At 63.7% G+C, this 226,981-nt stretch carries 216 protein-coding genes, 6 pseudogenes and 1 riboswitch (1 of these 223 cut by a window edge); of the genes and pseudogenes, 118 read left to right on the top strand and 104 right to left on the bottom strand.

The features are described 5' to 3' along the window. Positions 1–362: 362 nt before the first annotated feature. Together N5A92_RS18380 and N5A92_RS18385 are read left to right on the top strand one after the other, a co-directional pair. Entirely contained in the window at positions 363–1,520 is a 1,158-nt protein-coding gene (locus tag N5A92_RS18380) for a CaiB/BaiF CoA transferase family protein (RefSeq protein ID WP_260905288.1), read from the top strand. After that, entirely contained in the window at positions 1,517–2,662 is a 1,146-nt protein-coding gene (locus N5A92_RS18385; protein ID WP_260905295.1) for an extracellular solute-binding protein, read from the top strand. Before N5A92_RS18380 ends, N5A92_RS18385 begins: the two co-directional genes overlap by 4 nt. Before the next feature lie 41 nt (positions 2,663–2,703). On the opposite strand, the gene N5A92_RS18390 is transcribed toward N5A92_RS18385, so the two are convergent. Both N5A92_RS18390 and N5A92_RS18395 read right to left on the bottom strand, forming a co-directional pair. Beyond that, entirely contained in the window at positions 2,704–3,546 is an 843-nt protein-coding gene (locus N5A92_RS18390; protein ID WP_260905298.1) for an amidohydrolase family protein, read from the bottom strand. A 53-nt stretch (positions 3,547–3,599) separates the two neighbouring features. Next, on the bottom strand, positions 3,600–4,385 hold the full coding sequence (locus tag N5A92_RS18395) for an IclR family transcriptional regulator (RefSeq protein ID WP_260905301.1): 786 nt from the start codon (positions 4,383–4,385) through the stop codon (positions 3,600–3,602). A gap of 181 nt (positions 4,386–4,566) precedes the next feature. On the opposite strand from N5A92_RS18395, the gene N5A92_RS18400 reads away from it, so the two are divergent. The 10 genes from N5A92_RS18400 to N5A92_RS18445 all read left to right on the top strand — a co-directional run bounded on the left by N5A92_RS18400 (position 4,567) and on the right by N5A92_RS18445 (position 14,016). Further along, positions 4,567–5,886, top strand: a complete 1,320-nt coding sequence (locus tag N5A92_RS18400) for an ABC transporter substrate-binding protein (RefSeq protein ID WP_260905304.1) — start codon at positions 4,567–4,569, stop codon at positions 5,884–5,886. A gap of 69 nt (positions 5,887–5,955) precedes the next feature. Continuing rightward, positions 5,956–6,918, top strand: coding sequence for a carbohydrate ABC transporter permease (locus N5A92_RS18405; protein WP_260905306.1), 963 nt, complete (start codon positions 5,956–5,958; stop codon positions 6,916–6,918). 2 nt (positions 6,919–6,920) lie between these two features. After that, positions 6,921–7,787: a carbohydrate ABC transporter permease gene (locus tag N5A92_RS18410; protein WP_260905308.1), complete on the top strand. Its 867-nt coding sequence runs from the start codon at positions 6,921–6,923 to the stop codon at positions 7,785–7,787. A 3-nt stretch (positions 7,788–7,790) separates the two neighbouring features. Next, positions 7,791–8,888 carry an ABC transporter ATP-binding protein gene (locus tag N5A92_RS18415; protein WP_260905311.1) on the top strand — a complete coding sequence of 366 codons (1,098 nt, stop codon included), beginning with the start codon at positions 7,791–7,793 and terminating at the stop codon, positions 8,886–8,888. 1 nt (position 8,889) lies between these two features. After that, positions 8,890–10,011, top strand: coding sequence for a mandelate racemase/muconate lactonizing enzyme family protein (locus N5A92_RS18420; RefSeq protein ID WP_260905313.1), 1,122 nt, complete (start codon positions 8,890–8,892; stop codon positions 10,009–10,011). A gap of 1 nt (position 10,012) precedes the next feature. Next, a complete protein-coding gene (locus N5A92_RS18425) occupies positions 10,013–10,342 on the top strand; it encodes an L-rhamnose mutarotase (protein ID WP_260905316.1) in 330 nt (109 codons plus the stop codon). Next, the gene (locus N5A92_RS18430) at positions 10,335–11,405 is read left to right on the top strand and encodes a Gfo/Idh/MocA family protein (protein WP_425248607.1); all 1,071 of its coding nucleotides are present in this window, start codon (positions 10,335–10,337) and stop codon (positions 11,403–11,405) included. Before N5A92_RS18425 ends, N5A92_RS18430 begins: the two co-directional genes overlap by 8 nt. Positions 11,406–11,408: 3 nt before the next feature. Then, a complete protein-coding gene (locus tag N5A92_RS18435) occupies positions 11,409–11,873 on the top strand; it encodes a MaoC/PaaZ C-terminal domain-containing protein (RefSeq protein ID WP_260905318.1) in 465 nt (154 codons plus the stop codon). Between the two features lie 99 nt (positions 11,874–11,972). After that, entirely contained in the window at positions 11,973–12,707 is a 735-nt protein-coding gene (locus tag N5A92_RS18440) for an SDR family oxidoreductase (RefSeq protein WP_260905320.1), read from the top strand. A 22-nt stretch (positions 12,708–12,729) separates the two neighbouring features. Beyond that, entirely contained in the window at positions 12,730–14,016 is a 1,287-nt protein-coding gene (locus tag N5A92_RS18445) for an L-fuconate dehydratase (protein WP_260905322.1), read from the top strand. A gap of 13 nt (positions 14,017–14,029) precedes the next feature. Here the strand turns inward: N5A92_RS18445 and N5A92_RS18450 are convergent, their stop codons facing one another. The 7 genes from N5A92_RS18450 to N5A92_RS18480 form a co-directional block, all read right to left on the bottom strand. After that, the gene (locus tag N5A92_RS18450) at positions 14,030–14,491 is read right to left on the bottom strand and encodes a DoxX family protein (protein WP_260905325.1); all 462 of its coding nucleotides are present in this window, start codon (positions 14,489–14,491) and stop codon (positions 14,030–14,032) included. A gap of 196 nt (positions 14,492–14,687) precedes the next feature. Then, positions 14,688–14,894, bottom strand: coding sequence for a hypothetical protein (locus tag N5A92_RS18455; protein ID WP_260905328.1), 207 nt, complete (start codon positions 14,892–14,894; stop codon positions 14,688–14,690). Positions 14,895–14,940: 46 nt separating this feature from the next. Continuing rightward, a complete protein-coding gene (locus N5A92_RS18460; protein WP_260905330.1) occupies positions 14,941–15,405 on the bottom strand; it encodes a YbhB/YbcL family Raf kinase inhibitor-like protein in 465 nt (154 codons plus the stop codon). 28 nt (positions 15,406–15,433) lie between these two features. Continuing rightward, positions 15,434–16,108: a phosphoribosyltransferase gene (locus N5A92_RS18465; protein ID WP_260905332.1), complete on the bottom strand. Its 675-nt coding sequence runs from the start codon at positions 16,106–16,108 to the stop codon at positions 15,434–15,436. Between the two features lie 11 nt (positions 16,109–16,119). After that, on the bottom strand, positions 16,120–16,776 hold the full coding sequence (locus N5A92_RS18470) for a dienelactone hydrolase family protein (RefSeq protein WP_260905333.1): 657 nt from the start codon (positions 16,774–16,776) through the stop codon (positions 16,120–16,122). A 2-nt stretch (positions 16,777–16,778) separates the two neighbouring features. Further along, positions 16,779–18,122: an erythromycin esterase family protein gene (locus N5A92_RS18475; protein ID WP_260905335.1), complete on the bottom strand. Its 1,344-nt coding sequence runs from the start codon at positions 18,120–18,122 to the stop codon at positions 16,779–16,781. Positions 18,123–18,142: 20 nt separating this feature from the next. Then, complete coding sequence (locus N5A92_RS18480) at positions 18,143–18,580, bottom strand: DUF2267 domain-containing protein (RefSeq protein ID WP_260905336.1); 438 nt, start codon at positions 18,578–18,580, stop codon at positions 18,143–18,145. A 185-nt stretch (positions 18,581–18,765) separates the two neighbouring features. On the opposite strand from N5A92_RS18480, the gene N5A92_RS18485 reads away from it, so the two are divergent. Both N5A92_RS18485 and N5A92_RS18490 read left to right on the top strand, forming a co-directional pair. Further along, positions 18,766–19,440: a TetR/AcrR family transcriptional regulator gene (locus N5A92_RS18485; protein WP_260905337.1), complete on the top strand. Its 675-nt coding sequence runs from the start codon at positions 18,766–18,768 to the stop codon at positions 19,438–19,440. A gap of 98 nt (positions 19,441–19,538) precedes the next feature. Then, positions 19,539–20,033, top strand: a complete 495-nt coding sequence (locus N5A92_RS18490) for a P-loop nucleotide/nucleoside kinase family protein (protein ID WP_260905338.1) — start codon at positions 19,539–19,541, stop codon at positions 20,031–20,033. 71 nt (positions 20,034–20,104) lie between these two features. Here N5A92_RS18490 and N5A92_RS18495 read toward each other — a convergent pair whose 3' ends face one another. The 6 genes from N5A92_RS18495 to N5A92_RS18520 all read right to left on the bottom strand — a co-directional run bounded on the left by N5A92_RS18495 (position 20,105) and on the right by N5A92_RS18520 (position 25,656). After that, positions 20,105–20,788 carry a TetR family transcriptional regulator gene (locus N5A92_RS18495; protein WP_260905339.1) on the bottom strand — a complete coding sequence of 228 codons (684 nt, stop codon included), beginning with the start codon at positions 20,786–20,788 and terminating at the stop codon, positions 20,105–20,107. Then, positions 20,739–22,262, bottom strand: a complete 1,524-nt coding sequence (locus tag N5A92_RS18500; protein ID WP_260905340.1) for a tripartite tricarboxylate transporter permease — start codon at positions 22,260–22,262, stop codon at positions 20,739–20,741. The genes N5A92_RS18495 and N5A92_RS18500 overlap by 50 nt, the downstream gene beginning before the upstream one ends. A 17-nt stretch (positions 22,263–22,279) precedes the next feature. After that, positions 22,280–22,813, bottom strand: coding sequence for a tripartite tricarboxylate transporter TctB family protein (locus N5A92_RS18505; protein ID WP_260905341.1), 534 nt, complete (start codon positions 22,811–22,813; stop codon positions 22,280–22,282). A 171-nt stretch (positions 22,814–22,984) separates the two neighbouring features. Then, positions 22,985–24,013: a Bug family tripartite tricarboxylate transporter substrate binding protein gene (locus N5A92_RS18510; RefSeq protein WP_260905342.1), complete on the bottom strand. Its 1,029-nt coding sequence runs from the start codon at positions 24,011–24,013 to the stop codon at positions 22,985–22,987. Positions 24,014–24,127: 114 nt separating this feature from the next. Beyond that, positions 24,128–24,979, bottom strand: coding sequence for a sugar phosphate isomerase/epimerase family protein (locus N5A92_RS18515; RefSeq protein WP_260905343.1), 852 nt, complete (start codon positions 24,977–24,979; stop codon positions 24,128–24,130). A gap of 38 nt (positions 24,980–25,017) precedes the next feature. Further along, positions 25,018–25,656 (bottom strand): chloramphenicol phosphotransferase CPT family protein, encoded by a 639-nt coding sequence (locus N5A92_RS18520; RefSeq protein ID WP_260905345.1) that lies wholly within the window; start codon positions 25,654–25,656, stop codon positions 25,018–25,020. Between the two features lie 247 nt (positions 25,657–25,903). On the opposite strand from N5A92_RS18520, the gene N5A92_RS18525 reads away from it, so the two are divergent. The 7 genes from N5A92_RS18525 to N5A92_RS18555 all read left to right on the top strand — a co-directional run bounded on the left by N5A92_RS18525 (position 25,904) and on the right by N5A92_RS18555 (position 34,581). Beyond that, on the top strand, positions 25,904–27,055 hold the full coding sequence (locus N5A92_RS18525) for a Gfo/Idh/MocA family protein (RefSeq protein WP_260905347.1): 1,152 nt from the start codon (positions 25,904–25,906) through the stop codon (positions 27,053–27,055). 5 nt (positions 27,056–27,060) lie between these two features. Further along, entirely contained in the window at positions 27,061–28,233 is a 1,173-nt protein-coding gene (locus N5A92_RS18530) for a dihydrodipicolinate synthase family protein (RefSeq protein WP_260905349.1), read from the top strand. Further along, positions 28,233–29,654 (top strand): enolase C-terminal domain-like protein, encoded by a 1,422-nt coding sequence (locus N5A92_RS18535; protein WP_260905351.1) that lies wholly within the window; start codon positions 28,233–28,235, stop codon positions 29,652–29,654. Before N5A92_RS18530 ends, N5A92_RS18535 begins: the two co-directional genes overlap by 1 nt. Before the next feature lie 90 nt (positions 29,655–29,744). Further along, positions 29,745–30,572, top strand: coding sequence for a sugar phosphate isomerase/epimerase family protein (locus tag N5A92_RS18540; protein ID WP_260905353.1), 828 nt, complete (start codon positions 29,745–29,747; stop codon positions 30,570–30,572). Positions 30,573–30,704: 132 nt separating this feature from the next. Beyond that, on the top strand, positions 30,705–33,326 hold the full coding sequence (locus N5A92_RS18545) for an outer membrane protein assembly factor BamB family protein (RefSeq protein ID WP_260905355.1): 2,622 nt from the start codon (positions 30,705–30,707) through the stop codon (positions 33,324–33,326). Positions 33,327–33,412: 86 nt separating this feature from the next. Further along, entirely contained in the window at positions 33,413–33,724 is a 312-nt protein-coding gene (locus N5A92_RS18550; protein WP_260905357.1) for a hypothetical protein, read from the top strand. A gap of 257 nt (positions 33,725–33,981) precedes the next feature. Next, on the top strand, positions 33,982–34,581 hold the full coding sequence (locus N5A92_RS18555; protein ID WP_260905358.1) for a CAP domain-containing protein: 600 nt from the start codon (positions 33,982–33,984) through the stop codon (positions 34,579–34,581). Here the strand turns inward: N5A92_RS18555 and rhaI are convergent. Both rhaI and N5A92_RS18565 read right to left on the bottom strand, forming a co-directional pair. Then, positions 34,518–35,810, bottom strand: a complete 1,293-nt coding sequence (gene rhaI, locus N5A92_RS18560) for an L-rhamnose catabolism isomerase (RefSeq protein ID WP_260905360.1) — start codon at positions 35,808–35,810, stop codon at positions 34,518–34,520. The genes N5A92_RS18555 and rhaI overlap by 64 nt on opposite strands. Before the next feature lie 50 nt (positions 35,811–35,860). After that, complete coding sequence (locus N5A92_RS18565) at positions 35,861–37,963, bottom strand: bifunctional rhamnulose-1-phosphate aldolase/short-chain dehydrogenase (RefSeq protein ID WP_260905362.1); 2,103 nt, start codon at positions 37,961–37,963, stop codon at positions 35,861–35,863. A gap of 189 nt (positions 37,964–38,152) precedes the next feature. Here N5A92_RS18565 and N5A92_RS18570 point away from each other — a divergent pair, with 189 nt between their 5' ends. From N5A92_RS18570 to N5A92_RS18595, 6 genes are all read left to right on the top strand, one after another. Beyond that, positions 38,153–38,962, top strand: a complete 810-nt coding sequence (locus N5A92_RS18570; protein ID WP_260905364.1) for a DeoR/GlpR family DNA-binding transcription regulator — start codon at positions 38,153–38,155, stop codon at positions 38,960–38,962. A 42-nt stretch (positions 38,963–39,004) separates the two neighbouring features. Continuing rightward, positions 39,005–40,009, top strand: a complete 1,005-nt coding sequence (gene rhaS / locus N5A92_RS18575) for a rhamnose ABC transporter substrate-binding protein (protein WP_260905366.1) — start codon at positions 39,005–39,007, stop codon at positions 40,007–40,009. A 181-nt stretch (positions 40,010–40,190) separates the two neighbouring features. Continuing rightward, positions 40,191–41,747: a sugar ABC transporter ATP-binding protein gene (locus N5A92_RS18580; RefSeq protein ID WP_260905368.1), complete on the top strand. Its 1,557-nt coding sequence runs from the start codon at positions 40,191–40,193 to the stop codon at positions 41,745–41,747. A gap of 191 nt (positions 41,748–41,938) precedes the next feature. Further along, the gene (locus tag N5A92_RS18585; RefSeq protein ID WP_260905369.1) at positions 41,939–42,919 is read left to right on the top strand and encodes an ABC transporter permease; all 981 of its coding nucleotides are present in this window, start codon (positions 41,939–41,941) and stop codon (positions 42,917–42,919) included. After that, positions 42,916–43,911 carry an ABC transporter permease gene (locus tag N5A92_RS18590; RefSeq protein ID WP_260905371.1) on the top strand — a complete coding sequence of 332 codons (996 nt, stop codon included), beginning with the start codon at positions 42,916–42,918 and terminating at the stop codon, positions 43,909–43,911. Before N5A92_RS18585 ends, N5A92_RS18590 begins: the two co-directional genes overlap by 4 nt. Further along, on the top strand, positions 43,908–45,290 hold the full coding sequence (locus N5A92_RS18595; RefSeq protein WP_260905373.1) for an FGGY-family carbohydrate kinase: 1,383 nt from the start codon (positions 43,908–43,910) through the stop codon (positions 45,288–45,290). The genes N5A92_RS18590 and N5A92_RS18595 overlap by 4 nt, the downstream gene beginning before the upstream one ends. A 41-nt stretch (positions 45,291–45,331) precedes the next feature. On the opposite strand, the gene N5A92_RS18600 is transcribed toward N5A92_RS18595, so the two are convergent. Then, positions 45,332–46,459: an AI-2E family transporter gene (locus tag N5A92_RS18600; RefSeq protein WP_260905375.1), complete on the bottom strand. Its 1,128-nt coding sequence runs from the start codon at positions 46,457–46,459 to the stop codon at positions 45,332–45,334. 350 nt (positions 46,460–46,809) lie between these two features. On the opposite strand from N5A92_RS18600, the gene N5A92_RS18605 reads away from it, so the two are divergent. From N5A92_RS18605 to N5A92_RS18615, 3 genes are all read left to right on the top strand, one after another. Beyond that, positions 46,810–47,784, top strand: coding sequence for a C4-dicarboxylate TRAP transporter substrate-binding protein (locus N5A92_RS18605; protein ID WP_260905378.1), 975 nt, complete (start codon positions 46,810–46,812; stop codon positions 47,782–47,784). 304 nt (positions 47,785–48,088) lie between these two features. Continuing rightward, positions 48,089–48,583, top strand: coding sequence for a TRAP transporter small permease (locus N5A92_RS18610; RefSeq protein ID WP_260905644.1), 495 nt, complete (start codon positions 48,089–48,091; stop codon positions 48,581–48,583). Then, entirely contained in the window at positions 48,583–49,863 is a 1,281-nt protein-coding gene (locus N5A92_RS18615) for a TRAP transporter large permease (protein ID WP_260905379.1), read from the top strand. The genes N5A92_RS18610 and N5A92_RS18615 overlap by 1 nt, the downstream gene beginning before the upstream one ends. Positions 49,864–49,871: 8 nt before the next feature. Here the strand turns inward: N5A92_RS18615 and N5A92_RS18620 are convergent, their stop codons facing one another. Then, positions 49,872–50,594, bottom strand: a complete 723-nt coding sequence (locus N5A92_RS18620) for a GntR family transcriptional regulator (protein WP_260905380.1) — start codon at positions 50,592–50,594, stop codon at positions 49,872–49,874. Between the two features lie 164 nt (positions 50,595–50,758). On the opposite strand from N5A92_RS18620, the gene araD reads away from it, so the two are divergent. Both araD and N5A92_RS18630 read left to right on the top strand, forming a co-directional pair. Beyond that, positions 50,759–52,501 carry an L-arabinonate dehydratase gene (gene araD, locus N5A92_RS18625; protein WP_260905381.1) on the top strand — a complete coding sequence of 581 codons (1,743 nt, stop codon included), beginning with the start codon at positions 50,759–50,761 and terminating at the stop codon, positions 52,499–52,501. 14 nt (positions 52,502–52,515) lie between these two features. Beyond that, a complete protein-coding gene (locus N5A92_RS18630; protein ID WP_260905382.1) occupies positions 52,516–53,241 on the top strand; it encodes a ribonuclease activity regulator RraA in 726 nt (241 codons plus the stop codon). Between the two features lie 33 nt (positions 53,242–53,274). On the opposite strand, the gene N5A92_RS18635 is transcribed toward N5A92_RS18630, so the two are convergent. Further along, positions 53,275–53,667, bottom strand: coding sequence for a VOC family protein (locus N5A92_RS18635; protein ID WP_260905383.1), 393 nt, complete (start codon positions 53,665–53,667; stop codon positions 53,275–53,277). 160 nt (positions 53,668–53,827) lie between these two features. Between N5A92_RS18635 and N5A92_RS18640 the strand changes: the two genes are divergently transcribed. Then, positions 53,828–54,112, top strand: a complete 285-nt coding sequence (locus N5A92_RS18640) for an acylphosphatase (protein ID WP_260905384.1) — start codon at positions 53,828–53,830, stop codon at positions 54,110–54,112. A gap of 39 nt (positions 54,113–54,151) precedes the next feature. Here the strand turns inward: N5A92_RS18640 and N5A92_RS18645 are convergent, their stop codons facing one another. The 3 genes from N5A92_RS18645 to N5A92_RS18655 form a co-directional block, all read right to left on the bottom strand. After that, complete coding sequence (locus N5A92_RS18645) at positions 54,152–55,669, bottom strand: tripartite tricarboxylate transporter permease (RefSeq protein WP_260905385.1); 1,518 nt, start codon at positions 55,667–55,669, stop codon at positions 54,152–54,154. Between the two features lies 1 nt (position 55,670). Then, positions 55,671–56,102 (bottom strand): tripartite tricarboxylate transporter TctB family protein, encoded by a 432-nt coding sequence (locus tag N5A92_RS18650; RefSeq protein WP_260905386.1) that lies wholly within the window; start codon positions 56,100–56,102, stop codon positions 55,671–55,673. A gap of 74 nt (positions 56,103–56,176) precedes the next feature. Beyond that, the gene (locus N5A92_RS18655) at positions 56,177–57,160 is read right to left on the bottom strand and encodes a Bug family tripartite tricarboxylate transporter substrate binding protein (RefSeq protein ID WP_260905387.1); all 984 of its coding nucleotides are present in this window, start codon (positions 57,158–57,160) and stop codon (positions 56,177–56,179) included. A gap of 106 nt (positions 57,161–57,266) precedes the next feature. Between N5A92_RS18655 and N5A92_RS18660 the strand changes: the two genes are divergently transcribed. The 6 genes from N5A92_RS18660 to N5A92_RS18685 all read left to right on the top strand — a co-directional run bounded on the left by N5A92_RS18660 (position 57,267) and on the right by N5A92_RS18685 (position 64,360). Then, positions 57,267–57,953 carry a response regulator transcription factor gene (locus N5A92_RS18660; protein WP_260905388.1) on the top strand — a complete coding sequence of 229 codons (687 nt, stop codon included), beginning with the start codon at positions 57,267–57,269 and terminating at the stop codon, positions 57,951–57,953. Continuing rightward, positions 57,950–59,323 carry a sensor histidine kinase gene (locus N5A92_RS18665; RefSeq protein ID WP_260905389.1) on the top strand — a complete coding sequence of 458 codons (1,374 nt, stop codon included), beginning with the start codon at positions 57,950–57,952 and terminating at the stop codon, positions 59,321–59,323. The genes N5A92_RS18660 and N5A92_RS18665 overlap by 4 nt, the downstream gene beginning before the upstream one ends. Continuing rightward, the gene (locus N5A92_RS18670; protein WP_260905390.1) at positions 59,320–60,402 is read left to right on the top strand and encodes an ABC transporter substrate-binding protein; all 1,083 of its coding nucleotides are present in this window, start codon (positions 59,320–59,322) and stop codon (positions 60,400–60,402) included. Before N5A92_RS18665 ends, N5A92_RS18670 begins: the two co-directional genes overlap by 4 nt. Before the next feature lie 153 nt (positions 60,403–60,555). Next, on the top strand, positions 60,556–61,017 hold the full coding sequence (locus N5A92_RS18675; RefSeq protein ID WP_260905391.1) for a GNAT family N-acetyltransferase: 462 nt from the start codon (positions 60,556–60,558) through the stop codon (positions 61,015–61,017). Positions 61,018–61,147: 130 nt separating this feature from the next. Next, positions 61,148–62,158 (top strand): TAXI family TRAP transporter solute-binding subunit, encoded by a 1,011-nt coding sequence (locus N5A92_RS18680; protein ID WP_260905392.1) that lies wholly within the window; start codon positions 61,148–61,150, stop codon positions 62,156–62,158. Positions 62,159–62,275: 117 nt separating this feature from the next. Further along, positions 62,276–64,360, top strand: a complete 2,085-nt coding sequence (locus N5A92_RS18685) for a TRAP transporter permease (protein WP_260905393.1) — start codon at positions 62,276–62,278, stop codon at positions 64,358–64,360. A 31-nt stretch (positions 64,361–64,391) separates the two neighbouring features. Here the strand turns inward: N5A92_RS18685 and N5A92_RS18690 are convergent, their stop codons facing one another. The 3 genes from N5A92_RS18690 to N5A92_RS18700 all read right to left on the bottom strand — a co-directional run bounded on the left by N5A92_RS18690 (position 64,392) and on the right by N5A92_RS18700 (position 69,792). After that, positions 64,392–67,580 (bottom strand): efflux RND transporter permease subunit, encoded by a 3,189-nt coding sequence (locus N5A92_RS18690; RefSeq protein ID WP_260905394.1) that lies wholly within the window; start codon positions 67,578–67,580, stop codon positions 64,392–64,394. A gap of 131 nt (positions 67,581–67,711) precedes the next feature. Then, a complete protein-coding gene (locus tag N5A92_RS18695) occupies positions 67,712–68,932 on the bottom strand; it encodes an efflux RND transporter periplasmic adaptor subunit (RefSeq protein WP_260905395.1) in 1,221 nt (406 codons plus the stop codon). A 50-nt stretch (positions 68,933–68,982) separates the two neighbouring features. Beyond that, positions 68,983–69,792 (bottom strand): alpha/beta hydrolase, encoded by an 810-nt coding sequence (locus N5A92_RS18700; protein ID WP_425248612.1) that lies wholly within the window; start codon positions 69,790–69,792, stop codon positions 68,983–68,985. 243 nt (positions 69,793–70,035) lie between these two features. Here N5A92_RS18700 and N5A92_RS18705 point away from each other — a divergent pair, with 243 nt between their 5' ends. Next, positions 70,036–71,025 carry a LysR family transcriptional regulator gene (locus N5A92_RS18705; protein ID WP_260905397.1) on the top strand — a complete coding sequence of 330 codons (990 nt, stop codon included), beginning with the start codon at positions 70,036–70,038 and terminating at the stop codon, positions 71,023–71,025. An 83-nt stretch (positions 71,026–71,108) separates the two neighbouring features. On the opposite strand, the gene N5A92_RS18710 is transcribed toward N5A92_RS18705, so the two are convergent. Beyond that, positions 71,109–71,825 carry an aspartate/glutamate racemase family protein gene (locus N5A92_RS18710; RefSeq protein ID WP_260905398.1) on the bottom strand — a complete coding sequence of 239 codons (717 nt, stop codon included), beginning with the start codon at positions 71,823–71,825 and terminating at the stop codon, positions 71,109–71,111. A 110-nt stretch (positions 71,826–71,935) separates the two neighbouring features. Here N5A92_RS18710 and N5A92_RS18715 point away from each other — a divergent pair, with 110 nt between their 5' ends. From N5A92_RS18715 to N5A92_RS18740, 6 genes are all read left to right on the top strand, one after another. Then, positions 71,936–73,639 (top strand): thiamine pyrophosphate-binding protein, encoded by a 1,704-nt coding sequence (locus N5A92_RS18715; protein WP_260905399.1) that lies wholly within the window; start codon positions 71,936–71,938, stop codon positions 73,637–73,639. Then, on the top strand, positions 73,639–74,901 hold the full coding sequence (locus tag N5A92_RS18720) for an NAD(P)/FAD-dependent oxidoreductase (protein ID WP_260905400.1): 1,263 nt from the start codon (positions 73,639–73,641) through the stop codon (positions 74,899–74,901). The genes N5A92_RS18715 and N5A92_RS18720 overlap by 1 nt, the downstream gene beginning before the upstream one ends. A gap of 61 nt (positions 74,902–74,962) precedes the next feature. Then, the gene (locus N5A92_RS18725; protein ID WP_260905401.1) at positions 74,963–75,937 is read left to right on the top strand and encodes a TRAP transporter substrate-binding protein; all 975 of its coding nucleotides are present in this window, start codon (positions 74,963–74,965) and stop codon (positions 75,935–75,937) included. A 56-nt stretch (positions 75,938–75,993) separates the two neighbouring features. After that, a complete protein-coding gene (locus N5A92_RS18730; protein WP_260905402.1) occupies positions 75,994–76,527 on the top strand; it encodes a TRAP transporter small permease in 534 nt (177 codons plus the stop codon). Positions 76,528–76,529: 2 nt separating this feature from the next. After that, the gene (locus tag N5A92_RS18735; protein WP_260905403.1) at positions 76,530–77,843 is read left to right on the top strand and encodes a TRAP transporter large permease; all 1,314 of its coding nucleotides are present in this window, start codon (positions 76,530–76,532) and stop codon (positions 77,841–77,843) included. Between the two features lie 10 nt (positions 77,844–77,853). Next, on the top strand, positions 77,854–78,810 hold the full coding sequence (locus tag N5A92_RS18740) for a hypothetical protein (RefSeq protein ID WP_260905404.1): 957 nt from the start codon (positions 77,854–77,856) through the stop codon (positions 78,808–78,810). Positions 78,811–78,842: 32 nt separating this feature from the next. Here the strand turns inward: N5A92_RS18740 and N5A92_RS18745 are convergent, their stop codons facing one another. Further along, complete coding sequence (locus tag N5A92_RS18745; RefSeq protein WP_260905405.1) at positions 78,843–79,049, bottom strand: hypothetical protein; 207 nt, start codon at positions 79,047–79,049, stop codon at positions 78,843–78,845. Between the two features lie 258 nt (positions 79,050–79,307). Between N5A92_RS18745 and N5A92_RS18750 the strand changes: the two genes are divergently transcribed. Both N5A92_RS18750 and N5A92_RS18755 read left to right on the top strand, forming a co-directional pair. Beyond that, positions 79,308–80,360, top strand: coding sequence for a type III polyketide synthase (locus tag N5A92_RS18750; RefSeq protein WP_260905406.1), 1,053 nt, complete (start codon positions 79,308–79,310; stop codon positions 80,358–80,360). Continuing rightward, positions 80,357–80,893 carry an isoprenylcysteine carboxyl methyltransferase family protein gene (locus N5A92_RS18755; protein ID WP_260905407.1) on the top strand — a complete coding sequence of 179 codons (537 nt, stop codon included), beginning with the start codon at positions 80,357–80,359 and terminating at the stop codon, positions 80,891–80,893. The genes N5A92_RS18750 and N5A92_RS18755 overlap by 4 nt, the downstream gene beginning before the upstream one ends. Before the next feature lie 80 nt (positions 80,894–80,973). On the opposite strand, the gene N5A92_RS18760 is transcribed toward N5A92_RS18755, so the two are convergent. The 4 genes and pseudogenes from N5A92_RS18760 to N5A92_RS18775 form a co-directional block, all read right to left on the bottom strand. Then, positions 80,974–82,329, bottom strand: a complete 1,356-nt coding sequence (locus N5A92_RS18760) for an aspartate aminotransferase family protein (protein ID WP_260905409.1) — start codon at positions 82,327–82,329, stop codon at positions 80,974–80,976. Positions 82,330–82,502: 173 nt separating this feature from the next. After that, positions 82,503–82,676 (bottom strand): annotated as a pseudogene (locus N5A92_RS18765) (SDR family NAD(P)-dependent oxidoreductase); the annotation flags it as partial. Further along, complete coding sequence (locus tag N5A92_RS18770; protein WP_425248608.1) at positions 82,651–82,806, bottom strand: hypothetical protein; 156 nt, start codon at positions 82,804–82,806, stop codon at positions 82,651–82,653. The pseudogene N5A92_RS18765 and the gene N5A92_RS18770, both read right to left, overlap by 26 nt. A 146-nt stretch (positions 82,807–82,952) precedes the next feature. Beyond that, positions 82,953–83,804, bottom strand: coding sequence for a sugar phosphate isomerase/epimerase family protein (locus tag N5A92_RS18775; protein WP_260905410.1), 852 nt, complete (start codon positions 83,802–83,804; stop codon positions 82,953–82,955). Positions 83,805–84,126: 322 nt separating this feature from the next. Here N5A92_RS18775 and N5A92_RS18780 point away from each other — a divergent pair, with 322 nt between their 5' ends. Genes N5A92_RS18780 through N5A92_RS18795 form a run of 4 tightly spaced genes read left to right on the top strand, consistent with a single transcriptional unit; the run spans position 84,127 to position 87,906 of the window. Then, on the top strand, positions 84,127–85,014 hold the full coding sequence (locus N5A92_RS18780) for a sugar phosphate isomerase/epimerase family protein (RefSeq protein ID WP_260905412.1): 888 nt from the start codon (positions 84,127–84,129) through the stop codon (positions 85,012–85,014). Between the two features lie 32 nt (positions 85,015–85,046). Next, positions 85,047–86,219 (top strand): mandelate racemase/muconate lactonizing enzyme family protein, encoded by a 1,173-nt coding sequence (locus N5A92_RS18785; protein WP_260905414.1) that lies wholly within the window; start codon positions 85,047–85,049, stop codon positions 86,217–86,219. Next, complete coding sequence (locus tag N5A92_RS18790; protein WP_260905416.1) at positions 86,216–86,920, top strand: FadR/GntR family transcriptional regulator; 705 nt, start codon at positions 86,216–86,218, stop codon at positions 86,918–86,920. Before N5A92_RS18785 ends, N5A92_RS18790 begins: the two co-directional genes overlap by 4 nt. An 11-nt stretch (positions 86,921–86,931) precedes the next feature. Then, the gene (locus N5A92_RS18795) at positions 86,932–87,906 is read left to right on the top strand and encodes a hydroxyacid dehydrogenase (protein ID WP_260905418.1); all 975 of its coding nucleotides are present in this window, start codon (positions 86,932–86,934) and stop codon (positions 87,904–87,906) included. Positions 87,907–87,987: 81 nt separating this feature from the next. On the opposite strand, the gene N5A92_RS18800 is transcribed toward N5A92_RS18795, so the two are convergent. From N5A92_RS18800 to N5A92_RS18830, 7 genes are all read right to left on the bottom strand, one after another. Further along, positions 87,988–89,067, bottom strand: a complete 1,080-nt coding sequence (locus tag N5A92_RS18800) for an ABC transporter ATP-binding protein (protein ID WP_260905420.1) — start codon at positions 89,065–89,067, stop codon at positions 87,988–87,990. Further along, complete coding sequence (locus N5A92_RS18805; RefSeq protein WP_260905421.1) at positions 89,067–90,176, bottom strand: ABC transporter ATP-binding protein; 1,110 nt, start codon at positions 90,174–90,176, stop codon at positions 89,067–89,069. The genes N5A92_RS18800 and N5A92_RS18805 overlap by 1 nt, the downstream gene beginning before the upstream one ends. After that, positions 90,173–90,394, bottom strand: coding sequence for a hypothetical protein (locus N5A92_RS18810; RefSeq protein WP_260905422.1), 222 nt, complete (start codon positions 90,392–90,394; stop codon positions 90,173–90,175). Before N5A92_RS18810 ends, N5A92_RS18805 begins: the two co-directional genes overlap by 4 nt. Beyond that, positions 90,391–91,347 (bottom strand): carbohydrate ABC transporter permease, encoded by a 957-nt coding sequence (locus N5A92_RS18815; protein WP_260905424.1) that lies wholly within the window; start codon positions 91,345–91,347, stop codon positions 90,391–90,393. The genes N5A92_RS18810 and N5A92_RS18815 overlap by 4 nt, the downstream gene beginning before the upstream one ends. A gap of 1 nt (position 91,348) precedes the next feature. Beyond that, the gene (locus N5A92_RS18820) at positions 91,349–92,281 is read right to left on the bottom strand and encodes a carbohydrate ABC transporter permease (protein ID WP_260905426.1); all 933 of its coding nucleotides are present in this window, start codon (positions 92,279–92,281) and stop codon (positions 91,349–91,351) included. 56 nt (positions 92,282–92,337) lie between these two features. Continuing rightward, a complete protein-coding gene (locus N5A92_RS18825) occupies positions 92,338–93,648 on the bottom strand; it encodes an ABC transporter substrate-binding protein (protein WP_260905428.1) in 1,311 nt (436 codons plus the stop codon). A 333-nt stretch (positions 93,649–93,981) separates the two neighbouring features. After that, a complete protein-coding gene (locus N5A92_RS18830) occupies positions 93,982–94,629 on the bottom strand; it encodes a TetR/AcrR family transcriptional regulator (RefSeq protein ID WP_260905429.1) in 648 nt (215 codons plus the stop codon). A 134-nt stretch (positions 94,630–94,763) separates the two neighbouring features. Between N5A92_RS18830 and N5A92_RS18835 the strand changes: the two genes are divergently transcribed. The 7 genes from N5A92_RS18835 (at position 94,764) to N5A92_RS18865 (ending at position 100,229) form a co-directional block, all read left to right on the top strand. Continuing rightward, entirely contained in the window at positions 94,764–95,960 is a 1,197-nt protein-coding gene (locus N5A92_RS18835; protein ID WP_260905431.1) for a Tm-1-like ATP-binding domain-containing protein, read from the top strand. Between the two features lie 8 nt (positions 95,961–95,968). Further along, on the top strand, positions 95,969–96,823 hold the full coding sequence (locus tag N5A92_RS18840) for a phosphoenolpyruvate hydrolase family protein (RefSeq protein ID WP_260905433.1): 855 nt from the start codon (positions 95,969–95,971) through the stop codon (positions 96,821–96,823). Position 96,824: 1 nt separating this feature from the next. Beyond that, positions 96,825–97,241 (top strand): cupin domain-containing protein, encoded by a 417-nt coding sequence (locus N5A92_RS18845; RefSeq protein WP_260905435.1) that lies wholly within the window; start codon positions 96,825–96,827, stop codon positions 97,239–97,241. A gap of 27 nt (positions 97,242–97,268) precedes the next feature. Further along, entirely contained in the window at positions 97,269–97,673 is a 405-nt protein-coding gene (locus tag N5A92_RS18850; RefSeq protein WP_260905436.1) for a GFA family protein, read from the top strand. Between the two features lie 177 nt (positions 97,674–97,850). Then, positions 97,851–98,363: a cell wall hydrolase gene (locus N5A92_RS18855; RefSeq protein ID WP_260905437.1), complete on the top strand. Its 513-nt coding sequence runs from the start codon at positions 97,851–97,853 to the stop codon at positions 98,361–98,363. A 180-nt stretch (positions 98,364–98,543) separates the two neighbouring features. Further along, positions 98,544–99,794 carry a PQQ-dependent sugar dehydrogenase gene (locus N5A92_RS18860; RefSeq protein ID WP_425248609.1) on the top strand — a complete coding sequence of 417 codons (1,251 nt, stop codon included), beginning with the start codon at positions 98,544–98,546 and terminating at the stop codon, positions 99,792–99,794. 102 nt (positions 99,795–99,896) lie between these two features. Further along, a complete protein-coding gene (locus N5A92_RS18865; RefSeq protein WP_260905439.1) occupies positions 99,897–100,229 on the top strand; it encodes a c-type cytochrome in 333 nt (110 codons plus the stop codon). A gap of 4 nt (positions 100,230–100,233) precedes the next feature. Here the strand turns inward: N5A92_RS18865 and N5A92_RS18870 are convergent, their stop codons facing one another. Continuing rightward, entirely contained in the window at positions 100,234–101,418 is a 1,185-nt protein-coding gene (locus tag N5A92_RS18870) for a M24 family metallopeptidase (RefSeq protein ID WP_260905441.1), read from the bottom strand. Positions 101,419–101,626: 208 nt separating this feature from the next. Between N5A92_RS18870 and N5A92_RS18875 the strand changes: the two genes are divergently transcribed. Then, positions 101,627–103,177 (top strand): phospholipase D-like domain-containing protein, encoded by a 1,551-nt coding sequence (locus N5A92_RS18875; RefSeq protein ID WP_260905442.1) that lies wholly within the window; start codon positions 101,627–101,629, stop codon positions 103,175–103,177. Here the strand turns inward: N5A92_RS18875 and N5A92_RS18880 are convergent. Beyond that, positions 103,093–104,052 (bottom strand): lysylphosphatidylglycerol synthase domain-containing protein, encoded by a 960-nt coding sequence (locus N5A92_RS18880; protein WP_260905443.1) that lies wholly within the window; start codon positions 104,050–104,052, stop codon positions 103,093–103,095. The two genes, N5A92_RS18875 and N5A92_RS18880, sit on opposite strands and share 85 nt — an antisense overlap. A 141-nt stretch (positions 104,053–104,193) precedes the next feature. Here N5A92_RS18880 and N5A92_RS18885 point away from each other — a divergent pair, with 141 nt between their 5' ends. Further along, complete coding sequence (locus tag N5A92_RS18885) at positions 104,194–104,916, top strand: endonuclease/exonuclease/phosphatase family protein (protein ID WP_260905444.1); 723 nt, start codon at positions 104,194–104,196, stop codon at positions 104,914–104,916. Positions 104,917–104,937: 21 nt separating this feature from the next. On the opposite strand, the gene N5A92_RS18890 is transcribed toward N5A92_RS18885, so the two are convergent. The 12 genes and pseudogenes from N5A92_RS18890 to N5A92_RS18940 form a co-directional block, all read right to left on the bottom strand. Next, positions 104,938–105,357 carry a hypothetical protein gene (locus tag N5A92_RS18890; protein WP_260905445.1) on the bottom strand — a complete coding sequence of 140 codons (420 nt, stop codon included), beginning with the start codon at positions 105,355–105,357 and terminating at the stop codon, positions 104,938–104,940. Between the two features lie 185 nt (positions 105,358–105,542). Next, a complete protein-coding gene (locus tag N5A92_RS18895; protein WP_260905446.1) occupies positions 105,543–106,319 on the bottom strand; it encodes a slipin family protein in 777 nt (258 codons plus the stop codon). Continuing rightward, positions 106,316–107,746 carry an NfeD family protein gene (locus N5A92_RS18900; protein WP_260905648.1) on the bottom strand — a complete coding sequence of 477 codons (1,431 nt, stop codon included), beginning with the start codon at positions 107,744–107,746 and terminating at the stop codon, positions 106,316–106,318. The genes N5A92_RS18895 and N5A92_RS18900 overlap by 4 nt, the downstream gene beginning before the upstream one ends. 117 nt (positions 107,747–107,863) lie before the next feature. After that, a pseudogene (locus N5A92_RS27505) lies at positions 107,864–108,277 on the bottom strand (YhjD/YihY/BrkB family envelope integrity protein); the annotation flags it as partial. 140 nt (positions 108,278–108,417) lie between these two features. Further along, positions 108,418–108,519: pseudogene (locus N5A92_RS18905) on the bottom strand (IS110 family transposase); the annotation flags it as partial. A gap of 46 nt (positions 108,520–108,565) precedes the next feature. Further along, positions 108,566–109,567, bottom strand: coding sequence for an ABC transporter ATP-binding protein (locus N5A92_RS18910; protein WP_260905447.1), 1,002 nt, complete (start codon positions 109,565–109,567; stop codon positions 108,566–108,568). Positions 109,568–109,575: 8 nt separating this feature from the next. Next, a complete protein-coding gene (locus tag N5A92_RS18915; protein WP_260905448.1) occupies positions 109,576–110,643 on the bottom strand; it encodes a Gfo/Idh/MocA family protein in 1,068 nt (355 codons plus the stop codon). Beyond that, the gene (locus N5A92_RS18920) at positions 110,640–111,479 is read right to left on the bottom strand and encodes a carbohydrate ABC transporter permease (protein WP_260905449.1); all 840 of its coding nucleotides are present in this window, start codon (positions 111,477–111,479) and stop codon (positions 110,640–110,642) included. Before N5A92_RS18920 ends, N5A92_RS18915 begins: the two co-directional genes overlap by 4 nt. A gap of 7 nt (positions 111,480–111,486) precedes the next feature. Beyond that, positions 111,487–112,416 carry a carbohydrate ABC transporter permease gene (locus N5A92_RS18925; protein WP_260905450.1) on the bottom strand — a complete coding sequence of 310 codons (930 nt, stop codon included), beginning with the start codon at positions 112,414–112,416 and terminating at the stop codon, positions 111,487–111,489. Positions 112,417–112,675: 259 nt separating this feature from the next. Further along, a complete protein-coding gene (locus N5A92_RS18930) occupies positions 112,676–113,941 on the bottom strand; it encodes an ABC transporter substrate-binding protein (RefSeq protein WP_260905452.1) in 1,266 nt (421 codons plus the stop codon). 637 nt (positions 113,942–114,578) lie between these two features. After that, a pseudogene (locus N5A92_RS27300) lies at positions 114,579–114,769 on the bottom strand (tyrosine-type recombinase/integrase); the annotation flags it as partial. A gap of 208 nt (positions 114,770–114,977) precedes the next feature. Then, a complete protein-coding gene (locus tag N5A92_RS18940; protein ID WP_260905454.1) occupies positions 114,978–115,649 on the bottom strand; it encodes a GntR family transcriptional regulator in 672 nt (223 codons plus the stop codon). A gap of 116 nt (positions 115,650–115,765) precedes the next feature. On the opposite strand from N5A92_RS18940, the gene N5A92_RS18945 reads away from it, so the two are divergent. The 4 genes from N5A92_RS18945 to N5A92_RS18960 are packed head-to-tail and all read left to right on the top strand — an operon-like array spanning position 115,766 to position 119,567. Next, positions 115,766–116,758, top strand: coding sequence for a sialic acid TRAP transporter substrate-binding protein SiaP (locus N5A92_RS18945; protein WP_260905456.1), 993 nt, complete (start codon positions 115,766–115,768; stop codon positions 116,756–116,758). Positions 116,759–116,782: 24 nt separating this feature from the next. Beyond that, a complete protein-coding gene (locus N5A92_RS18950; protein WP_260905458.1) occupies positions 116,783–117,271 on the top strand; it encodes a TRAP transporter small permease in 489 nt (162 codons plus the stop codon). After that, a complete protein-coding gene (locus N5A92_RS18955) occupies positions 117,268–118,560 on the top strand; it encodes a TRAP transporter large permease (RefSeq protein WP_260905460.1) in 1,293 nt (430 codons plus the stop codon). The genes N5A92_RS18950 and N5A92_RS18955 overlap by 4 nt, the downstream gene beginning before the upstream one ends. A 47-nt stretch (positions 118,561–118,607) precedes the next feature. Then, positions 118,608–119,567 carry a dihydrodipicolinate synthase family protein gene (locus N5A92_RS18960; protein ID WP_260905462.1) on the top strand — a complete coding sequence of 320 codons (960 nt, stop codon included), beginning with the start codon at positions 118,608–118,610 and terminating at the stop codon, positions 119,565–119,567. Here the strand turns inward: N5A92_RS18960 and N5A92_RS18965 are convergent. The 4 genes from N5A92_RS18965 to N5A92_RS18980 form a co-directional block, all read right to left on the bottom strand. Beyond that, a complete protein-coding gene (locus tag N5A92_RS18965; RefSeq protein WP_260905464.1) occupies positions 119,557–120,879 on the bottom strand; it encodes a TRAP transporter large permease in 1,323 nt (440 codons plus the stop codon). The two genes, N5A92_RS18960 and N5A92_RS18965, sit on opposite strands and share 11 nt — an antisense overlap. Further along, positions 120,876–121,430, bottom strand: a complete 555-nt coding sequence (locus N5A92_RS18970; RefSeq protein ID WP_260905466.1) for a TRAP transporter small permease — start codon at positions 121,428–121,430, stop codon at positions 120,876–120,878. The genes N5A92_RS18965 and N5A92_RS18970 overlap by 4 nt, the downstream gene beginning before the upstream one ends. Before the next feature lie 7 nt (positions 121,431–121,437). Continuing rightward, positions 121,438–122,496, bottom strand: coding sequence for a TRAP transporter substrate-binding protein (locus N5A92_RS18975; RefSeq protein WP_260905468.1), 1,059 nt, complete (start codon positions 122,494–122,496; stop codon positions 121,438–121,440). A 103-nt stretch (positions 122,497–122,599) separates the two neighbouring features. Continuing rightward, complete coding sequence (locus tag N5A92_RS18980; RefSeq protein ID WP_260905469.1) at positions 122,600–123,382, bottom strand: crotonase/enoyl-CoA hydratase family protein; 783 nt, start codon at positions 123,380–123,382, stop codon at positions 122,600–122,602. 172 nt (positions 123,383–123,554) lie between these two features. On the opposite strand from N5A92_RS18980, the gene N5A92_RS18985 reads away from it, so the two are divergent. Further along, positions 123,555–125,408 carry a feruloyl-CoA synthase gene (locus N5A92_RS18985; protein ID WP_260905470.1) on the top strand — a complete coding sequence of 618 codons (1,854 nt, stop codon included), beginning with the start codon at positions 123,555–123,557 and terminating at the stop codon, positions 125,406–125,408. 84 nt (positions 125,409–125,492) lie between these two features. Further along, entirely contained in the window at positions 125,493–125,735 is a 243-nt protein-coding gene (locus N5A92_RS18990) for a WGR domain-containing protein (RefSeq protein WP_260905471.1), read from the top strand. A gap of 4 nt (positions 125,736–125,739) precedes the next feature. Here the strand turns inward: N5A92_RS18990 and N5A92_RS18995 are convergent, their stop codons facing one another. The 3 genes from N5A92_RS18995 to N5A92_RS19005 all read right to left on the bottom strand — a co-directional run bounded on the left by N5A92_RS18995 (position 125,740) and on the right by N5A92_RS19005 (position 130,806). Beyond that, positions 125,740–128,136, bottom strand: coding sequence for an aldehyde dehydrogenase family protein (locus tag N5A92_RS18995; protein ID WP_260905472.1), 2,397 nt, complete (start codon positions 128,134–128,136; stop codon positions 125,740–125,742). Between the two features lie 11 nt (positions 128,137–128,147). Beyond that, a complete protein-coding gene (gene deoC, locus N5A92_RS19000; protein ID WP_260905473.1) occupies positions 128,148–129,161 on the bottom strand; it encodes a deoxyribose-phosphate aldolase in 1,014 nt (337 codons plus the stop codon). 130 nt (positions 129,162–129,291) lie between these two features. Continuing rightward, positions 129,292–130,806, bottom strand: coding sequence for an FGGY-family carbohydrate kinase (locus N5A92_RS19005; RefSeq protein ID WP_260905474.1), 1,515 nt, complete (start codon positions 130,804–130,806; stop codon positions 129,292–129,294). 226 nt (positions 130,807–131,032) lie between these two features. Here N5A92_RS19005 and N5A92_RS19010 point away from each other — a divergent pair, with 226 nt between their 5' ends. After that, positions 131,033–131,497, top strand: coding sequence for a MarR family winged helix-turn-helix transcriptional regulator (locus N5A92_RS19010; protein ID WP_260905475.1), 465 nt, complete (start codon positions 131,033–131,035; stop codon positions 131,495–131,497). A 29-nt stretch (positions 131,498–131,526) separates the two neighbouring features. On the opposite strand, the gene N5A92_RS19015 is transcribed toward N5A92_RS19010, so the two are convergent. The 6 genes from N5A92_RS19015 to N5A92_RS19040 form a co-directional block, all read right to left on the bottom strand. After that, complete coding sequence (locus tag N5A92_RS19015) at positions 131,527–132,603, bottom strand: ABC transporter ATP-binding protein (protein ID WP_260905476.1); 1,077 nt, start codon at positions 132,601–132,603, stop codon at positions 131,527–131,529. Further along, entirely contained in the window at positions 132,600–133,412 is an 813-nt protein-coding gene (locus tag N5A92_RS19020; RefSeq protein WP_260905477.1) for a carbohydrate ABC transporter permease, read from the bottom strand. Before N5A92_RS19020 ends, N5A92_RS19015 begins: the two co-directional genes overlap by 4 nt. Positions 133,413–133,424: 12 nt before the next feature. After that, on the bottom strand, positions 133,425–134,327 hold the full coding sequence (locus N5A92_RS19025; protein WP_260905478.1) for a carbohydrate ABC transporter permease: 903 nt from the start codon (positions 134,325–134,327) through the stop codon (positions 133,425–133,427). Positions 134,328–134,399: 72 nt separating this feature from the next. Then, complete coding sequence (locus N5A92_RS19030) at positions 134,400–135,611, bottom strand: ABC transporter substrate-binding protein (protein WP_260905479.1); 1,212 nt, start codon at positions 135,609–135,611, stop codon at positions 134,400–134,402. Positions 135,612–135,680: 69 nt separating this feature from the next. After that, positions 135,681–136,580, bottom strand: a complete 900-nt coding sequence (locus tag N5A92_RS19035; RefSeq protein WP_260905480.1) for a sugar phosphate isomerase/epimerase family protein — start codon at positions 136,578–136,580, stop codon at positions 135,681–135,683. A 14-nt stretch (positions 136,581–136,594) separates the two neighbouring features. Further along, positions 136,595–137,626 (bottom strand): Gfo/Idh/MocA family protein, encoded by a 1,032-nt coding sequence (locus N5A92_RS19040; RefSeq protein ID WP_260905481.1) that lies wholly within the window; start codon positions 137,624–137,626, stop codon positions 136,595–136,597. A gap of 215 nt (positions 137,627–137,841) precedes the next feature. Between N5A92_RS19040 and N5A92_RS19045 the strand changes: the two genes are divergently transcribed. The 7 genes from N5A92_RS19045 to N5A92_RS19075 all read left to right on the top strand — a co-directional run bounded on the left by N5A92_RS19045 (position 137,842) and on the right by N5A92_RS19075 (position 145,695). Then, positions 137,842–138,870: a LacI family DNA-binding transcriptional regulator gene (locus tag N5A92_RS19045; RefSeq protein ID WP_260905482.1), complete on the top strand. Its 1,029-nt coding sequence runs from the start codon at positions 137,842–137,844 to the stop codon at positions 138,868–138,870. 175 nt (positions 138,871–139,045) lie between these two features. After that, positions 139,046–140,338: an ABC transporter substrate-binding protein gene (locus tag N5A92_RS19050; RefSeq protein ID WP_260905483.1), complete on the top strand. Its 1,293-nt coding sequence runs from the start codon at positions 139,046–139,048 to the stop codon at positions 140,336–140,338. Positions 140,339–140,663: 325 nt separating this feature from the next. Next, the gene (locus N5A92_RS19055) at positions 140,664–141,512 is read left to right on the top strand and encodes a carbohydrate ABC transporter permease (RefSeq protein ID WP_260905650.1); all 849 of its coding nucleotides are present in this window, start codon (positions 140,664–140,666) and stop codon (positions 141,510–141,512) included. A 109-nt stretch (positions 141,513–141,621) separates the two neighbouring features. Further along, positions 141,622–142,395: a carbohydrate ABC transporter permease gene (locus N5A92_RS19060; protein ID WP_260905651.1), complete on the top strand. Its 774-nt coding sequence runs from the start codon at positions 141,622–141,624 to the stop codon at positions 142,393–142,395. 87 nt (positions 142,396–142,482) lie between these two features. Next, a complete protein-coding gene (locus N5A92_RS19065; RefSeq protein ID WP_260905484.1) occupies positions 142,483–143,499 on the top strand; it encodes a Gfo/Idh/MocA family protein in 1,017 nt (338 codons plus the stop codon). Positions 143,500–143,502: 3 nt separating this feature from the next. Continuing rightward, complete coding sequence (locus N5A92_RS19070) at positions 143,503–144,594, top strand: Gfo/Idh/MocA family protein (protein WP_260905485.1); 1,092 nt, start codon at positions 143,503–143,505, stop codon at positions 144,592–144,594. A gap of 18 nt (positions 144,595–144,612) precedes the next feature. Further along, the gene (locus tag N5A92_RS19075; protein ID WP_260905486.1) at positions 144,613–145,695 is read left to right on the top strand and encodes an ABC transporter ATP-binding protein; all 1,083 of its coding nucleotides are present in this window, start codon (positions 144,613–144,615) and stop codon (positions 145,693–145,695) included. 65 nt (positions 145,696–145,760) lie between these two features. Here the strand turns inward: N5A92_RS19075 and N5A92_RS19080 are convergent, their stop codons facing one another. After that, positions 145,761–147,293 (bottom strand): UxaA family hydrolase, encoded by a 1,533-nt coding sequence (locus N5A92_RS19080; RefSeq protein ID WP_260905487.1) that lies wholly within the window; start codon positions 147,291–147,293, stop codon positions 145,761–145,763. A 255-nt stretch (positions 147,294–147,548) separates the two neighbouring features. Between N5A92_RS19080 and N5A92_RS19085 the strand changes: the two genes are divergently transcribed. Beyond that, positions 147,549–148,250: a GntR family transcriptional regulator gene (locus N5A92_RS19085; protein WP_260905488.1), complete on the top strand. Its 702-nt coding sequence runs from the start codon at positions 147,549–147,551 to the stop codon at positions 148,248–148,250. Between the two features lie 172 nt (positions 148,251–148,422). On the opposite strand, the gene N5A92_RS19090 is transcribed toward N5A92_RS19085, so the two are convergent. Then, positions 148,423–149,436: a 1-aminocyclopropane-1-carboxylate deaminase gene (locus tag N5A92_RS19090; RefSeq protein WP_260905489.1), complete on the bottom strand. Its 1,014-nt coding sequence runs from the start codon at positions 149,434–149,436 to the stop codon at positions 148,423–148,425. 144 nt (positions 149,437–149,580) lie between these two features. Between N5A92_RS19090 and N5A92_RS19095 the strand changes: the two genes are divergently transcribed. After that, positions 149,581–150,060, top strand: a complete 480-nt coding sequence (locus N5A92_RS19095; RefSeq protein ID WP_260905490.1) for an Lrp/AsnC family transcriptional regulator — start codon at positions 149,581–149,583, stop codon at positions 150,058–150,060. Between the two features lie 14 nt (positions 150,061–150,074). On the opposite strand, the gene N5A92_RS19100 is transcribed toward N5A92_RS19095, so the two are convergent. From N5A92_RS19100 to N5A92_RS19130, 7 genes are all read right to left on the bottom strand, one after another. Then, a complete protein-coding gene (locus N5A92_RS19100) occupies positions 150,075–151,205 on the bottom strand; it encodes a M20/M25/M40 family metallo-hydrolase (protein WP_260905491.1) in 1,131 nt (376 codons plus the stop codon). Between the two features lie 82 nt (positions 151,206–151,287). Continuing rightward, positions 151,288–152,451 carry a M20 aminoacylase family protein gene (locus tag N5A92_RS19105; protein WP_260905492.1) on the bottom strand — a complete coding sequence of 388 codons (1,164 nt, stop codon included), beginning with the start codon at positions 152,449–152,451 and terminating at the stop codon, positions 151,288–151,290. 39 nt (positions 152,452–152,490) lie between these two features. Further along, positions 152,491–154,152, bottom strand: a complete 1,662-nt coding sequence (locus N5A92_RS19110) for an ABC transporter ATP-binding protein (protein WP_260905493.1) — start codon at positions 154,150–154,152, stop codon at positions 152,491–152,493. A gap of 2 nt (positions 154,153–154,154) precedes the next feature. Then, the gene (locus N5A92_RS19115; RefSeq protein ID WP_260905653.1) at positions 154,155–154,988 is read right to left on the bottom strand and encodes an ABC transporter permease; all 834 of its coding nucleotides are present in this window, start codon (positions 154,986–154,988) and stop codon (positions 154,155–154,157) included. Positions 154,989–155,038: 50 nt separating this feature from the next. Then, positions 155,039–155,980, bottom strand: coding sequence for an ABC transporter permease (locus N5A92_RS19120; RefSeq protein ID WP_260905494.1), 942 nt, complete (start codon positions 155,978–155,980; stop codon positions 155,039–155,041). 158 nt (positions 155,981–156,138) lie between these two features. Then, positions 156,139–157,767: an ABC transporter substrate-binding protein gene (locus N5A92_RS19125; protein WP_425248610.1), complete on the bottom strand. Its 1,629-nt coding sequence runs from the start codon at positions 157,765–157,767 to the stop codon at positions 156,139–156,141. Between the two features lie 85 nt (positions 157,768–157,852). Continuing rightward, positions 157,853–159,382 (bottom strand): M81 family metallopeptidase, encoded by a 1,530-nt coding sequence (locus N5A92_RS19130; protein WP_260905496.1) that lies wholly within the window; start codon positions 159,380–159,382, stop codon positions 157,853–157,855. A 207-nt stretch (positions 159,383–159,589) separates the two neighbouring features. Here N5A92_RS19130 and N5A92_RS19135 point away from each other — a divergent pair, with 207 nt between their 5' ends. Together N5A92_RS19135 and N5A92_RS19140 are read left to right on the top strand one after the other, a co-directional pair. Next, complete coding sequence (locus N5A92_RS19135) at positions 159,590–160,399, top strand: IclR family transcriptional regulator (RefSeq protein ID WP_260905497.1); 810 nt, start codon at positions 159,590–159,592, stop codon at positions 160,397–160,399. 184 nt (positions 160,400–160,583) lie between these two features. Then, complete coding sequence (locus N5A92_RS19140; protein ID WP_260905498.1) at positions 160,584–160,817, top strand: hypothetical protein; 234 nt, start codon at positions 160,584–160,586, stop codon at positions 160,815–160,817. A 115-nt stretch (positions 160,818–160,932) separates the two neighbouring features. Here N5A92_RS19140 and N5A92_RS19145 read toward each other — a convergent pair whose 3' ends face one another. Beyond that, positions 160,933–161,151: a hypothetical protein gene (locus N5A92_RS19145; protein ID WP_260905499.1), complete on the bottom strand. Its 219-nt coding sequence runs from the start codon at positions 161,149–161,151 to the stop codon at positions 160,933–160,935. A 167-nt stretch (positions 161,152–161,318) separates the two neighbouring features. After that, on the bottom strand, positions 161,319–162,095 hold the full coding sequence (locus N5A92_RS19150; protein WP_260905500.1) for an IclR family transcriptional regulator: 777 nt from the start codon (positions 162,093–162,095) through the stop codon (positions 161,319–161,321). A gap of 175 nt (positions 162,096–162,270) precedes the next feature. On the opposite strand from N5A92_RS19150, the gene N5A92_RS19155 reads away from it, so the two are divergent. The 7 genes from N5A92_RS19155 to N5A92_RS19185 are packed head-to-tail and all read left to right on the top strand — an operon-like array spanning position 162,271 to position 170,622. After that, positions 162,271–163,785, top strand: a complete 1,515-nt coding sequence (locus tag N5A92_RS19155) for an ABC transporter substrate-binding protein (protein WP_260905501.1) — start codon at positions 162,271–162,273, stop codon at positions 163,783–163,785. Between the two features lie 57 nt (positions 163,786–163,842). Further along, a complete protein-coding gene (locus N5A92_RS19160; RefSeq protein ID WP_260905502.1) occupies positions 163,843–164,760 on the top strand; it encodes an ABC transporter permease in 918 nt (305 codons plus the stop codon). Position 164,761: 1 nt separating this feature from the next. Then, positions 164,762–165,661: an ABC transporter permease gene (locus N5A92_RS19165; protein WP_260905504.1), complete on the top strand. Its 900-nt coding sequence runs from the start codon at positions 164,762–164,764 to the stop codon at positions 165,659–165,661. A gap of 9 nt (positions 165,662–165,670) precedes the next feature. After that, complete coding sequence (locus N5A92_RS19170) at positions 165,671–166,660, top strand: ABC transporter ATP-binding protein (protein WP_260905506.1); 990 nt, start codon at positions 165,671–165,673, stop codon at positions 166,658–166,660. Further along, on the top strand, positions 166,657–167,643 hold the full coding sequence (locus tag N5A92_RS19175; protein ID WP_260905508.1) for an ABC transporter ATP-binding protein: 987 nt from the start codon (positions 166,657–166,659) through the stop codon (positions 167,641–167,643). Before N5A92_RS19170 ends, N5A92_RS19175 begins: the two co-directional genes overlap by 4 nt. A 26-nt stretch (positions 167,644–167,669) precedes the next feature. Continuing rightward, complete coding sequence (locus N5A92_RS19180; protein ID WP_260905510.1) at positions 167,670–169,241, top strand: gamma-glutamyltransferase; 1,572 nt, start codon at positions 167,670–167,672, stop codon at positions 169,239–169,241. A 1-nt stretch (position 169,242) separates the two neighbouring features. Further along, a complete protein-coding gene (locus N5A92_RS19185) occupies positions 169,243–170,622 on the top strand; it encodes a M20 family metallopeptidase (RefSeq protein ID WP_260905512.1) in 1,380 nt (459 codons plus the stop codon). A gap of 82 nt (positions 170,623–170,704) precedes the next feature. On the opposite strand, the gene N5A92_RS19190 is transcribed toward N5A92_RS19185, so the two are convergent. Continuing rightward, positions 170,705–171,445 (bottom strand): SDR family oxidoreductase, encoded by a 741-nt coding sequence (locus N5A92_RS19190; protein WP_260905514.1) that lies wholly within the window; start codon positions 171,443–171,445, stop codon positions 170,705–170,707. A 99-nt stretch (positions 171,446–171,544) separates the two neighbouring features. Between N5A92_RS19190 and N5A92_RS19195 the strand changes: the two genes are divergently transcribed. Beyond that, positions 171,545–172,189 carry a TetR/AcrR family transcriptional regulator gene (locus tag N5A92_RS19195; RefSeq protein WP_260905516.1) on the top strand — a complete coding sequence of 215 codons (645 nt, stop codon included), beginning with the start codon at positions 171,545–171,547 and terminating at the stop codon, positions 172,187–172,189. A gap of 175 nt (positions 172,190–172,364) precedes the next feature. On the opposite strand, the gene rpiB is transcribed toward N5A92_RS19195, so the two are convergent. From rpiB to N5A92_RS19225, 6 genes are all read right to left on the bottom strand, one after another. After that, positions 172,365–172,811 (bottom strand): ribose 5-phosphate isomerase B, encoded by a 447-nt coding sequence (rpiB, locus tag N5A92_RS19200; protein WP_260905518.1) that lies wholly within the window; start codon positions 172,809–172,811, stop codon positions 172,365–172,367. A 27-nt stretch (positions 172,812–172,838) separates the two neighbouring features. After that, on the bottom strand, positions 172,839–174,113 hold the full coding sequence (locus tag N5A92_RS19205; RefSeq protein WP_260905520.1) for a TRAP transporter large permease: 1,275 nt from the start codon (positions 174,111–174,113) through the stop codon (positions 172,839–172,841). A 9-nt stretch (positions 174,114–174,122) separates the two neighbouring features. Continuing rightward, positions 174,123–174,587, bottom strand: a complete 465-nt coding sequence (locus N5A92_RS19210; RefSeq protein WP_260905521.1) for a TRAP transporter small permease — start codon at positions 174,585–174,587, stop codon at positions 174,123–174,125. 60 nt (positions 174,588–174,647) lie between these two features. After that, positions 174,648–175,646 carry a TRAP transporter substrate-binding protein gene (locus N5A92_RS19215; protein WP_260905523.1) on the bottom strand — a complete coding sequence of 333 codons (999 nt, stop codon included), beginning with the start codon at positions 175,644–175,646 and terminating at the stop codon, positions 174,648–174,650. Between the two features lie 20 nt (positions 175,647–175,666). Next, complete coding sequence (locus N5A92_RS19220) at positions 175,667–176,413, bottom strand: FadR/GntR family transcriptional regulator (protein WP_260905525.1); 747 nt, start codon at positions 176,411–176,413, stop codon at positions 175,667–175,669. Positions 176,414–176,629: 216 nt separating this feature from the next. Beyond that, positions 176,630–176,842 (bottom strand): putative metallopeptidase, encoded by a 213-nt coding sequence (locus tag N5A92_RS19225; protein ID WP_260905527.1) that lies wholly within the window; start codon positions 176,840–176,842, stop codon positions 176,630–176,632. A 94-nt stretch (positions 176,843–176,936) separates the two neighbouring features. Here N5A92_RS19225 and N5A92_RS19230 point away from each other — a divergent pair, with 94 nt between their 5' ends. Both N5A92_RS19230 and N5A92_RS19235 read left to right on the top strand, forming a co-directional pair. Then, positions 176,937–177,590 carry a BA14K family protein gene (locus N5A92_RS19230; RefSeq protein WP_260905528.1) on the top strand — a complete coding sequence of 218 codons (654 nt, stop codon included), beginning with the start codon at positions 176,937–176,939 and terminating at the stop codon, positions 177,588–177,590. Between the two features lie 27 nt (positions 177,591–177,617). After that, a complete protein-coding gene (locus N5A92_RS19235; protein ID WP_260905530.1) occupies positions 177,618–178,808 on the top strand; it encodes a M20 family metallopeptidase in 1,191 nt (396 codons plus the stop codon). 120 nt (positions 178,809–178,928) lie between these two features. Here N5A92_RS19235 and N5A92_RS19240 read toward each other — a convergent pair whose 3' ends face one another. Both N5A92_RS19240 and N5A92_RS19245 read right to left on the bottom strand, forming a co-directional pair. Further along, entirely contained in the window at positions 178,929–179,171 is a 243-nt protein-coding gene (locus tag N5A92_RS19240) for a hypothetical protein (protein ID WP_260905532.1), read from the bottom strand. Between the two features lie 104 nt (positions 179,172–179,275). After that, positions 179,276–179,569 carry a hypothetical protein gene (locus N5A92_RS19245; protein ID WP_260905655.1) on the bottom strand — a complete coding sequence of 98 codons (294 nt, stop codon included), beginning with the start codon at positions 179,567–179,569 and terminating at the stop codon, positions 179,276–179,278. A 333-nt stretch (positions 179,570–179,902) separates the two neighbouring features. On the opposite strand from N5A92_RS19245, the gene N5A92_RS19250 reads away from it, so the two are divergent. Further along, positions 179,903–180,946 carry a zinc-dependent alcohol dehydrogenase family protein gene (locus tag N5A92_RS19250; protein ID WP_260905534.1) on the top strand — a complete coding sequence of 348 codons (1,044 nt, stop codon included), beginning with the start codon at positions 179,903–179,905 and terminating at the stop codon, positions 180,944–180,946. 319 nt (positions 180,947–181,265) lie between these two features. Continuing rightward, the gene (locus N5A92_RS19255; RefSeq protein ID WP_260905536.1) at positions 181,266–181,532 is read left to right on the top strand and encodes a DUF2277 domain-containing protein; all 267 of its coding nucleotides are present in this window, start codon (positions 181,266–181,268) and stop codon (positions 181,530–181,532) included. Positions 181,533–181,561: 29 nt separating this feature from the next. Here the strand turns inward: N5A92_RS19255 and N5A92_RS19260 are convergent, their stop codons facing one another. Continuing rightward, positions 181,562–181,795 carry a hypothetical protein gene (locus N5A92_RS19260; protein WP_260905538.1) on the bottom strand — a complete coding sequence of 78 codons (234 nt, stop codon included), beginning with the start codon at positions 181,793–181,795 and terminating at the stop codon, positions 181,562–181,564. A 6-nt stretch (positions 181,796–181,801) separates the two neighbouring features. Here N5A92_RS19260 and N5A92_RS19265 point away from each other — a divergent pair, with 6 nt between their 5' ends. Further along, positions 181,802–182,944: a GGDEF domain-containing protein gene (locus tag N5A92_RS19265; RefSeq protein ID WP_260905540.1), complete on the top strand. Its 1,143-nt coding sequence runs from the start codon at positions 181,802–181,804 to the stop codon at positions 182,942–182,944. Positions 182,945–183,157: 213 nt separating this feature from the next. Here the strand turns inward: N5A92_RS19265 and N5A92_RS27510 are convergent. From N5A92_RS27510 to N5A92_RS19285, 5 genes and pseudogenes are all read right to left on the bottom strand, one after another. Next, a pseudogene (locus N5A92_RS27510) lies at positions 183,158–183,322 on the bottom strand (DUF982 domain-containing protein); the annotation flags it as partial. 462 nt (positions 183,323–183,784) lie between these two features. Next, positions 183,785–186,559 carry a formate dehydrogenase subunit alpha gene (fdhF, locus tag N5A92_RS19270; RefSeq protein WP_260905542.1) on the bottom strand — a complete coding sequence of 925 codons (2,775 nt, stop codon included), beginning with the start codon at positions 186,557–186,559 and terminating at the stop codon, positions 183,785–183,787. 1 nt (position 186,560) lies between these two features. Next, complete coding sequence (locus tag N5A92_RS19275) at positions 186,561–188,234, bottom strand: NAD(P)H-dependent oxidoreductase subunit E (RefSeq protein WP_260905544.1); 1,674 nt, start codon at positions 188,232–188,234, stop codon at positions 186,561–186,563. A 180-nt stretch (positions 188,235–188,414) separates the two neighbouring features. After that, positions 188,415–188,648, bottom strand: coding sequence for a sulfurtransferase TusA family protein (locus N5A92_RS19280; RefSeq protein ID WP_260905657.1), 234 nt, complete (start codon positions 188,646–188,648; stop codon positions 188,415–188,417). Positions 188,649–188,710: 62 nt separating this feature from the next. After that, positions 188,711–189,967, bottom strand: a complete 1,257-nt coding sequence (locus tag N5A92_RS19285) for a molybdopterin molybdotransferase MoeA (RefSeq protein WP_260905545.1) — start codon at positions 189,965–189,967, stop codon at positions 188,711–188,713. A 143-nt stretch (positions 189,968–190,110) separates the two neighbouring features. Between N5A92_RS19285 and fdhD the strand changes: the two genes are divergently transcribed. Next, positions 190,111–190,998, top strand: coding sequence for a formate dehydrogenase accessory sulfurtransferase FdhD (fdhD, locus tag N5A92_RS19290; RefSeq protein ID WP_260905546.1), 888 nt, complete (start codon positions 190,111–190,113; stop codon positions 190,996–190,998). After that, positions 190,988–191,614, top strand: coding sequence for a molybdenum cofactor guanylyltransferase MobA (gene mobA, locus N5A92_RS19295; RefSeq protein WP_260905548.1), 627 nt, complete (start codon positions 190,988–190,990; stop codon positions 191,612–191,614). The genes fdhD and mobA overlap by 11 nt, the downstream gene beginning before the upstream one ends. Positions 191,615–191,617: 3 nt before the next feature. Here mobA and N5A92_RS19300 read toward each other — a convergent pair whose 3' ends face one another. The 5 genes from N5A92_RS19300 to N5A92_RS19320 are packed head-to-tail and all read right to left on the bottom strand — an operon-like array spanning position 191,618 to position 197,037. Continuing rightward, on the bottom strand, positions 191,618–193,567 hold the full coding sequence (locus N5A92_RS19300) for a molybdopterin biosynthesis protein (RefSeq protein WP_260905659.1): 1,950 nt from the start codon (positions 193,565–193,567) through the stop codon (positions 191,618–191,620). 19 nt (positions 193,568–193,586) lie between these two features. Beyond that, complete coding sequence (locus N5A92_RS19305) at positions 193,587–194,714, bottom strand: molybdopterin-binding protein (protein ID WP_260905550.1); 1,128 nt, start codon at positions 194,712–194,714, stop codon at positions 193,587–193,589. A gap of 52 nt (positions 194,715–194,766) precedes the next feature. Further along, positions 194,767–195,603, bottom strand: coding sequence for an ABC transporter substrate-binding protein (locus N5A92_RS19310; RefSeq protein WP_260905552.1), 837 nt, complete (start codon positions 195,601–195,603; stop codon positions 194,767–194,769). A 16-nt stretch (positions 195,604–195,619) separates the two neighbouring features. Continuing rightward, positions 195,620–196,342 (bottom strand): energy-coupling factor ABC transporter ATP-binding protein, encoded by a 723-nt coding sequence (locus N5A92_RS19315; RefSeq protein WP_260905661.1) that lies wholly within the window; start codon positions 196,340–196,342, stop codon positions 195,620–195,622. Between the two features lie 2 nt (positions 196,343–196,344). Next, positions 196,345–197,037, bottom strand: coding sequence for an ABC transporter permease (locus N5A92_RS19320; RefSeq protein WP_260905554.1), 693 nt, complete (start codon positions 197,035–197,037; stop codon positions 196,345–196,347). 87 nt (positions 197,038–197,124) lie between these two features. On the opposite strand from N5A92_RS19320, the gene N5A92_RS19325 reads away from it, so the two are divergent. Beyond that, positions 197,125–198,006 (top strand): helix-turn-helix transcriptional regulator, encoded by an 882-nt coding sequence (locus tag N5A92_RS19325; protein ID WP_260905556.1) that lies wholly within the window; start codon positions 197,125–197,127, stop codon positions 198,004–198,006. Between the two features lie 19 nt (positions 198,007–198,025). Here N5A92_RS19325 and N5A92_RS19330 read toward each other — a convergent pair whose 3' ends face one another. Beyond that, on the bottom strand, positions 198,026–198,232 hold the full coding sequence (locus tag N5A92_RS19330; protein ID WP_260905558.1) for a DUF6494 family protein: 207 nt from the start codon (positions 198,230–198,232) through the stop codon (positions 198,026–198,028). 131 nt (positions 198,233–198,363) lie between these two features. On the opposite strand from N5A92_RS19330, the gene N5A92_RS19335 reads away from it, so the two are divergent. Next, positions 198,364–199,644 carry a c-type cytochrome gene (locus N5A92_RS19335; protein WP_260905560.1) on the top strand — a complete coding sequence of 427 codons (1,281 nt, stop codon included), beginning with the start codon at positions 198,364–198,366 and terminating at the stop codon, positions 199,642–199,644. 4 nt (positions 199,645–199,648) lie between these two features. Here N5A92_RS19335 and N5A92_RS19340 read toward each other — a convergent pair whose 3' ends face one another. Then, the gene (locus tag N5A92_RS19340; protein ID WP_425248611.1) at positions 199,649–201,637 is read right to left on the bottom strand and encodes a 4Fe-4S dicluster domain-containing protein; all 1,989 of its coding nucleotides are present in this window, start codon (positions 201,635–201,637) and stop codon (positions 199,649–199,651) included. A gap of 114 nt (positions 201,638–201,751) precedes the next feature. On the opposite strand from N5A92_RS19340, the gene N5A92_RS19345 reads away from it, so the two are divergent. The 10 genes from N5A92_RS19345 (at position 201,752) to N5A92_RS19390 (ending at position 211,158) form a co-directional block, all read left to right on the top strand. Then, on the top strand, positions 201,752–202,531 hold the full coding sequence (locus tag N5A92_RS19345; RefSeq protein ID WP_260905563.1) for a biotin/lipoate--protein ligase family protein: 780 nt from the start codon (positions 201,752–201,754) through the stop codon (positions 202,529–202,531). Then, positions 202,522–203,064, top strand: coding sequence for a DUF6505 family protein (locus N5A92_RS19350; RefSeq protein WP_260905564.1), 543 nt, complete (start codon positions 202,522–202,524; stop codon positions 203,062–203,064). The genes N5A92_RS19345 and N5A92_RS19350 overlap by 10 nt, the downstream gene beginning before the upstream one ends. Continuing rightward, positions 203,061–204,077, top strand: a complete 1,017-nt coding sequence (locus N5A92_RS19355) for a DUF6352 family protein (protein WP_260905565.1) — start codon at positions 203,061–203,063, stop codon at positions 204,075–204,077. Before N5A92_RS19350 ends, N5A92_RS19355 begins: the two co-directional genes overlap by 4 nt. Before the next feature lie 13 nt (positions 204,078–204,090). Beyond that, the gene (locus N5A92_RS19360; RefSeq protein ID WP_260905566.1) at positions 204,091–204,582 is read left to right on the top strand and encodes a DUF3305 domain-containing protein; all 492 of its coding nucleotides are present in this window, start codon (positions 204,091–204,093) and stop codon (positions 204,580–204,582) included. Continuing rightward, positions 204,579–205,253 (top strand): DUF3306 domain-containing protein, encoded by a 675-nt coding sequence (locus N5A92_RS19365; protein WP_260905567.1) that lies wholly within the window; start codon positions 204,579–204,581, stop codon positions 205,251–205,253. The genes N5A92_RS19360 and N5A92_RS19365 overlap by 4 nt, the downstream gene beginning before the upstream one ends. Positions 205,254–205,498: 245 nt before the next feature. Further along, on the top strand, positions 205,499–206,293 hold the full coding sequence (locus N5A92_RS19370) for a molecular chaperone TorD family protein (RefSeq protein ID WP_260905568.1): 795 nt from the start codon (positions 205,499–205,501) through the stop codon (positions 206,291–206,293). Positions 206,294–206,345: 52 nt separating this feature from the next. After that, positions 206,346–206,564 carry a twin-arginine translocation signal domain-containing protein gene (locus tag N5A92_RS19375; protein WP_260905569.1) on the top strand — a complete coding sequence of 73 codons (219 nt, stop codon included), beginning with the start codon at positions 206,346–206,348 and terminating at the stop codon, positions 206,562–206,564. Between the two features lie 7 nt (positions 206,565–206,571). Next, positions 206,572–209,484 carry a formate dehydrogenase subunit alpha gene (locus N5A92_RS19380; RefSeq protein ID WP_260905571.1) on the top strand — a complete coding sequence of 971 codons (2,913 nt, stop codon included), beginning with the start codon at positions 206,572–206,574 and terminating at the stop codon, positions 209,482–209,484. Positions 209,485–209,497: 13 nt separating this feature from the next. Beyond that, a complete protein-coding gene (gene fdh3B, locus N5A92_RS19385) occupies positions 209,498–210,094 on the top strand; it encodes a formate dehydrogenase FDH3 subunit beta (RefSeq protein WP_260905572.1) in 597 nt (198 codons plus the stop codon). A 41-nt stretch (positions 210,095–210,135) separates the two neighbouring features. Beyond that, positions 210,136–211,158: a formate dehydrogenase subunit gamma gene (locus N5A92_RS19390; RefSeq protein ID WP_260905573.1), complete on the top strand. Its 1,023-nt coding sequence runs from the start codon at positions 210,136–210,138 to the stop codon at positions 211,156–211,158. Between the two features lie 329 nt (positions 211,159–211,487). Here N5A92_RS19390 and N5A92_RS19395 read toward each other — a convergent pair whose 3' ends face one another. The 5 genes from N5A92_RS19395 to panB form a co-directional block, all read right to left on the bottom strand. Next, on the bottom strand, positions 211,488–211,703 hold the full coding sequence (locus tag N5A92_RS19395) for a hypothetical protein (protein WP_260905574.1): 216 nt from the start codon (positions 211,701–211,703) through the stop codon (positions 211,488–211,490). 58 nt (positions 211,704–211,761) lie between these two features. Beyond that, the gene (locus tag N5A92_RS19400; RefSeq protein WP_260905575.1) at positions 211,762–212,439 is read right to left on the bottom strand and encodes a hypothetical protein; all 678 of its coding nucleotides are present in this window, start codon (positions 212,437–212,439) and stop codon (positions 211,762–211,764) included. A 157-nt stretch (positions 212,440–212,596) separates the two neighbouring features. Further along, the gene (locus N5A92_RS19405; protein WP_260905576.1) at positions 212,597–213,595 is read right to left on the bottom strand and encodes a YeiH family protein; all 999 of its coding nucleotides are present in this window, start codon (positions 213,593–213,595) and stop codon (positions 212,597–212,599) included. Next, positions 213,586–214,548 carry a pantoate--beta-alanine ligase gene (gene panC, locus N5A92_RS19410; protein WP_260905577.1) on the bottom strand — a complete coding sequence of 321 codons (963 nt, stop codon included), beginning with the start codon at positions 214,546–214,548 and terminating at the stop codon, positions 213,586–213,588. Before panC ends, N5A92_RS19405 begins: the two co-directional genes overlap by 10 nt. After that, positions 214,545–215,390: a 3-methyl-2-oxobutanoate hydroxymethyltransferase gene (gene panB / locus N5A92_RS19415; protein WP_260905578.1), complete on the bottom strand. Its 846-nt coding sequence runs from the start codon at positions 215,388–215,390 to the stop codon at positions 214,545–214,547. The genes panC and panB overlap by 4 nt, the downstream gene beginning before the upstream one ends. A gap of 205 nt (positions 215,391–215,595) precedes the next feature. On the opposite strand from panB, the gene N5A92_RS19420 reads away from it, so the two are divergent. From N5A92_RS19420 to N5A92_RS19475, 12 genes and pseudogenes are all read left to right on the top strand, one after another. Further along, positions 215,596–216,534 (top strand): NUDIX hydrolase, encoded by a 939-nt coding sequence (locus N5A92_RS19420; protein WP_260905663.1) that lies wholly within the window; start codon positions 215,596–215,598, stop codon positions 216,532–216,534. Positions 216,535–216,599: 65 nt separating this feature from the next. Next, positions 216,600–217,574 carry a quinolinate synthase NadA gene (gene nadA / locus N5A92_RS19425; RefSeq protein ID WP_260905579.1) on the top strand — a complete coding sequence of 325 codons (975 nt, stop codon included), beginning with the start codon at positions 216,600–216,602 and terminating at the stop codon, positions 217,572–217,574. Further along, a pseudogene (locus N5A92_RS19430) lies at positions 217,571–219,126 on the top strand (L-aspartate oxidase). Before nadA ends, N5A92_RS19430 begins: the two are co-directional and overlap by 4 nt. Before the next feature lie 3 nt (positions 219,127–219,129). Then, positions 219,130–219,987: a carboxylating nicotinate-nucleotide diphosphorylase gene (gene nadC, locus N5A92_RS19435; RefSeq protein ID WP_260905581.1), complete on the top strand. Its 858-nt coding sequence runs from the start codon at positions 219,130–219,132 to the stop codon at positions 219,985–219,987. 96 nt (positions 219,988–220,083) lie between these two features. Next, positions 220,084–220,201, top strand: a riboswitch (TPP riboswitch). Between the two features lie 109 nt (positions 220,202–220,310). Further along, positions 220,311–222,158, top strand: coding sequence for a phosphomethylpyrimidine synthase ThiC (gene thiC / locus N5A92_RS19440; RefSeq protein ID WP_260905583.1), 1,848 nt, complete (start codon positions 220,311–220,313; stop codon positions 222,156–222,158). 3 nt (positions 222,159–222,161) lie between these two features. Next, positions 222,162–223,163 (top strand): glycine oxidase ThiO, encoded by a 1,002-nt coding sequence (gene thiO, locus N5A92_RS19445; protein ID WP_260905585.1) that lies wholly within the window; start codon positions 222,162–222,164, stop codon positions 223,161–223,163. After that, a complete protein-coding gene (gene thiS, locus N5A92_RS19450; RefSeq protein WP_260905586.1) occupies positions 223,132–223,329 on the top strand; it encodes a sulfur carrier protein ThiS in 198 nt (65 codons plus the stop codon). The genes thiO and thiS overlap by 32 nt, the downstream gene beginning before the upstream one ends. Positions 223,330–223,333: 4 nt before the next feature. Continuing rightward, positions 223,334–224,107, top strand: coding sequence for a thiazole synthase (locus N5A92_RS19455; protein ID WP_260905588.1), 774 nt, complete (start codon positions 223,334–223,336; stop codon positions 224,105–224,107). Further along, positions 224,104–224,709: a thiamine phosphate synthase gene (locus tag N5A92_RS19460; protein WP_260905589.1), complete on the top strand. Its 606-nt coding sequence runs from the start codon at positions 224,104–224,106 to the stop codon at positions 224,707–224,709. Before N5A92_RS19455 ends, N5A92_RS19460 begins: the two co-directional genes overlap by 4 nt. Continuing rightward, positions 224,700–225,452 carry a hydroxymethylpyrimidine/phosphomethylpyrimidine kinase gene (locus tag N5A92_RS19465; RefSeq protein WP_260905590.1) on the top strand — a complete coding sequence of 251 codons (753 nt, stop codon included), beginning with the start codon at positions 224,700–224,702 and terminating at the stop codon, positions 225,450–225,452. The genes N5A92_RS19460 and N5A92_RS19465 overlap by 10 nt, the downstream gene beginning before the upstream one ends. 238 nt (positions 225,453–225,690) lie before the next feature. Then, positions 225,691–226,458, top strand: coding sequence for an amino acid ABC transporter substrate-binding protein (locus N5A92_RS19470; protein WP_260905591.1), 768 nt, complete (start codon positions 225,691–225,693; stop codon positions 226,456–226,458). A gap of 74 nt (positions 226,459–226,532) precedes the next feature. Continuing rightward, positions 226,533–226,981, top strand: the 5' portion of a protein-coding gene (locus N5A92_RS19475) for an amino acid ABC transporter permease (protein ID WP_260905592.1). 232 nt of this gene lie beyond the right edge of the window; only the first 449 of its 681 coding nucleotides appear in the window; the start codon lies at positions 226,533–226,535; its stop codon lies beyond the right edge, outside the window.

Consider the following 226,981-nt stretch of genomic DNA (forward strand, 5'->3'; position numbering starts at 1 on the left):
GTAACGGCCCCAATCGGGTGCAGCCGGGAAGGGCGGGGGGCCGGGTGACCGGCCGACCGTCGGGACAGACTCCGGCGGGGCGCGTTGGACGCGCCTTAAAAATAAATAGAGTGGCTCGGACAACGCGCCCCGCTTCCCACCCTGAGCCCCAAGCTTGTCGTGGGGTCGGAGGGTCAACGGCCAGACGGTGAAAACCGGGCGTGGCGACGAGGACGCGCGTCCCTGTCGAAGAGGAGGGCCTTGCAACTGATCTCATATCTGAATACTTTCTTCACAAGAGAAAACAACCCTCGTGGAGGAGACATGCCGAAGACAAAGACAGGCGCGCCGGAGAACGGTGCCTTGGCCGGGGAGCTTACCCGATGAGCGAAGCCGCACTGCCGCTGGAGGGGCTCGTCGTCGTCGACATGAGCCAGTTCCTTTCCGGCCCCTACTGCTCGCTGCGCCTGATGGATCTCGGCGCCCGCGTCATCAAGATCGAGCGGCCGGACGGCGGCGACCTGTCGCGCCGGCTCTACCTGAGCGACACTGAGATTGGCGGCGATTCCACCATCTTCCACGCTATCAACCGTGGCAAAGAGAGCTTTGCCGTCGATCTGAAGAAGCCGGAGGACGTGGCCGCCCTGCGCAAGCTCCTCGCCACGGCTGACGTCATGATCCAGAACTTCCGCCCCGGCGTGATCGAGCGGCTCGGCCTCGACTATGCCTCGGTGAGCGCGCTCAACCCGCGCATCGTCTACGCCTCCATCAGCGGCTATGGCGAGGAAGGCCCGTGGGTCGACAGGCCCGGCCAGGACTTGCTTGCACAGTCGCGCTCGGGCGCCATGTGGCTGAGCGGCGACGACGGCCAGGGGCCGGTGCCCTTTGGCCTGGCGGTCGCCGATATGCTTGCGGGTGCGGCCGCCGCGCAGGGCATCCTCGCCTTCCTGGTACGCCGCGGCGTCAGCGGCAAGGGCGGGCACGTGCAGACGAGCCTGCTCGAGGCGCTGGTCGACTTCCAGTTCGAGGTGCTGACCACCTTCCTGAACGACGGGCGGCGGATGCCCAAACGCTCCGCCGTGCGCAGCGCCCACGCCTATCTCGCCGCGCCCTATGGCGTCTACCCGGCGAGCAACGGTTTCCTCACCATCGCCATGACACCCATCCCCAAGCTCGCCGACCTGATGGAGATCTCGGCACTTGCGCCCTATCGCGACAAGCCGGAAAGCTGGTTTTCCGAGCGCGACGCCATCAAGGCCATCATCGCCGAGCGGACGGCCGAAAAGACGGTCGAAGAATGGCTGGCGATCCTCGAGCCGGCCGACATCTGGTGCGCCAAGGTGCTCGACTGGAACGACCTCCTCGACCACGACGGCTTCAAGCACCTCGACATGCTGCAGACCGTCACCCGCGAGGATGACGTGTCCATCCTGACGACCCGCTCGCCCATCCGCGTCGACGGCCAGAGGCCGAAAGTGGCGCGCGCCGCCCCGCGCGTCGGCGAGCACAGCGAGACGATCCGCCGGGAGTTCGGCCTATGAGCACGACAAGGCTCAAAGGCATGACGTGGAGCCATCCGCGCGGCTACGACCCCATGGTCGCCTGCTCCCGCCTGTGGCAGGAGAAGACCGGCGTGGAAGTCACCTGGGACAAGCGCTCGCTACAGGACTTCGAATCCTATCCCGTCGAGGAACTCGCCCGCCGCTATGACCTGATCGTCATCGACCATCCACATGTCGGCCAGATCACCGCCGAAGGCTGCCTCGCCCCGCTCGATGTGCCAGGCCGCGAGGCCGAGCGCGCCGCACTTTCCGGGGGCAGTGTCGGCCTCTCCTACCCGAGCTACCAATGGCAGGGCCGGCAATGGGCCTTCCCCATCGACGCCGCCGCACAAGTGCAGGCCATCCGGCCCGACCTTCTGGATCGCGCGCCGACAGCCTGGACGGAGGTGCTCGAGCTGGCGCGGGAAGGCCGCGTGCTCGTCCCCCTGCGGCCGCCGCATTCGCTCATGTGCTTCTTCACCCTCGCCGCCAATCTCGGTACACCCTGCGCCAGCGAAAGGGCCGAAGCCCTCATCGCGCCGGAGGCGGGAGAGATCGTATTCGCCGTTCTCCGCGAGATCGCCGATGCGGCCGGCGGCGATGCCCTCGGCATGGACCCGATTGCGGTCTCCGAAGCCATGGCCGCCGAGGGCTCGCGGATCGCCTGCGCACCGCTGATCTACGGCTACGTGAACTACGCGATGGAAGGCTTCCGCCCTTTTCGCCTTGCCTTCGCCGACATCCCGGCACTCGGCACCGACGGCCCCAGGGGCTCCGCCCTCGGCGGCACGGGCATCGCCGTCTCCGCCTTCTCAAGCGCGAAGGAAGCAGCCATCGACTTCGCCTACTTGATCGCCGGCGGCGAGACCCAGCGCGGCCCCTACGCGGCGGCAGGCGGCCAGCCCGGCCACGCTGCCGCCTGGGAGGACGAGACCGTCAATGCCGCCACCGCCAACTTCTACCGCGCCACGCGAGCGACCTTGGAAGGCGCCTGGCTCCGCCCACGCCACGACGGCTACATGGCCTTCCAGGAAAAGGCATCCGCGCGGCTCAACGAAGGGCTTGTGCGGCGCGAGGATGGTGCGGCGGTCGTTGCCGATCTGAACCGGATGTTTGCGGAGGGAACAAAAAATCGCTCGTGAGGAACGAAGCCACCAATACTACCGGTAGGCCGCGGGGATTGTTACCGACCCAACCCCCAAATCCGCCGCGCATTCCCGGAGTACAGCTTCGCCCGCTCCGTTTCGCTCGCCCCAGCAAACAGCACCTGCGTGGCCCCCACCCAAGTGGAAAGCCCGCCGCCCAGCGTGCAGACCGGCCAGTCGCTGCCCCAGACCACACGGTCCCAGCCGAAGCAGTTCACCGTGTGCTCGACCCACGGACGCAGCGTCTCGACGGTCCAGCTTTCAGGGTCGGCATATGCGACAACGCCGGAGATCTTCGCCGCAACGTTCGGCCGCTTGGCGATCTCGGCCATATGGGTGCGCCAGGGCTCGGTGGCGTCCCCCTTGATGTCCGGCACGCCGCAATGGTCGAGGATGAACTGCACGTCCGGCGCCAGATCGGTCAACGCCATGGCCTTCGGCAATTGCCGAGGCAATACGCAGAGGTCGAAGGTGAAGCGCGTGCCGGAGAGCCGGGCGATGTTCCCGCGGAAGAGCTCGCTCTCCGACAATTCGTCGGGCATGACATGCAGGACGCGGCGGAAGCCCTTGACCAGCGGGTTGGCCTGCTGGCGCTCCAGATAGGCGGCAAAGCCTTCCGACTCCGGCCGGCAGGCGGCGATGGCACCGATGATGAGACTGTCCGGCTGTTCGGCAAGGTCGCCGACATGAGCGGTCTCCGCCTCGATCTGGTCCTCCGCGACGTCGACCTCCATATGCAGCGTCGCCTCGATGCCGACACGGCGCGCCTCGCGTGCGTAGTCGTCGTAGGAGAAATTCCGGTTGAGCGGCGGCACGCCGTCGAGCCATGGGTAGCCGAGTGCGGTCTGGTCGATGACGTGCAGATGAGTGTCGACGATCATGCGTAGCCTCCTCCTCCTTCAGGCGATGGAAATCGCCTATCCCAACAGAAACATCATGCCGCCGGCGCCATATCCGCGCCGGCCAGCCGCGAGAGCTTTTCCGTCGTCTTCAGAACGAGCTGCATCGTGCCCGTGATGTCCGGCGCATCCCTGGTGTTGACCAGCGCGATATAGGGCACAGTCAGCGCGGCGATGGCCTGCCCATCGGGGCCAAGCACGGGTGCCGAGAGGTTGAAGACGCCGGCGGTCTGGGCGCTCGGCATCATCTCGTAGCCGCGGTCGCGGATCTGGTCGAGCCGCTCGAAGAACTCCGGCGCCAGTTCCGGCTTCTCGTTGCTCTTCAGGTTCTCGGCAATCATCATCTGCCGCTCCTCTTCGCTGCGGAAGGCGAGCAGGATGTGGCCGGAGCCGGTGTCGAACAGGCCGATATGCGAGCCGACGCGGATCGAGATACCCCAGTAGCCGGGCGCCTCCTGCTGGGCGATGACGACGGCCGCGCCGCGGTCGAAGACGACGAGCTGGTTGGCTTGGCGCGAGCTTTCAGCAAGCTCGCGCATCAGCGGCGTAGCGTAGGAGACGAGCCGGCGCACCGGTGCGTGAAGCTGCGCCAGGCCGAACAGCTTCAAGGTCAGCGCGAAGCGGTCGCCGTCGATGCGGGTGACATAGCCGCGCCGCACCAGCCGGTCGAGCATGCGGTAGAATTCGTTGGGGCTGCGGTCGAGACGCTTGGCGATCTCGGCCTGGGTCAGCCCTCCGTCGACGCCGGCGAGCAGCTCCAGGATATCGAGGCCCTTGTCCAAGGCCGGCGCGCGGTAGCGTTCGTTGTCCTCGTCCTTCACGGCCCTCTCCGGTGAAACCCGCTTTTCATATACGCAACCTGCCGGGCTGCGCAACGCAGTTCACGCTTGACGGCGACCATAGCAGGTGTTTGTATATGAATTAAGCTCTCACTGATGAGAGTGACGCATGATCCCGCCCCGGCAGGCGCCGAGGGCGAACTGCTTTCTGGGGAGGATACTCATGAACAGACTGCTTTTCGGTGCTTCCGCCGGCGTGCTCGCCATGGCGCTCGGCGCCGCCCCCGCCCTGGCGCAGGAACTGCCTGGCAGTTTCGAGGGCGTAACGATCGACGCCAAGCTTATCGGCGGCCAGCAGTACGAGGCGCTTTACGCGCGGATTGCCGAGTGGGAAGAGGCGACCGGCGCCAAGGTCAACGTCATCTCGAAGAAGAACCACTTTGAGCTCGACAAGGAGATCAAGTCTGACATCGCCACCGGCTCGATCAGCTGGTGCGTCGGCTCCAACCACTCCTCCTTCGCCCCGCAATATCCCGGCATCTACACCGACCTCGCGGCTCTCCTGCCGCAGGAGGAGATCGAGGCCTTCGTGCCGGCCAACATCAAGGCCTCCACGCTCGACGGCAGGCTGGTCATGCTGCCGCGCGCCCAGTTCGACGTCTCCGCGCTCTATTACCTGAAGAGCCTCTACGAGGATGAGGAGAACAAGGCGAAGTTCAAGGATGAGTACGGCTACGAGCTGACCCCGCCGGATACCTGGCAGGAGGTCGCCGACCAGGCCAGGTTCTTTGCCAATCCACCGGACTTCTACGGCACGCAGTATGCGGGCAAGGAAGAGGCCATCAACGGCCGTTTCTACGAGATGCTGGTGGCCGAGGGCGGCGAGTATCTGGATGCCGAGGGCCGCCCCGCCTTCAACTCCGAGGCCGGCGTGCGGGCGCTCGACTGGTTCGTGGATCTTTATCAGGCGAAGGCCGTGCCGGCCGGCACCACCAACTATTTGTGGGACGACCTCGGCCAGGGCTTCGCCTCCGGCACCATCGCCATCAATCTCGACTGGCCGGGCTGGGCGGGTTTCTTCAATGACCCGGAATCCTCCAAGGTCGCCGGCAATGTCGGCGTGAAGGTGCAGCCCAAGGGCTCCTCGGGCAAGCGCACGGGCTGGTCCGGCCATCACGGCTTTTCGGTGACAGAAAGCTGCGCCGACAAGGAGGCCGCCGCCTCGCTGGTCTGGTTCCTCACCAATGAGGACAGCCAGAAGCTTGAGGCCTCAGCCGGCCCGCTGCCGACAAGAACGGCCGTCTGGGACTGGGTTGTCGCCGAAGCCGAAGGTGATGCCTACCGCCAGGAGGTGCTGACGGCCTTCCAGCAGGCGGCAGAGCATGCCTTCCCCGTGCCGCAGACGGCCTCCTGGATCGAGATCTCCAACGCAGTCTATCCGGAGCTGCAGGCCGCCATTCTGGGTGACAAGACTTCCCAGCAGGCGCTCGATGATGCCGCCGACAAGGCGACCGCCATCCTCGAGGACGCCGGCGAGCTCTGATCACTCTCCCGAGGGTGCGAGGCATCATGCCTCGCACCCTTTTTCTTTCTGCATGGGGCAACAAGCGCGATGAACGAGGCCGGCACGGTCGTCGAAACAGCTGAAACGCGGGGCGGTAACGCCTCGACGGGCACCCTCAAGGCCTGGAGGTTGCCTGCACCCGTTCTCCTGCTTCTACCGGCCTTCGTCGTGCTGGCGGCGGTCGTGGTTGTGCCGCTCCTGCTCTCGCTCTATTCCAGCTTCACGCCCTTCCGCCTCACGCGGCCAGATTCCATCTGGACCTTCATCGGCTTCCGCAATTACGAGCGCCTCTTCACCGACTGGGAGTTCTGGGTCGCCTTCGGGCGCACGGTGCTTCTGCTCACCGTCGCGCTCAATCTGGAGATGGTGCTGGGGCTCGGCCTCGCCCTCCTCGTCGAGAAAGCGACGCGCGGCCAGCGGATTCTCCGCACCATCATGATGTTTCCCATGATGTTCTCGCCGGTGCTCGTCGGCTTCCAGTTCAAGTTCATGTTCAACGACAATGTCGGCCTCATCAACAATGCGCTGCAGGCGCTGGGGCTGACCGACCGGGCGATCCCCTGGCTGATCGACGGCACGCTCGCCTTCATCGCGATTCTCACCGCAGAGGTCTGGTCGTCCACCGCCGTCTTCGCGATCTTCATCCTGGCAGGCCTCATGGCGATGCCCCGGGAGCCAGTCGAGGCGGCGCGCGTCGACGGCTGCACGCCCTGGCAGACCTTCCGCTACGTCACCTGGCCCTATCTCATGCCGTTCGCCTTCATCGCCATGACCATCCGCTCGCTCGACATCGCGCGCGCCTATGACATCGTGAAGATCATGACCGACGGGGGCCCCGCCAAGCGCACCGAGATCCTGTGGACGCTGATCGCCCGCACCGGCTATTCCGACGCGCGGATGGGGCTCGCCAACGCCATGGCCTATGTCGCCATTCTCCTGTCCATCGTCTTTACCGCCCTGTTCTTCCGGCAGCTCGCCAAGGCGCGGGCTCAAGTCGCGGCGGAGTGGTGAGGATGGACCGGAACGCCGCCCACCGGGTGAAACGCGGCCTCTTCAAGGCCACGCATCTCACCCTTCTATTCCTCGCCATGGCCATCATCTGCCTGCCGGGCTTATGGATCGTGCTCTCCTCGCTCCGGCCAACGGTGGAGATCATGGCGAAGCCGCCAGTATGGATCCCCCGCGAGATCTCCTTCGACGCCTACATCGCCATGTTCTCCGGCGTTGGCCAGGGCGGCATTCCAGTGATCGAATATTTCCGCAATTCGCTCATCATCTCCGTCACCTCGACGGTCATCGCGCTGGCCGTCGGTATGGCGGGCGGCTATGCCTTCGCGCGCCACCGCTTCCGCTTCAAGTCGTCGATCTTCCTCGGCTTCATGCTGACGCGCACCGTGCCCGGCATCGCGCTCTCCCTGCCGCTCTTTTTCGTCTATGCAAAGCTCGGCATCATCGATACCCATTTCGGGTTGATCCTCGCCTATGTGGCGCTCAACGTGCCCTTCACGATCTGGCTCATCGACGGTTTCTTCCGCCAGGTGCCGAAGGATCTCGCGGAAGCAGCGCAGATCGACGGTTGCACGCGCTGGCAGGCCTTCTGGCAGGTGGAGTTCCCGCTCGCCCGTCCCGGCATCGCATCGGCCGGCATCTTCGCCTTCCTGATTTCCTGGAACGAGTTCGCGCTGGCCTCGCAGCTCACCCGCTCGACCAGCTCCAAGACGCTGCCCGTCGGCCTTCTCGACTACACCGCCGAGTTCACCATCGACTGGCGCGGCATGTGCGCGCTCGCCGTCGTCATGATCATCCCGGCGCTCACCCTCACCTTCATCGTCCAGAAACACCTCGTCTCCGGTCTCACCTCCGGCGCGGTGAAAGGATAGGCCATGGCCACAGTCTCGCTTCACTCGCTCGTCAAACGCTACGGCAACATACCGGTCGTACACGGCATCGATCTGGAAGTCGCCGACCGCGAGTTCATCGCCCTTGTCGGCCCGTCGGGCTGCGGCAAGTCGACGACGCTCAGAATGATCGCCGGGCTTGAGGACATCTCCGGCGGCGAGATCCGTATCGGCGGCAATCTGGTCAACGACCTGCCGCCGCGCTCGCGCAACATCTCCATGGTCTTCCAGTCCTACGCCCTCTACCCGCACATGACGGTGGCCGAGAACATGGGTTTCTCGCTGAAGATCGCCGGCAAGCCTCAGACTGAGATCGCGGCGCGGGTAGCCGAAGCCGCGAAGACGCTGGATCTGGAAGCGCTGCTCCACCGCCGCCCGTCGCAGCTTTCCGGCGGCCAGCGCCAGCGCGTCGCCATGGGCCGCGCCATCGTGCGCAACCCGGAGGTCTTCCTCTTCGACGAGCCCTTGTCGAACCTCGACGCCAAGCTGAGAACCCAGATGCGCATCGAGATCAAGAAGCTGCACGCCAAGGTCAACTCCACCGTCATCTACGTCACCCACGATCAGGTGGAGGCGATGACACTCGCCGACCGCATCGTCATCATGCGCGACGGGCACATCGAGCAGGTGGGCACGCCGGAAGACGTGTTCCGGCGTCCCGCCACCCGCTTCGTCGCCGGCTTCATCGGCTCGCCGCCGATGAACCTGCAGGAGGCGACGGTGGAGGACGGGAAGCTGGTCTTTGCCGGCGGCGCGACACTTCCCCTGCCCCGCCAGTTCCACGATAAGGTGGAGGCGGGCAGAAAGGTCGTCTTCGGGCTTAGGCCGGACGATCTCTATCCCACAGGCCACGGCATCCATTCCGGCGAACAAGCTGAGGTGCACGAGGTGGAAAAGGCGGTCACGTTGACGGAGCCGCTCGGCAACGAGACACTCGTCTTTACCGAGTTCGCCGGTCACGAATGGATCTCGCGCATGCTCAATCCGAAGCTCCTGAAGCCTGGCGAGAAGGTGAAGCTTTCCTTCGACCTGTCGCAGGCGCATCTCTTCGACGCCGGGACGGGCATGTCGCTGAGGGCCTGACATGGCAAGCATCGAAAAAGTCGAACTGCGCATGGTGAACCTTGAGCCCAAGGTCAAGCGCACCGACGCCATCCAGAGTTTTGTCCGCCAGGAAACGCCCATCGTCACGATCACGGATTCGGACGGCGCATCGGGCACCGGCTACAGCTATACCATCGGCACCGGCGGCTCTTCCGTCATTCGGCTTCTGGCCGACCATCTGGCCCCGCGCCTGATCGGCCGCGACGCCGACATGGTCGAGGCCATCTGGCACGAATTGGAGTTTGCCACCCACGCCACCACCATCGGCGCCATAACGGCGATCGCGCTTGCCGCGGTCGACACTGCGCTGTGGGACTTGCGGGCGAAGAAGCTCGGCCTGCCCTTGTGGAAACTCGCCGGAGGCGCGAAGGACCGCTGCCCGCTCTATACCACCGAGGGCGGATGGCTGCATATCGAGACCGCAGCGTTGGTGGAGGATGCGCTTGCCGCAAAGGCGCAGGGCTTCCGCGGCTCAAAGATCAAGATCGGCAGACCTACGGGCGCGGAGGACTTCCGCCGGCTGAAGGCCGTGCGCGAAGCCGTCGGCGACGATTACGAGATCATGGCCGACTGCAACCAGGGTTTTACCGTCGACGAAGCGGTCCGCAGGGCAGAGCGCCTGAAGCCGCTCGACCTCGCCTGGCTCGAGGAACCGCTGCCAGCAGACGACATCGACGGCCACGTACGGCTCTCGCGGTCGACGCCGATCCCGGTGGCCGTCGGCGAATCCCTTTATTCGATCCGCCATTTCCGCGAATATATGCAGAAAGGTGCCTGCTCGGTCGTTCAGGTGGATGTCGGCCGCATCGGCGGCATCACGCCGTGGCTGAAGGTGGCGCATGCGGCGGAGACCTTCGACATCCCCGTCTGTCCGCACTTCCTGATGGAGCTGCACGTGAGCCTGGTGTGCGCCGTGCAGAACGGGAAATACGTCGAATACATCCCGCAGCTCGACGACCTGACGCAAAGCCGCATGAAGGTGGAGAACGGAGAGGCTCTCGCGCCCGACGCGCCGGGCATCGGCATCGACTGGGACTGGGAGGCGGTGAAGGGGAAGGACCTCACCGAATTCACCACCGAGATCACCGCACGGGGAGGATGACATGCAACGCATGGGAATGGTCATCGGCCTGAAGCCGGAGAAGGTCGCCGAATACAAGCGCCTGCACGCCGCCGTCTGGCCCGAGGTGCTTTCGATGATCTCCGCCTGCAACATCAAGAACTACACGATCTTCCTGAAGGAGCCGGAGAACCTCCTGTTCGGCTATTGGGAGTATCACGGCGAGGACTTCGAAGCCGACGCCGCCAGGATGGCCGCCGACCCGAAAACGCAGGAATGGTGGTCCGTCTGCATGCCCTGCCAGGAGCCGCTGGAAACGCGCAAGGAAGGCGAGTGGTGGGCGATGATGGAGGAGGTGTTCCATCATGAGTAGTTTTAATCCCACCACCCTCGCCCAGTCCTGGCCGAAGCCTGCCGACCCTCGGCCCATCGTCACCTTCGGTGCCGGCTCCATCGTCGGTGATGCGCATTTCCCGGCGTACCGCAAGGCTGGCTTCCCTGTGGCCGGCCTCTATGACCCCGACCGCGCCAAGGTCGAGAAGCTCGCCGCCGAATGGGGTGTGAAGGCCTTCGGCTCCGTGGAGGAGGCGGCTTCGGTGGAAGGCGCGATCTTCGACCTCGCCACCCCGCCCAAGGCCCACACTGATGTGCTACGGGCGCTACCCGACGGCGCGGCTGCGCTGATCCAGAAGCCGATGGGAGGCGATCTCGACGGCGCTACGGAAATCCTCGCCCTTTGCCGGCAAAAGAACCTCAAAGCCGCCGTCAACTTTCAGCTCCGCTTCGCGCCCATGATGCTGGCGCTGAAGGATGCCATTCAGCAGGGCCATCTCGGCGAAGTGGTGGATTTCGACGCCTGGCTGGCGCTCGCCACGCCGTGGCAGCTCTGGCCCTTCCTCAAGGGCCTGCCGCGCATCGAAATCGCCATGCATTCGATCCACTATCTCGATCTGATCCGTCAGCTTCTAGGCGATCCCGACGGCGTCCACGCCAAGACCCTTGGCCACCCGAACCACGACGTCGCGCAGACGCGCACCAGCGCCATCCTCGACTATGGCGACCGCGTGCGCTGCGCCCTGTCGATCAACCACGACCACGACTTCGGCCGCAAATACCAGGCCTGCGAATTCCGCATCTGCGGCACGAAAGGCGCGGCCTATCTGAAGCTCGGTGTCAATCTCGACTATCCGCGTGGTGAACCGGATATCCTGGAGATCCATCCCGAAGGCGGCGAGGGCTGGATGAACGTGCCGCTCCAGGGCGCCTGGTTCCCCGACGCCTTCGCCGGGCGCATGGCCAATTTGCAGCGCTTCGTCTCCGGCGAGGATGCCGAGCTCGTCTCCTCCGTGGAAGACGCCTGGAACACCATGGCGCTGGTGGAAGCGGCCTACCAGTCGAGCGCCGCCCCGGCCACGCCACTTGCAAAGAGACCATAAGCCATGGAACAGACCACCTATTTCGAGGACTACGAGATCGGCTCGACGCGCACCACGACGGGACGCACCATCACCGAGACCGATTTCGTGGTGCACGCCGGCCATACTGGCGATTTCTTCCCGCACCACATGGATGCGGAGTTCATGAAGAATACCCCCTTCGGCCAGCGCATCGCACACGGCACGCTGGTTTTTTCCATCGGTGTCGGACTGACGGCCAGTGTAATCAACCCTGTTGCCTTCTCCTACGGCTATGACCGCTTACGCTTCGTGAGGCCGGTCTTCATCGGCGACACGATCCGCACGAGGACCACCATCGTCGAAAAGCTGGACGACCCGAAACGTCCCGATGCCGGCCGGGTGATCGAGCGCTGTGAAGTTTTGAACCAGTGTGACGAGGTCGTGCTGGCGGCGGATCATATTTATGTGGTGGAGAGGAAAGAGAAGGGAATAGTGAGTAGTGAATAGAGAGTAGGGAAGCCGTCCGTGACGGATGCGCATCCCTTCCGCCGCTGGCATCCATTCACTACTCACTATTCGCTACTCACATTCGCCCGGGAGAAACCAATGGCAGCCAACCTGCAGAACAAGACCGCCCTCATCACCGCCGCCGCGCAAGGCATCGGCCGCGCCAGCGCGCTCGCTTTCGCTCGCGCTGGGGCGAAGGTCTACGCCACCGACATCAACGAAAAGCTGCTGGCCGAGTTGGAGGGTGAAGACGGCATCGTCACGCGCAAGCTCGACGTGCTCGACGATGCCGCAGTCAAGGCACTTGTGGCCGAGATCGGCGCCGTCGATGTTCTCTTCAACTGCGCCGGCGTGGTGCATTCCGGTTCGGTGCTGGAGATGAAGGACGAGGATCTCGACTTCGCCTTCGACCTTAACGTCAAGGCCATGGTGCGCACCATCCGCGCCGTCATTCCCGGCATGATCGAGCGCGGCGGCGGAGCGATCGTCAACATGTCGTCCGTCGCTTCCAGCGTGAAGGGCGTCCCCAACCGCTTCGCCTACGGCACCACCAAGGCCGCCGTCATCGGGCTGACCAAGGCGGTGGCCGCCGACTATGTGGCCCAAGGCATCCGCTGCAATGCGATCTGCCCCGGAACGGTGGAAAGCCCGTCGCTGCAGGAGCGCCTGAAGGCAACCGGAGATTACGAGGCCGCGCGCGAGACCTTCATCGCCCGTCAGCCCATGGGCCGCCTCGGCACGCCGGAGGAGATCGCCGATCTGGCCGTCCATCTCGCCGCCGCCACCTACACCTCCGGCCAGGCTTATGCCATCGACGGCGGCTGGACGATCTAGAGCTCTATCTCACGAGGCCCCATTGACCCGCATCACCGACCTCAGCACCCACGATCTGCGCTTCCCTACTTCGCAGTCGCTCGACGGCTCTGACGCCATGAACCCGGATCCGGACTATTCCGCCGCCTATGTGGTGCTTAAGACGGACACGCCGGGCCTCGAGGGCCATGGCCTCACCTTCACTATCGGCCGCGGCAACGACATCTGCTGCCGGGCCATTGAGGCTATGCGGCATTTGGTGGTGGGGCTGGATCTCGACTGGATGAGGGAAAGCCCCTCACGCTTCTGGCGCCATGTCACCGGCGACAGCCAGCTGCGCTGGGTCGGGCCGGATAAGGGCGTCATGCATCTGGCGACGGGCGCCGTCGTTAACGCCGTCTGGGACCTGTGGGCGAAGGTCGAGGAGAAGCCTGTCTGGCAGCTGGTGGCGGAGATGAGCCCGGAGGAGGTCGTCGGCATCGTCGACTTCCGCTATCTGACCGACGCACTGACGCCGGAGGAGGCATTGGCTATCCTGAAACGCACTGAGGCGGGCAAGGCAGAGCGCATCGCCACGCTCAAGCGCGAGGGCTATGCATGCTACACCACCTCGGCCGGCTGGCTCGGCTATCCCGACGATAAGCTGCGCCGGCTCTGCCAGGAGGCGGTGGACGCCGGCTTCAATCACGTGAAGCTAAAGGTGGGCCGCGACCTGGAAGACGACATCAGGCGGCTAAAGATCGCCCGTGAAGTGCTTGGTCCCGACCGCTATCTCATGATTGACGCCAACCAGGTGTGGGAGGTCGACCAGGCCATCGACTGGGTGAAGCGCCTTTCCTTTGCAAAGCCCTATTTCATCGAGGAGCCGACGAGCCCCGACGACATTGCCGGCCATCGTAAGATCCGCAAGGCGGTGGCACCGGTGAAGGTTGCCACCGGCGAGATGTGCCAGAACCGCATCGTCTTCAAGCAGATGATCGCCGGCGGCGCCATCGATGTGGTGCAGATCGACGCCTGCCGCATGGGCGGGCTCAACGAGGTGCTGGCCGTTCTGCTCATGGCCGCCAAGTATGATCTGCCCGTCTGGCCGCATGCCGGCGGGATCGGCCTGTGCGAATACGTGCAGCACCTTTCCATGATCGACTACGTCGTCGTCTCCGGCACCAAGGAAGGCCGGGTGATCGAATATGTCGACCACCTGCACGAGCACTTCCTTGAAGCCTGCGTCATCCAAAACGCAGCCTACATGCCGCCTCGGGCGCCCGGCTTCTCGATCCAGATGAGGCCGGAATCGATCGAGGAATACGAAGTGAAATCTTCCGCGCAATGATGCGCGGAGGAATTCAGAACTCGCGGCCGATGCGCGCATCGACCGAGTGCCGGTTGCCGCCGCGGATAACGAAAAAGAAGAAGATCGCCGCCCAAAGAATCGATTTCTCCGCACCGGAATAGCCCTGCCCCATTGCGACCCAGTGGGCCCACACGGTAACGAGAAGAACGATCATCGCCGCAAACGAAGCTGGCCGCGTCAGAAGGCCGATGGCGATCAGAATGCCGCCGAAGAACTCGGTGCAGGAGAGCAGGGGCGACCAGAAGACGCCGGGATAGAAGCCAAGGCCCTCCACCATGCCCGCCGCGCCGAACGGATTTTGAATCTTGCCGAAGCCGTGCGTCACGAGCGCGACGCCCGCCACGACCCGCAAGATCGTTTCCGCACTCTCATGCGCAGCCTCGTACAAACCCTTGAACGCGGGAACGAGAAGGCGGCGTTCGGTGATGTCAGTGGTGTCGGTGGTATCGCTCATGTCGGCCCTTTCCCTCCGTTTGGGCCAGACGGTACAAGTTGAGGGTTCTAGTCAAGTAACAAAGAATTGAAGCGCGTGACGCAAGCTCCGGGCCGTCGGCGCAGCGAAGACCACCGACTCTCCGAGGCCTTTTCCAGTCCGGGATTGCGGCAAAGGACCGGCGGATCACCGATGCCGTGGAACGATCCGCTCACAGCTAGCTCCGCCAGGCGCTCTCGCTCTTTTGCTCGTAATGGTCGAAGGCTTTGGTAAGCCCGCCGAGCACTTCGGCAGAGGTTTCGAACATCGCCTTCAGCTGGGGCTCCTCCACCTTGTCGATGTCCTCGCGCAGGTGGCGTATGGTCTCTTCCAGCCGCGCCTTCATCTTCCGCGTGTGGTGACGTGGATCGGGTTCGTCCGTCATGCTCTTCTCCTGTTCCTGACATGGAACGGGCGGCCACGAGACGCCGTCAGCGTTCGTAGATGCCTACAATCTCGGCCTCGTCGAGCTTGTGCTTGCTGGCCTCCTTCCATAGATCCGCGACACCGACCTGGGACGGCAGGTTGATGTCCGGCACGTCGAGCGCGGCGAGGCGGAAATGGTAGTGGTGCGTCCCGTGCCCCTTGGGCGGCTCCGGGCCGTCGTAGTGGGTGTTGCCGAAGTCGTTTCCGGCAATACGCAGGCGTGCCTTCTCGGGTCCGGTCTCCACGCTTTCGGGCAGTTGGTCCTGGTCGGCCGGGATGTTGAAGAGGCCCCAGTGACAGAAGGTCCCGTTCGGCGCATCCGGATCCTCGACCGCAAGTACGAAGCTCTTCGTGCCTTCGGGGGCGCCGCTCCATTTCAGGGGTGGCGAAAGATTTGCGCCGTCTCGCGTATATTTCTCCGGGATTCTCTCGCCGTCGGCGAATGCGGGGCTGATGAGGTTCAATGGCATTTCGCGTCTCCTCTTCTCGCCTCTCTTGCTATTGTGGATCGGGCAGCCATTCGCGCGCGGCATTCAAAAGCTGCACCACCTCCGCATCGCTCGTCTGGTCGAAATTTCGGTAGTGCAGCCCGACGGCGCGAAAGTTCAGCGGCGCGGCGAGGCACACAACCTCGTCGGCATCGGCCTTCAGCGAATCGAGCGTATCGCGCGGCGCGACAGGCACCGCGAGCACCGTGCGCTTGACCTTCGCGCGGCGCAGCGCCTTCAGCGCCACGCGCACCGTGCCGCCGGTGGCAATGCCGTCGTCGACGACAATTACCGTGCGGCCGACGAGCGGCGTCGGCTGACGGCCGGCGAAATAAGTCTCGCGCCGCCTTTCGATCTCCGCCAACTGCCGCTTCTTTTCCGCCTCCACATAGTCGGGCGACGGATTGACCACTTGCATGGCCTCCTCGTTCAGCACCAACTGCGGGTCGGCGCCATCAACCAGAGCGCCGATGCCGTACTCAGGATGGCCGGGGGCGCCGAGCTTGCGCACCATCAGGAGGTCGATCTCCGCCTGGAGCGCCTTGGCCACCTCGAAAGCGACGGGCACGCCGCCGCGCGGCAACGCAAGCACCACAGGGTGCTCTTCCTTCAGGTGCTCAAGCACCTCGGCCAGCCGTTGCCCTGCCTCATAGCGGTCGTTGAATTCCGTTTGCGTGCCGAACATATCAATCATCCTTATGTCCCCACGCTGTCCGTCAAATGTGTCAGGAACCAGTTCGTCGCGTGACGGACGACCTCGTCGAGCTTGCCCGGTTCCTCAAAAAGGTGGCCCGCCCCTTCGACGATGATCAGGCTCTTTTCGCCGGGGAGCGCGTCGTGCGCCTGTCTATTCATGTCGATCACCGGTCCGTCGAGGCTGCCGACGAGAAGCAGCGTCGGCGCCCGTACTCTGGACAGGACAGGCAGCGCCATATCCGGCCTGCCGCCGCGTGAGACGATCGCCGCGACGCGCGACCCAGCGTCGGCCGCCGCCGTCAGTGCGGCGGCAGCACCGGTGCTGGCGCCGAAATAGCCGGGCTTGAGGTGCGCCGTATCAACCGCGTCGGCGGTCCACCGGGTGGCCCGCTCGAGGCGCGAGGCAAGCAACGGGATGTCAAAGACGTTCCGCCGGTCCGCGTCCTCCGAAGGCGTCAGGAGGTCGAGCAGGAAGGTTGCGAGTCCCGCCTTCCTGAGTTCCGTGGCAACGTAGTTGTTGCGCGGGCTGAGCCGACCGCTGCCGCTGCCGTGCGCGAAGATGACAATGCCCTGTGCACCCGGCGGCACGCCGACGAAGCCGTTGAGACCTTCCGGCTCGACGCGCACTTCCCGCAGATCGCTCGCTGCTGTTGCCACCTCTAAACTCCAAACGGATAGGTCTCCGCGACCCCGTGCGGCCGCTCGGCTGGAAGCGGTGTCACCGCATTGGTCTCGTCGAACCAGACGAAGGCGTCGAACTGCTCCGGCAGGACGGCTTCGAAGTAATGGCTGAGGAACTCCGACTGTTCCCGATAGATCACGCCGATGGCCCGCTCCAGCCGCGGTGTGCTCAGCACCTCGCGCAGCTCACGGTTGCCAGGCGCGCGCAGATCGGTGAGCGAATGTGCGACGCCCGACTGGCGGAACACGCGCTCGTAGGAATCCGGCCGCGAGGGATTGATCCTCTTGATGCGCATGGGGCCGTCCCAGTCGTCGGCAGCGGCAACCGTTCCGCGGTCCGTGCCGAAGCCGATCAGAACGGCACCCTCGCCATAGGCCGTGCGGCAAAGCTCGCCGATGTTGAACTCGCCCTGCCAGCCCATGGCCGTGGCCGCCGCGTTGCCGATGTGCGAGTTGTGCGCCCACACCACTGCCTTGGCCTTGTCGCCGCGCGCCGCCAGAAGATGCTGCAGCGTGTCGAACATGTGCCGGTCGCGCAGGTTCCAGGATTCGGTCGAGCCATGATACATGATGCGGTAGTAGTGCTCGGCCGCACGCGCGACGCGCGCGTTCTGCGCGGCATCGAAGAAGTCCTCACCATCGGCGGCGGCGTATTCCAGCCGCTTATCCAACAGCTCCTGGAGCTGAGCGACCACCTCGTCCTCGCAGGTGTCGCGGCCGCCCCTGAGCATGGCACGGCCATAGAAGGCGGGCTCGGCCTGCCAGGGGGTGAGGCATCCATAACGTCGGCGTGCCTCACCTGCCGCTTCCGGATCGACGCGATCGAGATAGTGGATGACGGCGGCGATCGAGGCGTTGAGCGAATAGACGTCGAGGCCGCGCAGTTCGGCCCGATCGCCCTCGGCGAGCCCTTCATTGTGACGGCGCAGCCACTCCACGAAATCGGCAAACTCCCGGTTGCGCCACATCCAGGTGGGGAAACGCGCGAACGTCTCCTCATCGTAGCGTCCTGTCCGCTTGTGGCGCACATAGCGGTCAACTCGTGCCGCATCCGGCCAGTCTGCCTCTATGGCGACGATGTTGAAGCCGTGATGTTCGATCAGCCGCCGCGTGATCGCCGCGCGGGCGCGGTAGAATTCGGATGACCCGTGGGTGGCCTCGCCAAGAAGCACGACACGGGAATCGGCGAAGCGGTCGAAGACCGTGCCGAAGAGTTCCGCCTTTTCGACCGGCGGAAGGTGCTCGCAACGGTCGCGCACCCAGCTCGCAGCCTCGTCTGCATGGCGCGCTCTGTTGCGCTCGGTTAGCGAGGCATCGGCCATTCCACGTCGTCTCCGTTATCTCAGGCGCCGACTGTTTCCGGCCACAGCGCCTGAATCTCCTTCGGCAGCGCTTCGCGCACCTTGGCCGACTGTCCGAGATCGATGTGATGGTTGATGACGCGGAACACCGTGCGCGTGGCATCGGCCGAGTTGACCGGCCTGATGTCCTTCAGCCCTTCCTGGACGTGCTCCAGAAACTCGTCGAGGTTGCGGGTGACCTTCGGCTGCTGCGACGGCTGATACTGATCGTAGTAAAGGCCGCGCACCAGGATAGGCAGTTCAGCGCCCAGATGTGCCGAGAGATCGGCGGGAAGTCTGTCCCGCAGCGCCTTGAGCACCGCACCCAGTATGTGCCATGCAACTTGGCGATCGTCGCCATGTTCGGCCATGATCTCGTTGAGCCAGATATTCGTGGTCTGGACGGTTTTGTCGAAAACTTCGAGGCCTGTAGCAGTCATTGTTCAGCCCTTCCAACTGTCCTTTCTGACGAATGCACCGGTGTGCTGTCCGGTTCCCTGACTCCTAATCAACAGAACGCAGGAATGTTCGCTGCGCCGGAATAAAAATGTCCCGCGATTGAGGCTTTTGCCGGCGGTCGGCTATAAGGCCTTTGTCCCGACACGGGAAAACGCACAGGAGAGAGATGGAGTTGGGGAGCGATATCAAGGTGAAGCCGGCTGCGGGAGGCCGGCAGCAGAAAGCAAGCCGCGACCCGGAGCGCACGCAGGCCGCCATCCTCGATGCGGCGACCGCGGAGTTCGCCGAAAAGGGCATCGGCGGGGCGCGCGTCGACATGATCGCCGAGCGCGCCGGCACCAACAAGCGCATGCTCTACCACTATTTCGGCGACAAGATCGGCCTCTACGTGGCCGTTCTGGAAGCCGCCTACGCCTCCATCCGCTCAGCCGAGCGTGAGCTGGACCTCGCCCATAAGGCGCCGGAGGAGGCGCTGTCTGAGCTGTCGCGCTTCACATGGCGTTATTTCCTGGAGCACCCGGAATTTATCAGCCTTTTGAACACAGAGAACCTCCACAAGGCCGAGCACCTGCGCGGCTCGCGCAAGCTGATGGAGATGCACTCGCACTTCGTCACCGAGCTGGCGGACGTCCTGAAGCGCGGTGCCGAAGACGGCATCTTCCGGCCCGGCATCGATCCCATCAACGTCTACATCACCATCGCCGCGCTCGGCTATTTCTATCTCTCCAACCGCCACACGCTCTCGGCCATCTTCGACCGTGACCTGTCCGCCCCCGCCCGCCTTGCCGAGTGGGAGGCGCATGTGGTGAAGACGGTGCTGGCTTCGGTGAGGGCGGAATAGGCCGGATGTTTATCGGCTCGCAAAAGCGTGGATTGCAGTCCTTTCCGCACTTACAGCGTCAACGTTATCAATGGCACCGTGTTTAGCGAGATATAAGCATGCTCATTGTTTTTTCGGGGCTTCCTGGGACCGGCAAATCGTCAATCGCACGGAAGCTTGCATCTGAACTGAAAGCGGTCTGGCTCCGAATCGATTCTATCGAACAGGCGATTCGTGAGTCCGGTGTGGTCTCCGGCTCGCTGAATGACGCGGGGTACCGCGCAGCCTACGCTGTCGCGCAGGACAATCTAAGCCTCGGTTTGTCGGTGGTTGCCGATTCTGTGAACCCTTGGATGCTCACCCGAAATGCGTGGCGTGGCGTAGGGTTGCGCTCAAACGTAGCTGTCCTGGAAGTCGAGACGGTTTGCTCCGACAAGGAGGAGCATCGTCGCAGGATCGAAGCACGTGCTTCCGACATCGCCGGCTTGAAACTGCCGAACTGGCAGGCTGTGCTTGAGCGAGACTACCAACCATGGGACCGTGACCATTTGCAGGTAGATACCGCAAAACGAAGCATCGCTGACTGCGTCGCGCTGATTCAAGCACAACTTTGACGAGAATCTCCTAGCCAATCTCTGAGATTTCGGTAGAAGCGAGAGTGATCGGGCGGACGGCGACGGGGGCCCTACGCCTTCACCCGCAAATGGTCGAGCACCATCTCGACCGCGTGCGCCTCGCGCGACGCGATATGGGCGCTGCTGGCCAGATCGGTATCGAAGATCACGGAAAGCGTGGCGTTGTTGGAGACGTAGAAATAGCCGAGCGCGGCGATGGAGATGTAGAGCTGCACGGGGTCGATGTCGGCGCGGAAGGCGCCACTTTCACCGCCGCGGTGGATAAGCTTCCTGAGCTGATCGACCAGGGGCGAATGCAGGCCGTGCATCTCCGGCAGGGTGCGCAGATAGCGCGCCTTCATGAGGTTCTCGTTGGTCAGAAGCGCGATGAACCACGGGCATTCAAGGAAGTGGCGGAAAGTGAAGCGCACGAGCCGCTCGACCGCCTCCACCGGCTCGTACTGGTCGAGCTGCAGCGCCCGCTCGCCCTCGCGGATCTCGCGATAGGCTTCCTCCAGAACGGCGCAATAGAGGGCGTCCTTGTTGCCGAAATAATGGTAGAGCATGCGCTTGTTGGTGGCCGCTCTCGCGGCGATGGCGTCGATGCGCGCGCCCTCGAGCCCGCGCTCGGAAAACTCCGCGCGCGCCGCCGCCAGGATCGCCGCCCGTGTGCGGACGGGATCGCGGGTGCGCGGGGCCTGCGCCTCAGCCGGCAGGGCGCTGCGAGTCGAGGCGCTTGAAGAGGTCCGTGACACGTCGGCTCACCATCGGCAGGCTCATGAGGATCGTCATCGCGATGATTGCGAAGAGCACCGCGCTGATCGGTCGGGTGAAGAAGGGTGTGACGTCGCCGTCCGACAGGAGCAGGCCACGGCGCAGATTGACGTCGAGTAGCTCGCCTAGCACGATGCCCAGCACCAGCGGCGCCATAGGATAGCGCATCTCGCGCAAGACGAAGCCGATCAGCCCGAAGGCGATCATCACATAGACGTCGAACATGCGCTGCGTGATGGCGAAGGAGCCGACGACGCACAGCACATAGACCACCGGCATCAGCTTCTCGCGCGGGACGAGCAGAACGCGCACGAGCAGCTTTGTGAGCGACAGGCCAAAGACGGTGATGGCGATCGTCGTCAGAAGCAGAATCCCGACAATCTGATAAAGGAAAGCGGGATTCTCGGTCATCAGCAGCGGTCCGGGCCTGATGCCGTGGATGAACATCGCGGCAATCAACACCGCGGCCGCCGCCGAGCCTGGCAGCGCCAGGGTGAGCGTGGGGATCATGGCGCCGGGAATGACCGCCGAGTTGCCGGTCTCTGCAGCCACCAGCCCCTCGATGGAGCCCTTGCCGAACTGGTCGCGCTCCTTGCTCGCGCGCCGCGCGGCCGCGTAGGAGGCCCAGGCGCCTATGTCCTCGCCGACGCCAGGGATGATGCCGGCGATCGTGCCGACGATGCCGGAGCGTATCGTCGTGCGCCAATAGCGCGTGATGTCGGCCAGCCGCGGCAGCACCCGGTCGTCGCTGGTGACGAGCTCGGCCGTAAAGCGCCGCTTCATGACGGCGAGAATCTCGGCGAAGCCGAAGGCGCCGACCATGGCGGGGATGAGGTCGATGCCGCCGCCGAGCGCGCTGACACCGAAGGTGAAGCGCTGAAAGGCGTGCAGGCCCTCCATGCCGATCATCGCAGCGAGCAGCCCCAGAATGCCGGCGATATAGCCTTTCAACGGATCCTCGATAGCCGTCAGCCGGCCCGAGATCAGGACGCCGAACAAAGCCAGCCAAAAGAACTCATAGGAGCCGAAGCGCAGCGCGAATTCAGCCAGCCAAGGCGCGATCAGCGCCAGAAAGAAGATGCCGACCAGCGTGCCGAGCGCCGAGGAGGTGGTGGCGATCCCCATGGCCATACCGGCCTTGCCGGCGCGCGCCAGGGGATAGCCGTCGAGCGTGGTGGCGGCACTCGCCGGAGTGCCGGGAATGGCGAGCAGGATGGCCGAGCGGCTGCCGCCATAGATCGCCCCCACGTAGAGCGCCATTAGGCACAGGATCGCCTGGTCCGGCGGCATCTTGTAGGTGAGCGTGACGAGCAGCGCCACGCCCATGGTCGCCGTCAGGCCCGGAAGCGCGCCGATGACGATGCCGAGCAAGCTCGCCCAGGCAAGGTTGAACAGCGCCTCCCAGGTGAGGAAATGGGCGATGCCGTGTCCAAGAAGGGAAAGGCCTTCAGGCATGTATCGAGACTCTCGGGCTAGGGCAGGCGAACGAGGAAGCCGTATTGGAAGACGAGGGTGACGACGACGCCGACGATCACTCCCTGGACGAGCGCCAGGAAGGTTGAGCGCAGAAGCGACCTTGGCTCAGGCGACAGCCAGGTCTCGAAGACGACGATGAAGGCGAAGACGAAGGCCGCACTGGCGAGCCAGAAGGGCAAGCGCCCCACTAGAACGAGCGCATAGACGAGCGCCAGCCCCGCCACGGCGCAGAAACGCCCCGCCTCTTCGGTGCGGAAGAGCGCCAGGAGATCGCTCCAGCCCCCCGCGCCGCGCCCCTCGCGATAGGCTTTGAGGCCAAGCACAACGCCGCAAAAGGCCAGAGCAAGCCCCAGGAGGCCGGGCACGAGGCCCGGCACGGTAGCGGGGTGGATGCCGCGCATTTCCAGCCGGGGCATGGTCCAGGACAGGTAGACGATCGCCAACCCCAGCACCGCGAACACACCGCCGGTGATGAGATCGATGCGGTTCATGCGGCGTTCCGTCTGCGGATCGGCCGAAAGGTCGGTCATGAATGCCTCTGATCTGCCGGTATTGCCGGCACCCCGGAAGGGTGCCGGCCTTTCGCTCGGCCAGCTCATCGTCTCATGGAATCGATGAACTGGTCCAACTCCCTGTTTTGTCGCAATTCCAAGCGGAAAACTGGTTTTCACTTTTCCTGGAATTGCCCTAGCCCGCTCGGGCTACATCTCGCTCTTCGTCTCGCAGTCGATGCCGATGGTCGAGGGGTCGTTCACCTCCAGGCCGCGCTCTTCCGCCGCGCAGGCCTCCTCAATCACCACCGGCATGGCCACTTCACGCGCTTCCTCGCCATAGGAAGGGGCGAAGACGGCGCCGTTGGTTTGGGCATAATCCTTCAGCGCCTGGGAGTTCATCACCTTTTCCTCCCAGATGCGGTTCACCGTGGCAACCACCTCCTCGGGCACGCCCTGCGGAATGAAGATGCCGAAGTAGTCCGGTGCGATGGGGAATTCCGGCAGCCATTCGGTGATCGGCGGGATGGGATCCACGCCCTCGATGGTCAGCGGCTGGTCGCTTAGCACCGCGAGCGGACGCAGGCGGCCGCCGCGGATCAGCTCTGCCTGCTCCACGGCGAGCTGCGTGGTGACCATGGCTTCGCCTGCCGCGGTGGCGATCGCGGCCGGCCCGCCGCCGTCATAGGTTACCATGCGGTATTCGAAATCGCCCTCCGTGCCCAGGCCGGCAATCGCCATGCCGCCGGAGGAGGTCACGCCCGCCGTGCCGACGGTGATCTCGCTGCCCCGCTCCTTGAAGGCTTCGAGCAACTGCCCGAAATCCTCGAACTCGCTGTCGGACGGCACCGCGACCACCGGCACGTTGGCGACCGACAGATAGATGTGCCAGTCGTCGATACTGGTGTCAGGCACCAGTCCCGTCACTGAATAAGTGGCGTTGTTGGCGATGGCGTTGGCGGTCCAGGTGTAGCCGTCTTTCGGCGCGTTCAGCACCTCCTGCGTGCCGACCGCACCCGAGGCGCCCGGCTGGTTGACCACCACCACAGCCTGGCCAAGCTCTTCGGCGATGATCGGCGCGGTGACGCGGGTCACCTGATCGGTCGAGCCGCCCGCGCCCCAGGGCACGATGATGTTGATGGGGCGGTCCGGCTGCCACTCCTGGGCAAGGGCCGGTGCTGCGGACAGGGCAAATACGGATGTGGCCACGACGAGCGTGGCTCTGGTCAAAAGACCCATGATCTCCTCCCAAAGTATGTTTGACGCGCCGCGGCCCGCTCTCCCAGGCCCCGACGCCGGCCCGAACTGTGAAGTCAGTTCCGCGACCTGTCAAGTAAGTAACTGGTTAGTTCCTTAGGCTGGACTCCCGTCAAGCCAGTCCAGAACACCACGCACATACCCGATGGCGCGGGCTGCGCAGGCCGGGCCGTCCGGCACGTACTCGAACGGCTCGACCGCCAGCGCCCCCCGATAGCCGGCGTCCAGCAACGCCCGCAGAAGCGGCGCGATGGCATCGCGGCCGTCCGCGCGCTCCCCCTGCCCCGGCCCGCGACGGTTCGACGCGTTGAGCTGGATATGGACAAGCTTGCCCTCCCGGACATACCGGGTGGCAAGTGCGGCGAGGCTTTCCTCTTCCTCCTGAGCGGCGTGACACACATCCAGCATGAGCTTCAGCGCCGGCACGCCGATCTCGGCGATCATCGCGTCGGCCTCGGCGATGGTGTTGAGGAAGTTGCATTCCTTGCGGTTGATGGCTTCCAGGCAATAGGCGATGCCATGCTCGCCCGCCCTTTGTGCAGCCGCCTCGAAATGCGCCATGGCGACCGCGCGTTGGCGCTCCGGCGCCTCCCCCAGCCTTCGCTGGGCCGGCGAGCCGTGCACGATGACGCCGGCGCCGAGTCCCGCCGCAAGGTCCACCAGCCGCAGGAGAGCCTCGCGCGTCCGCGCACCCACCTGCCCATCGAGCGAGGTGAGATCGAGCCCCACCGGCGCCATGGTCAGCCAATGCAGGCTGGAAACGGTAAGACCGTGATCCTCGATCACCCGCCGCGCCCCGGCAATCTCTGCCGCCGTCATGCGTGTCGGGTCCTCCGCAAGCATGAACGGCGCCACCTCCAGCCCGTCATAGCCGGCATCGCGCGCGAAGGCGCATTGCTCGGCCAGGGCCATCGGCCGCAGGACCTCGTTGCACAGGGTAATTTCCATGCCTTCTCCTCGTGTTTCCCAGTCTCGACGAATAGCCGCTACTCGCCCATCGCTGCCAGCCGTTCGAAGACAGCTGGCCGTTCGAGGCGCTGGTCGAGCCGCCGGCGGATCGCCTTTGCACATTCGGTCGGGCTCATCCGCCCAGTATCGACCTCGAAGTCATAGATACCTGGATCATGCACTGCGCACTGCCAGCTTTTGACTGGCTCAGGCACCGGCTCGTCCGTGGAGCCCGTCACGTACTGTCCTTCCCGACTGGAATCGACGAGGTTGCGCCGCGCCATGATGGTTTCGAGAGAACAGCGTACGCCAACGAAGAGAACAGGCAATCCGGCAAGGCGCTGCGCACAATCCGTCAGGATCGCCCGCGGTTCTGTATAGGCATCATGATGGCCCACATCGGCGGCAACGTTGAGTCCCAGCCGGGCGTGCGCGGCGATCGAATCGTAAAGCGCCGCATAGAAGACCGGCACCAGCGGTTCGAGGTCGGGCCGCTCGCCACCAGGGCGTAGGCCGATGCCCGGCCGGCAGCGTTCGGGCGTCATGTGTCGTACATGCACATCAACGCCAATGTTCATCCAAACCCCATCGAAGGTCTCCTGAATGGCGGAAACGATGCTCGACTTGCCCGCCCGCGGCACCCCGTTGAGAATGACGATCTGGCCCGGCGCGCCCATGGGCGTGTTCTCCTCTCCTCGCATCAATGCCGGAAGGCTAGACCGCCCCCTCGCCTCTTGCACACCCGACGCCAGCAGTCATACGGCTGCAACCGAACATACCGGTCATCTTCTGCGTTTCACACGGCAGGAAGAGTCGGTGCCTGTCAAGCCGGGCCGCAGGTGCAAGGCGCCCGCTTGACACCTACCTCTCGGCTAAGTAAGTAACTGGGTAGTTACAAAGTACGAGGATTTCCAGGGAGGTCTCATGGCCCAGCGGCGCATCGGCATCATCATGCACGGGATCACCGGGCGGATGGGCTACAACCAGCATCTCGTCAGGTCCATCCTGGCCATCCGCGACCAGGGCGGGATTGCCCTCGCCAACGGCGATACCCTCGTTGTGGACCCGATCCTTGTCGGCCGCAACATCGAAAAGGTGGGCGCGATCGCCAAGAAGCACGGCGTTTCGCGCTTCACCAATGACCTTGACGCCGCGCTTGCCAACAAGGACGACGAAATCTTCTTCGATGCAGGCGCCACGAAGATCCGCGCCGGCCTATTGGAGAAGGCGCTCGCCGCCGGCAAGCATGTCTATTGCGAGAAGCCGACCTCGGACGATCTCACTGTTGCCGTCGACATCGCCAAGAAGGCCCGCGCCTCCGGTCTCAAGCACGGCGTGGTGCAGGACAAGCTGTTCCTCCCCGGCCTCATGAAGCTCAAGATGCTGCGCGATTCCGGCTTCTTCGGCAAGATCCTCTCGGTGCGCGGCGAGTTCGGCTACTGGGTCTTCGAGGGCGACTGGCAGCCCGCCCAGCGGCCTTCCTGGAACTACCGCAAGGCCGATGGCGGCGGCATCATCATCGACATGCTGTGCCACTGGCGCTACGTGCTCGATAACACCTTTGCCCCCGTCAAGGCCGTCTCCTGCCTCGGCGCCACTCATATCCCCGAGCGTGTGGACGAGGCGGGTAAGCCTTATAAGGCCGACGCCGACGACGCGGCCTACGCCACCTTCGAGCTCGAAGGCGGCATCGTCGCGCACATCAATTCGAGCTGGGCCGTGCGCGTGCGCCGCGACGATCTCGTCACCTTCCAGGTCGACGGCACGCACGGCTCGGCCGTCGCCGGCCTGCACAAGTGCTGGACGCAGCACCGGGTCAACACGCCCAAGCCCGTGTGGAACCCGGACCAGCCGCAGACCATGAACTTCTTCGACGATTGGGAGGAGGTGCCGGACAACTGGCCCGCCGACAACGGCTTCAAGGTGCAGTGGGAACAGTTCCTGCGCCACGTAGCTGAGGACGCTCCTTGGGCCTACGGTCTGGAGGCCGGCGCCAAGGGCGTGCAGCTTGCCGAGCTGGGCCTGAAGTCGTGGGCTGAGCGCCGCTGGCTCGACGTTCCCGAACTGGAATTTTGAGGAGCGTGTCAATGCTTAACCTCCCCAACCCCGACCGCTCCGTCTCCGCCTACGAGATCAGGAACGCGCCGGTGGAGACTGCCAAGCGCGACGCCTCTTCCTTCAACCGCATCGCCTATGCCGCCGCCCACGTGGTGGCCGATCCGCTGGCCGACAACGATCCCTGGCTGAGCCCCGCCATCGACTGGGACAAGACGATGGCCTTCCGCCATCACCTGTGGGATCTCGGCTTCGGCGTGGCGGAAGCCATGGACACCGCCCAGCGCGGCATGGGGCTCGGCTGGCCAGAGGCCCGCGAACTGATCGAGCGCGCATTGAAGGAGGCCAAGTCCCGCCCCGGCGCGCTGATCGCCTGCGGCGCCGGCACCGACCATCTGACGCCCGGCCCCGACGTCACCATCGACCGCATCATCGCCGCCTACGAGGAACAGATCGCGGCGATCGAGGCCCATGGCGGGCGCATCATCCTGATGGCAAGCCGGGCGCTCGCCGCCGCGGCAAACGGACCGGACGACTATGCCCGCGTCTATGACCGCATCCTTTCGGGCGTGAAGGAGCCGGTCATCATCCACTGGCTGGGCGAAATGTTCGATCCCGCGCTCGAAGGCTACTGGGGGGCGGCCGACCACATAGCGGCGATGGACGTGGCGCTCGAGGTGATCGCCACCCATGCGGACAAGGTGGACGGCATCAAGATCTCGCTCCTGTCGAAGGAAAAGGAAATCACCATGCGCCGCCGCCTGCCCGCGGGCGTGCGCATGTATACGGGCGATGACTTCAACTATGCCAAGCTGATCGCCGGCGACGGGGAAGGCTATTCCGATGCCCTTCTCGGCATCTTCGATGCCATCGCCCCGGCGGCATCCACCGCCCTTGCCGCGCTCGGCGCGGGCGAAGAGAAAAAATTCTTCGATCTGCTCGACCCGACAGTTCCGCTGTCGCGCCACATCTTCAAGGCACCGACGCGCTTTTATAAGACCGGCGTCGTCTTCCTCGCCTATCTCAACGGCCTGCAGGACCACTTCACCATGATCGGCGGCCAGGAATCGACCCGTTCGACGCTGCATCTGGCCGAGCTCTTCCGGCTTGCCGATCAGGCCCGTGTTCTCATCGAGCCCGATCTTGCCACGGCCCGCATGCGCCAGGTGATGGCCGTGCACGGCATCGCGCAGCCGTGATGGGTACGGCACCTCGCATACGTCTGATCGCGGCCGACGCCTTCGAGCGGCCGGTGCCCTTCCGCTTCGCCTTCCGCTTCGGCGCGGCGGAGGTGACGTCGGCGGCCCAGGCGTTCCTGCGCGTGCGCATTACCGACGAGGCGGGCCGCGAGGCTGTGGGCTGGTCGGCGGAAATGATGATGCCGAAGTGGTTCGACAAGAGCCCCGAACTGACGCCGGCGGAGAACACGGACCAACTTAAAACATCTCTACAACTGGCGAAGGACGTCATGCTGACCGCCGGCTCCGACACGGCCTTCGGCCTGCATGCGGCGGTGGAGCCCGCCCATCATGCGGCCTGCGCACGGGCCGACCTCAACGGCCTCATCGCCTCCTTCGGCCTGGCGCTCGTCGACCGCGCCGTCATCGACGCGCTCGGCCGGCTGGAAGGAGCACCCGCCGGGAAGCTGGTGAACGACAACAGGCTCGGCATTGACGCCCGCACCGCGCCTGACCTTGCAGGCTTCGACATCGACACATTCCTTGCCGGCCTCGCCGTTCCGCAAACCATCGAGGTCCGACACACGGTCGGCCTCGGCGACGCACTCGAAACCGGCGATCTCGCAACGCGCCTTGGCGACGGCCTGCCGGAGACGCTCGAGGAGGTCGTCGCCGCCTATGGCCACCGCTATTTCAAGCTGAAGATTTCCGGCGATGTCGCGGCAGACGTCACCCGCCTCACCCGTATCGCCGCTGTCCTCGACCGCCTCCAGTCAGAATACCGGGCAACCCTCGACGGAAACGAGCAGTACGAGGACGAGGCGCACGTGCTGGCGCTGCTCGATGCCATTGAGGCCGAGCCGAAGCTAGCCCGGCTCCGCGAGCGCATTCTCTTCCTCGAACAGCCGATTGCCCGCGCCAAAGCCCTCGCCTCGCCCGTCGCGAAGCTCGCCGCCCGCATCGCCGTGGAGATCGACGAGTCGGACGCCGACATCCAGTCTTTCGTGACGGCGAAGGACCTCGGCTACACCGGTATCTCGTCCAAATCCTGCAAGGGCTTCTACCGCGCCCTCCTCAACCGCGCCCGCATGGCGCAGTGGAATGCCGAAGCCGGCGCCGACCGCTACTTCATGTCGGCGGAGGACCTCACCACGCAGGCGGGCATTGGCATCCAGCAGGACCTCGTGCTCGCCGGTCTGATCGGCGCAGGCCACATTGAGCGCAACGGCCACCACTTCGTCGACGGTATGGCCGGGGCGCCGGTTACCGAGGCAAAGGCCTATCTCGCCACCCACGGCGATCTCTACCACGAGCAGAACGCCCGCACGCGGCTCAACATCCACGATGGCCGCCTGTCGCTCGTCTCGCTCGCCGGCGCCGATGGCCTCGGCTCGGCGGTGGAGCCCGACTGGGCGGCGATGCAGCCGTTATCTTCGGCATGATGAGTTCAATTTGATCCAAGCTGGAAGAGCCTCATCATCCGGCCTTCACTCCGTTCGGCCGGGATGACGAAAGAGGGAGGAACCCGCACCATGAGCCTTGAAGGCCGTCTGTCGATAAATCTCGCCACCACACGCGGAAGCTGGGGCTTTGCCGAGGCCGTGGACGGCTGCTTGCGCCATGGCATCACCGCCATTGCCCCCTGGCGCGACCAGGTGGAGGCGATCGGCCTCAAGGAGGCCGCCCGCATCGTCGAGGCGAACGGGCTGAAGGTGACGGGACTGTGCCGCGGCGGCATGTTCCCAGCCGAGGACAAGGCGGGCCTGCAGGCGAAGATCGACGACAACAAACGTGCCGTCGACGAGGCGGCAGCCCTCAACGCCGACTGCCTGGTGCTCGTGGTCGGCGGCCTGGCCGGCGCCTCAAAGAACATGCCGGAGGCGCGCAAACAGGTCGCCGACGGCATCGCCGCTATCCTGCCCTACGCGCGCGAGGTAGGCATGCCGCTAGCCATCGAGCCGCTGCATCCCATGTACGCCGCCGACCGCGCCTGTGTGAACACTCTCTCCCAGTCGCTGGATCTGTGCGTGGAGCTCGGCGAGGGCGTCGGTGTGGCCGTCGACGTCTACCACGTCTGGTGGGACCCGGAGCTTGCCACCCAGATCGCGCGGGCCGGCCAGATGGGCGCAATCCTCGCCCATCACATTTGCGACTGGCTGGTGCCGACCACGGACCTCCTGCTCGACCGGGGCATGATGGGCGACGGCGTTATCGACCTGCCGGCCATCCGCCGCATGGTGGAGGAGGCCGGTTTCCACGGCCCGCAGGAGGTGGAGATCTTCTCGCGCGACAACTGGTGGAAACGCCCTGGCGACGAAGTGCTTTCCACCTGTATCGAGCGCTTCGAGACCGTATGCTGAAAATCGCCACGTCGACCGTCGACGCGGCGGCTGGAACGTTCTGATAACAGAATAGTTTGGCCCATAGATGGTGGGCCGGAAGCTGCGCTTGGACGCCACCGGCTTTGCAACCGCAAGCCCATGGGGTTCGTCGTGTATCGGATCATCCTTTCCGTCGTCGTCCTTGCTCTCGGATTCGTCCTTACAGCGGGCGGCGTCTGGCTCGCCCTCGTGGGCGGTTCCTGGTTCTACATTCTGCTCGGTATCCTGCTCATCGTCTCCGGCGCGCTGCTTTTGATGCGCAATGCCGCTGGACTGGCGCTCTACGGCATCACCCTTCTCGTCACGCTCGTCTGGTCGATATGGGAAGTGGGCCTCGACTGGTGGGCGCTTTCGGCACGCGGCAGCCTGCTGATGGTGCTCGCGCTTCTGCTTTTCCTACCGCCCGTGGTGCGGGCGATGCGCCCTTCCGGCGAGGCCCCCGCGCGCTACGGCATGAACAGCATGGTGCTCCTGATCTCCTTCCTCATCGCCGCTGCGATCGGCGTCTACTCCATGTTCCTGACGCCACACGATGTCGCTGGCGCTTTCTCCCAGGAGCGCATGGCGGCGGAGGCAGACGCCGAGGGCGACGTACCGCCCGGAGAATGGGCCGCCTATGGCCGCACCTCCTACGGCCAGCGCTATTCACCGCTCGACCAGATCACGCCGCAGAACGTCTCCGACCTGGAGGTCGCGTGGAGCTATCAGACCGGCGAGGTGCGCGGCGAGAACGACCCGGGCGAGACCACTTACGAGGTCACGCCGCTGATGGTGAACGACACGCTCTATATCTGCACGCCCTTCTCGACGGTGATCGCGCTCGACCCGGTGACCGGCGAGGAGAAGTGGCGCTTCAACCCGCAGCTCCAGCAGCCGCCGACGCAGACCACACAGCACATGACCTGCCGCGGTGTCTCCTTCCACGCAGCATCGCCCGCCGACCTCCCCGCGACGCCCCCGGCCGCCGAGGCGCCGCAAGCCGCGGCCGAGCCCGGCGAAGAGGAAGAAGCTGTGGCAGCTGGCGAGGATGAGGCGCAACCCGAAGACCAGGCGGCCAAGGGCAGTGAAGCGGAAGGCGAGGCACAGGTGGCGCAAAGCCTCGACGAGGTGACGACCCAAGCCGCCGGCGTGCCCCAGAACGTCGTTACCGGACAGGCGGAGTCCGACGACCCGAACCCTACAGTCGAGCGGGAAGAACCGCCGCAGAGCGTGACGCTCAGCGAAGAGTGCATGGATCGCCTGTTCGTGCCCACCTCCGACGGACGGCTGATCTCGATCAGCGCCGGGACCGGCGAGATCTGCCCCGGCTTCGGCGGCGAGGACGGCACCGTCAATCTGTGGGCCAACATGCCGAACGTCACGCCCGGCTCCTTCTATTCCACCTCACCGCCGGTCATCACCGAGGACAATCTCGTGATCATCGGCGGCGCGGTCAACGACAACGCGGCGACGACTTCCCCATCCGGCGTCATCCGCGCCTACGACGCCTATACCGGCGCCCTCGTCTGGAACTTCGACAGCAAGAATCCGCAAGCGACAGAGCCCATTCCCGCCGGCGAGACCTACACCGAAAACGCGCCCAACTTCTGGAGCGTGGCGAGTTACGACCCCGAACTCGGGTTGGTCTACATTCCCATGGGCAACGAATCGCCGGACCAGTACGGCGCCGCGCGCGGCGAGAACACGGAGCGTTTCTCCTCTTCCGTCCTCGCGCTTGAGGCGGCCACCGGCGAAGTGGCCTGGGTTTTCCAGACGGTCCATCACGATATCTGGGACTACGACGTACCCGCGCAGCCGAGCCTCGTCGACCTGACCATCAATGAGGAGACGGTGCCGGCGCTCGTCGCGCCCACCAAGCAAGGCGACATCTTCGTGCTCAATCGCGAAACGGGTGAGCCGGTGCTGCCGGTCGCCGAAGGGCCGGCGCCGCCGGGTGCGGTGGAGGGCGATTTTACGGCGCCGATGCAGCCGGCCTCGGCCGTTTCCTTCCGGCCGGAGCGATTGACAGGGGCCGACATGTGGGGTGCCACGCCCATCGACCAGCTCTATTGCCGCATTCGCTTCCACCAGCTCGACTACGAGGGGATCTATACCCCACCCTCCACCAACGGCACCCTCGTCTATCCGGGCAACTTCGGCACCTTCAACTGGGGCGGCGTGGCGGTCGATCCCAGCCGGGAGGTCATGTTCGGCATGCCCGTCTATCTGGCCTTCACGGTGAAACTCGTCCCGCGTCCGGACGATACCACCCGCGTGGTGACCGAGGAGGGCGAGGCGATCATCAATGAGAACTTCGGTGCTCCATACGCGGTGGAAATGGGACCGTTCTATTCGCCGCTCAACCTGCCGTGCCAGGGTCCACCCTGGGGCTACATCGCCGGCGTCGACCTTAGAAACGGCAAGACGGTCTACAAACACGTCAACGGCACGGTGCGCGACCTCGCGCCCTTCCCGATGCCCTTCGAGATGGGCGTGCCCGGCATCGGCGGTCCGATCGTCACCGCCGGCGGTGTAGCCTTCCTGAGCGGCACACTCGATTACTACGTGCGCGGCTACGACCTCGCCACGGGCGAGGAGATCTGGCGCGCGCGGCTGCCCGCCGGCGGCCAGGCGACCCCCTCCACCTATAGGGGCGCCGACGGCCGACAGTATCTCGTGGTGGTGGCGGGTGGCCACGGCTCTACCGGCACCGAAGCGGGCGATTCCATCATCGCGTACGCCCTGCCGCAATAGGCGGCAGGACACCGGGCCGATACCCGCCGCGGCGGAACAAAAGCGCACCGCCGCCGGTTGAGAATTGGTGAAGCAAGGAGCCCGGCATGGCAAAGAAACACACGAAAGCCGAGACCGATCTGCGCAAGACCAGCGGCACCGAAACCGCCCATGAGCGCGCGAAAGCGCAGCCGGACACTGAGGATCTCACGGGTCCGGAGGAGGTCTGGAAAGACGCCGAAACCACCCCGGCCAGGGACAGGAAGAGGGCCTCTGGCGGCGACCGCGTGGCCGATGCCGGCGATGTGGGCGGCGGACAAGCCTCGCCCTACGGCACCGAAGCGCAAGCCGATGCGCTCGCCCGGCAAACGAAGCGCGCGGACGAACCCCGCGGCGTGGAGAAGCCGAAGCGCAGGTAGCGCCCGCTGCAGTTCGGCTCCACAGGACCTCACCCTCAATGGGAGGGCTCGAGCGCGCCATCGTCCCCCTCCCCCTCGAGACGAGGGTTTAAGGGTGGGGATTGGCGCCAAGCGCCACCAAAAAGTCTTCCCCTTACTACGGTACCCTTCTCCGAGGGGAAACAAGCGCCCAACACCTGCCGGAGAGAATTGGCAATACGTGACTTACCCCTGCAAAAGAGGCTGGACCGGCCACATTTCAGTGCTAACAAGCCGCCGTGATCGGACAATACGACATTGGCGGCAGATGGCGGGCGGCGGCAGGAATTCTGCTGCTTATCTTTGTTGCGGCCTGTGCCGCCGGCCCCGAACGATCGCTGGACAACATTAACGATCTTGAGAGCCTCAGGCGCACTGCCCTTTCGCTCGTCAATGAAGAACGCGCCCGCGAAGGCCTGCCGAGCCTGCGGATGTCGGCCCCGCTCAACGCCGCCGCCCAAGCCCACGCGGAGGACATGGCGCGCCGGAATTTCTATGCGCACCGCTCGCCCGAGCGGCGTGGCGTCGGCGACCGCTACCGCGCCAGTGGCGGCGGACTCTGGAACATCATCGCCGAAAACATCACCAGGTGCATCGCCTGCCGGTCTCCTGCCGAACAGCTACACGAATTCCACGCCGGCTGGATGAGGAGCTCCGGCCACCGCCGCAACATTCTCGACCCCAGAGTCAGGAGCTTCGGCTTCGGCATCGCCTCCGCCGAGGGCAGACTTTACGCAGTGCAGACCTTCGTCGGAGAGCGGGGCGAAGCCGTTTCTCAGACGATCCCGCCGCCGGTACCGGTAATCGCCGGCCGCTCTGCCGCAGCCTTCGCCCGGTAGCCGCTGGCGCGGTAGGCCACGACAGGATCGACCGCACCGCCGGACTTGAGCCGCGCCATGGCGAGGATGGGGCCAACATCCGTGCGGAAGGCAGTCTTCAGCGTCTCGCTCGCCATCAGCGCATCGTTCTCCTCCTGACAGTCCGCAAGCACCTTGCGGTCCACCAGCAGCGCCTGGGCGAAAGCCCGCGTGACCTCGGTTGCTGAGACCATCAGGCTTTCGATCGGATCCGTCACGTTGTGGCTCTGGTCAAGCATGTGCGCGGGGTCAAAGCCCGCAACATTGCGCAGCTCCGCCCCAACCAGCTCGTTGAAGACGAGGAACAGCCGGTAGGGATCAACGGAGCCCGTGTCGAGGTCATCGTCGCCGTATTTCGAATCGTTGAAGTGGAAGCCACCCAGCTTTCCGAATTGGATAAGCCGCGAGACGATCATCTCGATGTTCACGTTCGGCGCATGGTGGCCGAGATCGACGAGGCAATACGCCTTCGGCCCCAATTCCTTCGCGATCATGTAATTGGTGCCCCAGTCCTGCACAACGGTCGAATAAAAGGCCGGCTCGTACATCTTGTGCTCGGTGAAGAGGCGCCAATCATCCGGCAGTGCGGCATAGACCTCTTTCATCGAGGAGAGATAGCGCTCGAAAGCGCGTGCGAAGTCGCTCTGACCAGGAAAGTTCGAGCCATCGCCGATCCACACCGTCAGTGCCTTGGAGCCGAGCGTCTTGCCGATCTCGATGCACTCCAGATTGTGCTCGACGGCTTGCCGGCGCGTGGCGGCGTCGGTGTGCGACAGGGAGCCGTATTTGTAGGAATGTTCCTGGCCCGGATGGTCCTGAAAGGTGTTGGAGTTCATCGCGTCGAAGGCTAGCCCGAAGCGTTCCGCCGCCTGCCGGAGCTTCTCCGGCTCCGCCTTGTCCCACGGTATATGCAGCGAAATCGTCGGCGTGGCGCGGGTGAGCTGGTGGATGACGGCGCAGTCCTCGATCTTGTCGAAAATGTCGCGCGGCTCGCCGGGGCCGGGAAAGCGCGCGAACCGCGTGCCGCCCGTGCCTACGCCCCAGGAGGGGACGGCGACACCGAAGGCGGCGACACGGTCGCGGATGGCATCGATGGAAATCCCACGCCGGTCGAGCTGCTCGCCAAGTGCCTCGTAGTCACGCTTGAGGGCAGTCTCGCGGGCAGCGTTTTCGCGTTCGACAAGATCGGCTGTGATCGGTTGTTCGGTCATTGTTTCCTCCCGGGACTGTCAGTTTAGACGCCGCGCTCGGCAACGCCTCCTCAGCGCGTAAAGCTCTGCGCATTCCCGGCGTCGACATTGACGATATTCCCCGTCGACTTCGCCGACATCTCCGAGACGAAGAAGAACACCGCCTCGGCCACATCTTCCGGGTAGACGCTGCGCTTCAAGAGCGAACGCTTGCGGTAGTGCTCCTCCAGTTCATCCGGGCTCATATTATAGGCCGCCGCGCGCTGCTCGCGCCACTCGCCGGACCATATCTTGGAGCCGCGCAGCACCGCGTCCGGGTTCACCGTGTTGACGCGGATGCCAAATTCCGCCCCCTCGAGCGCCAGGCAGCGCGCGAGGTGGATTTCAGCGGCCTTGGCCGTGCAGTAGGCCGCCGCGTTGGGCGAGGCGGCAAGGCCGTTCTTCGAGGCGATGAAGACGATCTCGCCGCCGGTCTCCTGCCGCTTCATCAGCCGGAAAGCCTCGCGCGCGACGAGGAAATAGCCGGTGGAGAGGATCTCCATGTTGCGGTTCCACGTGGCGAGATCCGTCTCGTCCACGGGCGCGGCCGAGGAGATGCCGGCGTTGGAGACGAGAATGTCGAGCCCGCCATATTCGCGGGCCGCAAAGGCGAAGGCGTTGGCCGCGTCGGCCTCGCTCGTCACGTCCAGCTTCACCCGGCGCACGAGATCGGCCGAATATTGCCCGGCAAGCCCCCTCTCCGCCTCCTCCAGCGCTTCGCTATCGATATCCGCCAGCACCACGCAGGCGCCGTCCTTGAGCAGCCGCTCGGCGGTCGCCTTGCCGATGCCGCCGGCGCCACCGGTGATCAGCGCCACCTTGCCAGCGAGCGGCCGGGGCTTCGGCAGACGCTGCAGCTTCGCCTCCTCCAGCACCCAGTACTCGATGTCGAAGGCCTCCTGCTCATCGAGTCCTACATAGGACGATACGCTGGAGGCGCCGCGCATGACGTTGATGGCGTTGACGTAGAACTCGGCCGAGACGCGCGCCGTCGCCTTATCCTTGGCGAAGGTGATCATGCCGACGCCCGGCACCAGATAGACCACCGCGTTGGGATCGCGCATGGGCGGGCTGTCGGGCCTCTTGCAACGCTCGTAATAGACGGCATGCCCTTTGCGGTATTCCTCCACCGCGGCGGGCAAGCCTTCGAGCGTCTTGTCGAGGTCGGGCTTTGCCGGATCGAAATCGACGACCAGCGGATTTCTCTTGGTACGCAGGAAATGGTCCGGGCAACTTGTCCCGAGCTCCGCGAGCCCTTCCATGTCACGTGAAGCGACGAATTCGAGGACGGCGGGGGAATCGTCGAAATGCCCCACCTTGCGCTCGGACGCCGAGATCATGCCGCGGATGACGGGCATCAGCCGCTCTGCGACCTCACGCCGCTCCGCCTCGGGCAGTGTCGGCCGTACCTCGCCGCCAAACCCCGGCTTGCCCCCCGTCTCCGCCTCGAACCACTCGATGGCGCGATTGATGATGCGGATTGTTGTCTCGTAGCAATCCCTGGCCGTGTCGCCCCAGGTGAAGAGCCCATGCCCGCCGAGCACCACGCCCTTGGCGTCCGGATTCTCGCGGCAGAACTTTTCGAGCCACAGACCGAGCTCGAAGCCCGGCCGCTTCCACGGCAGCCAGCCGATCTCCTCGCCGTAGATCCTCGCCGTCAGCTCCTTGCTGTTCTTCGCCGCTGCGATGGCGATCACCGCATCGGGGTGCATGTGGTCGACATGCCGGTACGGCACATAGGCATGCAGCGGCGTGTCGATGGAGGCGGCGCGCGGATTCAAGTTGAAGGTGCAGTGGGGTAGATACCCCACCATCTCGTCCTCATATTCCACGCCCCGATAGAGCTTCTTCAGGCCCTCAAGCTTTTCCATATAAAGCGTGGCGAAACCGTCGAGCTTGATCGTGCCGACGTCGCCCCCCGACCCCTTCACCCATAGAACCTCGACCTCATCGGCCGTCAGCGGGTCCTTCTCCGTCACCTTGGCCGAGGTGTTGCCGCCGCCGTAATTGGTGATGCGCTTGTCGGAACCTAACAGGTTCGACCGGTAGAGAAGGCGTTCCGGCTCGCTCATGGAGGCCGCTTTCGCCTCGTCCCAAAGGTCGGCAAGCCGCGTTCCGCCGCGCGTCTCAAGCATGAAGTCCTCCCTCGCAGCGCCCTCGGCGGGCGCACATTTCTTGCGGGTAAGGGTGGCAAATGGGGTGCATCATGTCAATCAATATCGATCAGTTTCGCTCATATTGCACTGCAATACGCGCATTTGTGACGGAATGTGATTGACAGTGCGTGTTTCCAGTGCGTTAATTCAGTCCGCAGGGGAGGAACCATGCACGAGAAAGAACGCCACCGCATCATCCTGTCGGCCATCCAGGAGAAGCCGGTCGCCACCGTGCAGGAAATGGTGGATCTCACCGGCGCCTCCGAGGCGACGATACGGCGCGACATCGCCGCACTTCACATGCAGCAGAAGCTCAAACGCGTGCGCGGTGGCGCCGAGGCCAACACCCCGCCGCAGGTGATCGGCCTTGCCGGTCGTCCCTTCAAGGTCAACGAGACGCTGAACGTCGACAAGAAGCGGGCGATCGCCCGTGAGGCGGTGGATCTGTGCAGCGACGGCGAGCCGATCATCATCAATGGCGGCACCACCACCTTCCAGATGGTGCACTTCCTGGCCAGCCGCCGGATGCCCATCCTCACCAATTCCTTCGTCATCGCCGAGCATCTTCTGAAGCATTCGAAGAACACGGTGGTGCTGCCGGGCGGCACAATCTACCGCGAACAGAACATCGTTCTGTCGCCCTTCGATAACGACGTGACGGCCAATTTCTACGCCCGCCGCATGTTCATGGGCGCTCAGGGGCTGGGGCCGCTCGGCCTCATGGAGGGCGACCCGCTGCTGATCCAGGCCGAGCAGAAGCTGATCAACCAGGCCGACGAACTGGTGGTGCTGGCCGATTCGTCCAAGTTCCGCCAGCGCTCGAGCCTGATCCTATGCGGGCTGGAACGGATCGCCACGGTGATCACCGACGAAGGTGTGACAGACCGCGAGGCGAAGATGCTGGAGGCATTGGGCATCAGCCTGATCGTCGCCGGCGGTACGACACGAGGCCAGGAGGAAACTTCCCTGCCGGCATGAGCCGGCGGGGCTGACGAAGCAAACGCTCAAGGGAGGAAAACGATGAGCATTGTGAGGAAGTTACTGGTAACCGCGGCGGCCACCGCCGCATTGACCATCGGCGCGGCACAGGCGCACGCACAGGACAACGTGCGTATCGCGCTGGTCGTCAAGGCACTCGGCATCGGCTTCTTCGAGGCCGCCAACGAAGGGGCCCAGGAAGCAGCCGAAGAACTCGGCAATGTGGAGATCATCTACACCGGGCCGACCGATACCACAGCTGAAGGGCAGATCGAGGTCATCAACTCGCTGATCGCCCAGAACGTTGATGCCATCGCCGTCTCGGCCAATGATACCGACGCGCTGGTGCCCACGCTCAAGAAAGCGATGGACCGCGGGATTACGGTTATTTCCTGGGATTCGGGCGTCGCCCCTGAAGGCCGCGAGATGAACCTGAACCCCTCGTCCAATCAGCTCATCGGCGAGATGTGCGTGAAAATGGCAGCCGAGCATCTGCCTGAGGGCGGCGGCGAGGTGGCGATCCTTTCGGCCTCGGCCACACACACGAACCAGAACAACTGGATCGCCGAGATGAAGAAGGTCTTGCCGGAGTATCCTGAGGTGAACCTCGTCACCACGGTCTATGGCGACGACCTTGCCGACAAGTCCTACCGCGAGGCGCAGGGCCTCATCCAGAGCTATCCGGACCTGAAGGCCATCATCGCCCCCACCTCCGTCGGCATCGTCGCTGCCGCGCAGGCCGTCACCGACGCCGGCAAGGTGGGCGAGATCAACGTCACCGGTCTGGGGCTTCCCTCGGAGATGGCCGGCCACGTGGAGTCCGGCGCCTCGAAGAGCTTCGCCATCTGGAACCCGATCGACCTCGGCTACGCCGCCACCATGATCGCCTACAATCTGGCGACCGATCAGGCGACGGCTGAGCCGGGCGCGGAAATCTCGATGGGCCGCGTCGGCACGGTGACGCTCGACGAGAACCGCGAAGGCGCCATGGCCGAGCCCTTCGTCTACGACGCCTCGAACATCGACAAGTTCAAGGATATTTTCTGAGGTGCCGCTACTCCCTTCCCCCTTGAGGGGAGGGGTAAGGGGTGGGGGTCGGCGCGAAGGGTAGGACTTTCAAAACCCGGCACACGGCCTCTACCACCCGACCCCGCCGGCAAGCCGGCGGGCCCACCCTCCCCACAAGGGAGAGGGAAAGGGCGCCCAGCAACCGTGACAAAGCCGCATCATGCTCCACCAAGCCCGACCTGCAACGGCGGATAGTCAGGCACCGGCAAACGAACCGGTCCTGGCGCTCTCCGGCATCTCCAAGAGCTTCCCCGGCGTGCGTGCGCTTTCCGGCGTATCGCTGGAGCTCTACCCCGGCACCGTCACCGCGCTTGTCGGCGAGAACGGCGCCGGCAAATCGACGCTGGTAAAAATCCTCACCGGCATCTATCAACCGGACGAGGGCGCGATCAGGCTTTCCGGCGATGAAGTCACCTTCCCCACGGCCTACGACGCCACCCAGGCCGGCATTACGGCCATCCATCAGGAAACGGTCCTCTTCGACGAACTTTCCGTGGCCGAGAACATCTATCTCGGCCATGCCCCGCGCGGGCGTCTCGGCTTCATCGACCGCGGCCGCATGAACCGCGACGCCGCGGCCGTGCTGAAGCGCATCGGCGCGGCGATCGACCCCGACGCCCGCCTGCGCGACCTGGGCATCGCCAGCAAGCACCTCGTCGCCATTGCGCGTGCGCTTTCGGTCGAGGCGCGCATCGTCGTCATGGACGAGCCGACGGCGGCTCTTTCCTACAAGGAGATCGAGGAGCTTTACGCCCTGGTGGAGCGGCTGAAGGCGGAGGGCAAGGCCATCCTCTTCATCAGCCACAAGTTCGACGAGATCTTCCGCATCGCCGACCGCTACACGGTCTTCCGCGACGGCGAATGCGTCGGCGCAGGCCTCATCTCCGAAACCGATCATGACGCGCTCGTGCGCCTGATGGTCGGCCGCCCAGTGGGACAGATCTTCCCGAAGCGCGAAGCCGAGATCGGCGAGCCCGTGCTCACCGTCTCCGGCTACAGCCATCCGACCGAATTCGCCGACATCGGCTTCGAGTTGAAGCGCGGCGAGATCCTCGGCTTCTACGGTCTCGTCGGCGCCGGCCGCAGTGAATTGATGCAGGCGCTGTTCGGCGTCACCAGGCCGTCCAAGGGCGCCATCAGGATCGGCGGCGAGGTGGCCGTCATCCGCAGCCCGGCAGAGGCCATCCGCCGCGGCATCGTCTACGTGCCGGAGGAGCGCGGACGACAAGGGGCAATCGCCGGCCTGCCGATCTTCCAGAACGTCACCCTGCCTTCGCTTTCGCGCACATCGCGGCAGGGCTTCCTGCGCCTTGCGGAGGAATTCAAGCTGGCGCGCGAATACACCTCCCGCCTAGACCTGCGCGCCGCCGCGCTCGACCGCGACGTCGGCACGCTGTCGGGCGGCAATCAGCAGAAGGTGGTGATCGCCAAATGGCTCGCCACCAGCCCGAAGGTCATCATCCTCGACGAGCCCACCAAGGGCATCGACATCGGCTCCAAGGCGGCCGTCCACGAATTCATGAGCGAACTTGTGGCGCAAGGCCTGAGCATCATCATGGTGTCCTCCGAAATCCCGGAAATTCTCGGCATGTCCGACCGCGTGATCGTCATGCGCGAGGGCCGGATGGTGGGGGAATACCCACGCGAGAAGGTGGATGCGGAAACGCTGGTAAGGGCTGCTGCAGGAATTGGAGGGAACGATGCTTTTAGGAAATGATGGCGCGCTCCCTCTCCTCAAACGCGCGTCATCCCGGAAGCCTGAGCAAAGCGAAGGTTGTCCGGGGCCCATTCCGGAACATGGATCGGTCACGGAATGGACCCCGGCTCGACGGTCGCCGCGCCCCTCGGCCGCGATGACGCGGCGGGTGAATCGGCGCCAATCAACGTTGAACAGCTGGGCGTGAAGTAATGGCAAAGCTCCTCAAATCCCGTGAACTGCTTCTAGCCGCAGTCATCGTCCTGCTGCTGACTGCCATCGCCTGGCGTTTCCCTGGCTTCGTGCGCCCGCGCAATCTTGCCAACGTCTTCAACGACACCTCCATTCTCATCATCCTGGCGCTCGGCCAGATGATGGTCATCCTCACCCGCTGCATCGATCTTTCCATGGCGGCGAACCTGGCGCTCACCGGGATGGCGGTGGCGATGCTGAACGCGGCGATGCCGGGCATCCCCGTCCCCCTCCTGATCGCGCTCGGCGTCCTCCTCGGCGCGGCGCTGGGCGCCTTCAACGGCGTTCTCGTATGGAAGGTCGAGATCCCGCCCATCGTCGTCACGCTCGGCACGCTCACCATCTTCCGCGGCATCATCTTCCTGATGTCGGGCGGCGCCTGGATCAACGCACACCAGATGAGCGCCGCCTTCAAGGCCTTCCCGCGCGCGCCTCTCCTCGGCCTGCCGGTCCTCTCGTGGATCGCGCTCATCATGATCGCTCTGATGGCGGTGGTCATCACGCGCACGCCGCTCGGCCGTGCCTTCTATGCCGTCGGCGGCAACCCGACCGCCGCCGTCTACACCGGCATCGATGTCGGCCGCACGCGCTTCCTCGCCTTCACCTTCGCCGGCGCGCTGGCGGGGCTTTCCGGCTATCTATGGGTGTCGCGCTATGCGGTGGCCTATGTCGACATCGCCGGCGGCTTCGAGCTCGACATCATCGCCGCCTGCGTCATCGGCGGCATCTCCATTGCCGGCGGCATCGGCTCGGTGGGCGGCGCGGTGCTTGGGGCGCTGTTCTTCGGCGTCGTCAAGAATGCGCTTCCCGTCATCAACATCTCGCCTTTCTGGCAGCTCGCCATTTCGGGAAGCGCCATCATCCTCGCCGTCGCCTTCAACGCCCGCGCAGAGCGCAAGAAAGGCCGGCTCATCCTCAGGAACAGGGAGGCCGCGGCATGAACGACGCCACTCAACGCGCCGTCCCCGATCGGCTGGAAGGCCGCTGGACCTCGTATCTCAAGAGCTGGGAAACGCTGCTCGTCGCCGTCGCCGTCTTCGTCTTCGTCATCAACGCGCTTTCCTCGCCCTATTTCCTCAACGCCTGGAACCTGTCGGACGCCACCTTCAATTTCACTGAGAAGGCGATGATCGCCATGGCGATGGCGCTCCTCATCATCTCCGGCGAGATCGATCTTTCCGTCGCCGCCATCATCGCGCTCGCCTCCACCGCCATGGGGGTGGCGCTGCAATATGGCGCCGGCACGCCGGAGCTGGTGCTGGTCGGCCTTCTCGTCGGGCTTTTGTGCGGCGCTTTCAACGGCTGGCTGGTCACCGGGCTCGGCCTGCCATCCATCGTCGTGACCATCGGCACCATGAGCCTCTTCCGCGGCATCGCCTACATCATCCTCGGCGACCAGGCCTTCACCGGCTATCCACCGAGCTTCGCCTGGTTCGGTCAGGGCTATGTGTGGTGGGTAATCTCCTTCGAGCTCGTGCTGTTCGCCGCAATCGCCCTCGTCTTCGGCATCCTGCTGCACTGGACGAGCTTCGGCCGCACCGTCTACGCCATCGGCAACAACCCGACCGGGGCGCTGTTCTCCGGCGTGCGGGTGGGGCGCACGAAGTTCATCCTCTTCCTCATGACCGGCTTGATGTCTGGAATCGCTGCCATCTGCCTCACCGCGCGCCTCGGCTCCACTAGGCCCTCCATCGCCTTCGGCTGGGAGCTCGAGGTGGTAACGATGGTAGTGCTCGGCGGAGTGAGCATCCTTGGCGGTTCGGGCGGTATTCCTGGCGTCGTGCTTGCCGCGATTATCATGGGCCTCGTCACCTTCGGCTTCGGGCTTGCCAACGTGCCGGGCATCGTCATGTCCATCTTCGTCGGCCTGCTTCTCATCACTGTTATCGGCGCGCCGATGCTGTGGCAGCGGCTCAGGGAGCGTTCGGCGTGACAGGTCCCATCCGCCATGTCGCCGTCATCGACATCGGCAAGACCAATGCCAAGCTGGCGCTGGTCGACCTGGAACGCGGCGCGGAGACAGACCAGCACCGCATGCCGAACGCGGTGCTGACGGACGGCCCCTACCCTCACTTCGATATCGAAGCCCTGTGGGCCTTTATCCTCCAAAGTCTCGCCTCGCTGCGGCGGAAAAGCGCCATCGATGCCGTCTCCATCACCACCCACGGCGCCACCGCAGCGCTGATTGACGATGGGGACACGCTCGCCCTGCCGGTGCTCGACTACGAGTATGAGGGGCCGCAGCAGACGGCCATCGAATACGACACCATCCGTCCGCCCTTTACCGAGACAGGTTCGCCGCGCCTGCCGATCGGGCTCAATCTTGGCGCCCAGCTCTTCTGGCAGAGACAAGCCTTCCCTGACGCCTTCGCCCGCACACGTTCCATCCTCCCCTACCCGCAATACTGGGCTTGGCGGCTGACGGGCGTTGCCGCAAGCGAGGTAACTTCCCTCGGCTGCCATACGGATCTCTGGTCTCCGTCCGCCGGCGATTTCTCCAGCCTCGTCGAGGATATGGGCTGGCGCCCACTCATGCCACCCATGCAGCCGGCAAGCGCGCGGCTCGGTCCCGTCCTGCCGGCGGTGGCAGAGGCCACCGGCCTCGACCCGTCGACACCGGTCCTGTGTGGCGTGCACGATTCCAACGCCTCGCTGCTGCCGCATCTCATCAGCCGCCGCCCGCCCTTCTCCGTCGTCTCGACGGGCACCTGGGTGGTGGCGATGGCGATCGGCGGCCGGGAACCCGCCCTCGATCCGCGGCGCGACACGCTCGTTAACGTCAACGCCTTCGGCGACCCGGTGCCGTCGGCCCGCTTCATGGGCGGGCGCGAGTTCTCCCTGCTGACGGAAGACCGGGAAACCTGGACCGAAGCGGACGCCGAAGCCGTCCTGAGGAAAGGCCTCTTCCTCCTCCCCTCCGTCCAGCAAGGCTCCGGCCCCTTCCCCGACCGTAAGGCTGAGTGGCGCGGCGAAGCCGCCGGCGCTGGAGAAAAGCAGGCGGCAACCTGCTTCTACCTAGCGCTGATGACGGCGACCTGTCTCGAACTGGTCGGCGCGGCCGGCGAGACGATCGTCGAAGGACCCTTCGCCGGCAACACTCTCTTCATACGCATGCTGGCTGCCGCCACGGGGCGTCCCGTCATCGCCGATCTCGCCGCCGCCACCGGCACCAGCATCGGTGCCGCCCTTTTGGCTGCGGAGGCCCGCGAGCCCCAGATGCAAAAAAGCCGGCCGATCACCAGTCCGGGCGGTGCATGGGAGGCCTACACCCGCACGTGGAAGGCCGAGGTCCTGCGCACGGCGGCACAGTAGCGCAGACCCGCATTCCGCTAACTCGATCCAAACCGCTTTTTCTAGGGAAGGCGCGAGAGGCGGCGGCGCCTTTCCTCGGGCATTCCCCATGGAAAGCCGGGAATGAGGTTGCGGGCGAGCGCAAAAAGTATCAGCAGTGCGGGAATTGCTATGAAGCCGCCGACCGGGCCCCAGATCCACAACCAGAACGCCACGGCAAGAAAGATAATGAACGGATTGAGCGTCATGCGCTTGCCGATCGTCATTGGCGTGACAATCTGGGCTTCGATGGCGTTCAGCGCGAGATAGGCGAGCGGTGGTAGGAGAATTCCCGGCATCCCATCGAAGCTGGCGAGTCCGACCCCCAGCAGGATTACTGCCATCAGCGCCGGACCGATATAGATGAAGAAATTGAGCACACCGGCAATGGCGCCCCATAGTGGAGCTGAAGGCACATTGAGCAGCCACAAGACAACGGCGACTGTCACACCGAGCCCTATATTGATGATGGCGATGGAAAGCAGGTAGTTCGAAACGAGTCCCTCGACATCCCGGAATACATGGGCAGCGCGCCAGCGAATCCGTCGCCCGGAGCACATTTTGAGGATGGCTAGGCGAGTGTCGTGCCTGGTGGCTACAAAGAAATACAGGCTGGCAAAGAAGATCAGAACCTGAGCAAGCAGTGCCGGGGCCAGAACGGCAACGCTTTCGACTGGCGAGCCGTCCTGAACGGAGACGGTAACGTTCGGTTCGCCCGTCACGTTGCGGATCTCCTCGCGCACACTGCGGATCGTCGCCAAAGGCTCGGAAAAGCTGGTCAGTTGGAGTTGGAGCTGCAACTCATTCCATATCTGCGGCACCCGCGCCGCCCATGAGGCGAGCGGAGCGGCAATCGCCGCCGCGATGGAGCCGGTAACCAACACGAAAATGAGGACCACTGCCGCGGCAGAGAGGCTGGGCGGCAAACCAATGTCTTCCAGCCGCAGCGCAACCGGCGCCAGCATCAGCCCAACGACGATGGCAAGCGAGACGGGAGCGAGCAGAAAGCTGCCTGTCTTGAGCACAAACAGCAAACCGACGAGACTAAGAAAGATGGTTGCCAGCTGCGCGAATTTGTCAAGCCGCAGTTCCAGATCGGGCTTTGGCGGGAGGCGCACCTCCGGTGGCTTCTTTGTGCTGGCAGTGCTCATCAACGGCTTCCGGCGGACTGCAGTTGCTTCAACGGGGTGGATGACCCCATAGTTCCCTGGAAGCATGCGCTTCAGGCATGGAACTCGCTGCAGGAGTCGCTGTCGACGGAACGGATGGGGCATTGGAGCGTTCCTTGCGGTTCCGCCGCCCCAATGAAGCATCCCTCACAGTAACAGAGCGGGGACCGGAGCTACCACTCTCCACTCACAGCCGAAATGCACTGAGTCACAACCGGCGCCCGCCTCACTTGACGCCTCGCTTAATTAATGTACTAATATATTAGTATAGAGGTTTTGGAAGACGATGAAGTGGGGCGCCCGCAACGGGTGCTTCCATCAGGGAGGAAATTATGAACATCAGTCGCATTTTCTTGCTGGCCACGGTGGCGGCCGTGGCGATGCCCGGCGGCGCCTTGGCCGCCGATTACACGCTCAAGCTCGGCTCCGTTCTTGCCCCCACAGATCCGCTGCAGGTGGCGGCTGAGGGCATGAAGAAGGCGGTTGAGGAGCGCTCGGACGGCAGGCTGGAGATCGAGCTTTATCCAAGCTCACAGCTCGGCGACACGCAGGACATGATGGACCAGGCCGCCGCCGGCGCCAATGTCGGCACCTTTGTCGAGGCCTCGCGCGTTTCCGTCTTCGTACCCGAGTTCGACGTGCTGGTGGCCCCTTATGCCTTCGACAATGTCGAGGAGATCGCCCGCTTCGTCGAGACCGACACTTTCGCAAGCTGGAACGACCAGCTGCGCGAGAAGAGCGGCCTGACGCTCCTGTCCTACAACTGGTACCAGGGCGCGCGGCACCTTCTGACGAAGAAGCCGGTCAGCGAGCCTGCCGACCTCGAGGGCGTGCGCGTGCGCACGATCGGCCAGCCCCTGTGGGTGGAGACGATCCAGGCGATGGGTGCGGTGCCGACTCCGCTCGCCTGGGCGGAGGTATATCCCTCCATCCAGACCGGCGCCATCGACGGTGCCGAGGCACAGCCCTCGGCCATCTGGGGCTCCAAGCTGCACGAGGTGGTGAGCGACATCACGCTGACCGGCCACATCCACCTGATGAGCGGACTCCTCGTCAGCGACGCCTGGCTGCAGTCGCTACCCGAGGATCTGCGCACGATCATTACCGAGGAGGCGAAGAACTGGGGCGCCTCCGCACTCAAGAACAACGTCGAAAGTGCCGACAAGATCTTCGCCGACATCCGCGAGACCGGGGTCAACGTGACGGAGATCGATACCACCCCATTCAAGGAAGCCGTCCAACCCGTCTATGAAAAACTCAACCTGACGGAAATGGTGGAGGAAGTTCGCGCCGCGCTCGGCGAGTGATGCGCACCCTTCCCTGCCCCTTGCGGGGAGGGTGGGCAGCCGCCACAGGCGACTGGTCGGGTGGGGGTGGCCGAGGCAGCGTGCCAGCTTTTCACGGCTGGCCCCATGCAACGCACCGCACACGGCCTCGGCGACCCCCATCCGCCTCGCTTCGCTCGGCACCCTCCTCACAAGGGGAAGGAAATGCTCCAACCTTGACCCCCTCCTCCACCCACCGCAAAGTCCCCACGGCACAATGACCATGCCCGATCCCACCCTACTCCAGTCCGCCGACGGTCAACGGCAAGGGAGGCTACCGTTGCCGATGGCATACCTCCTGAAAGCCCTTAGAAAGGCCGAACTGTACCTGGCCATCCTCGTGCTCGGCGCCATCGTCGCCGTGGTGTTCGCCGGCACCGTCGGCCGTTATGGCGGGCGGCCGGTCTTGTGGAGCGACGAGGTGGCGCAGGCGCTGTTTCCGTGGCTGGTTTTCCTCGCCGCCGACCTGACGCTGCAGCGCCGCGGCCATTTCCGCATCGACTTCGCCGTAAAGCCCCTGCCGGTGCCGCTGCAGGTCGCCCTGGAGCTCGCCATCAAGCTCATGCTCCTCGCGCTCCTGGTGCTGCTCGTCCATTTCGGCATCAAGCTGGTCGGCATATCGCAGTTCCGGCCGCTGCCGATGACCGGCGTCTCGACCGCCTGGGCGGCGGCGGCGCTGCCGGTCGGCTTCGCCCTTATGCTCATCACCATCGTCGAGCAGACGGTCGCACTCCTTCGCGGCGAGCCCGTCCATGACGAAGCGGCGCGGGACGTCATGTGATGCTGACAGCTGTCGCCCTCCTCTTCTTCTTCTTCCTGTTCGTCAGCGTGCCTGTCGCCTTCGCGCTGGCACTGGCGACGATCCCGATCTTCATGCTGGGCGACTACATGCCGATGACGGTGGCGCTGCAGCGGATGTACGGTGCCACCCAGTCCTATCCGCTGCTTGCCGTCCCTTTCTTCATCCTCGCCGGCAACCTGATGAACAGCACCGGCATCACCGAGCGGCTCCTCCATTTCGCCCGCCTGCTCACTGGCTGGATGACTGGCGGCCTTGCGCAGGTTTCGATCGCGCTTAGCGCCATGATGGGTGGCATCTCCGGCTCGGCCGTGGCCGATGCGGCCATGGAATCGCGCCTGCTGGGCGACGCCATGGCCGGGCGCGGCTATCCCAAGGGCTTCTCCGCTTCCGTTATCGCCTTCTCCTCCACCATCCCGCCTTCCATCGGCCTCATCCTGTTCGGCTTCGTGGCTGAGGTCTCCATCGGCCGGCTACTCCTTGGCGGGGTGGTGCCAGGCCTCCTGATGACGCTCACCATGCTCGCCACGACGGCCATCATCGCCCGCAGGAACGGCTATGCGCCCGAGCTTGCCGAACGGCCGCGCGCCGGCGAGGTCGGCCGCGCTTTCCTGAGCTGCTTCTGGGCGCTCGCCTTTCCCGTCTTCCTGCTGGTCGGCTTCCGCTACGGCTTCTTCACGGCAACGGAAGCCGGCGCCATCGTCGTCGTCTACGCACTCATCGTCGGCGTCTTCATGCACCGCGAGCTCACCTTCGGCCGCTTTCTCAAGGCGATGGAAGATTCGGTCTGCGACATCGGCATGGTGATGCTCATCGTCGCCATGGGCGCCGTGCTCGGCCACGCGCTCACCATCGAGCAGGCGCCGCACGCCATCGCCGTCTTCCTGACCGACTTCGCCGGTGAGCGCTACCTGACGCTGTTCGTCGTGCTGATCATCGTCTTCCTGGCCGGCACCATCATGGAGGCGACGGTCAACGTGCTGCTCTTAACGCCGCTGGTCCTGCCGAGCCTGGTGCTCGCCGGCTTCGACCCGGTGCATGTCGGCGTCCTGATGATTATCCTCGTCACCATGGGCGGCAACACGCCGCCGGTCGGCGTCATCATGTACACGGTCTGCGGCATCCTCAAATGCAGCTTCACCGAGTTCATCCGCTGGTCCTGGCCGTTCCTGGCGGCCATGCTGGCGCTGGTGGCGATAATGGCGCTGTTCCCTCAGGTGGTGCTGTTCCTGCCCGACTGGGTGATGGGGCCGGCGCGATGACAAGCGCCTCAGCTGAAATTGTCGGGGAACCGCTCGGCCAGTTCGTCGAGCTTGCTGAGCGTGCCGGAGAGGTGGCTGCGCATGGCCGCGCGCGCACCTTCCATATCACTCTCCTCCACAGCGGCGAGGATGGCGCGGTGGTCGGCGATCACCTGCTGCATCTTTCCCTCGTCGGGCAGATGGAGGTGGAAGCGTCGCACCCGGTCGAGCTGGCCGCTCCTCTCGTCGATCAGGGCGTAGAGGCCAAGCTTATCGGCAGCGGCGAAGAGCTGCCGGTGGAACACCTTGTCGAGCACGATGAAATCCTGGAAGTCGCCGTTCCGCTCGCTGATGGCGACCTGCCGCGCGAAGGCGTCGCGGGTGGGTGCGAGCCGGCTCTTGTCCGGATCCGCGGCCACGAGTGCGATGATCTCCGTCTCCACGGCGGAGCGCAGGAACTGGTCCTCGCGCACGCGCCGTGTATCGATACGCGTGACGACTGTGCGCGACTGCGGAAATATCTCGACCAGCCCCTCCTTCTCCAGCCGCAGGATGGCGTCACGCAGCGGCGTTTGGCTGACGCGGTAGAAATCGGAAAGCTCGCTGCGCGAAAGACTGGTGCCGGGCGGCAGCTCCAGCGATATGATGCGCTCGCGCAGGTGGCCGTAAAGCTGGTCCGCGAGCGGCAGCCTGCGGTCGAACGCCCAGTGCTTGGGCATGCTTTCAGCGCGGTTCTCGATGGCGGTGTCCATATCCGATCTCGTGTTCCTGCCTCGAACGCACATTGCCTGTCCGGGAGTGATATATTAATACATCACTTTCGCATAGGCGTCCAACACGAACAGGCGGCGGCCGCAAACGGGATGGGCGCCGGCGCCGCTTGAAGCCCGGTCGCTCGGTGGCAATTGGAGGACAGATGACGAACGCAAAGAGGCGCTCCCCCCAGGATCTGCGCAGCGCACGCTGGATGGCGCCGGATGACTTCCGCTCCTTCGGCCACCGCTCGCGCACCATGCAGATGGGCTTCGGGCCGGAAGACTGGGTGGACAAGCCCGTCATCGCGGTCGTCAACACTTGGTCCGACGCCCAGCCCTGCCATGCCCACTTCAAGCACCGCGCGGAGGACATCAAGCGCGGCATCCTCCAGGCAGGCGGCTTCCCCATGGAGCTGCCGGCGCTCTCACTCAGCGAGAGTCTCGTCAAGCCCACCACAATGCTCTACCGCAACATGCTGGCCATGGAGACGGAGGAGCTGTTGCGTTCGCACCCCATCGACGGCGCGGTGCTGATGGGCGGCTGCGACAAGACCACGCCGGGCCTCGTTATGGGCGCGCTTTCCATGGGCCTGCCTTTCATCTACGTGCCCGCCGGCCCCATGCTGCGCGGCAACTACAAGGGCAATGTGCTGGGCTCGGGCACCGACGGCTTCAAATACTGGGACGAGCGCCGCGCCGGCACCATCACCAAGGAAGAGTGGCTCGGCGTCGAAGCCGGCATCGCCCGCTCCTACGGCCATTGCATGACCATGGGCACGGCCTCCACCATGACGGCCATCGCCGAGGCGCTCGGCCTCACGCTCCCCGGCGCCAGCTCCATCCCCGCCACCGACTCCAACCATCAGCGCATGTGTGCCGCCGCCGGCCGCCGCATCGTCGACATGGTGTGGGAGGACCTCACCCCCGATAAGATCCTCACCGAAGCGGCGGTGCGCAACGCCGTCACGGTCGCCATGTCCATGGGCTGCTCCACCAACGCCGTCATCCACCTGATCGCCATCGCCCGGCGGGCGGGCATTTCTCTGACCCTCGACGATCTCGACACCATCGGCCACACAACCCCCGTCATCGCCAATGTGCGCCCGGCCGGCCAGTCTTACCTCATGGAGGATTTCTACTACGCCGGCGGTCTGCGGGCGCTGATGAACAATCTCGGCGACAAGCTCGACCGCACAGCGCTGACAGTGACCGGCCGCCCGCTCGCCGAAGGATTGGAAGGCGCGGAGGTCTATAACGAAGACGTCATCCGCACCGTCGACAACCCCGTCTATCACGAAGGCTCGCTTGCCGTTCTCAAGGGCAACCTCGCGCCCGATGGAGCGGTCATAAAACCCGCCGCCTGCGACCCGAAATTCTACAAACATTCGGGCCCCGCGCTGGTCGCCGACAGCTATGCCGAACTGAAGAAGATCATCGACGACGAGAACCTCGACATTTCGCCGGACACGGTCCTGGTCCTGCGCAACGCCGGTCCGCAAGGCGGCCCCGGTATGCCCGAATGGGGCATGATCCCCATGCCCAAGGCGCTTCTGAAGAAAGGCCACCGCGACATGCTGCGCCTTTCGGACGCCCGCATGTCCGGCACCTCCTACGGCGCCTGCGTGCTGCACGTGGCGCCGGAGGCCTATGTCGGCGGCCCGCTGGCGCTGCTTCGAACCGGCGACATCGTCGAGATCGACGTGCCCAACCGCACGCTCAACATGCGGGTCAGCGACGAGGAACTCGCCGCCCGCAGCAAAGCCTGGACACCCCCCGCGCCGCGCTACGGCCGCGGCTACGGGTGGATGTTCTCCCGCCACATCCAGCAGGCGGACAAGGGCTGCGACTTCGACTTCTTGGGCACCGAGTTCGGGCCGAGGGTGGACGAGCCGGAAATCAACTGAGGAATGGACGCGTAATGGGCATTGAAACGCTTTCGGAAGGCACCCGCGAGAAACTGATGCAGGTCTCCGTCGCCACCTTGGCGACGGCCCTCTTCAAACGCGGGTTGCGCAACCAGGTCATCCAGGACGTCCGCCCCGTGGCGCCCAAGGGGCGAAACATGGTCGGCCCGGCCTTCACGCTCCGCTACATGCCCGCCCGCGAGGACCGCAACCAGCTTGCCGAGTTCCGCAACCCGGACCATCCGCAGCGCAAGGCCATCGAGACCTGCCCGCCGGGTCATGTGCTCGTCATGGACAGCCGCAAGGATGCCCGCGCGGCATCCGCCGGCGATATTCTCATCACGCGGCTGATGGTGCGCGGCAGCGCCGGCGTCGTCACCGACGGCGGCTTTCGCGACGCGGCGGTGATCGGCGGCCTCGACATCCCCGCCTACCACAACCGTCCCTCTTCCCCGACAAACCTGACACTCCACGAGGCCATCGAGATTAATGCGCCCATCGGCTGCGGCGACGTCGCCGTCTTTCCCGGCGACATCGTGGTGGGCGATGACGACAGTGTCATAATCATCCCCGCGCATCTGGCCGATGAGGTGGCCCAAGAGGCGTTCGAGATGACGGCCTACGAGGATTTCGTGGTCGAGCAGGTCAAGGCCGGCGCAACGATCGTCGGGCTTTATCCCGCGACAAAGGAAGGGAACCTGGAAAAATTCGCCGCGTGGCGGAAGGACAAAGGGCGATAGGCTGCGCTGCATCCTGATTGGCGTTCGCGTACCTCACGCAAAATACGGATCGTCCGCATTCTTCAATTCGCAGGCGTTGCCATCGGGATCCATGAATATGCCCACCGTCCCCCAGGAAAACGACTTGATCTCGACCTCCACACCCCGCTCCCTCAGCGCCGCGGCCGCGCTTTCGACATCCTCGACATTGAGCCGCAGCGTCGTCGGGTTCTCTTTGTTCGGCTTCCGGTGGTTCCTCGCCACCCCGCCGGTTTCTACCATGAGATAGCCGTCGCCATAGCGTAGGCAGACGAGGCGCTCCTTCTCGAACCAGACCGGCAGGCCCAGCGTGTCGCGGTAGAAGTGGACGCATTCCTCGAAACGTTCGGTACCAAGAATGATGCCGAACGTCTTTACCTGAAAAGGCGGCTCGTTTTTCGTTTCCACCTACGCCTCCCGTTTGGTGCCGCCAATAATCGGCAATACAGCACCAGGTGCAACCGTTACGGCGCCACCACCACTTCCGCCTTCCTGCACCGCGCGACTTGCGACTGGATTTTCCAGATCATTGCGGCAGATTCCATTCGAAGCGAACAGGAGGCTGCCCGTGAAGGATGGTTTGGAGGCGAAACATGTGCGCGTCACCGGCAGGGTGCAGGGCGTGAACTTCCGCGCCTGGACCCGCGCGGAGGCCGAGCGGCTGGGATTGACCGGCTGGGTGCGCAACGAGCCCGACGGCGCGGTGACGGCGTTCATTGTCGGGCCAGGGGCGGCGGTCGAAACGATGCTGGAGCGGCTGGGCGAAGGCCCGCCGGCCGCTCGCGTGGCCGGTGTTTCAGCTGAAGCGACCGATTCGGAGGAAGCGCCTGACCGGTTCGCTATCGTCTACTGAGTTTTCGACCCGCTGCAGCCGGCAGGAGATCGTCGCGCCTTACGGCGCGACGATTGCACTCTTCTTGGCCCGCAGTATGCGCCCGACGAGAAGCGGCGCCACGAAACCCAGGATCGCCAGCACCCAGATCGTGATCGCTATGGGCGATCCCCACAGGATCGACAGATCCCCGTCGGAGATGGTCAGCGCGCGGCGCAGGTTCTTCTCCATCTCGTTGCCGAGCAGAATGCCGAGGATCACCGGCACCAGCGGCACATCGAGCTTGCGCAGGAGATAGCCACCCACCCCGAAGATGATCATCACCAGGAGATCGAAGGTCGAGCCCGACAGACCGTAGATGCCGACGAAGGAGACCATGGCGACTGCCGGCATGAGATACTTCGCCGGTACCTGCAGGACGCGCACGAACAGCCCCACCATGGGCACGTTGAGCAGAAGCAGCATGACATTGCCGATGAAGAGCGCGGCGATCAGCCCCCACACCACCTCCGGCTGCTGGGTGAAGAGCAGCGGCCCGGGCGTGATGTTGAGCGCCATCAGCATGGCGAGAAGCACGGCCGTCGTGCCGGAGCCCGGCACGCCGAGCGCCAGCATGGGCACCAGCGCGCCGCCGGCGGCCGCGTTATTGCCGGCCTCGGGCGCGGCCACGCCGCGCGGATCGCCCTTGCCGAAGGTGCCTTCCTTGTCCTTGAGCCGCTTCTCCAACGTATAGGCGACGAAGGAGCCGAGCGAAGCCCCTGCCCCCGGCAAGACACCGGAGAGGAAGCCGATCACCGTGCCGCGCGCCATCGAGCCCGTCGTCTTCTTGAGCATGGGCAGCGGCGCAGTCAGCCGGTTGAGCTTCGCCCTGGCATCGCCCGGTGCCGAGCCGTTCGGGTGCTCGAGGAACAGGAACACCTCAGAGATTGCGAACAAGCCGACGATGGCGATGAGGAAGTGGATGCCCTCGTAGAGATGGATCTCGCCGAAGGTGAGCCGCGGCACGCCCGTCTGATGGTCGACGCCGACCATGGCGATCGCGAGCCCCAGCGCTGCGGCGATCACGGCCTTAGCTTGACTGCGCGCGGCGATCCCGCCGAGCGTGGCGAAGGCCAGCGTGAAGAGCGCGAAATATTCGGCCGGTCCGAACAGGAGCGCCACCTTGACGAGCTGCGGCGCCAGGAACACCAACCCCCAGGTGGCGAAGAAGGCACCGACGAAGGAGGCGACGCCGGACAGCGCCAGCGCCTCGCCCGCCTGCCCCTTCTGCGTCATCGGATAACCGTCGAGCGTAGTCATCATCGCCGGCTCGTCGCCGGGAATGTTGAGCAGGATCGATGAGATACGCCCGCCATACATGGCGCCGAAATAAACCGAGGTGAGCAGGATCAGCGCCGGTGTAGCCGGCAGGCCGAGTGTGAAGGCGAGCGGGATGAGGATGGCGACGCCGTTGGCGGGGCCGAGGCCCGGCAGCGCGCCGATGATGGTGCCGAGAAAGCAGCCGATCAGTGCCAGCCCCAGGTTTTGCCAGGTGAGCGCGACGGCGAAGCCGTCGCCGAGACTTGCCAGGATATCCATGTCAGAACCCCCAGGGACCAATGGCCAGCGACAGCTTCAGAACCAGCCGGAAGATGACGAAAATACCCACCGCAATGGTGACGCCGGCGATCGAAGCGGCAACCGGCCCGGCGCCCAGCCGCCAGGAGAGCAGCCCGGCGGTGACGCTGGTGGAGATGACGAAGCCGAACTCGGGCAGCGCATAGGTGTAGGCCACCATGACGACGACGGCGAAGACGATCTCGCCGAAGCGCCCGAGATGCGGCCACACCGGCTCTGGGTCTGGCTTGAAGAGCGTGTAGAGCGCAGCCAGCGCCAGCACCACCCCAACGGCGATGGGAAATGCCTTCGGCCCCATCGGATCGGAGATGAAGCCGACCTGGGTCTGGGCGGCGAAATAGATGTACAGCATGGAAAGCAGCAGACAGGTGCCGCCCAGTATGCGATCGCTCATGGCGTCCTCCCAAGATCAAGGGATGTGGGCCGCGAAACATCCGTCTCGCGACCCGACCGCCCCTTTGCGGGTGCTTATTGCAGGATGCCGATCTCGCGGCTCAGCGCCTCGGTGTTGGCAATCTCGCCGCTGACGAAGGCGTTGAAGTCGTCGCCGAACTCGGCGAGCGGCATCAGGCCGTTGGCCTCCATCACCGCCTTCCACTCCTCGCTCTCATAGGTCGTCTTGATGGCGTCGACCCAGAAGTCGTAGGCCTCGTCGCTCATGCCACCCGGCGCATAGAAGCCGCGCCAGTTGGCGCCGACCGCATCGATGCCCTGCTCCTTGGCCGTCGGGAACTTGCCGAACTCGCCCGGCAGCCGCTCTTCTGCGAGCACCGCCAGCACCTTCAGGTCGCCCGAATCAACAAAACCCTTGGTCTCGGAGATATCGCCGGAAAACGCCTGCACGTGGCCGCCCAGGAGCTGCGTCACCGCCTCGCCGCCGCCCTCGAAGGCGACGTATTTGATCGAGCGCGCATCCTCGATGCCGGCCGCCTTGGCGGCCACCAGCACCTTCAGGTGGTCCCAGCCGCCGACAGCGGAGCCGCCGGCGAACGACACCGCGGACGGGTTCTCCTTCACCGCCTCGAACAGGTCGGCAAGCGTTTCGACGGGCGAATCCTTGGCCACGGCGATAACGCCGTAGTCGGCACCGATGGTGCCCAGCCACCGCACCTGGTCCCTGCTAGCGCCGGGGAAAGCGCCCTGGGCAAGCCGCGTCGTGGTCGCCGAGGATGCAGCGACGATCAGGCTGTCGTCACCGTTGCGCTTGGCGACCACCTCGGCGAAGGCCACGCCACCGCCGCCGCCGGCAAGGTTGGTGACCTGCACCGGGCTCGGCACGATCTTAAGATCGTAGAGCGCCTTTCCCACCTGACGGCAGGTGAAGTCCCAGCCGCCGCCGGCATTGGCCGGCGCGATGCACTCGGTGTTTCCCGCCTCGAACGCGAAAGACGCGCCCATCGGAGCGAAGGTTGCAAAAAGGGTTGCGGCACCGGCCGCTATGAGCTTCTTCATAAGGAATCCTCCCTTGTTCCTGCCGCACGGGTTTCGTGCGAAGGTTCGATGAGGATACGGCTGCAAGCTGTCACTAAGCTGTCATTTTGCGGAGGAGAAAAAGAGCGTGCGTGTTTTGGTGGTGGAGGATACCGAGGACGTCGCCGAGGCGATCCTTGCGCATTTCCAGCGCCAGGGCCACGTCTGCGACCATGCGGCAAGCCGCGAAGACGCCGCGCATTTCCTCGGGCTTACGGAGCCCTACGACCTCGTCATCCTCGACTTGAACCTGCCCGACGGTTCCGGACTGGAACTGCTCAAACAGCTCCGCGCCGCGAAGAACCCGGTGCCGGTACTGGTGCTTACCGCCCGTATGCATGTGGAGGACAAGATCGACGCGCTCGACTTCGGCGCCGACGACTATCTGGTCAAACCCTTCGACCTGCGCGAACTGGAGGCGCGCGCCCGCGCTGTCAGCCGCCGCCGGCACGGTGCTGCGGAAGCGGTGGTGGAGGCCGGCAACCTGCGCTGCAATTTCGCCGCCCGCGCCGTCGCTGTCGCTGGCCGCGAGGTGGAGTTGACGCGGCGCGAGTTCATCCTGCTCGAGGCCTTCATGGGGAATCTGGGCCGCGTGCTCGAAAAAGACGAGCTCTATTCTCGCCTCTATGGCCTGACGGGCGAGGCAGGCCTCAACGCCGTCGAAGTCTACATTGCCCGCCTCAGGCGCAAGTTGGACGGCGCCGATCTTGAGATAAAGACCCTGCGCGGCCTCGGCTATCAGGCCATGCTGCGCGAGGGGGCGAAGGCGCCATGACCGCGCTTGCCGCCGACACCGCACGCGGCCAGTCCATCGCCTTCCGGCTGGGCGTGGCCATGGTCCTCATCCTGGTCCTGGTAGTGCTGGCGAGCGTCGTTGCGGCGACGCGCTTCGGTCAGGCGGCGAGTGACGAGACCTTCGACCGGCTCCTGCGCGGGGCCGCCCTGCAGATCGCCGAGCGCGTTTCGGTGACGGACGGGCGGGTAAGAGTCGACCTGCCGGTCTCCGCCTTCGAGCTTTTGTCGCTCGCCCGCTCCGACCGCGTCTTCTACCGCGTCATCGGCCCCGACGGGCACACCATGACCGGATACGAAGACCTGCCCCTGCCACCTGGCAACGCCGGCTCTGATGCCATCTACGACGCTCGCTACAAGGACACGGCCATCCGCGCCGTCAAGCTCACGCGCCTGCTCGCCGAACGCTCCATGAGCGGACAGGTGATCATCGTCGTCGCCCAGACGACGCGCGAGCGCACCGGCCTTGCCGCCAGCATCGCCACCAACGCCGTGCTCATCATCGCTGCTGCCGGCGTGCTCCTCCTCTTCCTGGCGCTCCTCGTCCTGCGCGTGGCGCTGCGCCCGCTTGCCCGCGTCGAGCGCGCCATCCTCGAGCGTGAGGCGAACGATCTGTCGCCCATCGACGTGCCGGCGCCGGAGGAGGTCGCCGTGCTGGTGGCGGCGATCAACCGCTTCATGGGGCGGCTCGAAAGCCGCATTGAGGCCATGCAGAACTTCGTCGCCGACGCCGCCCACCAGATCCGCACGCCGATCACCGCGCTCCGTGCGCAGGCGCAGCTTGCGCTGGAGGAAAAGGACCCGGAGAGGCTCAACCGGCTGCACCGACGGCTCTATGCGCGCAGCGTAGGCCTCGGCCGGCTGGCCGACCAGCTTCTAAGTCACGCGCTGATCGCCCATCGCGCCGACACGGCCGCAAGGGAAATGATCGATCTCAGACGCGTGGCGCTGGAAGCCGAGCGCGAGACGCGTGCCGCCTCCGCCCAGGCGATCACCGTCGAGCTGCCGGACGAGGAGGTGTGGGTCGAAGGCGACCCGGTGAGCCTGCGCGAAGCGGTGAAGAACCTCCTGAACAACGCCGCCAAACATGGTGGCGCCCCCATCACAATATTGGTCGAGCGGCACGACGGATGGGCCTCGATCATGGTGCGCGACCATGGGTCCGGCATTCCCGAGGCTCTCGCCGCACGCATCGGCGAGCGCTTCACCTCGGACGGCATCAGCCCCGACAGCGCCGGGCTCGGGCTTTCCATCGTCGCCTCGGTGGCAGCCACACACGGGGCGCGCCTCGCCCGCCGCACCGGCGAGAACGGCTTCGCCATCGGTCTGGAAATCCCGGTAACGCGGCCATGAGGCGGCTCGCTCCTCTCCTCCTTGCCGCCGTCATCGCCTCGCCTGCCGGCGCGGCCGAGACGCGCATGCCGCCGCGCGGAGAAGAATCGCAGGCGCATCTGGTGATCGAGAGCACCACGGACTTCGTCATCTTCGAGCCCATCCTGCTCGCCTTCCAGCGCCAGAACCCGGGCGTTACCATCACCTACCGCGAGCTCACCACCAACGAGGTCGCCGACGATGTCGCGGCAGCCTGCGAAGAGGATCGCTTCATCGCCGACCTCGTCATTTCCTCCTCGATCGATCAGCAGCTCAAGCTGGTCAACGACGGCTGCGCCCTGCCGCTCGGCGCAGAAGCGCGCGCCGGTCTTCCCGACTGGGCGCGTTGGCGCGAGGAGCTTGTCGGCCTCACCTTCGAGCCCGCCGTCACCGTCTACAACCGCGCCTATTTCGAAAATCGTCGGGTTCCCGAAAGCCGCTTCGAGCTCATCGACCTTCTGCGCGAAAGCCAGGATTTCGTCGGCAAGGTCGGCACCTACGACATCGAAAGCTCCGGCGTCGGCTATCTCTTCGCCTTCCAGGACGCGCTGCAGGCCAGCACCTGGGGCCGTCTGGTGGAAAGCCTCGGACGCAACCGCGCGCGCCTTTTCTGCTGCACCGCCGATATCCTCGACCGGGTGGCCGACGGGCGCCTCCTCATCGGCTACAATGTACTCGGCTCCTACGCGCTTCAGCGCATCGAAAGCGACGAGCGCTTCGGCATAGTCCTCCCCGACGACTATACCCTCGTGCTCGCCCGCGCCGCCTTTGTCGCCAAAGCCGCGCGACAGCTGGAGCTTGCGGAGAACTTCATCGCCTTCATGCTGTCCGCGGAAGGCCGCGACATCCTTTCCTCCGAAATCCGCCTCCTGTCGCCCATCGACGGCCCCGAGCGGCTTGCCGCGCTGGCGGCAAGCGGTAGCGCCGACCCACAGACGCTGCGCCCCATCGCAATGACCCCGGCGCTCCTGGTGGGCCTCGACCGGGCCAAACGCGAAATCTTCCTCGAACAATGGCGCGCCGCCCTGCCGGCCGGTTCGGTGGCGGCGGGAGAGGAGTGATACCACGACGGTTGATCTGTAGCGGGGTGTCGAGGTTCCGGCATGGTCCTCGGGCTTGACCGAGGACCCATGCCGGAACTGCCACGCAGCAAACGGTCGACCTACGAAGCAACCCTTTCCCGAAACGCCGCCACCAAGCCAAGGGACCCGCCCATGCCCGACCTTCTCGTACCCCTCTACAAGCTCCCCCAAGAGCCCGGGACAGGCGTAGAGAACGGCGTCACCGTACGCCGCGCCCTGGCGCCGGAGATGCATGCTATATGTGCTTTCGCGCAGAAGCACTTCAACAAGGGCTGGGCGAGCGAGTGCTCGGTGGCGATGGCCGGCCGACCGCCGGGCGTCTACCTCGCCGTCGAGGGCAAGACGCTGCTCGGCTTCGCCTGCTATGACGCAACGGCACGTGGCTTTTTCGGCCCCACCGGCGTCAGCAAGGCCGCGCGCGGAAAAGGCCTGGGCCGCCGGCTCCTTCTGGCGACGCTCCACGCCATGCGCGAAGCCGGCTACGGCTACGCCGTCATCGGCGGTGCCGGGCCGGTTGATTTTTACCGGCGTCATTGCCCGGCAATCGAGATCCCGGACTCGGAACCTGGCATCTACGAGGGGATGCTGAGATGACGAAAAACCCCATCCCCCTTGAGGGGAGGGAAAGACACCGCCATCTCTTTACGGTTACGGGAAAGATTGATGAGTGTCATGATGGATGCTAGCTGACATTCCACCACATTTTTCCAGAGGGAGAACCGAAATGAACAGACGCCTCTTCTCGATGGTTGGGGCCATCGCATTTTGCATCGCAGCCGGCGGCGTCACGCTGGCCCAGCAACCGCAGTTTTTCCGCATCGGCACCGGCGGCACGGCCGGCACCTACTATCCCATCGGCGGTTTGATCGCCAACGCCATCTCCAACCCGCCCGGCTCGCGTCCCTGCGAGGAAGGCGGTTCCTGCGGCGTGCCGGGCCTGATCGCGACAGCGGTTTCGTCCAACGGTTCGGTAGCCAATGTCAATGCGATCGCCGGCGGCTCGCTCGAATCGGGCTTCTCGCAATCCGACGTCGCCACCTGGGCCCACGCCGGTACGGGAATCTGGGAAGACCGCGAGCCGGTGGAGAAATTGCGCGCCATCGCCAATCTCTACCCCGAGACCATCCACCTCGTCGCCAGCGCCCAAAGCGGCATCGACAGTGTTGACGATCTTGCCGGCAAGCAAGTCTCTCTCGACGAGCCGGGTTCGGGAACGCTGGTGGATGCTCGGATCATCCTGGAGGCCTACGGTCTGAGCGAGGATGACGTCGAGGCGCATTACCTCAAGCCCGACCAGGCCGCCGAGCGTATGCGCGACGGCGCGATGGACGCCTTCTTCTTCGTCGGCGGCTTCCCGGCCGGCGCCATCGCCGAGCTGGCCAGCCAGCACGACATCACCCTGGTGCCAATCTCGGGTGAAGAGGCTGCCACGGTGAGGGACGAATACACCTTCTTTGCTGAGAACATCGTTCCGGCAGGCACCTACGATGGCGTGGAAGAAGAGGTGACGACGCTTTCCGTCGGTGCCCAGTGGATCACCAGCGCCGACCAGCCCGAGGATCTGATCTACGGGATCACCAAGGCGCTGTGGAACGACAACACGCGCAAGCTTCTCGACGCGGGCCACCAGAAGGGCCAACAGATCACGCTTGAGACGGCGTTGGACGGCGTCGGCATTCCGCTCCATCCCGGCGCCGAAAAGTTCTACCGCGAAGCCGGTGTGTTGAGCGAGTAGCCTAGTTGACCGGCAGACAGCCGGCTGAACAGCGACCCGGCACCGCAGGCGCCGGGTCGCCTTCCAGATGGCGGGCGGGCAATACCGCCGCCCTCGTTTCCCGAAAGGTCGTGCAGGATGGCGGCTCCGTCTGAAGCTGAACGCACAGAGGCGTTGACCGAGCAACAGATGAAGGAGCTGGAGGAGCGCTTCGACCCGGAAGTGCGGTTCCGCCCCTTGCCGCCCCTCCTCGGCTGGACCGCCGCCGGCGCGCTGTTCATCCTCTCCTGCTATCACTACTACACCGCCGGCTTCGGCATCCCGCAGGCAACGACCCATCGCGGCCTGCACCTTGCCTTCACGCTGGCGCTTACCTTCGTCTTCTTTGCCGCCTGGGGACAACCGCGCGAGCCGCGTTCCGGCCTCCTGAGGCCACTGGGCCTGCCGCTATATGACTGGCTCTTCGCCATCGCCGGCGCCGTGACGGCGCTTTATGTTCCATGGATCTTCAACGACCTGGCCTTCCGCGTCGGCAACCCGCTGCCCATCGACGTTTTCATGGGCACGGTCCTGATCGTCGTGATGTTGGAAGCCACCCGGCGGGCCATGGGATGGCCGCTGCCGGTGATCGCGATCCTGTTCATCGCCTATGCCTATTTCGGCCGGTCGATGCCGGGCGTCCTGGCGCATCCGGGGGCGAGTTGGGACAACATCGTCAACCACCTTTACCTGACCAGTCAGGGCATCTACGGCACGGCCCTCGGCGTCATCTCTACCTACGTGTTCCACTTCGTCCTGTTTGGCGTGCTGGCCACGCGGATCGGGCTCGGGCAGCTCTTCATCGATCTCGCCTCCGCGCTCGCGGGGCGCTATTCCGGGGGTCCCGCCAAGGTGTCGGTCCTGTCTTCGGCGATGCTCGGCTCCATCTCTGGCTCGTCCATCGCCAACACGGTGACCACCGGCTCGCTCACCATTCCCGCCATGATCCGCATCGGCTATCCGCGCCACTTCGCTGCCGCGGTCGAAGCGGCCAGCTCCACCGGCGGGCAGATCACGCCGCCTGTCATGGGCGCGGTCGCCTTCCTGATGATCGAGTATCTCGGCGTGCCGCTGACGACGATCCTCACCGCCGCGCTGGTGCCGGCCTTCATGCATTTCTTCGGCGTTTTGGTGCAGGTGCATCTCGAGGCGCGGCGGCGCGGCCTCCGCGGGCTGACCAAGGACGAGCTTCCGGTCGCCTGGGTCGTCTTCAAGGCCGGCTGGCTGACGACGCTGCCGCTGTTCGTGCTGGTGGCCGTGCTCCTGTCCGGCAAGACGCCCTATCTCGCCGCCTTCTGGGGCATCACCTCCTGCCTTCTCGTCCTGGTGATCCAGAACCTGATCCGCCACGACATCCGCACCGCGCTCAGCGAAAGCGTCCGCGAGACCTGGGATGGTTTGGTGGTGGGTGCGAAGTACTCGCTCTCCGTCACGGCGGCGGCAGCGCTCGTCGGCGTCGTCATCGGCGTCGTTACGCTGACCGGCGTGGGCTTCAAGATCGCCTACATGGTCACCTCCATCGCCGCCGGATGGGCTCAAAGCGTGTCGGCCAGCCTCGCGTTTCTGCCCTTCGAGGTGCTGAGCGTCACAGCGCTGACGCTGCTGTTCACGCTCATCATGACGGCGGTGGTGTGCGTCCTGATGGGCTGCGGCATTCCCACCACGGCAAACTACCTCATCATGATTGCCGTGGCGGCGCCGATTCTGGGCCTGCTCGGCGTTGAGCCGCTCGTCGCCCATTTCTTCGTCTTCTATTACGGCGTGCTGGCCGACATCACACCGCCCGTGGCCTTGGCGGCCTATGCCGCCGCCGGCATTGCCGGGGCCAACGCCTTCAAGGCCGGCAACACCGCCTTTCGGCTTGGTATGGGCAAGGCACTGGTGCCTTTCGTCTTCGTGTTCTCGCCCTCCTTGCTGCTCGTCGTCGAAGGCTTCAGCTGGACCGAATTCCTGCTCGCTGGGACCGGTGCGATGGCGGGCATCTGGATGCTCTCGGCCGCCTTCGCCAACTGGCTTTTCGCACCGCTACGTGCATACGAACGAGCACTCCTCATAGTGGCCGCGATCCTGCTGGTGGCTCCGGACCTTTACGCCACACTCGTGGGCGTCGTTCTCGTTGCGCCCGTGTTCCTGCGGCAGGTGCCTTTCATCGGCGGGGAGGCGGCGGCAGGCAAAGAGCGGTGAACGCACGCTCCATGCCTGGCCGCCACCCCGCTCATTCACCCGCGCTGACGGCGGGAGCGGGGATCGTCGCCTCCCCCGTTTGCTTCAGCGGCCGATTGCCGGCGAGGCGACGCAGTGCCACGTAGAAGACCGGTGTCAGAAAGATGCCGAAGGCCGTCACGCCGATCATGCCGGCAAACACCGCAATCCCCATCGCCGCGCGCATCTCCGCGCCCGCGCCGGAGGAAAGCACCAGCGGCACCACGCCCATGATGAAGGCCATCGACGTCATCAGGATCGGGCGCAGCCGGAGCCTGCTGGCCTCGATTGCCGCTTCCTTCGGCGTCATGCCGGCGAATTCGAGCTCACGCGCGAATTCGACCATCAGGATGGCGTTCTTGGCCGACAATCCGACGAGAACGATAAGCCCGATCTGCGTGAAGATGTTGTTGTCACCCTCACTCAGCCAAACTCCGGTAAGCGCTGCCAATATACCCATCGGCACGATCATGATGATCGCCAGCGGCAGTGTCAGGCTTTCATAGAGCGCCGCCAGCACCAGGAACACCAGAAGCAGCGCCAGCGGGAAGATCACGATTCCCGAATTTCCGGCTAAGATCTGCTGGTAGGTCAGTTCCGTCCATTCAAAGCTGATCCCCGGTGGCAAGGTCTCCGCGGCAATCCGCTCCACCGCCGCCTGCGCTTCGCCCGACGAATAGCCGGGCGCCGGCCCACCGCTTATATCCGCCGACAGGAAGCCGTTATAGCGCATCGCACGCTCCGGTCCGGCACTGGGCTCCACGTCAAGCAGTGCCGACAGCGGGATCATCTCGCCGGATTGCGACCTGACCTCCAGCCGGCCGATATCGTCCGCCCGCCCGCGAAAAGGCGCATCCGCCTGAACGCGCACGGAATAGGTCCTGCCGAACTGATTGAAGTCATTGACATAGAGCGAGCCGAGATAGATCTGCAGCGTGTCGAAGACATCGGTCACCGCCACGCCGAGCTGGTGCGCCTTGGTCCGGTCGAGATCGGCATAGAGCTGCGGAACGTTGACCTGGTAGCTGGAAAACAACCCCGCCAGCTCCGGCGCGGCGTAGGCCTTAGCAAGAAACGCCTTGGTCGCTTCGTCGAGCGCTTGGTAGCCGAGGCCGTTGCGGTCCTCGATCTGCAGCTTGAAGCCACCGATCGTGCCGAGCCCCTGGACCGGAGGCGGCGGGAACATGGCGATGAAGGCCTCCTGAATGCCCGCATACTGCGCATTGAGCTGCTGGGCGATCGCCCCGCCGGAAAGCTCCGGCGCCTGGCGTTCCTCGAACGGCTTCAGGGTCAGGAAGACAATGCCGGCGTTGGAGCTGTTGGTGAAACCGTTGATCGACAGGCCGGGGAAGGCCACGGCACTTTCGACACCCGGCTGCTCCAGGGCGATGTCGCCCATGCGCCGGATGACCTCATCGGTGCGGTCGAGTGTTGCACCGTCCGGCAATTGCGCGAACCCGACAAGATATTGTTTGTCCTGCGCAGGCACGAAACCGCCGGGCACCACGTTGAACATGCCGAAGGTCGCGCCGACGAGCACGAGATAGAGCCCCATGATCACCGTCTTGCGCGACAGGATGCGTCCAACGCCACCGCTATAATACTGAGAACCATGGCCGAAGGCATAGTTGAAGCCGCGGAAGAACCAGCCGAACACCTTATCGATGACACGGGTAAGCCAATCCTTCGGCGCATCGTGGCCGCGTAAGAGCAGAGCCGCCAGCGCCGGCGACAGGGTGAGCGAATTGAATGCGGAAATCACGGTGGATATCGCAATCGTCACGGCGAACTGGCGATAGAATTGCCCGCTGAGCCCGGAGATGAAGGCAAGCGGCACGAACACGGCAACCAGCACCAGCGAAATCGCAATGATCGGGCCCGAGACCTCCCGCATGGCCCGGTACGTCGCCTCGCGCGGCGCCAGGCCCTCTTCGATGTTGCGCTCGACATTCTCCACCACGACGATGGCGTCGTCGACGACAATGCCGATGGCGAGCACAAGACCGAAGAGCGTGAGGGCGTTGATGGAAAAGCCCAGCATGTAAAGCACCGCGAACGTGCCGATGATCGAAACCGGGACGGCGACCAGCGGAATAATTGAGGCACGCCAAGTCTGCAGGAACACGATGACGACGAGCACGACCAGAGCGATCGCCTCGAGCAGCGTGTGCACCACCGCATCGATCGAGGCGCGGACAAACTGCGTCGTGTCATAGACGATCCGGTATTCGACCCCCTCCGGCATGACCTGCTGGAGCTCGCTCATCACCGCCTCGATATTGTCGGAAATCTCGATCGCGTTGGAATTTGGCGCCTGGAATATTCCGATCGCAACGGCCGGCTTGTTGTCGAGCAGCGAGCGCAGCGCATACTCCGCCGCTCCGAGCTCCACACGGGCGACATCGCGCAAGCGCGTGATCTCGCCGTTGTCGCCGGCCTTCACGATGATGTTGCCGAACTCCTCCGCGCTCTGCAGTCGTCCTTGCGCGTTGATGGAAAGCTGCAGATCGAGGCCGGGGACACTCGGCGATGCGCCGACGACACCGGCGGCGGCCTGGATGTTCTGCCCGCGGATCGCCTGGACCACGTCGCTCGCCGAAAGATTGCGCTCCGCCACCTTCTGCGGGTCGAGCCAGACGCGCATGGAATAATCGCCCGAGCCGAAGACCTGCACATCGCCGACGCCGTTGATACGCGCGAGCCGGTCCTTGACCTTGAGCACTGCGTAATTGCGCAGATAGGTGATGTCGTAGCGGTCGTTCGGCGATAGAAGGTGCACGACCATCGTCAGGTCGGGCGAACTTTTGACAGTGGTGACGCCAAGGCGGCGCACTTCCTCGGGCAGGCGCGGTGCGGCCTGCGCGACCCGGTTCTGCACGAGTTGCTGTGCCTTATCCGGATCGGTGCCGAGCTTGAAGGTGACCGTCAGCGTCATCAGGCCATCCGTCGTGCCCTGGCTCGACATGTAAAGCATGTCCTCGACACCGTTGATGGCTTCCTCGATCGGTGTTGCCACCGTCTCGGCGATGACCTTCGGATTGGCGCCTGGATACTGTGCGCGGACAACGATCGACGGCGGAACAACTTCGGGATACTCCGAAATCGGTAAGGCACGTAGGCCAAGCAGGCCGGCGACCAGGATCAAGACCGACAGCACACCCGCGAAGACCGGCCGGTCGACGAAAAATCTTGAAATATTCATGTCACATCCGCCCCTTCCGGCAGTGCGTTGGCATCGGTGGATAGTTCGCGGCGAATGGCGTGCATCGTCGCGAAGGGATTTTCGGTAATGTTCGGTGTCGGGAACGGAGAAACCTCCGCTCCCGGCTACGACTAGAGTCTAGATCCGTCAGCTTCGGCCATCGCCCGCTCGGCCGGCGCTGCATCCGCTACCTGAGGCTCTACGAGGGCGCCAGGCCGGACCCTTTGCAGACCGTTGACGACGATACGCTCTCCCGGCTCAAGGCCGCTTTCGACGATACGCAGACCTTCAGTCGAGGGGCCCAGCGTCACCGGGCGATAGGCAAGGGTGTTTTCCGCATCGACGACAAGGACGAACTTCTTGTCCTGATCGGTCCCGACTGCCCGCTCGCTGATCATGAGTTGCCGCTCCGGCTTGGGCTGGCCCACGCGCACGCGCACGAACTGGCCAGGGATAAGGCGACCGTCGGCATTGTCGATAACCGCCCGGGCACGCACCGTCCCGCTCGCCGTGTCCACTTCGTTGTCGATGAGCTGAAGGTGCCCCTGGATCGGCGTGCCGTCTTCATCTGCCGTGCTGATCCGCACGGGGATCTGTTCCACGGCCGGCGCACCCGCCTCCGTCGTCGGTAGCTGCGACAGGGCACGCGTCACGAACCGCTCATCGATGTCGAAGCTCGCATAAATCGGATCGACCGAAACCAGCCTTGCCAGAACCGGCGAGCCGGCACCTGCCGCGACCAGATTGCCGGCCGTGATCTCGAGTTGGCCGACGCGGCCCGAGATCGGGGCGCGAATCTCCGTATAGCCGAGATCGAGGCGGGCGGACTGCAGCGCCGCCTTGGCCGAACGAAGGCTGGCTTCCGCCTCATGGTGAGCGCTCAGGCGTTGGTCGAGATCGCTTTGCGAGACGGTACGGGAGGCGGCAAGCCGGCGTCCACGCTCAAGTTCGAGCTTGCTCAGTTCCACACGCGCCTCGGCGGCGGCGACAATGGCCTCCGCCTGTGCGACCGCCGCTTCAAAGGGTGCGGGATCGATGGCGATGAGCAGATCGCCCTTCTCCACCAGCGCCCCTTCGCGGAAATGCACCGACTGGATGGCGCCGGCGACGCGGGAGCGAACCTCCACGCGATCGACTGCTTCCAGGCGGCCGGAAAATTCCCGCCAAACCGTGACCTCGCGCGGTTCGACCACGGCAACGGATACGGGTATGGCCTGCTGGGCAGGCGCGGCGGCAGTTGTGTCGGCCGGGGCCCCGTCGAGTGACTTCGGCAACAAGATGGTGCCTGCGATCGACGCGACAACAACCAGGCCGGCTCCCCAGAGGAGCCCGCGGGTGATAGTTCTTTTCATGAATCGTCTCCTTGCGGCGCTAGGGCCGGATCAGGTCAAAACAGTCCGTGTCAGTGGGAAAACGCTCCGGTTTCATGGAAGAACGCGGCGAAATGGCCGCAAACGGTCTCCCCCCAGTCCGGCTGCACGCCCACGCTATTGCCGTAGGCGCCCGGCCATCCGGTCCGAACAGTCAAAACGTGCTCACGCACGGCGACGCCCGCCTCCCTCAGGCGCGTCGCATATTTCAGGCTCTCGTCGTGCATCGGGTCGTCCTCGGCTGTCAGCACGAGTGCCGGAGCGACCCCGGCAAGCCGCATGCAATAGGCGGGTGCGGCGTAGGGGTGGCAGGCCTTGGCGGCAAATCCGAGATAGCGGTTCCAGCCATCCGCCCACCTGCAGCCGCTTGCGCCCGCTTCCGCCTTGCGGAACGAGCCTGTCGCCATGCACGGGTCGAGCATCGGCGAGAGCAGGATCTGCCCCTGTAGCCCTCCCATGTGCTGGTCGCGGGCCATGAGTGCGACGCCGGCCGCAAGATTGCCTCCGGCCTCTTCCCCGGCCACGAACAGAGAGGATTGCCTGTGCGCCAGGCTCGCGCGCCGGCTGCACAACGACCTCATGATGTCGAACGAGAGCTGAAGCGCCGCCGGGAAGGGATGCTCGTTTGCACTGGAATAGTCGGCCGAAACCACGACAGCCCCCGCCTTGGCAAGCAGCGTGGAAACCAATTGCCCGGTTGCCAGCGAACCGTTGAGAAAGGCGCCTCCATGCAGGTGCAGCACGAGAGGGGGCGATTTCGTGAGGACATTGTCGCGGTAGATGCGCACCGGAACCGATCCGGCGGCAGCATCAAACCTCTCCTCTGTCCACTCCGTTCCCATGGCTTCCAGCATCTTCCCGTATGAGCAACCGTCCCGGCTGCGAGAAATTCCGTTGGCGTATCGCACAACTCTCCTGACAACACCTCGTCAGGAGACGCGCGATAACGTCGCCGCGCCCCTGACGGCCGGGTCGTCCAGTGTCGATTTGGAAGATGGTATTGTTCTCCTCTTGGAAAAAGTCTGCTATTTATGACTTCACTATTTCTACATATGAATAATCAACGTAGCACCAGGAGACAGGGGATGGACCAGCTTGCTGCGATGCGCGCCTACGTTCGCGTCGTGGAAACAGGCAATTTCACGCGCGCCTCGGACTCCCTCGATATGCCGAAGGCGACCGTGACCAAGCTGATACAGGGACTGGAAGCGCACCTTCGGACGAAACTTCTGAACAGGACGACCCGCCGCGTTCTGGTGACCCCCGATGGAGCGCTCTACTACGAAAGGGCGCTCAGGCTCCTGGCGGATATCGAGGAGCTGGACAGCAGCATGGCCTCCTCCTCCTCCCTCCCTCAGGGCAGGTTGCGGGTCGACATGTCGGGAGCGCTGGCGAGCCTGATTCTCATCCCCGCAATGTGCGATTTTCATGCCCGCTATCCGGATATCGGGATCGATCTTGGCGTTTCGGATCGACAGATCGACATCCTCGCTGAGAATGTTGATTGCGCAATCCGGGTCGGAGAGCTTTCCGAACCGTCGCTGATCGCCAGACGCATCTCGGAGATGAGCCTGGTGACCTGTGCCGCCGCTACGTACGTGGCAAGATACGGCGAACCCCGGCATCCGCGCGATCTGGAGCAGGGCCACCATGTGGTGGGCTATTTCCGCGCCGAGAACGGCCGCCAGCTGCCCTTCGTCTTCAACCGGGGGGATGAACAGCTCGAAGTGATTGGGCGCTCCGTCCTATCGGTCAACGATGCCATGACATACATGACAGCCGTAAGAGCTGGAATGGGTGTCGCACAGGCTCCCCGCTTCATGGTCGAGGACGCATTTCGCGACGGCACCCTGCAGCCGGTCCTCACCGAGTGGAACAGGGACGCGATGCCGATCTACGTGGTCTTCCCGCCGAACAGGCACCTCAGCAACAAGCTGAGGGTTTTCGTTGACTGGGTCGCCGCTCTTTTTGCGGATTCAGGAATCGATGGCCGGCGCTCCGGCTCGCAAGCAGTGTCGCGCTCGGCCGGGTTTCCCTCCCCTCCTGAGTTTGTCGAGGGGGTGGAGAGGGATTGAGGATGGGGATCCGGCGAAGCCGAACAAAGACTCCATCCACGGTAGCGGGAATAATCCCGTTTATGCTCCCACCGCACTCCCTTCTACGTGGGCCATCTCCCCGGCTGCAGTGCGCCGTGGAACCAATGGACGAAGCTCGCCATCGAGAACGCCGGCAGGCCTGTCGCCTCGCGGATGTCGGCGGCATAGGGGATCATGTTCGTGCATTCGAGCACGATGGCGCCAAGGTCGGGATTAGTCGCGGCCAGTTGCAAGGCTGCTTCGACATTGTCCTGCCGCGCAGCCTCGACATCCAGCTCGTTCTCGTCGCCGAGGATGACGCGGGTGAATTCACGTCCTCCTTCCGTTGTGCCGATCGGTGTGTCGGCAGGAGCGCCGGCTTTTTCCAGATGGAGGGGTGTCAGCGTCGATCCCGAAATGGTCAAGATGCCGGCGCGCTTGCCCTTGGGCAGGAGCCGGTTCACGAGCGCGACCTGCATCAGCGAGGACGTTGCCACCGGCACGCCCACCGCCTCGGCAAGCTCGTCCTGGAAGAGCGACAGGAACCCGCAATTGGTGGTAATGCCGTCGGCGCCATCGGCCACCAGCTCCCGCGCCGCATCAACGAAGACGCCGAGCAGGCCTTCCGCGTTCCGCCGCACCACGCGGTCGGGCGTGGCGCCGCGGACGACCTTGTAGAGGACAGGAAACGGCCAGGTGAGCGCATTGCCCATGTCGCCGGGTATGCGCGGAAAGCGCGCCTCGAGCATCAGGATGCCGACCGCGGCACCATAAACCGGCTTCCCGCCTTTTACACGCATGATTCGTTCCTGAGCGGCATGATCTGGAAGTCCCGTCTTGACGGCCCCTCCCATTCGCGCCTGTATACGGGCTTCCTGCCCGTGCGTCCAAGCCCTTCGAACGGTCATCGATGACTTCAACCACACCGCAAAATACGCTCACCGGCGCCGAAGCCATGGTGAGGATGCTCGATGCCTACGGTGTCAGGCACATATTCGGCCTGTGCGGAGACACCACACTGCCGCTCTACGACGCGCTCTTCCGGCTCGACCACGGCATCACTCACCTGTTGACCCGTGACGAGCGCCACGCAGCCTATATGGCCGACGCCTACGCCCGCGTGACCGGGCGGCCCGGCGTCTGCGAGGGCCCGTCCGGCGGCGGGGCGACCTACATCCTGCCCGGCGTGGTCGAGGCGAACGAAAGCTCGGTGCCTGTGCTGGCGATCAACAGCGACGTGTCGACCGCCTCGCGCGGCCGCTATCCGCTGACCGAGCTCGACCAGGTGGCGCTGTTCAGGCCGCTCACCAAGTGGAACGCCTCGCTGGACGACGCCGAGCGCCTGCCCGCCATGGTGCGCCGGGCCTTCCGGGAGATGACCACGGGGCGGCCAGGCGCGGTGCATCTGGCGCTGCCCTTCGACGTGCAGAAGGCCGAGGTGACGCCGGATGACATCTGGGCCGACCCGCGCCACCAGACCTTCCCGGCGATGCCCGCCGCCCCGGATCCGGGAGCCGTCGACGCGGCAGCCGCAGCACTCTCCTCCGCCAGGCGCGCGGTGGCCGTCTGCGGCGGCGGCGTGGTGCTGGCAAACGCGATGGAGCCGCTCTTAAAGCTCGCCCGGATGCTCGACCTGCCGGTCGCGACCACCGTCTCCGGCCAGGGCGCCATCGCCGAGACCGATCCGCGCGCCCTCGGCGTGGTCGGCTCCAACGGCGGCGTCCCCGCCACCCGCGTCGTGGTGGACGAGGCAGACCTTGTGCTCTTCATCGGCTGCCGTGCGGGTTCCGTCACCACGGAGCGGTGGCGCAGCCCCACGCCCGGCGCACGGATCGTCCATATCGATTCCGACCCCGCCGTCATCGGCGCCAACTACGCCATCGAAGCCGCTGTCGCCGCGGATGCGCGGCTGGCACTCGAGGCGATCGTCGCTGTGCTCGAAAGGCGCGGCGCGAAGGGCGCGAACGAAGGTGAGGCACGCGCCTCGGCGGCCTGGCAGGCGAAACGCGCCGCCTTCGCGCCGCTGGCCGCCTCCGACGAGACGCCGATCCGGCCGGAGCGCATCATCGCTACGCTGCAGCGCCTTCTCGATGCCGACGCCATCGTCTGCGCCGATCCCGGCACGCCGTGCCCCTATTTCTCGGCGCACTACCGCTGGCCCTCGGCCGGCCGTCACTTCATCACCAACCGCGCCCACGGCGCGCTCGGCTACGCCATGGGCGCGGCGATCGGAGCCCATGTCGGGCGGCCGGATGTCAAGACCGTCGCCGTGATGGGCGACGGCTCCTTCGGCATGAGTGTCGGCGAACTGGAGACGGTGGTGCGCTACCGCATGCCAATCACCTTCATCACCCTGTCGAACAGCGCTTATGGCTGGATCAAGGCCGGCCAGCGCTCGGGCTTCGGCGCCCGCTTCCACAATGTCGACTTCACGCGCACGGACCACGCGGCCGTCGCCGCCGCCTACGGCCTGAAGAGCTGGAAGGTCGAGGACCCGGCGAAGCTCGAAACGGTGCTGCACCAGGCGCTCGAAGCCGGCGGGCCGACGCTGGTCGACATTGTCACCCAGCCGCTCGACGAGGCCGCGGCCCCCGTCTCCGAATGGGTCGCCTGATGGCCGCAAACGGCGCACAAGACCGCCTCCCCGTCGCCGTCATCGGGGCCGGCATCGTCGGCGTTTCGACCGCCATCTGGTTGCAGCGCACCGGCCATGAAGTCATCCTCATCGACCGCGGCGAACCGGGCGAGGGGACGAGCTACGGCAATGGCGGCGTGCTCGCCTCCTGCTCGATCGTACCCGTCACCGTCCCCGGCCTCATGCGCAAGGCGCCGCGCATGCTCTTCGACCCGCGCCAGCCGCTCTTCCTGCGATGGTCGTACCTGCCAAGGCTGGCGCCGTGGCTGCAAGCCTATCTGAGGCACTGCACGCCGGAGCACGCCCGGCGCATCGCCGCCGCCCTCGCCCCGATCATCGGCGACAGCCATGCCGAGCATCAGGCGCTGAGCCAAGGCACCGGCGCGGAAAAATGGCTCGTGCCGTCCGACTATGTCTTCGTCTATCGCGACCGAGCGCATTTCAACGGAGATGCCCTCGGCTGGTCCATCCGCCGCGACCACGGCTTTCGCTGGGACGAGCTCGAAGGGCAGGCCTTTCGCGCCTACGATCCCGCCTTTGCCGATCACCTCGGCTTCGCCGCGCGGCTTCCCGATCATGGCCGCATTTCCGATCCGGGACGCTATGTGAAGGACCTCGCCGCCCATGTCGCGGTATCGGGCGGCAGGATCGTCAAGGGCGAAGTCGGCGATCTCGTGCGCGAGAATGGTCGCGTCACGGGCGTGCGCATCGGCGGGGAGACGCTCCCCTGTTCGGCGGCGGTGCTTGCCACCGGCGTCTGGTCGAAGCCGCTTTGCCGCAAGCTCGGCCTCGACGTGCCGCTCGAAAGCGAGCGCGGCTATCACCTGGAGCTTTGGGAGCCGAGCCTCATGCCGCGCTCGCCCGTCATGGTGGCCGCGGGCAAGTTCGTCATAACACCGATGGAAGGGCGGCTCAGGCTTGCCGGCATTGTCGAGTTCGGCGGACTGGAGGCGCCGGCTTCGCGCGCGCCTTTCGCTCTCCTGACCAAGAACATACAAGCCGCCATGCCCAGCCTTACATGGAAAGAAACCAGCGAATGGATGGGCCATCGCCCCGCGCCCACCGACTCCATACCGCTGATCGGCGAGGTGCCGGGCGCAAAAGGCGCCTTTCTCGGCTTCGGCCACCACCATGTGGGGCTCACCGGCGGTCCGAAGACCGGCCGCATCCTGGCGCAACTCATTTCCGGCACAGCACCGAATTTAGACCTTGCACCATACGCGCCTTCGCGTTTCCAATAGGGACAGAGACTTAGAACAGGAAACGACACGGCGATTTCCGCCAGAAAATGGGAGCACTACGATGAGGGGTAGTTCAGTTCTTTTCGCGTCGGTGGCCGCCGCCGCGATTGCCACAGGCGCGGCCCGGGCCGAAACATGGGACATGCCGCTTGCCTATCCGGCGACCAATTTCCACTCGGAGAATGCCGAGCAATTCGCCGAATGCGTGCGCGAGGGCACGGACGGCGAGATCGACATCGTGACGCACCCGAATGGCTCGCTGTTCAGCGGCGACGACATCAAGCGTGCGGTCCAAACGGGCCAGGCGCCGATCGGCGAGCGCCTGATCTCCGCGCACGCCAATGAAAACCCTTTGTTCGGCGTCGATTCCATCCCCTTCCTGGCCACCTCCTACGAAGAGTCCGACAAGCTCTGGGAGGCAGCGCGTGACAAGCTGGAGGCAGTGCTCGAAGACCAGAATCTTGTCTATGTCTATGCCGTGCCTTGGCCACCGCAGGGCTTCTACTTCAAGAAGGAGGTCAACTCCGTCGACGACATGCAGGGCATCAAGTTCCGCGCCTACAACGCCGCCACCGCTCGTATTGCCGAGCTTGCCGGAATGGCGCCGGTGCAGATCGAAGCGGCTGAGCTCAGCCAAGCGCTCGCCACAGGGGTGGTCGAGAGCTTCATCTCGTCCGGCTCCACGGGCGTGGATTCCAAGGTCTGGGAAAGCCTGACCCATTTCTATGACGTGCAGGCCTGGCTGCCGCGCAACGTCGTCTTCGTCAACAAGGATGCGTGGGACGGGCTGGACGAGGCGGCGCAGCAGGCCATCACCGAATGTGGCGACCAAATCGCCGCTGAGGGCACCAGCAAGTCCGAGGAGCTTTCGGGCGGTTATCTGGAGACCCTTGCCGAGAACGGCATGACCGTTTCTCCGCCGAGCGATCAGCTCAGGGAGGAACTCGCAGCCTTCGGCAAGACGATGACCGACGAGTGGCTCGAGAGCGCCGGCGAGGACGGCAAGGCCATCATCGACGCCTATCGCGCCCAGTAATCCGCTTGAACAATGCGGCCCGGATCCTCCGGGCCGCTTCCCTTCTGGAGCCTGGAATGCCAACAGCCGCGCGCGCGATACGCCGCAGCCTCGACGCCGTCTATGACGGGGCGGGCGCACTTGCCGCACTCTGCCTGCTCGCCATCCTCATCGTGATCTCTGCACAGGTGGTGGCGCGCTGGACAGGTGTCCCCTTCCCCGGCTCCAGCCAGTATGCCGGCTATCTCATGGCCGCCGCGTCGTTCCTTGCCTTCGCCCATACCCTCAACCGGGGAGCCCATATCAGGGTCAACCTGTTTCTCACCGCGCTTGGCCAGCGGCGCTTCTGGGGTGAACTCTGGTGCCTCGTCATCGCCTCGGCCGCCTCGACCTATCTTGCCTGGTTTGCGGTCAGGGCCGTCTACTGGTCCTGGAGGCTCGGCGACGTCAGCCAGGGCCAGGATGCCACTCCGCTATGGATCGCTCAGACGCCAATGGCGGTTGGCGCCGTCATCCTCGCCGTCTGCTTCATCGACAATCTGGTGACATTGCTTCTGGCCGGCCGCGACAACATCCGCCCCGACCTCAGCCAACAGAGCCGGGCGGAGTAATCATGGACCAGATCTACGCCATCGGCCTCTTCCTCTTCGTCCTGTTTCTGCTGCTCGGCTCGGGCGTATGGATCGGGCTGGCGCTGCTCGGCGTCGCCTATGTCGGTATGGACATCTTCACCACGCGCCCCATCGGCGATGCCATGATGACGGTGATGTGGCGCTCGGCTTCCTCATGGTCGCTGACGGCCTTGCCGATGTTCATCTGGATGGGAGAGATCCTCTACCGCACGCGGCTTTCCGAAGACATGTTCAGGGGCCTCTCGCCCTGGATGGCGCGGCTCCCCGGCGGGCTGATGCACACCAACATCGCCGGCTGCACCGTCTTTGCCGCCGTCTCGGGCTCCTCTGCCGCCACGCTCACCACCGTCGGCAAGATGACGATCCCGGAGCTGCGCAAGCGGAACTATCCCGAGCGCATGGTGATCGGCACGCTCGCCGGCTCAGCGACACTCGGGCTGATGATCCCGCCCTCTCTCACCCTCATCGTCTACGGCGTCAGCATCAACGAATCGATCACCAAGCTCTTCATCGCCGGCATCCTGCCCGGCCTCATCCTGGCGGCGATGTTCATGGTCTACGTCGTGGGCGCCTCGCAGCTCTCGAAAAGCTACCAGCCCATCGCCGAGCCCGCCATGACCTTTGCGGAGAAGGTCCGGCAGTCACGATTCCTCATTCCGGTCTTCATTCTGATCCTGCTCGTCATCGGCTCCATGTATATGGGCGTGGCGACGGCGACGGAGGCCGCCGCCATCGGCGTCATCGGCTCGCTTCTCCTTGCCGCCTGGCAGGGCTCGCTTTCGGCCAGCACGTTCTTCGAGACCCTGATGGGGGCGGCGCGCACCTCGGCCATGATCGCCCTCATCCTGTCGGGTGCCGCGTTCCTGTCGCTCGCTATGGGCTTCACCGGCCTGCCGCGCGGCCTGGCGGAGGTGATCGCGGCTATGGAGCTTTCCCGCTTCGAGCTCCTCATGGCGCTGATGGTCTTCTACGTCGTGCTCGGCTGCTTCCTCGACGGCATTTCCATCGTGGTGCTGACCATCGCCATCGTCGAGCCGATGATCCGCCAGACCGGCATCGACATCATCTGGTTCGGCATCTTCGTCGTGCTGGTGGTGGAGATGGCGCAGATCACGCCGCCCATCGGCTTCAACCTCTTCGTGCTGCAGGGGATGACCGGCCACGAGATGAATTTCATCGCCCGCGCCGCACTGCCGATGTTCATTATCATGGTGCTGATGGTGTTCCTTTTGATCGCCTTCCCGGAGCTGGCGACCTGGCTGCCCGCCAATATGCGGCCGGCAGCCGGCGGTTGATGGAATTGGCGTGACCGCAGCCCTCAACCTCCTTGGCCTTGCCGCCCGCTACGGCCGCCTGGTCCTCATCCTCGGCCTTGTCGCCGGCATCGCGCTTCCCGATCTCGCTCTCGCCTTGCGGCCGTGGATCGGATCGCTTATCGCAGCCCTTCTGTTCCTCGGAGCGCTCCGCGTCGGGCCACGCCAGGCGGTCGGCGCGCTAAGCGACCTGCGCAACTCCATCGGCTTCGCCCTCGTCTTCCAGGTGGCGCTTCCCGTCGCCGCTCTCCTCACCTTTCAGGCTGCAGGATGGGCGGGAGCGCTCGCCACCGCGCTTATCCTGATGATGGCGGCCTCGCCGATCTCCGGCAGTCCGAACCTCACCATGCTTACCGGAAACAATCCGGCTCCGGCCCTTCGCCAGCTCGTCGTTGGCACCGCACTTCTGCCGCTGACGGTCATCCCCGTCTTCTGGCTGTCGCCCGCGCTGGGCGGGGTGGGGGAGGTGCTTGCGGCCGCCGGTAGACTGCTCGCCATCATCGCGCTTTCGGCGGGTATTGCCTTCCTCATCCGCGCGTTCGCCCTCAAAAACCCCTCCCCCGCCGCGATGGCCGGCATAGACGGGCTTTCGGCGATCGTCATGGCAGTCGTCGTCGTCGGCCTGATGTCAGCCGTGGGCCCGGCGATCCGCAGTGCACCGCAAGCGCTGGGCATTGCCCTCCTCGCCGCCTTCGCCGGCAATTTCGGGCTCCAGATCCTGGTGGCCGCCGCGTGGCGCCGCGCAGGCAACCCCCACCTCGCCGCCCCCTTCGGCATCGTCGCCGGCAACCGCAACATCGCCCTGTTCCTGACCGCTCTCCCCGCGACCGTAACCGACCCCCTGCTCCTGTTCATCGGCTGCTACCAAATCCCCATGTATCTGACACCGATCCTGATGGGGTGGCTCTACGGAACCGAACGATCCCGTTCATCACGAAGCGCCGGCTAAACATTCCGTCCCGGGCCACAGAACCGTGGCAATCAATCCGCCTTGGTGGCTGATTGCGTATCGTGAATGTTGTCCGGCTCCATCCTACCAGTATGCAGGTGGTCGACGGCCTCGCGGGCTTCGCGGTCGCCCAGGCCAGACAGCGGCATGCCGTCCACGACGACGACTTCCCCGCTCACCGTATCGTAGATCTCCCACAAACCATCCCGGTTCTGGCGCCTATCGAAGTCGCTCAGCATTAGTGCTCCTTGCGCGGCCTCACCGCTTGCTCTCGTTCTTCTGCTCGTAATGGTAGACGCTGTCTTGCCTGTGTCCGGATGGAACGATGCCGCGCTGAGATGCCCGGCAGAACCACACCGACCAAACATCGTCGCCTTCCAACGGTTCCCTAGCTGGGCATCACTTGGGCCTGGAATCTCTCGATCTAAGGAACTGCAGGACTGCGAAAGGGTTGAAGGTTCAACTACCTTGCACCGATGACTGGGACTGCAAAGGTGATGACTGAAACTGCAAAGCTTTTGTCGCTCGCTACAGCGGTCCCTCCCTATGTTCTGCCGCAAGACGAAGTGGCTGAAAAAGCTTGTGGCGTCTTTGCGCACCGGCTGCCCGAGTTCGAGCGTTTGGCGCAGGTCTTTGAAACCGCCGGGATAGAACGGCGGTACGGTGTCCGCCCGATCGGCTGGTATCTTCAGCAAAGAGGCTGGCCCGAGAGAACAGCCGCATATACTGACGGTGCCGTCGACCTTTTCGTCGAGGCGGCCGGCGCCGCGCTCACTTCGGCCGGTCTGAAGGGCGAGGATATCGACGTCGTCGTCACGGTGTCCTCCACGGGTATCTCGACACCAAGTTTGGAAGCCCGCGTCGCCGAAACCATACGGTTCCGCCCCGATCTCAAACGCGTGCCGGTGTTCGGGCTGGGCTGCGCGGGCGGAGTGACAGGGCTTGCAATCGCCTCGCGCCTGGCGACATCGCTGCCCGGCAGCACAGTTCTGCTGGTGGTCGTTGAAATCTGCACGCTGGCGTTTCGGCTGGACAAGCTGACGAAGGCCAATCTGGTCGCCACGGCGCTTTTCGGGGACGGTGCTGCGGCATGTATCCTGAAGGCGGGCCACGAGGGTTTTGCCGAGGTGACTGGAACCGGCGAATACATGTGGCCCGACACACTCGATATCATGGGGTGGAAGGTCGATGTGGAGGGCTTCGGCGTCATCTTCGACCGCGCCATACCGCCCTTTGCCGAGGAGAACCTGGGGGCGGCGTTTGCCGCCATCCTCGAGACGGCCGGCATCGAACGGCAGCAGATCGACCGCATCCTGTGCCATCCCGGCGGGGCGAAAGTAATCGCCGCCGTCGAGCACGCTCTGGCGATGCCGGAAGGCACGCTCGACCACGAGCGCAGGATCTTGCGCGAGTTCGGCAACATGTCCGCGCCGACGGCACTTTTCGTGCTGGCGCGGGCACTGGAAGCTGGTCTGCCGCAGCATACTGCGCTGCTCGCGCTCGGCCCCGGCTTCACGGCAAGCTGCATATTTCTGGCAAAAGCGGCATGACTCCAGCAAGTCTCGTCCTTGGCTTCGTCACGCTGATGCGGCTCGTCGAGCTTTTGCTATCCCGCCGCAACACCGCACGATTGCTAGCCGCCGGCGCTCGTGAGCACGCTCCAGGCCACTATCCCCTTATTGTTCTACTCCATGCCTCGTGGCTTGCGGGCCTCTGGCTGCTCGCTTGGGACCGTGCGATCGACCCCTTGTGGCTCGGGCTCTTCGCCGTCCTGCAGGTCGTCAGGATTTGGGTGCTGGCAACGCTTGGGCGCAGGTGGACGACGCGCATTATCGTGCTGCCAGGCGCGCCGCTCGTCACAAGCGGACCGTACCGGTTCTTCTCCCACCCGAATTATCTGATCGTCGTCGGCGAGATAGCGGTTCTGCCGCTCGTATTTTCAATGCCGCTCTACGCGCTGGTTTTCTCGGTCGCGAACGCGGTCGTCCTTTCCGTGCGCATCAGGGCGGAAGATGCCGCACTCGCGTCACAACGGCCGGTGACGAAGCAGAATTCGTCTCATACCGCATCATCGGGACGTTGAGCTGTTGGAGGCGCGGCCGCGTCACCGCCTCGCATATCGACTCTGCATCATTCCCGCCCCTCAAGGAGCGGGAAAATAGGTTACTCCACCCCCTTCGCCACATCGCACAACGCGGCTTCCGCAATATCGAACATCTCGTCGATCTCCTTCTCGGAGATGACGAGCGGCGGACAGAAAGCAAGCGTGTCGCCGAGGTTGCGCAAGATCAGGCCTCGGTCCTGCATGGCCTGGTAGATGCGGCCGCCAAGCGCGCCGGGCGTGTCGGCGAGCGAAGGATGCGTGAACTCGACGGCGCCGATCAAGCCGATGCCGCGCGCCTCTATCGCCAGTGCATGCCCGCCCAGCGCCTGAAGCCTCGCCAGGAAGCGCGGGGCGATTTCCCGCACATGACCGAGCACATCGCGCTCCTCCATGATCTTCAGGTTCTCCAGCGCCACGGCAGCCGCTACCGGATGTCCGCTGCCGGTAAAACCGTGGCCCCAAGTGCCGATGGTGTGGGATTCGTCGGCGAGCGGCGCATAGACCTTCTCGTTAACGAGCAGCGCGGAGATCGGCAGGTAGGAGGACGAAAGCTGCTTCGACAGCGTCATGATGTCGGGCTCGAGGTGATAGGTGGTCGAGCCGAACAACTCGCCGGTCCGCCCGAAGCCGCAGATCACCTCGTCGGCCACGAAGAGAATACCGTATTTCTTCAGAACCGGCTGGATCGCCTCCCAATAGCCTTCCGGCGGCACGATGACGCCGCCCGCCCCCATCACCGGTTCGGCGAAGAAGGCGGCGATGGTCTCCGGCCCTTCCTCAACGATCAGCGCCTCCAGATCCCGGGCGCAGCGTTTTGCGAACTCCGCCTCGCTCTCGCCCTCTTTCTTCATAGTGCGGTAGTGCGGGCAGGTGGTGTGCAGGATGCCGGCAAGCGGCAGGTCGAAGGAGCGGTGGTTGTTGGGCAGTCCCGTGAGGCTGGCCGAAGCAAGCGTGACGCCGTGATAGCCCTTGACGCGCGAGATGATCTTCTTGCGTTGCGGCTCGCCCATCGCGTTGGCGCGATACCAGATCATCTTGATAGCGGTATCGTTGGCCTCGGAGCCGGAATTGGTGAAATAGGCCTTGGACATCGGCACCGGCGCCATGGCCACCAGCTTCTCGGCGAGTTCCACCGACGGCCCGTGCGATTTGTGAGCGAAGGTGTGGTAGTAGGGCAGCTTCTCCATCTGCCGCGCCGCAGCCTCCGCCAAACGCTTCTCGCCGAAGCCCAGCGCCACGCTCCAAAGCCCGGCCATGCCCTCGATATAGCGCTTGCCATTGTTGTCGTAGACATGGACGCCCTCGCCCCGCTCGATGACAAGCGGCCCCGTTTCCTCGTGCTTGCGCGCGTCGGTGTAGGAGTGGAGGTGGTAGGCGATGTCGCGCGCTTCGAGGGAATTGGGCAGGCGGCTCATGTCGGGCCTCTCCGTTTGTTGGCATCGGCCGTGGCACGCCGCCACGGCTCCTCACCATTCCTGACAAGCGAAAGGCTAGCGATCAATAGGCCACGGAGGCAGTGGACCATAGGCCGCGCCCCGGGCGCGCCATGCTATCCCCGCCCAACCAGCGGCATTTTGGTGGCCATGACCGCCAGGTTCAGCACATCGGCGCGCCGGCCCGAGACGACCACCGTGTAGCCCTCCGCGCCGAGCGCCTCGGCGATGCCGCGCCCGACGCCGGTACCGCCGCCCGTCACCAGGGCGATCCTGCCCGTTGCCGATTTTGCTTCTGCCAGGTCAGATCGCTCCGCGAAGTTCGTCATCAATATGGATCCGTATGATGTCGTCGAAACTGTTCTCCGACGCAAAACCCAGCCCCTCGGCGCGCCTCGCGTCGAAATTCGTCGGCCAGCCGGCAACGATCGCACGGATCGTTGGGTCGGGCTCGTGCATCTGAAGCGTTCCTCTCCACGTCGCGCCACTCCGAGGACGGCGGGGCGCAGTCTGTCATCAAACACAAAGCAGCGGTATGCAGCGATTCTCCGCGCGAGCGGAGGGCAGTCGGACGGCGAGGTCGAGTTGTGTTGGTAGCAACAGTGCTAGGCTGCCGCGGCCCAGCCGTCGCGGATGTGGCGGTAGCCCTCGCGATAGACCTCCTCGGGGCTTTCGGCGAAGTCGCGCCAGACCTTGGTAGCCGCAGCCAGGTCCTTGAGCCCGCGGCCGAAGGACTCGATGGTGAGCCACCCGTCATAACCGCTCCCGCGGATGGCGGCGAAGGTCTGCGCCCAGGGGATGTTGCCGCGGCCGGGCACACCGCGGTCGTTCTCCGAGATGTGGACGTGAACGATGTTTGCCGCATTGCGCGTGAAGGCGCCGATGGGATCGGCCTCCTCGATATTGGCATGGAAAGTGTCGTAGAGCGCCTTGATATTGGGATGGCCGATCTCCTCGATATGCGCCGAGAGCGCGTCCATGGTGTTGAGCAGATAGGATTCGAACCGGTTCAGCGCCTCGAGCCCGATGGTCACGCCGCGGCTTGCCGCATGGTCGCCGATCAACCGCTGCGCATCGACCGAGCGCCGGCGCTCGGCGGGGGTGGGGCCTTTGCCGGAGAAGTGGCCGAGGGTGGAGTGCAGCGGCCCCGAGAGCGTGGTCGCGCCGAGCGCCGCCGCGCAGTCGATCGCCCGCCGCATATAGGCAATGCCGGCCTTGCGCGTAGGCGCGTCGGCGGCGATGAGGTTCTGCCTCGGATCGCCAATGGCAGAGACCGCCGTGCGCTCCAGGCCGATATGGTCGAGCATGGCGCCCAGCTTGCGATATTTTGCCGGGTTTCCGGCCATGACAGGAACCTCGACGCCGTCGAACCCGGTCGCCTTGATGTCGCGCAGCAGCGCCTCGTGCCTTGCGGAGACGTTCGTCGTCCACAGATACATGCACATACCGATCTTCATGCGTTCCCTCCCGAACCCGCCTCTCCGGGCGGTTTCTTCTGGTAATACCAAAATGAACAATGGGTCAAGGATGCAACGGCTGTATCAATGGCAAGGGACAGGACCTGAAGGAACGCTGGAACATGCGAAAAAAGGAGAGAATTTGCCTCCTCAGCGCTCCCTTTCCTGCATCCTTGCTGCAACGAGAAAAGTGCGCTAGAGCTTCCCTTCATGCATATTTGGTCGAACCAGTTACTCAGAGACTGGACGGCTAGAGGAGGAAAAGGCGCGCCTGCCCTAAAGGTCTGCGCAGGCGCAAGGACCGGATTCGGGGAGGAACACCATGCATCTTTCGACGCACAACTGGATGCGCGCGGAGCCACTGGAAACGACGCTGCGGCGGATCAAGCAATTCGGCTACGAGAGCATCGAGATATCCGGCGAGCCGGCCCAGTATGACGTGAACGAGACCCGCGCGCTCCTCAAGGAGCATGGCATCCGCTGCTGGGGTGCGGTGACGCTGACGCTCGGCGAACGCAACCTGGCGGCCAAGGACGAAGGCCAGCGTGCCCGTTCCGTCGACTATATGAAGAGCGTCATCACTATGGTCTCGGAGCTTGACGGTGAAATCGTCACCCTGGTGCCGGCGACCGTCGGCAAGGTCGTGCCGGACGGGACCGAGGAGGAAGAGTGGAGATGGGTGGTGGATGCCACCAAGGAGTGCTTCGCCCATGCCCAGGCCAAGGGTGTGCGGGTGGCGATCGAGCCGCTCAACCGCTTCGAGACCTATCTCTTCAATCGCGCGGCGCAGGCGCTTGCCCTGGCAGAGGCAGTGCATCCCGACTGCGGCGTGTGCCTCGACGCCTTTCACCTCAATATCGAGGAGGAAGATATGTACGAGGCGATCCGGCTCGCCGGAAAACGCCTCTACGATTTCCACGTGGCGGATAACAACCGCTTCGCCTGCGGGCTAGGCATGCTCGACTGGGAAAAGATCATCGGCACTCTGAAGGAGATCGGCTATGACGGCGCGCTCACCAACGAGTTCGTAGCGCCCGTCGATCGCACACCGGCGGCGAAATATCCCAACATGGTGGAGCGCGACCCGGTCGACATCCCGCCCGAGCAGCTCAAGTTCATCCAGGATCACGGCTCCAGCCTTCTGACGGAGGAGTTTTATTCCGACCAGATGCGGATCACGGCCGAAACGATCCTGCCGCTCATCAGATAAGCGGCCTCAGGCGGCGGGTCGGGGGAACGGGCATGCGGATCAAGAAGGCAGAAGCGTGGTGGGTGCGCATACCCATCGAGGAAAGCCGCCAACACCGCAGTGATTTCGGCCAGACGGCCACCTTCGACGCGGCGATCCTGCGCATCGAGACCGACGATGGCCTCGTCGGCTGGGGGGAAGGCAAGAATGCGGCGGGGAGCGCCGGCACCTACGCCGCACTCGTCCATCTTCTCAACCACGAGATCTGTCCGAGGCTGATCGGCCGCGACCCGACCGACATAAGCATCATCTGGGAGATGCTCTATAACGGGGTGCGACACGAGACGGCGGCCGCCAGTGGCCACGCCATGCCGGTGCTTGCCCGGCGCGGGCTGACGGTGGCGGCCATCAGCGCTGTCGACATCGCGCTGTGGGACATCCTGGGAAAGTCCGTCGGCCAGCCGGTATGGAGGCTTCTCGGCGGCCGCAAGGCGGAGCGCCTTGCGGCCTACGCCTCCGGCGGCTGGGCGGGAGCGGAGACGATCGGCGAGCAGCTACGGGCCTATGTCGGGACCGGCGGCTTCAAGGCGGTCAAGATGCGCGTCGGCGCCCAGGACGGGCCGGTGCAGGCGTCGGCTGCACGCGTGCGCGCGGCGCGCGCGGCGCTTGGTCCGGAAATCGATCTGATGGCGGATGCGCACGGTACCTATACGGTGGCCGAGGCCAAGCGCTTCGCCCATCTCGTCGCCGACTGCGATCTTGCCTGGTTCGAGGAACCGGTGATCGCCGACGACAAGAGGGGCATGGCGGAAGTCCGCGCCTCAAGCAGCGTTCCCATCGCTGCCGGCGAAAGCGAGGCGACGCGGTTCGCTTTCCGCGAGCTTGCCGTATTGAGATCGGCGGACATCTTCCAGCCCGATCCCGGCTTCTGCGGCGGCATCACCGAGACCATGCGCATCGGTGCGCTTGCCAGCGCCTTCAACCTGCGTCTGGCACCGCATTTGTGGGCCGGGGCGCCTTGTTTCTTCGCCGGCTTGCATGTATGCGCGGCCTCGCCGGCGAGTTTCATCGTCGAATATTCCCTCGGCGCCAATCCCATGATCCACGACCTGATTGAGGAAAAGGTGGAGGTGAGCGAGGGCATGGTCCAGATTCCGGAAAAGCCGGGCCTCGGTTTCACCATACGCGAAGAATTCCTGGAGGCGCACGCGCAGAAGAGCTCATGAAGGAGAACAACCTCCTGCCGGATTTGGCGGCCTATCTCTATTCCCGCTCCAACGCGGACAACGGACGAACACCGTCCGAACGCGAGCTGGCGGAGCATTTTTCCGTAAGCCGCGGCCAGGTCCGCGAGGCCCTAGCGATCCTCGAGGCCATGCGCATCGTTGAGCGCCGTGCCAAGTCTGGCATCTATCTGACAACGCGCCAGGCGAGCGTCGAGGCGATGGCGCTGTTTGCCAAGGCAGGCGTGCCGCTCGACCCGATCCAGATCTACGAGACGGTGGAATTGCGCAAGATCCACGAGATCAAGGCGGCGGAGCTTGCGTGCGAACGCGCGACGGAGGAGAACTTCGCGCGGCTGCGCGAGATCCTGAACGCCTCGGAGCAGCAGCTTGCCGCCGGCGAAGGCCTGTGGCGAGAGGACCGCGACTTCCATCTGGAGATCGTACGCGCCACCCAAAACAGCGTCTTCCATAAGGTGTGCAGCGTCTACTACCTGATGGGAGAACAGCGCCTGCCGATCTATTTCAGCGATCCGGAGCGGGCGCGACGCTCGCATGCCGAGCATATCCAGATCTACGAGGCGCTCCTGCGCCGCGACGGCAATCTGGCGCAGGCTTTGATGAGCGCGCATCTCAAAGGGGCGGAGAGCTATTGGAAGGGCCTGATCGGCGGCGTAGAGTCCGAGGCCGTGGAGCAAGCATAGGTGCGGGTCCCTTGCCGATTATCCTTTCCACCAACGCGCTTCATCCGCGCGCAGAAGCGATGCTGGCCGAGGCCGGCGAATTGCGCATAGCGAGCAATGCCAAACCGGAAACACTGCTTGAAGAAGGCCGCGAGGCCGACGTTGTCATCGTCCGCGCGCCCCTGCCTGCGCCGCTTTTTTCCGCCGCACCCCGCTTGCGCGCCGCCATCCGCCATGGCGCGGGGCTCGATATGATCCCGGTCGAAGCGGCAACGGCAGCGGGCGTGCTGGTTGCCAATGTGCCGGGCGTCAATGCGCGTGCGGTGGCAGAGCACGTGTTCCTGGTCACGCTAGCGCTTCTCCGGCGCTTCCGTCCGATGGACTGCGACCTGAGGGACGCGGGATGGTCCGCCGGCCGCGCCCATGCCGACAACGGTGCCGAGCTCGCCGGCCGCACGATGGGCATCGTCGGCATGGGCAATGTCGGCCGCGCCGTCTTCCGCATCGCGCGCGGTTTCGGCCTGGATGTGCTAGCCAATACACGCAAGCCGGCGACGTTGCCGGAAGGCGCGCTCGCGGCAAGTCTCGACCAGCTCGCCGAGAAAAGCGATATCGTCGTCCTGTGCTGCCCGCTGACCCCGGAGACGCGGGGCCTCATCGGACGGGAGCGCCTTGCGCGCATGAAGCCCTCGGCCCTGCTGGTCAACGTCTCGCGCGGCCCCGTCATCGATGAACAAGCGCTCATCGCCGCACTTGGCGAGGGCCGTATCGCGGGTGCCGCACTCGACGTTTTTGACGTTCATCCGCTGTCCGCCGATCACCCCTATTTCACATTCGACAACGTTGTCCTAACGCCGCACGCGGCCGGCATCACCGATGAAAGCATGATGAGGATGGGAACGGGCGCGGCCGAAGAGGCGATCCGCGTGCTCAATGGACAATTGCCCGAGAACTTATGTAACCCAGAGGCGGTGGAGCGTTATCGGAAGCGCTTTCCGGCGGAGTGAGTCGCACCAGAACCGTCGGCTGCGGCAGGCGGAAGCAGGGTAACAACCCCCGCCCTCCTTCCGGCGTGCCGTCAGCCTCCTCTATCCCCCGTGCCTCAGGCTGAGCCCGCTAGCGCCATCGAAAAGAACCACCTTTTCGGGGTTCCATGCAAACCGTACCGTCTCGTCCACCGCGACATTCGTCCGAGCCGAGACGGTGGCGCGCAGCACAGCATCGCCGGCATGCAGGGTGAGGATTTTTTCCACGCCGTGGTTCTCCACGTCGTGCACCATCGCCTCGACAGGTGCTCCCGATTCGACGGTGAGGTCTTCCGGGCGGATGCCGAAGACGAGCGGCTGCCCTTCCGAAACCGCTCCCGCCTGACCGTTCAGCGGCAGTTCGAAGCGCTTCGGCGCAACGACGGCGCGTCCCTTCACCAGACGGCCGTCGAGGAGGTTCATCGGCGGCGAGCCGACGGAACGGGCGACGAAGGTGTTGCGCGGGTTGTTGTAGATTTCATAGGGCGTGCCCGTCTGCACCAGCCGGCCCCTGTCCAAAACGCCGATCTTGTCGCCCATCGACATGGCCTCGATCTGGTCGTGCGTGACGAATAGAAAGGTAGCACCAAGCGTCATCTGCAGGTTTTTCAGTTCCGTGCGCAGCGCCTCGCGCAGCTTGGCGTCGAGTGCGGACAAGGGCTCGTCCATCAGGAAGACGCGCGGCTTGCGCACGATGGCGCGACCGATGGAGACGCGCTGCATCTCGCCGCCCGAAAGCCTGTCGGTCTTGCGGTCGAGAAGGTGCTCAATGCGCAGGATTTTTGCCGCGCGGGCTACCTGCTCCTTAATCTCCTCCGACTCGACGCGGCGGATCTTCGCCTTCAAGGGAAATTCGAGATTCTCGCGCACCGTGTAGCGCGGATAGAGCGAGTATTGCTGCAGCACCAGCGCCACGTCGCGCTCGGCCGGGCCCCAGTCGCTAACATCCGCACCATCGATGAGGATTTTTCCTTCTGTCGGCCTTTCGAGACCGGCAATCAGCCTGAGCGTCGTCGTCTTGCCGGCGCCCGTCTCACCGAGCAAGACGAAAAATTCGCCGTCGGCGATCTCCAGGTCGAGATTGCGGAGCGCCGTCTGCGCGCCGAACTTCTTGGTGACGCGTTTGAGCTCGATATGGGCCATTACAACCTCACCCCAAGGGACCTGCCGCTCTCTACGTCGAAGAAATGTGCCTGGGCGGGATCGATCCTCACCCACACCTTTTCACCGGGCCGCGGCACGAAGCCTGCTTTCGTGCGTGCCCTCAGCATCTGCGTGCCGACCTGCAGGTCGATGATGTCGTGCGAGCCGAGCGGCTCTATGATGTGTGCCTCGACCGGCAGGTAGCCCTCCCGGCGCTCGCGCTCGACAAGCACGCCCTCCGGGCGGATGCCGAGCGCGAGACCGTCCCCCTTCGCTCCGCCGGCTTCGAGCCGGCCGAGAAGATTTCGCGGGAAGACAAAACCTTCTGCCGCACCCGGCATGACGACGCGGGCTTCCGAGTCCGCCTCGGCCACCTGCGCCTCCGCAATGTTCATCACCGGACTGCCGACGAACTGTGCGACAAAGAGATTGGCAGGATGGAGATAGACTTCGTCCGGCGAACCCACCTGCTGCAGCACACCCTCGTTCATGATGACGATGCGGTCGGCGAGCGCCATCGCTTCCACCTGATCGTGGGTGACATAGACGGTGGTGGAACCCTGTTGCATGTGCAAGCGCTTGATCTCGGTGCGCATCTCCTCGCGCAGCTTCGCGTCGAGCGCACCGATAGGCTCGTCCATCAGAAGCGCCTTGGGGCTGCGCACCAGCGCGCGACCGATCGCAACGCGCTGCATGTCACCGCCCGACAGGGCCGACGGACGGCGCTTCAGGAGCGGCGCGATCCGCAGCACATCCGCCACCTGCCGCACCGCCCGGTCGATCTCCGCCCTGCTTTGCCCGGTTGCGCGCAGGGGGAAGGCTATATTTTCGTAGACGGTCATGTGCGGGTAGAGCGAGAAGGACTGGAACACGAAAGCGATGTCGCGGTCGGCTGCCTTCAGGTGCTGAACCACCTTGCCGTCGATCAGGATATCGCCCTCATCGATCGTCTCGAGGCCGGCGACGGCACGTAGCGTCGTTGTCTTGCCGCAACCCGACGGCCCCAGCATGACGATGAACTCGTTGTCCTCGATCACGAGGTTCATGTCCTTGATGACCTGAACCTCGCCGAAGAATTTCTGCACGTCGCGCAGTTCGATGTGTGTCATTCCGCCAGTCTCCCCTCATGCGCATCCTCCTCCGGCGCCTCCTGCTCGGGCGGAATGTGGGACGTTATGATGAAGGAGACGAGCCCGATGAGGGTGATCGTCACGCCGTAACGGTGCAGGAACAGGTTCCAGGGCTGGCAAAGCGCGATGATGCCGAGGATCATCACGGTCTGCGCACCCGGCACGAGATACTTCTGGTTCAGCCTGCGGAAGCTCATTTGCGGATCGCTCCGAAGGACATGCCGCGCAGGAGATGGTTGCGAAGCAGGAAGGTGAAGATGGCGACCGGCAGCAGGAACAAGAAGGTGCCGGCGGCGATGGTCGTCCAGTCGGTCAGGCCGGAGCCGACCTGGGCGGGAATGAAGGGCGGCGCAGTCTGGGCATCCCGGTTGGTCAGCATCAGCGCGAAGGCATATTCGTTCCAGGCGATGATGAAGCAGAAAACACCCGTCGCGGCGATGCCGGTCGCCGCCTCCGGCAGCACGATCTTGAAGAAAGCCTGCATGCGTGTGTAGCCGTCGACGAGGGCAGCTTCCTCATACTCCCTCGGAATCTCGTCGATGAAGCCCTTCATAAGCCACACCACGAAGGACAGATTGAAGGCGGTATAAAGGATGATCAGCCCGAGATGCGTGTCGGTCATGCCCACCGCGCGGTACATGAGGAACATCGGGATCGCCACGACCACGGGTGGCAGCATGCGCGTCGACAGGATGAAGAACAGCCAGTCCTGTTCGCCCGGCACCCTGAAGCGTGAGAAGCCGTACGCCGTCAACGTGCCCATCGAGACGGCGAGCAGGGTACTGGTGACCGCGATGATCAGGCTGTTGAGGAACCGGTCGGGATAGGCGGAAAGCTGAACGCTGTCGCCCACGCGCAGCACGCGCTCGCCGCCGTCCAGAATCCTTTTTTCCCACCAAGGTGCCGCCTCGTAAACCTCCTCGTCGACGGGCTGGGTGAGTTGGACGCGCTTGGTGAACAGCTTGATGAAGGGCGTAATCTCCGGCTGGAATACGACCGTCGGCGGCACGGTGGTGGCCAGCGCCCGCGGCTTGAAGGCCGTTGTGGCGATCCAATAGATCGGCGCCAGAAAGATGATGGTGGTGACGATGACGGCCACGATGGCGAGCCGGTTCGCGATCCTCTGGCGCGGTGTCTGGACGGCGGCCATCTCAGCGCTCCTTCACGCGGTTGAGATATTTGATGTAGATGTTGGTGATCGCGATCACGACGATCAGCATGATGTAGGCGAGTGCGCAGGAAAGCCCCGTCTGCCATTCCTGGAAGGCCATCTTGTAGAGGCGGATGGCGATCACCTCGGTGGTCGGCTGGCCGCTCATGATGAAGGGAAGGTCGAAGCTCTTGAACGCCTCCATGGTACGGAAGATGAGGGCGATCAGTAGCATCGGAGCGACCAGCGGCAGCGTGATGCGCGTGAAGGTGTACCAACTCGAGGCACGGTCGATCGCCGCTGCCTCGTAAAGGTGCTTGGGCACTGCCGAGAGGCCCGCCAACGACAGGAGCATCACGAAGGGCGACCACATCCAGATATCGGTGATGGCCACCGCGTAGAGCGCCATGTCGGGATTGGAAAGCCAATCGAACCGGCCGAGGCCGAGTGCATAGTTGATGATGCCCCAGGACGGATCGTAGAGCAGCTTCCAGAAGAGGCCGACGACGGCCATCGACATCATCATCGGCAGGAGCAGAAGCGTGGTGAAGAGCCCCTTGAAGGGGAACGCCCGGTTGAGCAGCAGTGCGATACCGAAGCCGACGATCATCTGACCGCCCACCGAGACGATCACGTATTTCGCCGTGACCGTGAAGTTGCGCCAGATGTTCGGGTCGGAAAGGAGCCGCTTATAGTTGTCGAGGCCGACGAAGTTCGCCGGCGCACTGACAGACGCACGGAAGTCGGTGAAGGAATAGCCAAGCGAATAGAGCAGCGGGAAGATGTTGAAGACGATAAGGAAGACGATCGTCGGAATGATGAATACGTTGCGGATCGTAAGATCGCTCCAGCCGCGGGCAGCAGCGCGGGAGCTGGGATCCAGCCTTTCAAGGGCGATCGTCGTCACGACCCGGTTCCTTTCCACTTCAGCCATGGCAGATTGCTAAAAAAGGGCGGAGGGAGCAGGTGCCCCCTCCGCTTTCCCCGCCCTCAATCGAGACGGCCATACCGCTTGAACGTCTCTTCCCAATCCGTGGCAAGCCCGTCGAGGGCCTCTTCCGCGGTGCCCTCACCGCCGACAACGTAGGGATAGACACGGGTATTCATCTGCGTGAGCAGCTCCGCGTATTCCGGCACCGCCCAGAAGTCCTTCACGATCTGCATCGACTGAAAGAAGGCCTCGTTAAAGGGGGTGGCGTTGCGGAATTCCTCCGACTCCAGAACAGCAGCGTGGCAGGTGTAGCCGCCGAGCGCGGCCCATTTCTGCTGCACGTCCTCACGGATGAACCACTCCAGGAACTTGAACGCTTCCTCCTTGTTCTGCGAATAGCTGACGATCGACATCCCCTGCCCGCCGAGGGCAGCATGGTGCGCGCCCGTCGGTCCGGGCGGGTTGACGAAGTAGCCGGTCGCATCCGCGTGCGGGTTGGTCGCCGGATTGGCGAGTGCCGGGAAGAAGGCAAAGTAGTTCATGCTCATCGCCGCCAGGCCCTCGGTGATCGCCTGGTTGTTCTCCAGGAAGAACGTCTTGCCCCAGTTGGGCGGCGTGAACTGGTAGAGCTCGCGATACATCTCGAGCGCCTGCACGTTCTCCGGCGAATTGGTGATGCCCTGCACCTGGAAGGTCTCGTAATCGCCGAGCTCGCCCCCATAGGTGAAGATCGTCTGCTCGACGCCCATGATCAGACCGTCATAGGAGTTGTCTGTATAAAGGGCGATGCCGTAGCGGCCCTCGTCCGGGCGGTGGAAGAACTCGGCGATATCGCGAAGCTGCTGGTAGTTCTCCGGCACCCCGAGCTCGTAGCCGTACTTCTCCTGGAAGGCCGCCTTCTCCTCTGGGTCCTCGAACCAGTCCTTGCGGTAGGCCCAGCCGTTGGCGTCGCCCTCGGTCGGGATCGCCCAGTACTTGCCGCTCGCCTTCGGATATTCGGCATAGGACTCGACTGTCGCGGGAACGAAGACCTCGGCGAGATTGTGCTCCTCGAAGAACTCCGTCAGGTCGACATAGTGACCGCCCTCGGAACCAGCGCCCAACCATTGGGAATCGCCGACCACCAGGTCATAGGCGTCGCCGTGGGCGTTGAATTCCGCGAAGGCTTTGGTCTGGAAGTCCGCCCAAGGGGTCGTCTCGACCCTGACGGTGACGCCGGTTTCGGCGGCGTACTCGTTAACCAGTTCCTGCAGATAGTTAGCTGGATCCCACTCGGCCCAGAAGATGGTGAGCTCCTGCGCGAACGCCGACGTTCCGCTGGACAAAGCAAGGCTTATCCCGGCAAGCATGCCGGTCATTTTCATGCGCATGACGAATTCCTCCCAATCATACCTACGCATTTCTGGATGCCGGCGGTGCCGGCTCCTGTACTCCTCCGTCTGCCGCCTCCGTGAGCAAAGCCCTCCCCGGCTTCGCCCGTCCGGCTGCGAACCCGACGGCCCGCAACCTCCTCGATCTGGTATTACCAAATGTAAAGTTCCGTCAAGCTCTTTGTGGCGTATTCCTCCCGCTACTCCTCCTCAAAACACCCTTATATTCCGGCCTTTCTTGCTCGATCACGACCGGGCTTCCAGCTTGCAAAGATTCAACCGCATCATTTTCAGACTTTTCGATAAAAACCCGATCTGGTCGAACCAGATTCCTCAGCCTTTCTTCGAGGACCTTGCCTCCTCCACCGCCGCGCGCACTAGCGCGCTTGCAGCCCACTGCGCCACGGCTTGCGTCCGGCCAGCGTCGAGGCCCCAGATATCCTTCAGGACAATCAACGTCTCGACGCCGAAGGTCAACGACAGGGCCTGCGCCAGCCGGTCAACCTGCCCCTTGGAAAGCTCCCCCTTGAGAGGTGCCAGCGCTTGCCGCAGAAGGTCGACGCGGTGACCGCGCGTGAACTGCGGCTCGTTGCCGAGCGTGCCGGCCTGACGTCCCGCCCACTCCTCCAGCGACAGTTTCAGCGCTGCCTTGAAGGTAGCTTCAAACTCCTCGATGCGCGGCAGCGAGCTTTCGAAAAGATCGGCCACGCGCTCACCAGCGTCGGCCGAAGTCGATCGCCAGGTCAGGATTGGCCCCAGCGCCTCGTCGACGACTGCATGCACGAGGGCGGCCTCACTGGGAAAATAGCGATATGCGGTGGCGCGCGATACGCCGGCGGCCTCCGCAACCTCGCTCACCGACGGCGTGACGCCGGCCTGCATCAGCCGCGTCGCCGTCTCCAGCATCAGCCGCCTGGTCCGTGCCCGCGGCCCCCGCTCGGTCTCCTCGACCGGTTCTGATTGTTGACGTGAGACGTCCATATCAATATGATACGCGTGTCTCAAAAATTTGCAACGGCATTCTTTCGGGAGGAGCCGCGGCAAGCGGGGCAATAGCGGGGGCTGCGACGGCGCAGACTGCCGCAAAGACGAGGCCCGGGCCGCGCGGGAGGACGATGAAGCGCATCTATGCCGTCGCCACGGCTGATACCAAAGGCGAGGAATTGGCCTTTCTGGCCTCCGCCATTGCGGCGGCCGGCGGAGACGTTATGCGTGTCGATGTCGGCACGCGTGCGCCGACCGTGGAGGTCGACGCAAGTGCTGCCGAAGTCGCCGCGCACCACCCGGAAGGTGCCGAGGCGGTGCTTGGCAGCGACGACCGCGGCAAGGCGGTCTCGGCCATGGGCGAGGCCTTCGCCAATTTCATCGCTGCACGCGACGATGTCGGCGCGGTGATCGGCATCGGCGGCGGCGGCGGCACGTCCATCGTCACCGCCGGCATGCGGCGGCTTCCCTATGGCGTGCCCAAACTGATGGTCTCGACGCTGGCTTCCGGCGACACCGCCCCTTACGTCGACATTTCCGACATCATCATGATGCCGTCGGTGACAGACATGGCCGGCCTCAACGGCTTGAGCCGCACCATCCTGCACAACGCGGCGCAAGCGATCGCCGGCATGGCCATGCGCCCGGCACAGCGGGCGGACGGAAAGCCGGCGCTCGGGCTCACTATGTTCGGCGTCACCACGCCCTGTGTGACGGCGATCACGCACCGCCTGCGCGACGATTACGACTGCATGGTCTTCCACGCCACGGGGACCGGCGGGCGTACCATGGAAAAGCTCGCTGACAGCGCCATGCTCGCCGGTCTCCTCGACATCACGACGACCGAGGTCTGCGATCTGCTATTCAACGGCGTGCTGCCGGCGACGGAGGATCGGTTCGGGGCCGTGGTACGCACAATGTTGCCTTACGTCGGCGCACCGGGTGCCTGCGACATGGTCAACTTCTGGGCACCTGAAACCGTGCCGGAGCGATATCGCGGCCGGACCCTCTACCGCCACAATCCCAACGTGACACTGATGCGCACGAATGCCGAGGAGTGCCGCGCCATCGGCGAGTGGATCGGCACGCGGCTCAACGCTTGCGAGGGACCGTTGCGCTTCCTGATTCCGGAAAAGGGCGTATCGGCCCTCGATGTCGAGGGCGGCGCTTTCTTCGATCCGGAGGCCGATGCAGAACTTTTCGCTGGCGTGGAGCGGACACTGAAACCAGCCGCCAACCGGCGCATCGAGCGCCTGCCGCTCAACATCAACGATCCCGAATTCGCCGAGGCGGCCGTCGCCGCTTTCCTCGATATGGCCAGAAAGTGAGACACCGCATGCCCGCCATCCCCCGCACGACAATCCTGGAGAAATTCCGCGCTATGATCGCCGAGGGTCGGCCGATCGTTGGCGGCGGCGCGGGCACAGGCCTTTCCGCCAAGGCGGAGGAGGCTGGCGGCATCGACCTCATCATTATCTACAATTCCGGCCGCTACCGCATGGCCGGTCGCGGCTCGGCCGCTGGCCTGCTCGCCTATGGAAACGCCAACGAGATTGTCAGGGAGATGGCCGTCGAGGTGCTGCCGGTGGTGAGAAACACGCCGGTGCTGGCCGGCGTCAACGGCACCGACCCGTTCGTGCTGATGCCGCAGTTCCTGGCCGAACTTAAGGCGATGGGCTTCTCCGGCGTGCAGAATTTTCCCACCATTGGCCTGTTTGACGGCCGCATGCGGCAGAGCTTCGAGGAAACCGGTATGGGCTACGGTCTGGAGGTCGACATGATCGCTGCCGCCCACGAGCTCGACCTTCTGACAACGCCCTACGTCTTCAATACGGAAGAAGCCGCGGCCATGACCAAGGCAGGGGCCGACATCATCGTCGCCCATATGGGCGTGACCACCGGCGGCACGATCGGCGCCACCTCGGCCAAGTCCCTCGATGAATGCGTCGGCGAGATCGAGGCAATTGCTTCCGCCGCGCGCGCTGTGCGCGAGGACGTCATCGTACTGTGTCACGGTGGGCCGATCGCCATGCCGGAGGACGCGCGCTACGTCCTGGAACGCGCTGAGAGCTGCCACGGCTTCTACGGCGCCAGCTCGATGGAACGCCTGCCGGCCGAGGTGGCGATCCGCGATCAGATCGCCAGCTTCAAGGCGCTGCCAGTTCGGGTGCCAGCTTCAGCAGGAGGATGAGATGAGCGGCATGGAAAAAATTTTCGTCTATCCGGAGGAGGTCGACGCCTTCGCCTTCGACTGGGGGCGGCTGGCCCTGACGGTGGGACCGGAGGTGAACGGTGCCGGGCGTTTTTCCGGTGGCGTGGTCGACCTCGAAAAGGGCCAGGGCCATGCACGCCACAACCACCCCGGCGCGGAGGAGATCATCTTCGTGATCGCCGGCACCGGCGAGCAGATGGTCGAGGACGAGGAAGGTAATCCGGTCGTGCATCAGGTCCGGCCCGGCTGCACGATCTACGTACCCGAAAGCCGCTACCACTCGACGCTCAATACGGGCGAGGGACCGATGCAGCTTTTCGTGGTTTACTCCCCGACCGGCCCCGAGCAGGCGCTGCGGAAACTGCCTGATTTCCGGCTGGTGCCGGCCAAGGGATAGGCCGCACCGGCCGAGCGAGGTTCTGTGATGGCTGGAGAAGAATGGACGGGCGGCTGCATGTGCGGCGCTGTCCGCTTTCGCGCCCAGGGTTCGCCGATCCGCGTCGAGATCTGCCATTGCAGGACCTGCCGCAAGGCAACCGGTTCTGCCTTCGCCGTGTTTGTCCTTTTTGCCGGCGATCAGGTGGTGATCGAAAGCGGCGAGACGATCCGGTTCGTATCGTCCGAGACGGTCATCCGCCACTCCTGTGGAGGTTGCGGCTCGCCGGTATTCGACACCTTCACCCATTCCGACAACATTGATTTCCACCTCGGTGCTCTGGATCAGGCGGAGCGGCTCGTTCCGCAGAGGGAAGTTTGGACAGCGCGCCGGCTTCCCTGGGTTTCACGCGCACCGGGCACGACTTGCCATCGGTTCGGCAACCCGGACTGAGGCGGCATGCGCCGGGATGAGCTGCCAGCCGCGGGCGCTCTCAGCGGTGCGTGCAATCGCCTTTTTCTTGCCAAGCTGCCTCCAAGTTAACGCCCCATTGGTTGGCCACAAGCCCCGCAAAACAAGATAGCAAGGGGTTGGGCGATGATCCGATCAATCGCGAGCGCAAAGCTCGCCATGGGCGCCTTGTGCGTCATTTTTTCCGCCTTGTCGGCCACTGCCGGGCCGATACCGGTGCCGAAATTCCGCTCCGCGGTGGCGCCGGCCTATCTGAGTTACAGCAAGGAAATCGAGTGCCTGGCGCGGGCGATCTACTTCGAAGCAAGAGGAGAATCCCGCGACGGCCAGAGAGCCGTGGCGCACGTGGTTCTCAACCGGGTGGAGAGCGGCTTCTATCCAAACTCGATCTGCGGCGTGGTGTATCAGAACGACCACCTGAGGGATGCCTGCCAGTTCTCCTTCGCCTGCGACGGCACCCCCGACCGGATAAAAGACCCCGAAGCGTACGAGACCGCGGAAACGATTGCCAAGCGAAGCTTCGCACGCGACGGCTGGTGGCGCGTTATTAACAGCGACCTCGCTCGCTCGACCCACTACCATGCCGACTATGTGAAACCTTGGTGGGCGAAGAAACTAGAGCGGACCGGTCAGATCGGGCGGCATATCTTTTACTATACCGCCACGATGTAACCCGGAAGCGTGCCTGATCCGGCCTGTATCGGCACAAGGATAGGGACGACCCCCGAGCGGGAATGGCTCATACCGCTGAGGGATGGCCGCCTGCACGGCCGGCATGACGATCATTGTCATTTCCCGGATTTCGGCAGACACTGGATTGCGCTATCCGCGCGCAAGCTCTGGGAGGAAGCAATGACGAGGACAATTGCGGCTTCGCTGGCCATGTTGATCGGCACCACGGCGCTGGCTTATGGTCAGCAGCAATCGGACAATCTCGAGCGGCTGAGCTCTTTCAAGACCACCGGCACCACCAAGTTTACCGAGATCGAGCAGGGCGGAGAGAAAGCCGAGGCTATCAACCGTACGCTCGAAAAGATCAAACTGCCTGACGGCTTCCAGATCAGCCTTTATGCAATCGTGCCCGATGCCCGTCACATTGCAATCGGGCCGCAAGGCGTGGTCACATTCGTCGGCACCCGCAAGACAAAAGTCTGGGCCGTGACCGATCGCGATAAGGATCGCGTTGCCGATGAAGTCAAGGACTTCGCGCCGCCGCTGGCCATGACGGTACCCAACGGGCCGTGCTTCTCGCCGGAGGGAGTGCTCTACATCGTCGAGCAGAACCGTGTGATCGCCTATCCGGCTGCCGAATTCTTCTACGAAAGCCCCGACGTTGCCGCCAGCGAGATGGTGAAGCAAGGCGAACTGATCCCGGTCGAGGAGGAAAGCTATAACCACACCGCTCGCGTCTGCCGTGTCGGGCCCGACGGCAAGCTCTACATTTCGCTCGGCCAGCCCTTCAATGTTCCGCCGCCGGAGAAGCTGGATCTCTACAATGAGCATGGCATCGGCGGCATTATCCGCATCAACCAGGACGGCACCGGCCGCGAGGTCTATACCTATGGCGTGCGCAACTCGGTCGGCCATGATTTCAATCCGGCCAATGGCGATCTCTGGTTCACCGACAATCAGGTGGATGGGATGGGTGATGACATCCCGCCTGGTGAACTCAACCGGCAAACGGAAGCTGGCCAGCATTTCGGCTTTCCCTGGTATGGCGGAGGCTCGGTGCGCACGGAGGAATACAAGGGCGAGGAACCGCCGGAAGACGTGGTCATGCCGGCGGTGGAAATGGACGCTCACGCGGCCGATCTCGGCATGACCTTCTACACCGGGCGGCAATTCCCCGCCAAATATCGTGGCGGCATCTTCTCCGCTCAGCACGGCTCGTGGAACCGCACCACACCAATTGGCGCGCGGGTGATGTTCACCGCCGTCAAGGAGGATGGCACCGCCGGAGAGACGGAGGTCTTCGCGGAAGGTTGGCTGAACGAGAACGGCGAATATCTCGGCCGCCCGGTCGATGTGGCGCAGTTGCATGACGGCTCCATCATCGTCTCCGACGATCTGGTGGGGGCGCTCTACCGCATATCGTACGAATAGGAAGGGTGGGCGTGAGCGGTCCCTCGCGTATTCGGCACGAGGGACCATGTGTTCAAGTACCGCCTGCCGCCAAGCGGCGGGCGTCTTCTAGTGAGCACTGAGATGGCATCGATCGTCAAACTGCTTCTCGCCGCATCTCTCCTCGCGGCATTGCCAGGCGCGGCCGCCGCAGCCGATATCAAGGCGGGTCGGCAGATCGCAAGTGCTCAGTGCCGCACCTGCCACGGGCTCGACGGGATCGCACAAATCCCCGTCGCGCCTCATCTGGCGGGCGAAAGCGAGATCTACCTGCAGACGCAGTTGAAAGCGTTCCGCTCCGGCAAGCGGACGAACGAGATGATGGACGTGGTGGCGAAGAACCTCACGGACGACGACATCGCGAACGTCGCAGCCTGGTATTCGGCGATCAAGATTTCGGTCGAGATGCCGGAATAGTGCATCACCCCCCGCCCCTGTTCCAGCCCCTGCCCCGGTCGCCGAACATTTCGTAACCGTCGGCCGTCACCGCCACCGTGTCTTCCAGCTTGATGAAACCACGGGTGGGATGAAGCATGGTGGTCTCCACCGAGAGCACCATCCCCGCCTCCAGTGGGCGCGCGGCGTCGACACCCTCGTAGGTGACGGGATGGTTGGTCACCAGGAACGGCACCTCGTGCGTGATCAACCCGATACCGTGGGCGAAGAAATCGGTGAAGTCGGCAACAGGTGAGGCCTTCAGGGTCTCTTGCGCGTGGGCGATCACGTCGCCGCCCAGCGCGCCAGCCCTGACCTTGGAGAAGGCTGCCTGCTGCACCGCCTCCACCTCTGCCAGGAGATCCTGGAGTTCCGCATCCGGCTCGCCGAGCACGCCCATGCGGCAAAGGTCGCCGATGTAGCCTTGGTAGTTGCCGCCCGAGTCGATCGACAGCACCTCGCCCCGCGCCCAGGCCTGCGGTGAGGCGGCCCGGTTGTGACTGGCGCCCAGCGTCAGCAGGCAATATTCGAAGGTGAGGCCACGTTCCGTTTCTTCCCGGCGCAACCGTTCGATGATCTCCGTCTTCGTCGTCCCCTCACGCGCCCAGGCAATGGTCGCAAGCATGGAATCCGTGATCAGTTCCGACGCCAGCCGCAGCTTGTCCAGCTCAGCGGACGTCTTGATTGCGCGCAAGCGCTCCAGCGTGCCGGTGGCATCGACGAAAGAGGCGCCCTCAAGCCGCGCAGTCAGGAGTTGGTATGCATCGACCGGCAGAAAGGCCGGCTCGATGCCGATGCGTGCGCCTGCCCTACCGATCTTTTGAAGATGCTCCACCGCCATTCTGGTGGCATCCAGGGTCCCCCAGGCGGCGGGGTGAAATGCCGGCGTCCAGAACGGATTGTTCTGATGCTCGCCCCCCTCCATGCGGTTGGCGACATAGGCCGCCCGTTCCGGCCGTCCCTTCTCATAGACGACGATGGGGAGATAGCGGCTATGGCCGATGGCATCCATGGCGGCAAAGAAGATGAACTTGTAGCCACCCAGCAAATACTGCGTGTTGTGCTTGGACGTCGCCAGGAGCACGTCGATGCCTGCCTCTTCCATCAGCCGGTCGAGCCGCTCCGTGTCGAACGGAACATCCAACGCCAGGTCGTTTTCCTCCTGCATCATGCTCATCCCTCCTAATCCGTGCGCTTGCCCGGTACTTTTCGCGCACCGTAGCATCTGGTCCGACCAATTTGTCATCTCACTCGAACAAGGTCCAGAGCGTCAAACAAGGTAAAGGTGCAGGGACTCCGGCCGCCGAGGCGAACCGAATGCCGCATCCGCGCGTTGTCCAGGCAGACTAGTAGGCAGCCGGACCGAAAAAACGTCGTGCATGCAGGGTGAGATCGAGGTGAAAGGCGCAGCAGGAATCCGTCCGGGGCAGCGGAAGCTGCTGGTACCGGGTCGCAATTGCTGCGCGGCCGCCATGGCGCGCCGCGCTGCTCTGCTGGTGGATGCCGAAGCCTACTTTGCGGAACTCGACAAGGTGCTCCGCATGGCGAGGCAGTCGATCTATATCATCGGCTGGGACTTTGATGCCCGCGTCCGCCTGCGCCCGCGGGACGGGCCGGACACGCCGGCACTGGGGGCCCTTCTCCGCGCACTGGTGGAGGAACGCCCGGAACTGGAGGTCCGGGTGCTCGTCTGGAGCCTGGCCGCCGTGCATGCGCCGGGCGCCACGCTGCCCCTGGTGCTGGGCGAGGAGTGGCAGAACCACCCGCGTATTCACCTGCACCTCGACACCCATCACCCGCTCCATGCCGCGCATCACCAGAAGATCGTGCTGATCGACGACTCCATCGCCTTCGTCGGCGGTATGGACCTGACCATCGAGCGCTGGGACACCACAAGCCACGAGGCGGAGCATCCGCTGCGCCACAATCCCGACGGCTCGTCATACGATCCGGTGCATGATCTACAGATGGTGGCCGACGGCCCTGTTGCACGCATCGTGGCACAGGTCGTGCGCGAGCGCTGGCGGGATGCAGTCGGTGAGGACCTGGCTCTTGGACCGCCCGTCGAGCGGTGGCCGGAGGGGCTGGAACCGGAGTTCGCCGATGTGCCCATGGCCGTGGCCCGTACCATCCCGAGCCTCGGCGGACGCCGCCCCGTCGAGGAGTCCGCGCAACTGACGGAGGACATGCTGCGGGCAGCCGAACACACCATCTACATCGAAGCTCAGTACTTCACAGCAAGACGACTGCGCAGCATCCTCGGGGAAAGCCTGTCGCGACCGCGCGGACCTGAAATCGTGGTGATCTGCACACGTTCCGCCAATGGCATGATCGAGCGCTTCATCATGGGGGCCAACCGCGAGCGGCTGCTGCGCGTCCTCAAGCAGGCCGATCGCTACAACCGCCTGCACATCCACTACCCTGTCGTGCCCGGCCTTACCGGCGATCACCGGGTCCTTGTGCATGCCAAGCTGATGATCGTTGACGACAATGTGATGTGCGTCGGTTCTTCCAATCTCAACAACCGCTCCGTCGGTCTCGACACCGAATGCGACCTGGCGATCGAGGCCGACCGGCCGGAGAGCCGTGCCGCCATCGCCGGATGCCGCGAAAGGCTGATGGCCGAACATCTCGGTGTCGAGCCTGCGCTGGTGCGCGCGGCAGTCCTTCGCGAAGGCAGTCTCAGCCGGGCCATCGAGCGCCTCAACCACAATAGCCGCGGGCTGCGGGCGCTGACGGTCTACCGCGGGTCGACCCGCTCCTTTCCCGGCACGGGACTCCTCGATCCCGAGCGCCCCTTCCGCTTCATTGAAAGGCTGCGCAAGTTGTTCGGCCGCGGACCGGCTCACGACGTGCCGGCCGAGCGCGATAGGACAAGCTCTGACGAGGCCAGCAAGACGCTGCCGAGCACGAGTGGCAAGAGAAAGTAGACGAAGCGGAACGCGAGCACCGCGCCGATCAACTGCGCGTGAGGTAACAGGAAAAGAACGACGCTTTCCACCACGCCTAGTCCTCCCGGAGCATGGGTGACGAGCGTGGCTACATTGGCCGTCACGTAGACCGATGCCACCGCAAGATAGGACACATCCTGCAGTGCGACGATCGCCTGGTGCAGCGCGGCCGCCACCAAAGCGAAGTTCACCGGCCCGATGATCATCTGCCCGATGGCCAGCCTGGGGCTTGGCAAGGCGAGGCTGCGGCCGCGAATGTGCAGCGGATGCTTCAAGGTGGCGGTCAAAAGCAGATAGAGCACCGGCCAGGTAAGGCACGCCGCCCCCGCAAAATACACCACCTCGCGCGGTACTTTCATCACCTCGACGGCGAGATCGGGGTGAACGAGAAGCGCCACACCGCCCAAAATCGACAGGCCCAGCCCCACGGTCAGCGCGCAAAACAGGATGACCTTGGCGACCTCCCCCGTACCGAGACCCCAGCGCGAATAGAAGCGATAGCGGATAGCGCCGCTACTCAAGGCGGCGAAGCCGATATTGTGGCCGATGGAAAGGCTGCAAAAGGAGGCCAGCGCTGCCTGTCGGTAGGCAAGCGGATGGCCAGCATAGCGCAAGGCGAGATAGTCGAAGCCTGTAAGGCTGAGATAGCTTGCCGCGGTAAAGCCAATCGCCAGCAACAGGCGGTCGAGGGAGACAGATTTGACGGCGGAGACCAGCTCAGACCAATCATATCGCGACAGCGTCCTGTATAGCAGGAACGCGGCGATAGCCACCGCCGCAGCAGCAACGATGTAGCTGAGGTAGCGCCGCCATGGCTTGGCGGACCGGACGCCTGTCTCACTCCGGGATATCAATGGCAGTTACCTTTCTCCGTTGCCCGGTCAGGGACAACGCGCCGGAGCCCTCAGCGATCCAGATGCGAAAAAAGCTCGACCGCCACCTCAACGATCCTGCTGCCTCGACGTTCACATGGTATGGAACCCGATACCCCTGAAATGGCACACGCGGATGGCGTCAGTGCCGACCTCGCCACCGTGCGGGTGATGACCTGGAACATCCACGGCGGCCTCGGCCCCGACCGCCGCCGCGATCTGCAGCGCGTGGTGGCGCTCGTACAACGGCATGCGCCGGACATCGTCGCCCTGCAGGAGGTCGATTCGCGCCGGCGGCTTACGGAAACCTCGGACGCCTTCGCCTTTCTCGCCGCCGCATTGGGCGGCAATTCCAGGGAAAGCCGGCTGATCACCGCACCGGACGGCGATTATGGCCATGCCGTCATCAGCCGCTGGCCGATGTCGGAAACGCACTGCCACAACATCTCCTATCGTCGGCGCGAACCGCGGGCGGTTATCGAAACACTCGTGCACACGCCCCACGGCCCGCTCCACCTCGCTGCCGTGCATCTCGGATTAAGTTTTGCGGAGCGGCGCCATCAGGCGCGATTCCTCACCCGGATCTGCGAGAGCGGACCGCACCGCACGGTCATGCTCGGCGATTTCAACGACTGGATCTGGCGCGGTTCGGTGCAAACGACACTCAACCGCCTGTTCCCAGGGCACAGCCATATGAAGACATATCCCGCCTTCTACCCCCTGCTCGCCCTCGACCGCGTCTATTGCCGGCCGACCGGGATGCTGCTCAAAAGCTGGACAGACCCAACCGCCCGCGCCGCATCGGACCATTTGCCGGTGGTAGCCGAGCTAGCAATGGAGGAGTAGCGGGGACGGATGCCGAGGCGGCTACAGCCCGATCCGCAACCACGGCCGCGCCAGCGCGACAAAGCGGCGGGCCACCTCCGGCAGTCTCTCGCCGAAGGCTTCGCGCAGCTTGCCGTGCTCGTCCTCGAGGCCGGTGTTCACGTAACGCTGGAGGGAGACGACCAGGTGCTCCTCGTCGCGCACGCGCGGCGACCATTCCCCCATGGGCCGCTTGGTACTGGTGCCGTGTGCCGCACTCCACAGCGACCAGGAATACGGCCATCCCAGCTCGTCGGCGATGAAGGAATGGGCGATCTCGTGCTCCGTCAGCATGCGCCGCTGGTCGCCGCCGTAGCCGGCATACCACGACGCACGGATGTGATCGGGGTCGCCCCAGTGGACATCCGCCTCGGCCACCGACCCGTCCTCGCGGAAGATCGTCTCCACTCGGCCGGGCCACACGCCGATCTCGGCGGTGCGTAATTCGACGTTGAACCCCTCCTGGGTCGCCGCCTCGGCGGGAACGGCTTGCGGTGCATGCTGCAGGACGGGAAGCGGCCGCGCACGCGCGCCCGCTTACTGCCGAATCGTGGCATCTACTATTCGCAAGTTGCTCTGCTTCATCGCTTGGCTTGCCCCTGAATTCCTCATTCAGCCGGTGTCTCCTTGGTCATACCAGGTACAAGGCTGGCAAGTTCCATGGGGAAGGGAAAAACGATGGTGGAGTTCTTCTCGCCCGCCACCACATTAAGCGACGCCAGGTAGCGGAGCTGCATAGCCTGAGGCTGCTTGGAAAGGATTTGTGCCGCCTCGAGCAGCTTCTGGGCGGCCTGCTGCTCGCCCTCGGCATTGATGATCTTGGCGCGCCGCTCGCGCTCGGCCTCGGCCTGTCGGGCGATGGCGCGGATCATAGATTCGTTGATGTCGACATGCTTGATTTCGACGTTGGCGACCTTGATGCCCCAAGCGTCGGTCTGCTCATCGAGAATGTCCTGGATGTCGTTGTTGAGCTTGTCGCGCTCGGCCAGCATCTCGTCGAGGTCGTGCTTGCCGAGCACCGAGCGCAGCGTCGTCTGGGCGAGCTGGCTGGTCGCCATCATGAAATCCTCGACCTGGATCGTCGCCTTCTCGGGATCGACGACGCGGAAGTAGATCACCGCGTTGACACGCACCGAAACATTGTCGTGGGAGATGACGTCCTGGCTCGGCACGTCGAGCACGAGCGTGCGCAGATCAATCCGTACCATCTGCTGGACGAAAGGGATGATCAGGATCAGGCCGGGACCTTTGACCGCAGTGAAGCGGCCGAGCGTGAAGACAACGCCACGCTCGTATTCCCTTAGGATTTTGATCGCCGAAGCAAGAATGAACAGCAGGATGACGATCAGGACGGCATAGAAGGTGAAACCGCCGAAAAGATTCATGGTTCTTCTCCTCTCGCGCTCGCGGGCGCCTGCCCGTTAGTGGCAACGACTTCGAGGGTGAGGCCCTTGAGGTCGGTGACGCGCACCGCATCGCCAACCTGCAACGGCGTGGATGAAACCGCTTTCCAGCGCTCGCCATGGATAAGCACATAGCCCTGTTTTCCGTTCCAGTCCCGCACCTCGCCGACGGCGCCGATCATCCCTTTCTCGCCGGTAACGACCGCGCGCCTATGCGAACTCCAGGCAAGCCGCATGATGAGAAGCGTCATGCCCAGGCTCGCCACCGCCACAGCTCCCACCACCTCCCAGGAGAGCCCGAAGCCCGGAACCTCGGTGTCGAACAGGATGGTAGCGCCCAGCACCAACGCCAGCGTGCCGCCGATGCCGAGAATGCCGAAGGACGGCGCGAACGCCTCGGCCACGACCAGCGCCATTCCCAGCACCATCAGCGCAGCACCGGCATAGCTGACCGGCAGCACCGCCAATGCATAAAGCCCGGTGAGGAGGCTGACTGCGCCGACGGTGCCCGGCAGCAGCGCGCCGGGATTAAGGAACTCGAAGATGAGACCGTAAATGCCGATCATCATGAGGATAAGCGCAACATTGGGATTGGTGATGACGGAGAGTAGCCGCGTGCGCCAGTTGGGCTCCATCTCCACTACCGACAGCCCGGCCGTCTCCAGCGTCACGGTCTGCTGGGCCACCTCCACCTCCTGCCCGTCGGCCGCCTCAAGCAGCTCTTGGACGGAGGCGGCGGTGTGATCGATGACCCCCTGCTCGAGCGCCGCCGATGAGGAAAGACTGGCCGCCCGGCGCACGGCGCGCTCGGCCCAGTCGGCGTTGCGCCCACGCAGTTCGGCCAGCCCGCGGATATAGGCTACGGCGTCGTTGATGGCCTTGGCCTCCGATGCGTTCTGCGGCGCCTGGGCCTGCCCGCCGTCCTCCTCCTCCGTCGTCTCGCCGTTCTCTTCCTCCTCCTGCCCCTGCGGCTCCTCACCGCCGCCGAAGGGCCACCCGCCGCCACCGTCTCCGCCGCCGAGGGCGACAGGCGTGGCGGCGCCGAGATTGGTGCCGGGCGCCATGGCGGCAACATGGCTGGCATACATGATATAGGTGCCGGCACTGGCCGCCCGCGCGCCGGAAGGCGCCACGTAACAGGCCACGGGCACCGAGGAGGCAAGAATGGCGCGGATGATGTCGCGCATGGAGGTGTCAAGTCCGCCGGGCGTATCCATCTGCAGGATCACCAGCCCGGCGTCGCGATCCGCCGCCTCTTGGAGGCCGCGCTGCACATAGTCCGCCGTTGCCGGGCTGACCGCGCCGTCAAGCCGCAGCAACAGCGCCACACCGCCTTCCTGCGAAGACAGCGGGAGCGCGAGACCGAAAAGGCCGGCCATGACGAGAAGCAGCGAGGCGAGCGAGCGCACCCGGCGACGCAAGCCGCAAATGAGCCGCGCAATTTGCCGTTGAGCCGTCATGCGAAACGCATATAGGCCACAAACGCGGAACGGACAGGAGAGGACAAAGCAGCCGGCACCCCAGGTGAGCCAGGGCAACTGAGGTTGGTCGCGGCTGGGGCCGTAGCGATAGATCAACATGATCCCTGCAGTTACCGCAACGTATATTGCCGGCCAACGGACGAAGCGCAGCAAACTCTCGAGCCACCCATCCAGACTGAGAAATGCCACTATAGCCTGAACAATGCCCAACGCGACCAGGAACGCTGTGCCAATCACAATGACCCCCATGGTGAAAGCAAGCGTCACGAGGTTCAGCCGTACAAAGCCGCGCTTTTCGGTTTTGTCGTAGGCCACATCATCGCTTCGAACAATGCCTTCATGCCATTGTTGGCGCTCCAGAGCGCGACCAAGAGCCCGAGAATGAAACCAAAGGTTAAGGCACTCGCATCTTGGGCGGCGAGGCTTTCTAGCTGTGCCTGATGAGATCGAGGCCGGCAGATGGCATTAAGTTCCCGAGAAAGGCGATGTGTTCAACGATTGTTCTCGGGTCGGCTATTAAGCTTCAGTCCCGAGCGGCCGGCAAACCGTCACCATGCAGCACTTCTCCCCGGCCATGCACGCGTTTGCGGGCGATGACCGGCCAGATGCAGGGTCTCGGCATCGCGCAGCGGCCGAATGGCCGGCTTGGTGGCCTCGGCGAAGCGGGCGATCACGGCCGCATCGATCAGATCGGCCTTGGCTCACAGACCGAGGGAGCGCGCAAAGGCGCGGGCGGCGTGTCGGCCCTCACGCAATCGCCTTCCCGTCATCGTCGAACCGATAGATCCGCTCCGGCTGCGGCGTGGCGTAGAGCACGTCGTCCGTGCCGAAGCGGTGCTCGCCGAATAGGCGAACCGTGAGGAAGCCCGCCTGCTCGGTATCCAAATAGAGGATCGTGTCGGCGCCCAGATGCTCGGCGTGGAGCACGGTGCCCTTCCAGCGGCCTTCCTGCGCGTCGACCGTGATGTGCTCCGGGCGGATTCCGACGGTGCTCGCGCCGCCATCACGCAGCGTTGCAGCGGGGATGAAGTTCATCTTGGGCGAGCCGATAAAGCCGGCGACGAACAGGTTGGCCGGCCGGTTGTAGAGCTCCATCGGCGTGCCCACCTGCTCAATCCTGCCTTCGTTCAGGATGGCGATCCGGTCGGCTAGCGTCATCGCCTCCACCTGGTCGTGGGTGACGTAGATCATGGTGGCGGATAGCTCGCGGTGGAGCTTGGCGATTTCCAGCCGCGTGTTGACGCGCAGCGCGGCGTCGAGGTTCGACAGCGGCTCGTCGAAGAGGAAGAGCTTGGGGCTGCGCACGATGGCCCGGCCGATCGCCACGCGCTGGCGCTGGCCGCCGGAAAGCTCTGCCGGGCGGCGGTCCAGATACTTGTCGAGGCCGAGCATCTTCGAGGCCACGGCAACGCGTTCTCCGATCTCCGCCTTCGGCCGGCCGGCCTGCTTCAGGCCCAGGCCCATATTGTCGCGCACGTTCAGATGCGGATAGAGCGCGTAGCTCTGGAAGACCATGGCGATGCCGCGCTTGGCGGGCGGCACGTGATCCACCGCCTCGCCGTCGATCAGCACATTGCCGGAGGTGGCGTCCTCCAGCCCGGCGATGACGCGGAGCAGCGTGGACTTGCCGCAGCCCGACGGGCCGACGAAGATGACGAACTCGCCGTCCTTCACCTCCAGGTCGATGCCTTTCAGCACCTCCACCTTGCCGAAGGACTTGCGGATGTTTTCTAGCCTCAGCGAACCCACAGAGCGCCTCACAGTCTGACCGCGCGTCCGGTGCGCACGCTTTCATCGGCGGCGAGGCAGACTTTGAGCGACTGCACCGCGTCCTCCATATGTCGGGAAAGGTCGAGATCCTCGCGCACCGCCTTCAGGAGAAACGCCTGCTCGCGCTCGCACAGCTCCTGATGTCCCGGCTCCCCCTCCATGCGCAATATCTCGTCGGGCGCAGCGAAGTGGCCCTCCGGCCCGCGCGCAGCCTTGTGGATGCGAATGGTGGCGGTCTTGGTATGCGTGTCGATATCGTCGGACTTCGCGCCCTCGTCCATAATGATGGAGACGCTGCCCTTGGGTGACATGATGTCTTTGACGAAGAAGGCGGTCTCCGAGATCATCGGCCCCCAGCCCGCCTCGTACCAGCCGACCGAGCCATCCTCGAACAGCACCTGCAGGTGCCCGTAATTGTACATGCCGGGCTTGATCTCGTTCGACAGGCGGAGGCCCATGCCACGCACCTCGACGGGCCGCGCATCGGTGATCTGGCACATCACGTCCACATAGTGCACGCCGCAATCGACGATGGGGGAGGTGGTCTGCATGAGCTCTCTGTGCGTCTCCCAGGTCGGGCCGCTCGACTGCTGGTTCAGGTTCATGCGGAAGACGAAAGGCCCGCCCAGGGCCCGCGCCTCGGCGATGAGGCGCTGCCAGGAAGGATGGTGGCGCAGGATATAGCCGATGACGAGCTTGCGCCCGTTCGCCTTGGCCGCCGCCACCACGCGCTCGGCATCCCTCACCGTCGTCGCCAGCGGCTTTTCCACGAAGACGTGGCAGCCGACCTCCAGCGCCATCACCGCGAAGTCGGCATGGCTGTCGGAATAGGTGTTGATGGAGGCGACGTCCGGCCGCTCGCGCTTCAACGCCTCCTCGAAGGAGGGCTCCATTGCGTAGCCGGCAAGCTCTCCCTCCAGATTAACCGAAGAACGGTTAACCAGAGCCGCTATCTCGAATCCGGGGTTGCGGTGATAGGCGAGGGCATGGCTGCGGCCCATATTGCCGAGGCCAGCGACGACGACGCGCAGCGGGTCATTCCGCGTTTCGCTCATTTGACGGCTCCTGATGTGATCCCGCGGATGAGCTGGCGGGAGAAGATCAGATAGAGGATGAGGACGGGCAGGATCGCCAGCGAAAGCGCGGCAAGCACCGCGTTCCAGTTGGTGACGAACTGCCCGATGAAGACCTGTGCGCCGAGCGTGATGGTCTTGGTGGATTCGGCCGGCGCCAGGATCAAGGGGAACCACAGGTCGTTCCAGATCGGGATCATGGTGAAGACGGCGACCGTCGCCATGGCCGGACGCACCAGCGGCAGGACGAGGCGGAAGAAGATCCTGTATTCCGACAGCCCGTCCATGCGGCCTGCATTCTTGAGATCGTCGGAGACCTGCTTCATGAATTCCGACAGGATGAAGATGGCGAGCGGCAGCCCCTGTGCGGTGTAAACGAGGATGAGCGCCGTCAGCGTGTTGACGAGGCCTCCCGCCACCATCATCTGCAGGATCGCCACCGTGCCGAGGCGGATCGGGATCATGATGCCGAGCGCCAGGTAGAGCGCCATCAGCGGGTTGCCGCGGAAGCGGTATTCGGCCAGCGCAAAGGCCGCCATCGCGCCGAACAGAAGCACCCCGGTGATCGACATCACCGTGACGATCAGGCTGTTCTGAAAGTAGAGCAGGAAGTCGCCCTGCGCGAGCACGGTATCATAGCCGATCAGGCTGAAAGATTCCGCATTGGGCAAGGAGAGGGGTGAGCGGAAGATTGCCCTGCGTTCCTTGAACGAGTTGATGATGATGACGAGCACGGGAAAGAGGGCGACCACCGTGTAGGTGATCAGGATCGCGTGTGCCGCCGCGCTTCGCACTGGGGAGGTGCGGGCCTTGCTCATCACCGCCTCAAAACTGGTAGCGGCGCAGCCGCGTCTGGATGACGAAGAGGTATAAGCACACGCCGATCAGGATGATGAAGAACATCATCGAGGCGATGGTCGCGCCCATATTCGGGTCGCCCGTCTGGAGCTGGAAGCCGAAGAAGGTGCGGTAGAGGAAGGTGCCGAGGATGTCGGTCGAGAAGTTCGGCCCGGCGAGTGCGCCCTGGGTGGTGTAGATCAGGTCGAAGGCGTTGAAGTTGCCGACGAAAGTCAGCACGGAGATGATGCCGATCGAGGGCAGGATGAGCGGCAGCTTGATCTTCCAGAACTGCCCCATGCCGGTGATGCCGTCGCATTCGGCCGCCTCCAGGATCTCGTCGGGAATGGCCAGCAGCGCGGCATAGATCAGCATCATGGGAATGCCGACGAACTGCCAGACGGAGATGAGGCCGAGCGTCGTCAGCGCATATTCCTCCTTGCCGAGCCAGGGCGCGAAGAGGCCTTTCAGCCCGACAAGGTCGAGCAGGCCGGGCGCCACGCCCCATATCGGGCTCAAAAGCAATTTCCAGACGAAGCCGACGATGACGAAGGAGAGGATCGTCGGCACGAAGATGGCGGTGCGGTAAAAGCCACGCAGCCGCAGGCGCGGGCTTGAAAGGAGCGCGGCCAGAAGCACGCCGATCGGGTTCTGCACCAGCATGTGGATGATGAAGAACCAGGTGTTGTTCCACAGCGCGTTCCAGAAGCTCGCCGACCAGCGCGGGTCGCCCAGAAGCGTGCGGAAATTATCGAGGCCGACGAAGGCCTGGCCTACAAGCGAGGGGCGGAAGAGGGAGAACTGCAGGGTGCCGAACAGCGGCAGGATCATCACCGTCGTGTAGACGAACACGGCCGGCGCCAGAAAAACGGCGATGTGCCAGCGGATCGGCTTCTTCCTGCTGCTTGCGAATTCCATGAACCCCTCTGCCGTTTAGGGCCGGCGCTTTCGTCGCGGCTGGCGTTTCCTCGCCCCCGAGAGGCGGCCCGCGAAGCGGGTCGGTGAGGGGGTAAGCGGCGGTGCACTTTCCTCATGCACGGACTTCGGACCGAGAGGGCGCCCGCCGGGGTGAGGCTTGTGCGGTGCTTCCCGCCGAGCCCGGTCCCCTCACCGTCTCGGCCTTCGGTCGATCCACCTCTCCCCCATCTTCATGGGGGAGAGGAACTCGGGCGCCAGCTTACTTCTGCTGCGGCTCGTACCAGCTCTCGAGCCCCTCCTGGAGGCGCTGGGCGGCCTCCTCGGGCGTCTCTGTGCCGTTGATCACATTGGCGGAGGCGACCCAGGTTTCGTTCTCGAGATTGGGCGTGCCGCGCGACAGGATCTGGTAGGTCGAGCGGATCGTGCTCTCGCACTGCCCACGCCAGGAGACGAACTCCTTGGCCAGCGGGTCCTCCATCTCCACGGGCGTGGAGGAGAGGCTGAAGAAGCCGGGCAGGGCGTTGGCGTAGATCTTGGCGAATTCGGGCGAAGCCACCCAGGACAAGAACGTCTTGGCGGCTTCGGCATTGGGGCTCGCCGCGTTGAGGCCAATGGCGATGTCCGTATGGTCGGAGATGTAGCAGGTGTCGCCCTCTGCCTTCACCGGCGGCGGGAAGGCGCCCATTTCAAAATCGGCCTGCTCGTTAAACACGGAGATTTCCCAGGAGCCGGCCGGATAGATGGCGGCGCGGCCGAGCGTGAAGAGGTTCTGGCTGTCGGGGTAGGACTGCGCCTCGAAGCCATCGCCCAGATAGTCGCTCCAGCGCGCGAGCGTCTCGTAAGGCTCGACCCATTGCGGGTCGGTCAGCTTCTGCTCGCCCTGGATCAGTGCCAGCCGGCCTTCCTCGCCCTTCCAGTAGTTCGGGCCGATGTTCTGGTAGCCCATGGTGGCGGCTTCCCACAGGTCCTTGGTGCCCATCGCCATGGGGATGTAGGTGCCGTCCTCCTTGATCTTGTCGAGCACGGCGAAGAACTCCTCCTCCGTCTGCGGCACTTCCAGCCCCAGTTCCTCGAAGGCGTCCTTGTTGTAGATGAAGCCGTGGATCACCGAGGCCATGGGCACGCAGAAGGTGGCCGAGCCGTCGTCGGTCTGCCAGGCGGACTTGGCGACGTCCGAGAAGTTCTCCATGCCGGGCAAGTCGGAAAGATCGGCAAGCTGACCCTTGTTGAAGAGCTCCAGCGAGGCGTCGAACGGGCGGCAGGTGATGAGGTCGCCGGCCGATCCCGCGTCCAGCTTGGCATTCAGCGCGGCGTTGTACTCGGTCGGTGCCGAGGGCGAGAAGACGACATTGATGCCCGGATTGGCCTCCTCGAAAGCAGGGATGAGCTGTTCCTGCCAGATGGCCAGATCGTCGTTGCGCCAGCTCTCGATGGTCAGCGTCACGTCCTGCGCCGAGGCGACGGCGACTGAGCCGACGAGTACCGTCGAGCCCATCAGCAGCGTGGTCAAAGATGCAAACTTCATGTGTGTCTCCCTCGGCGCGCTCGACGCCTTGTTCCCGTCATTCATTTTTCTGGGCCGCAGTCGGCCGTGTCATGGCGATCATAGACCCGGCGCCGGCTGTTCAACAACGATGGCGGTGACGCCCACACGGAACGCCAGCCCTCGAGTATGAGAAGGTTGTGTGCCGTGTCGAACGTGGTCCGCCTTGTTGTCCATCCCGCCGGAAATGCCAACCTGCCACCAGACCAGTCTATGTTAAGAATATTCCTGACGCGTTTTCCAGTGGAGATAATCTTTTCCTCCAGTTGGCGCGGGGGCGGGAAAGACGATGATCGCGATCCCGCATCAGCACGCCGATAGTGTCGAAGCGTTTTTCCTCGATCGGATCGGCGTGCCGCTTGCCGATCAGATGATTGCCGAATTCGGGTCGGGTGAGGGCTGGCAGCGCGCCAACACCATCGAGTGGATGATGAGACTAGCAGAATCGGTAAACCCGAGCGCAAATTGCTGTTTGAAGGCCAGATCTACCCGCCTCTCTTTCCTCACAGAGGGAGCGGCGGCTGCCGGCGAACTCGCCTATCTGCCGATCCTCGTGGACTGCGACGACGACAGCCGATGGAAGCGTCTGGCGATCGCTCGCGAACAGCCTGAACTCGTGAACCGTGCGCACCGTCCGGGTCGCGACCTTCGCGTAAAGGGCGGTGTTGTCGAGCTGGCGTTCCCGAGCAGGACCTGGACGACCCGGATGTCGGTGCCGTCCTCCAGGAGGTGGGTGGCGAAGCTGTGGCGCAGCGTGTGCGGCCCGCCCCGCTTGGCGATGTCGGCGGCCTGTGCCGCCTCGACCGAAATATTGGTCCATGGCTGTCCTCCGTTCGATGCCTGGGCCCAGTGTCAATCGTGAGCCCGTTCTTCATCCTATCGGCGGACAGCCAGCCGGCTAGATGTTCGAACATCGCCGCCACAACTTAGGTGGCTACCGCTCCTGCGATTACGTCATGTTCGTTCCCCGGCCCGCTGCTGGCAAGCAGCGCCCTAGAACGGAACGGCGATCCGCGCCTCAGTCGATCTCACCGCCGAGCGCAAGCTGCATCGAGTTGCCAATGTGTTTGCGCATGGCCGCCGCGGCTTCCTCCCCCTGCCCGCGGCGCAGCGCTTCGAGGATGGCGAGATGCTCGTTCATAACGCGGATGGCGTTTCTGGGCGTGACCAGAAGACGCTTTTGCGCCGCCATCCGCACCTTGATGGCGTTGACGCGATAGACCTCGGCGATCAGGTCGTTGCCCAACGAGCGAATGAGGTGTTCGTGCATCCCCCAGTCCAGGGCCTGGGCCTTCTTTGCCAGCTCTTCCGTCGCCTCCTCCTGCAGGCGCTGCAGAATATCCCGGTGCTCCCTTTCCCATTCCTCGATGGTGGCAGGCTCGATGTTGCGCGGCACGTTGGCGATCGCCTCGAGCTCCAGAATGACGCGCAGCTGATAAGCGTTGCGTATGAAGGTGACATCGACATTCGGAAACATGAGGCCGCGCTGTCGCAGCGTGACGATGAGACCCTCCGCCTCGAGGCGCGGGATGGCCTCACGCACGGCAGCAAGCGAGGTTTGCGTGCGCTCGACGAGCTCGCGCTGGGTCACCACCTGCCCCGGATGCACCTCCTGCGTGTTGAGGAGATCGACAATCCGGCCGTAAGCCTCCGCGCGAAGCGTCTTCAGGCCGTTTTCAGACTTCAGCATCCCGCCACTCGTGAAATGTCATTGACATGTTAGTCTGCGTTTGCATTGTAATAGCATCGTTCCCCGCAAATGGGAATCCGAACTTAACTGCGATCAGGGAGGAGTGAAAAATGCACATGACCAGACGCCTCACATTAGCCGCCATGGCGGCGCTGGCCCTTTCGACGGCCGCACCGGCGCTTGCAACGGCAGACACCGTCAAACTGAGGATCTCGACGCCAGCCGTCGAGTCCGACTGGCACGCAAAGATGCTGACCGTCTTCAAGGACGAGCTGGAAAGCGCGGCCCCCGGTGAGTTCGACGTTGAGATCCACCTCAACGCCACGCTCTTCAAGCAGGGTACGGAGCCTGCTGCCATGCAGCGCGGCAATCTCGACATGGCGATGATCTCCGCCCAGGACATCGCCAAGCAGATCCCCGCCTGGTCCGTCTTCACCGCCGGCTACCTGATCCGCGATCCGGAGCATCAGAAGAAGGTATTCCGAGGCGACATCGGCGCCGAGTTCTACGGCATGGTCGAGGATGAGATGGGCATCCACATCCTCGATGTCGGCTATCTCGGCACCCGCCAGCTCAACCTGCGCACCGACGACGAGATCCAGACGCCTGAGGATCTTGCCGGCGTGAAACTGCGTATGCCGGGCTCTGACGCTTGGCTATTCCTGGGAACAGCGCTCGGCGCCTCGCCGGTGGCGATCGCCTTCGGCGAGGTCTACACGGCACTGCAGACCGGCGTCATCGACGGACAGGACAACCCATTGCCCACCAACAAGGCGGCGAAGTTCTACGAGGTCACCAATCAGATCGTGCTGACATCGCACCTGGTCGACGGAATCTTCCTGTCCATGTCGGGCAAGACCTGGGATGGCCTCTCCGATAGTCAGAAGGAGGCGGTCACAGCCGCCGCCGAGAAAGCAACCGCCTATAACGATGAGAACCGCATCGCCGACGAGGCGGAACTGGTGTCCTTCTTCGAGAGCGAGGGCCTGAAGGTCTACGAGCCCGACCGCGAAGCCTTCCGCGAGCGGGTGCAGAAGATGTACCTGGAATCCGAGTTCGCCGCCGACTGGCCGGAAGGCATCGTCGACCGCGTCAACGCCGTCGAGTAGCGTTCGAAGGATCCGTCCAGCTCCATGATCGGCATGTGGCGCAAATTCGCTGAGATCGTGGCCGTGGGCTTGCTCACGGCCATGTTCGCCTCATTCCTGTTGCAGGTCTTCACGCGCTACGTCATCAACCAGCCGCTCGGCTGGACGTCGGAGGCTTGCGTCATCCTCTATATCTGGGCGGTCTTCTGGACATCCGCCTTTCTTCTGGAGGAGCGCGAGCACATCACCTTCTCAATGCTGTCCGATGCGCTCTCCCCGCGGCCACGCTGGGTCCTGAGCCTGATCGGTCATGCCGTGCTGGCCACCGCCTTCGCCAGTGCACTGCCTGCTATCGTCGACTACATCGCCTTCATGAAGATCGACTCCACGCCGATCACCCGCATCCGCTTCGACTATGTCTTCTCAATCTTCGCGGTGTTTGCCGTCGCGGTGGTCATCCGGTCGGTCCTGGCGCTCTACCGCGCCCTCCGCGATGGCATAACGGCAACCGAGAGGGCGGCGGAAAACCCATGAGCACATCATTTCTCCTCGCCGTCGGCGGCTTCTTCATAATGGCCGGCGGTGGCCTGCCGATAGCCTTCGCCATGTTCGCGGCGGCCATCGCCTACCTGTTCATGAGCGGCCAGGACGTCGGCCTCATCGCCGAGCAAAGCCTGAACGGGTTGTTCGGCTCCTTTGTGCTTCTGGCCGTCCCGCTATTCATCCTCGCCGCCAACTTCATGAACGCAGGTACCGTGACGGACCGGCTCCTGACGTTCTGCGTCGCCCTGGTGGGACGCTTCCGCGGCGGGCTGGCGCAGGTCAACGTGGTAGCAAGCCTTATCTTCTCGGGCATGTCGGGGTCGGCCATCGCCGACGCCGCCGGCATCGGCCGCATCATCATCGACATGATGCGCAAGGATGGCCGCTACCCCGCCGGATACGCTGCCGCACTCACTGCCGCCTCGTCGGTCATCGGCCCGGTCATCCCACCGTCCATCCCGATGGTGCTCTACGCGCTGATCTCTGGCAGCTCGATCGGCTACCTGTTTCTCGGCGGCATCGTGCCGGGGCTGCTCATCGGCGCCACGCTGATGGTCTTCAACGCCTGGACGGCACGGCGGCGCAACTTCCATACCGATGAGGTGGTGCCACTCAAGGCGCTGCCGGTGATCACCTTCCGCGCTTTTCCCGCGCTCATGCTGCCGGTCATCCTGCTTGCGGGCATCTATGGCGGTGTGACGACGCCGACGGAGGCCGCTGCGGTGGCCGCCGCCTATGCATTGCTGCTCGCCGCTTTCGTTTACCGTGCCATGAGCTGGCGGCAGTTCCACGAGCTGGTTCTGGGCAGCGCCCGCTCCACCGCCGTCATCGGAATGATCATCGCCGCCGCATTGGTGTTCAACTATCTGGTGGCGAGTGAGAATATTCCGGGCATCGTGGCCGAGAGCCTCGCTGGCCTCGATATCCCGCCGGTGCTGTTCCTCATCGCCGTCAATCTCCTGTTCCTGGCACTCGGCTGCCTATTCGACGCCACGACGCTCCTGCTCGTCGTCGTCCCCCTGTTCCTGCCCACCGTGGCAGCACTCGGCATCGACCCGGTGCATTTCGGCGTCGTCATCGTCATCAACATCATGGTCGGGCTCATCACACCGCCCTACGGCGTGCTGCTGTTCGTCATCAATGCCGTGACGGACATTCCGCTCAAGGACATCATCCGCGAGATCTGGCCTTTCATGGGCGTCCTCCTCGCCGCCCTCCTGGTGATGATTTTGTTCCCGCAGATCGTTTTGTTCCTACCTGAACTCTTCGGATACCGCTGAACCTAAACCCCAAGGCCCCTCCCGCCTGCCATGAGAAGTCCCCAACCATGATCGCCCCCATCGATGGAATCATCCCCGTCATGCTGACCCCGTTCGACGATGAGGGGCGCATAGACTGGGCGGATCTCGAAGCCCTGATAGAGTGGTACATAGTCAACGGCTCGTCGGCGCTTTTCGCGGTCTGCCAGTCCAGCGAGATGGCGCGCCTGAGCGTCGAGGAACGGGTCGCATTGGCGCGCTTCACGGCCAAAGCGGCGGGCGGGCGGCTGCCGGTCGTCGCCTCCGGCCACGTGGCGGACGATCTGGAGGAACAGAAGGCCGAGCTTTCCGCAATGGCCGACACCGGCATTGACGGGCTGGTGCTCGTCACCAACCGCCTCGACCCGTCGAAGGCGGGTGCGGAGACTTTCCGATCCAATCTTGAAGCCTTGCTCGCGGCCCTCCCGGCCGACCTGCCGCTGGGGCTCTACGAGTGCCCAGCGCCCCATCGCCGGCTGCTGGGCGACGAGGAGTTCAAATTCTGCTGCGACAGCGGGCGCTTTGCGGTCCTGAAGGACGTTTCCTGCGACCTCGACATCCTCAAGCGGCGGCTGGCGCTGGCGAAGGGATCGCCGCTTGCGGTGGTCAACGCCAACACGGCCATCGCCTGGCCGGCGCTACAAGCCGGCGCACCGGGCTTCTGCGGCATCGCCAACAACTATCATCCCGACCTTTACCGCTGGCTCGCCGACCATGGCGCGGAGTGGCCGGAATTCGCCGGCGAACTCGCCGCCCATCTCACCCTTGCCGCTCTTTCGGAAGCCTACGGCTACCCGGCAGTCGCCAAGCTCTACCACCAGCGCCTCGGAACGATGAAAAGCGCCCGCTGCCGGGTCATCGATTACGACGTCCGCCAGCGCTTCTGGGCGCTCGACGCGATTGTCGATGCGGTCATCCGGGGCACGGAGGATTTTCGTGCCCGCATTCGGGCGCTATCGCGCGAAGGCGGAGAGCGCTTCACGGCATAACCAGATCAACCAGCCAATAGGTCGTTGCCGGCACCGCGACGACGAGAGCGATGCGCAGGAACTCCGCCAGGATGAAGGGGACGGCGCCACGGAAGACCTCGCGCGTCTTTATCTCCGGTGCTAGGGCGGAGATGACGAAGAGGTTGAGCCCCACCGGCGGCGTGATCATGCCGAGCTCCACCACGATCAGCGTGATGATGCCGAACCACATGGCCTGGTGCACTTCGGTCATGCCGAAATCGAGCCCCATGAAGGCGGGGAAGAAGACCGGCACGGTGAGCAGGATCATCGACAGGCTGTCCATGATGCAGCCCATCACCAGATAGAAGCCGATCAGCACGATCAGCACCAGCATGGGCGAGATCTCCGCTGCCTGCAACCAACCGGCGGCAAGAGTGGGAATGCGCGTCAGCGCCAGCGCCACGTTGAAGAGGTCGGCGCCGAAGATGATGGCGAAGATCATCGCCGAGGTTGCCGCCGTCTCTATGACGCAGTCGAACAGGCTTTTGACCGTCAGGCTGCGCAGGACAAATCCCACCGCTGCCACCATCACCACCCCGACGGCCGCGCCCTGGGCGGGGGTGAAGAAGCCGGCATAGATGCCGCCCAGCACGCCGACGAACACCAACGCCACATGCCAGACCCCGAGAAGCGAGCGGAAGCGCGCCGCAAACGGCATGCGCTCGCTCGCCGCCGCCTCCTCAGGAAAGATGCGCACATAGACGGCGATCGCCAGCACGAAACCGACGACGGCCATCAAGCCCGGCACGGTGGCGGCCAGGAACAGCTTGACGATGTTCTGCTCCGTCAGAAGTGCATAGATGATGAGCACGATGGAGGGCGGTATGAGGATGCCGAGCGTGCCGCCGGCGGCGAGGGAGCCGGCGCTGAGCGCTCCCGAATAGCCGTGGCGGCGCATCTCCGGCAGGGCCACCTGCGCCATAGTGGAGGCGGTGGCAATGGACGAGCCGCAGATGGAGCCGAAGGCGGCACAGCCGGCCACCGAGGCCATGGCGAGGCCGCCGCGGTGGTGCCCGAGCCAGGCATTGGAGGCGGAGAAGATGGCCCGGCTCATGCCCGTGCGCATGGCGATCTGCCCCATGAGGATGAAGAGCGGCACGACCGCGAGGTCGTAGGAGACGAACTTGTCGACCATCGCCGTCTTCAGATACGCCGCAAGCGGCGGCCAGCCCGTCTGCACGATGTAGCCCGCCGCCCCCACGAGCCCCATGGCGAGCGCGATGGGCGCGCGCAGCGCGATCAGCGCCAACAGCGCCACCACCATTGCGGCGAAAACCTCGGTGGGGCTCATCGCGTCACCGTGGCATGACCGATGGCCCTGCCGCTAAGAAGCGTGACGCCGTGGCGTATGGCGACGATTGCCGAAAGCACCGCGCCGAAGAGCGCCGGCACGTAAATTGCCCACAGCGGTATCTTCAAGAGCATGGAGCGGTCGTCATATTCGAGTGCGCCCGCCATGCCGTCGGTGAAGCGCCAGGCGATCACCAGCCAGGCGGCAGCGAAGACGATCTCCCACAGGCCTTCGAGACCGTACCGCCCCCTTGCCGGCAGCCAGTTCGAAAAGAGGTCGACGATGATGTGGCCGCGCCTGAACTGGCAAAGCGGCAGGAATAGAAAGGCGGAAACGCCGCAGCCATATTCCACCAGCTCGAACTCGCCGCGGATGCCGCCGAAGCCCAGCGCACTTCCCGCCACCGACCACACCACGGCGAGCGAGACGCCCAGTACCACCGCGCCGGCAAGCGTCGCCGCGGCCCAGCAGAGAAAGTCGACAAGCCGGTTCAGCGCGGCAAGAACGCCACTTCGCCTTGCCGGGCCGTCATCCTCGCCAGACCGCACCATGCGCGCTTCACGTGCTCTCGGCGTCGATCAAGGCATTGAGACGCTCGACCGCATGGGCGCCATCGATGCCCTTGTCGTTGAGCATGGCGATCCAATCGTCGATGACCGGCTGCACCCTCTCGCGCCAGTTTTCCACCTCCGAGGCCGGGACCTCAACGAAGGTGTTTCCCTGCTCCTCGCAGAGCTTGCGTCCCACCTCCTCAAAGGCGTCGAAATTAGCGCCGATGCGGCGCGCGAACTCGACGCCCGAATGATCGTCCACCACTGCCCGCAGATCGTCCGGCAGCCCTTCGTAGACCCGTTCGTTCATCAGCACGTTGAAGGTGTTCGAATAGAACCCGCGGCCGACAGGGGCCGCAGCGCTGTGCACGCTCGTCAGCTCCTGCAGCTTGAAGACGGGCACCACCTCGTAAGGCAGGAGGGTGCCGTCGATAACGCCGTTGGCTAGCCCCACCGCCATCTCCGTGACGGGGAAGAAGACCGGTTCGGCACCGAGGATCTCCAGCGCCTTGCCGAAGGTCTCGTTGGGCGCGCGGATCTTCAGGCTCTTCATGTCCTCCGCCTTCTCGATGGCCTGTTCGCGCATGTGGAATTTTCCGGGCGCATGGGCGTGGAAGGCGAGCGGCTTGACGCCCTTGTACTCGTCCATGCCCATCTCCTCCATGAACTTGTGAAGCGCGACGGAGGTCTTTTCCGCCGTCGTCACCATGAAGGGCAGGCTGCCGGTCTCCGACAGGGGAAAGCGGCCGGGCGTGTAGACGACCAATGTCCAGGCGATGTCGGCGATGCCGTCGCGCACCTGATCGGCGAGCTGCGGCGGCTTGCCGCCGAGCTGCATGGCCGGGAAGATCTGCACATCGATACGGCCTTCGCTCTTCTCGCCGATCTCTTTGGCCCAGGGCTCCAGAACCTGGCTGTGCATGGGCGAGACCGGCGGCAGCATGTGCGACAGGCGCATGGTCACCTCGGCCGCATGCAGGTCGCGGATATAGGCGGGCGCTGCCAACGCACCGCCGATGAGGCCGAGCGTGTGCCGGCGCGTGATGGAACGTCTCTTGTCAGTCATTGCTTCCTCCCTGGTTTCGATCCCGCGGGCGGCATTTTCGCCTCCTCCTCCACGCGGGAATGGATGCAATCGATTCCGTTTCCTCCCGATGCCTCCCCTGCCCCTAGCGGAAGCGCGGCGAGCGCTTTTCGAGAAAGGCCGTCAGCCCCTCCCGTGCGTCCTCGCTGGAGACCGAAAGGGCCGCGCACAGGCTTTCGGTGAACAGCCCGTCCGCGCGCGACATGTCATCGATGCGCGCCAGGCTCTGGATGATGAGGTGGTTGGAAAGCGGCGCATTGCCGGCGATCTGCCGCGCCAGCTTCTCCGCCTTGGCGAGCGCCTCCCCCTCGTCCACGCGGTAGTGGACGAGACCGAGGGAAAGCGCCTCGTCGGCATCGTATTTGCGGCCCGTCAGCATCATCTCCGTCAGCCGGTCAGGGCCGAGGATGCGGCCGATACGCACCGAAGCGCCGCCGCCCACGAAGATGCCGCGCCGCCCCTCGGGCAACTGGAAGAAGGCCGAAGGCTCCGCCACCCGCACATGCGTGGCTGCCGCCAACTCGAGCCCGCCGCCGATGGCCCCGCCATGCAGCGCCGAGACCACTGGAAGTCCGCCGAACTGGATCAGGTCCATCACCCGGTGCCAGTTGCGCGAGTGATGCATGGTCTCGGCCGCGCTCCGCTCCACGTGCTCGCCGAGGTCGAGGCCGGCTGAAAAATGATTTCCCGCGCCCGAAAGCACCACCACGCGCACATCCTCGCCGGGTTTGGCAAAGAAGCGGTCGAGCGCGTCGATCACCCGGTCGTTGAGTGCATTCTGCTTTTCCGGGCGCGTCAGCTTTAGGTGGGCAATGCCCTCCTCGATGCGGACAGACAGCACATCACCAAAGGCGGGAATTTCATTCATCGACGGCCCTCATGCATTGGCTTGAATGATAACGCAGAATTTTGTTATATTCAATAACAATGTACCATCAGCCTATCTGAAAGATGCCGCCGCCGGAAGGGTATTGCCTGACGAGAAAGGTGTGGGCACACAAGGGGTAGAGGTGCACCGTCTGTTTGGGAGGAGTAAGCGCATGAGCGCAATGGTTTCGAGCCCGTTCCGGGACGTGCCGTTCGGCAACCTCGACATCACGCTGGAGCGCCGCGACGACGGGGCCATCTTCGTGACGCCGGTGAACACGCTTCCCGACTACGCCCCCTCCATGTGCGACTGCCTCGAGAAATGGGCCGTGGAGAGGCCGGACAAGGTGTTCATGGCCGAGCGCCAGGGCGAAGGCTGGCGCAAGATCAGATATCGCGAGACGCTGGCGGCGGTGCGCCGCCTGGGCGCGGCCCTTCTGCCCTTCGAGCTTTCCGAAGAGCGGCCGCTGGCGATCTTGTCGGGCAACGGCATTGACCACGCGCTCATCGCGCTCGCCGCCATGTATATCGGCGTGCCGCACGCCCCCCTCTCGCCTGCCTATTCGCTGGTATCCACCGACCACGGGAAGCTGAAGCATATCTTCAAGCTCATCACTCCCGGCCTCGTCTTCGTCGCCGACGGCGCCGCATTCTCGAAGGCCCTCGATGCCGTATGGCCGGCCGATGCGCCCACCGTCTTCACCCGCAGTGCCCCGGAAGGCCGGGAGGCGATCCCGCTTTATACGCTTTGCGACACCGAACCCGACGCCGCTCTCGACCGCGCCCGCGAGAAAGTCCAGCCGGATAGCATTGCCAAGTTCCTCATGACCTCCGGCTCGACCGGCGGCCCGAAGGCCGTCATCACCACCCAGCGTATGCTGACGGCCAACCAGGAGATGCTGCGTTACGCGCTCACCTTCCTGAAAGACGGCCCCACCATCATCGACTGGCTGCCCTGGAACCACACCTTCGGCGGCAACCACAATATCGGCCTCGTGCTCTACAACGGCGGCTCGCTCTATATCGACGACGGGCTGCCGACACCCGCGGGCATCTCTGCGACGGTGAAAAACCTGCGCGAGATCGCACCGTCCATCTATTTCAACGTACCCAAGGGATATGAGGCGCTGGTGCCGTTCCTGAAGGAAGACAAGGTCTTGCGCGACCACTTCTTTTCGCGCGTCCAGGCGCTCTTCTTCGCCGGTGCCGGGCTCTCTCCGCATGTCTGGAACGCGCTCGACGAGCTTGCCGTCGCCTCGATCGGCGCTCGCATTCCCATCCTCACCGGGCTCGGCGCCACCGAGACCGCACCCTTCTCGCTGAGTTGCACGCCATACACCGCCGCATCCGGGCGCGTCGGCGTTCCTGTACCGGGTAACCGGCTGAAGCTCTTCCCCGTCGACGGCAAGCTGGAGGCGCGGGTGAAGGGGCCCAACGTCACACCCGGCTATTGGCGCGAGCCGGACAAGACGGCGAACGCCTTCGACGAGGAAGGTTTTTACCGCTTCGGCGATGCCCTGAAATTTGTCGATGAGAACCGTCCGGAGGAAGGCTTTTTCTTCGATGGTCGTATCTCGGAGGATTTCAAGCTCGCTAGCGGCACCTGGGTAAGCGTCGGGCCTTTGCGTGCCCGTATCATCGCCCACGCCGCCCCTCTTGTCCGTGACGTGGTTCTCGCCGCCATCAACCGTGACTATCTGACGGCTTTGATCATAGTCGACCCGCAAGAATGCCGCCTGCTCGCCGGCGACCTTTTAGCCGATGCCCCACTGGCCGAGATCGTGGGCCATCCCGCTGTGCGCGGCGCGCTGCAGGCCCATCTCGACAGCCTTGCCAAGCTTCCCGGCGGCTCGTCCACCCGCGTCATGCGTGCCATCCTGCTCGACACCCCGCCCTCCATCGATGCCGGTGAAGTCACCGACAAGGGCTCCATCAATCAGCGTGCCGTACTTGAACATCGCGCGGCGGATGTGGAGGCGCTGTATGCCGAGCCGCCGGACGGGCGGGTGCTGGTGGTGAATGTCTGACCCATCAATCCCGTGAATCGCAGCGCCCTGATCGATTCAAATTAGTCATTGGACCGGCGCCGGGACGGCGGGGAAGATGGCGGCATGGAACCCGCCGACGAACCCCTCGTCCTCACGCGCATCGACCCCGCCCGCAACATGGCGCGCTTTTATCTGCTGTCGCTCGAGCCGACGCTCCTCGGCCAGATCGCGCTCCGGCGCAACTGGGGACGCATCGGCACCTGGGGCCGGCAGCGGCTGGAACTGCATGACGACGCGCAGGCCGCGAGGCAGGCGCAGGCACGGCTCCTGGCGGAAAAGCTCAGGAAGGGCTACCGGCCTTCCTGAGCTGTTACTCTCCGTACGGCACCCAGATATTCTTCACCTGCGTCGCGCGCCGCAAAAACTCCCTCCCCCGCGCCTGGCGATCGTCCAGCCAGTCACGCGCCCTGCCGTCGCTCACCCAGGTGGCCTTGAGATTGCCGCAGGAGGCACGTTCCACCATGGCGCTGCCTTTCTTGCCGCCGAAATACCACATGGCCGCCACCTCGTCGTGCTCGGCCAGCGTCTTGGCCAGCACGTCCTTCTCGCCGGTGACGATGTTCACCACACCACCAGGCACGTCGGACGTGTCGAATATCTGATAGAGGTTGGTCGCCAAAAGCGGATGGCGCGTCGAAGACACCGCCACGACCCTGTTCCCCATGGCGATCGCCGGCAGCACCAATGACACGAAGGCGGCAAACGGCGCCTCCTCCGGCGCCACGATCCCCATCACCCCCCAGGGCTCATTCATGGCGAGCGTCACATGCCGCGACTTTGTGGCGTGTACCGCACCGTCATATTTGTCCGCCTGTGCGGCATAGTAGAAGATGCGCCGAAGGGCGACGTCGAACTCGGCGGATGCCGCCTTGGCGCTCTGACCGGTGCTTTCTGAAAGGAGCGCCTCGAACTCCTCGCGCCGTGCATCCAGGTTCTCGCCCACATAGTAGAGCACCTGTGCCCGGTTGTGCGCCGTCACGCCGCCCCAGCCTCCGGCTTTCGCCGCCGCCTCAACGGCGTTGCGGATGTCCTTGCGGTTGCCGAGCGGCGCTTGGCCAATAACGGCGCCGCCCTTGCCGAGTACGTCGTAGGAATAGCCGCCGTCGGGCCGCGACTGCTTGCCGCCGACATAGTTCTTCGCCGTGCGGTCGATGCGGCTGAGACCGGCAAAGCGACGCTCCTCTTCCGGCGCCCCGCGCGGTATAAAAATCTCGGCTTCCTTAGCCGGCTTCAGAGCCTTCTCAACGTCGCTCACGAAATATTCATAGAGCCCCTCGCGGGCGCCCTCGCGGCCGAAGCCGCTCTCGCGATAGCCGCCGAAACCGGAGCCTGCGTCGAGCATGTTGGTGCAGTTCACCCATACAACGCCGGCCTTCACCTTGGCCGCCGCGTCGAGCGCCAGGTTGATGTTCTCCGACCAGATGGAGGCGGCAAGGCCGTAGCGTGTGTTGTTGGCAAGCTCCGCCGCCTCTTCCGGGGTGCGGAAGGTCATGGCGACGGCCACCGGCCCGAAGATCTCCACCCCGCAAACGGTCGAGGCGGGATCTACCTCGGTGAAGAAGGACGGCGAGAAGAAATAACCTCTTTCGGGCAGCACCCCCGGCGCCCGCCAGAGCGTGCAGCCCTCCTCCTCACCTTGCTTCACAAGCGCTGAGACACGCTGAAGCTGCTCGGCCGACACGACGGCGCCGACATCTATCCCCTTGTCCAGCGGGTTGCCCACCCGCAGCGTCTCCATGCGCCGGCGCAGCTTGTCATAAAAGCGCTCGGCGACACCCTCCTGCACGAGAATACGCGAGCCCGCGCAACACACCTCGCCCTGGTTGAACCAGATGGCGTCCACCACGCCTTCCACCGCCCCGTCGAGGTCGGCATCTTCGAAGACGATGAAGGGGGACTTGCCGCCGAGCTCCAGCGACAGTTTCTTGCCCGAGCCCGCGATGGCCTCGCGGATAATGCGCCCGACCTCCGTCGAACCGGTGAAGGCGATCTTGTCGATGTCCTCGTGCGCGCAGATGGCAGCCCCCGTGCGCCCGTCGCCATGGACGATGTTGACCACGCCTGCCGGCAGGCCGACCTCCTCGCATATCTCGGCAAAGGCTGTAGCCGTCAACGGCGTCTGCTCGGCCGGCTTCAGAACAACGGTGTTGCCGGCAGCGAGCGCCGGCGCGATCTTCCAGGCGAGCATCAAAAGCGGGAAGTTCCAGGGGATGATCTGCCCGCACACGCCGACCGGCGAGAAGCCCTCGAATTCGCTCTCCACCATCTCCGCCCAGCCGGCGTGATGGTAGAAATGACGGGCGACCAGCGGAATGTCGATGTCACGCGTCTCGCGGATCGGCTTGCCGTTGTCCATCGACTCCAGAACGGCGAAGAAGCGCTCGCGCTTCTGGATGTGCCGGGCGATGGCGTAGAGATAGCGTGCACGCTCGTGCCCCGGCAGCTTCGACCATTTGGCGAAGGCACCGCGCGCCGCCTTCACCGCCGCATCGACCTCCGCTTCGCTGCCCTGGACGACGCGTGCAAGCTCGGCCTCTGTCGCAGGGTTCACCGTCGCAAAGCGCTCCTTTCCCGAAGCGATGAACTTACCACCGATGAAATGACCGATGCCGGCGGCCCGCGCCTTCAGCCACGCGGAGACCTCCTCATTTGCCTCCGGCGCCGGCCCGTATTCCATGGTGCGCATGATATCCCTGATCTGTTCCATGATCCCCGGCCTCAGGCGAGAGCGTGGCGGTAGGACGCGGAGTAGCGCCCGGTGGCGTAATGTTCGAGCTGCCTCTCGATGTCGCCCAGCATGGTGCTGGCGCCGAGGCGGAAGCGGTCAGGCATGGTCCAGGCCGTGCCCAACTCCTCCTTCATCAGGATGAGCCAGGAGAGCGCGTCCTTGGCCGTGCGCATGCCGCCCGCCGGCTTGAAGCCGACGATCTCGCCCGACAGCGCGCCATAGTCGCGGATTGCCCGCACCATGGTGAGACCGACGGGAAGGACGGCATTCACCGCCTCCTTGCCGGTGGAGGTCTTTATGAAGTCGGCGCCGGCCTGCATGGCGACCATCGAGGCGCGGTAGACGTTGCGCAGGGTGGCGATGTCGCCGGTGGCGAGAATTGCCTTCAGATGCGCCGGTCCGCAGGCCTCCCGCATGGCGCGGACCTCGTCATAGAGCGCCGGCCAGTTCTGCGTCAGCACGTGTTCGCGGGTGATCACGATGTCGATTTCGTCCGCTCCCGCATCCACCGCGTAGCGGATCTCGGCAAGCCGCTGCGGCAAGGGCGTGAGCCCGGCGGGAAAGCCGGTTGCGACCGAGGCCACAGGAATGCCCGAGCCCTCCAGCGCCTTCACCGCGTGCGGCACCATGGTCGGGTAGACGCAGACGGCGCCCGTGGTGATACGTTCCTCCTCGAGCCCGAGCGCGGCCTGTAACTCGCTGGAGAGCGGTTTCTTCGCCTTGGCGCAAAGCCGGCGCACGCGGCCGGCCGTATCTTCGCCGGCAAGCGTGGTAAGGTCGATGCAGGTGATCGCGCGGACTAGCCACGCCGCCTGCCAAGCCTTCTTCACTGAGCGTCGGGTGACAAGCGTCGCCGCCCGGCGCTCGGCGGCGGAAAGGTTCACCGCCACGTCCTCGAACCATTCGGGCGTAAGCGCCGCCGTGCCGCGGTTGCGGACCTCGTGCAGCTGGCTTTCGGCCTCGGGCACGGCTTTGATTATCGTGTGCTTCTCCGGCAGGACCATCCGCGATCCCTCCTCATTTCCATGACACGGTCGGGCAGAACTATGGCGGCCATGATAAGGCCGCTTGCCACCATTTGACAGAACGATCCACGTTCCCGCAAGGCGGAAAACATCCCGGAGGCGACCGCACTCATCGATGTCGGCCCTCCGTCGCCGAAAGCCGATGGAGCACCGGCGCCAGCGTGCCGGTGAGCGCGTCATACCGCCCAAGCGCGGCATCGTACCAGGCGGTGCGTTCCGGCTCCGGCATCATCGCCTCCGTGCCAGCGGCAAGCGACCGCGAGGCAGAGGCAAGGTCGGGGTAGAGGCCAAGGCCACAGGCCGCGCTCGCCACGGTGCCGATCAGCGACAGGTTCGCCTTGCGCACCAGATGCACAGGACGACCGAGCGCGTCGACAGTGGCCGCCAGCCACAGCGGGTTGTGGCAGATGCCGCCGCCCATGACAACTCGCTCGATCTTCACGCCTTCATTCTCGAGCGTGCGCACCACATTTATCGTGCCGAGTGCCACCGCGTCGACCGCCGCCCGGTATATCTGCGCCCGCCCATGGCCGAGAGAGAGGCCAAGAACCGCGCCGCGCAGCCCGGCGTCGCGGTAGGGCGTGCGGTTTCCCATCCAGTAGTCGAGCACCATCAGACCGGTTTCTTCCGGCGAAAGCCGGGCGGCTTCGTCAATCAGGGCATGATGTCCGACCTCGTCCAGCCCGAAAATCGTCCCCGTCAGCCAGTCGAGGATGGAGCCGGCCGAGACCTGTCCGCCTTCAACCAGCCAGAGCCCGTCGATCAACGCGTTGGGATAGGGGCCCCAGAAACCGGGTAGTGCGCGCTGTTCGTCGATATGCGTGAGGTGGGCGACCGACGTGCCGGCGACGATGAGCATGCTGCCGGGCTCCGTTGTCCCCGCCCCCAGCATGCCCATCTCCGCGTCGATGCCGCCCTGGACGAGAAGCGGCGCGGAGGCGAGGCCGAGTTCGGCCGCGATCTCGGTGCGCAGGCGGCCCAGCGGAGCCCCCACCGGCACGACGCGCACCGGCAGCTTGTCGGCGAGCGCGCCGACACCGAAACTCTCGTAGAGCTCGGGCACGTAGCGCCCGGCAGCTGAATCGTAATTCCACTTGCAGGCGGCCGTCATGCGCGAGGCGGCCCATTCGCCCGAGAGCCGATAGTTGATGTAGTCGATGGCCTCGCAGATCACCTCGGCCCTGGCGAAGACTTCCGGCTCGTGGCGCTTGAGCCACATCGCCTTCGGCACGAGCCATTCGGCCGCGTCCTCGCCGCCGCTATAGGCCATGACGGGGTGGTAGGCCTCGCCCGTCTCGCACGCCTCGCCGGCCGCCCGGCAATCCATCCACAGGATCGCCGGATAGACTGGCGTGCCGTCGGCCCGACAGGCGACGACCGTGGAAGCCGTGGCGGCGACGCAGATGGCAGCGACCTCGCGCCTTCCCGCCGCCTCCACCGCCCGCAGGCCGGCGGAAAGTAGCGCTGTCCACCATGCTTCCGGCTGCTGTTCGGCCCAGCCGGGACGCGGGAATGAGGTCGCATAGCGCTCCTCCGCGCCGCCCAGCATCGTCCCGCCGTCAACATCATAGACGCCGGCGCGCACGCTTCCCGTTCCCAGATCGAACCCCAGGACGAGTGACATTCGTTCTCCTCCCACCACGCGCGCCTTGCCGGACCGACACAATCTACCGCCGGAACACGACCTTGGAACACTTCATATCCGGCTCTTCGCGGAACCGCGCCAACATAGCGGGCAATTCGGCAAGGTCCAGATCGCCTCTGAGGAGGAACACGTTAGCTGGAGATGACGTCAGAGGCGGCTATAGTGTGCTATTGCCGTGCGAATAGTTCGGGAGGACCGCTTGTTGATGGACAATGATGAAGACCGCGATGCGCCTGCGGCGCCCAACGGCGTCAGCCTCGGCCCCCTTCCGGGCTTCATCGGATACGCCTTGCGCCGCGCCCAGCTCGTGATCTTCGACGACTTCATCCGCACGCTGGAGACCGTCGATCTCAGGCCGGCCTATTTCTCGACGCTCATCATCATCGATGAGAACCCCGGTCTCAACCAGTCCGAGGTCAGCGCGGCGCTGGGTGTCCAGCGCACCAACTTCGTAACCATGGTCGACCACCTGGAAAAGCGAAACCTGATCGAGCGCCGCCCCTCGAAGAAGGACCGCCGCTCCTACGCGCTGCATCTGACGGAGGAAGGCAGGACGCTGCTCGACAAGGCGCGGCAGCTACAGGCCGAGCACGAGGCACGTTTCGCGCGAAAGCTTGGGCCCAATGGCCGCGAGCAGCTTCTGCCGCTTCTGTGGAAGCTGGTGGAGTAGATCCATCGCGGTTTCAAGGAGCGGGAATATCACCCCTCGACCCGCCGCCCCGTCTCGGGGTCGAACAGATGTACGTGCTGCGGCGCGATGGTGAGCCCCACTGCCTCACCCGGCCGCACCTCTGTGCGCCCGGCGTGGAAGACCGTCAGCTCCGGCTCTCCGGCCGACGAGAGATAGCTTGCCGCGCCTGTGAACTCGACAACGCCGACGCCGATGCGGATCGCGCTCTTGTCCGGCGCGCCCAACAGCAGGTGCTCCGGCCGCAGGCCGGCCACCACCCGCCGTCCCGGCGCGAGCTTTATGCCGAGCGGCAACACCGCGCCGTCGAATCCCTCCAGCACCACCGCGTCGCCTGCTTCCGTCGTTGTCGCTTCCACAAAATTCATCGCCGGCGAGCCGATGAACCCGGCGACGAAACGGTTGGCGGGATGGTCGTAGAGGTCGAGCGGCGCGCCGGCCTGCTCGATCACGCCCTCGCGCATCACCACCACGTGATCGGCCATGGTCATCGCCTCCACCTGGTCGTGGGTGACGTAGACCGAGGTGGCACCCAGCCGGTCGTGCAGGGCGCGGATCTCCTTGCGCATGTGCACGCGAAGTGCGGCATCGAGATTCGACAGCGGCTCGTCGAAGAGGAAGGCTTTCGGATGGCGGATGATGGCGCGGCCCATGGCGACGCGCTGGCGCTGGCCGCCGGAGAGCTCGCGCGGATAGCGGTCGAGCAGGTTACCGAGGCCGGTGATCTCCGCCACCTCCTTAGCCGCCTTGTCGCGCTCCTCCCGCGATTTGCGCTTCAGCCGCATCGAATAGGTGAGATTTTCCTTCACCGTCATGTGCGGATAGAGCGCGTAGGACTGGAAGACCATCGCCACGTCGCGCCGGCGCGGCGGCACGCCGTTCATCGTCTCGCCGGCAATCTTCATTATGCCGCCGGTGATTGATTCCAACCCCGCCAGGGAGCGCAGAAGCGTCGACTTCCCGCAGCCCGACGGCCCGACCAGCGCGACGAACCGGCCCTTGCCGATCTCAAGATTGATGTCCTTGAGCGCGTGGAAGTGGCCGTAGTGCTTGTCCACATGCTCCAGTTCGATCTGCGGTGAGGTCATTTCAGGGCTCCCGCGGTCAGTCCGCTGACGATGCGCCGCTGCAGCAGCACGAAAATGAAAAGGATCGGCGTCACATAGATCGCTGAATAGGTCATGACGCCCGACCAGTCGCTCGTGTTCGGCCCCATGAAGGACTGCAGGCCGACGGTCGCCGGCTGCAGCGCCCGCTCGCCGATCAGCGAGCGGGAGTAGACGTATTCGCCGAAGGAGAGCAGGAAGACGAGCACCGCCGTCACGAGGATGCCGTTGCGCGCCAGCGGTATGGCGATCTGCAGGAAGGCGCCGAGACGCGAGTTCCCGTCCACCAGCCCCGCCTCCTCCAGTTCCCGCGGCACCTGCATGAAGGCCGTGCGGCAGAGGACGATATAGAGCGGCAGAAGCTTCGCCGCCTGCGCCAGGACGACCGCAAGGCGCGGATAGTCGAGCAGCCCCACATGATTGAAGGACACGAAGATCGGCGTGATCATCAGCGAGGACGGCAGCACCTGCATCATCAGCGTCGTGAACATGGCCACATCCATCCAGATGGAGCGCACCCTGGCCAGCGCATAGGCACAGCCGGTGCCGACCGCCATGATGATGACCGTCGTTCCCGCGGCGATGATCAGCGAGTTTGTCAGGAAGCGATCCATACGCAGCCGCGTCCACACGTCGGCGACGTTGAAATGCAGGGTGGCAGGCCAGAAGGTCGGCGGAAAGCGGAAGATCTCCGAGCCGGATTTCAGCGCCGTCACGTACATCCAGTAGAGCGGAAAGAGATAGATTGCGACGAACAGGGCGGCGAGCGCCAGCAGAATATAGCGTTTCATCGCCCCGCCTCCTCAGTAGCTCTGCTCGTGCCGCGTCGAGCGGGTGTAGACCGCCGCCACCGCCACCACGAAGACGATCATCAGCACAGACACCACCGAGCCATAGGAGATCTGGTAGGTCTGGAAGGAAAGCTGCCAGGACCAGTACTGCGCCACGTTGGAAGCATTCGACGGCCCACCCTGGGTCAGAGCAGCGAACAGGTCGAACTGCTGAAGCGTGAAGATGGTGCCGAGCGAGACGACGGCGCCCAGCGGCGCACGCATCAGGGGCAGCGTGATGGTGAAGAAGCGCTGCCAGGCGCCGGCCCCGTCAAGCTCGGCTGCCTCATAGATGTCGCGCGGGATGGCGGCGAGGCCGACCGACAGGAGGATCATGTTGAAGGGAATGCCGAGCCAGATATTGGCTATGATGACGGAATAGAGGGAGACATCCGGATCGGAGAGCCAGAAGATGTTCCGCTCCGTAATACCGAGCGTGCGCAGCACGTAGTTGAGAACGCCGAAGTCGCCCGCCAGGATCCAGCTCCAGACCGCGCCGACCACCAGCGCCGGCATGATCCAGCCGGCCAGGAACAGCCCGCGCAGATAAGTGGCGCCGGGAAAATCCTGCTGAAAGAACAGTGCGAGCCCGAAACCGATCGCAAGCTGGAAGACGAGCGACAGCACCACGAACCGGATCGTGTTCCACAGGACGGTGCCGGCCACCGGATCGCTCAATACGTCACGATAGTTCTGCAGGCCGACGAAGGGCCGATCGAAGGAGGCCAGCGAGAACAGGTCCACCGTCTGCAGCGAGATGACGATGTTGTAGACCAGCGGAAAAGCCGAGAAGACCAAGAGATAGCCGAGCGCCAGCCACACCAGTGCGGCGTAGAGGCCGCGAGCGTCACGCACGGAGCGGATGAAACGTGCCATGGCTGGATTCCCGTTGGCCAGCGTTGCGGGTTGCGGGCGGACGTGCCGCCCGCAACAGTCTTGGGAGAAAGGCTACTTGCCCAGCACCCCGTCGATCTTCTGCTGCGCCGTTGCCAGCGCGTCCTCGGCTTCCGCCTGGCCGGTCAGCGTCGTCTGGATGGCCTGCTGGATCGCCTGTGAGATGCGCGGCCACTCGGGATGCGGTCCGCGGTTGCGGGCGTATTTCATGCTCTCCTCGAAGACGGCATAGATCTCCGGGTTCTGGGGATCCTTCACCTCGACCTCCGAGGCCGGCAGATAGCCGAATTCGTTCCACACGCGCGGCATCTGCTCATAGAGAAACTCCACGAACATGAAGGCCTCGTCGGGGTTGTCCGTGCTCGCCAGGATTACGTTGTCACCCTCACCGAGAGCGGAGGCTCGCTCGGCCCCTTCTTCCGGCACCGGCAGGAGTGCGGCCCGATAGTCGAAGTCAGCCTCCTCGCTCATGCGCGGCAGCTCCCATGGGCCGGAAATCGACATCGCCGCGCTGCCGGCGTTGAAGGTGCCGGTGGAATCCCATTGGCCGCGGATCAGCGTGTCGGGCGAGGCCAGCCGCTCGTCGAGGAGCCGCTTCCAGAAATTGAGCGCCCGCGCGCCGCCTTCGGTCGCCACATTGTCGTAGTCGCCGCCCGTCATCTGCAGCCAGGGCAGGAACTGGAAGGTCCCCTCCTCCGTCGCCACGGCCGAGAAGGCGATGCCGTAGATGTTCTCCTCCGGCTTGGTCAGTGCCTTGGCGGCCTCGTAGAGCTCGTCCCAGGTCTTCGGCGGGTTGTCGGGGTCGAGCCCCGCTTCGCGGTACATGTCGGCGTTATAATAAAGAGCAATCGTGTTCGCCCCTCGCGGCAAGCCGTAGATGCCGCCCTCCCAGGTCACCGAGGCGAGCGGGCCGGGATAGATGTCCTCCTCGTTCACGATCTCGGACTTCTCGATATAGGGCTTCAAATCCATCAGCAGCCCGCGCGAGGCAAACAGTGCCACCTCCGGGTTGTCGATATAGGTGATATCCGGTCCGGTCCCCGTCGCCACAGCGCGGGCCAAGTCGTTCACCATGTCCTCGAACTGCACCGTGCGCACGTTGATCTGGATATTCGGGTGCTTCTCCATGAACTCCTCGGCGAGCACATAGTGGTACTCGCCCGGATCGTCGATCGTCCAAAGATCGAGGCTCACCTCCTGTGCGGACACGATGGCTGTCGAAGCCAGAAGCCCGGCGACGGCATGGATGCATGTCTTCAGTCTCATTTTCTCCTCCTCTTGCGGGCCTCCACCCGCGTTGCGCCGCCGGCCCTTCCCCCAGGCCGGCCCGGCTCGTCATCCGGCAGCGACGAAGTCGCCGCCCCGGCATCTCTTCAGATATTCCAGCGCGCGCACCTGCCCGGTCATCTCGAGCTCATCGCGGTAGACCGGGTCGTGCCAACCCTCGATGTCGATGGAGCCGCTCCAGCCCGCGAGCCGCAGTTCGGAGATGATGTCCGTCCAGTTGCTGTCGCCGAAGCCCGGCGTGCGCATGAAGACGAAGGGGTGCTTGCCGAAGATCCCGTGCTCGCGGATCACGTCCCAGCGGATGGTCGCGTCCTTGCCGTGGATGTGGAAGATTCTGCTCGCCCATTTGCGGATCTGCGGCAGCGGGTCGATGAGATAGACCATCTGGTGGCACGGCTCCCATTCAAGCCCCAGATGGTCGTCCGGCGTCTCGTTGAAGATCAGCTCCCAGGCGTCCGGGTTGTGGGCGATGTTCCAGTCGCCCGTCTGCCAGTTGCCGTCCATGGCGCAGTTCTCGAAGGCGATCTTCACGCCCTTGTCGGCGGCATGCCTGGCAAGCTCGGACCAGACTTGCCTGTATCGCGGCAGGCTGTCCTCGATCGGCATGTTGCGGACGCGGCCCGTGAAGCCGGCGACACATGTCGCACCGAAATGGTGCGCGTTGTCGATGCACTGCTTCCACCCTTCCAGCGTCTCCCGGTCCAGCGGCCGCTCCTCGAGCGGATTGCCGAACATGCCGATCGTCGGGATGGTGATGTCGCGGTCGCCGATCGCTTCGCGGCAGCGCTTTCCGAGTTCGGCAAGGTCCTGCCCCTCCGTCGTCTGCCAGAAGAAGGGCTGGAAGCTTTCGAAGCCCAGATCGGCGATGGCGGCGATGGTCTCGTCGGCGCGGGCGCGGGTGCCCTTGATCATGGTGCCGATGCGGATGGATTTGGCTGGATCGCTCAACGTCTTTCCCTCCCTTATTCCCTGATCTCGACCCTGCTTTGGGTCGCCGCGCTCTCGATGGCGGCGAACACCATGGCGAGGCTCTTGATGTTGTCCGTTCCGTCGGTCTCGGGCCTGCGACCTTCCTCGATCGCCGCCAGGAACTCGGCTATGACGCTGGCATGCCCGTGCGTCTTTTCCATCTCACTCGCCTTGGGAACTTCCACCGGCGTGAGGTCGTTCAAAAATTTCCCTTCGCTTGCTACCACGCGCGCCTCGAAGCTTTCCGCTCCGTCCCAGATGAGCGAGCCCTTCGTGCCGATGAAACGCCACGCCGCCTCCCAGCTCGTCGGCGCCCCGTCTGCGCACCACGAGCCGCGATAGGTGAAGGTCACATTGTCCGAGAATTCGAAGATGGCGCTTGCGGCGGCCCCCTGCGCATACCAGGAGCCGGTGGGGTTGGTCTCGAGCGCGTAGACCGCCAGCGGCACCTTGCCCGCCATGAAGCGCGCCGCGTCGAAGGTGTGGATCGCCATGTCGAGCAGCAAAGGGTGGTCCATCTCCTCGCGAAAGCCACCGAAATGGGGAGCGAGAAAGAAGTCGCAGTGAAGCCCTGTCAGTTCGCCCAGGGCGCGGCTTTCCAGAAAGGCGCGGATGCGCCGCACCCCGGAGATGAAGCGCCGGTTCTGGACGACGGCATGAAGGCGCTCCGCTCGTTCTGCCGCCGAAATCAGAAACCGCGCATCCTCGATGGAGGTCGCCATCGGCTTCTCGCTCAGCACGTGGCATCCATGCTCGAGCCCTGACAGCACCACCGGCCTTCGCACCGAAGGCGGCACTACGTCGAACAAAAGATCGGCGCTGGTCGCCTCAAGCATCGCCGGAAGATTGCAACCGGTCGCTGCCAACAGGCCGAACTCCTCCGCCAGTGCGCGCGCGGCATCCTCGTCGACATCGACCAGCCCGGCGATCTCGATACGGTCTCTGAGCGCGGGCGCCTCTTCCACGGCCCGGAGCCAGCCCTTGGCCATGCCACCGCATCCTGCCAGAACGGCCCTCAATTTCACGACTAGCCTCCTCCCGGACATTGTTCAGTCTGCGGCCTGCCCTCCCCGGCTGCGGCCACTCTTGCCCGTAAACGTTTACGACGGTAGAATCGGCGGCGCATTCGTGTCAACAGGGAATCGAAAACGTTTACGAAGAAACTGCCCTCCGGCCGGTCCGATCCGCGGCGAGGGAGCCCTCCCGCAATCGGTCCCAGAAGAGGTATAAAGCAGAAAGTATGGTCGGCATCAGGCGTCTCGCCCAGCATCTGGACATCTCCATCGGCACCGTCTCGCGCGCCCTCAACGGGCGCCCCGACGTCAACGCCGAAACCCGCCGGCGCGTGCTTGAAGCCGCCCTCGAGCTCGGCTACGCGCCCAACCAGGCCGGCCGATCCCTGCGCAAAGGTTCCACCGGCGTCGTCGGCTTCATGATGCAGAGCGGCTCGGAGATTACCGGCGACGGCGACACGTTCTTCATGAGCGTCTTCGATGGCGTGCAGGCGGTCTTCGCCCGCCATAATCTCGACCTCGTCGTCCTTCTGTGCTCCTCGCGCGAAGACCCCGACGCCTATCTCCGCCGCACGGTTGCGCGCGGCTTCGCCGACGCCCTCATCATCTCGGCGACGCGGAAACAAGACCCGCGCATCGATTTTCTGGCCGAGCGCCATATTCCCTTCATCGCCCTCGGACGCAGCCAATCGGATGTCGACCACCCCTGGATCGACCTCGACTTCGAGGGTCTGGCCCGCATCGGTATCGACCGGCTCGTCGCCCAAGGCCACCGCGATATTGCCATCGCCGCGCCGGCCGACGATGCCAATTTAGGCCATATCTTCGTCGAGACCGCCCAAAACACGCTGGCCACCCACGGGCTCCCGCTACCGCCCCATCGCCTCCTGCGCTCACCGCCCAATGAGGCCGGCGGCTACGCCATGGCGCAGAAGATCGTCGCCATGAGCGACCGCCCCACGGCGATCCTGCTTGTCAACGAGACGACGGCCATCGGCTTCTACCGCGGCCTCCACGACGCCGGCCTCGCACCGGGCCGCGACATTGCCATCATCGGCTTCCGAGAAAGCCCGCAAGCGAAGTTCCTCTCCCCGCCGCTCACCTGCTTCCGCCTCGATCTGCACGCGCTCGGCGAGGCGCTCGCTGAAGCCCTTCTCGCCACAATGCCTGCCTATAAGGAGCAATATCCGCTCGGCACCGTGCGCCGGATCTGGCCGATGGAGCTGGTCGAGGGCCTGAGCGACCGGGAGGAGTGATGGCGTGTGAGAGCCTTTGGCCTTGCCGATGGCCTTTGCGTCTCAAGAGGTGCCTTGACAGCCCAGCGGGGATGGTACACGGTTGTAACCATCTGGTTATTTACCAGCTCTTGAGAAGCGATGCGCATGTGGCCCGCGAGGGGCGCATGAGGTGTGTCAAGTGGGAGGAAAATCGATGACATTCAGGATCAACAGGCGCGGTGTGCTTGCCGGCGGTGCAGCTGCATTGTCCGCTTCAGCCTTTGGACTTCCGGGAGCGGCCTTCGGCCAGGAGACCCGGCTGAGATTGATGTGGTGGGGCTCGCAGCCGCGCGCGGAGCGTACGTTCGAGGTCTCTAACCTCTTCATGGAAGAGAACCCCGAAGTGGTCATCGACGGTGAAACCGTCGGCTGGGACGACTACTGGCCGAGGCTCGCCACGCAGGTCGCCGGCCGCAACGCGCCCGACATCATCCAGATGGACTACCGCTACATCTTCGAATATGCCCGCCGCGGCGCACTGGCGCAGCTGGAAGGTCACGTCCCGGATGTCCTCAAGGTATCGGATTTCGACCAGGCCGCAATCGACGGCGGCTCGGTGGATGGCTCGCTCTACGGCATCAGCCTCGGCGCCAACTCGTCGGCCATGATGATCAATGCTGCCGCCTTCGAGGAGGCAGGCATCGAAATTCCCGACAATTCGCTGACCTTCGACGAGATGAAGCGCATCGGCGAGGAGATTACCAAGGCCGGCAAGCGTGAGAACTTCTACGGCCTGTCAGACGGCTCGGGCATCGAGCCCTTCTTCGAGAATTTCGTGCGCCAGCGTGGCAAGGCGCTCTACACCGAGGACGGCGAGCTCGCCTTCGACGCGGAAGACACGCGCGAATGGTTCGAGCTATGGGCGGCCATGCGCGAATCCAAGGCCTGCGTGCCGCCGGACCTGCAGGCGCTGGACAAAAACCAGATCGAGACGGGCATGGTCTCGCTCGGCCACGCTGCCGTCTCCTACGCCCACTCGAACCAGCTCGTCGGCTACCAGACGATCAACAAGGATCCGATCGTCATGCACCCCTATCCGCGCATCGAGCCGGGTGTCGGCGGCGGACACTACCGCAAGCCATCGATGTTCTTCTCGGTATCCTCGCAGTGCGAGAATCCGGAAGCCGCCGCGGCCTATATCTCCTTCTTCGTCACCGATCCAGACGCAGCAACCATCCTCGACGTCGAGCGCGGGGTTCCCGAGTCGGCGGCGGTGCGCGAGGCGCTTGCGCCGCAGCTTGACGATACAGGCCGGGCCGCGGTTGAGTTCATCGGCGGCCTGGGCGACCTTGCTGGTCCCCTGCCGCCTCCGCCGCCGCTCGGCGCAGGCGAGATCGACAAGATGCTGCTCCGCATCAGCCAGGAGGTCTCTTTCGGACAGCATACGCCGGAGTCGGGCGCCGAGGCGTTCGTCACCGAAGCCCAGTCGATCCTGTCGCGCGGATAGACGCTGCAGATCGAGGCTGAACCGTATGCGCATACCTTCACCCTCGTCCCCGGGCCGCCCGACAAACGCACGGCGCGGGATGAGGGTGAAGGCGAAGCACCCTCACCGCAGGCTTCGACGAATACGGGTCGGCAACGCCGTACCTGCCGAGGGCATTCGTCCTTCCCTCACAAATGACAACCAGTAGAATTCGGGCAAGGCTCAGAATGCTTCTTCATCGAGTGCGAAGACACCTCAGATGACCACGATCGCCTCTCCCGCATCCCCTTATGTGCCCACCGGCGGCCGGTTCGCCCGCGCCTTGTCCCGCAATGGCGCCGGTTACATGTTCCTTCTGCCGTGGTTCATCGGCTTTTTCGGTCTGACTGCGGGCCCAGCGCTGGTGTCGCTTTATCTTTCATTCACCAATTTCGACCTCCTGACCGAGCCGCGCTGGATTGGTACGGCCAACTACGTGCGTATCGCCACGGCCGACCCGCGCTTTGTGGCCTCCATACAGGTGACGTTCTTCTACGTGCTCCTGTCGGTGCCCCTGAAGCTCGCCTTCGCACTTCTCGTCGCCATGGCCCTGAACCGCGGCATGAAGGGTCTTCCCTGGTACCGCGCCATCTTCTATCTGCCGTCGCTGCTTGGCACCTCGGTCGCCATCGCCGTGCTCTGGCGTCAGCTTTTTGCCGGCAACGGCCTGGTCAACTCGTTCCTCGCCAATTTCGGCATCCAGGGCCCAAGCTGGATCTCCAACCCGGATTACTCGCTCTACACCCTCGTCGTCCTTTCGGTCTGGCAGTTCGGCTCACCGATGATCATCTTCCTGGCCGGCCTCAGGCAGATCCCGCAGGACATGTATGAGGCGGCGAGCCTCGACGGCGCCTCCAAGTGGCGCCAGTTCTGGAAGATCACCCTGCCGCTCCTCACGCCAGTCGTCTTCTTCAACGCCGTCGTGCAGACCATCGAGGCTTTCAAGGCCTTCACGCCGGCCTTCATCATCTCGGGCGGTACCGGCGGGCCGATCAATTCGACCCTCTTCTACACACTCTATCTCTATCAAGAGGCTTTCGGCTTCTTCCGCATGGGCTACGCCTCGGCGCTTGCCTGGATCCTCCTGGTGATCGTCGCGCTGTTCACTGCCTTCTCCTTCCTCACCGCGCGATACTGGGTGCACTACGATGACTGACTTCGCCGCAACGGACGACGTCCGCCCAAACGAAATCGTGGGGCTTGAAAAGCGCCGGCGCTGGGTGTCGGTACTCTTGCACGTGCTCCTCATCGGCGCGTCCATCGTCATGCTCTATCCGCTCCTGTGGATGCTCTCGGCCTCGTTCCGGCCCGAGGAGGAAATCTTCAGCGCCACCTCGCTGATCCCCTCCTCCGTGTCGCTCGACGCTTATCCGCGCGGCTGGTTCGGCCTGCGCGTCGACTTCGGCACCTTCTTCTGGAATTCCTTCGTCATCTCGATCCTGTCGGTGATCGGCAACGTGCTGGCCTGCTCGCTCGCCGCCTTCGCCTTCGCGCGGCTCAAGTTCTGGGGTCGCAATTTCTGGTTCGCGATCATGCTGGGCACGCTCATGCTGCCCTATCACGTCACCCTCATTCCCCAGTATGTATTGTTTCTCAACCTCGGCTGGGTCGGCACAATGCTGCCGCTCGTGGTTCCGAAGTTCATGGCCGTCGACGCCTTTTTCATCTTCCTTATGGTGCAGTTCTTCCGCGGCATTCCGCGCGAACTGGACGAGGCGGCGATGATGGACGGCTGCAGCGCCTGGCGCATCTACTGGCGCATCATGCTGCCCCTGTCGCTCCCGGTGCTCGCCACGGCAGCCATCTTCACCTTCATCTGGACCTGGGATGATTTCTTTGGCCCGCTGATTTACCTCACCGACATGCGCACCTATACCGTCCAGCTCGGCCTGCGCTCCTTCGTGGACTCGACCGGCCTGTCGGACTGGTCGGGGCTGTTCGCCATGTCCATGCTGTCGCTGATTCCGGTGTTCTTCTTCTTCCTCTTCTTCCAGAGGCTCTTGATCGAAGGTATCGCCACGACGGGGATCAAACGGTAAAGCGGGCGTGGAGACGAGCATGTTTGGAGACGCCGGCGCCGCTTCGCGCCTCGCCAGCCTCACGGCGCAAGCACAGGAAAACTCCCGATGACCCCCATCCGCTTTGCCGCTATCGGCCTCAACCACAGCCACATCTACGGCCAGGTCGACATGCTCCTGCGTGCTGGCGCGGAGCTTGTCTCCTTCCATTCGCGCGAAGACAATCTGGCTGCCGAGTTCGCCGAGCGCTACCCCCAAGCCCGGCGCGTCGGTGACCGGGCGGCGATCCTGGAAGACAGGTCCATTGCACTCGTCACCAGCGCCGGGATCCCCGACGAGCGCGCGGGCATCGCTGTCGCGGCGATGGAGCACGGCAAGGACGTTCTTCTCGACAAGCCGGGCGTCACGAGCCTCGAGCAGCTTGAAACGGTCAAGCGCGTTCAGGCCCGCACGGGCCGTATCTTCTCCATCCTTTATTCGGAGCACTTCGAGAGCCCCGCCACCGTGAAGGCGGGAGAGCTGGTGGAGGCCGGCGCCATCGGCACGGTCATCCACACGGTTGGCCTCGGGCCGCATTCGCTGCGCAAGCCGCAGCGGCCCGGCTGGTTCTTCGAACGCCCACGCTATGGCGGCATCCTCACCGACATCGGCTCGCACCAGGCAGAGCAGTTCCTGTTTTTCACCAAGTCCGATAGCGCTGAGGTGCTTTCGGCCACTATCGCCAACCGGGCGAACAAGGACGCACCGGGCCTGCAGGATTTCGGCGATATGCATATGAGGAGCGAAAGCGCCACCGGCTATGTGCGCGTCGATTGGTTTTCGCCGCCAAAGCTGCCAACCTGGGGCGACGGCCGCCTCACCATTCTCGGCACCGAAGGCTATATCGAAGTCCGCAAGAACATCGACATCGCCGGCCGCGAGGGCGGCAACCACCTCTTCATCGTCAACGAGAATGGTGTGAAGCACATCGACTGCCGTGAGGTCGGTCTGCCCTTCGGCCGCGCCTTCCTGGAAGACATCCAAAACCGCACAGAGACCGCTATGCCGCAGGCCCGCTGCTATCTCGCCATGGAACTGGCGCTGAAGGCGCAGGCGCTCGCCGAGCGCGCCGCAACCGAAGGATAATAGATGCCCGAAACCCTGACTGTCGCCATCGTCGGATGCGGGATTGGCCGCGCCCACATCACCGAAGGCTATCTGGCCGACCCAGAGCGCTACCGGGTGATCGCCGTCTGCGACCTCGACCGTGCACGCCTCGATGCCTTTGCCGAGGAGTTCGGCATCCCCCGCAAGACGACCACCTTCGACGATCTCCTGGCCATGGACGATGTCGATATCATCGATATCTGCACGCCGCCATCCGTCCATTATGCCCAGATCCTGGCGGCCCTCGCCGCGGGCAAGCACGTCATCTGCGAAAAGCCGCTTGTCGGTTCGCTCAAGGAGGTCGATGAGGTCATCGCCGCCGAGCGCAACGCGAAGGGCAAGCTCATGCCCATTTTCCAGTACCGCTATGGCGATGGGGTGCAGAAGGCCAAGAAGATCATCGAGTCGGGCGTAGCGGGGATGCCCTATGTGGGCACGGCCGAGACTTTCTGGCAGCGCCTGCCCGAATACTACGCCGTTCCCTGGCGCGGCAAATGGGCGACCGAGTTGGGCGGCGTTCTGATGACCCACGCCATCCATATCCACGACATGCTGATGTGGCTCATGGGCCGTCCGGCCGGCCTCTTCGGCCGGGTGGCGACGCGCGTGCACGCCATCGAGGTGGAAGATTGCGTCTCCGCCAGTCTGGAGTTGGAAAGCGGCGCGCTGGCCTCGATGACGGCGACGCTCGGCTCGCGCGAGGAGCTGTCGCGCCTCCATCTCGCCTTCGAGAACGTCACCTTCGAATCGAGCCACTTTCCCTATGCACTCGGCAACGATCCGTGGCGCATCGTGCCCCGCAACGACAAGGTCAAGGCCGAGATCGATGCACTCCTGGCCGACTGGACACCAGTGCCGCCGCGCTTCGCCGGCCAAATGCGCGATTTCCACCGCGCACTGACGCAAGGAACGCCGCTGCCGGTTACCACCGCCGACGCCCGCGGGGCGCTTGAACTGGTGGCCGCCTTCTATCACTCCGCCCGCACCCGCCAGGACGTCCGCTTTCCGATCGGCCCCGGCCACCCCCTCTACGAGGGCTGGATTCCCGCCCCGCCGCAACCCCGATCGGCCTGACAGGAGAAAGAAATCCGCATGTCCACGTCAGTCACGCTTTCCAAGGTCCGCAAGCACTTCGGCTCCGTCCAGGTCATCCACGGGATCGACCTGTCCATCGATCCGGGCGAATTCACCGTCTTCGTCGGCCCGTCCGGCTGCGGAAAATCGACCCTTTTGCGCATGATCGCTGGGCTGGAGCCGATCTCCGGCGGAGAGCTGCGGATCGACCAGGAACTGATGAACGAGGTGCCAGCGGCCAAGCGGGGCATCGCCATGGTGTTCCAGTCCTACGCGCTCTACCCGCATATGAGCGTCTACAAGAATTTGGCCTTCGGGCTGGAGACGGCCGGCATGAAGAAGGCCGAGGTTGCGCCGCGCGTGCGCCGCGCCGCCGAAATCCTGCAGATAGAGCCGTTGCTCGACCGCAAGCCGAAGCAGCTTTCCGGTGGTCAGCGCCAGCGCGTGGCCATCGGCCGCGCCATCGTGCGCGAGCCGCGCATCTTCCTCTTCGACGAGCCGCTCTCCAACCTCGATGCGGAGCTGCGCGTGCAGATGCGCGTCGAGATCGCCAAGCTGCATCGCGACCTCGGCAACACCATGATCTACGTCACTCACGACCAGGTTGAGGCGATGACCATGGCCGATAAGATCGTCGTCCTGCGCCTCGGCCACGTCGAGCAGGCCGGCGCTCCCCTCGACCTCTACAACAATCCCGCCAACCGCTTTGTCGCCGGCTTCATCGGCAGTCCAAAGATGAACTTCCTCGACGCCGGTGTCGAAGGCGCCGACGCAAGCTCCGCCGCCATCCGTATCGGCGGCGAGAAGGTCGTCCTGCCGCGTCATGCCAAAGGTACGGCAGACGGAAAGGTGGAGTTCGGTGTCCGACCAGAGCACATCACCATCGCCGGCGGAGATAACCGTATCCCCTTCGCGAAGGTGAAGGTCGACCTGGTCGAAAATCTCGGCGGCCAGACCCTCCTCTACACGACGCTTGCGGACGGCCAGAACCTCACTGTATCTCTGGAAGGCCAGCGGAATATCCAAGTTGGCTCTTCCGTAGACACCTTCGTCGATCCCGCCAGCTGCCATCTCTTCGATGCCGACGGCCAGGTGATCTGACGGCGCGGATCATACCGCGCCGCCTTGATCACATGCACCGGCGGCGGCGGAGCGGAGACAGGCCGCTACATCACCGCCCCGATCTGCCAGGGCACGAACTCGTTGTCGCCATAGCCCAGTTGCTCGGACTTGCTCCGCTTGCCGGATGCCACGGCGAGCACTTCCTCGAAAATCTGTCGCCCCTTCTCCTCCAGGCTCACGCCGTCGAGGATGTCACCGCAATTGATGTCCATATCCTCCGCCATGCGCTCGTACATGGCGGAATTGGTGGCGAGCTTGATGGAGGGGGACGGCTTGCAGCCATAGGCGGAGCCGCGGCCCGTGGTGAAGCACACGACATTGCAGCCGCCAGCCACCTGTCCCGTCACGGAAACCGGATCGTAGCCCGGCGTGTCCATGAAGACGAACCCCTTCTCCCTCACCTGCTCGGCGTATTCATAGACGGCGTTGAGAGGCGTCGAGCCGCCCTTGGCGGCGGCGCCCAGCGACTTCTCCAGAATCGTTGTCAGGCCGCCGGCCTTGTTTCCCGGCGAGGGATTGTTGTTCATCTCGCCCTTATTGCGGGCGGTGTATTCCTCCCACCAGTGGATGCGCTCGATGAGCTTCTCGCCCACCTCGCGGCGAATGGCCCGACGGGTCAGAAGATGCTCGGCGCCGTAGATCTCCGGCGTTTCGGCCAGCACCGCAGTACCCCCGTTCCGCACCAGGATGTCAGCTGCCACGCCAAGCGCCGGATTGGCGGTGATGCCGGAATATCCATCCGAGCCGCCGCATTGCAGCGCCAGGGTGATCTCGGACGCCGGCATCGTCTCGCGCTTGTGGGCGCCGACGGCCGGCAGCATCTCCCTCACGCGTGCCAACCCGGCTTCGATGGTGCGCCGCGTACCACCCGATTCCTGAATCGTCATCGAGCGGAAGGTTTCGCTTTCCTCAAGGCCATAGAGTTCCTTCAGGCGCGCGATCTGGAAGACTTCGCAGCCGAGCCCGACCATCAGCACGCCGCCGAGATTGGGATGAGCGGCATAACCCCATTGCGTGCGTTTCAACAGATCGAAACCCTCGCCCGAGGATGCCAGCCCGCAACCCGTGCCGTGGGTGAATGAGACGACGCCATCGATATCGGGGAAGTCGTCGAGAAGCCCCTCGCGCATAGCCGCCTCCGCGATGAAGCGGGCGACCGAGGCGGAGCAGTTCACACTGGTCAGAATGCCGATGTAGTTCCGTGTGCCGACACGGCCATCGGGGCGGCGGTAGCCTTCGAAAGTCGCCTGCTCCTCAGGCGGCAGGACGTTGATCGGCCGTGCTTCCTCACAGAAGCGGTAGTCGCGCTCGAAGTCGCCCATCTCCACATTGTGCTCGTGCACCCAGTCGCCGGCTGCGATGGGCACCTTGGCAAAACCGATGATCTGGCCGAACTTGCGGACTGCCTCGCCGCGCGCTACTGGCTCCAACGCCACCTTGTGGCCAAATGGGATGCGGGATGCGGCGCGCACGCCGCCGATCAGCGGAGCACCTTCCTCGATTTTCCGCGCCGCCACGGCGATGTTGTCCGTTTCGGCAAGCCGCAGAAAGGAGGGCCGCCCGTTATGTTCGTTCATGATATGCCTCCGGCGGATTACCATCCGCCAATTGATGTTCAACGGTAGATCAATGCCGGCAGTCACACGGTCGCGGCCACGCACGCAATGCTTGGATAGCCACACCCGTTTTCAGCGCAAAAGGCCGAAGTATCGGCACGGGGATGGCGATGGCTGCCACTGTCTCAATCCATCCCGCCCGGCCATGACTGTCTCCATAACACGGCCGGTCGATCCATGATTTTCAAACCACCGAAATCATACTAACATGCTAGCATGACATCAAGCATCAAGATTGCCGGAGCGGGTCCGGAGAGAAGATCCGGCGCGAGCGAGCATGTTGCCAGCGCGCTGCGTCAGGCGATCGTCACGCTGGAGCTGCGACCGGGCCAGCCGCTCGACAAGGCCGCGCTGACCGCCCGCTTCGGCGTCTCTCGCTTTCCCATTTCCGAAGCGCTCCATCGGCTGAAGCGGGAAGGGCTGGTGGACATCCGCCCGCAAAGCGGTTCGAGCGTATCGCTGATCCGGCTCAAGGACGTGGACGAGAACCTCTTCATGCGCCGCGCGCTGGAAGCGGAGGTGGCCGAAGCGCTGGCGCGCCGCCGCGACACCGCACTCTTGGCCGAACTGAGGCGCAATCTGCGCTATCAGAAGGCAGCCGTGGACGCCGAAGACCGCGCCGGCTTTCACGCGCTTGACCTCGCCTTCCACGACCTGATGGTGAGCGCCCTCTCCTATCCGCGGCTGCGGACAACAGTCGAGAGCCTGCGCCTGTCATTGGATCGCGCCCGACGCCTCATCGCCTCCCCCCGCCGCCATGCCGTCACCTATGCCGAGCACGTAGCGATCGTCGAAGCCCTGGAAGCTGAAGATCCCCCAGCCGCGCGTGCCGCCATGGCCGCGCATATAGACGCCGTCATTGCGGAGTTGGAGACGTTCTCGAAGGTACATCCGGAGATTTTTGCCGACACCGGATGATTTTGGGGCCGCTGCCTCGCGAGCGATCTAGTCTAAACCAAGGGGCAAAGTTCTATCGGGGCGGTCGTCTAATCTCGACAGCCAGTATCGATGCACGGGGCGGAACTCTGTCTCGGCCCCGGTTCGAAGACCGGCGGCAAAGCCAAGCGACAAGCAGGGTGCGCCTGCGCCTTTACCCGTTGCGGAAAGCATAGCTGTAGCCGTTGATCGCCGGCACGCCTCCCAGATGCGCATAGAGGACCTTCGAACCCTCCGGGAAGAACCCCTTCTTCACCAGGTCGATCATGCCCTGCATGGATTTCCCTTCATAGACGGGATCGGTCATCATGCCCTCGAGACGTGCGCACAGGCGCATCGCCTGTTTCGTCTCCTCCGACGGCACTCCATAAACCGGATAGGCATAGTCCTCGACCAGCACCACATCGTCTTCCTCGATCATACGTCCGAGTTCCACAAGCGCCGCTGTTTTGTGTGCGATATCGAAAACCTGCGCCTTCGTCTGTGCCGGAGTTGCCGAGGCATCGATGCCGATCACCTTGCGTGCTCGCCCGTCGGCCGCAAAACCCACCAGCATGCCGGCGTGGGTCGAGCCGGTTACGGTGCAGACGACGATATAGTCGAACTTGAAGCCAAGCTCGGCCTCCTGCGCGCGCACCTCCTCGGCAAAGCCCACATAGCCGAGCCCACCATATTTGTGGACCGAGGCGCCTGCCGGGATCGCATAAGGTTTGCCCCCTCTCGCTTCGACATCCTTCAGAGCGTTTTCCCAGCTCTCGCGGATGCCGATGTCGAAGCCCTCATCGACCAGTTCCACTTCCGCGCCCATGACGCGGCTCAAGAGGATGTTGCCGACGCGGTCATAGACGGCGTCCTCGTGCGGTACCCAGCTTTCCTGAACCAGGCGGCATTTGAAGCCGATCTTCGCCGCCACGGCCGCGACCATGCGCGTGTGGTTCGACTGCACGCCGCCGATCGATACCAGCGTATCGGCCCCGGACGCTAAGGCGTCGGGCACGATATATTCCAGCTTGCGCAGCTTGTTGCCACCGAAGGCCAGACCCGAATTGCAGTCCTCCCGCTTGGCATAAAGCTCCACCCTGCCGCCCAGATGCGCCGAAAGACGCTCCAGCGTTTCAATGTGGGTGGGACCGAAGGTGAGAGGGTAGCGTTCGAATTTCTCCAGCATGTTCAGCCTTTCCGAAGGAGCAAAACCGGCGGAGAGGCTAGTGGACTTTTGTCAAAAGGTGCTTCCATATTTGAAGCTAAAGCTGCTACGAACGCTTCACCTTCATCGCAAATATGGTGGATTCTCCCATAATAGATGACCTATATGAAGCAACCTTCCGATGAAGAAGCACTGGACCGGATCGATCTGAAAATCCTCCGGCAGCTGCAGCGTGACGGCCGTTTGAGCAATGCCGATCTCGCCAGGCTGGTCGGTGTCAGCCCCGCGACCTGTCATCGCCGGACGGAGCGGCTTTTCAAGGCAGGCTACATCCGTGGCGTCCATGCGGTGCTTAACCCGGAGCGCGTCGAACGGGGCGCGCTGGTCATGGTCGGTGTCGTGCTCGACCGATCAACACCGGAGAGTTTTTCTGCCTTCGAAACAGCGGTGCGGAAGCTGCCGTTCATTCTCGACTGCCACCTGGTCGCAGGCGACTTCGACTATTTCCTGAAAATCCGCGTACGCGACATGGCCGACTTTAACCGGCTGCACGGAAGCCAGCTCATCGCCCTGCCCGGTGTGCGCCAGACGCGCACCTTTTTCGTCATGAAGGAGGTGGTGGACGGGGCGCAGCTCGACTTCTGAGGCGCCCCGGCCGCCTATTTCAGCCGCATCAGGAGCCCAGCCATGAGCTGTGCACGTTCAACCAGACTATCGATCTCGATATATTCGCCGAGCGTGTGCAGGCCAGCGCCGCGCACGCCTATGGAATCGAGCGTCGGCAGGCCGAGCGCGCCGGTGAAGTTGCCGTCAGAGCCGCCGCCGGCACTGGCATGTGTCAGACCAAAGCCGATCTCGCCGGCGATTTCGTGCGCCAGGTTATAGACTGCCATCGTGCCCTCATCCGGCTCCCACACGGGCCGCATCACGCCGCGCGTTACCTCAATCATCACATCGTTCTCCTCGCCGGAAAGCGCCAGCATGCGCAAGACGCCTTCATCGAGGTCCGCCTGGCGCTTGGCCATCGACAGAACCTCCGCATCACAGAAGGACGAGACGCAATTCACCCACTGTCCGGAGTGGATCACGCCCACGGAGAAGGTGCAGTCGTCGCTCGTCATCGCCTCGATCTCAAGCACCTTGCGCGCCATGGCGGCGATTGCCGAACGACCGTCCTTCAGGGCCCAGCCGGCGTGGCTCGGCCGGCCCGAGGTTTTCACGTTGAAACGGGCGATGGCATAGCGGCCGGTCACCGCTCCCCCGTCCGGCCGTGCGGGCTCGGGCACCAGCACCACCTTATTTTTGCGCGCCTCCATCTCGATCAGTTCGCGCGTCGAAGGCGTACCCACTTCCTCGTCGGGCGTGAACAGCACGGTAACCGGAAGCGGCGTTTCGAGGCCTGCCAAGGCAAGCTGGCGGATGGCCTCGATGCTCACGTAGTTGCCGCCCTTCATGTCCTGAATGCCGGGGCCGTAGCAGCGGCCGTCCTCAATGCGCCACGGGTTCTTTTCCAGCGTGCCGATGGGATGCACCGTATCGAGATGACCGGAGATCAGGATGCCGGGCTTGCCGAAATCCTTGTGCGGAAAACGCGCTCGCACGGAGCCGCCGAAGCCCATGCGTCCGGGAATGCGTTCGATCTCTGCGCCGGCTACCGCCAAATCATAGGCGGCAAGATTCATCATCCGGTCAACAGCCGCGGCATCGAAGGTGGGGCTTTCGCATTCGATCCAGGGTTTCAGCCCAGCGAGCATCGTCGCGGTGTCAAAAGGTAGCTGCATGTAATTCATTGATGTCGCGTCCTGGTTGGAATTGTTTACCCCTGGCCGCTTCCCGGTAAGAGCGGGTACGGAATGGGCTTCGAGGCCGCGCCTAAAGTGCTAGCCGCTTCTCGACAATTCGCGCCATGATGCTGGCGCCGACCGGCAGTATATCGTCGTCTAAGGTGAAACCCGGATTGTGCACCGGCAGGGTGCCCCCATGGCCAAGCGTACAATAGGCGCCAGGCACGACCTTCAGCATGTCCGCGAAATCCTCGCTGCCGGTCACGAGCTCCTCGGTAATGGTGGCGTTCTCCGCGTCGACTATCTCGGCGGCTGCCACCCGATAAGCTTCGGAAAGCGCCGCGTCGTTCATCAGCACGTCGAAGATCGGCCGGAGATCCGGCACAATCTCCACTTCATAGCTCTCGGCAAAGCCGGCGCACAACTTGATCACGCGGTTGTGGATCAGGTCGCGCACCTCATCGGCAAAGTAGCGTATGGTGCCGGAGATCACGGCCCTGTCCGGCACCACATTGTAGGCCGAGCCGGAATGGACCTGCGTCACCGAAAGCACGGCCGGCTGCGTCGCCTGCACATTCCGGCTGACAATGGATTGCAGGCTCTGCACAAGCGCCGTAGCGACGACGATCGGATCCTTGGCATGGTGCGGCATCGCGCCGTGGCTGCCCACCCCATTGATGGTGATGTCAAAAAACGTCGCCCCCGCCATCGCCGGGCCCGGCTTGACGCTGAACTTGTTAGGTTCCTTCAGCGGATTGTTGTGCATGCCGTAGATCTCATCGCAGGGAAACTTATCGAACAGCCCGTCCGCCAGCATGGCGCGGGCGCCACCAAGCCCCTCCTCTGCCGGCTGAAAGATCACCACGGCACGGCCGGCAAAATTGCGCGTCTCCGCCAGATAGCGCGCCGCGCCGAGCAGCATGGTCGTGTGGCCGTCGTGCCCGCAGCCATGGAACGCACCTGGGGTCTTCGAGGCGTAGGGCAGATTGGTCAGTTCGTCCATCGGCAAAGCGTCCATGTCCGCGCGCAGGCCCACCGCGCGGCCGCCTTCCTTCCTGCCCTTGATGATGCCGACCACGCCAGTCTTGCCGAGCCCGGTATGCACCTCGTCGACACCCCATCTCCTCAGAAGCTCGGCGACGATACCGGAGGTGCGCACCTCCTCGAAGCCGATCTCGGGGTGTTCATGGAAATCGCGGCGGATCGCCGTCAGCTCATCGGCATATTCGGCGATCGTAGGTAGAATGGGCATATCGTTTCTCTCTCCGCTATCGTGGTGTGGAGGCCGCGTTCATGCGGTCTGCAATTCATGAAAATTGGCAAAATCCCAGGCGCGCCCGGGGGCCGCCTCGATGAGTGCGCGGGTATAGGCGTGCCGAGGGTTGGAAAGCACGTTGGATGCACTGTCATGTTCGACGATGCGCCCGTACTGCATCACCACGACTTCGTCACAGATCTGCGCCGCCACACGCAGATCATGTGTGATGAAGAGAATGGCAATGCCGAGTTTCTTCTGCAGCGCCTCGAGCAGTTCCAAGACCTGCGCCTGTACGGACACGTCGAGGGCGGAGACCGCTTCGTCCGCGACCAGAACGTCGGGTTCCATTGCAATGGCGCGGGCGATCGCAACACGCTGCCGTTGGCCGCCGGAAAACTGATGCGGATACCGGTTGACCGCATCGTCCGGCAAGCCGACCAGCATCAGAAGTTCGGCCGCCCGTTTCAGCGCGGCCTTCTTGTCCTCACCTGTGTTGAGCGGCCCCTCGATCAGGCTCCGGCCGATAGTCCAGCGCGGATTGAGCGAGCGGAATGGGTCCTGGAACACGATCTGGATGTGCTTCCGGTAGGGCCGCAATGCGCGTCGCGAAAGCCGGGCGATCTCCCTGTCGGCGACACGGATCTCGCCTTCGGTCGGATCGATCAGGCGCATGATGCAGCGTGCGACGGTGGACTTTCCGGAGCCGCTCTCGCCAACGATGCCGAGTGTACGCCCGCGTGGAATGGAAAAGCTCACATCGCTCGCAGCCTGCGTCGCCCCGCGCCGGCTGAAGATGCCTTGAGTGCTATAGATCTTCTGCAAGCCGTTCACCGAAAGAACGGCCGGGCCCTCAGGCTGCGACCGGGCCGGGCGAGGCGTCAGGCTCGGCACGGCCTTCAGCAGTTCCCGCGTGTATTCGTGCTTCGGGTGGCGCAAAAGCTCCTCGACCGGTGCCCGCTCGACGATCTGTCCGTGTCTCATCACGTGCACGGTATCGGCGATCTCCGCCACCACGCCCATGTCGTGAGTTATAAAGAGGACGGCGGTGCCGTGCTTCTCCTGCAACTCGGCTATGAGGCTCAGGATCTGCTGCTGTGTCGTGACGTCGAGGGCGGTGGTCGGTTCATCGGCGATCAGCAGTTGCGGCTCGAGGATCAGCGCCATGGCGATCATGATGCGTTGACGCTGCCCGCCGGAAAGCTGGTGTGGGTAGGAGCGGTAGATGCGCTCGACATCCGGCAGATGCACCTGGTTCATGATGTCGAGCACACGCGCCTTCTTCTCCTTGGCCGGCAGCTTGGCGTGGGTATCGAGCACCTCCTCGATCTGTGCGCCGACGCGGATAACCGGGTTCAACGCCGTCATCGGTTCCTGGAAGATCATCGAGATCTTGCGCGCCCGCATGTGGCGCATGGCCTGGGGCCCGAGTTCGAGGAGGTTCGTCCCTTCCAGTTCGATGCGTCCCCCCGTGGCCGCGAGCGCCCCCCTGGGCAACAGCCCCATGACGGAAAGCGAGGTGACGGACTTGCCGGAGCCGGATTCGCCGACAAGACAGACGGTCTCCCCCTGCCTGATTTCCAGCGATACCCGGTCGAGCACCGGTGGCGCTGTGTCGTTGTCGGCAAGCCGCACGGTCAGCTCGTTGATCTCCAGCACGCTTGGCACATCGTTGAAATTGCGGGTCTTGAAGCGCATGGTCATCTCTCCCGCTTCTTCAGACGCGGATCCAGCATGTCACGAGCCGTATCGCCGAGCAGGTTGATCGAGAGGATGCACAGCGACAGCATCAGGCCCGGCCAGAAGATGAGCGACGGCTTGAGTTGGAAATAGACCCTTCCCTCGGCCATGATGTTGCCCCAGGTCGGGATCTCTGTCGAAACGCCCGCTCCCAGAAAGGAGAGAATCGCTTCCGTCAGGATTGCAGAGGCGCAGATATAGGTGCCCTGCACGATGAGCGGTGCGAGGGTGTTGGGCATCAGATGCTGCCAGAGGATTTTCGGCATTGAGGAGCCAAGGGCGATGGCCGCTTCCACATATGGCTCCTCGCGCGCCGACAGCACGACCGAGCGCACCAGACGCACCACGCGCGGGATTTCTGGAATGGTAATGGCGCTCATGACCGACCAGATGCTCGGGCCATTGAGTGCCACCAGCGCGATGGCCAGGAGAATGGAGGGGATGGCCATGAGGCTGTCCATGATGCGCATGATGATGGCATCTGCGAGCCGGAAAAAACCGGACACGAGGCCGATCAGAAGGCCGATCAGAACGCTGACGACCGCAGCACCGATGCCGATGAACAGCGATATGCGCCCACCCGTCACGACGCGCGACAGGAGATCGCGCCCATAAGCGTCTGTACCCAGTGGATAGGTCTCACTAGGCCCTTTCAGCCGCTGCAGCGCGTCCATGGACATCGGGTCATGCGGCACGATGAGCGGCGCCAGAAGTGCCGAAAGCACAATCAGAATGAGCACAGCTGCAGCGATCATCGGTCCGGCGCCGGCGCGCCAGCCGCGCGGCATCGCCATCGCTCCGAAGAGCCATTGCAGTCTTGCTGCGGGTTGCGGAGAGGCGACCATCAGTAGCGGATCCTCGGATCGAAGAAGGTGTAAGACAGGTCGATGACGAGGTTGATGAAGACGTAGAGGCCGCTCGTCAGGAGGATCATGCCTTGGATGACAGGGTAATCGCGTGCCAAAATGGCATCGACGGTCAAGCGGCCGATGCCGGGAATGTTGAAAACGCTCTCCGTCACCACCACGCCGCCGATAAGAAGCGCGAAACCAGTGCCGATGATGGTCATGATCGGGACCGCGGCGTTTCGCAGCGCGTGGCGGAAGAGAACCACGGTCTCCTTCACCCCCTTGGCGCGTGCGGTGCGGATATAATCCTCGCCCAGCACCTCCAGCATTGAGGCGCGGGTCATGCGGGCGATCAGCGCCACGTAGATGGTGGCGAGCGTCAGGCACGGCAGGATGGCGCGGGACAGGAACTTGCTGAAATCCTCCGAGGGCGCGATGTAGCCCTGCACCGGAAGCCATCGCAGCTCGATCGAAAACGTCTGGATGAAGAGATAGCCGATCACGAACACCGGAATCGAAAAGCCGAGCACGGAAAAAGCCATCACCACATAATCAACCCAGGTGCGGTGCCGCCAGGCTGCGAGCACCCCCATCGGCACGGCGATGAGAATGGACAGGATGATGGTGAGTACGGCGATATTGACTGTCGGCCAGATGCGCTGGCCGATCATCTGCGTCACCGGCGTGTTGGAGATCAACGAAGTGCCGAGTTCGCCCTGCAGAAGCAGGCCGACCCAGGTGATGAACTGCTCGTGAAGCGGATCGGAAAGGCCGAGCGAAGTGCGGATGCGCTCGAGCTGGGCCGGGGTGGCCATGTCGCCGGCTATGATTGCCGCCGGATCGCCCGGTGTCAGCCGCAGGAGCAGGAAAACGAAGACGGCGACAATGGTCATCACCGGAATAACGGCCAGGATGCGCCGGATGATGTAGCCTAGCATCGGAACGGATTGTCCTCTGACACGCAAGCTTCTACATGGCCCGAAACGTGCACGGCACCAGCTTAAAGACTGCCGTCACCGCACGGGGAACAACCCCCTGCCGCTCGGAGCGAGGCCCGCCCGGCGGGTGCAACGCCGGGCGGGGTTGTTCACGGCGGTCAGTCCGCCTTTTCGATGTTCCAGAACACCGGAACCGGCGATGGGATCATGCCGGTCAGCTTGTTGCTGCGCGCTTGTGGGGACGCATACTGGCCAAGTGGTATATAGAGCACGTTCTCCAGCGTATGCTTCTGGATCTTGCTTGCCACTTCCTTCTGCTTCTCCGACGTGTCGGCGGCGATGAACTCCGCACGCAATGCCTCGATCTCATCGTCCTTCGGCCAGCCAAACCAGGCGTCGTCTCCGCGGCCGTTCAGCATGGGGCTGATCAGGGGCGAGTTGATCTCCGGCACCATCCAGTTGGTGAAGAACATGTTCCAGCCGCCTTCGGAGGGCTCCGCCTGGCTCGCGCGGCGCGTCACCAGCGTCTGCCAGTCCATCGGCTGCATATCGACATTGAAGCCAGCTTGGCGCAGCGCCTGGGCGGCGACCACCGGCTGGGCCGTGAGGCTCACCACGTCGGTCGGCTGCATCAGGACGACTGGCGTGCCGTCATAGCCGGCCTCCTCCAGCAGCTTCTTGGCGCCTTCGATATCGCCGCCGGAGGTCAGCGTCTCGGAGCCGGATTCGTCGGCCAGCGGCGTGCCGCAACCGAAGATCGCACCGCATATCGTGTAATAGTCAGGGTTGCCGATGAGCGTCCCCAGGACGTCTTCCTGGCTCAGCGCCATCATCGCTGCCTGACGAACCTTCACATTGTCGAAGGGCGGATATTTGAAATTCATACGGCCTATCGTCTGGTAGCCCAGCTCGTCGCGTGTCTCAACCGTCACGTTCTCGCTGGTTTCCAGGATCGGCAGCAGATCGATCTGCACCTGCTCGAGATAGTCGATCTCACCCGACATCAGAGCATTGATGGCAGTCTGGGCGTCCGGCATCGTCACCCATTTGACCTCGTCCACCTTGACGTTCTTGCCGCCGGCCATCCAGCTCGCCGGCTCCTCGCGCGGCACATAATCGTCGAACTTACGATAGGTGACGGAAACACCCGGCTGGTATTCCTCTTCCACGAAGACGAAGGGGCCGGAACCAGTGTAGTCGGTGATCGCCTCATCGGCCGATCCGCTCGCGACGCGCTCCGGCATGATGAAGGGCGGCACCGCCGATTGCTTGCCGACGATCTCGAGAAGCGCGGGGAAGGGACTTTTCAGCGTCCACACCAGCGTCTTATCGTCTTTCGCTTCCAAGCTCTCGGTCACGTCGAAGAGAAGCTGGCCACCGGAATCGCGCTTGCCCCAGCGCCTCAGCGAGGCCACCGCGTCGGCGGCCGTCACGGGGTTGCCGTCGTGAAACGTCAAGCCGTCGCGCAGCGTGAAGGTGTAGACGAGGTTGTCGTCGGAAATCGCCCAGTCGGCCATTTGCGGCTGCGGTTCGAAGTTTTCGTCAACGGCCACCAGCACGTCATAGATCATGTAGCCGTGGTTGCGGGTGATGTGCGCCGTGGTGATGATCGGGTCGAGCACGCGCAGGCCCGAATGCATTACGGCGGTGACGGTTTTGCCTTCGGCCACGGCCGGTATCGTGGCCATGCTGCTGCCGGCCATCAGAACAGCGCCTGCCAAAAGGCCAAGTGCTGCACCTCTGCCAAGGCTCCTGCCGCGGAAAAGTCTCTCCTGAATACGCAACATTGTGTTCCCTCTTGTTTTGGATGTGGATGTTCTGCGTTCGGTGACTCTTGACGTTTGGCGCGGTTCTTCTGCCGCGTTGGATGCTTCAGGCCTCCTTCTTTTCGCGCGCGATAGCGGGGCGAAAGACCGGCCCATTGGGGGAAAGGCGCATGCCATCGGCCAGCTTGGTCCAGGGCAGATCGGCCGGATCGAGCGGCATAGGACCCGGTGCGGTGCAGACCAGCACCGCCTCGGCTATAGGCTCGAAGTCAGCGCGGAAGTGGACCGAGCTCTTGTTGACGAGGATGGCCATCTCCGTCGGCTCAATGCCGACAAAGCGATACATTGCAAGGTCCGCCATCTGCGCTTTGTGCGAGGTGACCACCACCTTCACTCCATCGATGGAAAGACACGCGGAAGGACCAACGTTCATGCGCGTGCCGCCGTAATACGGCCCGGTCGCATGCAGGTCACCTTGCGATAGTCTCTCGACGCGGAATGTCGCCCCAAACGGGGCGTCGCCTCGAACCCCCGACCCGCCGCCGAGTGCAACGGATATCTCGGCTCCCTCCCCCGCTGCATGCGCCGCACGGGCCGCATCCGGATCCACCATCATGCCGAGCGCCGCTTTCCTTGCACCATTTCTCAGCAGCGCGCGCAGCATGCCGGTCGTGTTGGAATCACCGCCGGCACCGGGGTTGTCCTGGGTATCGGCGATCACCACCGGGCGGCTTGCGCCCTCGGCGATGCGCATTGCCTCACGCACGCCTTCGTCCGGCTGGTAGGCCCGTCCGGCAAAGGCACCCTCGCTTGCCAGAATGCGCGTGTAGAGGTGATCGGCGGCTCGATCCGCGGCTTCTTGCGTTTCACCATAGACGAGCACGGTCTGGCCGCATTCTTCGATATCGGCGGCGGGGAAGCCCATCCAGTAGGAGACGCTCGCGATGTCGCCCTCCTCCAGCGCCACCACGTCGGCATAGAGACTTTTTGCCGGCTCGATAAGCGTGCACTGCCAGGGAATAGACGTCAGGTAGGGCAGTCGGCGGAAGGCCTTGGCGAAAGGCCGACCGCGCGCCATCAACCTGTCGAGCCCCTCCGCGGCACGGCGGCCGGTCGCCGCCATATCCACATGCGGATAGGTGCGGAACGCGACCAGGAGATCGGCCTCCTCGACCATCCGCCTCGTCGTGTTGCCGTGCAGATCGAGGCTGATGGCGATCGGTACGCCGGGGCCAACGACACGGCGTATGCGGGTGATCAGCTCGCCCTCGCCGTCGTCTAGATGCTCGGCCACCATCGCTCCGTGCAGGTCGAGGCATACGCCATCGAGGTGCCCCGCCTTTGCAATGCCATAAACGATCTCTTCGGCGATCCTTTCATAGGCATCGCGGGTCACATGGGCGGAGGGAATGGCTCCTGTCCATAATACCGGGACCATCTCCCAGCCCGCTTCGTCGGCATGCGCCACGGCACCGGAAATGCCGAGATTCACACCGGGGCAGCGGTCGAGAATCTCCGCACCCCGTGACATCGGCAGATAGCCGCCCCCTTGCTCGAATTGCGCATAGGTCGCTCTGGAGGGTGCGAAGGTGTTCGTCTCGTGCAGGAAACCGGCCAGCGCCACCCGCTTGCTCATGATGCGCCCCCAACCGGCCGGATGCTGACAGACATGCGTTGTGGCACTCGAAACGCTTCCGCTTCCTTACGAACACCTTTTCGGGTCGACGCCCCTGAGGAATGCATGATAGGGATAGGCGTGCCGTATCGCTGTACGATACAATCGTATTACATATACGATAAGTGTGCCGCAGAGTGGAAGTCAAACGAATTTTGGAGATGATGCTTGCGCTATATCCAGAGGGCCGAATATGGCGTGCGTCCGACCACCCATATCGATGAGGATGATCCGCTTTTTGTCCAGGCAATCGCCCGCGCCTTGCAAGTGCTCTCGGTGTTTCATGAGTCGGGAAAACCGCTGACGCTGAACGAGATCGGCGCCGCCGCCGGCGTGGGCAAGAGCGCAGCGCAGCGCGTTGTCCACACGCTGAGACAACTCGGTTATATCGAGCGCGATGCCAACGACCGCGGCTATGTGCCCGGCATACGCATCCTCGACCACGCGCGCGATTACCTGCGCCTCAACCCACTGGTTGCTAGGGCATCGCCCGTACTGATGGAACTGAGACGCAATGCCCGCGAGCGCGTGGATTTGAGCCTGCGCGACGACCTTCGCCTCATCTATGCAGCCCGCTTGCAAAGCAAGCGCGAGACATTCTTCGCGACGCTGATTGGGCAAAGCGTGCCGATTTACTGCACCTCCGGCGGCCGTGCCATCATGGCGCATATGGGTGACGCCGAAGTGGACGACATCATCGCACGTTCGGATCGTCGCGAGATCACACCGAAAACGATCACGGATCCTGACCAAATCCGCGCCAAAGTGCGCGAGGCGCGCGAACACGGTTATGCGCTGGCGCTGGAAGAAATCCTGCAGGGAGAGATTGCCATCGCCGCGGCAATCCTGGCGGCCGACGGCACGCCGCTTGGCGCGATCCACATCGCCGGCTCCCTCAGCGAATGGGATGCAGACACCTTCTGCCGGCGCTTTGCACCGCTTGTGGGGGAAGCGGCCGGCGCCATCAACCGATTCTAAACCGTCCCGACGTTTGGCTATGCCACCGAAGGCGTTTCAGTAGAGGCTGATTACAGCACCAACGCCCATTCCGACCTCTCGGCGGCGGCGTTGTGAAGGCAAGAGCTGCCTTGGCATCACGAAGGCTTTTGGAAAGCGGGCCGGCGAGCGTGCCTGAAGCCCTGCAGATTCAGGAGAACAGCCGATGGCTCTGACGCAGCAAGATTTCGACACAGCAAAGCAGACCGCCTCATCGCTGAGCGAAGCGCTCCGCGATGTTCCTTTGCTCCCGAAGCATTATGGAATTTCCATCTATCTGGCGGCCGACATTGCGGCCAATGCACCGACCAAGCACCAAGCCGAAAAGATGCTGAAGGCCTTCCTAAGTGAGACACGCCACGAGATGGAAGGCATGCTGTCGCGGCTTGGAAAGAGCTGATATTTCGTTCTACGGCTCCCGGAGGACAGGCTCGACCGTTCGTCCTTGTGAGCTTGTCTTGCTGCAGCTGGCTGATTGCGGTCGACTTGCGCTCGTCATTAAGGCGATCGAGTGATCAGTCCAATACCATGGCTTTGACAATCATTTGGATCTCATGCTTGCTGAAGGTGATCGAGAACCGTTGCGTCGCCCTCGGGGTGTAGATGTCGTCGCCGATGAACGTCACGGTTACGGCATCAGCTTCATTAACTTCGATATCGCTCAACTGGAGTTCCCCGGCGAATAGAGCCTTCGGAAGGCCGGGGCGCTTCCCCGGTTGCACCGTCATCTTCATCGTTCCGCCTTTCGATGTAAATCGTTCACCGAAAGACCCCTGCAAGTATGATGCCACCCATACGGGCCGATGCCTGTTTCAGAATGGCACTTCTGTCATCGAAGGTGTCAGATCGAGACAGCACTGCCTTGACTGAAAATCCCATCCCGCCTGCCGCGATTAGGAATTCATCGAGGCTTCGGCAGGTGGATGGAGTTCGCCACCTCGATTAGATGCGGTGCAATCTCGTTACGCACTCTCGCGATATCCCACCGCAGCGCTGAAATCGAGCATTGCACGGCGGCCACTGGACGGCCGTCGCCAGAAACGATCGGCGCGGCAATGCCGATCTCGTTCATGATGTTCTCGCTTTCCGTCAGTCCGTATCCGTCTCTGGCGGCCTGCTCTATGGCGGCGGCAACCTTCGACCGGTCGAGCGTGGTCCGCGGCGTCGCCTGGACGATCGGCCACGTCTCGACCGCCCGCTTGCGGGCATCAGCGTCGAAGCAGGCAATCATGGCGCGACCGCTGGAGGTGGTCAGCGCCGGCAGCCGGCGTCCGACGACCATTGCGCCGAAACTGGTAAGTTGCGTGGGGATGCGGATCACATAGACGATCTCGCTGCCGTCGAGCCGCGCCGCGTTCACCCGCTCGCCGAGCTTGCGGCCAAGTTCGATCATCTTCGGCATGGCGAGCTGCACGAACCGGTCCGACCACAGATAGGCGTTGGCCAGCTCCAGATACTTCAAGGACGGGCTGTAGCGCCTGGTTTCCGGGTCCTTGTTCAAATAGCCGATCTTATGCAGCGTGTTGGTCAGCCTTTGCGCCGCGCTCTTGTCCAGACCGGCCGCCTCGGCGAGCTCAGTCAGGCCCATTTCGATGCGCCGCTCGTCGAATACGCCCAGAATGCGCATCCCCTTCTCGAGTGAGCCTACGAACAGCGTATCCTGTTTTCCTTTAGACATCGAAAATCCCCGCTCCTCTCGCCCAGAGCCTGCCGCTTCAGCCATTCGCAGGCGGCACATTTCTTGACAAGCATAAATCACCCCAATACCATCCACCATTATACGGTTTTCCGTATTATTATATAATAAAATTGGGGATCAAACAGAGGGCCGGTATCCGCGCCGGTTTGGAACAATGAAACCATTTCTTCTTCTGAGCTCAGCCGCCTTGGCCGCCTCGTTGGCCAGCGGGAATGCGATAGCTGACAAAGCGAGCGATACCTTAAACGTTCCCTTCACGAAGGAGCTGGAATCCGTCGACAGCTATTTCAATTCTGCCCGCGAGGGCGTCATCCTACAGCGCTCGATATGGGACGGGCTTCTCTTCAGCGATCCGGAGACCGGGGAGTATAAGGGAAATCTCGCCACATCCTGGGAATGGGTGGACAACACCACGCTGGAGCTGAAGCTGCGCGAAGGCGTCAAGTTCCACAATGGCGAGGAGTTCGACGCCGACGACGTCGTCTACACGGTCAATTTCGTTGCCGATCCGGCGAACGGCGCAGTCACGCAGCGCAACGTCAACTGGATGAAGGAAGCGCGAAAGGTCGACAAATACACCGTCCAGATCATCACCGACGGCCCCTTCCCGGCCGCGCTCGAATATCTGGCCGGTCCCGTTTCCATCTACCCGAACGAGTATTATGCTGAAGTTGGTCCCGCCGGCATGGGCCTGAAGCCCGTCGGCACGGGCCCCTACAGGGTGGAAAGTGTCGAGCCCGGCAAGCATTTCGTGCTCAAGAAATATGAGGACTATCACGACAGTCCCAAGGGCAAGGCCACGATCGGTACCATCGACATCCGCACCATACCGGATGTGAACACGCAGCTCGCGGAGCTGTTCAGCGGCGGTCTCGATTTCGTGTGGGGCGTTCCGTCGGACCAGGCGGAGAAGCTGGAGGCCATGGGGCGCTTCAACGTCGTCAACGAAAGCACCATGCGCATCGGCTATCTGGAAATGGACGCGGCGGGCCGCAGCGGCGCCGATAATCCGATGACGAAGCGCGCCGTCCGGCAGGCGATCAACCATGCGATCGACCGCCAGGCTATCGTCGACAACCTTTTGAAGGGCAGTTCCAAGGTCGTGAACTCCGCCTGCTTCCCCAGTCAGTTCGGCTGCGAGCAGGACGTGACGGTCTATGACTACGATCCTGAAAAGGCCAAGGCACTGCTGGCGGAAGCAGGCTACCCCGACGGCCTGTCGATCGACCTCTATGCCTACCGCAATCGCGAATATGCCGAGGCAATGCTCTCCTTCCTCGCAGAAGTGGGCATCGAGGCAAACCTCAAGTACCTCCAGTATTCGGCATTGCGCGACCTGCGGAACAACGGCCAGACCAGCCTCTCCTTCCAGACCTGGGGTTCCTATTCGATCAACGATGTCTCGGCCATCACCAGCCAATTCTTCAAGTTCGGCGGCGAGGATTTCGCCCGCGACGAGGAGGTGCGGGACTGGCTTGAGACGGCCGACACCTCGGTCGATCCCGAGGTGCGCAAGGAATTCTACGCCAAGGCGCTGAAAAAAATCAGCGATGAGGCCTATTGGGCTCCGCTCTTCTCTTACAATGTGAACTACGTCTCCACGGAAGAGGTGGAGTTCGTCCCCTCCCCCGATGAGGTCGTCCGCTTCTTCCAGGTAAGCTGGCGATAGGATCGAGGGCGGGCCGGGCAGCAGGTCCGGCCCGTCGTTCCTTTCGGGGAGGCGACGATGCTGACTTTCGCGTTGAAAAGGCTGGGGCTTGCCGTGCTCGTGGCGCTGACTGTTTCAGCCGTGAGCTTCAGCCTTCTTTATCTGTCCGGTGATCCGGCGTCTGCGATGGCGGGCGAAACGGCGACATCGGCCGACATCGAGTCGATCCGTACGCTCTACGGCTTCGATCGACCCTTCCTGGTGCAATATGCGGATTGGCTGTTCAACGCCCTTCAAGGTGATTTCGGCCAGAGCTACTATTTCAAGCTGCCGGTCTCGCAGCTCATCGCCGACAGGCTCTCCATCACCATGCTGCTTGGCGTGTGTGGCATTTCCTTCGCGCTTGTGACGGCGATCCCGCTCGGTGTCGCTGCAGCCGTGCGCCCCAACTCCTTCATCGACCGGACGGCGCTCTTCATCTCCGTCATGGGGCAGGCGATGCCGAGCTTCTGGTTCGGCCTGGTGCTGATCGTCATCTTTTCGATCCAGCTCAACTGGCTGCCGCCTTCCGGTTCCGGCGGCTGGAAGAACTTTATCATGCCCACAGTCGTACTCGGCTATTATGCGATGCCGGCGATCATGCGGCTCACGCGCGCCGGCATGCTGGAGGTGCTCAACGCCGACTATATCCGCACGGCGCGCGCCAAGGGCGCCGGAGAATGGCGCGTCATGTTCAAGCACGCGCTGCGCAACGCGGTGGTCCCGGTGGTGAGCCTCGCCGCCGTCCAGATGGGCTTCATGCTGGGCGGGTCCATCGTGGTGGAGTCGATCTTCGCACTACACGGAGCCGGCTACCTGGCATGGGAGTCCATCGGCCGAAACGACCTGCCCACCGTGCAGGCCCTGATCCTGGTCTTCGCCGGCTTCTACATCGTATTCACCTTCCTGTCGGACCTTGCCAACGCTTGGCTCGACCCGCGCATAAGGGTTGGCTGAGATGGCAAGCAACATCGATACACTGGCACAGGAGATCCAGGGGCCGAGCCCCGCTGCTCTCTTGCGCCGGCGCGTCTTCGGCCATTACGGCCTGCTCTTTGGCGTGACGGTGCTCATCGTCATCGTCGCGCTCGCCGTCCTGGCGCCGCTTCTCGCCGGCCAAGATCCCTACGCCCAGAGCCTGGTGGCGCGGATGAAGCCACCCTTCTGGATGGAAGGCAGCGATCCCAACCATCTGCTTGGAACCGATCACCTGGGGCGCGACTACCTCGCCCGCCTGCTCTACGGCGCGCGCATCTCGCTCGCCATCGGCCTGATCGCGGCTCTCATTTCTGGCCTCATCGGCACCACGATGGGCGTGGCGGCGGGATATTTCGGCGGCCGGGTCGATCTCGTTGTCACCTTCCTCATCAATGTCCGGCTCGCCATGCCGGTCGTGCTCGTCGCGCTGGCTGTCGTTGCCGTTCTCGGCGGGTCGCTGCAGGTGGTAATTGTCGTGCTGGGCTTCCTCCTGTGGGATCGTTTCGCCGTCGTCATGCGCTCCTCGACGCTGCAGGTTCGCGGCCTCGAATACGTGAATGCGGCGAAGGCCATCGGCTGCTCGACAAGGCGCATCATCCTGTCCGAGATCATGCCCAACATCCTCAACAACCTGATCGTGGTCATGACGCTGGAGATGGCGCACGCGATCCTGCTCGAGGCCGCTCTCTCCTTCCTCGGCCTCGGCGTTCAGCCTCCCACGCCCTCATGGGGTCTGATGATCTCGGAAGGCAAACAGATGATGCTCTTCGAACCGTGGGTGATCGCCATTCCAGGTGTCGCCCTCTTCATCCTCGTCCTTGCCATCAACCTCCTGGGCGACGGGCTGCGCGACATCACAGCGCCGGAAAACAGAAGCTAGGAGCGCGGGATGAGCGAAGAACCGATCCTTGCCGTCGAAGGCCTGACAATCGACATTCCCATGGCGCAGGGCACGCTCCACGCCGTGCGCGGGATCGACTTCGAACTCAACCGCGGCGAAACGCTGTGCATCGTCGGCGAGTCGGGCAGTGGCAAGTCCCTCACCTCCCTTGCGGTCATGGGCCTGCTTCCCAAGCGGCTCGAATGCACGGCCCGCAAGCTCGCCTTCTGCGGCACCGAATTGCAGGGCCTGCCGCCGAGCGCGATGCGGCAGTTGCGCGGCAACCGCATGGCGATGATCTTTCAGGAACCGATGACCTCGCTGAACCCGGCCTATACGATCGGCGACCAGTTGGCGGAAGCTCTGCTCCTGCATCGCAGGGTCGGCAAGGCCGAAGCCCGCACCCGTGCAGTGGAGCTATTGGGCAAGGTGGGGATCACCGCCGCCGAAAGCCGCCTCTCCCAATATCCGCACCAACTCTCGGGCGGCTTGCGCCAGCGCGTGATGATTGCCATGGCGCTCATGTGCGAGCCGGAGCTGGTCATCGCCGACGAGCCGACCACGGCGCTCGACGTCACCATCCAGGCGCAGATCCTGCGTCTGCTTGTCGATCTGCAGCGGGAGATGAACATGGCGATGATCCTCGTCACGCACGACCTCGGCGTCGTCGCCCGCGTTGCCGACAAGGTGGCGGTGATGTATGCGGGCGAGGTGGTCGAGCAGGGAACAGCGAGGGAGATCTTCGAGAATCCCAGCCACCCCTACACGCAAGGCCTTCTGCGCTGCATCCCCGTGCCCGGCCGGACGAAGCCGGGCGAGCATCTAGGCTCCATCCCCGGGATCGTCCCCTCGCTCATCGGCAAGGTTGAGGGCTGCGCCTTTCGCACGCGCTGCGACCTCGCAGAAAGCGCCTGCGCAAAACCGATTCCGATCCACGAGACTGAGGGCGGCCATTCTTGGCGCTGCATTCATTCCCATATGGACAGGATGCCCGCATGAGTGCCGCCGCCTCTCCCCCGCCGGTACTGGAGCTTTCCGGCGTCACCAAGACCTATCGCGTCAAGCAAGGCCTGTTCTCCAGGCCGAAGCCGCTTCGGGCCGTGGGCGGCGTTGATCTGCGCATCCACAAGAAGGACGTGCTTGGCCTCGTTGGGGAATCGGGATGCGGCAAGTCCACGCTGGCGAAAATTCTCCTCGGCCTGGAGGCGCCGACATCCGGCCGGGTGATGGTGGACGGCAGGGAGGTCAGCGGGCAGGACCGCACGCTGCTCGCCCGGCGCATCCAGCCCATCTTCCAGGACCCCTATTCCTCACTCAACCCGCGCAAGAGCATCGAAGACATCATCACCCTGCCGCTGGTTGTCCACAAGGTCGGCGACAGTGCCAGCCGCGAACAGGCAGTCTCGAAGATGCTCGATCTGGTCGGCCTGCCCCAACGCGTGCGCCGGGGATATCCGAACCAACTTTCCGGCGGCCAGCGCCAGCGTGTGGCGATTGCCCGCGCGCTGGTGATGAAGCCGGAGATCGTCATCTGCGACGAACCGACCTCCGCGCTTGATGTGTCGGTCCAATCGCAGATCCTCAACCTGCTCGGCGACCTGCGCCAGGAACTGGCGCTCACCTATCTCTTCATCAGCCACAATCTTGCGGTGATCGAGCATCTGGCGACGCGCGTGGCGGTAATGTATCTCGGCAGGATCGTCGAGGAGGCAACGGCGGCGGACCTTTTCGCCGAGCCGCGCCACCCCTACACAAAGGCGCTATTGGCATCGGTGCTGACGCCAGACCCCTCGATGTCCGTGCCCGACACGCAGCTTGGCGCCTCCTATCCGAACCCCATAGCGCCACCGGGCGGTTGCCATTTCCACCCGCGCTGCGCGGCGATCCGCGACATTTGCAGGACGGTCCCGCCGCCCCATGTCTCGGATGCGAAGGGCCATGTCGACTGCCACCTTTACGCGGAACGGACACAAGCCGCCTAAGCGGGCGAAACACTCAAGGCAGGAAGATGAGCAATTTTTCGCGTTCGCAATCCGTACGCAAACACGTTGCCGCGAGCAGAGCCGGCGTCGTGGCGGCTCAGCACAGACGCGCCGCGGAGACGGGCGCCGCCGTTCTTGAAGCGGGCGGCGATGCGGTTGATGCTGCAATAGCCACCTCTTTCGCCATCGGCGTGGTCGAGCCGTGGATGAGCGGTCCCGCCGGCGGTGGCGCTATGGTCATCTGGCGTGAAGACGAGCAGAAAGCCTACACGATCCAGTTCGGTATGCGCTCGCCGAAGGGGCTGGATCCGGCGAAATATCCCCTCGTAGGCAACGGAAAATCGTCCGATCTCTTCCCCTGGCCTGCGGTCAAGGACGACCGAAATGTTCAGGGCGCGACCGCGATTGCCGTGCCCGGCACCGTGGCCGGCATGGAACTGGCGCACCGGCAATACGGCACATTTGAGTGGCGGGAGCTTCTTGTACCGGCCGTCGGCCTTGCAAAGGAAGGGATGCTGGTCGACTGGTATGCCTCCCTCCTGATCGCCTCCACGGCGCGCGAGCTAGCGCAGGACCCGGATGCGGCGGCCATGTTCCTCGAGGAGGGGCAATGGCCGATCATCGCCGGCTGGACGGCGCTGTCGGAGCGGCGGCTGGATCAGTCCCGCATGGCCGATACCTTGGCATGCCTTGCGGAAGCCGGTGCCCGCGATTTCTATGAAGGCGACATCGCAACGAGCCTTGCTGCCGATATTGGCGCCAAGGGCGGATGTCTCGCCCGCGAAGACCTTGCCGCCTATCGCGCCAGGTTGACATCGACCATAGAGGTTCCCTACCGCGGCGGCATCGTCTATGCACCCGAGGGCCTGACGGCGGGAGCCAATCTCGCCGAGTGCCTCGCCATGATGGAGGAATTCACACCGGGCGCTGCCCCCGACGGTAAAAGCTTTGCCACGATGGGCCGCGCGCTCGGCACGACCTACCGCCGCAGGCTTGCCGAGATGGGCGACCTCGATGCGCCGCATGCGCCTTCCTGCACCACCCATTTCAGCATTGTCGATCGCAAGGGCAATATGTGTGCGGTGACGCAGACGCTTCTTTCCATCTTCGGTTCGCGCGTCGTCTCACCCTCGACCGGGCTTCTGATGAACAACGGCATCATGTGGTTCGACCCAGAGCCCGGCAATCCAAATTCTCTGGCACCGGACAAGGGCTGCCTGATGAACGTCTGCCCGACCATCGGCCAGAAGGATGGCCGCCGCTTCGCCATCGGCGCGTCCGGCGGGCGCAAGATCCTGCCGGCGGTGCTCAACCTAACGTCCTTTTTGATGGATTTCGGCATGTCGCTGGAAGATGCCTTCCATCATCCGCGCATCGACAACAGCGGCGGGGATATGATCGTCGCCGACGAAGAGCTTTCGCCGGAAATCGTCCGGGCGCTCGAAGAGGTTCACCCGACCGCCACTGCCAAACGCACCGTCTTCCCCTACGCCTTCGCCTGTCCGGCGGGTGTCGCGCGGGAGAACGGGATGAACATGGGCTGCACCGAGATCACGTCGCCGTGGGGCGACGCCGTGGCCGAGAAACAGGACGACTGACATGACCACACGGGAAAGCGCGATCGCGCGCATCGACGACTATCTGAGCTCGGGCGGATTCGTTGAGGAACTGGGGCGCATGGTCGCCTACGAGACCGAAAGTCAGGTGCCGGAGAAGCGGCCGGAGCTCCTGCGCTATCTCATGGAGGAAATGGTCCCCAAGATCGAGGTGCTGGGCTTCACCCATCGCATCCTGGACAATCCGCTCGTCGCGGGTGTGCCATTCCTTTTCGCCGAGCGCATCGAGGATCCCTTTTTCGAGACTGTCCTTGTCTATGGCCATGGCGACGTCATCCGCGCCCAGACGGCACAGTGGCGGGAGGGGCTTCATCCATTCAGGCTCGTCGTGGAGGGTGATCGCATCTACGGGCGTGGCACCGCCGACAACAAGGGCCAGCACTGCATCAACATCGCCGCGCTTCGTACTGTTCTCGCGGAGCGCGGTCATCTCGGCTTCAACTGCAAGATCGTCATCGAGATGGGTGAGGAATGTGGTTCGCCCGGCCTCGCCGAACTGTTCCGGGAGAACAGCGCGCTTTTCGCCGCCGACACGCTCATCGCTTCGGACGGACCGCGCCTTCATCCCGAACGGCCGACCCTCTTCATGGGCTCACGCGGCGCCGTCAATTTCGACCTGCTTGTCGATCTGCGCGAGGGCGCGCACCACTCAGGCAACTGGGGCGGGCTCCTCAAGGACCCGGCGATCGTACTCGCCCATGCGATTGCGACGGTCGTCGACCGGCGCGGGCAGATCCAGGTGCCGGAGTGGCGGCCGGACAGCCTGACGCCGATCGTCCGCGAAGCCCTCGCGGATTGTCCTGTCGGCGGCTATGACGGGCCCACGGTCGATCTGGACTGGGGCGAAGAGGCTCTCACGCCCTCCGAACGGGTGTTCGGCTGGAACAGCTTTGCCGTTCTTGCCCAGACGAGCGGCGTGCCGGAAGCACCCGTCAACGCAATATCGGCAAGGGCGAGCGCCCACTGCCAGCTTCGCTACGTGGTGGGCACGGACCCGGACGACATCCTGCCGGCGCTGCGCCGTCACCTCGACCGGCACGGCTTTTCCGAGGTCGAGGTCGTCCCCGCAGATCGCGGCTTCTTCCGGGCGACGCGCCTCAATCCGGATCATCCCTGGGTCACACGGGTGAAGGAGTCCATCCTGGCCACCACCGGCAAGAAGCCGGCAGTGCTGCCCAACCTGGCGGGCTCTCTGCCCAACGAGACCTTCGCCGAGATCCTGGGCCTTCCCACCGTATGGGTTCCCCACTCCTATCCGGGCTGCTCGCAGCATGCGCCGAACGAGCATGCCCTCCTTTCAATGTCCAAGGAGGCGCTTGAACTCATGACGGGGCTGTTTTGGGATATCGGGAAGCGCGGCTGAGTGAAATGGACAAAGGCCGGCACGGCGGCCTTTGCCACCCATTCGGGCATCGGTGCGGCTACCGATGCGCAAGACGTCTCGCTCATGCGTTTGTGCCGCCATCGATGGTCAGGGCCGCGCCGGTTACGGAGCGTGCCTCCGGTCCCGCCAGCCACGCGACCAAGCCTGCAACATCTTCCGGTCTGCCGTAGCGCGGAATGGCCATCGCACTTCGCTGCAGGTCCGACTGCGGGCCATCCGCAGGATTCATGTCCGTCTCAGTGGAACCGGGATGGACAATGTTGACTGTTATTCCGCGCGGTCCAAGGTCGCGCGCCAAGCCTTTGGTCAATCCGATGAGGGCGGCCTTGCTAAGCGCGTAGAGGCTGATTCCGGGCCAGGGGACTCGCTCGGCTAAATTGCTGCCGATGGAGACGATGCGACCGTCGTCCCCCATTTGACCGGCTGCGGCCTTTGACGCGGCGAAGACAGCGCGTGTGTTGACAGCGACCGTCACGTCGAAATCCTCGAGCGACATCTCCTCCAGCGTCCCATAGGGGAAGATGCCGGCGTTGTTGACCAGGATGTCGAGCCGCCCGAAGTCGGCAGCCGCCTTTTCCACCGCGGCCGCGACGGCGGACGCATCCGTGTTGTCCGCAGCGATCGCCAAGCCCTTGCAGCCGAGCGCCCTGATCTCCGCCGCTACCGCCTCCGCCTTCTCGGCCGAACGCGCATAGGTGACGGCGACATCGGCGCCGTCGGCTGCAAGCCGTCGCGCAATCGCGGCACCGATGCCGCGGCTGCCACCGGTTACCAGCGCTGCTTTGCCTTCAAGTCGTGACATGTCATTTCCTTTATGTATCGAGCGATACATATTTCAATGCCTATCTTGCGCGGCGCGGTCAAGCAATTTATGTATTGGTCATCACAGAAAAGAGGTTCGATGGCCGAAAGAGGTCGCCCACGCAGCTTCGACCGCGCCGCCGCCTTGCGGCAGGCGATGGAGGTATTTTGGGCCAAGGGCTACGACGGTGCTTCGCTGTCCGACCTGACAGCGGCGATGGGTATCAACTCACCCAGCCTTTATGCCGCCTTCGGCTCAAAGGAAGCCTTGTTCCGGGAAGCGGTTGCGCTCTTCGAGACGGAGGGTACCGAAATATGGAGCGCGATTCCGGAGGAGCCGACTGCGTATGCAGCGTTCGAACGCTTCCTTGTCGCAAGTGCCAAGGTCTACACACGGCCCGGACAGCCCGCCGGTTGCCTGATCGTGCTCAGCGCGCTCAACGCAACCGACGCTAACGTGAATATCTGTCAAGAACTGCGGGACAAGCGCGCCGCGAATGTCGCGACGCTACGCGACCGGCTGGAGCGCGCCGTTCGGGAGGGGGAGCTCCCCGAAGGCATGGACTGCCTTGCCGCCGCCTCGTTTTATGCGACGGTTCAGCAGGGCATGTCGATCCAGGCGCGTGACGGCGCCTCATACGAGACGCTGCGATCGGTCGCGGCCTGCGCCATGGCCGCCTGGGACGGATTGACCGCAGCGGCGCAGGGCGCGGACGGCATAAGGCAACGCGCACATACGTCTTAAACCTGCCGACTTGGAGGGCAGTGGGCAAGTTCCGGGAACGTCACAATATCTGCGTATGCGGAAATCCGTAGTGTGGAGATTATCGCAATTACTGTGACGGCAAGGCGACAAGAAAGCGCTCTGTACGCAAATTGATGCTTTTTCTCTGCCGCTTTCGTAGCTTAAGCGCGGTGGCTCAGCGCGCCGCATCCATATCGGCAAGCTTCGCCACCCTTCGGCGAAAATCTTCGTCCGTGGAGAATTTCGCCGAAAGGTAGGCGCCCACCAGATCCTTGGCGAGCCAGGCGCCGACGATCTGCGCGCCGATACACATGACGTTGACGTCGTCGTGCTCGACCGACTGATGCGCTGAGTGGACATCGTGGCAAACGGCGGCCCGAATTCCCCGAATCTTGTTTGCGGCGATCGAGGCGCCAACCCCGGTGCCGCACACCAAGAGGCCGCGATCGGCCTTGCCCGAGGTGATCCTGTCGGTCACTGCCCGGGCGATATCCGGAAAATCTACCGGGTCAGGGTCATGGGACCCTACATCCTCGACCTCATGGCCGAGGGATTTCACGAACTCGACAACATCGGCCTTCAGGGGAAAGCCGGCATGATCGGAACCGATAACAACACGCATTCTCATAATCCTTCAGATTGTGGGTCTTTAGCGGATCAGGCTCGGCAGCCAAAGCACCAATCTGTCCGCGAAGGTGATAACGGCCAGCGTCATCAGGAGCGGCACGTAGAAGGGAATCAGGGCCCGCAGAAGCTGGCGCAGCGATATCTCAGCAATACTACTGAGCAGGAACAGCGAAAGCCCCATTGGCGGGGTCAAAAGCCCGAACATCAGGTTGAAGATGACGAGGATACCCAGATGCACCGGATCGATCCCTGCCGATACGAGTGGCGGTGCCAAGATCGGAACCACGAGAAGGGTCGCCGTGGTTGAATCCAGAAACATCCCCGCAACGAAAAATATCAGGTTGGCGATCAACAACAACACGATCGGCTCGGTGCTGAATTGAAGAATCCATCGAGAGAAGTCCTGAGGCACCTGCTCGACGGCCAAAATCCAGCCGAACAGCGCGGCGACAGCCACGATGGCGAGAATCGCGCTGGTGCTGCGCGCGGTAAGAAACAAGGCACTCCACAGATGCGGCCAAGTCAGGTCCCGGTAAAACAGTGAGCTGATCAACAGGACGTACACCGCCGTGACGGATGCCGCCTCTGTTGGCGTGAAAAGGCCGGCCAGCATTCCGGAAATCATCAGGACGGGAGCGACGAGCGCGGGAAACGCGGGCAGCAGATCGCGGGCGATATCTCGCAAGGTCGGCCACCGTTCTGCACGTGGCAGCTTCCGCCGATAGGATAGGACCGCGACCGTCAGCATCAGCAGCACCACACAAATCAGCGCCGGAACGATGCCGGCGATCAAGAGCTGCACGATCGAGACGCTGGTAATCGAGCCATAGACGATGAGCGGAATACTCGGCGGGAAGATCGGGCCGACGACTGCCGAAGCACCGGTCACGGCAGCTGAAAATGGCGCAGTGAACCCTCTCTTCCTCATCGCTTCGATTTCGATCCTGCCAAGGCCACCGACATCGGCCAAGGCCGCGCCCGACATGCCGGAAAAGATCAGGCTTGAAAAGACGTTCACCTGTGCGAGCCCGCCGGGAACACGGCCTACGAGCGTGTCGGCAAAGCGAAAGATGCGGTCCGTGATCCCGGCCGAATTCATGAGATTGCCGACAAAGATGAAAACCGGCACGGCGACAAGAGGGAAGGAGTCGAGTGCGTAGGTGATGCGCTGCGAGAGCAGGCCCAACGGAAGCCCCTCGATCAGCGTATAGGCGATCGAGGGGATGAGGATGGCGTAGACGACAGGGAAACCTGCGATGAACAGGACCAGAAAGGCCGCTATGATCAATAGCCCCATCGTGCCGCCTCAGAGGACCTTGGTTTCTTCCCTGGGCGGATGTCGCAGATCCGCCAGGTGAATGAGACAGGCGAGCGCGAAGCCCAGGAAGGTTGAGCCCAGAAACAGCCAGAAGGGGATCTTTAGGGTGGGCGTAGCATTGTTCAGGTTGTTGAAGATCGTTCCCCACGAAACATAGGCGATGAAACCGGCCGCCGCCGCCGCCGACAGCGTGATCACGAAAGCCAGCACCTTGCGCAAACGGCGAGGCAGGACCTCGCGGAACTCTGCCATGACGATATTTTCGTGCTCCATCACCACAACTGGGAACGCCGTGAACACCAGCACGATCAGAAGAAAGCGCGTAAATTCCTCCGCGCCGACGATCGCCGCCCCCACGACATCGCGCATCACCACCTGGATGAACGGAACGGCAACCAGTGCGACAAGCACCAGAACGCAGAAGGCGGCGAGAACTTTCCTGGCGATGGACATGGTGACACCTGACGGCGTGCGGAAGCGGATATCACCGCTCCCGCGGTGACGTTCCTTCGGCTATTCGACCGCCGCGATCTGCTCGATATAGGGCTCGTAGTTCGGGAAATCCGTCCGGATCTGTTCGAGGACCGCCTCCCTGAAAGCCGGAATGTCGAGACCATCCTCTTCCGTTATGATGGTCATGCCGTGCCCCTCCAACTCCTCCATGAGTTCAGCTTCCGACTCTGTCGCCCACTGCAGCGACTCCTCCGCCTTCTGGTCCAGCACCTCGGTGATCGCCGCGCGATGCTCCTCGGAAAGTCCCTGCCAGGCCTCCTCGTTTACGAAGACGGCGAGGATCGACTGCATATGGCCTGTCATCGCCACATGCGACTGCACTTCGTAGAGCTTGTTCGCTGAAATCATGGTCAGCGGGTTCTCCTGCCCCACCACCAGTCCGGTCATGAGGGCGGTTGGTAATTCCGAAACTTCCACCGGGGTGGGAGTCGCGCCGAAGCCTTTCACCATGGAGACCCAAAGGTCGAGCGGCACGGCACGGAACGGCTTGCCCTCTAGATCCGCCGGGGTTTTGACCGGGAAGTTCGACGAGATATGGCGGTCGCCCCGATAGATACGGCCAATGATGCGCACACCACCTTCGGCGATCAGCTTCTCGTTGAGCTCCTGAAGAGCCGGGGAGATAGCGGGATCTGTCGCACTCAGCGCATGTTCGCCATCGCGGTAGATGAAGGGAGCATTGAACACCGCAACCTCCGGCACGATCCTGGCGAGCGAGGCGAAATCGTGATGGCCCATGCTGATCGAGCCCATGCGAATGCCATCGACCATTTCGCCGACACCGCCAAGCTGGCTCGCCGGGTAGACCTGTATTGTCACCTCACCGCCGGTGGCGTCGTCGATGGCCTGTGCTGCCTCTGCCGCATAGCGCGTCTGAATGTCACCTTCCGCGCCGACATGGGCATAGCGCAGTTCCTGCGCTGCGGCGCTCGCAGCGGAAAGAAGACCGAGCGCGAGCGTCGCGCCTGCTAAGGCCTGCGGGATCTTGAACGGATACATGGCTTTTCCTTTCCTCCAGCTTAGTCTTTTGGTTGTGATGCCGCCTTTGAGTAGGCTGCGATGAAGCTCTTGCGGCGGAATTCGTCGCCGATTGCGAAATGCTCGCGAAGGCGCTTCTCTGCGGCATCGGGATCGCGGGCCACGATCGAAAGAAAGACCTCCCGATGCGCATCAACGAGGTAGTCCCTGATGCCGGGAACCTTGACAGTCAGCTGCCTCCGCTCGACGTGGCTGCGCCTCAACAGTTCAGAGACCGCCTGATAAAGCGTGATGAGCGCTGGGCTTCGCCCCGCCTCCACAATAGAAACGTGAAAAGTGAAGTCGGCCTCGCCGCCGGCCTCCGGATCGTCGAGTGTTTCCATCAGCCGTGACAGATGGCTGCCGATCCTGGAAAAATCGCTGTCGCCCGCGCGTTCGCAAGCGAGCCTGATGGCCTGGCATTCTATGGCGATGCGTGCCTGCATGACGTCATCGAGAATGTCCGGCTGCTGGGCGAGGCTGAATGTAAAGAAATCAGTCAGAACCGAGATATCCGCCGCCCTTACGTAGGCGCCCTTGCCGTGACGGATGTCGAGAAAGCCGAGCATTGCGAGAGAGCGCAGGGCCTCGCGCAACACCGGTCGGGAGACGCCAAGCGAGAGGGCGAGTTCCCGCTCGCTCAACAGGCGGTCGCCGAGCTTCAACGCACCTGCAAGCAACTGCTCTCGAAAGAAGGAGAACACCTTCTCCGTTCCCTGCAGGTCGTCGGCGTTCTCGGCCAAAGCCACGGATGAAGCTCCCTTCCAGTGGTATGACCACTTTCAACCACTCATCCTCGCCTGTCAACTGGTACCGCTCGCATTGATGAAGGCAGCCGGCGCGGCGTGATAGAGCTCGTGCATGACGAGGCGCAGAACGCGGCGGCGTCCGCCTGAGCCACATATCAAGCATCGAAGGTCAGGATGAAATCTAGGATTGTCCCGACCCATTCTAGGACCCGTTGCTCAGCCCTCGCTTTCACCCAATTGCCCATGGCGCAGTTCGCACCGCCCTACGATCTGCCGCCCAGCCTCCGCATTGTCGACGTTGGTCCAAAGCGCTCCGATCGAGGCGCCGGCGAGGTGGGCATGATCCGGATTGTGGAGCGGCGCGTCATCTTCAATAATAGTCGACGTGATCCATTCGATCAGCTCGTGCGCCGCCGGAAGATCGGGCAACGCCCTCTAGCAGATCGGATGGCGGAAAGACGCGATGCTTGATCCTGGAACTCATTTTTCCGGCCCGCATTTGCTCCGTAAAGGAGGATCGGGCATGAAACCATTGTTGGCTATCATCGCCGGCTTCTTGGTCTCCTCGGCAGTCTTCATTAGCGGAGCGGCCGTAGCCACCTATCTGATCATGGCAGAACCGGTACGGAAGCCGGATGCCAGTCAGGAAGTAACCGATCTGCAGGGCCAGAAGCCGGGGGCAGCCAACGCTGCGATACGGATGGTTCGGCCCGTGTCACCTGGCGGCGACCAAGATATCCCCGATCCCGAAAGCGAGACGCAGGAGACACTGACGGACGCACGCACGTCGTCCAGCGCGCCTGTTGAAGAGATCGATGTGATCAGTACCAGCAGCATCGGCGCGCCGAATGATGCCGACAACGATCAATCGTCGGAAAGTCAGGAAACGCTCTCCGCGGCTCACATTGAATGGTGCTCTGACAGGTATCGCTCATATCGGCCCGAAACGAATAGCTACACGCCCGATGGCGGGGGAACTCGGCCCTGCATTTCACCATACGCGACTTCTGGGACATCTGTTTCGAGCAATTCCGGCCAACAGCGCTACGCCACGAACGATGGGATCATTCTCTCCCCCGAACATGTACAGGATTGCCTTCGCCGATATCGTTCCTACAGGCCAGAAGACAACTCGTATCAACCCTACGGCGGCGGTCCAAGACGACAATGCCGCTGAGTGGGCACCTTCAAGGACGGGACGGATATGGCACGGCACTCCGATGACCTAATCACGGCTCTGGATGCGGACCTCATCGTCGACCTGACACGGCGACTGGTGGCATTTGACACGCAGAATCCGCCGGGAAACGAGAAGCAGTGCGCGGAATTCATCCACTGCACACTTTCCGAATGGGGAATTGAAGCCGAACTCGTCGGCGAGCCCGATCCAGACCGGCCGCAGCTTGTTGCCTGGCTCAGGGGACGAGAGCCGGGCCCGACGCTGATCCTCAATGGCCATATGGACACGGTTGGGGCAGGCGACTTGCAAGCCTGGCGTCATCCGCCGCTCGAGGCAATCGTGGAGGACGACCGGCTTTGCGGCCTTGGTACCGCCGACATGAAGGGTGCGCTCGCGATTGCCATGGTTGTTTTAAAGACGCTCAAGGAGGCCGGCCGGCCACGCGCCGGAACACTCATGTTCCAATCCGCGATGGGCGAGGAGATGGACGAGCCAGGAACCAGGACGCTGCTTCAGAAAGGGTACACGGGAGACTGGGCCATTGTACTCGAGCCCACCGATTTAAGGATCGGCCCCGGCACGCGCGGCGCCTGTTGGCACGATATCACCTTCATCGGGCCCTCGGCTCATTGTGGCCTGGTGCCCGGCGAGACGGCGGACGTGATGCAGGCCGTCAGCGCCTTTGGAAGCGCAATCGCCGAATTGCACGCAGCGATTTCCCAGAAGGCGCATCATCTGATGCCGAGCCCGGCATGCCGGATCACCCGTATCGAAGGCGGCAGAGCCCACAACGCGACGGTCGACACGTGCAGGCTTACCGTCGATCGGCGCATGCTGCCCGAGGAATCGTTCGACGGCATCACCCACGAACTGACAGCGCTCCTCGACGATATCGTGCAACGCCATCCTGGTGTCAGCTATGAGGTTGCTTTTGTGGCCGGCAACGAGCCCACCGAAACCTCGCTGGAAAATCGCCTGATACGCGCGCTCGACGCAGCCCATGAGGCGGTGTTGGGCGGGAAGGCCGAAGTCTGGGGCCCGCCCTATGGCTCCGATATGCGCAATTTCGTGTGGGATGCGGGAATTCCGGCCACCAATTTTGGGCCTGGGGACTTTACTGTCTGCCATCAACCGAACGAGCACGTGAAAATCGAGGACCTCGCCAACGGCGCGCGGATCGTGCTCGCCGCCACCCTCGACCTCCTGGAAGGTTAGAGCATTTTGGCTGCTCTCGCTGCGGTCTCGCGGTGGTTAATCCGTTCAATGAACCGACGGGTGCGAGGGATGGGTTCAAACAGGTACTGATCTGGTCCAAGCATCTTGCGCCGATTCAGTTCACTCGTGCTCAGCATACCAAAATCCACTTTTTCGATGGCTATTCCCATCCCGCATGTCGACGCGACCAACCCTTCCGGTGGTGTTCGAACAGATGCTACGGGCGGAATAGCCATGATAGTCGAAGGCGATTTCGCCGTCGGTCACATAGATATGATTGCCGGCAAAACCATCGCTCGGAATGCTATGTGCCCGCGAGAATATGCACGCGCCGTGGCCAAAGAAGACGCGGTCGGGAAGCACCCAATGTCCTACGGGGTCGCGCTTGATAGGGGCGCGAGCAGGAGTTTCCCTGCCTGTGTTCAAGTGGGACGACGCGCCAGACCGGATCTTGCATCAAGCAGAGCTCAGACTTGCTCCAAAAGTGCCCGCGCCAACTCTTCCCATTCCTCGTCCAGCGTCAGGATCGATCGCGCAGAATCGCAGCGACGGTACCAATATTCCGCATTGGATTGATCGCCTTCTTTGCGATGCAGGTAGGCGTGCACACGCATGCCGGCGATATCGTCGTCTTCCTGCGCGCGTTCGTGCGCCTTGTTCCAATCGCCCTTCGCATCCCACCAGAGAGCCTGCAGGGCTGAGCTTAAACCTGCGGGTGGCTGCGGATTAATAGTCGAATCTCTGAAAGTCTGCAGATCCAATTTATGCCACCGTCGCGAAATCTCGTTCACCAATGATAGCCTTGCCGTGGAAAGAGTGGAAGCGCGTTAACCGAACCCTTTTCCAATGCATCCGTCACACTACTCCCCATCGTTGGATCGACGTAGGCTCAAGACACTCCCTTCCCTTGCGAAGAAAATAGATGCACCGTGAGGTTATCCGTAGGGAGAGCGTGGAGCCGGAGCTTTGATACCGCGCGACTACATCACCGACTGGCGCGGGCTGCGCCGTGAGTGCAGAATTTCCGCCCAAAATCGATCGGAACAGCAACAAGGCCGTCTACGCGACGATAACAAGCCCGGGGCCATGACGCGATGAAGGCAATGTTCTACGAGATGTTCGGTCAGACTCCGACGATCGCGAGCCTGCCGGACCCGACCCCGACGGAGGAAGGTGTCGTCATTGAGGTTGCAGCCAGCGGCGTATGCCGCAGCGATTGGCACGGCTGGATGGGACATGATCCCGATATCAAGCTGCCGCATGTTCCCGGCCATGAGCTGGCAGGTCGGGTCGTTGCCGTCGGCAAAAGCGTCCGGCGGTTCAAGATCGGCGACCGAGTTACGGTGCCGTTCGCTTCGGGTTGTGGACGCTGTGCCGAGTGCCATTCCGGCAATCAGCAGGTGTGCCCCAACCAGTTTCAGCCCGGCTTCACTCATTGGGGCTCGTTCGCACAATATGTGGCCATCGACTTCGCGGAAACCAATCTCGTTACCTTGCCGGATGCTGTCGACGACAGCACGGCCGCGAGCCTGGGGTGCCGTTTCGCGACATCGTTTCGTGCTGTCGTGGACCAGGCCCGGTTGAAGCCTGGCGAATGGATCGCCGTCCATGGCTGCGGCGGCGTAGGTCTTTCCGCGATCATGATCGCCGCCGCGCTCGGCGCCAACCCGATCGCCATCGATCTCTCGGAGGAGAAGCTTTCGCTCGCCCGCGAAAGCGGTACCGTCGCGACCGTCAACGCCTCAACCACCCAATCTGTGGTCGAGGCCGTTCAGGAGATCACCAAGGGCGGCGCCCATGTTTCAATCGATGCGCTCGGGCATCAGACGACATGTTTCAACTCGATCCAGAACCTGCGCCGGCGTGGCCGGCACGTGCAGGTCGGCCTCATGCTCGGCAATCAGTCGAAGCCGCGCATTCCAATGGCGCAAGTCATCAGTCACGAGCTGGAGATCTACGGAAGTCATGGCATGCAGGCATGGCGCTACGACGCTGTTCTCGCGATGATAGAAACGGGCAAGATCGCGCCGGGCAAATTGATCGGCCGCGGCATCAGCATAGTAGATGGCATAGAGGCGCTCACGACCATGGACAAATCGGATGCGGTCGGCATGAGCGTCATTACACGGTTCGGGTGAAGCGGACGGCGGAGCCATGGCAAGGGAGGGGATAGGCCGCCGGGCGGCGCAAAGCGAGACTTTGAGACCATCCATGTCGGCAGGCGCCACGACCTCGAACTGAACACGGAGGATGGCCCTGAAGCCAACGTGGAAATTCTGCTCAAGACATGGCGGAGCAGCCGGCGTTCATCCGATTTCAGCCCTGTGCCAGCTGATCAGGAATCCGTGATGGGCGCGATCGAGCCATTCGTTGCGGCTGACGCCGAGTAAGCGCGGGTTGATCTTAAAAGATAACCAGCCCAAATGAATCGAAGGCGGGGCACCTTGGAGCAATAAAATGTGCCGAAACATAAAGACTCTCTTCAATTTCGATCCCCCAGCCACGGATGAAGAAATCCGTGACGCAGCCCTTCAGTTCGTCCGGAAAGTGAGCGGTTCGACACGGCCCTCAAAGCGAAACGAGGAGACGTTCGAACGCGCCGTAGATGCCATCGCGACTTCGGTTCGCGAACTTCTCAATACTCTTGAAACAGCTCAGCATCCGCGTAACCGCGAGGAAGAGGCAGCCAAAGCGCGCGCCAAGGCGGCGATCCGCTTTGCATGACAGCAGCAATGGCAGTCCGCAGACTAGCCTCACCTATCCAGCGCGGGCCGCCATACCGTGTCAGATTTGATTTCCTGCCGGGCATAAACGCCACCGGCGATGACATTGATGCTGGGATTCAAAGTCGATGCATCGGTGCCTTCCGTCACGTCGCAAATATCGTCTTTAACTGCGATTTTCACCTTCAAAGCAATGAATAGGAAACCATCTTTGCTAACGCGAATGTAGCGTGGTTCTGGTTCTCTGCCTGAAACGGCGGGCATCGGGACGTGGACAGTTTTACTCTATTTGCGGCAAACACGCTGGCTGCCCTCGTATTGGCGGCGGCGTTCTTCATTGCCGGAAGAGCGCGCCAGAGCGAACGCTATTGGAACTCCTGGTGCATCGCAAACATCATCATCGCGGCTGCCCTTCTGGCATTCATGTTCGAACGCCATCTGCCGGATCTGTTTCTGGTGACCATCCCAAATTGCTTGCTGGTCTTGGGGATGTCCCTTCGTTTTCGTGCGGCCCGGGAATTTGCTGGGCGTTCAGTTCACCCAGTTGCCGTGTGGGGCCCGGCAGTGGTTTTCGTCGCAACCTGCGCGTGGCCCTGGATCTATGGGTCATATGCAACCGTCTACACAATCGTGAACATCCTGCTGGCCGCTCTCGCCATCGCTTCGGCAGCCGAATTCTGGCGAGATCGCAGTGATCGATTGCCGTCACGATACGGCATGGTTGCGGCCTATGGAATTATTGCGCTCTCCTTCGCGGCCAGGGTCGCTCAAGGAGCGATTTTTGGCGATGACATGCCGAGGCACCTTCCGGATGATTTGATGCTGATGATCCATCTGTCGGTCGCGGTTCTGCACTTAACAGCATCTGGAGCCTTTGCGCTGTCGCTCGCTTACGAGCGGGATGCAGTCAGATTGCGCCAGATGGCGATGCACGACTCCCTCACTGGATTGCTGAACAGGACGGCGTTCGAGGCCCAGGTACGCGAATATCTGTCAGCCGCAGAACGCCGCGACTTCGCCGTCGTGCTTTTCGACCTCGACCGCTTCAAGCATATCAATGACACCTACGGCCATGCAGCCGGCGACGAAGCCCTCCGGGCTTGCGCCAATGTCTTCACTGAAACATTGCCTCCCCAAAGCATCGTCGCACGTTGGGGAGGCGAGGAATTCGCTGCATTCTTGCCAGGTACCTCGACATCAGACTCGCTTACGGCCGTCGAGCGTGTCAGGCAGAATATCCGCAGCACCATCATCAGAACTCGAGAGCAGGAAATACACGTGACCACGAGCGCGGGTGTCTGCCACAGCTCATGCGGTTCTGGTGATTTCGATGAGCTCCTGATGCGCGCGGACGCCGCGCTCTACTCAGCAAAGAACAGTGGGCGCGACTGCGTTGAACGGATGGTGGCCTGATGTCGCATCAATAGTCGTCGGCATAAAAGAGCAATGGTACCCGCTTCATCTCCGATGGGTCGGGCGGAAAACCGACACCTCCCACCTCGGGCGCGTTTCGCACGCGCGGAAGGCTTCCTCTCTTCTCGAAAGCATGCCTTGTCCGCCAGAAGCGGATTCTTCGGTTGTCTGGTGGCCGTCTTTAGGAGGTTGTCCACCCGGTCGCATACATCATCAGGGGGCAAGGATCCTCGCCTCTTTGGCAGCAGCCAAAACGGCCCACCTTGCATGTGAAGGTGCGTTCTTGCCATTGAGGGCGGCGAGGACGGCCTTTACCGCCGCAGCATGCTTGACACCTTTCGTACAGGGCCACTCGTGGGTGAGCATCTGTGCGGCCTGCGACCAGTTACGCTGTCTGCCCCGCCGACACGCGGACGGACTGGACCTATCTGATCCGGCCCGCCCTGCTTCAGCCGCTACCGGCCAGTGAAGCCAACGCCAATGTGATGTTCTAGTCTAGCCGGCCGATCAAGAGGAGCAGCCGGATGGACCCGACGGCACCCATCGAGACGGGCTGACGCTGCTGAACAGCCTCGGCTGGTCGCCTTACGCGAAGCACATGCATCCGACGGATGCGGCACTGCGTGCCATCTTCCTCGGGGCGCGGAAACAGCGCTGCCCACCCCGATTGTCCGTAGAGGGATAATCCTTCCCACGGCGCTCAGTCCCTTTAGAGCTAGCAAACTCTCAGGTGTCTGCCTCGCTGGAAAGCGGGATCACGCGCAGCCTGGTCACTTGCTGGGATGCGCAATCAACGTGTCACCGATAGGTGCTTGTCGTCGTATCCAACCAACATCACCGCTATGCCGTGGGCAAAACGCGGGCGGCGCAATATTTAAACTCCGGAATCTTGCCGAATGGGTCGAGCATTGGGTTTGTCAGCTCGTTGGCTGGGCTTTCGTTGAAGCAGAAAGGCATGAATACCATGCCGTCGGCAACATCCCTGTCGGCGCGCAGGATCGCCTCGACGGTGCCACGCCGGGTTTGCACCTCGATAACATCGCCCTGCGTCAGACCTTGCCTGGCGATTTCACGCGGGTTCATCGTGGCTATGCCGTAAGGCTCTATGGCGTGCAATACGCCGGCCCGACGCGTCATCGCGCCGGTGTGCCAATGCTCAAGCAAACGTCCGGTCGTGAGGATGAGCGGATACTGCTCGTCGGGCACTTCAGCCGGCGGCAGCAAATCGGCTGGAGTGATGCGGCCTCGGCCATCCGCAGTCGGGAAACCGTCCGTGAAGATGATCTCGTTGCCGGGCTTGTCTTCGGCATCAGCCGGATAGATGACCGAACCCTCCCGCTCCACACGCTCCCAGGAAATATTGCGGAGCGAGGGCATCATGCTCGCCATTTCGGCATAGACATCCGACACATGCTGATACTTCCAGTCGAGCCCTATGCGCTTGGCTATCGCGACGATCAGTTCCCAGTCCTGCCGTGCCTCGCCGGGCGGATCGAGCACGGGGCGGCCGATCTGCACCTGACGGTTGGTGTTGGTGTAGGTGCCAAGCTTTTCGGCATGGCTCGAGGCGGGCAGCACCACATCGGCGTGCCATGCGGTCTCGGTGAGAAAGATATCCTGCACCACCAGGTGGTCGAGCATGGCCAAAGCCTGGCGGGCATGGGACTGGTCGGGGTCCGACATGGCTGGGTTCTCCCCCATGATGTACATGCCCTTGATCTCGCCTTCATGGATGGCGTCGACGATCTCCACCACGGTCAGGCCGCGCTTGGGATCCAGCGTCTGGCCCCAGAAATTCTCGTACTGGCCACGGATGTCGGCGTTCTCGACCGACTTGTAGTCGGGGAAGTACATCGGGATGAGACCGGCATCGGAGGCGCCCTGAACGTTGTTCTGGCCGCGCAGCGGATGGAGGCCGGTTCCCGGGCGCCCGACATGGCCGGTGATCAGCGCAAGCGCGATCAGGCAACGGGAATTGTCCGTGCCATGCGTGTGCTGGGAGATGCCCATGCCCCAGAAGATGATCGAGCGCTCGGACTTGGCATAGGTGCGGGCGACATCGCGTAGCGTGGCGGCGTCGATGCCGCAAACCTCGGCCATCGCCTCGGGCGAGAAATCCTTCACCTTATCCTTCAGCGCCTCGAAGCCCGACACATTCGCCTGGATATACTGCTCGTCGTAGAGTTTCTCTTCGATGATCACATGGATAAGCGCGTTCAAAAGGGCAACGTCGGTGCCCGGCTTGAACTCCAGCGCATGGCTGGCATGCCGCATCAGGTCCTGGCGGCGCGGATCGATGACGATTAGCTTCTTGCCGTTCTTGGCGGCCTGCTTGAAGTAGGTAGCCGCCACCGGATGGTTCGTGGTCGGACGCGCGCCGATGACGATGATGCAGTCGGCCTTGAGCGCATCGTTGAAGGGCGCCGAAACAGCACCGGAGCCGACGCCTTCCATGAGTGCGGCCACCGAGGATGCGTGACAAAGCCTCGTGCAGTGGTCGACATTGTTGGTGCCGAAGCCTTGCCGCACCAGCTTCTGGAACAGGTACGCCTCCTCGTTGGACCCTTTGGCCGAACCGAAGCCGGCCAGCGCCTTGCCGCCATGGGCCTTCAAGAGCGAGGTCAAGCCGCCGGCAGCGCGGTCAAGCGCCTCTTCCCAGGTCGCCTCCCGGAAGACAGTGAGCGGATCAGCACCGCGCATGTCGATATCAGCGGATTTCGGCGCATCGTCGCGGCGGATGAGCGGCTTGGTGAGGCGCTCGGGCGACATGACGTAGTCATAGCCGAAGCGGCCCTTCACGCAGAGGCGGTTCTCGTTGGCATAGCCGTTGCGGCCATCGACCTGGACGATCTTGTTGTCCTTCACTGCCACTTCAGTCTGGCAGCCGACGCCGCAGAACGGGCAGACCGAAGCCACCACCTTGTCGAAAGATTGAACGGCGCGGGTCCTGCCTTCCTTGTCCATCAGCGACTTCTCATAAAGTGCGCCAGTGGGGCAAGCCTGTACGCATTCGCCGCAGGTGACACAGGTCGACAGACCCATCGGGTCATGTATGTCGAAGACCGGCACGGAATGATCACCGCGGCCGGCCATGCCGATCACGTCGTTCACCTGCACTTCACGGCAGGCGCGCACGCAGGCGCCGCAGGCGATGCAGGCATCGAGATTGACGGCAATCGCCGGGTTGGTGACGTCAAACTCCGGCGCGAAATCGTCGGACGCGAATTTCGAGCCGAAGCGATCGCTTCCGGATATGCCCATGGAGGACGACCACTCCCAAAAGAGGGACTGGTCGTCCGGCCCTTCTTCGGCAGGGCGCATGTTGCTGGCCAAGAGTTCAAACACCATCGCGCGCGACTTCTCGGCGCGCTCGGTGTCTGTATGCACGACCATTCCCTCGGTCGGCTTGCGGATACAGGAAGCAGCGAGCACCCGCTCGCCCTCGATGTCGACCATGCAGGCCCGGCAGTTGCCGTCGGGCCGGTAGCCGGGCATGTCGACGTGGCACAAATGCGGAATGCGCGTGCCTTCGCGCTTGGCCACTTCCCAGATGGTCTCGCCTTCGGCGGCAGTTACCGACTTTCCATCGAGCGTGAAGGTGATCTTGCCGGTCATCTCAAAGGTCGTCCTGGAAATGAGTCAGAAGGTGGTTGACGGGATTGGGCGCAGCCTGGCCCAACCCACAGATGGAGGCGTCACGCATCACCATTTCAAGGTCGCGGATGGCAGCCTCGTCGGGCTTGTTCTGTTTCTTGAGCAACGTGACCATCTTCTCGGTGCCCTCGCGACATGGCGTGCACTGGCCGCAGCTCTCGTGCTTGAAGAACTTCAGCAGGTTGATTGTTACATCCCTGATGTTGTCTTCCTGAGAGAAAATTACGACCGCATGCGAGCCGACGAAAGCGCCCTGTTCGGCAAGTTTGCCGCCAAAATCGAGCGGAATGTCGCCCATCGATGCCGGAAGGACGCCGCCGGATGCCCCGCCAGGCAGATAGGCCTTGAATTCGTGGCCCTCGGCCATGCCGCCGCAATAATCGTCAATCAGCTCGCGTACGGTGATGCCGGCCGGCGCCAGCTTCATGCCCGGCTCCCGTACTCGGCCCGAAACCGACCAGGAACGGACACCGGGATGGTCCGGCTTGCCCTGTTCTGCGAACCACTCTGCCCCCTTCTCGACAATGTCCCGCACCCACCACAGCGTTTCGACATTGTGGTTGAGCGTCGGGCGGCCGAACAGGCCGACCTCGGCGATATAGGGCGGGCGGTGGCGCGGCAGGCCGCGCTTGCCCTCAATGCTCTCCAGCATCGCGCTCTCTTCACCGCAGATGTAAGCGCCGGCGCCCCGGCGCAGCTCGATGAAACCTGGTGTTACGATGCCGGCTTTCTCCAAGGCGGCGATCTCGGAGCGCAGAATGTGAAGGACTGCGGGATATTCGTCGCGCATATAGAAATAGATGCGCTCGGCCTCGACCGCATGGGCGGCGATCAAGGCGCCCTCGAAAGTGCGGTGCGGGTCTTTTTCCAGGTAGATGCGATCCTTGAAGGTACCTGGCTCGCCCTCGTCGCCGTTGATCGACATCAGCCGTGGGCCGGGATAGGAGCGCACGATGCTCCATTTCCTGCCGGCCGGGAAACCCGCGCCGCCCAGTCCGCGAAGGCCGGCATTCTGCATCGTCTCGATGATCATGTCAGTGGAGGTCTCGCCTGCCCTCACCCTCTCCAAAAGCTGATAGCCGCCGGAAGCGATGTAGGCCTGGAGGCCGGTATAATCGGGAACCGCGACCCCGACGTCGCCCGAACGTGCCAGATCGATGAGGGCTCGGCTGTCGGCATGGTCGACTTCACGATCGCCGATGCGTGCCGCCGGTGCGCCGGCGCAGCGGCCCATGCATGGCGCACGCACCACACGGATGGCCTGCGGATCGATGGCGGCGGAAAGCTCATCCAGCAGGTCCTCGGCCCCCGCCAGCATGCAACTTATGGAATCGCAGACGCGGATTGTGAGAGGCGCAGGCTGTGCCTCCCCTTCCTTTACGATGTCGAAGTGATCGTAGAAGGACGCGACCTCGTACACTTCGGCCTGCGACAGACGCATTTCCTCAGCCAGCGCACGCAGATGAGGGGCGGACAGGCATCCGTATTGATCCTGGATCAGATGCAGGAATTCGATCAGCAGGTCGCGGCGGCGGGGGCGGCTTGCAAGAAGTGCCTGGACGTCGTGCAACGCCGCATCATCGAGCGCACGTCCCTTGTGCCCACGATCGCGGCCGCGCCGCTCGCGAAAGGCCATTGCCCGTCCGTTGTGGGACGAGTTGCTCCCCGTCAAATCTGTAGGCCCATCGGAACTTCCACTATCGTGCAAAAGACTTTCCTCCGTCACCAACTGCGAACCGGTTCGGTTTTTCCTCGCGCGTACGAGCCGCATACTGCCCAAGTAACTAGCAGAACTAAAAGTCGTTTCGGAACAGTCCTATCGGTTTGCTCGCCTCTCGATCAGGAAGGTTATCCTGTCTCCGTCGCGCGCGATGTTCTCAATGCGATCCCCCGTTTCGCTAATGAGATTAGGGATATCGATGGCGGCGAGCGGATCGGTACAATGGACCTCGAGCCGATCTCCCGGCTCGATCCTGCCCAACGCCCTGCGCGTTTTTAACGCAGGTAAGGGGCACTTCAATCCCGTCAAGTCCAGTTGGATCGTGGTCATGCGTGTCAGGATGACGACGGGCGTGCGCTTCGTCAATCGACGCCACCAAGCCGAGTTATCGACTAGATAAGGCTCGAATAGGCGAGGAAGTTGGCAGTATGGCCCGGCTCGATCCCAGTGCTTTCCTCATCAAGTTCGATAAGCCCATCCGTTTCCACCAGCGATGATAGAAGACCCGCACCCTCGCGTGGAAATTTCACTGCCTCGTATGATCCATCCTCGGCTCTCCGAAGGCTGGCCCGGACATATTCGCGTCGACCTTTTTTCTTCCGGTAGGAGAAGGCCGCGCGCATGGGTGTTGAAAGCTGCGGTGGCACGTGTGCTCCGGCAAGCGCAAGAATGGCGGGACGGGCTATGTGGGCGAAGGTGACGAAGCTCGCCACCGGATTTCCCGGCAGTCCTATGAATGCCGTGCCCCGGATCACCCCCATCGCCACGGGGCGACCAGGCTTGATGGCCACGCGCCAGAAGACCAGCGAGCCGACGTTCTCCACGCTTTTCTTGACGTAATCGGCCTCCCCTGTGGAGACCCCGCCGGAAGTCAGGATTAGGTCATGCGACACAGCGGCGGTATGCAAGCTGTCGGAAATCGTATCGGGATTATCCTGGAGGATCCCGAGATCGGTGATCCGGCAGCCCAGACGCTCAAGCATAGCAATCAGCATGAACCGATTGGAATCGAAAAGCTGCGTCGGGCTGCGCGGCTGGCCCGGCGCAACAAGCTCGTTTCCTGTCGAAAAGACCGCAACACGTATTCGCCGGCGGACATTGACCTCAGTCAAGCCTAACGCCGCGACTAGCGCTATATCCTGCGGGCGCATGCGATGGCCAGCCCTCAGAACAGTCTTTCCGGCAGCAACATCTTCGCCCGCCGGGCGCACATTCGCCCCGCGCCTGAGGCCGGGCGGAAGGATCACTCCGCCAGTATCGTCCACGCGGACATCTTCCTGCATGAAGACGGTATCGGTCCCCTTGGCCATCGGTGCACCGGTAAAGATGCGCACGGCCCGGCCCTGAGAGATCGGCAGGCCCGACGACATACCGGCCTCTACCCTGCCCACGACAGGATAAGCCCGTTCGTCAGCCTCCGGCAGATCGGCACCGCATACAGCGTAACCGTCCACCGCGGAATTGGTGAAGGGGGGTAACGGGAGCGGAGCCAGGATATCTCCGGCCAGGACGCGCCCATCAGCGGAGCGAAGCGGGACGGTCTCGGTCCCGTCCACGGCGGTCAGGCGCGAGGTAATAAGGGCGACAGTATCGTCGATGGACCTCAACGGACCGCCGAATGCAAAACAGTCGTCAGAAAGTTGCGCCATCCTGATCTACCGTTTCACCCGATCGACGCTAGGCATGCTCGCGCGCTACTATAGTACGAAATGCAGACGCGCGAGCGTTTTCGTGCAAATTTGGGATCAAGTCCCAGTCGCTGTGGCGACGAACAACATCTTGCGAGAGCATAATGCATGACATCAAGAGCCGCGTCAGCGTGATCATGCCTGATCCGGAGAACCCGCGGCTGACGGAACGCGTCAGCGGCATCGACCACACCGGAAGCTGCGTTGAGGTGAGCGTTCCGGTCGAGCGTGCGTTGACGCTCTATCTGAACGCACAGGAAATCGTCACCATGATGACGATCAACGACTATCCCGAATATCTGGCGGTCGGCTATCTGCTCAACCAGAACATGCTCAAGCCTACCGATGTCGTGACGGGGATCGACTATGACGATGACCTTCAGGTCGTCGTCGTGCGCACCGAAAGTGGAACGAACTTTGAGCAAAAGTTGAAGAAGAAGACGCTGACCTCCGGCTGCGCGCAAGGCACCGCCTTCGGCGATCTCATGGAGGCGCTCGAGACGATCACCCTGCCCGCGGCGGAATTGCGCACCTCCTGGCTTTACCAGCTGACCCGTACCATCAATACCACGCCCTCGCTCTATCTGGCGGCGGGGGCCATCCATGGCTGCGTGCTATGCAAGGAAGGGACGCCGATCTGCTACATGGAGGATGTCGGGCGTCACAACGCCGTCGATAAGATCGCCGGTTGGATGTACCAAAACGATGTCGAGGCAGGCGACAAGATTCTCTACACCACCGGCCGGCTAACCTCCGAAATGACGATCAAGACGGTCCGCATGGGTATCCCGATCCTCGTCTCGCGCTCCGGCTTCACCGCTTGGGGCGTGGATCTGGCGAGACAGGCAGGTCTGACGCTTGTCGGCCGCGCGCGTGGCAAGAGGTTCGCCGTGCTGTCGGGCGACGAGCGGATCGTCTTCGACCAGGATCTCGCCGTCGTCGAAGAGGAACCGGCGCGCAGCCAACGCAAGGGCGGCGGCAATGACGGATGAGCGCCCGGCAACGACCGGTGTCATTCTCGCCGGCGGGCTGGCCCGGCGCATGGGCGGCGGCGACAAGCCGATGCGCACGATCGGCGGGAGCCCCATCCTCGATCACGTCATCACTCGCCTTACGCCGCAGTGCGAGGGGCTTCTGCTGAACGCCAACGGCGATCCGGCCCGCTTTGCACGCTTCGGCCTGCCGGTGATCGCGGATACGGTGGAGGATTATCCCGGCCCGCTTGCCGGCGTGCTGGCCGCGCTCGACTGGGTGGCCGAGAACCGTGCGGGAGTGGAGTGGGTCGTCAGCGTTGCCGGTGATTGCCCGTTTCTGCCAAACGACCTCGTAGAACGCTTCCACCAGGCGCGGTTTGCAGAAGATGCGCAGCTTTGCGTTGCGGCATCCAACGGCCGTTCACATCCGGTGATTGGCCTTTGGCATGTGGGCTTGCGGGAAGATTTGCGCCAGGCGCTTAAGGAAGGAATGCGCAAGATCGACCGCTGGACCGCCAACTACCGGCTCGCAACCGTCTCCTGGCCGGCCGATCCGGTCGACCCCTTCTTCAATGCCAACACGTTGGACGACCTTGCCGAGGCCGAACGCCTTGCACGCGTTCTCGGCGAGTGACAGTCAAGCCCGGCGAAATCCCGCCTGCTCCAGCGAGATTCTGCTTTCCTCAGACTGCAGGGCGGCGAGAAAGGTTTTGACGGCCGGGCGATCCTTCCGCGCCGTAACCAGCGCGAAATCATAATGCTCTTCGGCCAGCGGGATGAACCCGAGCCCCGAGGCCTCGGCAACGGGCGCGATGGTGACTCCCCAATCCGCGCGCTTCTGCGCCACCGCCGCCGCAACGGCGTTGTGCGAGCGCGGCTGGTTCCAGTAGCCGTCCGGCCGGGCCGAGCCCAGTAGCGTATCGATCAGGATGCGGGTGCCCGCGCCCTGATTGCGATTGACCATCAGGCAGTCTGGATCCGCAAGCGCCGCGCGCACGGCATCATGCGCATCCAGCCCTTCGAAGCGCAGATCGCCGGGGCGAAAGACAATGCCCTGCATCCGCCGCCAGCCGGGCACGAGTTCTAAGCCCGCCTCCAGGAAGGGTTCGTTGTAGCGCCCGGTCTTCTCGTCCAGGAGATGGATCGGCGCGAGATCGCATTCGCCCCTACGTGCCGCCGCAAGCCCGCCGAGGCTGCCAACGGCAAGCACGCGTACGGAAAATCCGTCTCGCACGAGCGGCGCCACGACACGGTCGAGACCGGTGCAGTGGCTGCCGATGATGGAGAGATCCGGCACCCGCACCTGCGGCGTGAAAAGCGTCACCTGGGTCTCGCTGCCAGCCGGCATGTGATCGGCCAAAGCCTCTATTCGAATGAAGCCGTCAGCCTGGGCGAAGGAGGTTATCGCGCCCGAACCCTTGCCGGTCGGATAGGCAACGAGACCCTCCTGCCCCTTGACCAGCGAAACCATGACAAACTCGGTGCGGCCGATCTCGGAGGCGATGCGCAGCGGAACCCGCGCTGTCACCTGGGCGTCGGTTCGCGGTGGAAGACCAGCCATCCGACGCAGAACCGGTACGATCATGTCGTGAAAGGTGAACATCGCGGAGGTCGGGAATCCTGGAAGGATAACAATTGGCTTTCCATCGCAGACCGCAAGGCACAACGGCTTACCCGGCTTCAGTGCGATTCCGTGGGCGATGATGCCCGGTTGACCCAACCGGGCGACGATGCGGTGGCTGACATCGCCCGCGCCCTTCGACGTGCCGCCTGACAGGATCAGCATGTCGTGCGTAGCCAGGGCCTGCCGCATAGCCGCTTCGAGCCTTGCTTCGTCGTCAGGAAAGCTCCCGAGGAACTCAGCCTCACCGCCGTTCTCTGATACCGCCGCGGTGACGATTGCACCGTTGGTGTCGTAGATGCCGGCGGAAGGCAGCGCCTCCCCCGGCTGGACAAGCTCATCACCAGTCGACAGGACGGCAACGTGCGGTTTGCGCGCCACCGGGATAGAGGCGATACCGCAGGCCGCGAGCATGCCGATCTCGCGAGAGCCGATCACCATCCCCACCCGTAGCACGATCTCGCCCATGGCAATGTCAGAGCCGGCATGCGAGACGAACTGGCCGGGCGAGGCGCTGCGGCCAACTTCGATAGCATCGCCTTCCGAGGGGTGAGTGTTCTCAACCATCACGATTGCGTCGGCGCCACGCGGCAGCGGACCGCCAGTCGAGATCGGGGTCGCCGTTCCGGGCAGGACCGTCAGTTCCGGGGTTACGCCGCAGGCGATGGTTTCGCCATTGAGCGTGAGGCGGACCGGCTGCCCCTCCGAAGCCGCGGCGATATCCGCGGAGCGCACCGCGAAGCCATCGACGTTCGCGCGGTCGAAGGACGGCACATCGATAGGCGCAACGACGCTTTCCGCCAGCGCCAGACCCAGCGCATCGGCCAACTGCCGCTCCTCCGCCGCAATCGCGCGCGGAAACAGTGCCGCCTCGAAGCGCGCCAGCGCCTCCTCCCGTGACAGGATTGTGAGGAACTGGTCCTGGCCGATACCCTGGCGGTCGGCGGAGTTGGAAGGCTTGTGCATGTCGGTCATTGCGGCAGGCTCATGTGAAATCGCGAAGCAGAAACGCTTCTATCGGCGTTCCCGCTGCATGTCCTTCGCTGTCGCCGGGAACGATGAGCCACGCGTCGGCGCTACGCATATGATCCAGCGAAAGCCGGCTGGCGGCAAGCGGCATCCAGGCGGCCTGTTCCCGCTTTAGCAGAACCAGTTCGGCAATGCCCACTCCCGAGGAGATCTTGCGCGCCAGCGGCAGGACCATGCCGCGCCGCTCCGACCGGCCGGAAAGGCGGTCCAGCACCGGCTGAACGAGGGCGAGGAAGGCTGCGAAAGCCTGATCGGGGGCGCCGGGCAGTGCGATTATCGGTAGTTGACCGATCCGGCCGACCGCCGCCGATTGACCAGGCTGGAGCGCGATGTCATGCGCGATAAGCGCCCCGCGCGCGGCAAGCGCTTCAGCAGTGGCATCAGTGCGCCCCCGGCCCGTGCCGCCACTCAGAAGGATGAGATCGCACTCTCCCTTATCCAGTGTTGAGGCAATGGAGTTGGCGTCCCGGCCGACAGTCTCTATGTCGGTGACTTTCGCACCCGCCGCTGTTGCGTATTCATGGACGAACGGTGCCGTCAAGCCGTCGCTATTTGCGGCGATATCCACCACGCGCAGGCGCGGAATCCGCACCGCGACTTTGTCGAGCCCCGCGCTGCGCAAGACCAGGAGATCCAGCGCTGAAAGCGGCCGTCCCGGCAGGGACACAGGGCCTCCCGCGGCCATGTCTTCACCGGCGCGGCGAACGCCCGTTCCCGGAATGGCCTCGGCGAAGGCTTGCGATATCGGGCCGCTGCAATCGACAAGATCGGCCTCGAGCACGCAGTCGCATCCTTCCGGCATCGCATCGCCCGCTTCGACCCAGGCAGGCGAGGCCGCAAGCGGAACCGGCGAATAGGCGGACGCTCCGGTCAGGTCCAGCGCGCGTAAGGCCCAACCGTCCATTACGGCGGTGCTGCACGGCGGCAGCGGATCACGCAGCGACTCCATCTCCGCTGCGATGCGGCCAAGCGCTTCATTGAGCGGCAAAAAAGTCGGAGCGACCGGCGCCAACTCGTCCAGCATTGCGGTGAGTGCCGTTTCGAGGCTGGTCAGCACGCCTTTCGCAGGCTGTATTCGGTTCATGCCCGCATGATGGGCCAGATGCGCTTCCGTTTGCAACAGCCGTCGCGCTTGCTCAGGTCCGCCCCTGCTCGGCGTTCGGAAAGAAAAGCTGCTTCCCGCCGATCTCATACTCGCCGATGGCCTCCTGCCCCTCCGGCGAGATCAGCCAATCGATGAATCGCTGGCCGAGTTCGGCCTTCACGCTCGGATGCTTCTGCGGATTGACGAGCATGATGCCGTACTGGTTGAACAGCCGCCTGTCGCCCTCGACCAGAATTTCCAGATCGCCACGGTTCTTGAACGACAGCCAGGTGGCACGATCCGACAGGACATATGCATTCATGGCTCCGGCGGTGTTGAGCGCGGCGCCCATTCCTTGCCCGATCTCGCGATACCAGTCGCCCTTCCGCGCCGATATATCGATGCCGGCGTCCTGCCAGAGCTTGAGTTCGGCCGAATGCGTTCCGGACTTGTCGCCCCGCGAAACGAACGGCGCCTGAGTGGAGCAAATGGCGTCGAGGGCAGCGGCAATGTCCGATGATCCCCCAATGCCGGCCGGATCGCTTTTTGGGCCGACCAGGACGAAATCGTTGTACATCACGTCGAAGCGCTTCAATCCGAAGCCGTCACTGACGAATTCTTCTTCCTGCGCCTTGGCATGCACGAAGATGACATCGGCATCGCCGCGCCGCCCGGTTTCGAGCGCTTGGCCGGTGCCCTGCGCGACCACCTTCACGTCGATGCCGGACTCCCCCTCGAATAATGGAAGGATGTGTTCGAACAGACCGGAATCCTGTGTAGATGTCGTCGAAGCAACGACAATCGATCTATCCTGCGCAAAAGCTGCAACGCCAGCCGAAACCAGAACCGCTACTGCGGCAATTGCTGAAAACAACAGACGGTTCGGCATAAATCCTCCCGGTTGATCAAAGAACCAGATCGCCGCGGATGAAGGCGGCGGCCTCGGGTGTCGATGGATGGTCGAAGAAATCAGCGGCGCTCGCCTGTTCAAGAATGCGGCCCCGGACCATGAAAACGACATCGCCGGCAAGGCGGCGAACCTGGCCCAGATCATGCGAAGCCATGACGATCTTGGTGCCCGAATGGGCGGCCATGAGGGCAATCGTTTCGAAATGGCGGGTCGCCGCCGGATCAAGGCTAGCGGTGGGCTCGTCAAGCAACAGGATCTCTGGCTCACGCGCCAGCGCCCGGGCGAGCGCGACGCGCTGCTGCTCGCCGCCGGATAGTCGCCGCGCGGGGCGCGCCGCGAGTTCCAGGAGGCCGACCCGGTCGAGCAATTCCTCCGTGCGTCCGGCGCGGCGAGCGCGTGGATAGCCAGCTTGTGCAAGGCCATAGGCGATGTTCGCGGCGACCGAGCGGCGAAGCATCACCGGTTCCTGAAACAGGATCGCGCGGCGGGTCTGGGGGGTGTTTGTGCGCCCTCCCCAACTAACCGCTCCTTCGGAAGGCGCGTCGAGCCCCATGCAAAGCCGTAGGAGCGACGTCTTGCCGGAGCCGTTCGGCCCGACGACGAGTGTCGGCGCGCCGGGTCCGATCGTCAGGCTCAGGCGGTCGAGCATCGTCGTCCCGCCGGCACGGAACGAGACGCAGTCGAGGACAAGGGGAAGGTCGCTCAGCGAAGCACGCATCATCAACCCGTTCGTTGCTCGGACCACACGCGCACGCCCCAGGCGGCGGCGTTGATGACCAGGATCAGGCTGATGAGGATGAGCCCGAGGCCCATGGCGAGCGGAAGGTTCCCCTTCGACGTTTCGAGAGCGATTGCCGTGGTCATGGTTCGCGTGAAGCCTTCTATGTTGCCGCCGACGATCATCACCGTGCCAACCTCCGCTGCCGCCCGCCCGAAGCCCGCAAGCATCGCCGTGATCAGGCTGAAGCGGCCGTCCCACAGAAGCGTCACCACCCGGCCCGACGGACCCACCCCCATGGCGGTGAGCTCGTCGCCATATTCACTCCACAGATCCTCGATGGTCTGCCGTGTCAACGCGGCGATGATGGGCAGCACGAGCAGCGACTGTGCGATAATCATGGCGGTCGGCGTGAACAGGAGGCCCAAGGCGCCGAGGGGACCGGACCGCGACAGAAGCAGATAGACGGTGAGGCCAACGACGACTGGCGGCAGTCCCATGAATCCGTTGATTACAACGATCAGCACACTGCGGCCTGGAAAGCGGGTCAACGCCAGGATAGCGCCGAGCGGCAGGCCGATGAAGCCGGCAATCGCAACGGCCGAAAGGCTGACCACCAGCGAGAGGCGCACGATCGCGAACAACGTCGCGTCACCACTCGCAATAAGCTGCCACGCACTCATGCTCTCCGGCATGCCTAGCCTCCCGGTTTCTTTTTTGCTGCAGTTTTTCCGGCAGTGTCAAATTATTGAATCTGAGCTGAAATATGCATAAAAATGCATATGGATTTTCTCACCACGAGCGAAGCTGCCGACTATCTGCGCCTTGGCGAACGCAAGCTCTACGAACTGGTCGCCGACAATGCGATCCCGTGCAGCAAGGTAACGGGCAAATGGCTGTTCCCGCGCCATGAGCTTGACCGCTGGGTGCTTTCCGGGCTGGCGCGGCCTGAGGGCATGGTACCGGCGGAGCCGCCGCCCATCGTCGGGGGAAGTCAGGATGATCTGCTCGAATGGGTGTTGCGCCAGTCAGGCTCCGGTCTCGCCTCGCTGGCGGAGGGCACCGAAAGCGGGGTTGGGCGGCTGATGCGCGGAGAGGTCGCCGCCGCAGCGATCCATTATCATGGCGAGGCGCTGGGCGAGGACGCGAATATCGCGGCCGTACGCGCCATGCCGCGGCTGCACGATGCGGTGCTGGTGGGGTTCGCGCGGCGCGAGCAAGGACTTCTGGTCGCGCCCGGCAATCCGCGGCAACTCCGCACCCTGGCCGATGTCCTGACCAGCGAGGCGAGGATGGCGGTGCGGCAGCCGGGGGCCGGTGCGTATATGTTGCTTGACGTCCTCCTGGCACGCACTGGCGCCACTGTGCGCGATCTGAACCGGCTTGACCCGCCATGCCTGACCGGCCCCGATCTCGCCGTCGCAATCGGCACCGGCCGGGCCGATTGCGGGATAGCGGCGCGCGCGGCCGCGCGTGCCGCTGGCCTCGAATTCGTGCCGTTGATCTGGGAGAATTTCGATCTTCTGATGCGCCAGCGGACCTACTTTCAGCCGTCGCTGCAAGCCTTGATCACGTTCCTAGCGCAAGGAGGTGTCAACGGGCGCGCCGCCGAGCTTACGGGATATGACGCTACCCCGGCGGGAAAGATCCGCTTTTACACCTAGCCATGGCGTTGTCAGGCGCTCACCCTAGATCGATTTCGCCCTCCACGACGTGGTGCAGCTTTGCATCCTCCGAAGTGATCACGGCCTTTACGGTCAGACGGCCTTTTCCCTTCAAACCTGCTTCCTCCACGGCCTTTTCGATCGCATGCTGGGAGGTCACGCCAACTTGCTTCAGGAACTTGCGCATGGATACGTTGAAGGGATCGACTTCCATATTCCGGGTCATATGTTTGCCTCGAAAATCTAGGACGGTTGGACCGTCAGGTTGAGGTTCAGGACAGCTTTGCGGCCCGCTCCATCCAGCGAGCGGAAGCCGCCCGGCTAGCGGAACACGGAATGATTGGGTACGCAATGCATATGACACGCGCACCACGCTTCCTGGCGGCTGCTTTCCTCCTGTTCACCACGACGGCAGGCGGCACGGAACTGCGGGGCCATGGCGGCCCAGTGCGGGCAATCGCCGTGGCGCCGGAAGGAACGGCGATCACCGGCAGCTTCGACACCAGGGCAATCGTCTGGTCGCTGGAGACGGGTGAAGCCCGCGAGGTGCTGCTCTTCCACGGCGACGAAGTGAATGCCGTCGCGGTGCTCCCCGACGGCCGCTTCGTCACCGCCGGCGCGGATTCCCGCATTGCGATCTGGGAATCGGGTCGGCAGGCACCGGTTCGGGTGCTCGAAGGGCATAGCGGGCCTGTCACGGCGCTCGCCGTATCGCCGGACGGAGCAACGCTGGCCTCCGCCTCCTGGGACACAACCGTCCGGCTGTGGCCTGTTGCTGGGGGAGACGCACGCGTGCTCGAAGGTCATGACGGCAATGTCAATGCCGTCACCTTCCTCGCCGATGGCACGCCCGCTAGCGCCGGATACGACGCGAACTTGATCTTCTGGCCGCGCGATATGGGCGCGGCGGCGGTCCGCGTTGTCCTGCCCACCCCGCTCAATACGCTGGTGGCGTTGCGCGGCAACCGTCTCGCCGTAGGCGGCGCCGATGGCATGGTGCGGGTTCTCGACCGTGACGGCACGACCGGATCCGAAGTGCAGGCTACCCAGAGCCCAGTCGTCACACTGGCAGCCTCGCCGGATGGAAGGTATCTCGCGGCCGCTGGCATAAGAGGCGCCATCATCCTGCTCGACGCGACAGACCTCGCGCCCGTGCGTGATCTTCGCGGTCCCGGCATGCCGGTCTGGTCGCTCGCCTTCACGCCGGATGGGAAGACGCTTCTGACCGGTGGCTCGGACCGCGTGGTTCGTGAATGGGATGTGGAAACTGGCGAGCACCTCGGCGCCACCATGACCGATGAGACCGACCCGCTGGCCGAGTTCGCGGGCGATCGGGGCGCGGAGGCTTTTCGCGCCTGCATCGCCTGCCACACACTCGACCCGGAGGACGACAACCGCGCCGGCCCGACGCTGCACGGCATCTTCGGCCGAAAGATTGCTTCCGTTCCCGGCTATCGCTATTCGCCGGCGCTTCGCGATATGGACATCGTGTGGACGCCGCAAACGGTATCGAAGCTTTTCGAGGTGGGGCCGAACACCTACACGCCCGGTACCAAGATGCCGGAACAGACGATCAGCGACGACGAAACCCGCGCCGCCCTCATCCGCTTCCTGCAAAGGGAGACCAGGACCGAGTGACGGCTCAGCCCGGCTTGTCGCTGGGAGTCCCCCGCTCTCGAAGATAGTCTTCTGTCGTGCGCGGCGCCGGCCGACCGGGACTGGCATAGGGATCAAACCCTTCGTTCGTCACCGCATCGACCCGGCAGTTGTCACACATCCGCACCACATCGATCCGCCGCGCGTTCTCGCCCGTGAACATCCAGTGCTTGCCCTCCAGCCTGGCAACGATGCGTTCAACCGTGCTCTTGGTGCCGAAGGGCTTGCCGCAGCTGATGCAGTGGTAAGGCTCCTCCTCCTTCACCATCCGGCGCGGCGCGCGCCATGCCTGGAAATCGAGCTGCGGCGCCAGCGTGATCACGTGCTCAGGGCAGGTCGCGGCGCACAGGCCGCACTGCACGCAGGCGCTTTCAGCGAAATATAGAGCCGGCTTATCCTCGCTGTCGGACAGCGCACCCGTCGGACAGGCCGACACGCAGGAAAGGCACAGTGTGCAGCCGTCGACATCGATGTCGAGGCTGCCAAAGGGAGCGCCAGCAGGGAGTTCCACGCGGTCGACCGGCGTTGGTGCTGCGCGATGCAGCTCGACCATCGTATTTTCCAGCACGTGCCGCTTCTTGCCGAGCGGCAGGAATGTCGACGGTTGCGCCGGTGCGACGCCAGGAACCACCTGATCGAGCGCGGATCTGAGCATGTCGGGATCGTCGGCTTCGATCAAGTCACAGGCTTGCGCGCTATAGCCGAGGGACTGGGTCAGGAGGTTCGCAATGGTGATGTTTGCCGCGATGCCCGCCGTATCGTGCTTGGGTCTGGCGGGGCCTAGCGCCCTGACCGCGGTCGCCCCCCAGGCGAAGGGTGCGGTCCAAGCCTCAACGCCCAACTGCGTGATCTCGTTCACCGCCACTGGCAGCACGTGGGCCGGAAGTCCGGCCCCGAAACGGGCGAGCGCATCGATCAGCGGCTCGCCGTGGCCGGCATCGTGAAAGAGCACGACCGGATCCTGGCCTTCCGCCTGCCGATAGGTAAGCAGCAGAGTTCGCACCCGCCGCAGCAGCGCATCGGCGGCTGGAAGCGCGTAAGCAGCGGCGCCCGTTGGACAGACGGCCGCGCAACTGCCGCATCCGGCACAGACTTCCGCATTGATGGCGACATGGTCGCCGGCCGGCGCGATGGCACCCGTCGGACACAGGTCGAGGCAACGGGTGCAGCCTGTGATCCGCGAGCGCGAATGGGCGCACAGGGAATCGGAGAAATCGATGAAGCGCGGCTTGTCGAACTCGCCGACCAGATCGGCTGCCTTCCAGATTGCCTCGGCAATGGATCCCCGGTCGCCGGGATCGACCCGGATATAGCCATCGCGCAGTTCATGCGCTGGAAAAAGGGGAGTGCCGCCGGTAAGGTCGAGCACGATGTCCGCATGCGAGACCGCGCCGTCCCGCGAAGCGCCGAACCGCAGCCGATCGCGCGAAGAGGGCGCCGGCGCGGCAAAATCATCAACGGCCAGTTCGAACGCCCCAAGATGGCCGCTCGCATTGCGGATCGTCCCCTTCATCACGGGAAAATCCCAGACCCGGTGCGGCATGACTTCATCTGGCCGGGAGAGGAGGACGGTCACATCGAGTTTGTCGGCGAGTTGCTGCCCCGCCTCGATCGCCGTCTCATCACGGCCGTAGATCAGGATCACGCCCCGGCTGGAAAGGGTCACGAGCTCCGGCGCGTCGGCGGATTCCGCGGCCATGGCCATGAGTGCGGCGGCTTTAGGGCCAGCAGCCGCGCCCGCCTCCGACCAACCCGCCGTCTCGCGGATGTTGGCGAAAGCCAGCTCGCCGCCGAAGCCGAGTTCCTCGGCGACCTCGCTGAAGAGCGGCGCCTGCTGGGTGCAGCCGATCGTCACTGCCTCGGTGCCGCTCAGGATGGCTCGCACCCTGTCGAGTTCTGCACCGCAGAATTGATTTCCCGTTTCGACCTCAGCGCGCTGGCATCCGCGAGCAACGCTGTCGCCATAATCTGGCATGCTCCTTTCGCAGGAGCAGACCAGAACGTTCCGCCGTTTTTCTAAGGCCATCTCAACTCCCGTGGCGCATTGCTGCCGATCGGTAGCGTCGCCACTTTAGAAGTATTATAATGAATGACTGCGGTCATCAATATACGGCTCGAAATGCCCTTGAGCACATCCGTCACCGACCGGGCCCTAGATCTGCCCCCGCCCTACAACCTTATCCCGTTGCGTGAGGCCGGCGACGCTTTCGCGCATGCCTGTTCCATCACCGATGATCATGGGGCCGGCACGCTCGTGTGGGTCCGCCGCTATGATCTGGTCGAGTTCGCCGTGATCCTCGAGCCCGAGGAACCGTTGGCGGAAGCACGCCGCGCCATTTACGCCGGTGCAAACGCGCTCGCCGATGCGCTTTCCGTCCACGCGCCACCGGAAAGACCAGTCACCTTCGACTGGCCGGATGCGATCCGCATTGACGGCGTGCTTGTCGGAGGATGCCGCCTCGGCTGGCCGGACGGGGTGCCCGAGCACGCGGTCCCGCCCTGGCTCGTCTTCTCCGGCATGATACGTGCCGTCGCACTCCGTACCGCCGAGCCCGGCGCGCGGCCGTTCAACGGGGCTTTGGAGGAGGTGGGGTTCGAGACGGTCGACGCGGGCGAGATCGTCGCGAGCTTCGCGCGCCATCTGATGCACTGGTTTCATGAGTGGAACGAAGCCGGTTTCACGCCGCTCGCCAGACATTGGCTCGAACGCCTGCCCCGGAAGAAGGGCCAACGCATTCGCATCGCCGACAACGGAGATCTTCTGCTCTTCCGGGCGGCCGACCTGCAGCCCGTCGAACGGCGGAACCTCAGAGCGGCGCTGTCAAAACCCTCCTGGCTCGATCCGGCAACGGGGGTACCATGGCTATAAAATTGCCCCGGACCATCCGGCTCGATCGATCTGACACCTTCGTCTACCACCGAGCCGCGGACCCAGGAGAATGGGCGGTGACGGGCACCTTCCTGTTCTTCGGCGTCGATACGGCAAGCCTTGTCGGCAAGGAGCGGCAGGCGTTCCGTGCCGGCTTTCTCGGCATAGACAGCTTCGGCTGGTCCACACTCGCTATCGTGACGGAAGCCAGTGTGCAGGAGGAAGCCAAAGCCATAGAGCGGTTGTCCGAACAGCTCGTCACCCATTGCGGCGCACCCGATATGGAACGCGCACGTGCGGCCGCGAAAGAGGAAATCGCCTTCGCACAGTCGCTTTGCGATCACCCGCCGAACACGCTGCTTGGCATCCACCGCACAAGCGAGGGTGACAGCATCCGGGAAACGTTCCGAACCCTGCACCGGGACGCCAACAGGCTCGATCCCCTCGACGCCTTCCGCTTCATCGAAGTCGAGGAAGAGGAAATGCCGAACGACGAGGTTGACCTCCACGCGATAGCGAGGGAGCGGAAATGAAGGATTTCTGGGTTGCCTCCGGCCATCACCTCCTCGATCGGGACGAGGCGGGGCGGCTGCTCGTGACAGATGCCTTTCTGAAGGCATATCTCGCACGCCCGGAGCTTCTGCCGCCCGAAGACGCCTGCGAGACGGAGCGGCGGCTGCATCACGAGCTTTTGATGCACCATCCGCGCCGACCCGTGGCCAGCGAGGAGATCGCCGCGATGGAGGACGCGGATGCGCGCGAGAACTGGACGTTCATGATCGACTTCCGCGACCTGCTCATATCCGCACCCACGCTTGAGGCGGCCTATCTCAAGCTGGCCCGCGGCGCGGCAGCAAAAACGCCGCCGCTCTTCATGAACCAGCTTGCCCAGGTCGTGCTGCGTAACGCCCTGGACGGCGAACAGAACGCTCATGTCCTGCGCGCCGCCGAGCTGTTCTTCCGCCCCCAGCGCGTGACGTTTCATGACGGAACGGTGCTCCTCGCCGACGTCGAAGCGATTGAATTGCACGAACAGAACCGCCATGCCTCTCCGCTGCTCGACATGCTCGGCGGTCCCCCGGCCACCGAGCTCGACATCCTGGACGAGGCGAATGCCGCAGGCTACTTTGCGCGCAGCGACGCTTTCGACATGGTGCTTAATCTCGGCGGCAGCAGCAGCCTGGCGCGGCGTGGCCTGGCAGCCGCGATGGCCGCCTGGATACGTCATCTCCTCGCCGTCGAGGTGGAGATCGAGCCGGTGGAGCGCATCGAGGATGAAAACTGGACGTGGTTCGTCGGCCTCGATGCCGAAGCAACGCGGATCGGAAACGCACTCTGGAATGGTCATGAGATGGAGCCGGAAGCGGCGGAACACATCGTCGCGCTGTTCCGGCTTGGCTTCTCCGATAACCGCGAGGCGCCAACCGATATAGGCACCCGTCCCGTCTGGCTTATCCTGGCGATGACGCCCGACCGGACGATCCGCATGAAACCGCAGAACCTTATTGCTGGTCTGCCGTACCGTGTTTCGGCTCCGGTGAACTGAGGAAGCAAGTCTTATGATAAGAGAGGCGACGGAAGTCGGGGTGATTGTCGAGCGGCGGGCTCTTAAGAGCCAATGGGCCGATCATGCCTGGGTGCCTGTTGCCGCGCTGGTTGGCGCGCCGGCCGCCGCGCCCTGGACGGTTCTGGACGAGATGCCGGACGCCACGCGCTATTATGCCGGCGCCTTCCAGCTGGAATTTTTTGCGTCCGAGACGGGCATGTATCGCGACAATCTTCGATCGGGGCAGCCCAGCCTCTGGGTCTCTCTGAGGGCTTCCCGCACACCGCCCGGCATCACGCTTCACCTCGTGACCGCCGATCCAGCCGAAGCCGAGGCGCTGACGGAGCCCGGCACAGATATCATCGAGGCCGTGCCGATGCCGCCCGAGATCCAGAACCGACTGGCCGCCTTCGTAAAGGCGCATCACGTCGAGCGCCCCTTCATCAAGCGCAAGCGCGACAGAGCAGATACCGAGGCGATGGCAAGGAGGGTGCCGGGCAAATGAGTACCCGCGACGACAATCCTTTTGCCCGCTGGTCGCGCCGAAAGCAGGCGGCGCGGAAGGCCGAGGCTTCGCCCCCGGAAGAGGAAAAGCATACGGGTGCAGAGAAAGAGGAGCGTGGCGAATCGCCCGAACCGGCAGCTGAATTGGATGCGGCCGAGACGGCAGAGCCCCTCCCCCGCCTCGAGGATATCACCGCCGAAAGCGATCTTACGGCTTTCCTGCGCAAGGGCGTGCCGGCGGCGCTGAGAAATACCGCGCTCAGGAAGATGTGGTCGCTCGACCCGGTGATCCGCGACTATGTCGGTCCCGCCGAATATGCCTGGGATTTCAACAAGCCGGGCTCGATGGCCGGCTTCGGTCCGCTGGAGGCGGGCAAATCGGTGGCCAATTTTCTCTCGAAAGTGGGCCGTTCCGATCCGCAGGATACGCTAGCTGAACCGCCTGAGGAAAGGATTGCCTCGTCCGACCATGACGTGGCCGCCTCGCCGGATCGACCGACGGAGACTTCCGAGCCGGCCGAACCCGCCCAGCCTGTGGAACAGCCGGAAGCACCGCAATCCGACCTTTCGCAAAGCCAGGCGACCCCGGACGAGGCTGCCGACAAGCCTACGCCTGCGGAACCGCCCCGCACATTGGCGCAATCACGCCATGGTGGCGCCTTGCCGCGATAAGGCCTACGTTCCAAGGCAAGATCTAAAATGGACTATTAAAGTCAACTTTCCGGTTTTTCTACACAGCGCGTCGTTGCATTCGTTTCCGGCTTCATGTTTGCGGAAAAGATCGCCCGCCATCTCTATCGAAAACTTTATGTTATGCTTGCAAGTTGCCGATTTGAGCCTTGCAATCACAGCGAACTAGGTTTTTACTGTGGGGTGGACGGTGACTCCATTCAGGAGGGCACCGCCAAGGTCGTGACATGGACATGGTCTCAGGTCTGGAGGAAGCGATCAGGAAGGCGGGCGGCGTTGGTGCATTGGCGCAGGCGCTTGGCTTAACTCAGCCTTCCGTATCGGCTTGGCATTCGATCCCCGCCGAGCACGTACTCGAAGTCGAGGCGCTGACGGGAATCGCGCGAACGGTCCTGCGCCCCGACCTCTACCCCGAAGCGGGCGGAAGTGCCGCGGAAATCGACGAGGTCGATATGGCGCGCGCTCAGGAATATGCCCTGCTCGGCTCTCTTCTCTTGCGCGCCCCGGACGCGGATACCCTCGCACAGCTCTCAGGGCTTCAGGGCACGGATACGCCGCTCGGCGCGGCACATATCGCGCTAAGGCAGGCGGCGAGCACTGCCTCTCCCGAGGCGCTCAGACGCGAATATTTCGACCTCTTCGAAGGGGTCGGGCGAGGCGAGCTGCTGCCCTATGCATCGTACTATCTGACAGGATTCCTCAACGAACGGCCGCTTGCGCGGTTGCGGGGGGATCTCAGGCTGCTCGGCCTAGAACGCGCGGAGGACCATTGCGACCCCGAGGACCACCTCGGCACGCTGTGCGAGATCATGAGCGGCCTTGCCGGCGGTCGCTTCACAGCCTCGCCTGATGAGGAGCGCGAGTTCTTCGGACAGCACGTCGCGCCATGGGCAGGACACTTCTTTGCCGACCTCGAGAAGGCACAATCAGCGCGGTTCTACCGGGCAGTCGGCACTGTGGGACGGGTGTTCATCGACATTGAAGCCGAAGGCTTCGCCATGGAGAGCCGCCGCAGTGCGTAACGGATACAGAAAAACGGGCGTCAAGCTGGACGATACCGAGGGAGGATTGGAGATGCACGACAAGCAACAGACGGGGATCAACCGTCGCAATTTCCTTCGCGCTGTCAGCGGCGCATCCACCGTCGCTGTCGCCACGGCGGCCGCGACGTTCACCCCGAGCGAGGCGCATGCCTACAATCCCGGCGAGGAGGAAATGGGCACGCGCTATCAGGAAACCGATCACGTCAAGGCCTTCTACCGTGTGAACGGCTACGAGACGCTGGAGAAGTGAGGGTGCCATGCTGACGAAACGGAAGAACGGGCAAGCAGGCCACGCAAAACTGCAGTCGCTGCTGGGCAGGACAGACGCGGCTCCCATGGACCGGCGAACCTTCCTTCGGCGCTCCGGCCTTGCCGTCGGCGGGATGGCTGCGATCGGCTCATTCCAGCTCGGTTCCGTCCGGAAAGCCGAGGCAATCAGCCCGCCGCAACCCGGCGTCCCAATCGAGCTCAAGAAGAGCATCTGTACCCACTGCGCTGTCGGCTGCACGGTTACGGCCGAAGTCCAGAACGGTGTGTGGACCGGTCAGGAGCCATCCTGGGACAGTCCTATCAACCGCGGTTCCCATTGCGCCAAGGGTGCCGCCGTGCGCGAGCTGGTACACAGCGACCGCAAGCTCAAGTATCCGCTCAAGCTCGTTGACGGGCAATGGACCCGCGTCTCCTGGGACGAAGCGATCGATGAGATCGGCGACAAGATGATGGAACTCCGAGATGCCTCGGGCCCGGATTCCGTCTACTGGATGGGTTCGGCTAAGTTCTCCAACGAAGGCACCTACCTGTTCCGCAAGCTTGCGGCCTTCTGGGGAACCAACAACCAGGATCACCAGGCGCGCATCTGCCATTCGACGACCGTCTCCGGCGTGGCCAATACCTGGGGCTACGGCGCGATGACAAACTCCTTCAACGACATCCGCAATTCTAAGACGCTCATCATCATGGGCGGCAATCCGGCGGAGGCGCATCCCATCTCCTTGCAGCACCTTCTCGAAGGCAAGGAGCTCAACCACGCGAACTTCATCGTCATCGACCCGCGCTTTACCCGCACCGCCGCGCACGCGACCGAATATGTGCGGCTGCGCTCCGGCACCGACATCGCGGTGCTGTGGGGCATGCTCTGGCACATCTTCGAGAATGGCTGGGAGGACAAGGAGTTCATCGCCCAGCGCGTCTACGGCATGGACGAGATCCGCAAGGAGGTGGCGAAGTATCCGCCCGACGAGGTCGAGCGCATCTCCGGCGTGCCCGGCGAGCAATTGAAGCGCGTCGCCGAGCTGTTCGCCACGCAGAAGCCGGCGACCTTGATCTGGTGCATGGGCCAGACGCAGCACACCGTAGGCACCGCCAATGTGCGCGCAAGCTGCATCCTGTGCCTTGCCACCGGCAATGTCGGCAAGCCCGGCACCGGCGCCAACATCTTCCGCGGCCACGACAATGTGCAGGGCGCGACCGATATCGGGCTCGATGTCGTCACCCTGCCCTTCTACTACGGCCTCACCGAAGGCGCGTGGAACCATTGGGCGCGGGTCTGGGAGGTCGAATATGAGGACCTGCTGTCGCGCTTCGCCTCCAAGGAGATCATGGAGACGCCGGGCATCCCGCTGACGCGGTGGTTCGACGCTACCTTGCTGCCCAAGGACGAGGTCGAGCAGAGCGATAATCTGCGGGCCATGTTCGTCCAGGGCCACGCGAGCAACAGCATCACGCGCATCCCTGAATCGGTGAAGGGGCTGGCAAAGCTCGACCTTCTGGTCGTCGCCGACCCGCATCCGACTACCTGGGCCTCGCTTGCCGTCCAGGCAGGGCGTACGGACAATACCTACCTCCTGCCGGTGTGCACGCAGTTCGAGACCTCGGGCTCGCGCGTGGCCTCCAACCGTTCGATCCAATGGGGCGAGCAGATCGTCGCGCCTTCCTTCGAGCAGAAGGACGACTACCAGGTCATCTACCGTCTGGCTCGCAAGCTCGGATATGCCGAGCAGATGTTCAAGAACATCGCCGTCGAGGATGACCGTCCGGTGCCCGAAGACGCTCTGCGCGAGATGAATCGCGGGGGCTGGTCGACCGGGTATTGCGGCCAGTCGCCCGAGCGCCTCAAGGCGCACATGAAGAACCAGCACAAATTCGATCTGGTCACGCTACGTGCACCGAAGGACGACCCGGAAGTCGGCGGCGACTATTACGGCCTGCCATGGCCTTGCTGGGGCAAGCCGGAACTGCGCCATCCGGGCACGCCGAACCTTTACAATCCGAGCCTGCACGTCATGGACGGCGGCAGCCCCTTCCGCGCGCGCTTCGGCGTGGAGCGGAACGGCGAGACCCTGCTTGCCGAAGGATCCTATACCGAAGGCTCGGAACTCACCGACGGCTATCCGGAATTCACCATGGCTGTCCTGAAGAAACTCGGCTGGGACGCTGATCTGACCCCGGAAGAACTCAGCGTTATCGAGGGCATCGGCAGCGAGATCGACCAGGTCTCGTGGTCGACCGACCTTTCGGGCGGCATCCAGCGTGTCGTGCTCAGCCATGGCTGCCATCCCTACGGCAATGGTAAGGCACGCGCGTTGGCGTGGAACCTGCCCGATCCCGTCCCCACCCATCGCGAGCCGATCTACACGCCGCGGGTGGATTTGGTCGAGCAATATCCGACGCTTCCCGATGCCATGCAATTCCGCGTGCCCAACATCGGGCACACAGTGCAGCAGGCTGCCATCGAGAACGGCATCGCCAGGGACTTCCCGTTGATCCTCACCTCCGGCCGTCTGGTCGAATATGAGGGTGGCGGCGAGGAAACCCGGTCGAACAGATGGCTCGCCGAGCTGCAGCAGGAGATGTTCGTGGAGATCAACCCGGCGGACGCTGCCGAGCGCGGCATCTCCGACGGCGGCTGGGTATGGGTGAGCGGCGCAGAGAACAATTCACGGGCGCGGGTCAGAGCCCTGGTGACGGAGCGCGTCGGCAAGGGTGTGGCCTTCCTGCCGTTCCATTTCGGCGGTTGGTTCCAGGGCGAAGATCTGCGGGCCAACTATCCCGAAGGCACCGACCCCTACGTTCTCGGCGAAAGCGCCAACACAATCACCACCTACGGATACGATCCCGTGACAAACATGCAGGAGCCAAAGGTCACGCTCTGCCAGATCCAGGCGGCGTGAGTGGGAGGAAGACATGGCGAGAATGAAATTCCTTTGTGACGCCGACCGCTGCATTGAATGCAACGCCTGCGTCACCGCCTGCAAGAACGAGCACGACGTGCCGTGGGGCATCAACCGCCGCCGCGTGGTCACCATCAACGACGGCAAGCCCGGCGAGCGCTCGGTCACGATGGCCTGCATGCATTGCACCGACGCGCCGTGCGCGGCGGTGTGCCCGGTCGATTGCTTCTACACGACGGCCGACGCGGTGGTGCTGCACTCGAAGGATCTTTGCATCGGCTGCGGCTACTGCTTCTACGCCTGCCCCTTCGGTGCACCGCAATATCCGCGCACCAGCAATTTCGGTTCGCGCGGCAAGATGGACAAGTGCACATTTTGTGCCGGCGGTCCCGAGGCAGATTCCACCGAGGTCGAGTATGCGAAATACGGTGCCAACCGGCTGGCGGAAGGCAAGCTGCCGCTTTGCGCTGAAATGTGCTCGACCAAATCGCTTCTTGCCGGCGACGGCGAGATCATTGCGGCGATTTACAAGGAACGCGTGACGCAGCGCGGCTATGGCTCGGGTGCTTGGGGCTGGCAGACTGCCTACCGCGAAACGATCACAGTCTGACGAAGGGCAACTCCGCAGCGCGCCACGGGAGGATGGAGAAAATGCAGGTCTTGAAGCGTATTTGCCCAATCGGACCGGTTCTCGCCGCGATCGTTCTGGCCTTCGGTCTCACCGTCGCGCCGGCAGGAGCGCAGGAGGGCCCATCAGGGAGCAATCCCACCGCGCAGTCGGTGAACGAGCAGCAGCTTCTCCAGGAACTGAACAAGATCCAGGGCCGCGTCACCATACCGGACGCAAGAGCCGCCACCTTGGAGCAGCCGCGCGGCCGCGATTTCCGCGAGTACCGCGAAGGCGCCCTACCCTGGATCGGCGGGATCGCCGTGCTCGGGATAATCCTTTTACTGGCAGTGTTCTACTTCATCAGGGGCCGCATTCGCATGCGGTCTCCGGAAGCGGGTGTCAAAGTCCTGCGCTTCAACGCTGTCGAGCGCTTGACGCACTGGGTGACCGCCACCGCCTTCATCGTCCTCGCAATCACCGGTTTGAATTTTATTTTCGGTAAGCGACTGCTAATGCCGCTTATAGGGCCCGATGCCTTTTCCGTATGGTCGCAGTGGTCGAAGTACGCGCACGACTTCTTCTCCTGGGCGTTCATACTCGGCATCGTGGTGATGACTGTCCTCTGGGTCTGGGACAATCTTCCCGATCGTTATGACGGCCATTGGCTAAGGGTCGGCGGCGGCATGTTCGACAAGTCGAACAGGACGCATCCGCCGGCTGCCCGCTTCAACGCAGGCCAGAAGCTCATCTTTTGGTCGGTGATCATCGGCGGGATCGCCCTTACCGTGTCCGGGCTCTTCCTGCTGTTCCCGTTCACCTACGCCGATGTGAACGGCATGCAGCTCGCCCAGACGATTCACGCCACCGTCGGCGTGCTGATGGTGGCCGTCATCATCGCCCACATCTATATCGGCACCCTCGGCATGGAAGGCGCCTACGAGGCAATGGGCTCGGGCACCGTAGACCTCAACTGGGCGAAGGAGCACCACAGCGTCTGGGTGGAGAAGCAGGGCGCCAAGACCGAACCGGCTCCCGAGCCTTCAGCGCCGAGGCCGGCCGAATAGCCATTCGCCTGTTGGCTTTTCCGCCAACCGTTCACCCCTGCATTCTTGCGGGTGCTCACTATAAAACGCCGCGCGTTCATTCGGGCACGCGGCGTTCCATCCCTTGTTTGCCCCCCTTTCGATTGGCGAAAGGCATCGCGACGGCCAACCCCCTTCATGAGAAGGTATCCAGTCCTACGACAAGCTCAGAACAGCGAGGGCGCGAGGGACTAGAGCAATTCCAGGAAAAGTGGGAACCGGTTTTCCGTCCGGAATTGCGACAAGACAAAGGGTTGGATCTGGTCACCGATTTTGTGAAACGGTGATCCGGATCTAGGCGCGAACGCCGCTTAAGAGGGCGGTTCCTCCGGCTCCGCCGCGGCGACCGCGTCGTTTCCAGGGTTACCCGTCCAGGTCGCGCCCACCAGATTGTGTCCTGGGTCGCCCACGCGCGTGCTTTGCGTGCTGTAGACTTGCCAGGACGGCCTCTGCTCCAAATTCATGAAATAGCCGGTACCGATCGCGATCGCGATGGCGACGACAATTCCCGTCAATATCATACCCATCCGGCTTCTCCCTTCTTCTGTTATCCAAAACGCCCCGCCCGCGCCGGGCCGTCAGCAATCACTGCTGCGGCTGTGTTTGCTGGGCCGGAGTTTCCGCTTCCGTTTCCCGCGTTTGGTACTGCAGATCGAGCGCCGTCAGCGCGAGCAGTGGCGGCGGCATGGCAGCGCCCGCAAGCCTTAGCTTCCTCGCTGCATCCTTGCACGCCACGATGTCGTTGGCATCGGCGAGTTCTTCGGCCCTGTCCAGGTTCAGCGGAACATCTTCCTCTGCTTCGCTCGCCTCCGGCGGCACCGGTGCGCTCAGGCCGGAGGTCTGCGGTGCGTCCTCCCCATTGCTTTGCGTGGCCGCCTCGGTGTTCGGATCCGGCGCCTCGTGTGCCGGACCGCTTTGCCCAGATTGCTCCTGTGCGGAACTGGACTCGGAGGAGGGTTGCGGCGGCACTGCCTCGCCTGAAGCCGGCGAGGAATCCTCTCCCGCGGCGGCGGATTGGTCGGCGGGTGCGTCCGCCTCCGGCGGATTCCCCTGGGCATCGTCCGCCTCAGGTGGGTTCTCCCGAACGAAGGCGAGAAGCTCCTGGCAGAGGTTGGCCGGTCGGCCGGCATCGGCTTGCTGAGTATCGGTTGCCTCCGCCGTTGCAGGCGCTTCGCCCTCTGTGGCTCCCGGCTCCGTATCTGTCTGTGCAAGCGAAGTCGACGCCGCCAAGGCGAAGATTCCCGCGAGAATTATCGTTTTCATCGCATTGATCTCCTTCCCGAAAATCTCCCGTTCCGCCACCGAGCTACAGTAACCTAAAGTGTGGCCAGACGATATATATCTAGATCACCAAAACCAAAGGTGTACATGCACTCGCAGTATCCGAGGTGAGACGCGAGGAGCTTTCGGTGCGATATCCTCACATGACGAGCGATAGCGCCGCCGCCAGTAGCACCAGGAACAGCGTGATGGAGACCACGACCTTGATGTGACCGGCACCAAGAGCGAACATCTCCTTGAGTGCAGTCTTGACGCCAAGAGCTGCGATGGCCGTGATCAGAAGCCAGCGCGAGACTTCCGACAGGAAGGCAGCAAGGGCCGCGGGTACAAAGCCGAGGCTGTTGACGACGACCAGAGCCGCGAACAGAAGGACAAAGGACGGCAGGGATAGCCTCGCCGCGCCCTCCCCGCGCCGGGCAAAGAGCATGATGGCGATCACCACAAGCGGCAGGAGCGCCACGCGCAGGAGCTTGACAAAGGTAGCGGTATCTCCCGCCTCGTTGGAAACCGCGTATCCCGCGCCCACCACCTGCGCGACGTCGTGGATGGTGGCACCGATCATCACGCCGATTTCGCGATCGTCGAAGCCAAGTGCGGTGAACAGGATCGGATAAGCGATCATGGCGATGGTGGACAGGCCGGTGACGGCGATGACGGTGAAGAGTGTATCCTTCTCGCGCTCGGGCCGCTGAGGCAGAACGGCGGAAATGGCGAGCGCGGCCGATGCGCCACAGATCGCCACCGCACCGCCGGTCAGCAATCCGAAGGACCAGTGGCGGCCAAATAGTCGCGCCATCACCACGCCGAAGCCGATGGTGGCGGCTACCGAGATGAGCACCAGCGCTATGGGCTCGAAACCAAGCGCGCCGATCTGCTCGAAGGTGATGCGCGCGCCTAGCAGCCCGACACCCAGGCGCAACAGCGTCCGGGACGCGAAGTCGACACCCGCCGCGCTGCGTGGCTCGCTGGCCATAAAGTGGAACGCCATGCCCAAGAGCAAAGCGAACAGCATGGCGGGCCCGCCATAATGCTCCGACAGGAAATTTGCTGCCACGGCAATGAGCAGCACGAACAAGATGCCCGGCGCGAGCGCCTTCAGCTTTTCAAGACGGGCTCCAGTCTTGTCGATCAGCGACACGAAGAGTGATCTCTGTGTGTTGACGACAAACCGGCAGGCATAGCGTCCAATGCGTGATGCCCCGCGGGGCTATCGGTTTCTTTGGACCGATGGCGTACGCGCTGTGCCGGCATGACTTTCACGTTGTCGATGAGCCTCGTTTCTCCCAACCAGGCGGCCGCAAGCAAGCGCCCTGGCCTTTCTGCTGCGCTGAACGGTCTAAGATCGTCGTCGGCCCGCAATTCCAGATATTCGACCTTGCTGAAACCCGCCCTCAGAATTGCTTCTCTAGCGGTTGCAAGCGCATCGTCGACGGATGCACCTTTTGTCAGCCGGTCGGAGGTATCGAAGAGGATCTCGGCGAGCATTGGGGCCACCTTGCGCTCCGCAGCCGACAGTCGGACATTGCGTGACGACATGGCGAGGCCATCCGGTTCGCGCACGGTTGGGCAGCCGACGATTTCAATCGGAATGTCGAGATCGCGGGCAAGCCGTCGCACGACATGGAGTTGCTGGAAATCCTTCTCGCCAAAAAAGGCGAGGTCGGCGCTGGTCTGGAGGAAGAGCTTCGTAACAACGGTGGCGACACCATCGAAGTGGCCTGGGCGGAAAGCGCCGCACATGCCTTCGCTGACGCCTCTGACTGACACTGTGGTGGCGAAGCCTTCCGGATACATCTCAGCCGCATCCGGGGCATAGAGCATATGGGCTCCCAGCGAAGAGAGTTTAGCGGCATCCTCATCCTCGGTGCGGGGATATGCAGCAAGATCGCTCGAACTGTTGAACTGCGTCGGATTGACGAAAAGCGTTACGATGACCCGATCGGCTTGGTCGAGCGCCGCGCGCACCAAGCTCAAATGGCCTTCGTGCAGGGCGCCCATGGTCGGGACGACGGCAATGCGAGGGTTGTCCCGACGCCACGCAGCCACCGCTGTTCGCAGCTCGGTGACGGCCCGGATGATGGATATGCTCATGCTGCGTCTCCCCCTGGAACAGCCTCCGATTGATCCTTGAAGACATGCTCGGGCGCCGGGAACCGCCGCTCACGCACCTCCCGCGCATAGTCTGCGATGGCCGCTTCAGCCATCTGCCCCAATTCCGCATAGCGTTTAGCGAATTTCGTCTGGAAGGCAGTAAAGAGGCCCAGCATGTCATCCACCACCAGAATCTGGCCATCGCATGCGGGCGAGGCTCCAATACCAATGGTGGGAATCGCGACACACTCGGTGATCCGGCGGGCGAGCACCTCTGGTATCTTCTCCAACACCACGGAAAATGCGCCTGCCTCCGCGCCGGCTTCGGCATCTTTGATCACGAGTTGCGCATCCTTGCCCCTACCCTGCACACGATAGCCACCAAAGGCATTGACCGCCTGCGGCGTCAGACCGATATGGGCCATGACCGGAATGCCGCGTCCTGTGAGGAAGGCGATCGTTTCGGCCATGCTCTGACCCCCTTCCAGCTTGACCGCCGCACAGCCGGTCTCGGCCATCACACGGGCGGCATTGCGGAAAGCCTGTTCGGGACCTTCTTCATAGAAACCGAACGGCATGTCCACGACCATCAGAGCCCGCTCCAGTCCGCGCTGTACTGCCTTGCCATGCATGATCATCATGTCGAGAGTGACTCCAAGCGTAGACGGCAGGCCGTGCAACACCATGCCGACGCTGTCACCGACAAGCACGATGTCGCAATGCGGGTCGACGAGCCTCGCGACGGGCGTCGTATAGGCGGTCAGGCAGACGAGCGGGGTCTGGCTCTTTCTAGCTGCAATGTCCGGCGGCGTGAGGGCAGTGTTTCGTCCCGTTGCGCTCATTACGCTTCCTTCCCTGCCGTCAACGGATGACGCGGCTGTTTCGCATATCCTTGTGCGATTGCGAAGGAGAGAATCGCACTGCACAATGTCGCTTGTTCGCAAATAGCGTTGTAGAGCCGATTGCTGTGGTGTTTCGCCGGATATCTCCGCCTGATAATACTCCTGAGGGAAAACATCCGTGGCAGCAGGGCGCGACAAATCGAAGATGTATGCCAGCGACGGGCGACCTCGCGAATTGAAGGTGGATCTGGTCGCTGTCGTGGCTGCCGTGACCGACAACGATCCACGGGCATTGACTATCAGTCAGGGCAGCGCCCTGCCCGCCGGACCTTTCGAAATGGGGCACCGTTCACTGCAAGCGGGGCTCCGTGACTGGGTGGAACAGCAGACCGGGCAAGCGCTCGGCTATATCGAGCAGCTCTACACCTTTGCCGACCGGGACCGCATCCCCGAGGAGCAAGCACGGCGAGCGATATCGATCAGCTATCTTGGCCTCACACGCGACGAGTGGAGCGAAGGCGGACCTCCTCGCGACTGGCAAAGCTGGTACGACTATTTCCCGTGGGAAGACCATCGTGCAGGCGCGCCCTCGATCATCGCCGATGCCATCCTGCCGCCCCTGAGGGCATGGACGGAACAGCAAGGCGGAAAGGCTCGTGAGGAGCGCCGGCAGCGTATCGCTATCGGCTTCGGCATCGATGGCCGCCCGTGGAACGAGGAACTCGTTCTGCAACGCTACGAGCTGCTCTACGAGGCAGCCCTCGTGGAGGAGGCGCTTAGGGATGGGGGTGGAGCGCGCGCGCCGCACATTCCGGGGCGGCCTATGATTGCAGATCACCGCCGCATCCTGGCGACCGGAATCGCGCGGCTGCGGACAAAGATCAAGTACCGCCCGGTGGTATTCGAACTGATGCCGCCGGTCTTCACACTGCTGCAACTGCAGCGGGCCGTGGAGGCGCTTGCTGGCAGACTCGTCCACAAACAGAACTTCCGCCGCCTCATCGAACAGCAGGAGCTTGTTGAGGAGACCGGCGAGACCATGTCGGAGACGGGTGGCCGTCCTGCCAAGCTGTTCCGCTTCCGGCCGGCCGTGCTGATGGAGCGATCGGCCGCAGGCACGAAATTATCCGTCTCACGATCTTGACTCCTCTTATACTCAAGGTAAGCATATGCACGGCTTATACTCATTCGAAGCATAAGGAGGCGGCTGTGTTCGACCCCCCGAGCCGAACTGACGAACTTTACGACAGAGTGAAGCGCGTGATCCCGTCGGTCGAGTGGCCAGCCTTCGTGGAAGACATCGAGGCCATTCTCGAACTGAAGCGACGGCGCAATGCCGTTATCCTGGCGCACAACTACCAGACGCCGGAGATATTCCACTGCGTGGCTGACATCGTGGGCGACAGCCTGGCGCTTGCCCGCAAGGCCATGGAAACGGAGGCAGACGTCATCGTTCTGGCCGGCGTCCACTTCATGGCCGAGACCGCGAAGCTGCTCAACCCGGACAAGACTGTGCTCATTCCAGACCTGGGGGCGGGGTGCTCGCTTGCCGAGTCCATCACGGCCGAGGATGTCTGCCTGATGCGCCTGCGGTTTCCGGGGGTTCCGGTCGTCACCTATGTCAACACATCTGCCGCGGTAAAGGCGCAGTCCGACATCTGCTGCACCTCCAGCAATGCGCGCGAAGTGGTGGAATCCCTCGGTCGACCACGCGTCATCATGCTCCCCGACGAATATCTCGCGAAGAACATCGCAGCACAGACGGATGTCGAGATCATTGCCTGGAAGGGCCGTTGCGAGGTGCACGAGCGCTTCACCGCCGAAGACATCCGTGAATTGCGGGAGACCCATCCTGGCGTGTTGGTACTCGCACATCCCGAGTGCCCGCCGGAGGTCGTTGCGGAGGCGGATTACTCTGGCTCTACTGCCGCAATGTCGGACTATGTGGGGCGCGAGAAGCCGCAGCGCGTGGTCCTGATGACGGAATGCTCCATGAGCGACAATGTGGCCGTGGCGCACCCGGACGTCGAGTTCGTCCGCCCATGCAATCTCTGCCCGCACATGAAGCGCATCACGCTTGCCAATATCCGCACAGCACTTGATGAGAACCAGCACGAGGTGACTGTCGCGCCCAAGGTGATGGAGCGTGCCCGGCACGCGGTCGAGCGGATGCTTGCCATATGAGGCAAAACATCAACGTCCACGACCTCGGCGGGCGGCCAGTGATTGTCGGCGCGGGCCTCGCCGGGCTGATGACGGCGCTACATCTGGCCCCGGAGCCCGTCGTGATCCTGTCCAAGGTGCGCCTCGGAGAGGAAGCGGCGAGCGCCTGGGCGCAAGGCGGCCTCGCCGCCTGCCTCGGGCCCGACGACAGCCCTGACCTTCACCTGGCCGATACGCTCGCTGCCGGTGAAGGGCTTTGCGACCCGCAGGTCGCGGATGCGGTAGTCCGCGTTGCCCCGGCGGCCGTCGAAGCGTTGATGGGCTTCGGCGCACGTTTCGACAAAGCAGCGGATGGCACGCTGATGCTCGGCCTAGAGGCAGCCCATTGCCGTCGTCGCATCGTCCATGCCGGAGGGGACGCCAGCGGCCGCGAGATCATGCGAGCGCTCATCTCCACGGTCCGCCGAACGCCATCGATCACCGTCCTCGAAGGCATCGAAGCGCGGCGGCTATTGGTGGAGGACGGCGCCGCGTCCGGCGTACTTGGCGTCGGCTCTTGCGCTCCGGTGCTGTTTTCCACCGGGCGCGTGGTGATCGCCACGGGCGGCATCGGCGGCCTCTTTCATGACACCACCAACCCTCCCGGCTCCTTCGGTCAGGGCCTGGCGCTGGCGGCACGCGCCGGCGTGGAGCTCGCCGATATGGAATTCATCCAGTTCCATCCCACTGCACTCGACCGACCGGATCGGCCGATGCGGCTCATCAGCGAGGCCGTACGCGGCGAAGGCGCGATCCTGATAGACGAGTGTGGCCGGCGTTTTCTTGAGGCGGTGCCGGGTGCGGAGCTTGCCTCGCGAGATGTCGTGGCGCGCGCAGTGGCTGCCCATCTTGCCAAGGGCCATCGCGTGTTTTTAGACGCGCGGGAGAAGCCCGGCACCGCGTTTGCCTCGCGCTTTCCCGCAATCGCCGCAGCGTGCAATGCGCGCGGCATCGATCCGTCGCGCGAGCCGATCCCAGTCCGGCCCGCTGCACATTTCCACATGGGCGGGATTGCCGTGGACGCGCGCGGGCAAAGCTCGGTGCCTGGCCTTTGGGCCTGCGGCGAGGTTGCCTGCACCAGCCTTCACGGCGCCAATCGGCTCGCCAGCAACTCGCTCACCGAAGCCGCCGTCTTCACCCGCTGGGCCGCGGAAAGCGTGGGCGGGGCGGCGGTGCGGTCAAACCCGCGGCCAGTCTCTCTCTCGGTACCCTGCGCGGCAGATCCCACCATGCTGCGTTGCCTTGTCTCCCGCATCCTCGGCACCGTGCGCGAGGGCCAAGCCTTGTTGGACGCCATCCCTCTTCTTGTCTCCCTGGCCAACCGCAAAGGCCCCGCTTCCGATCCCGCCGCAATCGCGCTGATGACCGCCGTTTCGCTCTCATGCGGGAAGAAAGCCGAGGTGCTCACTTCCGCTCCGACTTTCCATGGCGGGGCACGCGCGCCCGGCACTCGCGCCTTACCCTCAAGCAGGCGTTCGAGGCCGGACGGGATCTAGTCCCAGAACCCACTCTCCTATCGGCCCGGAGTGCATGATTCATGGCTGTTCCTCCCCTTCCCCCCATCTTATTCGAGCCCCTGGTCCGCTCTGCGCTAACGGAGGATATCGGCCGTGCCGGCGATCTCACGAGCGATGCAGTGGTCTCCGCCGACCTCCATGCTGAAATGACGTTCGTCGCCCGTGAGCCCGGCGTCATCGCCGGGTTCGATCCGGCCGCGCTCGCTTTCCGCCTCGTGGACCCGACGATCGCGCTACAGATCACCCGACCGGACGGCAGCACCGTTGACGCGGGCGACGCCATCGCCACCGTAAGCGGGCCCGCACGCAGCCTTCTTTCCGCCGAGCGCACGACCCTCAACTTCCTTTGCCATCTGAGCGGTATCGCCACAGCGACCTCAATGATGGTCGAGGCTGTGAAGGGACACAAGGCGAAGATCACCTGCACACGCAAGACGACGCCGGGCCTGCGCACGATGGAAAAATATGCCGTGCGCGCCGGCGGCGGTTCGAACCACCGCTTCGGCCTCGATGATGCAATCCTCATCAAGGACAATCACATTGCCATCGCCGGCGGTATCCACGCCGCGGTCGAGCGGGCGCGCACCCATGCCGGTCACATGGTCAAGATCGAGGTGGAAATCGATACGCTAGACCAGCTCGAGGAGGCGCTCTCACTCGGTGTTGACGCGGTGCTCCTGGACAACATGACCCCACATGAGTTGGCTCACGCGGTGCGCCTAGTCGGCGAGCGCGCGATCACCGAGGCCTCCGGCCGCATCACGCCGGAAACCGTGTCGGCTATAGCTGCATCCAATGTGGACCTCATCTCCGTGGGCTGGATCACCCACAGCGCGCCTGCACTGGACATTGGGCTGGATGTTTTGGTGAGGCGATAGCCGGAACCTCCAAGGACATGGCATTTCCGCTCCGAGCGAGCGGGACGCAAGGGACAAGCCCGCTTGACAAGCGGGGGTGTATTTCTTCTACACTAAAGTCATCACCAGGGGAGCCCGGACAACGGGCTGAGATACCGCTGGCCTTGCGCAGCGCGGTGACCCTTTGAACCTGATCCAGTTCATACTGGCGTAGGGATGGTGCGACGGCTTTTCAAAGGATCGCCCGATCCGAATCCCAGGTCCTAAGACCTGCAGTTGGAAAAGTCTCCCCCTCCTCCTCGGCAAGAACTGGGTCTCCGATGCAGACGCAAAGGAGCCTCGTCATGGATGCCCGGAATAATCAGAAACCTGAAGTCACCACCGGCCCCCTCCCCGCCTCGCGGAAGGTTTACAAGCCTGGCTCGCGCTATCCCCACCTGCGCGTGTCCATGCGCGAGATCGCCGTGCATCCGACGGCCGGCGAGCCGCCGGTCACGGTCTACGATTCCTCCGGTCCTTATACCGACACGAAAGCTGGGATCGATATTGGGGCGGGCCTGCCGCGGCTGCGCGAGGCCTGGATCAAAGCACGCGGCGATGTCGAGCGCCGGGATGGCCGCGCCGTCAAACCGGAAGATAACGGCTTTGTCACCGGTGATCGGCTGACACCGGAATTTTCTGTTCGCCACCGCCCCCTGCGCGCGAGCAGCGGTGAGGCGGTCACGCAGCTTGCCTATGCGCGGGCAGGCCTGGTGACGCCGGAGATGGAGTACATCGCCATCCGTGAGAACCTGGGCCGTGAAAGGCTGAAGGAAAAGCGCGACGGCGAAAGTTTCGGCGCCGCCATTCCCGACTACGTGACACCGGAATTCGTGCGCGACGAGGTGGCGCGCGGGCGTGCCATCATCCCTGCCAACATCAACCATCCTGAATCCGAGCCGATGATCATTGGCCGCAACTTCCTCACCAAGATCAATGCCAATATCGGCAATTCCGCGGTCACCTCTTCCATGGCCGAGGAAGTGGAAAAGATGGTGTGGGCGATCCGCTGGGGCGCAGACACGGTGATGGACCTCTCGACCGGCCGCAACATCCATAACATCCGCGAGTGGATCATCCGCAATTCCCCCGTGCCGATCGGCACCGTGCCGCTCTATCAGGCGCTGGAGAAGGTGGGCGGCATCGCCGAGGAGCTTAGCTGGGAGGTTTATCGGGACACACTCATCGAGCAGGCCGAACAGGGCGTGGACTATTTCACCATACATGCCGGCGTGCGGCTGCACTATATCCCGCTCACGGTCGACCGGGTGACCGGCATCGTCTCCAGAGGCGGCTCGATCATGGCAAAGTGGTGCCTGCACCATCACCGTGAAAGCTTCCTCTATGAGCATTTCGAGGAGATCTGCGACATCTGCCGCGCCTATGACGTCTCCTTCTCGCTGGGCGACGGGCTGCGCCCCGGCTCCATCGCCGACGCCAACGATGCGGCACAGTTCGCGGAGCTGGAGACACTGGGAGAACTCACGAAGATCGCCTGGGCCAAGGACTGTCAGGTGATGATCGAGGGGCCGGGCCATGTTCCCATGCACAAGATCAAGGAGAACATGGACAAACAGCTCGAAATCTGCGGCGAGGCCCCATTCTACACGCTTGGACCGCTGACGACCGACATCGCGCCGGGCTATGACCACATCACCTCCGGCATCGGCGCGGCGATGATCGGCTGGTTCGGAACGGCCATGCTCTGCTACGTCACGCCGAAGGAACATCTGGGTCTGCCGGACCGGGACGACGTGAAGACCGGTGTCATCACCTATAAGATCGCCGCCCACGCGGCTGATCTCGCCAAGGGACATCCCGCGGCACAGGTCCGCGACGATGCGCTCTCACGCGCGCGCTTCGAATTCCGCTGGGAAGATCAGTTCAACCTGTCGCTCGATCCCGAAACGGCGCGCTCCATGCATGACGAGACGCTTCCGAAGGAGGCACACAAGGTTGCCCATTTCTGCTCCATGTGCGGCCCGAAATTCTGCTCCATGCGCATCTCTCACGACATCCGCGCCGAGGCGCAGAAGGAAGGCATGGCGGCGATGGCGGAGAAGTACCGCGCCGGAGGCGACCTTTACATGCCCGTCGAGGAGGTCGAGGCCACAACGGCGGATGCCGCCCCATATTCCGAACGCGAGAGGTGAGCCGTGCGCGTGCTGGTGAAGGGAGCGGGGGTGGCAGGCCTCGCCGTTGCGCATGAGCTTGCCCGGCGCAACATGGCCGTGACCGTTGCCGAAATCCGTGCCGGCATCGGCGGCAACGCCTCGTGGCTCGCAGGCGGCATGCTCGCCCCGTGGTGCGAACGCGAGAGCGCCGGGGAGGCGGTGATCGCGCTCGGGCGCGGCGCTGCCGACTGGTGGAGCGCGGCCCTTCCCGGCCATGTCACGCGGGCGGGAACGCTCGTCGTGGCGCATCCCCGCGACGCCTCGGAGCTGAGACGTTTCTCGCAGCGCACGGAGAACCACGCCTGGCTGACGGAAGACGCGATCGCCAAACTCGAGCCCGACCTTGCCGGCCACTTCCGACTAGGTCTTTTCTTCGACCAGGAAGCGCATCTCGATCCGCGGCGGGCGATGGAGGCGCTTGTCGAAAAGCTCTCCGCCATGGGCGTCACATTCCTCTTCGGCAGCGGACAGCCCGTCCCTTCCGGTTTCGACCGCATGATCGACTGCACCGGGATGGCAGCCCAAGATCCGGCTCTGCGCGGCGTGCGCGGAGAAATGCTGATCCTGCGCACCAGCGACATCAGCCTTAAGCGGCCGGTGCGTCTCCTCCACCCGCGCCATCCGATCTACATCGTTCCGCGCCCCGACCACCACTTCATGGTCGGGGCGACCATGATCGAAAGCGACAATGAAGGCCCGATCACAGCGCGCTCGGCCATGGAGCTCCTCAACGCGGCCTATGCGCTCCACCCCGCCTTTGGTGAGGCCGAGATTGTGGAGACGGGGGCGGCGCTAAGGCCCGCCTATCGCGACAATCTCCCGCGCGTAGACGCCCGCGACGGGACCGTCACCGTGAACGGTTTCTACCGCCACGGCTTCCTGCTCGCCCCGGTAATGGCACAGCAGGCCGCCGAACTTGTCTTCGCATCTGAAAGCGACACGGAGCCCGAACATGAAGCTGATCATCAACGGCGAAGCGCTTGAGGCATCGGCGGCAACGCTCGCCGAGCTTCTTGCCGAACTCGACTATGAGGGAGCCTGGCTCGCCACTGCCGTCAACGGCGAGCTCGTGCGGGCAGAAGAGCGGCAGGATTGCCGGCTGTGCGACGAGGACCGCATCGAGATACTCTCGCCAATGCAGGGAGGATGAACCAATGCTGACATGCTACGGCGTGGAGCTTGCCTCGCGCCTCTTCCTCGGCACCGCACAATATCCTTCGCCTGCCATCCTCGCCGACACCGTGCGCGCCTCGGGCACGGAGGTCGTCACGGTGTCGCTGCGCCGCGAGACAGCGGGCGGCGCCTCCGGCGGGCGCTTCTGGGAGTTGATCCGCGAGCTAGGCGTGCGTGTCCTGCCCAACACGGCCGGCTGCCACTCGGTCAAGGAAGCCGTCACCACGGCCCGAATGGCGCGGGAGGTCTTCGCCACGGACTGGATCAAGCTCGAGGTGATCGGGAACCACGACACGCTGCAGCCCGATGTCTTCGGGCTCGTCGAGTCCGCGCGCATCCTGTCCGAGGAGGGCTTCTCGGTTTTCCCGTACACAACCGACGATCTGGTCGTCGCCGAGCGGCTGCTGGAGGCTGGTTGCAAAGTGCTGATGCCGTGGTGCGCGCCCATCGGCTCCGCGGCAGGGCCACTCAACGTCCGGGCGCTCAGGTCGCTGCGCGCCCATTTCCCTGACACACCCCTCATCGTCGATGCCGGCCTCGGTCGCCCCTCCCATGCTGCTGCCGTCATGGAGCTAGGCTTCGACGCCGTGCTTCTCAACACTGCGGTCGCCAAGGCCGGTGATCCCGCTGGCATGGCGCATGCCTTCGCCGGCGCCGTGGAGGCCGGATTAGAGGCCTACCGAGCCGGCATCGTAGAACCCAGGGAGACGGCCGTTCCGTCGACGCCGGTCATCGGCCAGGCGGTGTTCTCGTGAAGCTCGAACCGTTCTATCTCATCGTCGACAGCGCGGCCTGGGTGGAGCGGCTCGTGCCGCTCGGCGTGAAGCTCCTGCAGTTGCGCATCAAGGACATGGAGGAGCGCCGGCTGCGCGAGGAAATACGCGCCGCAAAGGCAATCTGCGCCGCCCATGACTGCACACTCGTGATCAACGATCACTGGCGGCTGGCCATCGAGGAAGGTTGCGGCTGGGTCCATCTCGGCCAGGAAGACCTTGCGACTGCCGACAGAGCGGCGATCCACGCGGCAGGCCTCAAACTCGGCCTCAGCACCCACGACGAAGCCGAGCTTGCCACCGCGCTCGCTGCTTCGCCCGACTATCTCGCCCTCGGGCCTATCTTTCCGACCATCCTGAAAAAGATGAAATGGGCACCGCAGGGCCTCGACCGCATCACCGAGTGGAAACGCCGCGTGGCGCCACTGCCGCTGGTTGCCATCGGCGGCCTGACGCCGGAACGTCTTCCAGGAATTTTCGAGAACGGTGCGGATACGGCTGCCGTCGTCACCGACATACTGCTGCATCCCGATCCGGAGGCGCGAACACGCGAGTGGATCGAGGCGACCGCACCATGGCGATAACAGCTTCGCACGTGCTGGCCATCGCCGGCTCCGACTCATCAGGCGGCGCCGGTCTGTCACGTGACGTCGAGGCTATTGCCGCTTTCGGCCTGCGCACCGCCATCGCCGTGACCGCGGTCACGGTTCAGACGCACCAGCAGGTTCTTACCGTCGAAGCCATGCCGCCCGCCCTCGTTGCGGATCAGATGCGGACCGCGCTCGAGGCTAATCCGATCGGCGCGATCAAGATCGGCATGCTCGCCGCGAAAGGCACAATCGATGCGGTGGCATCAGTCCTGCGCGCCCATGCCAATGTGCCGGTGGTTCTCGACCCCGTGCTCGCGGCGTCCTCCGGCGGAGCACTGTTGGAACCGGACGCAGTCGCCGTGCTGACACACGATCTGATGCCGCTTTGCCGACTGATTACTCCAAATCTCCAGGAGCTGGCTCTCCTAACCGGCTCTCGATCAGTTGGGAGTGAAGAGGAAGTGCTACGCCAGGGCAGGATCCTGCTCGACGCCGGCGCGCCGGCAGTGCTGGTCAAAGGCGGGCACGGCTCGGGGAAATGGTCGACAGATATCCTGCTACGGCCGGATAGTGAACCGGTTCGATTTGAGGCGCTTCGTCTGAACCGCCAACTGCGGGGAACGGGTTGTATGCTCGCGAGTGCAATCGCGGCGCTTCTGGCACTTGATGCAACTGTGGAGGAAAGCGTGCGGAGGGCCAAGCAATTCGTTCGCGACAATATCAGCCGAGCTGAATAACGGAAGAGCTGGTACGGCACGCAAACTCGAGTGGAAGCATCCGCCTCAATCCGATACCGCGTTTGAGGCATCCGCCGGTTAGGGAGAAATTCGTTCTCCTTTGCCCGGTTTAAGCAACACGCAATTGTCCGTGGCGAGCCCTTCGGCAGGTGCCGGAGCCTTGTCCAAATTTGCGTTAGCCTTAGATTTCCGGACCATTCGGCGCTTGCCGCCAAGACAAGTAACGGGAATAGCGACAATGAATTGGCTGAAGACCCTCTTCGCCGCCTTTGCTTTGCAGGCGGCAGCGCTCTCATTCGCCCACGCAGAGCTTGCGGATGTGAAGGCCGCGGGCGTGCTGCGGATCGGGACGGAAGGAACCTATGCCCCCTTCACCTACCACGACAGCTCCGGCGATCTGGTCGGTTTCGACGTCGAACTCGGACGCGAGGTTGCCAAGCGCCTTGGCGTGGAGGCTCAGTTTCTTGAAGGCCGCTGGGACGGTCTCATCGCCGGGCTCGATGCGAACCGCTACGATGCTGTTATCAACCAGGTCGGCATTACCGAGGAGCGCAAGGCAAAATACGATTTCTCCGAGCCCTACATCGCCTCCAAGGCGGCGCTGATCGTGCGCGAGGATAATGACGAGATCGGCAGCTTTGCGGACCTGGAGGGCAAGAGGTCCGCCCAGTCGCTGACGAGCAACTATGCGAAGATGGCCGAAGAGGCGGGCGCCGAGCTGGTCGCCACTGAAGGCTTCGATCAGGCGGTCCAGCTCGTCGTCAACCGCCGGGCGGACGCGACGATCAACGACAGCCTGTCCTTCTATGATTTCAAAAAACAGCGGCCGAACGCACCGGTGGAGATCGCCGCGACCCAGGAGGATGCCAGCTATTCGGGCATCATCGTCAGGAAGGGCCAGCCGGAACTCGTTGCCGCAATCAACAAGGCGCTCGAGGAGATCAAAGCTGATGGCACCTACCAGAGGCTTTCCGAGAAGTATTTCGGCGTGGACGTTTCCGAGTAGGCAGATAGTCTGGACATGAGCGAGCGGGGCGGATTTCCCAAGTCTGCCCCGCTCGTCTTTTGAAGGAGGTTCCCGTGCCGCATTGGCTCGACCTGATGCTATCCTCGCTTGGCCCGCTGCTCTTGGCCGGGTTGCGCTTCACCGTGCCGTTGACGCTGCTGTCGTTCAGCCTCGGCCTGATGCTCGGATTGGTCGTGGCAGTGGTGCGGCTGTTCGCGCCGACACCCTTTGCCGCGGTGGTTCGCTTCTATGTCTGGATTTTCCGCGGCACGCCGCTCCTGGTGCAGCTCTTTCTGATCTTCTACGGGCTGCCCAGTGTCGGCATCGTGCTTGATGCCTTTCCGGCGGCGCTCATTGGATTTACGCTGAACATCGGCGCCTATACGTCGGAAACGATCCGCGCCACCATCTCTTCTGTACCGAAAGGTCAGTGGGAGGCGGCGTACTCGATCGGCATGAGCTGGAGCCAGGTAATGCGCCGCACGATCCTGCCGCAGGCCGCGCGCGTTGCGGTGCCGCCGTT

The sequence above is a fragment of the Chelativorans salis genome (genome assembly GCF_025336525.1).
GTDB classification, from domain to species: Bacteria; Pseudomonadota; Alphaproteobacteria; order Rhizobiales; family Rhizobiaceae; genus Chelativorans; species Chelativorans salis.

Coding starts and splice junctions, on each gene's coding strand:
- N5A92_RS18850 (WP_260905436.1), top strand. CDS start 97,269: ATGGCTGGAGAAGAATGGACGGGCGGCTGCATGTGCGGCGCTGTCCGC.
- N5A92_RS18500 (WP_260905340.1), bottom strand. CDS start 22,262: ATGCCTGAAGGCCTTTCCCTTCTTGGACACGGCATCGCCCATTTCCTC.
- N5A92_RS19455 (WP_260905588.1), top strand. CDS start 223,334: ATGCTGACATGCTACGGCGTGGAGCTTGCCTCGCGCCTCTTCCTCGGC.
- N5A92_RS18505 (WP_260905341.1), bottom strand. CDS start 22,813: ATGACCGACCTTTCGGCCGATCCGCAGACGGAACGCCGCATGAACCGC.
- N5A92_RS19340 (WP_425248611.1), bottom strand. CDS start 201,637: ATGCCAGATTATGGCGACAGCGTTGCTCGCGGATGCCAGCGCGCTGAG.
- N5A92_RS18400 (WP_260905304.1), top strand. CDS start 4,567: ATGAACAGACTGCTTTTCGGTGCTTCCGCCGGCGTGCTCGCCATGGCG.
- N5A92_RS18535 (WP_260905351.1), top strand. CDS start 28,233: ATGGGTACGGCACCTCGCATACGTCTGATCGCGGCCGACGCCTTCGAG.
- N5A92_RS19125 (WP_425248610.1), bottom strand. CDS start 157,767: ATGTTGCGTATTCAGGAGAGACTTTTCCGCGGCAGGAGCCTTGGCAGA.
- N5A92_RS19050 (WP_260905483.1), top strand. CDS start 139,046: ATGACATTCAGGATCAACAGGCGCGGTGTGCTTGCCGGCGGTGCAGCT.
- N5A92_RS19300 (WP_260905659.1), bottom strand. CDS start 193,567: ATGCACAAGCCTTCCAACTCCGCCGACCGCCAGGGTATCGGCCAGGAC.
- N5A92_RS18800 (WP_260905420.1), bottom strand. CDS start 89,067: ATGGCCCATATCGAGCTCAAACGCGTCACCAAGAAGTTCGGCGCGCAG.
- N5A92_RS18670 (WP_260905390.1), top strand. CDS start 59,320: ATGAGGCGGCTCGCTCCTCTCCTCCTTGCCGCCGTCATCGCCTCGCCT.
- N5A92_RS18645 (WP_260905385.1), bottom strand. CDS start 55,669: ATGGATATCCTGGCAAGTCTCGGCGACGGCTTCGCCGTCGCGCTCACC.
- N5A92_RS18955 (WP_260905460.1), top strand. CDS start 117,268: ATGAGCACATCATTTCTCCTCGCCGTCGGCGGCTTCTTCATAATGGCC.
- N5A92_RS18785 (WP_260905414.1), top strand. CDS start 85,047: ATGCGGATCAAGAAGGCAGAAGCGTGGTGGGTGCGCATACCCATCGAG.
- N5A92_RS18845 (WP_260905435.1), top strand. CDS start 96,825: ATGAGCGGCATGGAAAAAATTTTCGTCTATCCGGAGGAGGTCGACGCC.
- N5A92_RS18680 (WP_260905392.1), top strand. CDS start 61,148: ATGAACAGACGCCTCTTCTCGATGGTTGGGGCCATCGCATTTTGCATC.
- N5A92_RS19465 (WP_260905590.1), top strand. CDS start 224,700: ATGGCGATAACAGCTTCGCACGTGCTGGCCATCGCCGGCTCCGACTCA.
- N5A92_RS19235 (WP_260905530.1), top strand. CDS start 177,618: ATGGCACGGCACTCCGATGACCTAATCACGGCTCTGGATGCGGACCTC.
- N5A92_RS18830 (WP_260905429.1), bottom strand. CDS start 94,629: ATGGACGTCTCACGTCAACAATCAGAACCGGTCGAGGAGACCGAGCGG.
- N5A92_RS18520 (WP_260905345.1), bottom strand. CDS start 25,656: ATGGGCGCGCCGGGCCAGATCGTCATTCTCAACGGGGTGCCGCGGGCG.
- fdhF (WP_260905542.1), bottom strand. CDS start 186,559: ATGACCGGCAAGATCACCTTCACGCTCGATGGAAAGTCGGTAACTGCC.
- N5A92_RS18615 (WP_260905379.1), top strand. CDS start 48,583: ATGCTGACAGCTGTCGCCCTCCTCTTCTTCTTCTTCCTGTTCGTCAGC.
- N5A92_RS19335 (WP_260905560.1), top strand. CDS start 198,364: ATGACACGCGCACCACGCTTCCTGGCGGCTGCTTTCCTCCTGTTCACC.
- N5A92_RS18875 (WP_260905442.1), top strand. CDS start 101,627: ATGCAGGGTGAGATCGAGGTGAAAGGCGCAGCAGGAATCCGTCCGGGG.
- N5A92_RS19400 (WP_260905575.1), bottom strand. CDS start 212,439: ATGAAAACGATAATTCTCGCGGGAATCTTCGCCTTGGCGGCGTCGACT.
- N5A92_RS18525 (WP_260905347.1), top strand. CDS start 25,904: ATGGCCCAGCGGCGCATCGGCATCATCATGCACGGGATCACCGGGCGG.
- N5A92_RS18440 (WP_260905320.1), top strand. CDS start 11,973: ATGGCAGCCAACCTGCAGAACAAGACCGCCCTCATCACCGCCGCCGCG.
- N5A92_RS18925 (WP_260905450.1), bottom strand. CDS start 112,416: ATGGAATTCGCAAGCAGCAGGAAGAAGCCGATCCGCTGGCACATCGCC.
- N5A92_RS19330 (WP_260905558.1), bottom strand. CDS start 198,232: ATGACCCGGAATATGGAAGTCGATCCCTTCAACGTATCCATGCGCAAG.
- panC (WP_260905577.1), bottom strand. CDS start 214,548: ATGAGCATATCCATCATCCGGGCCGTCACCGAGCTGCGAACAGCGGTG.
- N5A92_RS19095 (WP_260905490.1), top strand. CDS start 149,581: ATGAAGCAACCTTCCGATGAAGAAGCACTGGACCGGATCGATCTGAAA.
- N5A92_RS18465 (WP_260905332.1), bottom strand. CDS start 16,108: ATGTTCGGCACGCAAACGGAATTCAACGACCGCTATGAGGCAGGGCAA.
- N5A92_RS19395 (WP_260905574.1), bottom strand. CDS start 211,703: ATGGGTATGATATTGACGGGAATTGTCGTCGCCATCGCGATCGCGATC.
- N5A92_RS19090 (WP_260905489.1), bottom strand. CDS start 149,436: ATGCTGGAGAAATTCGAACGCTACCCTCTCACCTTCGGTCCCACCCAC.
- N5A92_RS19060 (WP_260905651.1), top strand. CDS start 141,622: ATGCTCTATCCGCTCCTGTGGATGCTCTCGGCCTCGTTCCGGCCCGAG.
- N5A92_RS19165 (WP_260905504.1), top strand. CDS start 164,762: ATGGCAAGCAACATCGATACACTGGCACAGGAGATCCAGGGGCCGAGC.
- N5A92_RS18390 (WP_260905298.1), bottom strand. CDS start 3,546: ATGATCGTCGACACTCATCTGCACGTCATCGACCAGACCGCACTCGGC.
- N5A92_RS18940 (WP_260905454.1), bottom strand. CDS start 115,649: ATGCTGAAGTCTGAAAACGGCCTGAAGACGCTTCGCGCGGAGGCTTAC.
- N5A92_RS18990 (WP_260905471.1), top strand. CDS start 125,493: ATGGAACCCGCCGACGAACCCCTCGTCCTCACGCGCATCGACCCCGCC.
- N5A92_RS19345 (WP_260905563.1), top strand. CDS start 201,752: ATGACTGCGGTCATCAATATACGGCTCGAAATGCCCTTGAGCACATCC.
- fdhD (WP_260905546.1), top strand. CDS start 190,111: ATGCATGACATCAAGAGCCGCGTCAGCGTGATCATGCCTGATCCGGAG.
- N5A92_RS18565 (WP_260905362.1), bottom strand. CDS start 37,963: ATGCTTGAGACGCGCGGCGGAACGCGGCTTGCCGACCTTTGGGACGAG.
- thiS (WP_260905586.1), top strand. CDS start 223,132: ATGAAGCTGATCATCAACGGCGAAGCGCTTGAGGCATCGGCGGCAACG.
- N5A92_RS18735 (WP_260905403.1), top strand. CDS start 76,530: ATGGACCAGATCTACGCCATCGGCCTCTTCCTCTTCGTCCTGTTTCTG.
- N5A92_RS19055 (WP_260905650.1), top strand. CDS start 140,664: ATGTTCCTTCTGCCGTGGTTCATCGGCTTTTTCGGTCTGACTGCGGGC.
- N5A92_RS18865 (WP_260905439.1), top strand. CDS start 99,897: ATGGCATCGATCGTCAAACTGCTTCTCGCCGCATCTCTCCTCGCGGCA.
- N5A92_RS19140 (WP_260905498.1), top strand. CDS start 160,584: ATGGCTCTGACGCAGCAAGATTTCGACACAGCAAAGCAGACCGCCTCA.
- N5A92_RS19170 (WP_260905506.1), top strand. CDS start 165,671: ATGAGCGAAGAACCGATCCTTGCCGTCGAAGGCCTGACAATCGACATT.
- N5A92_RS18820 (WP_260905426.1), bottom strand. CDS start 92,281: ATGGCTGAAGTGGAAAGGAACCGGGTCGTGACGACGATCGCCCTTGAA.
- N5A92_RS18675 (WP_260905391.1), top strand. CDS start 60,556: ATGCCCGACCTTCTCGTACCCCTCTACAAGCTCCCCCAAGAGCCCGGG.
- N5A92_RS19205 (WP_260905520.1), bottom strand. CDS start 174,113: ATGGGGCTATTGATCATAGCGGCCTTTCTGGTCCTGTTCATCGCAGGT.
- N5A92_RS18930 (WP_260905452.1), bottom strand. CDS start 113,941: ATGAAGTTTGCATCTTTGACCACGCTGCTGATGGGCTCGACGGTACTC.
- N5A92_RS18430 (WP_425248607.1), top strand. CDS start 10,335: ATGAGTAGTTTTAATCCCACCACCCTCGCCCAGTCCTGGCCGAAGCCT.
- N5A92_RS18620 (WP_260905380.1), bottom strand. CDS start 50,594: ATGGACACCGCCATCGAGAACCGCGCTGAAAGCATGCCCAAGCACTGG.
- N5A92_RS19210 (WP_260905521.1), bottom strand. CDS start 174,587: ATGTCCATCGCCAGGAAAGTTCTCGCCGCCTTCTGCGTTCTGGTGCTT.
- N5A92_RS19150 (WP_260905500.1), bottom strand. CDS start 162,095: ATGTCTAAAGGAAAACAGGATACGCTGTTCGTAGGCTCACTCGAGAAG.
- N5A92_RS18570 (WP_260905364.1), top strand. CDS start 38,153: ATGCACGAGAAAGAACGCCACCGCATCATCCTGTCGGCCATCCAGGAG.
- N5A92_RS19320 (WP_260905554.1), bottom strand. CDS start 197,037: ATGCCGGAGAGCATGAGTGCGTGGCAGCTTATTGCGAGTGGTGACGCG.
- N5A92_RS19175 (WP_260905508.1), top strand. CDS start 166,657: ATGAGTGCCGCCGCCTCTCCCCCGCCGGTACTGGAGCTTTCCGGCGTC.
- N5A92_RS18840 (WP_260905433.1), top strand. CDS start 95,969: ATGCCCGCCATCCCCCGCACGACAATCCTGGAGAAATTCCGCGCTATG.
- N5A92_RS19375 (WP_260905569.1), top strand. CDS start 206,346: ATGCACGACAAGCAACAGACGGGGATCAACCGTCGCAATTTCCTTCGC.
- N5A92_RS18655 (WP_260905387.1), bottom strand. CDS start 57,160: ATGAAGAAGCTCATAGCGGCCGGTGCCGCAACCCTTTTTGCAACCTTC.
- N5A92_RS19355 (WP_260905565.1), top strand. CDS start 203,061: ATGAAGGATTTCTGGGTTGCCTCCGGCCATCACCTCCTCGATCGGGAC.
- N5A92_RS18455 (WP_260905328.1), bottom strand. CDS start 14,894: ATGACGGACGAACCCGATCCACGTCACCACACGCGGAAGATGAAGGCG.
- N5A92_RS18585 (WP_260905369.1), top strand. CDS start 41,939: ATGGCAAAGCTCCTCAAATCCCGTGAACTGCTTCTAGCCGCAGTCATC.
- N5A92_RS19380 (WP_260905571.1), top strand. CDS start 206,572: ATGCTGACGAAACGGAAGAACGGGCAAGCAGGCCACGCAAAACTGCAG.
- N5A92_RS19130 (WP_260905496.1), bottom strand. CDS start 159,382: ATGAGCAAGCGGGTGGCGCTGGCCGGTTTCCTGCACGAGACGAACACC.
- N5A92_RS18745 (WP_260905405.1), bottom strand. CDS start 79,049: ATGCTGAGCGACTTCGATAGGCGCCAGAACCGGGATGGTTTGTGGGAG.
- N5A92_RS19015 (WP_260905476.1), bottom strand. CDS start 132,603: ATGACCTCACCGCAGATCGAACTGGAGCATGTGGACAAGCACTACGGC.
- N5A92_RS18970 (WP_260905466.1), bottom strand. CDS start 121,430: ATGGTGCGGTCTGGCGAGGATGACGGCCCGGCAAGGCGAAGTGGCGTT.
- N5A92_RS19155 (WP_260905501.1), top strand. CDS start 162,271: ATGAAACCATTTCTTCTTCTGAGCTCAGCCGCCTTGGCCGCCTCGTTG.
- N5A92_RS19275 (WP_260905544.1), bottom strand. CDS start 188,234: ATGGCCTTTCGCGAGCGGCGCGGCCGCGATCGTGGGCACAAGGGACGT.
- N5A92_RS18815 (WP_260905424.1), bottom strand. CDS start 91,347: ATGGCCGCCGTCCAGACACCGCGCCAGAGGATCGCGAACCGGCTCGCC.
- N5A92_RS18950 (WP_260905458.1), top strand. CDS start 116,783: ATGATCGGCATGTGGCGCAAATTCGCTGAGATCGTGGCCGTGGGCTTG.
- N5A92_RS19120 (WP_260905494.1), bottom strand. CDS start 155,980: ATGCTAGGCTACATCATCCGGCGCATCCTGGCCGTTATTCCGGTGATG.
- N5A92_RS18895 (WP_260905446.1), bottom strand. CDS start 106,319: ATGAATCTTTTCGGCGGTTTCACCTTCTATGCCGTCCTGATCGTCATC.
- N5A92_RS19310 (WP_260905552.1), bottom strand. CDS start 195,603: ATGCCGAACCGTCTGTTGTTTTCAGCAATTGCCGCAGTAGCGGTTCTG.
- N5A92_RS18825 (WP_260905428.1), bottom strand. CDS start 93,648: ATGCGCATGAAAATGACCGGCATGCTTGCCGGGATAAGCCTTGCTTTG.
- N5A92_RS19305 (WP_260905550.1), bottom strand. CDS start 194,714: ATGAACCGAATACAGCCTGCGAAAGGCGTGCTGACCAGCCTCGAAACG.
- N5A92_RS19145 (WP_260905499.1), bottom strand. CDS start 161,151: ATGAAGATGACGGTGCAACCGGGGAAGCGCCCCGGCCTTCCGAAGGCT.
- N5A92_RS18510 (WP_260905342.1), bottom strand. CDS start 24,013: ATGGGTCTTTTGACCAGAGCCACGCTCGTCGTGGCCACATCCGTATTT.
- mobA (WP_260905548.1), top strand. CDS start 190,988: ATGACGGATGAGCGCCCGGCAACGACCGGTGTCATTCTCGCCGGCGGG.
- N5A92_RS18705 (WP_260905397.1), top strand. CDS start 70,036: ATGGACCAGCTTGCTGCGATGCGCGCCTACGTTCGCGTCGTGGAAACA.
- N5A92_RS19080 (WP_260905487.1), bottom strand. CDS start 147,293: ATGAACGAACATAACGGGCGGCCCTCCTTTCTGCGGCTTGCCGAAACG.
- deoC (WP_260905473.1), bottom strand. CDS start 129,161: ATGGTCCTGCCGGAGAAGCACACGATAATCAAAGCCGTGCCCGAGGCC.
- N5A92_RS18435 (WP_260905318.1), top strand. CDS start 11,409: ATGGAACAGACCACCTATTTCGAGGACTACGAGATCGGCTCGACGCGC.
- N5A92_RS19105 (WP_260905492.1), bottom strand. CDS start 152,451: ATGCCCATTCTACCTACGATCGCCGAATATGCCGATGAGCTGACGGCG.
- N5A92_RS18730 (WP_260905402.1), top strand. CDS start 75,994: ATGCCAACAGCCGCGCGCGCGATACGCCGCAGCCTCGACGCCGTCTAT.
- N5A92_RS18650 (WP_260905386.1), bottom strand. CDS start 56,102: ATGAGCGATCGCATACTGGGCGGCACCTGTCTGCTGCTTTCCATGCTG.
- N5A92_RS19025 (WP_260905478.1), bottom strand. CDS start 134,327: ATGGCACGTTTCATCCGCTCCGTGCGTGACGCTCGCGGCCTCTACGCC.
- N5A92_RS19005 (WP_260905474.1), bottom strand. CDS start 130,806: ATGTCACTCGTCCTGGGGTTCGATCTGGGAACGGGAAGCGTGCGCGCC.
- N5A92_RS18780 (WP_260905412.1), top strand. CDS start 84,127: ATGCATCTTTCGACGCACAACTGGATGCGCGCGGAGCCACTGGAAACG.
- N5A92_RS18915 (WP_260905448.1), bottom strand. CDS start 110,643: ATGAGCGAAACGCGGAATGACCCGCTGCGCGTCGTCGTCGCTGGCCTC.
- rhaS (WP_260905366.1), top strand. CDS start 39,005: ATGAGCATTGTGAGGAAGTTACTGGTAACCGCGGCGGCCACCGCCGCA.
- N5A92_RS18805 (WP_260905421.1), bottom strand. CDS start 90,176: ATGACACACATCGAACTGCGCGACGTGCAGAAATTCTTCGGCGAGGTT.
- N5A92_RS18515 (WP_260905343.1), bottom strand. CDS start 24,979: ATGGAAATTACCCTGTGCAACGAGGTCCTGCGGCCGATGGCCCTGGCC.
- N5A92_RS18750 (WP_260905406.1), top strand. CDS start 79,308: ATGACTGAAACTGCAAAGCTTTTGTCGCTCGCTACAGCGGTCCCTCCC.
- N5A92_RS19075 (WP_260905486.1), top strand. CDS start 144,613: ATGTCCACGTCAGTCACGCTTTCCAAGGTCCGCAAGCACTTCGGCTCC.
- N5A92_RS18695 (WP_260905395.1), bottom strand. CDS start 68,932: ATGAAAAGAACTATCACCCGCGGGCTCCTCTGGGGAGCCGGCCTGGTT.
- N5A92_RS19195 (WP_260905516.1), top strand. CDS start 171,545: ATGGCCGAAAGAGGTCGCCCACGCAGCTTCGACCGCGCCGCCGCCTTG.
- araD (WP_260905381.1), top strand. CDS start 50,759: ATGACGAACGCAAAGAGGCGCTCCCCCCAGGATCTGCGCAGCGCACGC.
- N5A92_RS19180 (WP_260905510.1), top strand. CDS start 167,670: ATGAGCAATTTTTCGCGTTCGCAATCCGTACGCAAACACGTTGCCGCG.
- N5A92_RS19360 (WP_260905566.1), top strand. CDS start 204,091: ATGATAAGAGAGGCGACGGAAGTCGGGGTGATTGTCGAGCGGCGGGCT.
- N5A92_RS18420 (WP_260905313.1), top strand. CDS start 8,890: ATGGCAAGCATCGAAAAAGTCGAACTGCGCATGGTGAACCTTGAGCCC.
- N5A92_RS19350 (WP_260905564.1), top strand. CDS start 202,522: ATGGCTATAAAATTGCCCCGGACCATCCGGCTCGATCGATCTGACACC.
- N5A92_RS18610 (WP_260905644.1), top strand. CDS start 48,089: ATGGCATACCTCCTGAAAGCCCTTAGAAAGGCCGAACTGTACCTGGCC.
- fdh3B (WP_260905572.1), top strand. CDS start 209,498: ATGGCGAGAATGAAATTCCTTTGTGACGCCGACCGCTGCATTGAATGC.
- N5A92_RS18860 (WP_425248609.1), top strand. CDS start 98,544: ATGACGAGGACAATTGCGGCTTCGCTGGCCATGTTGATCGGCACCACG.
- N5A92_RS18685 (WP_260905393.1), top strand. CDS start 62,276: ATGGCGGCTCCGTCTGAAGCTGAACGCACAGAGGCGTTGACCGAGCAA.
- N5A92_RS19370 (WP_260905568.1), top strand. CDS start 205,499: ATGGACATGGTCTCAGGTCTGGAGGAAGCGATCAGGAAGGCGGGCGGC.
- panB (WP_260905578.1), bottom strand. CDS start 215,390: ATGAGCGCAACGGGACGAAACACTGCCCTCACGCCGCCGGACATTGCA.
- N5A92_RS18810 (WP_260905422.1), bottom strand. CDS start 90,394: ATGAGCTTCCGCAGGCTGAACCAGAAGTATCTCGTGCCGGGTGCGCAG.
- N5A92_RS19110 (WP_260905493.1), bottom strand. CDS start 154,152: ATGCGCTTCAAGACCCGCAATTTCAACGATGTGCCAAGCGTGCTGGAG.
- N5A92_RS18410 (WP_260905308.1), top strand. CDS start 6,921: ATGGACCGGAACGCCGCCCACCGGGTGAAACGCGGCCTCTTCAAGGCC.
- N5A92_RS19085 (WP_260905488.1), top strand. CDS start 147,549: ATGACATCAAGCATCAAGATTGCCGGAGCGGGTCCGGAGAGAAGATCC.
- N5A92_RS18870 (WP_260905441.1), bottom strand. CDS start 101,418: ATGATGCAGGAGGAAAACGACCTGGCGTTGGATGTTCCGTTCGACACG.
- N5A92_RS19365 (WP_260905567.1), top strand. CDS start 204,579: ATGAGTACCCGCGACGACAATCCTTTTGCCCGCTGGTCGCGCCGAAAG.
- N5A92_RS18770 (WP_425248608.1), bottom strand. CDS start 82,806: ATGCACGAGCCCGACCCAACGATCCGTGCGATCGTTGCCGGCTGGCCG.
- N5A92_RS18790 (WP_260905416.1), top strand. CDS start 86,216: ATGAAGGAGAACAACCTCCTGCCGGATTTGGCGGCCTATCTCTATTCC.
- N5A92_RS18415 (WP_260905311.1), top strand. CDS start 7,791: ATGGCCACAGTCTCGCTTCACTCGCTCGTCAAACGCTACGGCAACATA.
- N5A92_RS18945 (WP_260905456.1), top strand. CDS start 115,766: ATGACCAGACGCCTCACATTAGCCGCCATGGCGGCGCTGGCCCTTTCG.
- N5A92_RS18710 (WP_260905398.1), bottom strand. CDS start 71,825: ATGCGTGTAAAAGGCGGGAAGCCGGTTTATGGTGCCGCGGTCGGCATC.
- N5A92_RS18475 (WP_260905335.1), bottom strand. CDS start 18,122: ATGGCCGATGCCTCGCTAACCGAGCGCAACAGAGCGCGCCATGCAGAC.
- N5A92_RS18700 (WP_425248612.1), bottom strand. CDS start 69,792: ATGGGAACGGAGTGGACAGAGGAGAGGTTTGATGCTGCCGCCGGATCG.
- N5A92_RS18755 (WP_260905407.1), top strand. CDS start 80,357: ATGACTCCAGCAAGTCTCGTCCTTGGCTTCGTCACGCTGATGCGGCTC.
- N5A92_RS19045 (WP_260905482.1), top strand. CDS start 137,842: ATGGTCGGCATCAGGCGTCTCGCCCAGCATCTGGACATCTCCATCGGC.
- N5A92_RS18490 (WP_260905338.1), top strand. CDS start 19,539: ATGCTCATTGTTTTTTCGGGGCTTCCTGGGACCGGCAAATCGTCAATC.
- N5A92_RS19470 (WP_260905591.1), top strand. CDS start 225,691: ATGAATTGGCTGAAGACCCTCTTCGCCGCCTTTGCTTTGCAGGCGGCA.
- N5A92_RS18405 (WP_260905306.1), top strand. CDS start 5,956: ATGAACGAGGCCGGCACGGTCGTCGAAACAGCTGAAACGCGGGGCGGT.
- N5A92_RS18385 (WP_260905295.1), top strand. CDS start 1,517: ATGAGCACGACAAGGCTCAAAGGCATGACGTGGAGCCATCCGCGCGGC.
- N5A92_RS18975 (WP_260905468.1), bottom strand. CDS start 122,496: ATGACTGACAAGAGACGTTCCATCACGCGCCGGCACACGCTCGGCCTC.
- N5A92_RS18600 (WP_260905375.1), bottom strand. CDS start 46,459: ATGAGCACTGCCAGCACAAAGAAGCCACCGGAGGTGCGCCTCCCGCCA.
- N5A92_RS18720 (WP_260905400.1), top strand. CDS start 73,639: ATGGCCGCAAACGGCGCACAAGACCGCCTCCCCGTCGCCGTCATCGGG.
- N5A92_RS19190 (WP_260905514.1), bottom strand. CDS start 171,445: ATGTCACGACTTGAAGGCAAAGCAGCGCTGGTAACCGGTGGCAGCCGC.
- N5A92_RS18885 (WP_260905444.1), top strand. CDS start 104,194: ATGGCACACGCGGATGGCGTCAGTGCCGACCTCGCCACCGTGCGGGTG.
- N5A92_RS18590 (WP_260905371.1), top strand. CDS start 42,916: ATGAACGACGCCACTCAACGCGCCGTCCCCGATCGGCTGGAAGGCCGC.
- N5A92_RS19020 (WP_260905477.1), bottom strand. CDS start 133,412: ATGAAACGCTATATTCTGCTGGCGCTCGCCGCCCTGTTCGTCGCAATC.
- N5A92_RS18550 (WP_260905357.1), top strand. CDS start 33,413: ATGGCAAAGAAACACACGAAAGCCGAGACCGATCTGCGCAAGACCAGC.
- N5A92_RS18995 (WP_260905472.1), bottom strand. CDS start 128,136: ATGGAACAGATCAGGGATATCATGCGCACCATGGAATACGGGCCGGCG.
- nadC (WP_260905581.1), top strand. CDS start 219,130: ATGGCTGTTCCTCCCCTTCCCCCCATCTTATTCGAGCCCCTGGTCCGC.
- N5A92_RS18480 (WP_260905336.1), bottom strand. CDS start 18,580: ATGACTGCTACAGGCCTCGAAGTTTTCGACAAAACCGTCCAGACCACG.
- N5A92_RS19215 (WP_260905523.1), bottom strand. CDS start 175,646: ATGTATCCGTTCAAGATCCCGCAGGCCTTAGCAGGCGCGACGCTCGCG.
- N5A92_RS18460 (WP_260905330.1), bottom strand. CDS start 15,405: ATGCCATTGAACCTCATCAGCCCCGCATTCGCCGACGGCGAGAGAATC.
- N5A92_RS19280 (WP_260905657.1), bottom strand. CDS start 188,648: ATGACCACGATCCAACTGGACTTGACGGGATTGAAGTGCCCCTTACCT.
- N5A92_RS19160 (WP_260905502.1), top strand. CDS start 163,843: ATGCTGACTTTCGCGTTGAAAAGGCTGGGGCTTGCCGTGCTCGTGGCG.
- N5A92_RS18715 (WP_260905399.1), top strand. CDS start 71,936: ATGACTTCAACCACACCGCAAAATACGCTCACCGGCGCCGAAGCCATG.
- N5A92_RS19285 (WP_260905545.1), bottom strand. CDS start 189,967: ATGGCGCAACTTTCTGACGACTGTTTTGCATTCGGCGGTCCGTTGAGG.
- N5A92_RS19010 (WP_260905475.1), top strand. CDS start 131,033: ATGGACAATGATGAAGACCGCGATGCGCCTGCGGCGCCCAACGGCGTC.
- N5A92_RS18580 (WP_260905368.1), top strand. CDS start 40,191: ATGCTCCACCAAGCCCGACCTGCAACGGCGGATAGTCAGGCACCGGCA.
- N5A92_RS18630 (WP_260905382.1), top strand. CDS start 52,516: ATGGGCATTGAAACGCTTTCGGAAGGCACCCGCGAGAAACTGATGCAG.
- N5A92_RS19325 (WP_260905556.1), top strand. CDS start 197,125: ATGGATTTTCTCACCACGAGCGAAGCTGCCGACTATCTGCGCCTTGGC.
- N5A92_RS18485 (WP_260905337.1), top strand. CDS start 18,766: ATGGAGTTGGGGAGCGATATCAAGGTGAAGCCGGCTGCGGGAGGCCGG.
- N5A92_RS19420 (WP_260905663.1), top strand. CDS start 215,596: ATGTATGCCAGCGACGGGCGACCTCGCGAATTGAAGGTGGATCTGGTC.
- N5A92_RS18980 (WP_260905469.1), bottom strand. CDS start 123,382: ATGAATGAAATTCCCGCCTTTGGTGATGTGCTGTCTGTCCGCATCGAG.
- N5A92_RS18965 (WP_260905464.1), bottom strand. CDS start 120,879: ATGAGCCCCACCGAGGTTTTCGCCGCAATGGTGGTGGCGCTGTTGGCG.
- N5A92_RS19115 (WP_260905653.1), bottom strand. CDS start 154,988: ATGGCGATGCCGCGCGGCTGGCGCGCCGGCGCCGGACCGATGATCGCT.
- N5A92_RS19260 (WP_260905538.1), bottom strand. CDS start 181,795: ATGCCCGCCGTTTCAGGCAGAGAACCAGAACCACGCTACATTCGCGTT.
- N5A92_RS19030 (WP_260905479.1), bottom strand. CDS start 135,611: ATGAGACTGAAGACATGCATCCATGCCGTCGCCGGGCTTCTGGCTTCG.
- N5A92_RS18380 (WP_260905288.1), top strand. CDS start 363: ATGAGCGAAGCCGCACTGCCGCTGGAGGGGCTCGTCGTCGTCGACATG.
- N5A92_RS18960 (WP_260905462.1), top strand. CDS start 118,608: ATGATCGCCCCCATCGATGGAATCATCCCCGTCATGCTGACCCCGTTC.
- rhaI (WP_260905360.1), bottom strand. CDS start 35,810: ATGACCGAACAACCGATCACAGCCGATCTTGTCGAACGCGAAAACGCT.
- N5A92_RS19390 (WP_260905573.1), top strand. CDS start 210,136: ATGCAGGTCTTGAAGCGTATTTGCCCAATCGGACCGGTTCTCGCCGCG.
- N5A92_RS18690 (WP_260905394.1), bottom strand. CDS start 67,580: ATGAATATTTCAAGATTTTTCGTCGACCGGCCGGTCTTCGCGGGTGTG.
- N5A92_RS18835 (WP_260905431.1), top strand. CDS start 94,764: ATGAAGCGCATCTATGCCGTCGCCACGGCTGATACCAAAGGCGAGGAA.
- N5A92_RS19315 (WP_260905661.1), bottom strand. CDS start 196,342: ATGCGTGCTTCGCTGAGCGACCTTCCCCTTGTCCTCGACTGCGTCTCG.
- N5A92_RS18540 (WP_260905353.1), top strand. CDS start 29,745: ATGAGCCTTGAAGGCCGTCTGTCGATAAATCTCGCCACCACACGCGGA.
- thiC (WP_260905583.1), top strand. CDS start 220,311: ATGGATGCCCGGAATAATCAGAAACCTGAAGTCACCACCGGCCCCCTC.
- N5A92_RS19255 (WP_260905536.1), top strand. CDS start 181,266: ATGTGCCGAAACATAAAGACTCTCTTCAATTTCGATCCCCCAGCCACG.
- N5A92_RS19230 (WP_260905528.1), top strand. CDS start 176,937: ATGAAACCATTGTTGGCTATCATCGCCGGCTTCTTGGTCTCCTCGGCA.
- rpiB (WP_260905518.1), bottom strand. CDS start 172,811: ATGCGTGTTGTTATCGGTTCCGATCATGCCGGCTTTCCCCTGAAGGCC.
- N5A92_RS18605 (WP_260905378.1), top strand. CDS start 46,810: ATGAACATCAGTCGCATTTTCTTGCTGGCCACGGTGGCGGCCGTGGCG.
- N5A92_RS18920 (WP_260905449.1), bottom strand. CDS start 111,479: ATGAGCAAGGCCCGCACCTCCCCAGTGCGAAGCGCGGCGGCACACGCG.
- N5A92_RS18760 (WP_260905409.1), bottom strand. CDS start 82,329: ATGAGCCGCCTGCCCAATTCCCTCGAAGCGCGCGACATCGCCTACCAC.
- N5A92_RS18665 (WP_260905389.1), top strand. CDS start 57,950: ATGACCGCGCTTGCCGCCGACACCGCACGCGGCCAGTCCATCGCCTTC.
- N5A92_RS18985 (WP_260905470.1), top strand. CDS start 123,555: ATGAGCGCAATGGTTTCGAGCCCGTTCCGGGACGTGCCGTTCGGCAAC.
- N5A92_RS19185 (WP_260905512.1), top strand. CDS start 169,243: ATGACCACACGGGAAAGCGCGATCGCGCGCATCGACGACTATCTGAGC.
- N5A92_RS19250 (WP_260905534.1), top strand. CDS start 179,903: ATGAAGGCAATGTTCTACGAGATGTTCGGTCAGACTCCGACGATCGCG.
- N5A92_RS19065 (WP_260905484.1), top strand. CDS start 142,483: ATGACCCCCATCCGCTTTGCCGCTATCGGCCTCAACCACAGCCACATC.
- N5A92_RS18450 (WP_260905325.1), bottom strand. CDS start 14,491: ATGAGCGATACCACCGACACCACTGACATCACCGAACGCCGCCTTCTC.
- N5A92_RS18855 (WP_260905437.1), top strand. CDS start 97,851: ATGGGCGCCTTGTGCGTCATTTTTTCCGCCTTGTCGGCCACTGCCGGG.
- N5A92_RS19100 (WP_260905491.1), bottom strand. CDS start 151,205: ATGAATTACATGCAGCTACCTTTTGACACCGCGACGATGCTCGCTGGG.
- N5A92_RS18425 (WP_260905316.1), top strand. CDS start 10,013: ATGCAACGCATGGGAATGGTCATCGGCCTGAAGCCGGAGAAGGTCGCC.
- N5A92_RS18775 (WP_260905410.1), bottom strand. CDS start 83,804: ATGAAGATCGGTATGTGCATGTATCTGTGGACGACGAACGTCTCCGCA.
- N5A92_RS18725 (WP_260905401.1), top strand. CDS start 74,963: ATGAGGGGTAGTTCAGTTCTTTTCGCGTCGGTGGCCGCCGCCGCGATT.
- N5A92_RS19070 (WP_260905485.1), top strand. CDS start 143,503: ATGCCCGAAACCCTGACTGTCGCCATCGTCGGATGCGGGATTGGCCGC.